Origin of the sequence: Rhizobium sp. AN80A (assembly GCF_030053015.1) — a bacterium.
Classification (GTDB): Bacteria; Pseudomonadota; Alphaproteobacteria; order Rhizobiales; family Rhizobiaceae; genus Rhizobium; species Rhizobium metallidurans.
On the sequence record NZ_JASJPX010000002.1, the window covers coordinates 684,351 to 907,465 of the forward strand.

Annotated in this window: 223 protein-coding genes, 26 pseudogenes and 1 riboswitch (2 of these 250 cut by a window edge); of the genes and pseudogenes, 104 read left to right on the forward strand and 145 right to left on the reverse strand. The window is 58.7% G+C overall.

From position 1 onward, the window contains the following. The 3 genes in view from P3R82_RS09670 to P3R82_RS09680 are tightly spaced (each overlapping or abutting the next) and all read right to left on the reverse strand, a layout consistent with a single transcriptional unit that may run on beyond the window. Window positions 1-790 carry the 5' portion of a glycosyltransferase family 4 protein gene (locus P3R82_RS09670; RefSeq protein ID WP_349294057.1) on the reverse strand. Its footprint begins 332 nt before the window's first position, so only the first 790 of its 1,122 coding nucleotides appear in the window; its start codon is at window positions 788-790; the stop codon falls past the left edge of the window. Beyond that, the gene (locus P3R82_RS09675; protein WP_283193721.1) at window positions 787-2,832 is read right to left on the reverse strand and encodes an NAD-dependent epimerase/dehydratase family protein; all 2,046 of its coding nucleotides are present in this window, start codon (window positions 2,830-2,832) and stop codon (window positions 787-789) included. The genes P3R82_RS09670 and P3R82_RS09675 overlap by 4 nt, the downstream gene beginning before the upstream one ends. Continuing rightward, window positions 2,829-3,935 carry an NAD-dependent epimerase/dehydratase family protein gene (locus tag P3R82_RS09680; RefSeq protein WP_283193722.1) on the reverse strand — a complete coding sequence of 369 codons (1,107 nt, stop codon included), beginning with the start codon at window positions 3,933-3,935 and terminating at the stop codon, window positions 2,829-2,831. The genes P3R82_RS09675 and P3R82_RS09680 overlap by 4 nt, the downstream gene beginning before the upstream one ends. Window positions 3,936-4,015: 80 nt before the next feature. On the opposite strand from P3R82_RS09680, the gene P3R82_RS09685 reads away from it, so the two are divergent. Genes P3R82_RS09685 through P3R82_RS09695 form a run of 3 tightly spaced genes read left to right on the forward strand, consistent with a single transcriptional unit; the run spans window position 4,016 to window position 7,674 of the window. Next, a complete protein-coding gene (locus P3R82_RS09685) occupies window positions 4,016-5,617 on the forward strand; it encodes a UDP-glucose/GDP-mannose dehydrogenase family protein (RefSeq protein WP_283193723.1) in 1,602 nt (533 codons plus the stop codon). Between the two features lie 15 nt (window positions 5,618-5,632). After that, window positions 5,633-6,622 carry a zinc-binding dehydrogenase gene (locus tag P3R82_RS09690; protein WP_283193724.1) on the forward strand — a complete coding sequence of 330 codons (990 nt, stop codon included), beginning with the start codon at window positions 5,633-5,635 and terminating at the stop codon, window positions 6,620-6,622. Next, window positions 6,619-7,674: a Gfo/Idh/MocA family oxidoreductase gene (locus P3R82_RS09695; protein ID WP_283193725.1), complete on the forward strand. Its 1,056-nt coding sequence runs from the start codon at window positions 6,619-6,621 to the stop codon at window positions 7,672-7,674. Before P3R82_RS09690 ends, P3R82_RS09695 begins: the two co-directional genes overlap by 4 nt. A 399-nt stretch (window positions 7,675-8,073) precedes the next feature. On the opposite strand, the gene P3R82_RS09700 is transcribed toward P3R82_RS09695, so the two are convergent. Then, window positions 8,074-8,616 carry a DUF1003 domain-containing protein gene (locus P3R82_RS09700; protein ID WP_283193726.1) on the reverse strand — a complete coding sequence of 181 codons (543 nt, stop codon included), beginning with the start codon at window positions 8,614-8,616 and terminating at the stop codon, window positions 8,074-8,076. Between the two features lie 72 nt (window positions 8,617-8,688). Next, on the reverse strand, window positions 8,689-8,952 hold the full coding sequence (locus tag P3R82_RS09705; RefSeq protein WP_113201233.1) for a hypothetical protein: 264 nt from the start codon (window positions 8,950-8,952) through the stop codon (window positions 8,689-8,691). Between the two features lie 775 nt (window positions 8,953-9,727). Here P3R82_RS09705 and P3R82_RS09710 point away from each other — a divergent pair. Next, entirely contained in the window at window positions 9,728-10,027 is a 300-nt protein-coding gene (locus P3R82_RS09710; protein ID WP_113201238.1) for a DUF982 domain-containing protein, read from the forward strand. A gap of 479 nt (window positions 10,028-10,506) precedes the next feature. On the opposite strand, the gene P3R82_RS09715 is transcribed toward P3R82_RS09710, so the two are convergent. The 5 genes and pseudogenes from P3R82_RS09715 to P3R82_RS09735 form a co-directional block, all read right to left on the reverse strand. Further along, window positions 10,507-10,950, reverse strand: coding sequence for a hypothetical protein (locus tag P3R82_RS09715; RefSeq protein WP_112949253.1), 444 nt, complete (start codon window positions 10,948-10,950; stop codon window positions 10,507-10,509). A 392-nt stretch (window positions 10,951-11,342) separates the two neighbouring features. Beyond that, window positions 11,343-11,498, reverse strand: a complete 156-nt coding sequence (locus P3R82_RS09720) for a hypothetical protein (protein WP_283193727.1) — start codon at window positions 11,496-11,498, stop codon at window positions 11,343-11,345. A gap of 134 nt (window positions 11,499-11,632) precedes the next feature. Next, window positions 11,633-11,728, reverse strand: a pseudogene (locus P3R82_RS09725) (DUF3606 domain-containing protein); the annotation flags it as partial. A gap of 264 nt (window positions 11,729-11,992) precedes the next feature. Then, entirely contained in the window at window positions 11,993-13,237 is a 1,245-nt protein-coding gene (locus tag P3R82_RS09730) for a DUF2252 family protein (protein WP_112949252.1), read from the reverse strand. A gap of 966 nt (window positions 13,238-14,203) precedes the next feature. Beyond that, window positions 14,204-14,344 (reverse strand): hypothetical protein, encoded by a 141-nt coding sequence (locus P3R82_RS09735; RefSeq protein WP_283193945.1) that lies wholly within the window; start codon window positions 14,342-14,344, stop codon window positions 14,204-14,206. Between the two features lie 73 nt (window positions 14,345-14,417). Here P3R82_RS09735 and P3R82_RS09740 point away from each other — a divergent pair, with 73 nt between their 5' ends. From P3R82_RS09740 to P3R82_RS09765, 6 genes and pseudogenes are all read left to right on the forward strand, one after another. Further along, entirely contained in the window at window positions 14,418-15,092 is a 675-nt protein-coding gene (locus P3R82_RS09740; RefSeq protein WP_112436049.1) for an SOS response-associated peptidase, read from the forward strand. A 150-nt stretch (window positions 15,093-15,242) separates the two neighbouring features. Further along, a complete protein-coding gene (locus tag P3R82_RS09745; RefSeq protein WP_283193728.1) occupies window positions 15,243-15,383 on the forward strand; it encodes a hypothetical protein in 141 nt (46 codons plus the stop codon). 196 nt (window positions 15,384-15,579) lie between these two features. Next, window positions 15,580-15,927 (forward strand): annotated as a pseudogene (locus P3R82_RS09750) (SDR family NAD(P)-dependent oxidoreductase). Then, the gene (locus tag P3R82_RS09755; protein WP_283193729.1) at window positions 15,920-16,234 is read left to right on the forward strand and encodes an SDR family NAD(P)-dependent oxidoreductase; all 315 of its coding nucleotides are present in this window, start codon (window positions 15,920-15,922) and stop codon (window positions 16,232-16,234) included. The pseudogene P3R82_RS09750 and the gene P3R82_RS09755 overlap by 8 nt, the downstream one beginning before the upstream one ends. A gap of 179 nt (window positions 16,235-16,413) precedes the next feature. Then, on the forward strand, window positions 16,414-16,806 hold the full coding sequence (locus P3R82_RS09760; RefSeq protein ID WP_112436050.1) for a DUF2177 family protein: 393 nt from the start codon (window positions 16,414-16,416) through the stop codon (window positions 16,804-16,806). Between the two features lie 51 nt (window positions 16,807-16,857). Next, entirely contained in the window at window positions 16,858-17,487 is a 630-nt protein-coding gene (locus P3R82_RS09765) for a hypothetical protein (RefSeq protein ID WP_112436051.1), read from the forward strand. Window positions 17,488-17,778: 291 nt separating this feature from the next. Here the strand turns inward: P3R82_RS09765 and P3R82_RS09770 are convergent. The 3 genes and pseudogenes from P3R82_RS09770 to P3R82_RS09780 all read right to left on the reverse strand — a co-directional run bounded on the left by P3R82_RS09770 (window position 17,779) and on the right by P3R82_RS09780 (window position 23,242). Beyond that, window positions 17,779-21,041, reverse strand: a pseudogene (locus P3R82_RS09770) (error-prone DNA polymerase). Window positions 21,042-21,057: 16 nt separating this feature from the next. Further along, window positions 21,058-22,569 (reverse strand): DNA polymerase Y family protein, encoded by a 1,512-nt coding sequence (locus P3R82_RS09775; RefSeq protein WP_162718088.1) that lies wholly within the window; start codon window positions 22,567-22,569, stop codon window positions 21,058-21,060. Next, a complete protein-coding gene (locus tag P3R82_RS09780; protein WP_111563919.1) occupies window positions 22,490-23,242 on the reverse strand; it encodes an ImuA family protein in 753 nt (250 codons plus the stop codon). The genes P3R82_RS09775 and P3R82_RS09780 overlap by 80 nt, the downstream gene beginning before the upstream one ends. 480 nt (window positions 23,243-23,722) lie before the next feature. On the opposite strand from P3R82_RS09780, the pseudogene P3R82_RS09785 reads away from it, so the two are divergent. Both P3R82_RS09785 and P3R82_RS09790 read left to right on the forward strand, forming a co-directional pair. After that, window positions 23,723-24,085 (forward strand): annotated as a pseudogene (locus P3R82_RS09785) (ester cyclase); the annotation flags it as partial. Window positions 24,086-24,719: 634 nt separating this feature from the next. Beyond that, window positions 24,720-25,025 (forward strand): metalloregulator ArsR/SmtB family transcription factor, encoded by a 306-nt coding sequence (locus tag P3R82_RS09790; RefSeq protein WP_112436053.1) that lies wholly within the window; start codon window positions 24,720-24,722, stop codon window positions 25,023-25,025. Window positions 25,026-25,255: 230 nt separating this feature from the next. Here the strand turns inward: P3R82_RS09790 and P3R82_RS09795 are convergent, their stop codons facing one another. The 3 genes from P3R82_RS09795 to P3R82_RS09805 all read right to left on the reverse strand — a co-directional run bounded on the left by P3R82_RS09795 (window position 25,256) and on the right by P3R82_RS09805 (window position 28,422). After that, on the reverse strand, window positions 25,256-26,323 hold the full coding sequence (locus tag P3R82_RS09795) for an HWE histidine kinase domain-containing protein (RefSeq protein ID WP_283193925.1): 1,068 nt from the start codon (window positions 26,321-26,323) through the stop codon (window positions 25,256-25,258). A gap of 321 nt (window positions 26,324-26,644) precedes the next feature. Further along, on the reverse strand, window positions 26,645-27,040 hold the full coding sequence (locus P3R82_RS09800; protein WP_112436055.1) for a response regulator: 396 nt from the start codon (window positions 27,038-27,040) through the stop codon (window positions 26,645-26,647). Further along, complete coding sequence (locus P3R82_RS09805; protein WP_162718089.1) at window positions 27,040-28,422, reverse strand: histidine kinase dimerization/phosphoacceptor domain -containing protein; 1,383 nt, start codon at window positions 28,420-28,422, stop codon at window positions 27,040-27,042. Before P3R82_RS09805 ends, P3R82_RS09800 begins: the two co-directional genes overlap by 1 nt. A gap of 246 nt (window positions 28,423-28,668) precedes the next feature. Between P3R82_RS09805 and P3R82_RS09810 the strand changes: the two genes are divergently transcribed. After that, window positions 28,669-30,192, forward strand: a complete 1,524-nt coding sequence (locus tag P3R82_RS09810; RefSeq protein ID WP_162718090.1) for an HWE histidine kinase domain-containing protein — start codon at window positions 28,669-28,671, stop codon at window positions 30,190-30,192. Window positions 30,193-30,687: 495 nt separating this feature from the next. On the opposite strand, the gene P3R82_RS09815 is transcribed toward P3R82_RS09810, so the two are convergent. Continuing rightward, a complete protein-coding gene (locus P3R82_RS09815; RefSeq protein ID WP_349294068.1) occupies window positions 30,688-31,179 on the reverse strand; it encodes a hypothetical protein in 492 nt (163 codons plus the stop codon). 213 nt (window positions 31,180-31,392) lie between these two features. Between P3R82_RS09815 and P3R82_RS09820 the strand changes: the two genes are divergently transcribed. The 6 genes from P3R82_RS09820 (at window position 31,393) to P3R82_RS09845 (ending at window position 36,567) form a co-directional block, all read left to right on the forward strand. Next, window positions 31,393-33,684: a cation:proton antiporter gene (locus tag P3R82_RS09820; RefSeq protein ID WP_283193730.1), complete on the forward strand. Its 2,292-nt coding sequence runs from the start codon at window positions 31,393-31,395 to the stop codon at window positions 33,682-33,684. Between the two features lie 140 nt (window positions 33,685-33,824). Continuing rightward, complete coding sequence (locus P3R82_RS09825) at window positions 33,825-34,805, forward strand: L,D-transpeptidase (protein ID WP_162718092.1); 981 nt, start codon at window positions 33,825-33,827, stop codon at window positions 34,803-34,805. A 313-nt stretch (window positions 34,806-35,118) separates the two neighbouring features. Beyond that, the gene (locus P3R82_RS09830) at window positions 35,119-35,646 is read left to right on the forward strand and encodes a GXWXG domain-containing protein (RefSeq protein ID WP_112436061.1); all 528 of its coding nucleotides are present in this window, start codon (window positions 35,119-35,121) and stop codon (window positions 35,644-35,646) included. Continuing rightward, on the forward strand, window positions 35,633-35,974 hold the full coding sequence (locus tag P3R82_RS09835; RefSeq protein ID WP_112436062.1) for a hypothetical protein: 342 nt from the start codon (window positions 35,633-35,635) through the stop codon (window positions 35,972-35,974). Before P3R82_RS09830 ends, P3R82_RS09835 begins: the two co-directional genes overlap by 14 nt. A gap of 183 nt (window positions 35,975-36,157) precedes the next feature. Beyond that, window positions 36,158-36,388, forward strand: coding sequence for a hypothetical protein (locus P3R82_RS09840; protein ID WP_283193731.1), 231 nt, complete (start codon window positions 36,158-36,160; stop codon window positions 36,386-36,388). After that, window positions 36,385-36,567, forward strand: a complete 183-nt coding sequence (locus P3R82_RS09845; RefSeq protein ID WP_112436063.1) for a hypothetical protein — start codon at window positions 36,385-36,387, stop codon at window positions 36,565-36,567. The genes P3R82_RS09840 and P3R82_RS09845 overlap by 4 nt, the downstream gene beginning before the upstream one ends. A 610-nt stretch (window positions 36,568-37,177) precedes the next feature. On the opposite strand, the gene P3R82_RS09850 is transcribed toward P3R82_RS09845, so the two are convergent. Next, window positions 37,178-37,405 carry an acetyltransferase gene (locus P3R82_RS09850; RefSeq protein WP_111563906.1) on the reverse strand — a complete coding sequence of 76 codons (228 nt, stop codon included), beginning with the start codon at window positions 37,403-37,405 and terminating at the stop codon, window positions 37,178-37,180. A 385-nt stretch (window positions 37,406-37,790) separates the two neighbouring features. Here P3R82_RS09850 and P3R82_RS09855 point away from each other — a divergent pair, with 385 nt between their 5' ends. The 7 genes from P3R82_RS09855 to P3R82_RS09890 all read left to right on the forward strand — a co-directional run bounded on the left by P3R82_RS09855 (window position 37,791) and on the right by P3R82_RS09890 (window position 43,649). Continuing rightward, window positions 37,791-38,153: a hypothetical protein gene (locus P3R82_RS09855; protein ID WP_283193732.1), complete on the forward strand. Its 363-nt coding sequence runs from the start codon at window positions 37,791-37,793 to the stop codon at window positions 38,151-38,153. Beyond that, the gene (locus P3R82_RS09860) at window positions 38,143-38,346 is read left to right on the forward strand and encodes a hypothetical protein (protein WP_112436064.1); all 204 of its coding nucleotides are present in this window, start codon (window positions 38,143-38,145) and stop codon (window positions 38,344-38,346) included. Before P3R82_RS09855 ends, P3R82_RS09860 begins: the two co-directional genes overlap by 11 nt. Window positions 38,347-38,386: 40 nt before the next feature. Further along, on the forward strand, window positions 38,387-38,587 hold the full coding sequence (locus P3R82_RS09865; protein ID WP_111563903.1) for a hypothetical protein: 201 nt from the start codon (window positions 38,387-38,389) through the stop codon (window positions 38,585-38,587). Window positions 38,588-39,258: 671 nt separating this feature from the next. Next, complete coding sequence (locus P3R82_RS09875) at window positions 39,259-39,951, forward strand: hypothetical protein (RefSeq protein ID WP_112949249.1); 693 nt, start codon at window positions 39,259-39,261, stop codon at window positions 39,949-39,951. 371 nt (window positions 39,952-40,322) lie between these two features. Next, window positions 40,323-41,807, forward strand: coding sequence for an IS21 family transposase (istA, locus tag P3R82_RS09880; RefSeq protein WP_162741443.1), 1,485 nt, complete (start codon window positions 40,323-40,325; stop codon window positions 41,805-41,807). Beyond that, window positions 41,804-42,646 carry an IS21-like element helper ATPase IstB gene (gene istB, locus P3R82_RS09885; RefSeq protein ID WP_113178757.1) on the forward strand — a complete coding sequence of 281 codons (843 nt, stop codon included), beginning with the start codon at window positions 41,804-41,806 and terminating at the stop codon, window positions 42,644-42,646. The genes istA (P3R82_RS09880) and istB (P3R82_RS09885) overlap by 4 nt, the downstream gene beginning before the upstream one ends. 814 nt (window positions 42,647-43,460) lie before the next feature. Then, window positions 43,461-43,649, forward strand: a complete 189-nt coding sequence (locus tag P3R82_RS09890) for a hypothetical protein (protein ID WP_162724571.1) — start codon at window positions 43,461-43,463, stop codon at window positions 43,647-43,649. A 970-nt stretch (window positions 43,650-44,619) separates the two neighbouring features. Here P3R82_RS09890 and P3R82_RS09895 read toward each other — a convergent pair. After that, window positions 44,620-44,820 (reverse strand): annotated as a pseudogene (locus P3R82_RS09895) (hypothetical protein); the annotation flags it as partial. Between P3R82_RS09895 and P3R82_RS09900 the strand changes: the two are divergent. The 3 genes and pseudogenes from P3R82_RS09900 (at window position 44,821) to P3R82_RS09910 (ending at window position 46,292) form a co-directional block, all read left to right on the forward strand. Next, window positions 44,821-45,375 (forward strand): TetR/AcrR family transcriptional regulator, encoded by a 555-nt coding sequence (locus P3R82_RS09900; protein WP_112436076.1) that lies wholly within the window; start codon window positions 44,821-44,823, stop codon window positions 45,373-45,375. A gap of 5 nt (window positions 45,376-45,380) precedes the next feature. After that, window positions 45,381-45,552, forward strand: a pseudogene (locus tag P3R82_RS09905) (integrase); the annotation flags it as partial. A 386-nt stretch (window positions 45,553-45,938) separates the two neighbouring features. Next, window positions 45,939-46,292 (forward strand): hypothetical protein, encoded by a 354-nt coding sequence (locus P3R82_RS09910; RefSeq protein ID WP_146618519.1) that lies wholly within the window; start codon window positions 45,939-45,941, stop codon window positions 46,290-46,292. A gap of 773 nt (window positions 46,293-47,065) precedes the next feature. Here P3R82_RS09910 and P3R82_RS09915 read toward each other — a convergent pair. After that, complete coding sequence (locus tag P3R82_RS09915) at window positions 47,066-48,085, reverse strand: FecR domain-containing protein (RefSeq protein WP_112436068.1); 1,020 nt, start codon at window positions 48,083-48,085, stop codon at window positions 47,066-47,068. 412 nt (window positions 48,086-48,497) lie between these two features. On the opposite strand from P3R82_RS09915, the gene P3R82_RS09920 reads away from it, so the two are divergent. Next, on the forward strand, window positions 48,498-50,009 hold the full coding sequence (locus P3R82_RS09920) for a mechanosensitive ion channel family protein (RefSeq protein WP_112436069.1): 1,512 nt from the start codon (window positions 48,498-48,500) through the stop codon (window positions 50,007-50,009). A gap of 324 nt (window positions 50,010-50,333) precedes the next feature. Here P3R82_RS09920 and P3R82_RS09925 read toward each other — a convergent pair whose 3' ends face one another. The 4 genes from P3R82_RS09925 to P3R82_RS09940 all read right to left on the reverse strand — a co-directional run bounded on the left by P3R82_RS09925 (window position 50,334) and on the right by P3R82_RS09940 (window position 54,659). Then, window positions 50,334-51,524 carry a GGDEF domain-containing protein gene (locus P3R82_RS09925; protein WP_112436070.1) on the reverse strand — a complete coding sequence of 397 codons (1,191 nt, stop codon included), beginning with the start codon at window positions 51,522-51,524 and terminating at the stop codon, window positions 50,334-50,336. A 974-nt stretch (window positions 51,525-52,498) separates the two neighbouring features. Continuing rightward, the gene (locus tag P3R82_RS09930) at window positions 52,499-53,371 is read right to left on the reverse strand and encodes a 3-deoxy-manno-octulosonate cytidylyltransferase (protein ID WP_283193733.1); all 873 of its coding nucleotides are present in this window, start codon (window positions 53,369-53,371) and stop codon (window positions 52,499-52,501) included. Between the two features lie 10 nt (window positions 53,372-53,381). Continuing rightward, window positions 53,382-53,882, reverse strand: coding sequence for an acyltransferase (locus P3R82_RS09935; RefSeq protein ID WP_112949247.1), 501 nt, complete (start codon window positions 53,880-53,882; stop codon window positions 53,382-53,384). A 78-nt stretch (window positions 53,883-53,960) separates the two neighbouring features. Then, on the reverse strand, window positions 53,961-54,659 hold the full coding sequence (locus tag P3R82_RS09940; protein WP_112949246.1) for a glycosyltransferase: 699 nt from the start codon (window positions 54,657-54,659) through the stop codon (window positions 53,961-53,963). 554 nt (window positions 54,660-55,213) lie between these two features. Here P3R82_RS09940 and P3R82_RS09945 point away from each other — a divergent pair. Continuing rightward, the gene (locus tag P3R82_RS09945) at window positions 55,214-55,459 is read left to right on the forward strand and encodes a hypothetical protein (protein ID WP_112436411.1); all 246 of its coding nucleotides are present in this window, start codon (window positions 55,214-55,216) and stop codon (window positions 55,457-55,459) included. A 265-nt stretch (window positions 55,460-55,724) separates the two neighbouring features. Here P3R82_RS09945 and P3R82_RS09950 read toward each other — a convergent pair whose 3' ends face one another. Both P3R82_RS09950 and P3R82_RS09955 read right to left on the reverse strand, forming a co-directional pair. Further along, a complete protein-coding gene (locus tag P3R82_RS09950; protein ID WP_112436412.1) occupies window positions 55,725-57,020 on the reverse strand; it encodes a sensor domain-containing diguanylate cyclase in 1,296 nt (431 codons plus the stop codon). A gap of 128 nt (window positions 57,021-57,148) precedes the next feature. Continuing rightward, a complete protein-coding gene (locus P3R82_RS09955) occupies window positions 57,149-57,397 on the reverse strand; it encodes a hypothetical protein (RefSeq protein ID WP_112436413.1) in 249 nt (82 codons plus the stop codon). Window positions 57,398-57,885: 488 nt separating this feature from the next. Here P3R82_RS09955 and P3R82_RS09960 point away from each other — a divergent pair, with 488 nt between their 5' ends. Both P3R82_RS09960 and P3R82_RS09965 read left to right on the forward strand, forming a co-directional pair. After that, entirely contained in the window at window positions 57,886-58,323 is a 438-nt protein-coding gene (locus P3R82_RS09960) for an MbcA/ParS/Xre antitoxin family protein (RefSeq protein WP_112436414.1), read from the forward strand. A gap of 77 nt (window positions 58,324-58,400) precedes the next feature. Further along, a complete protein-coding gene (locus P3R82_RS09965) occupies window positions 58,401-59,009 on the forward strand; it encodes an RES family NAD+ phosphorylase (RefSeq protein WP_283193734.1) in 609 nt (202 codons plus the stop codon). Between the two features lie 149 nt (window positions 59,010-59,158). Here the strand turns inward: P3R82_RS09965 and P3R82_RS09970 are convergent, their stop codons facing one another. Further along, a complete protein-coding gene (locus tag P3R82_RS09970) occupies window positions 59,159-60,127 on the reverse strand; it encodes a flagellin (protein ID WP_112436416.1) in 969 nt (322 codons plus the stop codon). Between the two features lie 884 nt (window positions 60,128-61,011). Then, window positions 61,012-61,344, reverse strand: a complete 333-nt coding sequence (locus P3R82_RS09975; RefSeq protein ID WP_162718139.1) for a hypothetical protein — start codon at window positions 61,342-61,344, stop codon at window positions 61,012-61,014. Between the two features lie 106 nt (window positions 61,345-61,450). Here P3R82_RS09975 and P3R82_RS09980 point away from each other — a divergent pair, with 106 nt between their 5' ends. The 5 genes and pseudogenes from P3R82_RS09980 (at window position 61,451) to P3R82_RS10000 (ending at window position 64,745) form a co-directional block, all read left to right on the forward strand. Next, window positions 61,451-61,714, forward strand: coding sequence for a hypothetical protein (locus P3R82_RS09980; protein ID WP_111563888.1), 264 nt, complete (start codon window positions 61,451-61,453; stop codon window positions 61,712-61,714). A 122-nt stretch (window positions 61,715-61,836) separates the two neighbouring features. Further along, window positions 61,837-62,430 carry a nucleotidyl transferase AbiEii/AbiGii toxin family protein gene (locus P3R82_RS09985; protein WP_283193735.1) on the forward strand — a complete coding sequence of 198 codons (594 nt, stop codon included), beginning with the start codon at window positions 61,837-61,839 and terminating at the stop codon, window positions 62,428-62,430. Window positions 62,431-62,466: 36 nt separating this feature from the next. Beyond that, the gene (vsr, locus tag P3R82_RS09990) at window positions 62,467-62,892 is read left to right on the forward strand and encodes a DNA mismatch endonuclease Vsr (RefSeq protein ID WP_283193736.1); all 426 of its coding nucleotides are present in this window, start codon (window positions 62,467-62,469) and stop codon (window positions 62,890-62,892) included. Next, window positions 62,879-64,032: pseudogene (locus P3R82_RS09995) on the forward strand (DNA cytosine methyltransferase). Before vsr ends, P3R82_RS09995 begins: the two are co-directional and overlap by 14 nt. After that, window positions 64,029-64,745 (forward strand): Eco29kI family restriction endonuclease, encoded by a 717-nt coding sequence (locus P3R82_RS10000; protein WP_112949243.1) that lies wholly within the window; start codon window positions 64,029-64,031, stop codon window positions 64,743-64,745. Before P3R82_RS09995 ends, P3R82_RS10000 begins: the two are co-directional and overlap by 4 nt. Window positions 64,746-65,269: 524 nt before the next feature. Here P3R82_RS10000 and P3R82_RS10005 read toward each other — a convergent pair. Further along, window positions 65,270-66,583, reverse strand: a complete 1,314-nt coding sequence (locus P3R82_RS10005) for a methyl-accepting chemotaxis protein (RefSeq protein ID WP_283193737.1) — start codon at window positions 66,581-66,583, stop codon at window positions 65,270-65,272. Between the two features lie 80 nt (window positions 66,584-66,663). Beyond that, window positions 66,664-67,146, reverse strand: coding sequence for a hypothetical protein (locus P3R82_RS10010; protein ID WP_283193738.1), 483 nt, complete (start codon window positions 67,144-67,146; stop codon window positions 66,664-66,666). A 209-nt stretch (window positions 67,147-67,355) separates the two neighbouring features. On the opposite strand from P3R82_RS10010, the gene P3R82_RS10015 reads away from it, so the two are divergent. Continuing rightward, entirely contained in the window at window positions 67,356-68,369 is a 1,014-nt protein-coding gene (locus tag P3R82_RS10015; protein ID WP_112949241.1) for a PAS domain-containing protein, read from the forward strand. Window positions 68,370-68,420: 51 nt separating this feature from the next. On the opposite strand, the gene P3R82_RS10020 is transcribed toward P3R82_RS10015, so the two are convergent. Together P3R82_RS10020 and P3R82_RS10025 are read right to left on the reverse strand one after the other, a co-directional pair. Next, window positions 68,421-68,819, reverse strand: a complete 399-nt coding sequence (locus P3R82_RS10020; RefSeq protein ID WP_283193739.1) for a response regulator — start codon at window positions 68,817-68,819, stop codon at window positions 68,421-68,423. Beyond that, on the reverse strand, window positions 68,812-70,497 hold the full coding sequence (locus P3R82_RS10025) for an HWE histidine kinase domain-containing protein (protein ID WP_283193740.1): 1,686 nt from the start codon (window positions 70,495-70,497) through the stop codon (window positions 68,812-68,814). The genes P3R82_RS10020 and P3R82_RS10025 overlap by 8 nt, the downstream gene beginning before the upstream one ends. A gap of 325 nt (window positions 70,498-70,822) precedes the next feature. On the opposite strand from P3R82_RS10025, the gene P3R82_RS10030 reads away from it, so the two are divergent. Next, window positions 70,823-71,380 carry a hypothetical protein gene (locus P3R82_RS10030; protein WP_283193741.1) on the forward strand — a complete coding sequence of 186 codons (558 nt, stop codon included), beginning with the start codon at window positions 70,823-70,825 and terminating at the stop codon, window positions 71,378-71,380. Here the strand turns inward: P3R82_RS10030 and P3R82_RS10035 are convergent. The 13 genes from P3R82_RS10035 to P3R82_RS10095 all read right to left on the reverse strand — a co-directional run bounded on the left by P3R82_RS10035 (window position 71,370) and on the right by P3R82_RS10095 (window position 82,271). Next, window positions 71,370-71,705 carry a hypothetical protein gene (locus tag P3R82_RS10035; RefSeq protein ID WP_283193742.1) on the reverse strand — a complete coding sequence of 112 codons (336 nt, stop codon included), beginning with the start codon at window positions 71,703-71,705 and terminating at the stop codon, window positions 71,370-71,372. The two genes, P3R82_RS10030 and P3R82_RS10035, sit on opposite strands and share 11 nt — an antisense overlap. 396 nt (window positions 71,706-72,101) lie before the next feature. Next, a complete protein-coding gene (locus P3R82_RS10040; protein WP_283193743.1) occupies window positions 72,102-72,383 on the reverse strand; it encodes a hypothetical protein in 282 nt (93 codons plus the stop codon). 6 nt (window positions 72,384-72,389) lie between these two features. Then, window positions 72,390-72,572 carry a hypothetical protein gene (locus tag P3R82_RS10045; protein ID WP_283193744.1) on the reverse strand — a complete coding sequence of 61 codons (183 nt, stop codon included), beginning with the start codon at window positions 72,570-72,572 and terminating at the stop codon, window positions 72,390-72,392. A 96-nt stretch (window positions 72,573-72,668) separates the two neighbouring features. Beyond that, window positions 72,669-73,067 carry a VOC family protein gene (locus P3R82_RS10050; protein WP_111563878.1) on the reverse strand — a complete coding sequence of 133 codons (399 nt, stop codon included), beginning with the start codon at window positions 73,065-73,067 and terminating at the stop codon, window positions 72,669-72,671. A gap of 411 nt (window positions 73,068-73,478) precedes the next feature. Further along, entirely contained in the window at window positions 73,479-74,699 is a 1,221-nt protein-coding gene (locus P3R82_RS10055; RefSeq protein ID WP_283193745.1) for an adenylate/guanylate cyclase domain-containing protein, read from the reverse strand. 274 nt (window positions 74,700-74,973) lie between these two features. Continuing rightward, a complete protein-coding gene (locus P3R82_RS10060; protein ID WP_283193746.1) occupies window positions 74,974-75,429 on the reverse strand; it encodes a MaoC/PaaZ C-terminal domain-containing protein in 456 nt (151 codons plus the stop codon). A 4-nt stretch (window positions 75,430-75,433) separates the two neighbouring features. Beyond that, window positions 75,434-76,513 (reverse strand): Gfo/Idh/MocA family oxidoreductase, encoded by a 1,080-nt coding sequence (locus P3R82_RS10065; protein WP_283193747.1) that lies wholly within the window; start codon window positions 76,511-76,513, stop codon window positions 75,434-75,436. Next, the gene (locus P3R82_RS10070; RefSeq protein ID WP_112436428.1) at window positions 76,506-76,835 is read right to left on the reverse strand and encodes an L-rhamnose mutarotase; all 330 of its coding nucleotides are present in this window, start codon (window positions 76,833-76,835) and stop codon (window positions 76,506-76,508) included. The genes P3R82_RS10065 and P3R82_RS10070 overlap by 8 nt, the downstream gene beginning before the upstream one ends. Window positions 76,836-76,846: 11 nt before the next feature. After that, window positions 76,847-77,959, reverse strand: a complete 1,113-nt coding sequence (locus P3R82_RS10075; protein ID WP_283193748.1) for a mandelate racemase/muconate lactonizing enzyme family protein — start codon at window positions 77,957-77,959, stop codon at window positions 76,847-76,849. Between the two features lie 9 nt (window positions 77,960-77,968). Beyond that, window positions 77,969-79,072 carry a sn-glycerol-3-phosphate ABC transporter ATP-binding protein UgpC gene (gene ugpC, locus P3R82_RS10080; RefSeq protein WP_112980660.1) on the reverse strand — a complete coding sequence of 368 codons (1,104 nt, stop codon included), beginning with the start codon at window positions 79,070-79,072 and terminating at the stop codon, window positions 77,969-77,971. A gap of 6 nt (window positions 79,073-79,078) precedes the next feature. Then, window positions 79,079-79,945 (reverse strand): carbohydrate ABC transporter permease, encoded by an 867-nt coding sequence (locus P3R82_RS10085; protein ID WP_283193749.1) that lies wholly within the window; start codon window positions 79,943-79,945, stop codon window positions 79,079-79,081. Window positions 79,946-79,947: 2 nt separating this feature from the next. Further along, entirely contained in the window at window positions 79,948-80,841 is an 894-nt protein-coding gene (locus P3R82_RS10090) for a sugar ABC transporter permease (protein ID WP_283193750.1), read from the reverse strand. A gap of 119 nt (window positions 80,842-80,960) precedes the next feature. Further along, window positions 80,961-82,271: a sugar ABC transporter substrate-binding protein gene (locus P3R82_RS10095; protein WP_283193751.1), complete on the reverse strand. Its 1,311-nt coding sequence runs from the start codon at window positions 82,269-82,271 to the stop codon at window positions 80,961-80,963. Window positions 82,272-82,435: 164 nt separating this feature from the next. Between P3R82_RS10095 and P3R82_RS10100 the strand changes: the two genes are divergently transcribed. Beyond that, the gene (locus tag P3R82_RS10100) at window positions 82,436-83,233 is read left to right on the forward strand and encodes an IclR family transcriptional regulator (RefSeq protein ID WP_112436432.1); all 798 of its coding nucleotides are present in this window, start codon (window positions 82,436-82,438) and stop codon (window positions 83,231-83,233) included. A gap of 131 nt (window positions 83,234-83,364) precedes the next feature. Here P3R82_RS10100 and P3R82_RS10105 read toward each other — a convergent pair whose 3' ends face one another. From P3R82_RS10105 to P3R82_RS10145, 9 genes are all read right to left on the reverse strand, one after another. Further along, window positions 83,365-83,616 carry a hypothetical protein gene (locus P3R82_RS10105; protein ID WP_112949230.1) on the reverse strand — a complete coding sequence of 84 codons (252 nt, stop codon included), beginning with the start codon at window positions 83,614-83,616 and terminating at the stop codon, window positions 83,365-83,367. Between the two features lie 223 nt (window positions 83,617-83,839). Then, window positions 83,840-84,808 (reverse strand): ABC transporter permease, encoded by a 969-nt coding sequence (locus P3R82_RS10110; RefSeq protein ID WP_283193752.1) that lies wholly within the window; start codon window positions 84,806-84,808, stop codon window positions 83,840-83,842. Then, window positions 84,805-85,764, reverse strand: a complete 960-nt coding sequence (locus tag P3R82_RS10115) for an ABC transporter permease (protein WP_283193753.1) — start codon at window positions 85,762-85,764, stop codon at window positions 84,805-84,807. Before P3R82_RS10115 ends, P3R82_RS10110 begins: the two co-directional genes overlap by 4 nt. Before the next feature lies 1 nt (window position 85,765). Further along, entirely contained in the window at window positions 85,766-86,506 is a 741-nt protein-coding gene (locus P3R82_RS10120) for an ATP-binding cassette domain-containing protein (protein WP_283193754.1), read from the reverse strand. Further along, window positions 86,499-87,236 (reverse strand): ATP-binding cassette domain-containing protein, encoded by a 738-nt coding sequence (locus P3R82_RS10125; protein ID WP_283193755.1) that lies wholly within the window; start codon window positions 87,234-87,236, stop codon window positions 86,499-86,501. Before P3R82_RS10125 ends, P3R82_RS10120 begins: the two co-directional genes overlap by 8 nt. A gap of 45 nt (window positions 87,237-87,281) precedes the next feature. Continuing rightward, window positions 87,282-88,472, reverse strand: a complete 1,191-nt coding sequence (locus P3R82_RS10130) for a substrate-binding domain-containing protein (RefSeq protein WP_283193756.1) — start codon at window positions 88,470-88,472, stop codon at window positions 87,282-87,284. Between the two features lie 42 nt (window positions 88,473-88,514). Further along, window positions 88,515-89,645 (reverse strand): extracellular solute-binding protein, encoded by a 1,131-nt coding sequence (locus P3R82_RS10135; RefSeq protein ID WP_283193757.1) that lies wholly within the window; start codon window positions 89,643-89,645, stop codon window positions 88,515-88,517. Further along, window positions 89,642-90,802, reverse strand: a complete 1,161-nt coding sequence (locus tag P3R82_RS10140; protein WP_283193758.1) for a CaiB/BaiF CoA-transferase family protein — start codon at window positions 90,800-90,802, stop codon at window positions 89,642-89,644. Before P3R82_RS10140 ends, P3R82_RS10135 begins: the two co-directional genes overlap by 4 nt. Window positions 90,803-90,808: 6 nt before the next feature. Further along, complete coding sequence (locus P3R82_RS10145; protein ID WP_283193926.1) at window positions 90,809-91,309, reverse strand: MaoC family dehydratase; 501 nt, start codon at window positions 91,307-91,309, stop codon at window positions 90,809-90,811. A gap of 173 nt (window positions 91,310-91,482) precedes the next feature. On the opposite strand from P3R82_RS10145, the gene P3R82_RS10150 reads away from it, so the two are divergent. Next, a complete protein-coding gene (locus P3R82_RS10150) occupies window positions 91,483-92,568 on the forward strand; it encodes a lactonase family protein (protein WP_283193759.1) in 1,086 nt (361 codons plus the stop codon). A 122-nt stretch (window positions 92,569-92,690) separates the two neighbouring features. Here P3R82_RS10150 and P3R82_RS10155 read toward each other — a convergent pair. The 7 genes and pseudogenes from P3R82_RS10155 to P3R82_RS10185 form a co-directional block, all read right to left on the reverse strand. Then, window positions 92,691-93,140, reverse strand: a pseudogene (locus P3R82_RS10155) (zincin-like metallopeptidase domain-containing protein); the annotation flags it as partial. A gap of 31 nt (window positions 93,141-93,171) precedes the next feature. Further along, window positions 93,172-95,130, reverse strand: coding sequence for a group II intron reverse transcriptase/maturase (gene ltrA / locus P3R82_RS10160; RefSeq protein WP_349294058.1), 1,959 nt, complete (start codon window positions 95,128-95,130; stop codon window positions 93,172-93,174). 622 nt (window positions 95,131-95,752) lie between these two features. After that, window positions 95,753-95,899: pseudogene (locus P3R82_RS10165) on the reverse strand (ArdC-like ssDNA-binding domain-containing protein); the annotation flags it as partial. Window positions 95,900-95,972: 73 nt separating this feature from the next. Beyond that, a complete protein-coding gene (ltrA, locus tag P3R82_RS10170) occupies window positions 95,973-97,664 on the reverse strand; it encodes a group II intron reverse transcriptase/maturase (protein ID WP_113177758.1) in 1,692 nt (563 codons plus the stop codon). Between the two features lie 573 nt (window positions 97,665-98,237). Next, window positions 98,238-98,489, reverse strand: a pseudogene (locus P3R82_RS10175) (ArdC-like ssDNA-binding domain-containing protein); the annotation flags it as partial. Between the two features lie 219 nt (window positions 98,490-98,708). After that, complete coding sequence (locus P3R82_RS10180) at window positions 98,709-99,596, reverse strand: LysR family transcriptional regulator (protein WP_283193760.1); 888 nt, start codon at window positions 99,594-99,596, stop codon at window positions 98,709-98,711. A gap of 533 nt (window positions 99,597-100,129) precedes the next feature. Continuing rightward, window positions 100,130-100,552 (reverse strand): annotated as a pseudogene (locus P3R82_RS10185) (UPF0149 family protein); the annotation flags it as partial. On the opposite strand from P3R82_RS10185, the pseudogene P3R82_RS10190 reads away from it, so the two are divergent. Continuing rightward, window positions 100,550-101,212, forward strand: a pseudogene (locus tag P3R82_RS10190) (IS66 family transposase); the annotation flags it as partial. The pseudogenes P3R82_RS10185 and P3R82_RS10190 overlap by 3 nt on opposite strands. Here the strand turns inward: P3R82_RS10190 and P3R82_RS10195 are convergent. The 11 genes from P3R82_RS10195 to P3R82_RS10245 all read right to left on the reverse strand — a co-directional run bounded on the left by P3R82_RS10195 (window position 101,193) and on the right by P3R82_RS10245 (window position 112,236). Further along, a complete protein-coding gene (locus tag P3R82_RS10195) occupies window positions 101,193-101,426 on the reverse strand; it encodes a DUF6429 family protein (RefSeq protein WP_219274755.1) in 234 nt (77 codons plus the stop codon). The pseudogene P3R82_RS10190 and the gene P3R82_RS10195 sit on opposite strands and share 20 nt — an antisense overlap. A 233-nt stretch (window positions 101,427-101,659) precedes the next feature. After that, complete coding sequence (locus P3R82_RS10200) at window positions 101,660-102,088, reverse strand: hypothetical protein (protein WP_283193761.1); 429 nt, start codon at window positions 102,086-102,088, stop codon at window positions 101,660-101,662. Beyond that, on the reverse strand, window positions 102,073-102,975 hold the full coding sequence (locus P3R82_RS10205) for a hypothetical protein (protein ID WP_283193762.1): 903 nt from the start codon (window positions 102,973-102,975) through the stop codon (window positions 102,073-102,075). The genes P3R82_RS10200 and P3R82_RS10205 overlap by 16 nt, the downstream gene beginning before the upstream one ends. A 12-nt stretch (window positions 102,976-102,987) precedes the next feature. Beyond that, a complete protein-coding gene (locus P3R82_RS10210) occupies window positions 102,988-103,746 on the reverse strand; it encodes a class I SAM-dependent methyltransferase (protein WP_283193763.1) in 759 nt (252 codons plus the stop codon). Window positions 103,747-103,937: 191 nt separating this feature from the next. Then, on the reverse strand, window positions 103,938-105,218 hold the full coding sequence (locus P3R82_RS10215; RefSeq protein ID WP_283193764.1) for an ABC transporter ATP-binding protein: 1,281 nt from the start codon (window positions 105,216-105,218) through the stop codon (window positions 103,938-103,940). A 246-nt stretch (window positions 105,219-105,464) separates the two neighbouring features. Continuing rightward, entirely contained in the window at window positions 105,465-106,103 is a 639-nt protein-coding gene (locus P3R82_RS10220) for an ABC transporter permease (RefSeq protein ID WP_283193765.1), read from the reverse strand. Window positions 106,104-106,518: 415 nt separating this feature from the next. After that, window positions 106,519-107,853 (reverse strand): glycosyltransferase, encoded by a 1,335-nt coding sequence (locus P3R82_RS10225; RefSeq protein ID WP_283193766.1) that lies wholly within the window; start codon window positions 107,851-107,853, stop codon window positions 106,519-106,521. A gap of 89 nt (window positions 107,854-107,942) precedes the next feature. Then, complete coding sequence (gene wecB / locus P3R82_RS10230; protein ID WP_283193767.1) at window positions 107,943-109,079, reverse strand: UDP-N-acetylglucosamine 2-epimerase (non-hydrolyzing); 1,137 nt, start codon at window positions 109,077-109,079, stop codon at window positions 107,943-107,945. A gap of 41 nt (window positions 109,080-109,120) precedes the next feature. Next, on the reverse strand, window positions 109,121-110,128 hold the full coding sequence (locus tag P3R82_RS10235; RefSeq protein WP_283193768.1) for a polysaccharide biosynthesis protein: 1,008 nt from the start codon (window positions 110,126-110,128) through the stop codon (window positions 109,121-109,123). Next, window positions 110,129-111,010, reverse strand: a complete 882-nt coding sequence (locus P3R82_RS10240; protein WP_283193769.1) for an SDR family oxidoreductase — start codon at window positions 111,008-111,010, stop codon at window positions 110,129-110,131. It lies immediately after the preceding gene. Further along, window positions 111,007-112,236: a glycosyltransferase family 4 protein gene (locus P3R82_RS10245; protein ID WP_283193770.1), complete on the reverse strand. Its 1,230-nt coding sequence runs from the start codon at window positions 112,234-112,236 to the stop codon at window positions 111,007-111,009. Before P3R82_RS10245 ends, P3R82_RS10240 begins: the two co-directional genes overlap by 4 nt. Before the next feature lie 530 nt (window positions 112,237-112,766). Here P3R82_RS10245 and glmS point away from each other — a divergent pair. Next, the gene (gene glmS / locus P3R82_RS10250; RefSeq protein ID WP_283193771.1) at window positions 112,767-114,593 is read left to right on the forward strand and encodes a glutamine--fructose-6-phosphate transaminase (isomerizing); all 1,827 of its coding nucleotides are present in this window, start codon (window positions 112,767-112,769) and stop codon (window positions 114,591-114,593) included. Between the two features lie 186 nt (window positions 114,594-114,779). Here the strand turns inward: glmS and P3R82_RS10255 are convergent, their stop codons facing one another. Continuing rightward, window positions 114,780-114,968 (reverse strand): LysR substrate-binding domain-containing protein, encoded by a 189-nt coding sequence (locus P3R82_RS10255; RefSeq protein WP_283193772.1) that lies wholly within the window; start codon window positions 114,966-114,968, stop codon window positions 114,780-114,782. Here P3R82_RS10255 and P3R82_RS10260 point away from each other — a divergent pair. The 3 genes and pseudogenes from P3R82_RS10260 to P3R82_RS10270 form a co-directional block, all read left to right on the forward strand. Beyond that, window positions 114,958-115,235: pseudogene (locus P3R82_RS10260) on the forward strand (transposase); the annotation flags it as partial. The gene P3R82_RS10255 and the pseudogene P3R82_RS10260 overlap by 11 nt on opposite strands. 282 nt (window positions 115,236-115,517) lie before the next feature. Then, the gene (locus P3R82_RS10265) at window positions 115,518-115,712 is read left to right on the forward strand and encodes a hypothetical protein (protein WP_283193773.1); all 195 of its coding nucleotides are present in this window, start codon (window positions 115,518-115,520) and stop codon (window positions 115,710-115,712) included. A gap of 275 nt (window positions 115,713-115,987) precedes the next feature. Beyond that, complete coding sequence (locus tag P3R82_RS10270) at window positions 115,988-116,206, forward strand: hypothetical protein (RefSeq protein ID WP_283193774.1); 219 nt, start codon at window positions 115,988-115,990, stop codon at window positions 116,204-116,206. Window positions 116,207-116,758: 552 nt separating this feature from the next. On the opposite strand, the gene P3R82_RS10275 is transcribed toward P3R82_RS10270, so the two are convergent. Further along, window positions 116,759-117,646, reverse strand: a complete 888-nt coding sequence (locus tag P3R82_RS10275) for a LysR family transcriptional regulator (RefSeq protein WP_283193775.1) — start codon at window positions 117,644-117,646, stop codon at window positions 116,759-116,761. A 99-nt stretch (window positions 117,647-117,745) separates the two neighbouring features. Here P3R82_RS10275 and P3R82_RS10280 point away from each other — a divergent pair, with 99 nt between their 5' ends. Together P3R82_RS10280 and P3R82_RS10285 are read left to right on the forward strand one after the other, a co-directional pair. Then, on the forward strand, window positions 117,746-118,012 hold the full coding sequence (locus tag P3R82_RS10280) for a helix-turn-helix transcriptional regulator (RefSeq protein ID WP_283193776.1): 267 nt from the start codon (window positions 117,746-117,748) through the stop codon (window positions 118,010-118,012). Between the two features lie 174 nt (window positions 118,013-118,186). Then, entirely contained in the window at window positions 118,187-118,555 is a 369-nt protein-coding gene (locus P3R82_RS10285; protein ID WP_283193777.1) for a hypothetical protein, read from the forward strand. A gap of 40 nt (window positions 118,556-118,595) precedes the next feature. Here the strand turns inward: P3R82_RS10285 and P3R82_RS10290 are convergent, their stop codons facing one another. Next, on the reverse strand, window positions 118,596-118,856 hold the full coding sequence (locus P3R82_RS10290; protein ID WP_283193778.1) for a DUF1778 domain-containing protein: 261 nt from the start codon (window positions 118,854-118,856) through the stop codon (window positions 118,596-118,598). A 576-nt stretch (window positions 118,857-119,432) separates the two neighbouring features. Next, entirely contained in the window at window positions 119,433-119,903 is a 471-nt protein-coding gene (locus P3R82_RS10295) for an Hsp20 family protein (RefSeq protein ID WP_283193779.1), read from the reverse strand. A gap of 245 nt (window positions 119,904-120,148) precedes the next feature. On the opposite strand from P3R82_RS10295, the gene P3R82_RS10300 reads away from it, so the two are divergent. The 3 genes from P3R82_RS10300 (at window position 120,149) to P3R82_RS10310 (ending at window position 121,237) form a co-directional block, all read left to right on the forward strand. Next, window positions 120,149-120,478 carry a hypothetical protein gene (locus tag P3R82_RS10300; protein ID WP_283193780.1) on the forward strand — a complete coding sequence of 110 codons (330 nt, stop codon included), beginning with the start codon at window positions 120,149-120,151 and terminating at the stop codon, window positions 120,476-120,478. After that, a complete protein-coding gene (locus P3R82_RS10305) occupies window positions 120,475-120,777 on the forward strand; it encodes a hypothetical protein (RefSeq protein ID WP_283193781.1) in 303 nt (100 codons plus the stop codon). Before P3R82_RS10300 ends, P3R82_RS10305 begins: the two co-directional genes overlap by 4 nt. A 241-nt stretch (window positions 120,778-121,018) precedes the next feature. Next, complete coding sequence (locus P3R82_RS10310) at window positions 121,019-121,237, forward strand: hypothetical protein (RefSeq protein WP_112436819.1); 219 nt, start codon at window positions 121,019-121,021, stop codon at window positions 121,235-121,237. A 131-nt stretch (window positions 121,238-121,368) separates the two neighbouring features. Here the strand turns inward: P3R82_RS10310 and P3R82_RS10315 are convergent, their stop codons facing one another. After that, window positions 121,369-122,628, reverse strand: coding sequence for an MFS transporter (locus tag P3R82_RS10315; protein WP_283193782.1), 1,260 nt, complete (start codon window positions 122,626-122,628; stop codon window positions 121,369-121,371). Between the two features lie 104 nt (window positions 122,629-122,732). Here P3R82_RS10315 and P3R82_RS10320 point away from each other — a divergent pair, with 104 nt between their 5' ends. Then, on the forward strand, window positions 122,733-123,173 hold the full coding sequence (locus P3R82_RS10320) for a helix-turn-helix domain-containing protein (protein ID WP_283193783.1): 441 nt from the start codon (window positions 122,733-122,735) through the stop codon (window positions 123,171-123,173). Between the two features lie 659 nt (window positions 123,174-123,832). Here the strand turns inward: P3R82_RS10320 and P3R82_RS10325 are convergent. Then, entirely contained in the window at window positions 123,833-124,036 is a 204-nt protein-coding gene (locus P3R82_RS10325) for a hypothetical protein (protein WP_283193784.1), read from the reverse strand. Between the two features lie 537 nt (window positions 124,037-124,573). Here P3R82_RS10325 and P3R82_RS10330 point away from each other — a divergent pair. Together P3R82_RS10330 and arsK are read left to right on the forward strand one after the other, a co-directional pair. Then, window positions 124,574-124,936: a metalloregulator ArsR/SmtB family transcription factor gene (locus P3R82_RS10330; RefSeq protein ID WP_111565181.1), complete on the forward strand. Its 363-nt coding sequence runs from the start codon at window positions 124,574-124,576 to the stop codon at window positions 124,934-124,936. Continuing rightward, a complete protein-coding gene (arsK, locus tag P3R82_RS10335) occupies window positions 124,929-126,140 on the forward strand; it encodes an arsenite efflux MFS transporter ArsK (protein WP_283193785.1) in 1,212 nt (403 codons plus the stop codon). The genes P3R82_RS10330 and arsK overlap by 8 nt, the downstream gene beginning before the upstream one ends. A gap of 2 nt (window positions 126,141-126,142) precedes the next feature. Here the strand turns inward: arsK and arsH are convergent, their stop codons facing one another. From arsH to P3R82_RS10385, 10 genes are all read right to left on the reverse strand, one after another. Beyond that, a complete protein-coding gene (gene arsH, locus P3R82_RS10340; protein ID WP_283193786.1) occupies window positions 126,143-126,853 on the reverse strand; it encodes an arsenical resistance protein ArsH in 711 nt (236 codons plus the stop codon). Then, window positions 126,846-127,274 carry an arsenate reductase (glutaredoxin) gene (gene arsC, locus P3R82_RS10345; protein WP_283193787.1) on the reverse strand — a complete coding sequence of 143 codons (429 nt, stop codon included), beginning with the start codon at window positions 127,272-127,274 and terminating at the stop codon, window positions 126,846-126,848. The genes arsH and arsC overlap by 8 nt, the downstream gene beginning before the upstream one ends. Next, window positions 127,271-128,329: an ACR3 family arsenite efflux transporter gene (gene arsB / locus P3R82_RS10350; RefSeq protein ID WP_283193788.1), complete on the reverse strand. Its 1,059-nt coding sequence runs from the start codon at window positions 128,327-128,329 to the stop codon at window positions 127,271-127,273. The genes arsC and arsB overlap by 4 nt, the downstream gene beginning before the upstream one ends. Window position 128,330: 1 nt before the next feature. Next, window positions 128,331-128,858, reverse strand: a complete 528-nt coding sequence (locus P3R82_RS10355; protein ID WP_283193789.1) for an arsenate reductase ArsC — start codon at window positions 128,856-128,858, stop codon at window positions 128,331-128,333. Further along, window positions 128,855-129,310, reverse strand: coding sequence for a GNAT family N-acetyltransferase (locus tag P3R82_RS10360; protein WP_283193790.1), 456 nt, complete (start codon window positions 129,308-129,310; stop codon window positions 128,855-128,857). The genes P3R82_RS10355 and P3R82_RS10360 overlap by 4 nt, the downstream gene beginning before the upstream one ends. After that, a complete protein-coding gene (locus tag P3R82_RS10365) occupies window positions 129,298-129,660 on the reverse strand; it encodes a helix-turn-helix transcriptional regulator (RefSeq protein WP_111565187.1) in 363 nt (120 codons plus the stop codon). The genes P3R82_RS10360 and P3R82_RS10365 overlap by 13 nt, the downstream gene beginning before the upstream one ends. 103 nt (window positions 129,661-129,763) lie before the next feature. Then, a complete protein-coding gene (locus P3R82_RS10370) occupies window positions 129,764-130,168 on the reverse strand; it encodes a GNAT family N-acetyltransferase (RefSeq protein ID WP_210208074.1) in 405 nt (134 codons plus the stop codon). 273 nt (window positions 130,169-130,441) lie between these two features. Further along, on the reverse strand, window positions 130,442-131,014 hold the full coding sequence (locus P3R82_RS10375; protein ID WP_146618567.1) for a HEAT repeat domain-containing protein: 573 nt from the start codon (window positions 131,012-131,014) through the stop codon (window positions 130,442-130,444). A gap of 901 nt (window positions 131,015-131,915) precedes the next feature. After that, window positions 131,916-132,659 carry a thermonuclease family protein gene (locus P3R82_RS10380; RefSeq protein ID WP_111565191.1) on the reverse strand — a complete coding sequence of 248 codons (744 nt, stop codon included), beginning with the start codon at window positions 132,657-132,659 and terminating at the stop codon, window positions 131,916-131,918. A 706-nt stretch (window positions 132,660-133,365) separates the two neighbouring features. Beyond that, entirely contained in the window at window positions 133,366-134,913 is a 1,548-nt protein-coding gene (locus tag P3R82_RS10385) for a methyl-accepting chemotaxis protein (RefSeq protein WP_111565193.1), read from the reverse strand. Between the two features lie 1,025 nt (window positions 134,914-135,938). Between P3R82_RS10385 and P3R82_RS10390 the strand changes: the two genes are divergently transcribed. Continuing rightward, window positions 135,939-137,807, forward strand: coding sequence for a HAMP domain-containing methyl-accepting chemotaxis protein (locus P3R82_RS10390; RefSeq protein ID WP_111563632.1), 1,869 nt, complete (start codon window positions 135,939-135,941; stop codon window positions 137,805-137,807). Window positions 137,808-137,903: 96 nt separating this feature from the next. Beyond that, entirely contained in the window at window positions 137,904-138,221 is a 318-nt protein-coding gene (locus P3R82_RS10395; protein ID WP_111563633.1) for a hypothetical protein, read from the forward strand. Here the strand turns inward: P3R82_RS10395 and P3R82_RS10400 are convergent. The 5 genes from P3R82_RS10400 to P3R82_RS10420 all read right to left on the reverse strand — a co-directional run bounded on the left by P3R82_RS10400 (window position 138,206) and on the right by P3R82_RS10420 (window position 143,454). Continuing rightward, a complete protein-coding gene (locus P3R82_RS10400) occupies window positions 138,206-139,267 on the reverse strand; it encodes an HD domain-containing phosphohydrolase (protein WP_111563634.1) in 1,062 nt (353 codons plus the stop codon). The genes P3R82_RS10395 and P3R82_RS10400 overlap by 16 nt on opposite strands. A gap of 11 nt (window positions 139,268-139,278) precedes the next feature. Next, window positions 139,279-139,497 (reverse strand): Hpt domain-containing protein, encoded by a 219-nt coding sequence (locus P3R82_RS10405; protein ID WP_283193791.1) that lies wholly within the window; start codon window positions 139,495-139,497, stop codon window positions 139,279-139,281. Beyond that, window positions 139,419-141,473, reverse strand: coding sequence for an ATP-binding protein (locus tag P3R82_RS10410; RefSeq protein WP_283193792.1), 2,055 nt, complete (start codon window positions 141,471-141,473; stop codon window positions 139,419-139,421). Before P3R82_RS10410 ends, P3R82_RS10405 begins: the two co-directional genes overlap by 79 nt. Then, window positions 141,474-141,974 (reverse strand): molybdopterin-dependent oxidoreductase, encoded by a 501-nt coding sequence (locus P3R82_RS10415; protein WP_111563636.1) that lies wholly within the window; start codon window positions 141,972-141,974, stop codon window positions 141,474-141,476. A 745-nt stretch (window positions 141,975-142,719) separates the two neighbouring features. Then, window positions 142,720-143,454, reverse strand: a complete 735-nt coding sequence (locus P3R82_RS10420) for a LuxR family transcriptional regulator (protein WP_111563639.1) — start codon at window positions 143,452-143,454, stop codon at window positions 142,720-142,722. Between the two features lie 156 nt (window positions 143,455-143,610). On the opposite strand from P3R82_RS10420, the gene P3R82_RS10425 reads away from it, so the two are divergent. Together P3R82_RS10425 and P3R82_RS10430 are read left to right on the forward strand one after the other, a co-directional pair. Further along, entirely contained in the window at window positions 143,611-143,889 is a 279-nt protein-coding gene (locus P3R82_RS10425) for a chemotaxis protein CheW (protein WP_111563640.1), read from the forward strand. Next, a complete protein-coding gene (locus P3R82_RS10430) occupies window positions 143,861-144,094 on the forward strand; it encodes a hypothetical protein (RefSeq protein ID WP_283193794.1) in 234 nt (77 codons plus the stop codon). The genes P3R82_RS10425 and P3R82_RS10430 overlap by 29 nt, the downstream gene beginning before the upstream one ends. A gap of 30 nt (window positions 144,095-144,124) precedes the next feature. On the opposite strand, the gene hemA is transcribed toward P3R82_RS10430, so the two are convergent. Continuing rightward, a complete protein-coding gene (gene hemA, locus P3R82_RS10435; RefSeq protein ID WP_283193795.1) occupies window positions 144,125-145,339 on the reverse strand; it encodes a 5-aminolevulinate synthase in 1,215 nt (404 codons plus the stop codon). Between the two features lie 484 nt (window positions 145,340-145,823). Between hemA and P3R82_RS10440 the strand changes: the two are divergent. The 3 genes and pseudogenes from P3R82_RS10440 to P3R82_RS10450 all read left to right on the forward strand — a co-directional run. Beyond that, window positions 145,824-146,174, forward strand: a pseudogene (locus tag P3R82_RS10440) (heme transporter HemC); the annotation flags it as partial. A gap of 1 nt (window position 146,175) precedes the next feature. After that, window positions 146,176-146,328, forward strand: a complete 153-nt coding sequence (gene ccmD, locus P3R82_RS10445; RefSeq protein ID WP_111563643.1) for a heme exporter protein CcmD — start codon at window positions 146,176-146,178, stop codon at window positions 146,326-146,328. Between the two features lies 1 nt (window position 146,329). Continuing rightward, complete coding sequence (locus P3R82_RS10450; protein WP_283193796.1) at window positions 146,330-146,941, forward strand: DsbE family thiol:disulfide interchange protein; 612 nt, start codon at window positions 146,330-146,332, stop codon at window positions 146,939-146,941. A 440-nt stretch (window positions 146,942-147,381) separates the two neighbouring features. On the opposite strand, the gene P3R82_RS10455 is transcribed toward P3R82_RS10450, so the two are convergent. The 17 genes and pseudogenes from P3R82_RS10455 to ccoN all read right to left on the reverse strand — a co-directional run bounded on the left by P3R82_RS10455 (window position 147,382) and on the right by ccoN (window position 163,487). Then, window positions 147,382-148,056, reverse strand: a complete 675-nt coding sequence (locus P3R82_RS10455) for a CBS domain-containing protein (RefSeq protein ID WP_111563645.1) — start codon at window positions 148,054-148,056, stop codon at window positions 147,382-147,384. 72 nt (window positions 148,057-148,128) lie between these two features. Continuing rightward, window positions 148,129-148,593: a cytochrome c-type biogenesis protein gene (locus tag P3R82_RS10460; protein WP_283193797.1), complete on the reverse strand. Its 465-nt coding sequence runs from the start codon at window positions 148,591-148,593 to the stop codon at window positions 148,129-148,131. After that, window positions 148,590-150,578, reverse strand: coding sequence for a heme lyase CcmF/NrfE family subunit (locus P3R82_RS10465; protein ID WP_283193798.1), 1,989 nt, complete (start codon window positions 150,576-150,578; stop codon window positions 148,590-148,592). The genes P3R82_RS10460 and P3R82_RS10465 overlap by 4 nt, the downstream gene beginning before the upstream one ends. After that, the gene (gene ccmE, locus P3R82_RS10470; RefSeq protein WP_283193799.1) at window positions 150,575-151,027 is read right to left on the reverse strand and encodes a cytochrome c maturation protein CcmE; all 453 of its coding nucleotides are present in this window, start codon (window positions 151,025-151,027) and stop codon (window positions 150,575-150,577) included. The genes P3R82_RS10465 and ccmE overlap by 4 nt, the downstream gene beginning before the upstream one ends. Next, window positions 151,024-152,187, reverse strand: coding sequence for a c-type cytochrome biogenesis protein CcmI (ccmI, locus tag P3R82_RS10475; protein ID WP_111563649.1), 1,164 nt, complete (start codon window positions 152,185-152,187; stop codon window positions 151,024-151,026). The genes ccmE and ccmI overlap by 4 nt, the downstream gene beginning before the upstream one ends. Before the next feature lie 68 nt (window positions 152,188-152,255). Next, window positions 152,256-152,981: a response regulator gene (locus P3R82_RS10480; protein WP_111563650.1), complete on the reverse strand. Its 726-nt coding sequence runs from the start codon at window positions 152,979-152,981 to the stop codon at window positions 152,256-152,258. Window positions 152,982-153,116: 135 nt separating this feature from the next. Then, window positions 153,117-154,385: pseudogene (locus tag P3R82_RS10485) on the reverse strand (methyl-accepting chemotaxis protein); the annotation flags it as partial. A gap of 62 nt (window positions 154,386-154,447) precedes the next feature. Then, window positions 154,448-155,113: a Crp/Fnr family transcriptional regulator gene (locus P3R82_RS10490; RefSeq protein WP_283193800.1), complete on the reverse strand. Its 666-nt coding sequence runs from the start codon at window positions 155,111-155,113 to the stop codon at window positions 154,448-154,450. 31 nt (window positions 155,114-155,144) lie between these two features. Further along, window positions 155,145-155,291: a cbb3-type cytochrome oxidase assembly protein CcoS gene (gene ccoS / locus P3R82_RS10495; protein ID WP_111563653.1), complete on the reverse strand. Its 147-nt coding sequence runs from the start codon at window positions 155,289-155,291 to the stop codon at window positions 155,145-155,147. Then, window positions 155,288-157,579 (reverse strand): cation-translocating P-type ATPase, encoded by a 2,292-nt coding sequence (locus P3R82_RS10500; protein ID WP_283193801.1) that lies wholly within the window; start codon window positions 157,577-157,579, stop codon window positions 155,288-155,290. The genes ccoS and P3R82_RS10500 overlap by 4 nt, the downstream gene beginning before the upstream one ends. Further along, window positions 157,576-158,061 carry a FixH family protein gene (locus tag P3R82_RS10505; RefSeq protein ID WP_111563655.1) on the reverse strand — a complete coding sequence of 162 codons (486 nt, stop codon included), beginning with the start codon at window positions 158,059-158,061 and terminating at the stop codon, window positions 157,576-157,578. The genes P3R82_RS10500 and P3R82_RS10505 overlap by 4 nt, the downstream gene beginning before the upstream one ends. Then, window positions 158,058-159,626 carry a cytochrome c oxidase accessory protein CcoG gene (gene ccoG, locus P3R82_RS10510; protein WP_283193802.1) on the reverse strand — a complete coding sequence of 523 codons (1,569 nt, stop codon included), beginning with the start codon at window positions 159,624-159,626 and terminating at the stop codon, window positions 158,058-158,060. Before ccoG ends, P3R82_RS10505 begins: the two co-directional genes overlap by 4 nt. A gap of 273 nt (window positions 159,627-159,899) precedes the next feature. Continuing rightward, the gene (locus P3R82_RS10515; protein WP_283193803.1) at window positions 159,900-160,085 is read right to left on the reverse strand and encodes a hypothetical protein; all 186 of its coding nucleotides are present in this window, start codon (window positions 160,083-160,085) and stop codon (window positions 159,900-159,902) included. 10 nt (window positions 160,086-160,095) lie between these two features. Then, entirely contained in the window at window positions 160,096-160,959 is an 864-nt protein-coding gene (gene ccoP, locus P3R82_RS10520) for a cytochrome-c oxidase, cbb3-type subunit III (RefSeq protein WP_283193804.1), read from the reverse strand. 1 nt (window position 160,960) lies between these two features. After that, on the reverse strand, window positions 160,961-161,113 hold the full coding sequence (locus tag P3R82_RS10525) for a cbb3-type cytochrome c oxidase subunit 3 (protein WP_111563658.1): 153 nt from the start codon (window positions 161,111-161,113) through the stop codon (window positions 160,961-160,963). Between the two features lie 8 nt (window positions 161,114-161,121). After that, a complete protein-coding gene (ccoO, locus tag P3R82_RS10530) occupies window positions 161,122-161,856 on the reverse strand; it encodes a cytochrome-c oxidase, cbb3-type subunit II (protein WP_283193805.1) in 735 nt (244 codons plus the stop codon). 8 nt (window positions 161,857-161,864) lie between these two features. Further along, entirely contained in the window at window positions 161,865-163,487 is a 1,623-nt protein-coding gene (gene ccoN, locus P3R82_RS10535) for a cytochrome-c oxidase, cbb3-type subunit I (RefSeq protein WP_283193806.1), read from the reverse strand. A 241-nt stretch (window positions 163,488-163,728) separates the two neighbouring features. Between ccoN and P3R82_RS10540 the strand changes: the two are divergent. The 3 genes and pseudogenes from P3R82_RS10540 to P3R82_RS10550 all read left to right on the forward strand — a co-directional run bounded on the left by P3R82_RS10540 (window position 163,729) and on the right by P3R82_RS10550 (window position 166,773). Next, a pseudogene (locus tag P3R82_RS10540) lies at window positions 163,729-164,453 on the forward strand (helix-turn-helix domain-containing protein). 14 nt (window positions 164,454-164,467) lie between these two features. After that, a pseudogene (locus tag P3R82_RS10545) lies at window positions 164,468-166,403 on the forward strand (PAS domain S-box protein). A 112-nt stretch (window positions 166,404-166,515) separates the two neighbouring features. Further along, on the forward strand, window positions 166,516-166,773 hold the full coding sequence (locus P3R82_RS10550; RefSeq protein WP_283193807.1) for a hypothetical protein: 258 nt from the start codon (window positions 166,516-166,518) through the stop codon (window positions 166,771-166,773). Window positions 166,774-166,906: 133 nt separating this feature from the next. Here P3R82_RS10550 and P3R82_RS10555 read toward each other — a convergent pair. Together P3R82_RS10555 and P3R82_RS10560 are read right to left on the reverse strand one after the other, a co-directional pair. After that, window positions 166,907-168,222 (reverse strand): annotated as a pseudogene (locus P3R82_RS10555) (HAMP domain-containing sensor histidine kinase). Then, window positions 168,219-168,386: pseudogene (locus tag P3R82_RS10560) on the reverse strand (helix-turn-helix domain-containing protein); the annotation flags it as partial. The pseudogenes P3R82_RS10555 and P3R82_RS10560, both read right to left, overlap by 4 nt. Window positions 168,387-168,459: 73 nt before the next feature. Between P3R82_RS10560 and P3R82_RS10565 the strand changes: the two are divergent. Continuing rightward, a protein-coding gene (locus tag P3R82_RS10565; protein WP_283193551.1) for an IS630 family transposase occupies window positions 168,460-169,417 on the forward strand; the annotation gives its coding sequence in 2 pieces (ribosomal slippage) (window positions 168,460-168,801 and window positions 168,803-169,417; 957 coding nt in all). A gap of 11 nt (window positions 169,418-169,428) precedes the next feature. Here the strand turns inward: P3R82_RS10565 and P3R82_RS10570 are convergent. The 6 genes and pseudogenes from P3R82_RS10570 to P3R82_RS10595 form a co-directional block, all read right to left on the reverse strand. Beyond that, window positions 169,429-169,824 (reverse strand): annotated as a pseudogene (locus P3R82_RS10570) (response regulator); the annotation flags it as partial. Window positions 169,825-169,902: 78 nt separating this feature from the next. Further along, window positions 169,903-170,745 carry an IS21-like element helper ATPase IstB gene (gene istB / locus P3R82_RS10575; RefSeq protein ID WP_113178757.1) on the reverse strand — a complete coding sequence of 281 codons (843 nt, stop codon included), beginning with the start codon at window positions 170,743-170,745 and terminating at the stop codon, window positions 169,903-169,905. Then, entirely contained in the window at window positions 170,742-172,226 is a 1,485-nt protein-coding gene (gene istA, locus P3R82_RS10580; protein ID WP_162741443.1) for an IS21 family transposase, read from the reverse strand. The genes istB (P3R82_RS10575) and istA (P3R82_RS10580) overlap by 4 nt, the downstream gene beginning before the upstream one ends. A gap of 217 nt (window positions 172,227-172,443) precedes the next feature. Then, window positions 172,444-172,596, reverse strand: a pseudogene (locus P3R82_RS10585) (DNA-binding response regulator); the annotation flags it as partial. Next, window positions 172,593-173,159 (reverse strand): cytochrome b/b6 domain-containing protein, encoded by a 567-nt coding sequence (locus P3R82_RS10590; RefSeq protein ID WP_283193808.1) that lies wholly within the window; start codon window positions 173,157-173,159, stop codon window positions 172,593-172,595. The pseudogene P3R82_RS10585 and the gene P3R82_RS10590, both read right to left, overlap by 4 nt. 3 nt (window positions 173,160-173,162) lie before the next feature. After that, complete coding sequence (locus P3R82_RS10595) at window positions 173,163-173,426, reverse strand: PepSY domain-containing protein (RefSeq protein ID WP_111563667.1); 264 nt, start codon at window positions 173,424-173,426, stop codon at window positions 173,163-173,165. A gap of 202 nt (window positions 173,427-173,628) precedes the next feature. Between P3R82_RS10595 and P3R82_RS10600 the strand changes: the two genes are divergently transcribed. From P3R82_RS10600 to P3R82_RS10610, 3 genes and pseudogenes are all read left to right on the forward strand, one after another. Continuing rightward, entirely contained in the window at window positions 173,629-174,069 is a 441-nt protein-coding gene (locus P3R82_RS10600; protein WP_283193809.1) for a pseudoazurin, read from the forward strand. Between the two features lie 597 nt (window positions 174,070-174,666). Then, a pseudogene (locus P3R82_RS10605) lies at window positions 174,667-175,046 on the forward strand (nucleotidyl transferase AbiEii/AbiGii toxin family protein); the annotation flags it as partial. A 427-nt stretch (window positions 175,047-175,473) separates the two neighbouring features. Continuing rightward, window positions 175,474-175,674 (forward strand): annotated as a pseudogene (locus tag P3R82_RS10610) (protein norD); the annotation flags it as partial. Between the two features lie 174 nt (window positions 175,675-175,848). Here the strand turns inward: P3R82_RS10610 and P3R82_RS10615 are convergent. Together P3R82_RS10615 and hemN are read right to left on the reverse strand one after the other, a co-directional pair. Beyond that, window positions 175,849-176,049: a hypothetical protein gene (locus tag P3R82_RS10615; RefSeq protein ID WP_283193810.1), complete on the reverse strand. Its 201-nt coding sequence runs from the start codon at window positions 176,047-176,049 to the stop codon at window positions 175,849-175,851. Between the two features lie 122 nt (window positions 176,050-176,171). Beyond that, a complete protein-coding gene (gene hemN, locus P3R82_RS10620) occupies window positions 176,172-177,524 on the reverse strand; it encodes an oxygen-independent coproporphyrinogen III oxidase (RefSeq protein ID WP_283193811.1) in 1,353 nt (450 codons plus the stop codon). Between the two features lie 215 nt (window positions 177,525-177,739). On the opposite strand from hemN, the pseudogene P3R82_RS10625 reads away from it, so the two are divergent. Next, window positions 177,740-178,022 (forward strand): annotated as a pseudogene (locus P3R82_RS10625) (DUF2249 domain-containing protein). 47 nt (window positions 178,023-178,069) lie between these two features. Beyond that, the gene (locus P3R82_RS30285; protein ID WP_349294059.1) at window positions 178,070-178,555 is read left to right on the forward strand and encodes a hypothetical protein; all 486 of its coding nucleotides are present in this window, start codon (window positions 178,070-178,072) and stop codon (window positions 178,553-178,555) included. Window positions 178,556-178,740: 185 nt separating this feature from the next. On the opposite strand, the gene P3R82_RS10635 is transcribed toward P3R82_RS30285, so the two are convergent. Next, the gene (locus P3R82_RS10635) at window positions 178,741-178,953 is read right to left on the reverse strand and encodes a hypothetical protein (RefSeq protein ID WP_111563672.1); all 213 of its coding nucleotides are present in this window, start codon (window positions 178,951-178,953) and stop codon (window positions 178,741-178,743) included. 119 nt (window positions 178,954-179,072) lie between these two features. Between P3R82_RS10635 and P3R82_RS10640 the strand changes: the two genes are divergently transcribed. Then, a complete protein-coding gene (locus tag P3R82_RS10640; protein ID WP_283193812.1) occupies window positions 179,073-179,636 on the forward strand; it encodes a threonine transporter RhtB in 564 nt (187 codons plus the stop codon). A gap of 119 nt (window positions 179,637-179,755) precedes the next feature. Continuing rightward, a complete protein-coding gene (locus P3R82_RS10645) occupies window positions 179,756-180,088 on the forward strand; it encodes a metalloregulator ArsR/SmtB family transcription factor (protein WP_283193813.1) in 333 nt (110 codons plus the stop codon). Window positions 180,089-181,099: 1,011 nt separating this feature from the next. Here P3R82_RS10645 and P3R82_RS10650 read toward each other — a convergent pair. Next, window positions 181,100-181,306 carry a hypothetical protein gene (locus P3R82_RS10650; protein ID WP_111563676.1) on the reverse strand — a complete coding sequence of 69 codons (207 nt, stop codon included), beginning with the start codon at window positions 181,304-181,306 and terminating at the stop codon, window positions 181,100-181,102. Window positions 181,307-181,336: 30 nt separating this feature from the next. Continuing rightward, the gene (locus P3R82_RS10655) at window positions 181,337-181,534 is read right to left on the reverse strand and encodes a hypothetical protein (protein WP_112950055.1); all 198 of its coding nucleotides are present in this window, start codon (window positions 181,532-181,534) and stop codon (window positions 181,337-181,339) included. On the opposite strand from P3R82_RS10655, the gene P3R82_RS10660 reads away from it, so the two are divergent. The 4 genes from P3R82_RS10660 to P3R82_RS10675 are packed head-to-tail and all read left to right on the forward strand — an operon-like array spanning window position 181,533 to window position 183,819. After that, the gene (locus P3R82_RS10660; protein WP_111563678.1) at window positions 181,533-182,441 is read left to right on the forward strand and encodes a Ku protein; all 909 of its coding nucleotides are present in this window, start codon (window positions 181,533-181,535) and stop codon (window positions 182,439-182,441) included. The genes P3R82_RS10655 and P3R82_RS10660 overlap by 2 nt on opposite strands. A gap of 11 nt (window positions 182,442-182,452) precedes the next feature. After that, on the forward strand, window positions 182,453-183,262 hold the full coding sequence (locus tag P3R82_RS10665; RefSeq protein ID WP_283193814.1) for a Ku protein: 810 nt from the start codon (window positions 182,453-182,455) through the stop codon (window positions 183,260-183,262). Between the two features lie 31 nt (window positions 183,263-183,293). Beyond that, window positions 183,294-183,479 (forward strand): hypothetical protein, encoded by a 186-nt coding sequence (locus tag P3R82_RS10670; RefSeq protein WP_111563680.1) that lies wholly within the window; start codon window positions 183,294-183,296, stop codon window positions 183,477-183,479. A 43-nt stretch (window positions 183,480-183,522) separates the two neighbouring features. Further along, the gene (locus P3R82_RS10675) at window positions 183,523-183,819 is read left to right on the forward strand and encodes a DUF2934 domain-containing protein (protein ID WP_111563681.1); all 297 of its coding nucleotides are present in this window, start codon (window positions 183,523-183,525) and stop codon (window positions 183,817-183,819) included. A 54-nt stretch (window positions 183,820-183,873) separates the two neighbouring features. Here the strand turns inward: P3R82_RS10675 and P3R82_RS10680 are convergent, their stop codons facing one another. The 6 genes and pseudogenes from P3R82_RS10680 to P3R82_RS10705 form a co-directional block, all read right to left on the reverse strand. Further along, window positions 183,874-184,029: a hypothetical protein gene (locus P3R82_RS10680; protein WP_283193815.1), complete on the reverse strand. Its 156-nt coding sequence runs from the start codon at window positions 184,027-184,029 to the stop codon at window positions 183,874-183,876. Further along, the gene (locus P3R82_RS10685) at window positions 184,023-185,747 is read right to left on the reverse strand and encodes a glycoside hydrolase family 15 protein (protein WP_283193816.1); all 1,725 of its coding nucleotides are present in this window, start codon (window positions 185,745-185,747) and stop codon (window positions 184,023-184,025) included. The genes P3R82_RS10680 and P3R82_RS10685 overlap by 7 nt, the downstream gene beginning before the upstream one ends. Continuing rightward, window positions 185,654-186,554: pseudogene (locus P3R82_RS10690) on the reverse strand (SDR family oxidoreductase). Before P3R82_RS10690 ends, P3R82_RS10685 begins: the two are co-directional and overlap by 94 nt. A gap of 168 nt (window positions 186,555-186,722) precedes the next feature. Continuing rightward, window positions 186,723-187,580, reverse strand: a complete 858-nt coding sequence (locus P3R82_RS10695) for an alpha/beta hydrolase (RefSeq protein WP_283193817.1) — start codon at window positions 187,578-187,580, stop codon at window positions 186,723-186,725. Window positions 187,581-187,732: 152 nt separating this feature from the next. Then, complete coding sequence (locus P3R82_RS10700; protein ID WP_112436796.1) at window positions 187,733-187,915, reverse strand: hypothetical protein; 183 nt, start codon at window positions 187,913-187,915, stop codon at window positions 187,733-187,735. A gap of 799 nt (window positions 187,916-188,714) precedes the next feature. Next, entirely contained in the window at window positions 188,715-188,912 is a 198-nt protein-coding gene (locus P3R82_RS10705; protein ID WP_283193818.1) for a hypothetical protein, read from the reverse strand. A 226-nt stretch (window positions 188,913-189,138) separates the two neighbouring features. On the opposite strand from P3R82_RS10705, the gene P3R82_RS10710 reads away from it, so the two are divergent. Beyond that, a complete protein-coding gene (locus P3R82_RS10710; protein ID WP_283193819.1) occupies window positions 189,139-190,662 on the forward strand; it encodes an aldehyde dehydrogenase (NADP(+)) in 1,524 nt (507 codons plus the stop codon). Window positions 190,663-190,725: 63 nt separating this feature from the next. Here the strand turns inward: P3R82_RS10710 and P3R82_RS10715 are convergent, their stop codons facing one another. The 4 genes from P3R82_RS10715 to P3R82_RS10730 form a co-directional block, all read right to left on the reverse strand. After that, entirely contained in the window at window positions 190,726-191,145 is a 420-nt protein-coding gene (locus tag P3R82_RS10715; protein WP_283193820.1) for a hypothetical protein, read from the reverse strand. Between the two features lie 276 nt (window positions 191,146-191,421). Then, window positions 191,422-192,237 (reverse strand): hypothetical protein, encoded by an 816-nt coding sequence (locus P3R82_RS10720; protein ID WP_283193821.1) that lies wholly within the window; start codon window positions 192,235-192,237, stop codon window positions 191,422-191,424. Window positions 192,238-192,346: 109 nt separating this feature from the next. Beyond that, window positions 192,347-192,940 carry a dienelactone hydrolase family protein gene (locus P3R82_RS10725; protein WP_283193822.1) on the reverse strand — a complete coding sequence of 198 codons (594 nt, stop codon included), beginning with the start codon at window positions 192,938-192,940 and terminating at the stop codon, window positions 192,347-192,349. 152 nt (window positions 192,941-193,092) lie between these two features. Further along, a complete protein-coding gene (locus P3R82_RS10730; protein ID WP_111563688.1) occupies window positions 193,093-193,545 on the reverse strand; it encodes a DUF2383 domain-containing protein in 453 nt (150 codons plus the stop codon). Between the two features lie 190 nt (window positions 193,546-193,735). Between P3R82_RS10730 and P3R82_RS10735 the strand changes: the two genes are divergently transcribed. The 3 genes from P3R82_RS10735 (at window position 193,736) to P3R82_RS10745 (ending at window position 195,033) form a co-directional block, all read left to right on the forward strand. Further along, window positions 193,736-194,305 (forward strand): type 1 glutamine amidotransferase domain-containing protein, encoded by a 570-nt coding sequence (locus P3R82_RS10735; RefSeq protein WP_111563689.1) that lies wholly within the window; start codon window positions 193,736-193,738, stop codon window positions 194,303-194,305. A gap of 96 nt (window positions 194,306-194,401) precedes the next feature. Beyond that, a complete protein-coding gene (locus tag P3R82_RS10740; RefSeq protein WP_111563690.1) occupies window positions 194,402-194,662 on the forward strand; it encodes a DUF2188 domain-containing protein in 261 nt (86 codons plus the stop codon). Beyond that, window positions 194,659-195,033 (forward strand): GFA family protein, encoded by a 375-nt coding sequence (locus tag P3R82_RS10745; RefSeq protein WP_111563691.1) that lies wholly within the window; start codon window positions 194,659-194,661, stop codon window positions 195,031-195,033. Before P3R82_RS10740 ends, P3R82_RS10745 begins: the two co-directional genes overlap by 4 nt. Window positions 195,034-195,103: 70 nt before the next feature. Here the strand turns inward: P3R82_RS10745 and P3R82_RS30290 are convergent, their stop codons facing one another. After that, window positions 195,104-196,828 (reverse strand): GAF domain-containing sensor histidine kinase, encoded by a 1,725-nt coding sequence (locus P3R82_RS30290; RefSeq protein WP_349294060.1) that lies wholly within the window; start codon window positions 196,826-196,828, stop codon window positions 195,104-195,106. A 412-nt stretch (window positions 196,829-197,240) separates the two neighbouring features. Between P3R82_RS30290 and P3R82_RS10760 the strand changes: the two genes are divergently transcribed. Beyond that, window positions 197,241-197,444, forward strand: coding sequence for a cold-shock protein (locus tag P3R82_RS10760; protein WP_111563694.1), 204 nt, complete (start codon window positions 197,241-197,243; stop codon window positions 197,442-197,444). Between the two features lie 276 nt (window positions 197,445-197,720). On the opposite strand, the gene ligD is transcribed toward P3R82_RS10760, so the two are convergent. Together ligD and P3R82_RS10770 are read right to left on the reverse strand one after the other, a co-directional pair. Next, entirely contained in the window at window positions 197,721-198,767 is a 1,047-nt protein-coding gene (ligD, locus tag P3R82_RS10765; protein WP_112989245.1) for a non-homologous end-joining DNA ligase, read from the reverse strand. Between the two features lie 125 nt (window positions 198,768-198,892). Beyond that, on the reverse strand, window positions 198,893-199,189 hold the full coding sequence (locus P3R82_RS10770) for a DUF982 domain-containing protein (protein ID WP_283193823.1): 297 nt from the start codon (window positions 199,187-199,189) through the stop codon (window positions 198,893-198,895). 158 nt (window positions 199,190-199,347) lie between these two features. Between P3R82_RS10770 and P3R82_RS10775 the strand changes: the two genes are divergently transcribed. Then, window positions 199,348-199,578 carry a hypothetical protein gene (locus tag P3R82_RS10775; RefSeq protein ID WP_283193824.1) on the forward strand — a complete coding sequence of 77 codons (231 nt, stop codon included), beginning with the start codon at window positions 199,348-199,350 and terminating at the stop codon, window positions 199,576-199,578. A gap of 153 nt (window positions 199,579-199,731) precedes the next feature. Here the strand turns inward: P3R82_RS10775 and P3R82_RS10780 are convergent, their stop codons facing one another. Continuing rightward, complete coding sequence (locus P3R82_RS10780) at window positions 199,732-200,100, reverse strand: DUF1330 domain-containing protein (protein WP_283193825.1); 369 nt, start codon at window positions 200,098-200,100, stop codon at window positions 199,732-199,734. A 698-nt stretch (window positions 200,101-200,798) separates the two neighbouring features. Further along, window positions 200,799-200,910, forward strand: a riboswitch (TPP riboswitch). Between the two features lie 91 nt (window positions 200,911-201,001). On the opposite strand from P3R82_RS10780, the gene thiC reads away from it, so the two are divergent. The 10 genes and pseudogenes from thiC to P3R82_RS10830 all read left to right on the forward strand — a co-directional run. Continuing rightward, the gene (gene thiC / locus P3R82_RS10785) at window positions 201,002-202,828 is read left to right on the forward strand and encodes a phosphomethylpyrimidine synthase ThiC (RefSeq protein ID WP_283193826.1); all 1,827 of its coding nucleotides are present in this window, start codon (window positions 201,002-201,004) and stop codon (window positions 202,826-202,828) included. 1 nt (window position 202,829) lies between these two features. Then, entirely contained in the window at window positions 202,830-203,804 is a 975-nt protein-coding gene (gene thiO, locus P3R82_RS10790; protein WP_283193827.1) for a glycine oxidase ThiO, read from the forward strand. After that, window positions 203,801-203,998 carry a sulfur carrier protein ThiS gene (gene thiS / locus P3R82_RS10795; protein WP_047514743.1) on the forward strand — a complete coding sequence of 66 codons (198 nt, stop codon included), beginning with the start codon at window positions 203,801-203,803 and terminating at the stop codon, window positions 203,996-203,998. Before thiO ends, thiS begins: the two co-directional genes overlap by 4 nt. Window positions 203,999-204,001: 3 nt before the next feature. After that, window positions 204,002-204,775 carry a thiazole synthase gene (locus tag P3R82_RS10800; RefSeq protein ID WP_112436782.1) on the forward strand — a complete coding sequence of 258 codons (774 nt, stop codon included), beginning with the start codon at window positions 204,002-204,004 and terminating at the stop codon, window positions 204,773-204,775. Then, window positions 204,772-205,377, forward strand: coding sequence for a thiamine phosphate synthase (locus P3R82_RS10805; protein ID WP_283193828.1), 606 nt, complete (start codon window positions 204,772-204,774; stop codon window positions 205,375-205,377). Before P3R82_RS10800 ends, P3R82_RS10805 begins: the two co-directional genes overlap by 4 nt. 115 nt (window positions 205,378-205,492) lie before the next feature. After that, on the forward strand, window positions 205,493-206,020 hold the full coding sequence (locus P3R82_RS10810; protein WP_283193829.1) for a 2'-5' RNA ligase family protein: 528 nt from the start codon (window positions 205,493-205,495) through the stop codon (window positions 206,018-206,020). A gap of 205 nt (window positions 206,021-206,225) precedes the next feature. Continuing rightward, a complete protein-coding gene (locus tag P3R82_RS10815) occupies window positions 206,226-206,486 on the forward strand; it encodes a type II toxin-antitoxin system prevent-host-death family antitoxin (RefSeq protein ID WP_283193830.1) in 261 nt (86 codons plus the stop codon). A gap of 380 nt (window positions 206,487-206,866) precedes the next feature. Next, window positions 206,867-207,454, forward strand: a complete 588-nt coding sequence (locus P3R82_RS10820) for an AbiEi antitoxin N-terminal domain-containing protein (protein ID WP_283193831.1) — start codon at window positions 206,867-206,869, stop codon at window positions 207,452-207,454. Beyond that, complete coding sequence (locus tag P3R82_RS10825; RefSeq protein ID WP_283193832.1) at window positions 207,444-208,388, forward strand: nucleotidyl transferase AbiEii/AbiGii toxin family protein; 945 nt, start codon at window positions 207,444-207,446, stop codon at window positions 208,386-208,388. The genes P3R82_RS10820 and P3R82_RS10825 overlap by 11 nt, the downstream gene beginning before the upstream one ends. 712 nt (window positions 208,389-209,100) lie before the next feature. Then, window positions 209,101-209,368 (forward strand): annotated as a pseudogene (locus P3R82_RS10830) (LysR family transcriptional regulator); the annotation flags it as partial. Between the two features lie 80 nt (window positions 209,369-209,448). Here P3R82_RS10830 and P3R82_RS10835 read toward each other — a convergent pair. The 4 genes from P3R82_RS10835 to P3R82_RS10850 form a co-directional block, all read right to left on the reverse strand. Further along, window positions 209,449-211,749, reverse strand: a complete 2,301-nt coding sequence (locus P3R82_RS10835; RefSeq protein ID WP_283193833.1) for a xanthine dehydrogenase family protein molybdopterin-binding subunit — start codon at window positions 211,747-211,749, stop codon at window positions 209,449-209,451. Further along, on the reverse strand, window positions 211,746-212,735 hold the full coding sequence (locus P3R82_RS10840) for a xanthine dehydrogenase family protein subunit M (protein WP_283193834.1): 990 nt from the start codon (window positions 212,733-212,735) through the stop codon (window positions 211,746-211,748). The genes P3R82_RS10835 and P3R82_RS10840 overlap by 4 nt, the downstream gene beginning before the upstream one ends. Beyond that, complete coding sequence (locus P3R82_RS10845; RefSeq protein ID WP_111563705.1) at window positions 212,732-213,265, reverse strand: 2Fe-2S iron-sulfur cluster-binding protein; 534 nt, start codon at window positions 213,263-213,265, stop codon at window positions 212,732-212,734. The genes P3R82_RS10840 and P3R82_RS10845 overlap by 4 nt, the downstream gene beginning before the upstream one ends. A gap of 86 nt (window positions 213,266-213,351) precedes the next feature. After that, window positions 213,352-214,371, reverse strand: a complete 1,020-nt coding sequence (locus tag P3R82_RS10850; protein WP_283193835.1) for an XdhC family protein — start codon at window positions 214,369-214,371, stop codon at window positions 213,352-213,354. A gap of 226 nt (window positions 214,372-214,597) precedes the next feature. Here P3R82_RS10850 and P3R82_RS10855 point away from each other — a divergent pair, with 226 nt between their 5' ends. From P3R82_RS10855 to P3R82_RS10880, 5 genes are all read left to right on the forward strand, one after another. Beyond that, window positions 214,598-215,203 carry a TetR/AcrR family transcriptional regulator gene (locus tag P3R82_RS10855; protein ID WP_283193836.1) on the forward strand — a complete coding sequence of 202 codons (606 nt, stop codon included), beginning with the start codon at window positions 214,598-214,600 and terminating at the stop codon, window positions 215,201-215,203. A gap of 107 nt (window positions 215,204-215,310) precedes the next feature. Beyond that, window positions 215,311-215,691 carry a hypothetical protein gene (locus tag P3R82_RS10860; protein WP_283193837.1) on the forward strand — a complete coding sequence of 127 codons (381 nt, stop codon included), beginning with the start codon at window positions 215,311-215,313 and terminating at the stop codon, window positions 215,689-215,691. 9 nt (window positions 215,692-215,700) lie between these two features. Continuing rightward, window positions 215,701-216,396, forward strand: a complete 696-nt coding sequence (locus tag P3R82_RS10865) for an MgtC/SapB family protein (protein ID WP_283193838.1) — start codon at window positions 215,701-215,703, stop codon at window positions 216,394-216,396. Window positions 216,397-217,032: 636 nt separating this feature from the next. Beyond that, on the forward strand, window positions 217,033-217,239 hold the full coding sequence (locus P3R82_RS10875) for a hypothetical protein (protein ID WP_283193840.1): 207 nt from the start codon (window positions 217,033-217,035) through the stop codon (window positions 217,237-217,239). Continuing rightward, complete coding sequence (locus P3R82_RS10880; protein ID WP_111563716.1) at window positions 217,236-217,616, forward strand: GFA family protein; 381 nt, start codon at window positions 217,236-217,238, stop codon at window positions 217,614-217,616. The genes P3R82_RS10875 and P3R82_RS10880 overlap by 4 nt, the downstream gene beginning before the upstream one ends. A gap of 121 nt (window positions 217,617-217,737) precedes the next feature. On the opposite strand, the gene P3R82_RS10885 is transcribed toward P3R82_RS10880, so the two are convergent. Further along, window positions 217,738-218,019: a hypothetical protein gene (locus P3R82_RS10885; RefSeq protein WP_349294061.1), complete on the reverse strand. Its 282-nt coding sequence runs from the start codon at window positions 218,017-218,019 to the stop codon at window positions 217,738-217,740. 116 nt (window positions 218,020-218,135) lie between these two features. Here P3R82_RS10885 and P3R82_RS10890 point away from each other — a divergent pair, with 116 nt between their 5' ends. From P3R82_RS10890 to P3R82_RS10910, 5 genes are all read left to right on the forward strand, one after another. Then, the gene (locus P3R82_RS10890) at window positions 218,136-218,579 is read left to right on the forward strand and encodes a pyridoxamine 5'-phosphate oxidase family protein (protein ID WP_283193841.1); all 444 of its coding nucleotides are present in this window, start codon (window positions 218,136-218,138) and stop codon (window positions 218,577-218,579) included. Window positions 218,580-218,686: 107 nt separating this feature from the next. After that, on the forward strand, window positions 218,687-219,367 hold the full coding sequence (locus tag P3R82_RS10895; protein ID WP_111563841.1) for a hypothetical protein: 681 nt from the start codon (window positions 218,687-218,689) through the stop codon (window positions 219,365-219,367). A gap of 15 nt (window positions 219,368-219,382) precedes the next feature. Then, window positions 219,383-219,565, forward strand: coding sequence for a hypothetical protein (locus P3R82_RS10900; RefSeq protein ID WP_283193842.1), 183 nt, complete (start codon window positions 219,383-219,385; stop codon window positions 219,563-219,565). A 272-nt stretch (window positions 219,566-219,837) separates the two neighbouring features. Beyond that, window positions 219,838-220,557, forward strand: coding sequence for a Crp/Fnr family transcriptional regulator (locus P3R82_RS10905; RefSeq protein ID WP_283193843.1), 720 nt, complete (start codon window positions 219,838-219,840; stop codon window positions 220,555-220,557). 85 nt (window positions 220,558-220,642) lie between these two features. After that, window positions 220,643-220,876: a hypothetical protein gene (locus P3R82_RS10910; protein ID WP_283193844.1), complete on the forward strand. Its 234-nt coding sequence runs from the start codon at window positions 220,643-220,645 to the stop codon at window positions 220,874-220,876. Window positions 220,877-221,258: 382 nt separating this feature from the next. Here P3R82_RS10910 and P3R82_RS10915 read toward each other — a convergent pair whose 3' ends face one another. Continuing rightward, a complete protein-coding gene (locus P3R82_RS10915; RefSeq protein ID WP_111563719.1) occupies window positions 221,259-221,972 on the reverse strand; it encodes a Crp/Fnr family transcriptional regulator in 714 nt (237 codons plus the stop codon). A gap of 239 nt (window positions 221,973-222,211) precedes the next feature. Here P3R82_RS10915 and P3R82_RS10920 point away from each other — a divergent pair, with 239 nt between their 5' ends. After that, window positions 222,212-222,562, forward strand: coding sequence for an oxidoreductase (locus P3R82_RS10920; RefSeq protein WP_283193845.1), 351 nt, complete (start codon window positions 222,212-222,214; stop codon window positions 222,560-222,562). Window positions 222,563-222,650: 88 nt separating this feature from the next. Here P3R82_RS10920 and P3R82_RS10925 read toward each other — a convergent pair whose 3' ends face one another. Beyond that, window positions 222,651-223,115, reverse strand: the final stretch of a protein-coding gene (locus P3R82_RS10925; RefSeq protein ID WP_283193846.1) for an ATP-binding protein. Its footprint extends 1,656 nt past the window's final position; 465 of the gene's 2,121 nt are visible here — the last part of the coding sequence; its start codon lies beyond the right edge, outside the window; the stop codon is at window positions 222,651-222,653.

The following is a 223,115-nucleotide window of genomic DNA, read 5'->3' on the forward strand; positions in this document are numbered from 1 at the left end:
CCTCGCGCATCAAGCCCATCGTCTCGCCGTGATCCAGCTCGCCGCGGTGATCGATGTTGGGAAGCGCCGTATGCTGGCCGTTCGGGCCTATGTTGGCGCCTGCCATGATCACCGGCCATTGGATGCTTGCCGCGGCCGCGGCGAGAACCGGACCGTTCTTTCCGTCGTCCCACCAGCGCCCCGCGGCAAAGACGTAAGGCGCCTTGGGGACGCAAGACGGTTCAACTAGGCTGGCATTGTAGACCACATGGATCGGTGGTGTCCCCTGCCCGTAGACCTGCCGCAATAGACCGGCATGGCCTTGGCTCGGGACAACCACGGCATCGGCACGCTCCAGGCCACGACGGTTGATCGTGATCTGCCAAGCCCAACTTTCCGGCACGCCATTGTCGCGAACAGCCTGAAACCAGGTGCAAACGCAGGAATGGGAGACCGCGACAACCGGAACATCGACGGTTAGATCCGCGCCCTGCGACGGCAGGTTGAGATGCACGAGATCGATATGCTCGCGCCCGACGAGATCGGCGATGATCCGCGGCACTTGCACAAGCGCGGCTTCGTTCTCGACCATCCAGTCGAGCGGTGCGTCGCACTGAACAAGCCCTCCGATCTGTTCGGCTTCCCGCTGCTGCGCCCGGTTCGGCCGCGGGCCGAAGCAGGCAAACACCGTGTCGATGCCGAGATCGCGAAGACCGGCGGCGAGATCCACGGCGTAACGCCAAACGCCGCCAGCGGCGTCGACCGTCATCAGTATCCGCGGCCTGCCGTAAATCCGTGCTGGGTCCATCATGCCACCACCTTATGCCGCGGCTCGACCAGCCGCGCATGGTCGCCGAAGCGATGCTCCGCCAGCCACTCGGCCAGATGTCTGACACCATCGCGCCAGCCGATCCTCGCCTTCCAGCCCAGGTCGCGTTGCAGCCGCCGTGTGTCAGCGACGAAGTAGAACTGGTCTCCCGCGCGCCAATCGCCGTGACCGGTCTCGACAGTTCGACCGGTCACGGTTTCGATCTCTCGAAGCACGGAAAGTACGCTAACCGCGTTTCGAGTTCCGCCACCAAGGTTGAAGACCTTGCCCTTCGCCAGGTTGATGTGACCGAGCAGGGCCCGATAGGCGGCCACGGCATCATCGACATGCAGAATGTCGCGCACTTGCTTGCCGTCGCCGTAGACGGAGATCGGCTCGCCCTTCAATGCCCGGATAAGGAAATGCGCGACCCACCCTTGGTCCTCGGTGCCAAACTGGCGCGGACCATAGATGCAGCTCATGCGCAATACGGCCGTCGGGATGCCAAAGGATTTCGCGTAGTCGAGCACATATTGATCAGCAACCCCTTTTGAGCAGCCGTACGGCGTGCAGAAGTCCAGCGGCCGGTCTTCACCGATGCCATTCAACCGGATATTGGCGTCGGCTGGCAGGTAACGATCGTCATGCTCCAGCATCTTAAGATCCTCGAGTGAGCCGTAGACCTTGTTGGTGCTGGCGAAGATGACGGGCGTGTTTCTTTCGGCCTTGCGCACCGCTTCAAGGACGTTGATCGTGCCGCGAGCGTTCGCCTCGAAATCATCGATGGGGTGGACGAGGCTTGTCGTCACCGCCGTCTGGGCCGCGAAATGAAATACGGCCTTCGCGTCGTCGAAGGCGCCCTCAATGCCGCGTGGATCGCGAACATCTGATAAAACCGGATGTACCCGCTTGCCGTGACGTTCCATCAGCCAGGCGAGGTTTTCGTCGACGCCCGGGCGCCCGAGATTGTCAAGAATGATCACATCCTCGCCATCGCGCAGAAAGCTATCGGCTAGGTTCGACCCGATGAATCCGCTGCCGCCGGTGACAACAATTGGGGCCGTGCCGGAGGCAAGGTTCGGGACGGCGAGCTTCGTCACATCGTCAAGCCGGGCCACACCGCCTTCCTTGAGGAGGCGTGCCAGCAGCTTGGGCTGATTGTCATGCGTGACCGCGCCGAGATGGTAATGGCGCGGGTCGAACCACAACCCTTCCTGTACGGCGATATCCGGCGCGACATCCGCCCAGGAATACCAGTAGAGACGGTCCGCCGGCACCGATAACGCCTTCATGAAGCGCCGTGCCTGCTCCATCTCGTCATTGCGCCAGGTGGAATAGCCGGTCTCTGTAATCCAGACCTCCGCCTCGGGGTTATGGCGGTCGAGAATGCGTCGCATCTCCCCGAGATGCATGTCCCACCCGCCCCAGGTGCCTTCCTCGCTGTCCCAGGTGCCCGGAAACCCGTGAAAGCCAACGGCATCGACGACGCCCAGCACGCCACGTTCTCCCATCAGGTTCAGCCAATAGGGATCGAAGGGACACGGGCCGCCGAGCACGGGTTTCCAGCCGCGATGTTTAGCCCAGTACGCGGCACCGCCGACCATTTCGCAAAACAGCCGGAAGTCGCCGTCCTCGCGCCAGTCCCAGTCGAGGAGGTTGTTTGGTTCGTTCCAAAGCTCGATATGTCGAAAATGCCTCCCGTAGCGGGTCAGGACGTGATCCACGAAGTCGGCATAGGCCTTTAGATCATGCGGCGCTCCGGATGACCGCCCGGTACGCGACATGGATGGGGGTGTATAGTGAATGCAGGGCAACAGGTCGATATCCGCGCCGAGCCGCGGCATCAGCCAATCGAACCAGGCCTCGCCGCCCGGCGCCAGATATTCGGCCCAGGAAAGATGCGTTCGCAGGTATCGCGCGCCGCTCGCGAGTATGTCGGGAAGGATCCGTTCCGTGCGCTCGAATTCGCCCGGCCGAAACCATTCCACGAAACCATAGGACCTGTCCATCGATGACGTCCTGTCGGAGGGAGCGGGTGAGGTCATGATACCAGTCCCCGCTCTTCTAGTTGGCGCTTCATCTCCGCGCCGCGGTCGATGGCGCCGGTGCCGCGCACCCATTCCGCGAACGGTCCAAGTGAGGTCTCCAGCCGGTGTCGCGGCTCGAAGCCCAGAAGCTCGCGCGCCTTGGATATGTCGGCGAAGCAGTTGCGGATATCGCCCGAGCGTGCCTTGTTCATGATATCGGGGCCGATCTCCGGCACGCCCATTGCCTCGGCCAGAAGGGTCGCCACCTCGGCGATCGTATAGGCCTGTCCGCTCCCGACATTGATAACGTGGCCGGCCGCGTTCGGCTTCTCCAGCGCCAGCCTGAAGGCGCGCGCGACATCACGCACATGCACGAAATCGCGGCGCTGCTCGCCGTCCTCGAAAATCATTGGCGGCTGATTGTTGGCGAGGCGGGAGGCAAAATTCGCGAGCACGCCCGTATAGGGATTGGACAGCGCCTGGCCGGCGCCGAAGACGTTGAAAAGGCGCAGCGCGATGGCATCGACGCCGTAAGCCTCGCCAAAGATCAGCACCTGTTTTTCCTGCGCGTATTTCGTCAGAGCGTAGATCGAGGCAAGATCGACAGGCTTCTCCTCATCGGTGGCGATCGGGGTCAGTGAAAGGCCGTCCGGCGAAAGTGGGTTCCATTCACCTTTCTTGATCATTTCCGCGCGACGACGCACGATACCAAGCTGGTCGCCGCTCTCCGTCATGTACCGGCCTTCGCCGTAGACGCTCATCGAGGACGCAACGACAATTCGTTTGATGGGCCTGTTGATCATGGCATCCAGCAGGACCGCGGTCCCAAGATCGTTGCCGCCAACGTAGCGCGCGATCTCGTACATGGATTGACCGACACCGACCTCGGCTGCCAGGTGGATGACACCGTCGATGTCCTCCAACGCCTGTACGACACTAGCCTTGTCCCTGACGTCGCCCCGGACAACCTCCGCGCCCTCGGGCACGGCGGCTTCCGTGTCGCCATGCACCTGGTCGATCAGGGCATCGAGGATCCTGACGTCATAGCCGTTGTTCAGAAGTTCTTCCGTGACGTGTCGACCGATAAAGCCGCATCCGCCGGTCACCAGAATGTTTGCCATCTCGACCTCATCATTGTTGGATTTTGTGATCACGATGAGAGGCGAACTTAGGCAATCTCCGAAAGTTCCTGTTCTATGACATGATTGATAACTTCATTGACTTCATCAATGAGATCGTCCGGCCGACAGGCGCATCCCTGGTCGCGTTGAGCCACGCGGGAGATGAAGGTTTGGCGCGCGGACGTTTGCGCGAGCAGACCATCATCTTGAACATTGTCTTCCTCAACATCATCAGGAACTCTTTCAGCTGTTTGAAGTTCGCCTTCCGACAATCATCCTGGATCGGAGAGTTTTCCATGAAAGTAGTGATGATCGGCGCGGGCTACGTCGGCCTGACGACGGGTACGTGTTTTGCGTCGCTGGGCTGTGACGTTTGCTGCGTGGATCTGAACGCGGAACGCATCCGCGATCTGACGCGAGGCGAAGTCCCTATTTTCGAGCCCGGGCTGAGCGATTTGATCGCCCAGACGAGAGCCGCTGGCAGGCTCCGCTTTTCATCCGATCTCGGAGCTGAAGTGGCGTCAGCGGATTTTGTGTTCATCGCTGTCGGAACCCCTTCAAGGCCAGACGGCGACATAGACCTCTCCTTCGTTGAAGCCGCTGCCCGCGATATCGGCCAAGCGATAGCGGATAACGCCATCGTCGTGGTCAAATCAACGGTCGTGGCCGGAACCGCGAGGGCCGTTGGAGAAATCCTAAAGAAGCACGGGGGCGGTCGTTCGACGCGGGTTGCCTCCAACCCGGAGTTTCTGCGTGAAGGCTCGGCGATAAGCGACTTCATGCGGGCCGACCGCATCGTCGTGGGTGCCGATGAACCCGGCACAGCCGCGGCGATGCGCGAGCTCTATCGTCCGTTGATCGAACGAGGCGTCCCCTTTATCAGCACCACCACGACCGATGCCGAACTGATCAAGTACGCCGCCAATGCCTTCCTCGCCTTGAAGATCGGCTTCATCAATGACGTCGCCAATATTTGCGAGAATACGGGTGGGGACGTCGCCGCGGTTGCACGTGGGATCGGGACAGATCGGCGCATCGGCGAGAATTTCCTGCAGCCCGGACCAGGCTTCGGGGGATCATGTTTTCCAAAGGACACACGCGCTTTTGCCGCCACCGGCAGGCGCTTCAGATCGCCGCAGCCCCTGATCGAGCGGCTCATCACGGCAAACGAGGAACGCAAGGCAATGCTGTCGGACCGGATCCTCACCGCTATCTCGGGCAAGGAAGCCGCGCGTGTCGCGGTACTCGGCGTGGCTTTCAAGGCGCGCACCGATGACGTGCGCGAATCCGCGGCCCTGACGGTTATCGAAGCACTGATGAGGGCAGGTGTCGAAGTGTCTGGCCATGATCCGAAGGCGCGGCCTCAAGCCGAGACCATCCTGGGCCCCGGCATGATATGGCATGATGACCCATACTCGGCGGCTCGTGGAGCTGACGCCGTGGCAATCATGACGGAATGGGATGAGTATCGCGAGCTCGACCTAAAAAGGCTTAGCGCCCTCATGGCCGGCAGACATCTTTTTGACTTCCGCAATATCCTGGACGCCGAGAGCGCGACGCGTCACGGCCTCTTCTACCATAGTCTTGGACGTCCGCTTGCTGTTCCGTCCAACAGCCGCCAACGGACGAAGGTCGCGGGTGCAAGTCCGTCATGGGCCGATGTGGCGGCATCACCGCTTTGAACTTTGGAGGACACGATGGACGCGATGAATTATCCGAGAACAGCGAAGCTCAGGGCCGCGGTCGTTCCGGCCGCGGGTAAAGTTGAGATCACCCAGTCCTCGCTTCGCGAGCCGGGTGAAGGCGAAATACGGATCATGCTTGAGGGGTGTGGTGTTTGTGCATCGAACCTCACACCCTGGGCAGGACCCGACTGGATGCGGTTTCCAACGGAACCTGGCGGTCTTGGACATGAAGGCTGGGGCCGCATCGACGCGGTGGGACCAGGCGTGGATCATCTAAAGGCGGGCGACCGCGTCGCGGCCCTCTCCTACCATGCCTATGCAAGTCACGATTTCGCTCCGGTGGAGATGGTCGTACCATTGCCCGCGGCATTGGATGGCAAACCCTTTCCAGGCGAACCCCTCGGCTGCGCCATGAATATATTCAAGCGCTCGGAAATCCGCGCCGGCCAGACTGTCGCTATCGTCGGGATAGGTTTTCTTGGGGCCCTTCTGACACAACTTGCCGTGCACGCTGGTGCTCGAGTGATCGCCATATCGCGTCGTGAAGAGGCGCTTGACGCGGCAAGGCGTATGGGCGCGTGCGAAACCATCGCCATGGATGATCATTGGCGCATCATTGAGAATGTGAAGGCCCTTACCGATGGACATTTTTGTGACTGCGTCATAGAGGCCGTCGGCAAGCAGTGGCCCGTCGATCTTGCTGCTGAACTGACAAGGGAGCGTGGGCGTCTCGTGATCGCCGGCTACCATCAGGATGGTCCAAGACAGGTCAACATGCAGCTGTGGAATTGGCGCGGGCTAGACGTTGTGAATGCTCACGAGCGAGATCCCGCCATCTACATTCAGGGAATGCGGGAGGCGGTCAAGGCAGTCTGTGAAGGCGGGCTCGATCCGTCGTCGCTGTACACCCATCGTTATCCCCTGGAGCAGCTCGACCAGGCTCTCAATGACACGCGCGATCGCCCAGGGAACTTCATCAAGGCCTTGGTGATCAACTCATGAGCGGTGTCGCGCCACGGGAAGCGTTTCGCACGTCCACCAGGCCCGCGCGTTTGGGCTTTCTTGGGGTCGGGTGGATCGGTCGCAATCGCATGGAGGCGATGCTCGCGACAGGTAACGTCGAAGCCGCGGTGATCGCCGAGCCCTCCGCCGAGATGGTGGCGGCCGCCTCTGTGTCGGCACCGAACGCGAAGATCGTTGGGACGTACGATGAGCTTCTATCAGAGGAGCTCGATGGCGTCGTCATCGCCACGCCGAGTGCCCAACACGCGGAGCAATCCATACGAGCCTTGCATGCGGGGCTCGCGGTGTTTTGCCAGAAGCCGCTCGGACGCACAGCGAACGAGGTGCGGGCGGTCATCGACGCGGCGAAGGGCGCCGACCGCCTTCTTGGCGTCGACCTCTCTTACCGTCACACCGAGGCGATGCGGCATATCAAGCAGCTGCTTCAATCGGGCGAACTTGGCGACGTCATGGCCATTGACCTGACATTCCACAATGCCTACGGACCCGATAAACCATGGTTTTACCAACGATCCCACTCAGGAGGAGGATGCGTGATCGATCTTGGCGTCCACCTGATCGATCTCGCGCTTTGGGCTCTCGATTTCCCGAAGATTGTCGAGGTGTCGAGCAAGCTTTTGTTTAAAGGGAGCCCGGTTCCGCGAACACAGGAGGATGTCGAGGATTATGCCGTCGCGACGCTGCATTTGGCAAACGGCACCGTGGTCCGCCTGGCATGCTCCTGGGGCCTGAACGCCGGCCGCGACTGCGTCATCGACGCCAGCTTTTACGGGACCGATGGCGGTGCGGCGATGCGCAATGTCGATGGATCTTTCCATGACTTTCACGCGGACCAGTTTCACGGAACGCATCGACGCAGGCTGGTTGATCCACCGGATGAATGGGGCGGGAGAGCGGCGATCGCATGGGCCGCGACGTTGAGCGGCGGCGGCCGGTTCGACCCGGCCGCGGAAAAGCTCGTTGACGTCTCGGAGGCTATCGACCTGATCTATCGGAGCGAAAGCTGCGACTGGTCGCCATCGCGTCAATAAATCGTATAAGCTCCCCGGCCGCGCGGAACCAAGGCTCGCAGCCCTGGTTCTACAGCAAACGAATAGGGGCTGAAAATGCCGAGGCGACGATTTGAGTGGGAGCGGACGAAAACCGCGTCGGATCTAGTGATCAGGAGTAATTTGCCGCAATGGGTCATCACGGCGCTGCGACAACACGGCATCAAGCGGATGAGCCTCATTTGCACATTGTCCGATGAACAGTTGCTAAGGATCCCGGGCATCGGGAACCGAGCGGTCGCCTTGATCCGTATGGAGCTCCGTCACCTTTCCGCGCCGCGAGATCAGGCTTTAGCGAAAACTCCGCGGCCCACGTCGATCTAAGCCGCGCATGGGCCCAGCCATGCTCGCGCAACACCAGCTCCAGCGCGTCGCGAGCATTTATTCTTCTTCCCTGGCGTCGCTGGCTTCAAGGCGATCAAGCACTGCTTCAGGTGCCACGTCTTGCTTGAGTTCCTTGACTTCATCGTCCGCATCGGTCGAGACTTCAAGTTTTCTGGCAATGGCCTCCACCATTGCGATGAGGCGCGTCGTCTCGTGCTCATTCAGCAAGCTGACCTGCAGATCGAGATCAGCCCGTAAGTCATCCTCGGCGGCCATTCTGTTTTGATTGATCAGCACGAAGGTTGAAAGGAAGATGGCTTCCACGGATGCCGCCATCGCCAGTATGACAAGCGAGGGGTCCCACGCGGGCAGCGCGGGGACAAGTCCGGTATTCGCCAAGATCCATGAGCCATACGCGGCGAGGTGAATGTAGACGAAGGCCATGGATCCGGCGAAGCGACTAATGGCGGCGGCCGCACGCTCTTGCGCGCCGGCCGCATCCTTGGCGTCACGGCGACGCCGCATGATCGCCTCGATATTGCGAGCGAGCGCCGGAGTGAGGCCTCCGGCAGCCGCTGTTGTTGGACTTTCAAAATCCATGGTGAGGTTGCCCACATGATGCCGCGTCGCCGTTCGAGGTCTCACGGCGATGCGTCAGAGTGACAAGGACGCTCATTGCCGTTCGACGAACTTGTTGAAGCGGCTCGTCTCGCCATCCTTTGTTTCGCCTTGATAGAGGAAAGCGAGTTTGTTCTCGTCGAAAATCTTGAAGAACTCGTCCCAGCCGATTTCCTCAAAGTCGTCCTCCGGCTGTCCGAAATCGATCCGGAGAACGCCGCCCTTCCCTTTCGTGCGGATGACCGACGGCCGACCATCACGCGCCTCCACCCACTCCTGAATGATATGATGATCCGTTGTCGTTTCGGAGCTGCTCATCGCTATATCCTTCGTGTCATCACCTGATTTCCTTCATAACCTTGACGGTGAACCGAAGTTCCAGTGCTCATGGGCTAGACGCCAACCATTTCGTGATCGCATTGAGGTCGCGGGCTTCCAAATCGTTGGCGAGGGCCCAGTTCCCGAACTGGGTTTTGGCCGCATGGCTGAGGAACGGGAGGGATCGTCATCGACGATGCGCCGCGTGAGGATTTTGGCGCCCAGGCGGAGCGCATCCCTAGTCCGTGGCGGCGGCTTGATCCATCTCAGCGTGAAGCATTCGACATTGATCGACAGCCGAGGGGATGGTCTGTTCTTGAACGAAGGACCAACGGAAGACGGGCTGCGCGCGGGTGCCTTCAAGCCTTGATCCGATGTATGGCCGTTTGTACTCCATGCAATTGAATATGGCGGGAAGGAACTAGTCTCGCTGGCGGAATTCGCGGCATGGGAGAATGCGGAATGGCCGGATCCGTGGTGGTTAATCACCGGCGTGAAGTTGTGCCATCCAGCGGATGGACGCGCCTTCCTCCTCCGTGTGACAATCGCGAGCTCGCAAACCACGGGCGGAATTTTCGCTTAACGATTCAAAAATCGGGAGCTAGATCCACGATGGGACCTGAGGGGAAAAGCCTTTTCAAGTGGCACGGTTTAGCCCCGCTACAATTTTTCCTCGGCATGTATTGAAATGGAAAAAGGGAGAAAATAAATCTGCGGAAGGCGCTGGTTTCCAGCCGCCAACTTGATGAAGACCAACGTTTTCAGTGAGGTAGCGATGAACGCGAACTTTACTCGTCCCGTCTATCTGAAGGAACGGGAAGGCCTGGTTCGGGAAATTAACTCTCTGGCGGACGCCATCGATTGTCTCGAAGGCTGGCCCCAAAAGGACCGAGACCTCGTGCACGAGGTGACACTTAAAGCCTGCTACATGGCCCACGATGGCCACACGCCATTCGAGGTGGCACGGGACGCGGTGCGAGCCTTTGGGCACAAGAAGGGGATCTTGATGAAGCAACCGGCCGTCGAGCCGTGGATGATCAAGACCCCGACCGGCGGTGGCCGGCTGAGTCCCTAGGAGAAGATCAATCGAGGGGGCAGTGTTCGCGGCCTTCCAAGCCGGCCTCTGATCCGGCGTTTCAATCTTCCGCGGCGATACCATGCCCTCTCGATCGAATGCCATGCTTTTCCGGCTTGGCAGGCGTCTAAGCCAGCCCCGCGCGTACGATCGCCGCGAAATCCGTATCGACCTCTCCTGTGGGTAGGAGCCGACCCGCGTCGGATCAGGTATCGCCCGGAGCGCCTCCCGATATCGCCCATGGCGGCATGGGCTGACCCTGGCCGCGAGCTGTAATTTCCGACCCCAACCGCCCGCGTCTCGCGACGTGGGTTGGACACCGGATCGCTTTGGTTCGCGATAGACAATCCGTCCGCCGACCATTTTTTCGGAAACGACCGATACTCGCAAAAAGGTAACGGAACGCCATCTCGTCGTAGCCGGGAACTCATTATCTAAAATTCGCTTTAGCTCCACTCCTTGCTGATTTGCCAGCTTGGTCAGGTCGAGATCGCCTTGCCTTCGTACCGGAGACGGAAGTTTCGGCGCTGGAAGTCGTCGGCGAAGCAGACAAAGACCAGCTCCAGATCATGATCGGCATCTCGCTTTCCGAGGATGCTCAGTGAGGCGACAATGACACCGTTGAAGCCACGGGTAAGATTAAAGGCGGCATTGCGCACCTCTGTCGGTTCCGGATCTCTGCCGTTGTCGCGTCGTTCGTAAATGATCCAGAAGCGGGCGACGTCCCAGGTGAGCCGAAGCATTTCCCTTACCTCGGCTAGAAACTCCTCCGCGCTCTTCGAGGGCGACCAGACCAATGTCGTCTCTCCGGCGTCACTCACGGCGTTGAAGTAGCCGTCACACGGGCGGCCTGGCGTAATCGCCTGCTCGATCAACTCGAATGCGGCGCTTTCGGAGATTGTGGTCTTGAAAAGGATAGTCATGGAATCGGCGCGGCTAGGTTATCGTGTGACGATACCTAGCAGAACGACAAAAGGCAAAGGGGCCGCGTCCGATGCCCCGCACCACGCCAGCCTGAAGGCCGACAGGCAAGTCATTGTAACGTCCCGTTACTCCACGTCCTTGCGCCGCGAATGGACACCCGCATGCAAATCCTGAGTGTGAATACCACGGGGATCGCGGGTGAGCGCATGAATAGCTTAGCTGCATCTCCAAAAGAATGGCGGGTCCTAGGATGGAACGACCACGGCGAGGATGTTCCGCGCGATCGTCCCTTCGCGCAAGGGCGTCGACTGCGTTCGCTTTCTAGCGTGGGCTTGGACGAGCTTGTCGGCAAGTCAGACGTTGGATCGGGGGCCAGTGGCTCGACAGCCCCCTAGTGCAAGGTCGGCTCTAATGACAAATGAGGGTGGCGCGCATGGAACGTCATGATCAGGCTCATCGCACGAACCGCCACATCCTCGGCGAGAGCAACGTCGGTATCGGCTAGATCGCCCGCGGCCTCCCGCAACGCCGCTCCGACCGAACGCATGACCATCTCGAGCGCGTCTTCGCCTTCGGACGCCGCCAGTTCAGCGGTATCCGCCAGTGTAACCGCCAGTCCCTCCAGGACAGCGCGCCGTTCTAGGGGGGAAGCCTGCTGAAGTCTGAGATGGCTTTCATTCCTTGGGAGACGCCTTCCTTATCAGCCTCATCCTTAATGTCGTGGTCCCGGCCCGATATAACGCGAGCGCGCTCGCGGCCTCTTGATGTGGTTGCCATTTTTTTCCTCGTTTCGATCACGGTGGAACTTGCATTGGTTCAATCGGTTCCGGGTAAGCAGTGGAAGCCGTTGGACCGAGGGTAGAGGAAATAAGCCCAGTGCCTTTTCCTCGTATGCCCTCGGACGTCGTCCTCAATGATCCGGAGCGGAGGATGCGCGTTCACATGTGTCCCCGGCGATCCCGACGTAAATCGAGATCAATGTGGAGGCCGCGCCCGCCATATTGCCCGACCGCTTGTTCATTGATGCGGCATCTCAACGGTTTAAGACGCACCATCAGGCTCTTCTTCGTCGACCGCATCCGACCGGCCGCGCGAGGCCCTCAGCGCGAAACGTCGGCAATGTTCGAGGTACGCGGCCTCGTGGATGGCAACCAGATCAACCACCGCGTTCCAAAGCCAGGACGGCGCCTCGATCGAGACATCATGCTGTCTTTCCAGTTCAGCGAGCCAGCGGCCGCGATCCACGGCGTTGAGCTGGCGGGCATGCGCCGTGCCGACAACGCGCGCGAGAAAACCCGCCACGGCCACGGCTTCGTCCCGGGACAGCTCCTCGATCTCAAGCTTAAGATCCTGTGGCAACAGTTCGCGCACGAAGACTGGGCGGTCAAGAAGATGACCCACGACCATTCTCGATCCTAGATATGGCGACAGCGCGGTTGCACCCTGTCGTACCCGCGCGGCGGGATCCTCGGGCATCGGCGCGTCTGGATCATGTGGCGCGGCGGCGGAAGTCGCTTCCTTGATATCCATTAGACAATAGCGGCGGTCATCGCCCCTACCGACCTGGAGAAGAACCGCCATGCGCAGACGCCCCAGCGAACTGCAGCCCTTGCGCCAGTACGCCGCATCCTTGACCTTGACCCGCTCAAGATCTTTCCCGTGCCGTAGGATTGTCACCAGTTCACGAACGTCGTCCCGCCCAAAAAAGCTGTCGACCTCTCGTCGCTCCTCCTCGGATATTGGCCAGAAGCGAGATCCGAGGGGCAGGACGGCCTCGCCTTCGATCCTTTCGTCAGCCAGATGCCTCCACGACCGACGCGCCGCCGCGCGCAGGGCGTGCTCGACGGTCTTCGGAATATTCGCGACATCGGCTTCTGGGAAGGCGTCCGGCCGGAACGCGGAGGCGTAGCCCTCGACCATTCTTTCGATCATCAGCGCCGTGACAACGCCCGGAAGATCGGAGGAACGCGCGGCCATCGCCAGGGACAGGCCGAGCCGCACCAGATCGTGTGCCGGATTTCCAACCACCGTCTGGTCGAGATCGCGTATCTGAATGGCGAGCCCTCCACTTCCGCTCCCCACGGGGCCGAGATTGCCGACATGGCAGTCGCCGCAGATCCATAGCCGTGGCCCGGACGGAAGCTCGACCCGATCGGCTCGATCAAGCCATTCGTAAAACCGCTTGGTGCTGCCCCGAACGTAGGCGTGGGCCGAAGCCGCCATTTTCCGGTTCTTATGTGCAAGTAGTATGCGCAGGCGATCTTCGGGGAGAACATTCGTTTTCATGGGGGCCCGTGGATCCGTGGAGCGTGGCTGGAGGGGGGACAAGAGTGTTGCGGGAAGATCGGAAGCACGTCCGTTGCGGGTTAAAGTGGCGGGCGCCACTCGAGGGACAAGATAGCCAGCAAAACTCCAATGCGATCGCGATGCCGTCCGACAAACCCGGAGAGGCAATCCGCTGAGCGCGGACGGTCGGACGGCACGGCGTGTAAATCCATGGCTCGCCGGATTGTTCCGCCACCCGACCAGGGCACTTAAAATGTCGATGGAGCACCTGACCTGATGCGGGGCGTCTTGAAAGCCGAAAGACCCGCCGGGCGGGTGGTCCGGGTCGTTCGCCGGAACATAACCGGATTGGGGTGAGCCCGCGCAATCCCTGAAACATTGACGAGACCGCCCGACGACTTCCTTGGGTCATCGGGTCGTCATTATGGACGTGGACACGCGTCACTCCCCGTCCGTTGCGATGCCGTCCGACGAACCCGGAGAGGCGATCCGCTGAGCGCGGACGGTCGACCGGCATGGCGTGTAAATCCACGGCTCGCCGGATTGTTCCGCTACCCGACCAGAGCGCTTAAAATGTCGATGGAGCGTTAGGCTTAATGCGGGGCGTCTTGAAACCAAAAGACCCGCCGGGCGGGTGATCCTGGTCGTCAGACCTCACACTGTTGTCTTTTCGAAGGGTCGCCGGCGTTGCGGCGGCCCGATCCACCATTGGACAGCTGTCGTCGAGTCCGTCGATCATGTTGGCGCGCCCGCCGGCGTTCCGGTCAAGGCGTTCCTCGCGGGTTACCGCAAGCATCCCTTCACTATTTCTCGAAACGGGCAAATCCGATCAAGGCACCTCGGGACATGATCGAGCCCTCGACCGCACTTGTGATACCTATCCGGACGAAGATGGACAGTGGTTGGCACTGACGCCCAAATGACGAGCGACATTTTGCTGTCATGACCCGGACACCCGCACCTTCCTCACCTGCGCACCCCGATCGCTTCCTGCGATGTCAGGAAGCTCTCGACGGCGCTTTTGCGACACCCGCCGCAGCCGCCGTAGAGGCAGGCTGGCATCCCGAAGAGGTCGCCGCTGCAATGGTCGAGATTGCCCCCGATCACATGCTCCGGTCCTTGCCAACCGCGGCCTCGAGCGCAATCTTGCGATCTTGAAGAAAAGGAGATTGTAAGCGGCATGTGCGGTAGGTTCACGTTCGAGCATGAATGGTCGGCGTTTTTCGATCTCTATAACCTCCCATGGGTTTCCGAACGCGGTCGAAACACGGCAGCCCGGTTCAATATCGCGCCCACTCAGCAGGTTCTGGTGGTTCACAACGACGCGGAAGGCCGCCAGATCGCCGAGGAGGCCCGCTGGTGGCTGGTGCCCTTCTGGGCAAAGGAGATGCCGAAAGCGGCGATGTTCAATGCCAGGATCGAGACGGTCGACACCGCGCCGGCCTTCCGTGAGGCGCTTAAAAGCAAGCGTTGCCTGATACCTGCGTCGGCGTTCTACGAATGGACGCTGAATCGGGAAGACGGGAAAAAGGACCCTTGGCACATTCACCTGCCCGGCGACCTGCCATTTTCCTTTGCGGGCCTGTGGGCCCGCAACGACAGGCTCGGCGTGACGAGCTGCACGATCGTAACAATGCCGGCCGGCGATCCGATGAAGACGCTTCACGATCGGCAGCCGGTGATTTTGGACCCGGGAGCCTATGAGGAGTGGCTCGACCCGTCGACATCCGGGCCGAAGGCGAAGGAACTGTTGCAGGATAACCTGGACGATCAGCTTGAATTTCATCGAGTCTCTCGGGATGTGAACTCGTCGAAGTTCGAGGGCAAACCACTGCCTGAGGAGAACTCCCTGTGACGGTGACGACGGACATGATCGCGGAATTCGTCCGGGCGGCGAACAACGTTCAGCCGCTGGCGCTCGTGAGCGACGTGGTCTCGTGGAACGGGGCGTTGCCGCCTCCGGGCCTCTAAGGGGATTGCTGATCAAGACTGCAAAGGCTGCCCGATGGATGAAGCCACCGAGCGTGTGATCGACGACATCGCCGAGCACATTGATGAAATGTCCGACGAAACCGGTGCGAAAGCGTTGTTGGCGGTGGCGAGCCAGATAAGAACCTTGCGGATATTGAACCGGGAGACGGCCTGAGGCTCGCCGGGCTACCGCCATTGTTCGCCGCGGCGATCACTTTGGGCGTGATTCGGGTGCTTGCAAAACCGATGTGAGCGCATAGCTTCTTTTATCTCCGGCGATCGTCGCCCGATTTGAAGGAGAAGCACGTGGAAAAGAAACGGAGCTGATTACCGGTGCAAACAAAAGGATCGGTTTCGAGACAGCGCGCCAATTGGGCCGGCAGGGCCATCGCATCTGGTTGGGAAGTCGTGATGTCGCCCGAGGCGAGGAAGCCGCTTGTGTGCTCTCCATCGAAGGTATTGACCTTAAGCCGATCTCGATTGACGTCACCGACGATGCGTCGATCATTCGAGCCGCGGCGCTCGCCTAAGCCGAAAAAGGCAGGCTTGACGTTCTGATCAACAACGCGATTTCGGGTCAGATGGTCGCGCCCTCTGAGCAGTCTGTCGCCGATGTTCGCAATATCCACGAGACCAACGTTTTCGGACCGATCCGGGTAACTCAGGCCTTCCTTCCACTTCTGGAGGAACGCGGGCACCGCGAACGTCATCATGGTTAGCGGCGGCCTCGGCTCGCTTGGATGGCTCTCGGACCCTGACAGCCAGTTCTACGGCGTAAACTTTCCCGGGTACAACAGCTCCAAGTCCGCATTGAACGCGGTCACCGCAGCTCTTTCGAAGGAGCTTGCGGGGTCAGGGGTAAGGGTGAACGCTGCCGATCCCGCCTATACCGCGACCGACTTCAAAGGCCACTCCGGTTATCGGACGGTCGAGGAGGCCGCAAACGGGCTTGGGCGGCTTGCCACTCAGGGCGAGGAGGGGCAGACAGGTGACGTCTATTTTGACGGAACGGTCGTGCCCTGGTGACAAGCCACTAGTGCGCGCGTTGGAAGGAACCCGTGGTTGCGACGCGCTCAATCTCTGAAGAGCTATCTCCATGCAATACTGGTCGGAACTCGATCTGTTTACTCAAATGCGGGAGCGCCGGGAACAACCTCGTCTTGTGACGGTTCCTGATCCGCTCAAACGCGGACAGGAGACGACCCATGAAGGCATTCGGCATTGCGTACATCGCGACCCTCGTTTCTTTCCTCCTCATAGATGCGGTGTGGCTGGGCCTGGTGGCCAAGAATTTCTACCGCCAGCAGCTCGGCGGCCTCATGCTTCCCTCTCCCAATCTCGGTATCGCGGCAGCCTTCTATGTCTTCTTTACGATCGCCATCGTGGTACTGGCGGTATGGCCGGCAGGTTCTGTGTGGGGCGCGGTCGGATACGGTGCAGTCCTTGGGCTTGCCGCGTACGGCACCTACGACATGACCAACCTTTCGACGTTGAAGGGATGGCCCGCTAGCCTCAGCATTGTCGACATGATCTGGGGGACCATTCTAACGAGCGTTGCAAGCGCCTGCGGGTATGCCGCCGCCCGTGGCATGGCCTAGCAGACTGAACGCCGCATTGACGATATACGAGACCTACACCATCTATTCGGAATGCGCAAAAAAGAGAAGAACGACGTCGAACTCATCCGGGGGTGGACGCTGCCAGCGTCCGCGACTTTAGGGTCCGCGGTGCGCGCCAAGGGTATCCTCCAGGAAATTCAGGCTCGTCTCCCCGCTGCTTCGAAGAAGTCCATCTCATTGGATGGCGTTGAGCTAACATTGGCGTTGTCGGCCAGCGAGAAGGCCGCTTTCCACGCCGCCTCGTCGATCATCTCGAGTACAGTAGCCGAGGCCGAGACACTTCCGGTAATCCCACGCGAAATCCAGGACATTCTAACGATCAAGCCGACCGAAAGGCACCGATGGCTGGCGGACGGCCGACTTCCAAGCGCGGGAACCCGAACCGTCCGATTGAACGGACGCGCTCGGCAGATCACGTTCCACGTCTTCGATCCTAAGGTTGTTGAAGACTTGCTCGACCGAGGTGTTGTCGATGAGTGGCGCGTTGAAGATGCCGAAGCCAAAGCTGAGAAACGTCAGAAGAAGGCTTACGAGGCGAAGTTGAAGAGGTCCCTCAAGACGCGTGCCAAGACGAAGGAAGCAAAGCGAGAGGAGCCAGATGACGCGGCATCGCAGCTACGAGGTTGGGACGAATTCGACATCGACGGCCTGCTTCGCTGAGCGCGACGCCGGCTCTCCCTTTCGCGCCGCCATCTGATGAGATAGCCGAAGCCTGGCCCGATCAAAATCCCGCCAATGACCCATTCGGTCAGCGTCAATGGACTTCGTCCGGGTCGTGCCCGGTCAGATAGAGGAGTAGGAAAAATGCCATGACGCCGGCGGCAATCATCGCCAATGCAACAAGCAGTTTTTTGCGAGAACCCTGCTTGGGCATCCTCTTTGAAACCGAGACTTGAGCAAGCTAGTGGATTTCCCTTGAGCGATAAGGCCAGTGCCATGCCATCCCGCCCGTCAATGGAAGTTCCTTGCTTTCACCTTGAGGGTGTCGATGTGCAAGTCCCGCACAAAGATATCCCGCGCCTGCGGGACAGGCCTTGGGCGATCCCTCGAGTCAGGACTTCCCGGCGATCCATGAGCGAACTCGTCTCCCCTGCCTGTCGGTATCTTCACGTCGATCTCGCGATCCGCAAGTCCTGACAGGTCTCCGCTGAGATCGAAGAGCTGCTGGGCGACCAAGTGCACGACGTCACCCTCACGCTGGATTTTGCCGTGGATCGCCATCATCGACGCGCCAAGCACGACGCGACGGCGCTTTTCGAACAGCGAGGGCCACACGACCACGTTGGCGGGCCCCGTTTCGTCCTCGATCGTGATGAACATGACGCCCTTGGCGCTGCCTGGCTTCTGCCGGACGAGCACTAGCCCGGCGGTGCATACCCACCGTTTGTCACGCGCGTTCATGGCGTCCGCGCAGGTGACGATGTTTCGCCTCTCGAGGTCTTTTCGCAGGAAGGCGATCGGGTGCTCACGAAGCGTCAGCCCAACATGGCCATAGTCCTCGACCACATTGTGCCCTTCGGTCATTTGTCGAAGTTCGACTTCCGGCTCCTGCTGTTCGGGAATGACGGCCGCTTCGCGCTCGGCGGCGGCCGCGAAAGGGGAAGCGGCTCGTCGCGGAGTGCCTTGATCGCCCAGAGCGCGTCGCGTCGCTGGAGCTTGAGCGACGGCAGGAACGCGTCTGCCTCGGCAAGCTGAACAAGCGCCTCGGTCGGAACATTAGACCGCCGCCACATATCGTCGACGGTTTCGAAATCCTTGTTCATGCGCGCGGCCACGATCCGGGCGACGTCGGCGACGGCGAGGCCCTTCACCATCCGCATTCCAAGACGAACCGCGTGGCGGTCCGTATTACCGATGCGCTCGAGCGTGCAGTCCCACCTGGAATTGTTGACGCAGACCGGACGGATTTCCACGCCATGCTTGGCGGCATCGCTCACGATCTGCGCGGGCGCGTAGAACCCCATCGGCTGGCTATTCAGCAGGGCCGCGCAGAAGACGTCGGGGTGATGGCACTTAATGAAGTTGCTGGCATAGGCGATCAAGGCAAAAGACGCGGCATGGCTCTCCGGAAATCCGTAGCTGCCGAAGCCCTCCAGTTGAGAGAAGGTCTTCTCCGCGAATTCAGCGGAGTAGCCGTTCTTCACCATGCCGCCGACGAGCTTGTCCTTGAACCGTGACACTCCGCCCGTGAACTTAAACGTCGCCATACTTTTGCGCAGCTGGTCCGCCTCCCCGCCTGTGAAGCCAGCACAAACCATGGCGACCCTCATCGCGGACTCCTGAAACAGCGGGACGCCGAGCGTCTTGCCGAGAACGGCCTCAAGCTCGGGTGTCGGATATTCTACCTTCTCCTTGCCCTCGCGGCGGCGGAGATAGGGATGGACCATGTCGCCCTGGATCGGTCCCGGCCGCACGATCGCGACCTGGACGACCAAGTCATAAAAGGTCCTTGGCTTCAGACGGGGAAGCATCGCCATCTGCGCGCGAGACTCGATCTGGAACGTACCAAGGGTGTCAGCCTTCCGGATCATCGCATAGGTCGCCGCGTCTTCCTGGCGGATATTCGTGAGATCGAGGTCGTCGTCCTTGTGCTCTCGGATTAGATCGAAGGACTTCGCCATGCAGGTCAACATGCCCAAGGCCAAAATGTCGACCTTCATGAACTTGAGCGCCTCTATGTCATCTTTGTCCCACTCCACGATCTGTCGATCCTTCATTGACGCCGGCTCTATGGGAACGAGATCGTCCAGGCGGTCATGGGTCAGCACGAAGCCGCCCGGATGCTGCCCGAGATGGCGGGGCGCGCCCATGAGCTGCTGGGCGAGCTGTAATGTCAGGACCAGGCGACGGTCGTTCGGGTTGAGGTTGAGCTCCTTGACGTTCCTGTCGCTGACTTCCTCCGACCACGACCACATGCCCGACGACAACGCTTTGATGACGTCCTCAGGCAGGCCGAGAGCTTTGCCGACGTCTCGGATCGCGCCCTTGGCACGGTAGCGGGTAACGGTGGCGCAGAGAGCTGCCTTCTGATGCGTGTAGGTCTTGTAAATCCACTGGATGACTTCTTCACGGCGCTCGTGTTCGAAGTCGACGTCGATGTCCGGCGGCTCATCGCGCTCCTGGCTGACAAAGCGCTCGAACAGGAGGTCGTTCGTGGACGGATCGATGGACGTCACGCCCAGGATATAGCAGACCGCGCTATTGGCAGCCGATCCCCTGCCCTGGCAAAGAATTCCCTGCGAACGCGCGTAGCGCACGATCGAGAAGACCGTCAGGAAATACGGCGCATACCTCATCGTCTTGATGAGATCGAGCTCGTGCCGGACCGTTTTCAAGACTTCAGGCGGCAAGCCCTCCGGATAGCGATTAGGTGCGCATTCCCACACATAGTGTTCGAGGGATTCCTGCGCGGTCATGCCGGGAACGATCGCCTCCTCGGGATACTGGTAGGTCAGCTCTTCGAGCGAGAACTTGCAGCGGTCGACGATTTCCATCGTCCTCGCCAGGGCTTCCCTATATCTCGGGAACAGGCGCGCCATTTCTTCGGGAGGCTTGAGATATCGGTCGGCATGGCGCTCGCGCTTGAAACCGACGTCGTCAATGGTCGTGTGCTCCCGGATGCAGGTGACGACGTCCTGGAGCTGGCGTCTCGAGGGCTCGTGGAAAAGGACGTCGTTAGTGACGACGGTGCGGACCCGGTGCTTCGTCGCCATATTGCTCAGCTCATGTAACCGCATCTGGTCGTTTGGGCGACGCCGGAGGGAGAGCGCAAGGTAGGCTCGGTCACGGAAGAGGTCGGCGACCTTGCGAAGCTGGACTGCGCATCTCTCGTCCGGAAGGTCGGGTACGAGAACAGCGAGAAGTCCTTCGGCGTAGAGCGCGACATCGTCCAAGCTCAGGATGCAGTTGCCCTTTCCGCCGCGGGATTTCCCGAGCGTCAGAAGGCGAGTCAGCCGGGAGTACGAAGCTCGGTCGGTGGGATAGACCAGGAGTGACGTCCCATCCGTCAGGTCGAGGCGGCATCCGACGACAAGGCGGACGCCCGTAGCGCGCGAGGCCTCCAGCGCCCGAACGATGCCAGCCAGACTGTTGCGGTCGACTACCCCGACGGCATCGATGCCTAGTTCCTTGGCCGTCGTAAACAGTTCGTCGGCCGACGATGCTCCCCGAAGAAACGAGAAATGCGTGGTTACCTGGAGTTCCGCGTACCTCATGACACGTCCCTGCCCTTCACGCGAAGATTCCGTGGATGAACCACTTGTGCGAGCCCGTGCCCGCATCGACCCCGTCGCCTGAGCGGTAGAGCCAGAAGCGCTCGCCAGCGTCGTCCTCAACGACGAAGTAGTCGCGAACAGCATCGGCCTCGGAGGTGCGGACCCACCATTCGCCGAATACGCGCTCGGGGCCGTCGGCGCACCTCACGCGACGACGCTTGCCACGCCATGAGAACCAAGCCGGAGGATGGTCGGGCATCAAAGCCATGACCTCGACAGCGTCCGGGCGGTCCAGCAGTCGCACGGGCCGCTTCCAATCGTGGACCCAAGTTTCGTTGACGGGTTCCGCGGCCGCGGCGATGCGATGGAAGCTTCGTTCGGGAACGTCGGACGCGACAGGAGCTAACCGATAGACCCTGTTGCCGCGGTTGCCGAGGATGTCGATCAGCGGCGTGACGTCATCGTCGTCCTCATCGACCAGCGACGACGAGCGCTGCTCCTCCTCAAGCGTCTCCGACATGACGGCGACGAGCGTAAGGCGTTCGATTCCGAAGCCCGGCTCGATCTTCTCAGTGCGGTCCCTGAAGAGCTTTGTGAGCCATGCGACGTCGCGTGCAGGCTTGGCCGTTCCGGCACGGATTGCCTGGCGCGTTCCATCGACCTTCTCGACGATGAGGTCGGTGCGACGGACGCCCAATCCCTTGCGCTGGAGCTCGCCCACCAGTTCCACGACAAGCCGCCCGACGTACTTGTTGATCGTCTCGGCAGCGCCGATCGGCTCTGCAAACTGTCGGGTCACCTCGATCCATTCGGGTGATCGGATGGGCTCGATCGGCTCCGAAGTGCGCCCGTACATCTGGTCGATGCGTCTGCCAAGTTCCGGCCCGAAGCGGAGCGCAAGTGGGGCGCGCGGAGTGTTGGCAAGCTCGCCGATGGATTTGAAACCAAGAACCCGAAGGTCATCGACGACCTTTGAGGGAAGCCGAAGAAGAGATAGCGGAAGCTTTTCGACGGCGCGAACGATCTCGCCACGGGGAACGATCACAGTCTCTCGGGTGATCGCGCGAGCGCAAGCATGGGCCGCGCCCCAGGTGTCGGCAATCGCCACGCGGGCGGTCAGCCCGGTCGCGCGGAAGCGATTGGCGACACCTGTCAGCATCGGCTCCTCGCCACCTTGGAGGTGGTCCGCGCCTTCGGTGTCGAGAACCAGCCCATCCGTGCCATCGACCGCGACGATCGGGGAATAGATGCCGAGCGCCCAGAGCGCGATACGCTCGAGGGCGGCTGCGTCGGCGGCCGGGTCGGCATCGACCATCATCAACCCCTGGAACAGGGCCTGCGCCTTCGCTGCAGGCATGCCGACGCGCAATCCGGCCTTGCGTGCGGCAGCGTCGGCGGCGGCGACCCAGCGCTTCGAGCCCGACCGCGCGATAACGGCGATCGCCTGCTCAGGCTGAATAGAGGGATCGCCCCGCCGTACCCTGTCGGTCGAAAGATCGGGAAGAAATATCGAGACGACCCTTGTCATCACAGGCTCCAACTTCAAACTCAGCACACTCGCCGGCACGCGATCTCATCAATTCCAAAAGCCACTTCGCTCGCCCCACACCCGGCACGGGCAGCGGGTCCGATGGCAGCGCGCTCACCCTCCACCTCGTCACCGACGCCGTCGGCTGTCCGAAGTCGTTCGCTTCAGTCTGCCGTCGCCAACGCCGCACCACGATCCCGAGTGTCCCGGACTTCTCCGCGGCGAGCTGCAGTCTTCGCGACGACACCATTGGCAGGCGGACGAGCTCGCCGACGACCGCGCCGAGGCGACCGTAGCTGAGAGCCTCCTCCATGCTGGCGAGGACGTCCTCCTCCCTGCCGGCCTCGACGAAGATGACCCGGTCGGGATGGAGGCCTGCCTGCGCCAGCGCTGGCATGAAAAGGTCGGGCCTTGTCAGGCACCAGACGATCTTGCCCTTCGTCCTTGCGGCAACACCTGCGGCGAAGAGAGCGGCCGCCGCACCGTCGACGGTGCCTGACCCACCACCGGCGAATTCATGCAGTGCGCCGTATGCCAGGCCGCCGCCCGGGAGTACGGCATCGATCTCCGGGACACCAAATGGCAGACAGCCAGCCTTCTTTGCTACGCCGCCCTCGATCGAGGAGATGCGTTCGCGCAGTTCAGCGATGGCTAGCTCGCGGGCAGCCGACATCGGTCACGAATCCTCTGGAAGTCGCGGTGGACAGGTACGACATCATGCCGTGAAAACTCGGTTGTTCTCTTTCTGTTCCGTATCGATGACGGCGTCAAGATGCCTTGGAAACCGGAATCTTACGGCGTGGATTAGAGATTCGAAAATTTAGCGAAACGAATCAATTTGGTAGCGAACGCGGCTAAGGCGGTGACCTGGTTGAAAATATTTTTAAGTGGGTAAAAGGTTGGGCTCGACTTCTAAATGTAGCTGGCTCAAGCGCGGCGACAAGGTTTAGCAGTCCTTCCGGGCCTTCATCGCGCTGGCCAGCATGTGCGTACGCTCTAGTTACATATTGAAAACAGCGAGCCGACATGATGCCGTCACCGCGACCCTACACTACCCTCACACCCCGATGGCCGTTATCTCGTGGTGAAAAGGCGGCCTTGGCGATTGAGCAATCCACCTTGAATTAACCGGCAAGCATAGGACGAGCTTGGACAGTTTGTAGATGAGAATGTTCGGCATAACGAGCGCCCTTTCGGCCTCGCCGGCTACCGAAACATGCTGCTCGATGACTTCAAAACCGTCCCCGACCTCCACTTCCAAGCAACGAAGATCGTGTGCGAGCCGCCGTTACCGATGGCGCGTCTGGAATTTCGAGCTTCACCGATCGGCAGCTTTGTCGGGCTCCCCGTGAACGGGCGAGAGATTTCGTTTACGGAACAAGTGATCTACAAATTTGCCAACGCGAAAATCGTGGAAGTATGGTCGGTGATCGACAAGATCGAAATCGAGAAGCAGCTTTCCAATTATGGGCTCCCGCGCCATACAGGTGGAAGCCGCCTCAAGTCCAGGACATGAACCTGGTCGCCACTCAATGATCATCTTCGCTGTCGGCGGGTACCACAATTCCGACGTATCGTACGGGCTCGCATTCGCATCACGAAAACCCCTACCAAAGCACATCACCGTCACATAGACGCCTTCGGAATTACAGACCCGGTACGACTGCTATTGCGGCCGATGTGCTATGATGCTGTCACTGACCGCCTTTGCCAGGATCGGCGCGTCCTGAGGATGCACCCTCGCGAGATAAACCTCGATTGGAAGGCCCTGCTCTGCTTCGGCAGGGTCGACGCCAAAAAGCGTTGCCAGGGCGTTGTCGGCGTACAATACGTTCTCGGGAAGGTCCACGTAAAAAAACCTGAATCGGGCACTTCGTTTCCAAATAGCTCGGTCGAAAAGGTCGTAGCCCGTGGGGAATTTGGGGTGCTTGGACGCTGTCCGTACGAGCGCCTTGTGCAGTTTGGCTAAACGAACGAGCTCCGATCATTGGATAAGTTGGGCCGACCGGAAAAGAGTGACAATTCCGCGACCCAAGCGATTAAGGAAACCACTCGGTAACCGAGTTTTGATGTCACCGGTTGACCGAATCAGGAATATTCGGAAACGTTTTATTAGCGACCTGAGTCCGGCTTTCCTACAAGGAACCCCAATGACTTACTTCACCGAAAAGGCCGACTTGCTGAACGTCATGGCGAACGCAAGCCGTTTACAAGTTTTGACGACATTACGAGATGGAGAGATGGGCGTCGGCAAGCTCGCCGAGACTGTTGGCCTGAGCCAGTCTGCTCTCTCCCAGCACTTGGCCAAACTTCGAGCAATGGACCTGGTGTCCACACGGCGTGATGCTCAGGCAGTTTATTATTCTGTGAAGTCCGACAGGGTTTATGCCGTATTGGACATGCTAAGCGACTTGTTCGACGAGACCATTGAAGTCCGGTCATTGATCGCTAGCTGAAGAAACTTACACTTTATACGAGGCGTTTCTCGGCGGCAATCCGGCTTTGGGGCAAACGCTTCCACATGGCGGCCTTGGATGCCCGTCGACAGCCGCTTGACACAAACCCTTATGGGTTTGAGCGCTACTTCGTATCTGGATTTAAGCGGCCCGATCGATATCGCTCGGCTGACGCCATCCCGCACCTTCCGTTGCTATCCAGATGCCCAATCTCAAAGGGGCCAAAGCTGCTATTCGTTCCCCAATCGGCCGCTCAACTGAAATCGTGCACCTTCGGGAGGATAATGAAGCGATGCATTCCCTTGAAAGTGCGGGGCCACCATCTTTTCGATAAGTCGCGATCCAAATCCGGTACGCGTCGGCGCAACCACCGGCGGTCCGCCGTGCTCTACCCAATCGAGCGAAAACTCTCCGCCAGCGGAGGCCCGCCACGTTATGGTTACTCGTCCGGCCTCATTTGAAAGTGCTCCGTACTTGATCGCATTCGTGGCAAGTTCATGAAGTGCCAGAGCCAGCCCCAGGCCCTGCTGATCCGAGAGGACCACGGATCGATCACCGCGCACGTCAAACCGACCTGACCTGCTATCGTGGAGGTCAAGTATCGAAGAGATGACTTGATCGATCTCGGTATCAACCCAATCGGATTGGGTGAGAATGTCCTGGGCCCGACCAAGTGCCGATATACGTCCCATGACGGCTTCTTGGGCTTCCTCTACAGAGCGCGCGTTTCGCAGACTCTGCGCGGTGATGGCCTGAACGATGGAGAGTAGGTTTTTCATCCGATGCGTAAGCTCTCGAGCGAGCACCACCCGCTGAGCGTTCTTGTCCTCAAGGGCGCTTTCGCGATCGTGAGACTGCTTGAGAGCGTCTGCAAGCGTGTAGGCTGCCCCCGCAGATCTCGACAGGCTCCTCAGGAGCCGCATGTCCTCTGCATCGAACTTATCGCCGTCCTCGTGCAAAATCCCCCACACCGTGCCGATGGGGCGGCCGCTGACATAGAAAGGCGCAAGGATGATCTCGTTTATGTAAGGCCTCAAGTCTTGGGCCGCGGGATAAAATCGGCCGGGCTCGCTCATCATCAACGCCTGATCGCGATCGATCACCGTGCCACAAGGGCTCGCCGCGACCGGCATCGTTCCGCCGACCATCGGCGCAAACCCGCCAGAGGTCGCGATCCAACGCAGAACGTCGCCATCTTCGCTCGTTTCGAGAAGCGTTATTCCAGACGATTTTGCCCGACATAATTCCAAGATCGCATCCGAAAGCTTCTGCAGAACGACGCGCGGAGACTTATTCAGTAGCTCAGCGAGCTCAGAAAGAACTCTCGCCTCCCCCCTCGAAGTCGCTTGGACGACCTGTCTCGGTAGCCAGTCGCTGGGTGATGATCAGGTCATCGACCCGGCTAACTGGCTCGAAAATGTCGATAGCTTTCATTGGCCTGATCGAGTGTGGAGTTTTTGTTAATTAATATAGGTAAGCTAAGCCGACGCGCGGCGTTTTCAAGATTTGCGCTGCTTATGCCGTCTAAGACTCAACTATTTGTCTAACACATGAAGTTGATCCAGTTGCCTCCCCACCAGAATCAGGCCCAATATTTTCTGCGCGTCGACACCCAGGTCCTAATCTTTGACCTCGGCTCCGCTCCGCTGTGACGAGACAATTTTTAGCCACGTGAGGACCTCTCGTTCGGAGTACGGCTTGCCCACGAAGCCGATCGGGTTCCACTGGCGAGCCACCTCACGCGTCGCTTCGTCCAGATTGCCCGAGACAAACAGCGAAGGGATGTTCCATCGTTGGCGCAGTTCACCTGCTGTCACAATGCCGTTCGATCCACGAGCCAGATTGACATCCATGATGGCCACGTCGACTTTGCCTTGAACCTTCTCGGCGAGGGAGATCGCCTGGTGCATATCCGAGGCCTGGCCGACCACCGTGTGTCCGGCGTCTCGGAGCATGTCTTCCAAGTCCATGGCCAGAAGCATTTCGTCTTCAACGATCATCACCCTGAGCAGCATCAAGCCTCCCTTGGGAGTGTGAGGACAGCGCGATAGCGATCGTCATGCTGACTATCGTCGAATTCCCCACCGACCTGAGCCACCATCGAACCAATCAGCCTTCTACTCAAATCCGTCAGGACGATTGGCTTCTTGCCGCCACTGACAGTGATAGACAGGTCAAGGCCGTTATCGCCGCGGCGCATGATCTGTACCTCGTATTCGTCCAACGTCTCCGCCCGAGAAAGCGCGGCCGTCAAAATTTCGTTGATGATCACCGAGACCGGAATGGCCCTCTCCGGCGTCAGTTCGACCTCCTCCGCGTCGACGATCATGCGACCTTCATGATCCGCGCCTACAATGTCCAGGCAAAGTTTGTGAAGATGGGTAGCCATATCGACACTGAGGGCATTTCCCGCCCTGTAGAGACGCTCGTGCACTGAAATTATCGCCCGGACCCGGGAGATGGCCTCGTCAAACGCGGCGGCCGTTACAGGAAAGTGGAGACGACGCGCCTGCAATCGAAGGGTGCTTACGACGAGTTGGAGACTGTTCTTAACCCGATGATTGAGTTCAGCGAGTAGTCGTTCCTGTGCTTTCAGAGCCTCCTCCAGCTCGGCTTGACGGACCCTATCCGGGGTCACGTCCATCAGGACACCGATCATCCTTACCTTGCCGCCAGCGGTTCGCAGTATTTCGCCTCGCGAAGCAATGTGCCGCACCGCGCCGTCCGGTAGCACGATCCGATAATCGAAAACGAAGGCAGTTTGATCTGGCGATCCTGCCACGGCCGCGAGGTTCGCCCGGATTTGGACAAGGTCATCCGGGTGCATGCGAGCAAAGAACGGAGCCGCCACCGGACCAGCCTCGCCTACCGCAAAACCGAACATTTGGTCGACGATTTGGCTACGCCTCCAGATGTCAGTTTCAGGTTCGTATTCCCAAGTGGCCAGGTCGGCAGCGTGAAGGGCGACCCTCAGCCTCGCGTCCGCCTCCCTATTTCGCAACACGCTTTCCGTTACATCCATCGGATTTTGAATGATGAAACTCACCGCTCCTGTGTCGTCGAGAACTGGAGTATGGATCGGCATCCAAAATTTTTGGGAAAATCCTCCGCCCAACCGAGGAATGTCATATTGGATGACCGCCATCTCGTGGGCCTTGCGCGTCTGGAGCACATGCTTGAGCGACACCTCGAGAGGCCCTTGCTCGACCGTTCCCGGAGCGTCCGGGTTCTCCGGGAAGGCCTCAAGGATATGGCGGCCGACTATATCTTCGCGGGTGCGGGAGGTCAGAGCCAAGTAACTGTCGCTTGCACCTACGATCGCGAGGTTTCCGTCGAGAACGAGATACGGTTGCGGCATGCCACTAAGAATGGCGGCGAAGTTCGGGACTGCGGTCATTCTGGCACTCTGCGTTCGTCGCTCGGCAGGACAGCGACTTCCTTTCCGACGGCTCGGATGCAGGAGATAGGGCATATCACCATGCACAACAAGCGCCCGTCACGGTCCAACTTGCGTCCTGCTCACAAGGTTCCGGGATTAGACCCGTTTCTCTAACGAACAAATAACGCCGTTTTGAGATAACGCATTGGCTGATCAGTGATACACCAAGCTGCGGCAGATTGCATGACCCGCCGATTAAAAGGAATGGCCAAGTTGCTCGATGAACACTCACCGGAATTCGAAATCGTGCCCGCGGGATGGAACGAGTTCGAAAGATCGGCCGCATTAAGGTCATTCAACGTCCTTGATACGCCCACCGAACAGGATTTTGACGATATTGCCGCGGTGGCATCGCGGTTTTGCGGCGCACCGATCGCGGTCGTCAATCTGGTCGACACAACAAGGCAGTTTTTCAAAGCGGAGATTGGTCTCGGTGTTCGGTCAACGCCACTCGAAACCGCTTTTTGCCGTCACGCGCTGCTCGAGGAAGATGTGCTTGTCATTCCGGATGCCACCGCGGATCACCGTCTGGACTGCAATCCCTTGGTAACCGGTGCGCCCCACATACGGTCCTACGCCGGTGCCCTCATGAAAACTACCGATGGGTTTCCGATTGGCACGGTCTGTGTCCTTGATTACAGGATACGGGATTTCACGGCCGAACAAGTGGAAATGCTCCGCTTTCTCGCCCGTCAGGCGATGGCCCAGCTTGAACTGAGACGAACCGTCGCCAATCAACGGGAATTACTTGAACGTGCGGTGCGCGCCGAGCGGGCGAAGGCGAATTTCGAGCGCGTTGTCAGGCAGGCGTCGGACTTCATCGGCATCGCCGACACGGACGGAAACGTCTTGTTCTTGAATGACGCCGCCCGGGAGTTGGTCGGCCTGCGACAGGGCGAGCCTCTTCCGCCAAGGGTGATGGATTACATCGCGCCGGATGATCATATTCTCTTTCGGGAACAGGTCGTGCCGGTCGTCAGGGCCGGAGAAAGCTGCGAACAAGAAATTCGTCTGCGTCACTTCGAAAGCGGTGACCTTGTGCCGGCTTTGTACACGATGTTTCCAATTCGGGACGACGATGGTGCGATCGCCGGGTTTGGCGTGGTGACGAAGGACCTCACCGAGATAAAGGCGGAGGAATCCCGCCGTGCTGGCATGATGGCCGAGGCGGCTCACAGGGTCAAAAATACACTTTCGATCGTTCAGGCGATCGTATCTCAATCTGTGAGAAACGCTGTCACGCTCGACGATGCCAAGGAAGCGATCTCGAAGCGAGTTGTGGCGTTGGCACGGGCACAGGACCTCCTGACAACAGCGCAAGGCAACGTCGGGGACATTACGGAAATCGTATCCAATGCGCTAGCGCCACACGATTCGGGAGTGGGACGTTTCAATACAAGGGGCCCGCCGCGAAAATTGGATGCTGGTCAGGCGATGGGTTTGTCACTCGCGCTTCACGAGCTGGCGACGAATGCTGCAAAGTATGGAGCGCTCTCAGGTGATTCCGGCATTGTGGAGATCGAGTGGAGCTTGCGAGAGACCGGCGAGTTCAGTTTTCGATGGTCGGAGACCGGAGGCCCGCCCGTCGTCGTGCCAGAAAAAACAGGCTTTGGGACGCAGTTGATCCGCCGGATGGTCGCACCATACTTCAACGGCGACGTGAAGCTTGAGTATGAGCCGCTCGGCTTCCGCTTCAGCTTGGAAGGTCGGCTTCCCCTGGAGAGCTGAGCTGGCCAATTATCGCGCATGTCCGGTACACCAAGGTCATGTTCACGGCGGGATATCATTGACATGGTTGTGGCGAGATGTTTTCCCCAAGTCCCAAACGAAACATATGTTCAGAAACGATAGCCTGATTGCTGCCTGGTGGGGCGTCCGCCAGGTAGCAATCAACGGGTTATTCCGTGACCACGAGCATCTCCACATGAGCAAGATGCGTTTCCAGTGCTGGAAGCGTTTCCTTTGCAAATCCCACAATCGTCTGATTGTCTCCCGATCCAGCGTAGGTTCGAAAAAGCCCTACCGCCTCCATATGTGCCTGCGCCGCATATCGAGGTACGGGTCATCAAAGTCCTTTCCCTTGGCGGCACTTAGCTGATCCATCATCTTCCGATGCTTGGGAGCTAGGTCGGCGGTCGCCGGGGCTTTGATCGTCTTCGCGCGGAGTTCGACCGCGTCGTTGTATTTGAACCCCGTTCCGACGGAGCCGACATATTAAGTCGGTCATTTTCGGGCCACTAGCAGCAAGCTTCCCAGGCCGTTTCGGGCTGTCGACGTTTTCTCGTAACCAACGATGAAAAAGCTCTCCGAGGCAATGCAATTCACCTTGATCCAATCGGCAGTCCGTCCCGACCTGTAGGCGCTGTCCGCATCCTTGAAGATGATGCCATCGAGGCAATGTCCGCACGCGGCTCGGAAGATCGCGCCGCCCTCACCGTCGTTTTCCTCCGAGAATTGGATCAGTCCATCGCGATCAGCAAGCAGCTGTTCAAGCAGATGTCGGCGGCTCGATAATTCCATCGTCTGCAGGTCATGGCCATCACAATACAGCAGGTCGAAGACGACGTAAATTGAACTCGAAGATGGCAGCTTGCCGCCTCGCCCACCCAGTGACCGCTGAAGCGCACCGAAATCCGACCGGCCTTCATCGTCCAGCACCGCTGCTTCTCCATCCAGGATAGCGTTCGGAACACCAAGTTTGCGAGCTTCAGCTATCGGCGGAAAGCGCCCGGTCCAACCATGCCCCGCAGATTACCAGTGCGGTTCCGCAAGCTCATATTTGTTTGGCGAATGGTCAGCATCGTCGAAGAGAAAAACCGAACCGCCCGCGACCGCGATTATATCGGTCCGTGTGTACGACTGCGTAGATGTCATATGGAACCGTCTAGCCCGATTGATCGTTAGGATCAGCCTCAATCGAGCGATCAAATGACAAAGCATCTCAAATTTCTCGCTACACTGCACTTCCTACTAGCTTTCGCTTTTCTTTCTACCGGCGTCACCGCGGCGTTGGCGGCCGGCTCCGATAAGCCCGCAGGGCCGTCCGAAGCTCTATTCTTGCTTCAAATTGTCGTTCTCGTGGTGTCGGGCCGCCTCTTGGGTGAACTCATGGTGAGGATCGGCCAGCCCTCTATCATGGGCCAGATTATCGCCGGGGTAATCCTCGGCCCTTCCCTGTTCGGGCTTCTTCTCCCCGACTTTCAGGCTCGGTTGTTTCCGCCGGACGAGGCACAAAAAAGCATGAGCAACGCGATCGGGCAGCTCGGCATTTTGTTTCTATTGCTTTTGGCCGGGATGGAAACCGATCTTGCACTTGCCAGGAAGCTTAGAAGGTCAGCGACAGGGGTGTCGTTAACCGGAATAGCCATCCCTTTCGCGGCAGGATTTGCGCTTGGCCAGTTCATGCCGGCCGACCTTCTTCCCGACCCAGATCAAAGGCTGGTCGCATCTCTGTTCCTTGGAACGGCCTTATCTATTTCGTCGGTGAAGATCGTCGCATCGGTCGTGCGCGAGATGGATTTCATGAGGCGGAATATCGGTCAGTTGATAGTCGCTTCGGCCATTATCGACGACACGCTCGGGTGGATCATCATAGCGGTCACGTTCGGACTCGCGAAAACCGGCACCGTCGACCCGCTCACCTTGGCGAAGAGCGTGACCGGCACCCTTGCTTTCATGGTCTTCAGCTTCACGATCGGACGCCGTATCGTTTTCGAGATCATCCGCTGGACGAACGACAATTTCAAAAGCGATCTCCCGGTTTTGAGTGCCATCATCGCCATAATGGGCGCAATGGCGATGATCACCAACGCGATCGGGGTGCACACGGTCCTCGGAGCATTTGTTGCCGGCATCCTGGTTGGCGAGTCCCCAATTCTGACCCGTCAGATTGATGTCCAGTTACGCGGCCTCACTACGGCGCTATTCATGCCGGTCTTCTTCGGACTTACGGGACTGCAAACCGATCTCACCGTCCTTGGTGATCCCAAAATCATCCTCCTCACTTTGGTCGTCGTTTTGATTGCCTCGCTTGGCAAGTTCGGCGGAGCTTTTGCAGCCGCCAAGGCCAGCGGTCTCTCCAATCCCGAAGCGTTGGCGCTCGGGTGCGGAATGAACGCGCGTGGATCGACCGAGGTTATCGTTGCGACGATCGGTCTTTCCGTCGGGGTTTTGAACGAGGAGTTGTTCTCGGTCATCGTGGCGATGGCCGTCATTACAACGATGGCGATGCCTCCAACGTTGCGTTGGGCGCTGGCGCGGTTGCCCCTCAGGGAAGAGGAAAAGGAGCGACTGGAGCGGGAAGATTTCGAGAAAGGCAGCTTCTTGAAGCAGTTCGAGCGGGCGGTGCTTGTCTCTGATGGATCGTCGAACAGCCAGCTGGCTGCCAGAATCGCGGGTCTGCTCGGAGCTTCGCGGAACATGCCGGTAACGACTTTGGACGTCTCTTCCGACAAGGACTCCGACGCCACTTCTGATGGCAGACCAGGTTCGGAGGGGGTTCGGGATGCGCTAATCCCTATGCTCGAAATGCATGCGTCGGAAACGGTCAGAGCCGACGGCGAAGAGACTTCTGCGCTCCGCGTTACGGAATTCGCTAAGGACGTGGACCTAGAGAGCGCATTGGCCGAGATTTCGAAGTCGGGCCATGATTTGCTATTTGCTGGCGTGGAACCCGTCCTGCGTTCAGACGGGAGCTTCAGTCCCACCATCCAGGCAACCGCGGAGAAATTCGCCAGGACAACGGCGATCGTGTCTTCCCGGGGACAAATGCCAGAAAAAAGTAACCGACTTCGCATTCTGGTCGCTGTCAGCGATACCCAGCGGTCGGTGCGCGCAGCGGAGTTCGCGTTTGCTGTCGCCAAGGCAAGCGGTGGACACTGCGCGGTGGTTTTCGTGAAAGAAGAACGCAAACTGCAGGGCGTATCGCGGATTACCGACCAACTCAGCAAACAGGCTGATCCTTTCCGACAAATCGACGCCGCTGCAGCGTATTTCGACATCAAGCCCGAAAAGCTGTTGCGTCAGGGTTCGTCGCCCGAACTCGACATTCTTCGCTGCGCGCGCAGTGGCGACTACAATTTGATAGTGCTGGGTGTCAGTCGACGAGCAGGTGAGCGACTTTCGTACGGGAACGTCGCTGACGCTTTGCTGGGCACTGCGGATCGGTCGTGCCTTCTGGTGGAGACGGAGATCACCAACATCCGAGACGATGCCGCATGAACACGCAAGTGGTACATTTGGCCTGTTCTTTCACCCGCAACTGGCAGGGGAGAAAGCGTTTCAGGCCTTCTTCTTTAGAAATTAGCACTTCGTCCCGCACGCGTGGAACCGCGGGCGCGTCCGCGCGATTAATCGGGATGATGAAAAAAATCGTCCTCGGTTCAGTTATCGCCCTCGCATCCGTGGGGGTCGTTCACGCCCATGACCTCTCCCCACAAGAGATCAACAGCGTCAATCTTTCCTCGGTCTTGTCTGACAAGAGTCTGGAACACCCCCCGACAGACAAGCCCGATCCCGCGGTCATACATCTTCAGGTCTTGTTAGATCGTGCAGGTGCGTCGCCGGGCGTTATTGACGGATTGGATGGAGCAAACGTCAGGAAGGCCATCGCAGGCTTCGAACTGCTGCAGGGGCTCCCCGTCGACGGGAACCTAGACGAAGAAATTGTAACACGTCTGTCTGACGACCAGCGTGTTATCGGGCCGTATACGATCGCGGCCGATGACGGCGATGACATCGTCCCAGAGATACCGAAAGACTATTCGGAGCAGGCGAAAATGGCCCATCTCGGATATACTAGCGTGGCCGAAAAACTGGCGGAGCGCTTCCATATGGACGTGGACCTGATACGTGCGCTGAACCCCACGGCGCGGTTTATACCTGGCGAAACCCTGTCTGTCGCCGTTGTCGGCGCTCCCCGGACAGGCAACGTAAAGCGGATCGAGGCCCACCGAAAGGCCGGCGAGCTGGTCGCCTACGGCGAGAACGACAAGGTCTTGGCCGTTTATCCGGCAACCATCGGCAGCGAGGATAACCCGTCGCCTTCGGGAAAGCACAAGGTCAACGGTGTGGCTCGAAATCCGCCATACGTCTACAATCCAAAAATCAACTTCCAGCAAGGCAAGAACAAGTCAAAGCTCACTCTTCCAAGTGGCCCTAACAACCCCGTGGGTACCGTCTGGATCGATCTTTCCGAGCCGACATACGGCATCCACGGTACGCCGGAACCGTCGTTGATCGACAAAGCAGGGTCTCACGGCTGTGTCCGACTTACGAACTGGGACGTTGAGGAGCTCAGCAGCATGGTCAAGCCCGGTGTTACTGTCGTGTTTGAAAATTAGAGCACCAAAACGTGTGGCCCGTGATGGACACGCAGAGAGCGAATTGAGGGTAATGTCTCAGTTCGAGCGAGGACGCCAATCCCGACCCTCTTCATGACGACCAATTCTTATCGTGCGTCGTTGTTCCTTGTTTCGTTGCGGGAACCATCTCGAAGGCTCGACATTTCTTTTCTGAGCGCGGGCCGTGTCAATCGGACGCAACAGGGATGGTGAACATCGCGGTTTTTCCGATTTCTCGCGATGGCCTACGAAACGGCAGACGAGCGCCCCACCTGTTCGGCATCGCCCTCACCTATCAACGGTAGGAGCTGGCATGTCGGACGGCCTACAGTCTGAAAAGATCGCCTGGTTTGCCTCGCTGCCGCCCGTCATCCCGACCGAGTTGACGGGCGTGTGGCGGGGTGAAGGCATTCCATCGGGACATCCGTTGGATGGCGTGTTGGAAAACCTGCAGTGGTTCGGCAAGAAATTTCACCCCGACCTCAGGGCGGACGCGCTGCTGTTTCAATGGCGGCCAAGACGCCTTGTACCCATCGAGCCGGCCTTCTTCCCGATCCGAACGGTGATCCGCTTCGCGGACTTCGCCAAGACGTCCGTCGCTCGAAACTGGTTTTCTCGGTTGAACAAGCTGGTGCGTGCCCGCGACACGACTGCCTCCGTAAAACTAAGGACAGTCGATGAAGACGAGACGGCGGCGATGGTCTATGACCGGCAGCCCATCGTCGACTTCTTTCGGCGCATCGGAGACGACGAGATTGCTGGCATGATGGTCGTCGAAGGCGACGAGCGGCGATATTTCTTTCGGCTCCGGCGCGTCAATCCGTTAAATCAGCAGCCCTGACCAAGAGCAGTGCGACCTAGAAACGCCGGATGGCCGCTACATCGTTGTGCGCGGACGTCCCTGGAGGAAGACAAACCCTCACCTGCCTGAGGATGAGCGCAAACGCCTCGTGTCCGACTTGATGTCAGCACGTGGGGTGGTCAAGGACCCCGCCGGGGACGAGGACGCGACAAGAGTAGCGCGAAGCGCGGTCGATGCCGCGAAAGTCGAGGGCGAGCGCGGAGCGGTGCGGTCGACGGACGGAGCGCCCGACCTCAACCGCCACATGGCGACAACGACGGAGTACGCGAACTCGTATCGAGAATGTCTTTGCTTGGGACGAGCATGACGTCCGGCGCAGTCGCGAGGTCTTTCAATTTCTGCTGGGTGCCACGCTCTTCGCATCGACGGATCGCTATCTGGCAACTCGGTAGAAGCGGGACGGCTCTCCAACTGGCAAACGCCCTGGGCGCACGAGCGTTTGGGAACCGCTGCCTGAGCTGCGAGTTCCCTTTTCAGAAGGAGAACACAAATGACATCGAATTCCATTCCGAGCTCGGCAAAGCTTCCTCCGAAGTCCCTTAACGAAGACACCCAAGACGACGAGCTTCCCGAAAGCAATATCGACGACCGGCGCGCTCCGCCGGTCAACATGGGTGGTAGCCGCGAGGCCGGCGATGGCGTAACCGATGCCGACCCGGAGACAGGTCTTGCTGACGCAAGGGACCATATCCCGGCCCCTCAGACCGCAAGCCGCGAGTGAAGACGGTGGACGAACGCAAAGAATATTTGAGAACCGCCGAGCTGCGGGCGGACGACGAGATTTCGCCTCGGCCGTCCGATTTCGAAAGTGGCGGTGGGCGCAAGACCGAGATTTCCCATGCCGAGAACGACGAAGCGGACGACACCGCGCGGGTCCCGCGAGCGGCCAATTCCGAGTAGGAAAAAGAGTTGCGTCGCCCAGTATCAAGAACGATCTCAACGGCGCGCCGATGAACGTCACGATCGTCCAAAGCGGTCACCTCTTGGCGGCGACTGCGGCCAGCGTGTGGAGGCAACGGCAGACGAGGCGTTGCGAACTCGCTTTAAACTCAGAGGTACGTCCCACGATGAGCGCACGGAAGACGGGCCGCACCTGATCGAACAGCTCTCTGGCCTGAATCACGGCACCCCGTGATGCCGGGCACGTTCGCATCATCGCGGATATTCGCCACGACCTGGATCCCCGCGGAAATCCAGTCCGAGCTTGGGAGACAATCGCCGGGGGCAGCGAGGCGGACGCGATCGCCGAAGCAAAGGCGGCGTCCGAGAGACACGCAGGAGCCCTTGTCGTGCGGCGGGAGGGCAACCCCGCGGTTGGGGCGACTTCGACGAGCGGATCGATTGGCTGCGGCCGTCGGCCGGGTTTAGGTTGAGCTCAGGCGCGCCGCGGAGCCGGCCTAACTCCCCGACGATCGCGCCGAGGATGTCCTGTTATCTACCCGGTCCGCGACGAAATGGGCCGCGGCCTCTTCCAGCCTGAGCCGCGACGCCTCTCTCCATTCAGGCCGGCTCACGAGGCCGTATCTGTCTTGCGCGAAGTTAAGAGTTCCCTTAGGCGGTTCCGATCCGTGACGCCGAGCTGGAACCAGCCGAGGAGTTCTCTCGCTGCCTCTTGAGCTTCGGCGCAGGCCAGTTCAAGGGACCTCTCGCTGCAGTAGTCTTTTACGAGACCTTGGACCATGGAAAATTCTTCCGGCCCGAGCGGTTGCTTGCCACGACTATCGAACGCTTGGAACATTGCGTCTCCTCCTCAAAAGGCGTCCATGCGAGAGCATACCTTACGCCGATCTTGGCGCTGGGCAATTGCATTTGACATTCCGTGGACCGCGAAACGTTCTCGCCAGACTTTTGCTTTCAGCCGAAATCATCAGTACGTTGGCGGACCGTCGACGTCACTGATGCCGACACGGCTTCACAACCTGCAAGAAATGCCGGCACTGCCGACAGCGCTTGGATTACGGCTGGTGACGGTAGACCGACAAATACCCCCGGTGGCGGAGGAGCCTGAGTATCGTCGAGGTTTGGGGCTCGTCGACGTTGTCACCCGTCGTCGCCAAAATTGTTGACTCCTCCCCAGAAGAGAACATAATAGGAACATTCAATTCTTTAAAGGGATGACGGCGATGACCAAGACGCCGAGCGGACAGCCGCGGGCTGACGAAGAGACAGGCACATACTGGGCAACCCCGCGCGAGGCAACGCTCGCGGAGGTTCATCCGCTTTTGATGGCGGTCCTTCTCATGATCCCAAGCTACCCGAGCTGGGCTTTGTGCTCTGTGGATGTGTACGACATGGGTTCCGGCGCGCCCATTGGTTCATTCGATATCGGTTTTGACCCAAGGAGCGGCAGAGCGTGCGGTTACTTCAACGCCGTCGGTTACGAACAGCTTATGAGCAAGCCCTTGTGGTTCGACTACTCCGGCGATGAGAGCGACGTCATCGAGGCATTCTATTTGCTCATGAGGAATGCCCGGCATGTGCAGTAAGTCGGCTCAAGCCTTGGCGAACAGCTATGAAGTCGAAGCGGCCCTCGCCTACCACGATGAGGATGCCAAGGCGACAATAGCGACGCTTCTGGGAGACATAAAGCACTTGCGCCTGCAACTGACTTTGGCCGAGGCGGCAATGAGCCAAGGGATGACGCGCGGTTGGAAGCCCAAATTCGATCGTGATCTTTAATTTGCATGCGACGTCACACCAGCCTTGAGAGGAGTTTCCTATGAGCGACATCAATCGACAGACTTTACAACGGGCACCAAAACTGGTCGCGCATAAGTGCCACTGCGGCGACTGGGCTGGCTTTGGCTTCTGCACAGCCGATTCCCAGGATTGGTGGTGCTGGAAGCACTATCCTTACAAGACCTCAGCTCGACTCGAAGCTGCGGAAATCGCTGCTAAATTGCCGAAAACCGCTGCGTAGTGTGCTTTGACGATGTTGCATTCTGGGGCTGAGCGAAACGGTTTTTCAAGATTCGCCGGGAGCCAAGCGCGTTTTCTGTACGGTCGCGGCGTGCTCACGAAACATTCGGACCGCTTCGATCGCGTCGTGGCCGAGCTTGGCTCCGACACGACCTCGACTGCTTCATAAACGAAGAACTTAGGGCACGATGCTGTTTCAAAAAAGTCGGCAACATCTGTGTCGATCGTGGCTTACTCTGCCATCGATCCGGTTTCCAACAGTCGAGGCCGCTATGACGATAGTAGGCTACAGCTCACGTCTTGCCTGTCAATTTTACATGCGGTAATCAGCCGCCAGATCGCGTGCAAGGACTAGAGATTGGGAAAACGTCGCCCTCGACCCGACAACCTACCCGGGCCTAAACTAAGGGACTTCCGTCAGCCGATTATCGAGGTCGTATGCGTCAGATGCGATCGCCGGGACAGCCTAGAGCGAAAGGCACTCGTCGACCAGCTGGGCGCGGGAGCCAGCTTTGCTCGACTGCGCCGTCGTCTCGCGGTGGGGTGTGATCGCATGACGAGTCCGCAAGGCGATCTGTGCGAGACGCGGTTCCCTTGCCTCGACCCCTAAGCCAGCTCGGAACATTCAGCTTCGACACCCGTTGGCTCCTCACCAAACGTAGGAGGAGCATGATGACCAACATCTACAATGAAGGCGCGCCAACCTTTGCCAGCGGCCTCGCCAGTAGCACGCTCACAGCGTTCTTCGACAGCCGAAGCGAGGCCGAGACGGCTATCGACAAACTGAAGTCGGCCGGGGTGTCCGACGTCCGCCTAATGCCGGGCTACGAAGCGGAGGGCGAAGGACCTGCAGCCGCGGCGGAAGGGTCCGGGTTCTGGTCACGCCTAGGCGACTGGTTCTTCCCGGACGAAGACCGGCACGTCTACGCTGAAGGTCTCCGCCGGGGCGGTTTTCTCGTTTCGGTGTCCGTAGACCAGAGCAATTACGACACGGCGCACGACATTCTCGCTAATGAAGGCTCAATCGATATGGACGAGCGCGCGGACCTCTGGCGAGAGGAAGGCTGGACGGCCGGAGGCGGCCAGCAGGCCATCGGGTCTGAGGACGACGTCTTCCACGCCGAGACGGCCGCGGGCAGCGCCACCGGCGTCGGCCGCTACACGAGAACCACGCAGGCGACGTCGCCGCGCGTGCGTGGATACGATCTGGCCGAGAACCTTCCCGACGATATCGTTGACGACGTGGTCCCGACGGGCCATCAGCGCGACGTGTCCGAAGGGGATCGCCCAATGAACGAACGGGCGTCGCGGGAACAGTCGATCGACGACCTGCGACAAAGCCAGATGCTGCCTGGGAGTCGCTGAGCGGTCGAGACAATCCGGAGCCGCGCGTGGTCGCGCGGCTCAGGTCAACGAAAGCTGCCTCACTCTACTTTCGTTCTCGTCCTCCGGCACGGTGGACAGCCTATCGCGACAGGCGGTTCGCGGACATCGAGGGAAGCGTAAAACTTCATCTGACTGCCGCGCGACGATCAACGTGGAATTCGAGCGACAATCAGGATGGGACTTTGCGGGTGGTGGGCGTAACGGAGTGAGGGCGTAGCCCGATCGAAGTTATGCCCACCACCCGTGGCGCAAATTCAGGCATGCCCTGCGCCTGTGATCGCGGTCAATCTGGCGATTTTCCATAACCGGAGAATCACTTTGTGCCAGGTCGCCATGTAAACGATCATCAAATGAGGCTTTTCATGAAGTTACGTCAAAATCATTCCGTCACGGTTGCTGCCGCAAAAGCCGAGATCGGCCGCACGACAGCTTTCCGGATCGAGAAGGATCCGCGTCTGCCATCTCAAAAAACAAAACCGCGAGAGCGCCGGCGTCCGGATCCACTGGCCCATATCTTTGACGCCGAGATCGTGCCGCTGCTTCAGGCTGCGCCCGGAATACGGGCGGTGGCGATATTCGAGGAGATGTTGCGCCGCCACCCGGAGCTTGGGGACGGCATTCGTCGGACGATGGAGCGGCGCATTCGCTCCTGGCGCGCTGTGCATGGCGCAGAGCAGGAGGTCATCTTCCGGCAGGTTCACGAGCCCGGCCGGTTGGGCCTTTCGGATTTCACCAACATGGATAGTCTGGAGGTCACGATCGCCGGCCAGTTGCTCGATCATCTCCTGTATCACTTCCGCCTTGCCTATTCCGGCTTCGAACATGGTCATGTCATCCTCGGCGGCGAGAGCTTTGTCGCCCTGGCGGAAGGGCTACAAAACGCCCTGTGGTCCCTTGGCGGCGCGCCGCATGACCATCGCAGCGACAGCCTGTCGGCGGCGTTCCGCAACCTGACTGCCGACGAGCAGGAGGATCTGACGCGTCGATACGAGGAACTTTGCGCTCACTATCACATGAAGCCAACGCGCAATAACAAAGGCATCGCCCACGAGAACGGCTCGATCGAGAGCGTGCACGGGCATATCAAGGCAGAGATCCGTGATGCGCTGCTCATGCGCGGCAGCAACGACTTCGACGATCTTGCCGCCTACCGTGCCTTCATCGATGAGATCGTTAGCCGCCGCAATGCACACAATCTCAAGCGTATCGAGGCAGAAAGACCTCATCTTCAGGACCTGCCGCAGCGCAGGACGACAGACTTCGAGGAGGTGGTTGTCAGGGTGATGCGCACCGGCGGCTTCTCGCTGCGCAAAGTCTTCTACAGTGTGCCTTCCCGCTTGATCGGTCATCGGCTACGGGTGCGCCTCTTCGATGACCGACTTGATGTGTTCGTCGGCGGCACCTATCTCATGACGCTTTCCCGAGGGCGGGGACATCCAGATGGTCGCCACAGCCAGGTCGTCAATTACCGGCACGTCATTCACTCGCTCCGTCAGAAGCCGATGGCGCTATTGCGGCTCGTCTACCGAGACCAGCTCTTCCCGAGGCTGGAATATCGGCAAACCTTCGAGGTCTTGCTGGAGCGGCTGACCGACAAGCAGGCCTGCAAGACCATGGTCGAGATCCTGGCGCTGGCCCATGAGCGAACCTGCGAACGCGAACTGGCCGAGCAACTGGCCAGAACGTTGGATGCCGGCGAGCTTCCCGATATGGCTGAGTTGCGAAAGCACTTTGCGCCCGACCCCGCCGCCTTACCCGTCGTCTCCGTCCATCTGGCACCGCTAAGCGGCTACGAGGTCCTTGTCAGCGCCGACCAGGTGGGAGAACGCGCATGACCAATCCCAATGATATCGATGCTGGCCGTCTGAGCATTATGTTGAACGAGCTTCGCTTGCCGGCGATCAAGATGCTTTGGGCAGACTTTGCCCAACAGGCCGACAGAGAGGGTTGGCCCGCGGCCCGCTTCCTATCGATTATCGCCGAGCATGAGCTTGCCGAACGTGACAGACGCAGGATCGAACGCCATCTGTCCGAGGCCAGGTTGCCGCCGGGCAAAACGCTCGACAGCTTTGCCTTCGACGCCGTGCCGATGATCTCCAAAGCGCAGATCATGGCGATGACGGCGGGAGATAGCTGGCTGGCGAAGGGGGCTAATGTTCTCATGTTCGGGCCGCCGGGGGGCGGTAAAAGCCATCTTGCGGCAGCCATCGGCTTGGCGCTGGTCGAGAACGGCTGGCGCGTGCTCTTCACCAGGACGACGGATCTCGTTCAAAAGCTCCAGGTCGCGCGACGCGAACTGCAACTGGAATCCGCCATCAACAAGCTCGACAAGTTCGATCTGCTTATCCTCGACGATCTTGCCTATGTCGCAAAGGATCAGGCTGAGACCAGCGTCCTCTTCGAGCTCATCTCGGCACGCTATGAGCGGCGATCTATCCTGCTGACCGCAAATCAGCCCTTTGGCGAATGGAACAAAGTTTTTCCAGATCCCGCCATGACGCTCGCCGCGGTGGATCGCCTCGTTCATCACGCCACGATCTTCGAGATGAACGTCGAGAGCTACCGTCGCCGCTCAGCTATGGAGGCAAAACGGCAACGCGGGCGGCCTCCAATCTACGCGACAATCAACGAGGCTACACAGATTGACGCTCCGCGACAATTAGAAGAGCAATGACCGCTTGCCAGCGTCAATCACGCTGCTAAACTCCCACTGTCCGCGACACAACAGTCCCATCTAGATTGTCGCGCGAGTTCCTTCCAGATTGCCGCGCTATAATCTGACAGGTCATGGACGGGAAGACTTGGTTTAGTTCAAACCCAGGAGCTGATAGTAGGCCGCCCGATCCAGCCCCTGATAACGACCGAGAGCTGACACGGCTCGATCGACCATTTCAGAGCTATTGAACCAGGAAAGGAACGGCCAGAGACGAGGACCGGTCTCGTCGGAACGTATCGCGCCCACCGTGCTGTCGACCGAGTGGGTCTCCCCTGCGCGCCACGTGGCGGGCCTTGAGCGCTGTAACTCTCTCGGCTATCCACAGTCTAACCCTGGACAGATAATCGCCTGCTCCGTTAATGATCCGGCCGTGAGGAGCTCTCATCTTCCCCCACTCTACCGCAGCTGGATGGGGGAAGTCTGCCCGGTATCTCTACCCTCCACTAACGAGACGAGGGCCATACGAGATTGCAGTACGACTTCTTTTCCAAGCTCCGAGGCGCGGATCTTGCCATCGCCGGACCGGCTGGCCAATGACAGCAACATCAGTCGCCTGACCATCGGTTCCGTTAAGTAAGCGCCTTCGCCATTTACCAAGTTCTTGAGCGCGCGAAGCTCGAAGCTGTCCAAGTCCCGAGGGCTGATCATCGACCCCTGTCGTTGATCATGGACCGCAGCGCGGCGGTGGTTCCACAACCACGCAAGATGTTGCGAAGGGCAGTATTCACACTTATACGACCCGGTTTCGATGCAACATGATGGAGTGATCACCGTGATCTGGCTAGTTGGCGTTTCCTTGGGTTTGATTGCACCGTGGATTTTGCGCCGGAATGCGCTGCGTCACGCTTTCGCGATCAACGGCACCGCGGCAGGTCTTTTCCTCTGGGGATTAATCAGCGTCGTCACGGTGCCGATCGCGACCATTCTGGTGGTCGGCTTCCGGGAGATCTTTGGAGGCTAACTTAGCGGGCTGAACTAGGCAGAGCGAATGCGGCTCAAACTGTTGACCAAGGGGGCTGAAAGAGACAATCGCAAAGGGCGGCCGACCGCCCAGTTTCATGGGTTAAGGGCAGAGCCCTGCCCGCCGACCGATCGCGAAAATTTACGGGACGGCGGATCAGAGGCCGGGGGAAACCCTGCTTGAAGAAGGGGTCGAAGGACGTGGCGGCCGGGACACCGCGATGACTGCTACGAATAGCAATTCCTGACAGCCCATTTTTGGACCTTGTCTGGACACGAGGGGAGCGCCAAGGGAAGAGAAGCAGGGTCTTGTCAAAAAGTGCTCGGAACAAACGGCGTTCAACCGGGTTCCTCCTCGCCGAGATAGTCTCCCAACGTCTTGCTCGGCAGCGGAGAGCCTAAAGGTCTCAACGCCCCGGCGGCCTTCCGCACCCTCAAACCTCAACCGAACCGCCGGGACAGGGGGCGGATGGTACGTGGCTGGACCGCCCAGTCTATTTGATAGGCTGACTCCATTTGCGCTCGTCCATATAGTGCGCCACTGCTTCGGCGGCCCTCTTCGTGTAGTCAACGAAAATATTGGCGCCTAGATCGTTGAGAAGCGGATCGTGCTCGCCGGAAGCAACGGCAATCACCTTTCGCGCGTTGCCATTTCGCGATCTGGACCGCGAGATGGCCAACGTCGCCGCCGGCGCCGTTCGCCAAACCGTCTTGTCGACGAGCGGAACCGGTGCATGCGGGAAGGTGGAGAGGGTTCGGCACATCACGTCCCAAATCGGCTAGAAGTTACCAGGCGGTCAGGAGCGACATCGGCGCACCGGCGGCCTGCATGTGGTCGATCCCGGCGGGCTGGTTAAGGGTTGGTCCCGCGTGGCGGGAAAAACGCCCATGCCTCTGTCGTTGTCAGGCTGAAGCCCGCCTTGTCTCGTGGCCAGTGGAGGCCAGTCTTCGCCTTGATGGATACGGACCCTTCACGCGTTATCGACCGCTGGCTTGGCGCGAGACAGCGGTGCCAGGGAGCTCGAAGCGTCGAGCAAACGGTAGTGCAGCCGGACGCATCCCTTGTCGAGGTTCTCGACGCTGATCAGGCTTGGACTCGACCTGAAGCCGGTGGAGGGGAAAAGAGGACGACCACCGCCGAGGAGCTCTGGGATGATGTAGATCTCGATCTCATGACGAGACGCAAGACAATCCCCGATGAGAAGGTACTCGAGACTCTATTCGAGGTGATGATGAAGACCGGCCCCGACGGTCTGACCTTCGCACGTGCCGCGAAGGCTTCGGGCTTGGCCGCGGCAACCCTGGTGCAGCGCTACGGAAATCGTGAGCGCATGGTTGAGGCAACTCTTCTGCAGGCTTGGGATCGTCTTGATGCGGAGACAATGGCGGCGGACAAAGAGGAGGATCCAACGCCTGAGGGCGCCATTAAGCTCCTACTGCGTCTTATGTCTCCCAAAACGGCTGAACGTGACGCCACTGATGGTCTTCTTTTACTGCGCGAAGACATAAGAAACCCAAGACTTCGTGAAAGGGGCGCTGCGTGGGGTCGCGCCTTGGCTTCGGCGCTAGGGCGGCGCTTGTCGGAGGACCCGCGGGAGGCGGAGCCCTTGGGCTGGCGGATGGCCGCTCTCTGGCAGGGCGCTCACACCTGGTGGGCGTTCGACCAGACAGTGCCCGCTGATCGCGCGATCCGGCAAGCCCTGGAGGCTTGGTTGCAAAGCGATTGACTGCGAGAAGGGCGGCAATGGCCGCCGACGTTCGCGGCGGTCCAAGCGAGATCGATCGCGCTTTAAAGTTTTCCTGACATTCGCTGAGAGCGGGCCTCGTCTGTTTCGGCCGAGGTCGACGAACGCTATGTCCGGAAACAGCTGGGGCACGCGTCAGCAGAGATGAATCGCCGGTAAGAGCGCGGGCGCGAAAGCTTCCGCGTAAATCTGACCAAGGCATCCGCGGGCGTTGCCCTCACCGAGCGGCGTCCGGTCGCTAGTGTTTTGACATCACACCGCGGGTAGGAGGTATGGAAGACATCCCCTACGAACGAGCAGCCTTGGCCTTCGCCGGACCGTCTGAACGGGGATCCCGGTAACTTCCTTCCCCCAGGGTAAAAGGGTAAATAGCGCCTCGGCCACGGAAAGAGGTTGGGAGAAGGGTTTTCTGAAGGAATGGCTTGCGCGGGAAACGCGAGGCGGCATGAATGCCCTCCCGCCAGCGTCAGGTGTGGCATCGTCGGCTGGCGCACCACCAACGATGGCAGCCTCGCGCGGAGGTGCCAAAATCACGGAGCCGGAAAGTGGATTTCCTTTCCGGCTCCGTGGGGAGAACCTGGCTTCAGTTAGCGGCAGACCTTGGTCGTGCGCGTGACTCGCTCACCATGCCGATAGGTTACAACCCGTTTCGTGAAGCAAGACGGGTGGCGGCGAAAATCCTCATGCACAAGGCGAGCTCTCCGATCATTATCCCAGCCACGGTGGTGGCCACGCTCCCAGCCACGATGCGGACGGGGACCGTCATCGGTCCGGATAACGACGGTGTCCGCGTAGGAAGCCGCTGGGACGGCAATGATGGACGAAACAGCCAGAGCGATCGCAAGGATAGTTTTTTTCATGGAAGGTTTACCTCGGGTTATTGGACCGCAGTAAAATGATTGCCTGGTCTTTGAGTTCCACGAAAAGTCTCACCTCCGACTTCAGTCCGAGGAGACGTCAGACCATTGGCGCACCCGTGGACGATTTCCGTTAGCCACAAACCTGGTTCGGGATCGAGCAGCAGGCCGGGATCAATTCGCCAGCGCTATTTTCGGGAGGAATGCATAAACACGCGGTGCCGCATGCCTCCATGCTTGGGCTATTTCAGTGTTCTCATCGCGGCCGGCTTCGTCGGCAGGGACATCTTCCAAAAAACGCCGAACCGCCTATCCAACGCCATTTCCGACAAGCGTCCTCGTTGCCTCACCCGGACCAATCAAACTCTTTCAAAGAAGTTCACGAGCATGATGACAGGTTGACAGAGTGGCTGGGTCCACGGGATCCGAACGCATCTTCTTAAGGCATTGCGCCCGCGAGTATCGTTCACGCTGTAGAGGTGACAGCTGAAAATAGACGCGTCGAAAACGAGAGGTTGGTCGTAATCGGCCATGAGCGGAGCAGTGACGCGCGATTTGGCACCGGCGGTTCATAGCGGGCCGTTCAAGGATGCGCTCGATCAGGCCGCGTCAACTTCGATGACAGAGCCCGGAGCCGGACAATGCACGCTTCACGCATATCGGCGGCGAGGTCATCGGTCCTCGCCGTAGGTTAAGGAGGACTACCGCGACCGTCGCTTTCGTGATCCGTGCATTGACTAAAGGTGGTTGATCCGTTGGCACCCGAGCTCAGCATGCCCCTCGCCAGTCAACGCTTGGGTAAATGGCGCGGTCAACTACCTGCCTTTTCCGTTTCCGCCACCGTTACCGTGTCCACCGCCATTTCCGTTGCCGTTGCCGCCGCCGTTACCGTTACCGTTACCGCCGCCATTGGCTCCCGCGTTGCCGTTTCCGCCACCGCCGTTGCTGCTTCCGCCACTATTGCCGCGACCTCCACCGTCGCCATTTCCACCGGCGCCACTGTTACCGCCGCCGTTTCCATTCCCATGTCCACCGCCGTTTCCGCCGCCGCTTCCCTTGCCGCCCCCATTCCCATTCCCATTCCCATTGCCGTTGCCGTTGCCGGAATTACCTTTTCCCCTTCCATCGTCAGACGAGTTGGCGCCGGCGTCTTCGCGGCCTTTCCGCGACTTGTCCCGCCGGTCGGATGCTGCGTCGGGCTTCCCGGAAAGCTCCTTGGTACCCACGGCCGGAACGACGGCGACCGATGTCGCGACCGATTTTATAGAGGGCTTTGAAGCGGCTCCAGCGACTTGCATGCCGGTTTCCCTTCCCACCGTCGCGCTCTGGCGAGGACCCACATCGGCACGTTGACCACTAGCGAACGACGTCACCTGCACCAGTCCACGGTCGACCGTGACTGACGCCTTGGACTTGTCGACCGTCACATGGAAGATCGTTCCCTTGACCACTGCTGCCAGGTAGGGTGTCTGAACGGTGGTGTGTGGTTGGCTTCGCTTCTCAATTTCGAGGTCAAGCACCCCCACCTGCTGAACAATCTCGGTTTTTCGAGGAGAAAAAAACCCGCCAGGCCTGGTTGTGACCGCGGCCATGGTGTTCGGCTGCAGCCCAATACGCTCCACGCCCCGCACAAGTTGAACACGTCCTCGAGGGCCAGTTGAGATCCATGCCTTGTCCGGAACGACATCCCCGGCATGCAAGTCGCTCCACTGCTTCTGATCAATGGAATACTTAACCTGGCTGGTTGCCTTGGCCACCTGCCAATCATTGTCGGATGCATGCGCAAATAGCGGTGCGCAGAGAAAGAAAAATACAACGCTGAGAAATTTAGACATGAGTCCCCCGGATCTTCGGGAAAGCTACACACGCTGGAGCTTAAGAATAACTTTAAACGTGAAAATCATTGTAAACTGAGCGGGTTCTGTACGCTATCGGACCAGATTAGCCAGATACTCCACTACAAGTCTGACGCGGATGGTCCAACGCCAACGCCGAGGCAATGCCAAGCGAAGTGTTGTTTTGCCCGTGCCGCCTTTTGGGGATGCAAGCGCGATCTTCGTGTTACTAGCGCCGGATCCACCACTCCATGAAGGCGTGCTCGAGCGGCGTTGTATCTAGCCAATTGATCGGCTCGACGGATGTTTGCGAAGGCTAACCTCGTTCATACATTTCCTTGACGAACTCCCCTAGAAACGCTTTCAGTCTCCACTCTGCAGGTTCACAGGTGGAACACCCAAGGTTTTAACGATGCTTCACGCGATCCTGTCGGACGCAACTGCCCAGTTCACCGCGCTTTTGTGCCTCCTGGTGATCGCGAGGATAGTCGTGAGAGGCAGACCAGCGCTGCGCTTCTTCGTTCACATAGCTTTCTTCGCGATCCTAACAGTGCTCTTGGTTGCCAACGATGTCGCTCCTTGGGTAGCGGATGTAAGAGCAGAGGATCTCACGCACCGAATCTTCATCGGCGTCGCGAAGTCCGCCTGGTGGTTAGGCAGCGCGATGGTGCTCGCCAGCTCGGTCAGGCTTTTCCTTATATTCGAGCGAAAGCCGAGAGAAGGACGCCTCATTCAGGACCTGCTTGTCGCGGTGATCTACCTGGGAGCGGCGCTCTCGATCATCGCCTTCGTGTTCAGCCTTCCCGTTGGCACACTCATCGCCACCTCCGGCGTCTTCGCGATCGTGCTCGGCTTGGCACTTCAAAGCACATTGAATGACGTCTTCTCGGGGATTGCTCTCAATCTTGGCCGCCCGTACAGCGTCGGCGACTGGATTGCCCTGGAGGACGGGGTACATGGCCAAGTCGTCGAAACGAACTGGCGTTCCACGCACTTACTCAATGACGCAAATGACCTTGTCATTGTGCCTAATAGCGCACTGGCGAAAGCCAGGCTAACAAACCTAACGGGCAACGATGCCGTGCACGGGGCCAAGATCACAGTCAGGGTCACGCCCAACCGCGCTCCCGCGATCATCGAGGAAGCGATGAGGGCGGTCCTCCTCAGCGCGAACACCATCCTCAAAACACCCGCTCCTTCAGTGTCGATCACTGGGTTGGACGGGTCGGCGATCGAGGTCGAGCTTGCGTTCAAGGTGGCCAGCCTCGCGCGCACCGGAACGGCCAAGAATGAGATATACGACCTCGTGTATCGGCACGCCAAGGCGGCGGGCATCCAGTTCGCGGGTTCAACCAACATCCAGCTCGACGCCGGGCAAGCATTTGAAGTGTCTCCGAAGCACCCTGGCACGCCTTGGCGGCTACTCAGTTCAATCCCACTGTTCTCGACGCTCACCGAAGACGAGATGGAAGCGCTTGCTTCGACGATGCAGCGTCTCACATACAAGAAGGACACCGTCATCGCTCCGCAAGACGCATCGATGACATCCCTGATGATCGTCCGGAGCGGCGTCGTGGTCGTCGAGGACGTGACGGGTCCCGTGCGCTTGGAGCTGACCCGCTTGGCGCCCGGAGATCTGTTTGGTGAGCGCGGCGTCCTCATGGGAGCGGCCGAACCCGCCACCATGCGCGCGCTTACATTCGTTGTGGTCTACGAGATTTCCCGCGCCCATCTGGCGACCGTCATGCATGATAGACCCGCGCTCGCCGAGGAGCTGAGCGAGTTGCTCGCGAAACGCGTCGAGTCCGAGAAGCACCTAGCGGAAGGCGTCACCGGCCCCAAGGCAAACCAGCCGACTTCCTTGGCCGTAAGGATCCGCCACTTGTTCGAGCTGCCTCACGGTGGCTCCGCGCGACCCAATTAAGATTGGCCGTCGTTGATACCCAGAGTGCTACGACCCTAGTAGCGCTGGTCCCACACTGTCGGTATGCGGGGATCCCCTTGGCCGCGCCGGAGTTTTCGAGGAACTGGAACCCAGCCAGTCGCCGGCTTGCGCCTAGCTTCATCCGTTGGCTTCGTGCATCCGTTGGACGTCGTTGGAAAACGACAGGCACGGGGTCAGCTGCACGGGTCCATCGCCACCAAGGTGATCGAACGTTTCTCCAACAAACCCGAAAAGTTACAGGCTCCCGCCACGATGTCACAAGGACCCGCGCCGCGTTCTGGCTACGACCGAAGGCCGCGTCCCTTAATTGGACGGATCGTCATGAACCCACGCCCTGGTCGTGAACTTTTTTTGAAGAATATCCCGATCAGCGTCACAAACACGGTCTCGTCCAGCGGCCTTCGCCAAGTACAAGGCGCGATCCGCGCGCCGACAAAGATCCTGGAGGGTGGACCCATGGTGCAATGCCCTCGCGATACCGACACTCGTGGTCACCTTGACCTCGAAGCCGAGGCTCGAAACGCGAAGGCCCGAGACGGTCTTGCGTATCCGCTCCGCGTGAAGGAGGGCGTCACCCGCGCTCGCGGGCAGGAAGACGACAAACTCCTCTCCTCCGTGACGTGCAAGCAACGCGGATGGCGGCAGGACCGATTGGACCGCTTCGGCCATCGTCGAAAGGACTTCGTCACCCAGGGCGTGCCCATGACGGTCGTTGAGCTGCTTGAAATGATCAAGGTCCAGAAACAGAACCGCGTCACCAGGCTGTGGGTTGTTCGGTGCGTTCGCGTTGAAGGAGCGGCGATTGTGGAGCCCTGTCAGAGGATCAAGGTCAGCGAGTTTCTGAATCTTGACGCGCTGACGTTCGCTTATGAACATCACGATCGCGATGGCAAGCACGAACTTCGAAAGTATCATGAGGGAAAAGCCCTCGACCACGTCGAGAACCGGGAACGATTGGAAGGAAAACTCCAATCCCATGACCAACGATAGCAGGCTGGTGGCCGCGAGTATCGCGGCGACGAGTTTTCGGATCGGCAGGGGCTCGCGAGACGCATCACGGCGCACGACCCAAGCAGCGGCCGCCATTGTTAGACAACCTAGCAGGGTAAAAGTCGCCGCCCGGTAGGTGTTATCCAGATGAAAATCCGTCGCCAGACCAACCACCAAGGTCGCAGCCGCTGGAAGGAATACGTACCATGTATTGAACTTCCGCCCTGGATTGCTGATCAGAACGAACGCCAACGCCAGGAGGCCATATCCCGACACGGCCAATGCGATATTGACGAGGCTGAGGGCTCCGTAGAGGGCTGGGTAAAGTTCCGCGTACCCCGCCAAGGTCGCGCCTGCGGCCAGCATCAGGAAGCTTGCCGCGAGAAGCCCGACACCTCGACTGTCCGTGGATGTCCGCCGCAGATAGCCCAAGGTCAAGGCCCCGGCTATATAGGACGTTTTCTGCAGAAAGAGCACGGTCGGGAGATCAAGTCCGGAAGTCATCTGGCACCAAAGTCATTTATCGATGCCTACTTACCGCGAATTGCTGAATCTTTTGCAAAGGCTACGTAAGCGGGGAATATTTCAGCAATTCTTGGACGGGACAATTCCCAGGGGCGGCTTAACTTCAACTTGGCCGAACAACCCTTGTATAAACCGGTTCAGCCGGATTGGGGACCGGTCCGTCAAATCCGCAGCTCTAGTACAAAATAGAACGCGAGAAGCCAGGTGAGTGCTGTCAGCGATCCCAGTGAGACAATAATCAAGCGCAAGTGGAGTTCCAATCGGTAAGAGACCGTCTTGAACAAGCAGATGAGGGAATCGTTCCATCAAATCACCGGGGCGAGCAGGAATCCGGCGGACAAAAGCAAGGGGGCCGCGAGTACCGCTCGCCGGTGGCGTCGCCCGAGTTAAAATCGTGATGCTTCAAACTCCGCCGCATCAAGGCCCGCACCCATGCGCGAGAGGCAATCAGTCTTCGGGGAAAAGGTGCTCAAGTCGATGTGAAGGCGAACGAACCCCGCCTTGCCGATGCTTGGTCCCTTTGCACGGGGAGGTGCCGAAAGCCGCGGGACGTCTCGCGACGGCGCCCGGTCTCCTGGAACAATCGGCGCGCGCCCCGATCAGGACATCAGCCGACCACCAAGAATGCTCCTTCAGAGATTGTCGCCCCTCGGCAGCCGTTCGAAATGGGCCGCGCCGTGAGGGTGCGTACCACGTTGGAGGATCATCGGTAGTCTCGTGGCGCGCGCGACGCGCTTGTCTCCGCTTGGCGTGGTATCGCCGCTGCCTTTACCAGGATTGCCGGCAAGGCCGGAACACAGCAGTCATTTCTAAGTTCAGCGCGACGAACTCCGGCGAAGTAGATGGTGTCGCACGCCGACTTTGGCGCGTTGTTCGTGTCCGAGGTGCCTCGTCGGCTCTCGGGTCCAACTGGAACCGCGCCGCGAACGACCGCCGACCTCCAAGCCGGCCGTTCACCGGCGCTTGTTTTCCATGGAATCCCACTGGCGTTGCTTGCGTGACCTTGGTTTCAAGCTCTTCCAGGTCCGATCGAGGAAGCGAAGGAAGCGGGTAACATCCATCAGGCGATCGACGATCGAACTCAGGTTGCCGAGCCGTTCGTCGATGATCTCGTTGGCGGTGAGCTCGATATCGGCGGGTGTAAATTCGGGAAAGTGCGCGCAGAGATCCGCATAGGGGTTGGACGCATCGCGCCCGACAATGTTGATCTTGCCCTTGCGGAACATCAGCCGCAGCAGCACCTGCTCGAATGTCCAGTCGTGAACATCGAGAACCTTGTAGCGTTCGCTCCGCTTCGACGAGAAGCCGGCCAGCGTTATCCTGGTGCCAAGGTTGAGCGTCGTCAGCCAGAAGCAGAGCGCAAATCCCGTCGTCGGCACGCTCGAGCGGGGATAGAACGGCGTGAAGACATCAGTCAGATCGAGGTGCCTGACATGAACATCGCCGAAGTCGGACGCCGGGCTGAGCTGCTCGTTGGGTCCGGCCTTGATGTTCACGACACCGTGGAAGGTGCGCGTGTCGAAATAGGGCAGAACCTTATCGACCTTGCCGCTCTTGACGAGATTGGCGCCCAGCGTTCCGCTTCTTGAGAAGAGCATGGAATGGCGGGTGAAGGGCTCGCTCAGAACCTTGAAGACCTTGTTGAAGAAGATGAAGAGCGTGGTGTCGGGAAAGCGCCTTTTCAACTCCTCGATATCCACTTCATCGCTGTTTGCGACCAGAACGACATCGCCATAGTCCGCCAGCAGCGACCTCCACTCATCGGCCGCCGCGGCGACAATAGCAGCGGAGCCGGCCTTCTCGAAGCGAGCGTCTCTGTCGATCATTCTTCTCTCCTTAGCGTCTTGTGTTCGGTAGCTCGGGCCGCATCGCTTGGGGCCCTGTCGCGTCGGGCAATGAACGCTTTTTGACCAAACGCGCGGGGGAACCCACATAGACGCCAAACGGCTCCGTCGCTCCCTTGACGACGCTATTCGCGCCAATGACGCAGCCGTCGGCGATGTTGCTGCCGGCAAGCACCTTGGCGCCGGCGCCGATCCAGACATCCCCGCCGATCACCACCCTGCCCTTTTTGATCGGCTGATCCTTGATGAGAACCGTGGCATCCTCGTAGCCGTGCTCGAACGAGATAATGACGACATGCGCCGCGATCCTGGTACCGTCGCCGATCCTGACGCCGCCATGTCCCAGCACGATCGAGTAATCGTTGATCGAGACATTGTTTCCGATCTCGATCTTACCGCTCTGCGCATCGAGGACCACGCCACTTTGAGTGAAGAGCCGGTCACCGATTTCGATCTTGCCGTGCCGATAGCGAAGCTTTGGCAGATACCGCATGTTCGGTCTCGTCCCGATCCGCAGCGATCCGCCCGACAAAGCGGCGCGGAGGCGGACCAGAAATCCGAGGTTCACGGGTCACACAGGCGCGAAACGGGGGTCGAGCGCGCGTGCCGTTTCCAGCCAGACATCCGCGTATTCGACGTCCTGCCAATTGTGGAACCACGGGCCGCCATTGGTGTAGTGGACGGCCTTCGGAAGGCCTTGGCTCGGCTTGGTGCTCCACCCCTCCAGCCAGTTCCATTCTTCCGGTATCTCGCCGATCTCGCTGTCCTTTGCCCATTGCAAACGATGAAGATAGGCACCGGTCTGTGCATTGACGAGCTCGGGTGTCAGCTGGCGGGTGGAAGGATGCTCGCAATTGAACAGCATGAACGAGGACCAGTTCTTGCGAGGGTAATTGGTCTGCACCTTGCCATCCATCTTCACGCCCTCCTTGGGCGTATAGTCGTGATGAACGCAGGCGACGGCCTTGCTGTCGTCCTTGTAGCGCAGGAGGTCGGCGACATCGCCGAAGAACAGGAAGTCGCAGTCGCAAAACAGCGCCCAGCCCTTGTAACCGGCGAGCCAGGGCGTGAAGAAACGGGAATAGGTGAACTCGGTCGAAGCCAGAGGATCGACTTCACGGGTGTAAACACCACGATCGACCAGCTCCTGCAGCTTGATGGGGTGAACCTCGACGTCGATTGATGCGTTCTTGAGCAACGTGGCCTTGGCAACCTGGTAGGCAATATCCTCGCGGGAATCCCATCCAATATAAACTCTTAGTTCGGCCATTCATCAATTCTCCATGCAGTCCGAGGACAGAAGCTAAAGTGAGCGATGTGGAATGCTTGACCGTAATGTCAACATCTTGAAGTCGAGAAGAATCAGGACCTTTGTGGCGTTCCCACGTACTCGCCCTCTCTCCACTCGCTGCGCGCCTGTTAAGGAGACTGATACGGGCGGCACCTGACGAGCGGTGGCCATGACTGGACAAACCGGTTTGCAGCGATCGCACAGACCGCACGCGCCCAGGCCCGGCGGTGACCATCGATGGCGAAGAAGGTCGAGGTCTCGAAGCCAAACGATCTGCTCGCGGCCCTCCGCGAGAGTGCCGGACTTCTCAAGGCTGGTGCGGCCGCCGACACCAAACCCAAACGCGGCGCGCCAATGCCAACCACGGCAGGGGTGTTGCGGCCAACGAACCGTAGTCGTGTCCCGGCCATCGACGCTATCGTCATCTGCCTCAATCCGCCATACACCAGCCACCATATCCCAATCTTGATTGAACTCGTTGACGGCCAGACCGTTGTCGATAAATCAAACGAGGACAGAGGAGCCACGAGACAATGGCAGAGGAACAAGATCTTGATGCCGCGGGGTTCGAGGACCAACTTTCCGCGATGCCCGATGAGGAACTGTTCGCGCTGATGCGGAAACTCGAAGACGAAAGCGAAAACATACCCTCCGAAGACCGTGACAGCAGCGAGGTCTTTGTCAGGATCGCGATGGTCGAAACCGCGATCGAGGAGCGATTTCCTGGACAGCTATTGGCGCCATATAAAGACTGGCGGCAGCGGCGGATAGATAGCTGAGGAGCGAGGATCGTGACAAATGGATCCGACGATGCCTAAAGACTGTTCCAGGACATATTGGACACGGTAGGACAGAAAGTGCAGCTAACGCGGAGGAGGCGCTTGCGATCTTGCAAGAACCGCCCGTCGATGTGGGCGCCACCGGCATCCCCGGGTGGAAGGTAACGAGCTGATGGTGGATGTGGTCACGCTGGGAAAGCCTTGCGATTAGTTCGCTCCGGCAACAGCGATCGAACAGATCCAACGCACATCGCGGAAGTAGCACTCATCTCGGATATTCGCGGTCATCCCTGCTGGACGCCGACTGAAATCTCACGGCGTCCTTGCCGGCCGCCTTCGCATTGTAAAGAAGCGCGTCGGCCTCGTTTAGCAGTTCCGAAACGTCGCGCTTGTCGGGCGTCCAGATACCGCCGATGCTCACGCGGACGTCAGCGATATGATTGGCGATCGCGATAGGTTCCCTCATCCGCGCGAGGATCCGTTTAGCTGCCGCCTCCCCCGCTGGTTGATCGCCCGCGATAACCACCACGAACTCATCGCCCCCGGTACGTGCCACGAGATCTTGGACTCTGACAGATGACGTCAGGCGCGACGCGGTGGTCTTCAGGACAACATCTCCCATGGCATGACCATGCGCATCGTTGACCTCCTTGAAGCCATCGAGGTCGAGGGCAAGGACAGCGACGCCAGCGGCGGATTGCAAGGCCGCGAATTCGATCGACAGCCCACGCCGGTTTAGCAACCCTGTCAACGCATCCGTTCGCGCCGTCTCCTCCAGCATCTCGATCCGGCGTCGCTCCTCGGTGAAATCGATGGCCATTCCGACAATTTTCACTGGCCGACCGTCGCTATCGCGTAAAAGTCGGCGATCACAGCGCATCCAGCGTTCGCCCTGAACGGTCTCCAGACGATACTCCGCGACATTCTGATCGAGCTTACCTGTGATCAGCGGCGTCAGATCCGCCTGGGCGCCATCATTGACGTTGACCCTGTTGACGTAGCGCTCGAGGTCGAGCCGCGCGGCGGTCGGCCCGCCGATAAATTGAGCCAGTCGATCGGACGTCTCAAACTTGCCCGTGAGGATGTCCATCTGCCAGAAGCCACCACGGACGGCCTCAAGCGCCAGTTCAAGCTGCGCTGCCCGCTCGGCAAGCTGACGCTCATGCTCCTTGTGGCGCGTGATGTCTTCGATCTGGGATATAAAGCGTACAACCTCACCATCGGCATTGCGCATCGCGGCCACGTGGATCAGGACGTGAACGAGTTCGCCGAAGGGTCTTAGATAGCGCTTCTCGATCGTGTATCCGTCCCGTTTTCCCCGCAGGACCTGCTGGAACAGGATTAGGTCTGCCTCGATATCGTCTGGGTGGGTGAAGTCCTTGAAATGTGTCCCGAGCACCTTGTCGATAGGAAGCGATAGAAGCTTGGCGAAAGCGGCGTTGCCGCGAATGATGCGCCCCCCGAGATCCACGAGAGCGATCCCGATTGGAGCGTTCTCGAAGGCAAAATCAAAAAGCGCCAGGCGGGTCTCAGGATCGTCGGCCGTAGAGGCTTGCGCCACTTTCTCTCCTCCATATACAAGAGCTGCACGGCGTTACTTGTGCTTTAGGAGATGATAATCAAGGTGCGAGGAGGCTCCAGCGCGAGGCAACCCTCACTGAGCGCCAGTGGCGATATGCGAGATGGGCCTCATTGCCGGGGCGACGCGGCACGCCTCCCAAATGTTTCCTCAGCGCTCGCGGATTGGTGGTCTTGATCTTGAACCGGACCAAGCAGTGAGTACTTCGCGATGTTTCGATCAACCCAAAGGTTCAGAGTCTCGCCAAGAATATTGACGAGCTGGCCCTGCCCTTCGCACGTCAGGCTCGTTATTGCGAGCATCTCCTGGAGGGCGTCTCGGAGGATCGGCGTGATCTTTTCTTCCGAAAAGATGGCCAAGCTACATCCTCTATGCCGATGTGCGGGAGCTGTCCATCTTCTCGCCGTAAAGCCCGATCCGAGCCCCGCTGTTCTCGCGCATGGATATGGTGTCCTGCCGCAACCTGCTGATCTTTTCGGGCCCCGACATCCAGAACCTGGTAGTCCTGGCCGCCTGCCCGCGTTACCGACGGCGCTTGCCGCGCCAGGTGAAGACGGCAGGCCGCTAGTCTGGAAGTAGAGCGGTCAGGCCGATCCGTTCCGGTTCTTCCCGCAACCGCCACGGCCTCGGCCATTTAGCGGCCCATGTCGCGCCGGTCTCGTCGGTCGTCGGACCAACGCGCATCACCGACCGTTCGGGAACGTTTAGGGCGACGGGCGTGACCGGTAAGGACGCCGGTTGCCTCGAATGTCGACGAGCGGCGTGACAGCCGCGCGTCCTCCGCGACCGATCGTGAGCCTTGAAATCCTGCCAATTGGCAGTATATTGATTGTCAACGGAGGCTGACATGGTCGTAGCGCAAGCAATTCATGATAATGGGGTTCCACAGTCACCTGTAAACCTCGGCGACCAAGGGACGCGTGGACGGCTGACCCCGGCAGCGGTATCTGGCGTCGTTCGATTGGCCAAGATCTGGCGCTTAACCAGCGTCGAGGTTTGCGCACTGATGGGTGATGTTTCAGAGCGCACGTGGTTCAGAATGAAGAAAGGTGAGTGGAGCGGAAGTCTTTCGCAAGACACATTGACGAGGGTTAGTGCCCTGATTGGTATTTTCAAGGCGCTACGACTGCTTTTCTCTGAAACCCTTGCCGACGAATGGATCAGACTTCCAAACAAGGGACCGCTTTTCGAAGGGCGCCGGCCGATTGACGTCATGATTGAAGGTGGCATCCCGAAGCTGCTTCTGGTGCGACGCCATGTTGATGCATTGCGGGGTGGTCTGTGATCGAGCCTGCTCGCACGGACATCGTTCAGCGAGATACCGTACGCCTGATACCGACAGCTAGGCTCAAGGAGCCAGTGTTGCTGGCACTGGCGCCCAATCATGATGCCATGGAGGATTTGGCCGAGCTGGAGGGGGCCACCAGCAGCCGCCTCCAGGCTCAGGAAGGTGGTTTGCTGGATCTCGATCGGAAAGAACTTGTGTTTGGCCGCCCAGGCCATACGTTCATCAATGCCGCCTTCACGTACACTCGGCCTGGCGGCAACCGGTTCAACGATGACGAACGCGGCGCATGGTATTGTGCCTTTCAAGCGGAAACGGCCTTAGCCGAGGTCACTTTTCACCTCACAAAAGAACTTGCGGCGATCGACCGGTTTGAGAACGTCACGGACTACGCGGAGCTGCTAGCTGATTTCATCGGGCAATTCCACGACCTTCGCGGTGATGCTTTTTCAACAGATAACAGTTTAACGGCCGACCCCGCCATCGCATATCCCGCGGGGCAGGCGCTGGCCAGATGGCTGCGCGTGGAAAAGGACAGCCCAGGTCTAATCTATCCTTCCGTCAGATCACCGGGTGGGACATGCCTCGTGGCGTTCCATCCTTCCTTAATCCAAAACCTACGCCAAGGTGGAACATGGAGGCTCGAATGGCAGGGTTCTCCAGAACCGGAAATTTCGAGGCTTTAGGCGATCGTACCTATGACGAACGCGATATATCTCGATGGTTTGGCAACTTTCCAAAAGCCAAAGGGGCCATGCTTTCGAGGAAACAGTTGTCCAAACCGGGAACGTGGTGGCTCCCAACGCTTCGGATGAATGAGAAAATTTGGGCGGGCTTATGCGCTAAACAAATTGAGCAGGTTTCCTGGCGCGCTGTTGGCGATCGAGAGAGATTGTATCGCTAGTTTCCGCTGCGTCTGCTTCGCGGCTAGTTTTGACGATTCTTCTTCCATATCCGCATCAACCAATTGCCCAATGCCAGACGACAGCGAGTCCCGTAGATCGCGGATGAATCTCTCCTGAATGCCGATGCGTGATGACAACGACCCTAGGCGCGAGGCCACCTCGGTCATCTTCGACACCATGGCTTCGGTAACGACCAACATTTCCTGGATCTCGTCGTTTGTCGTGTCCTCGGACAACTCCATCTCACGATGCGATTGATGGCGCGCGCCATTGAACAGGACCCAATCGCTCGCGGTCCCCAGCCTATCGGCGAAGGCGGAATTCGTGATGATCCCGGAATCTCCATTCTCATCATCGATTAGAAAGGAGACGTCGGGCGTATCCCAGTCGGAGTTGAGATCGTAAGTCATCGTTTGGACCGAAACCGCTCCGCTCGTGTCGCGGGCAATGCCAGCGGCGATGGAACGGTCCACGTTGTCTGCCGTTGAATTGATATAAAGCCAGTTCTGTCCTGAAAAGGATGTGGAGACGGCGATGGCGCGTAGTTGATTCTTGAGTTGGCTCAGCTCGTCGTTGACCTTCGTCTTGTCAACGCCGTTCTCGGTGGCGGCAACGAACCTCGCCTTGATCTCCGACATGACATCGATCGCCTGGCTCATGCCCGCATATGCGGTGTCGACCATGGCGGCGCCGAGGCCCAACGCGTCGCTGACGGCTGAGAGTGCTTCGTTGTCGGAGCGCATCGTCGTGGCGATCGACCAATAAGCGGCATTGTCGGAAGCTCGCTCGACGCGAAACCCGGTTGAAACTTTGCGTTGTGTCTCCGTAAGGTCCGAGGCAACTGCTCGGAGTATCTGGAGGGCAATATCGGCGGAACTGTTGGAATTGATGGACGACATCCGAATCTCAGATGAACATGGAAATCGCGAGTAGGGATGATGATGCTTCACGCATCTTTGAGATGAATTTTATCGCCGAAAGTCGCTTAAAAAATTCTTACCTCATTAAGCAAAAAAACATGCAAGTCAGGGCGCGACGTCAGCGAGGTGGTGCTTTCCTCACACCTTGACGACGCGTGCTCGAGCTTCCCGAGCCGGTCGCTTCCGTGCGGCCATGAGGTTTCACCAATTGCCGTGATCTCTTCGTATGCGCAGGTGCTTGTGCTAGGTGAAGCTGATGCTCAAGGATATTGCATATGGCTAGAACTCTGATCCGACCCGGTGGACGCAGCGAGCGTATACAAATCGCGTCATAAAGCAGTAAAGGATCTGATGGCCGAGCGGCCCGAGGAAGAACTCACGATCGCCATGATTGCCGCGCGTGCGGACGTGACCCCGTCGACGATCTACAGGCGTTGGTCAAGTCTCTCACAACTGCTGAATGATGTCGCTGGCGAACGGTTTGTTCCGATCAGTTCCTCCAGATACGGGCAGTTTGCGAGGCGATCTTGAAATCTGGGTTGAACAAACCGTCGATGACTTTTCCTCCGCCGCTCTTTGTATGCTGTTTCGAGAGCGTCTGGCGAACAAGAAAATGGCAGAGGTGGCGGCCGGGTACATCTATATGAACTTGCTGTATCTGTGCGACCGGTGCGAGCGTCGGGGCGAAGTTGCCCCTAATCCCGACAGATTGATTGACCTTATCTTCGCCGCTCGTATATCGGATGTTCTTCGTACATCAATCGGTTCCCAAGTTATATCAGATGGACTTGTCCTCAGTCCTAGGACAGAGGACAGTGTTCATGACGAGCCAAGATATCCTCGTCCTGCTAAAGCTGGTAAGCCTACAAGACCAGGAACTCACCAAGGGCATTGATCAGTTGCGATCGGAATCCGTGGGTGAGACCCATATTCTGTTCGGAACCTAGAGGCACTACTCGGGTCAGCAAGACCGAAATAGCGCAGTCGATCAAGCGCAGTGTTGCTTCAGGCATCGCGCGAAAAGACAACAGCAAGAACGAGCCTCGGCCAAGCCGAAGGAACCTATCGAAGACGTGCTGGCAGGCGACGAGCCATTCACGCCGACGATTGAGCGGAAGTTCGATATCTTCTACTTCCGCAGCGACATCTGATATAGCAGGACCCAGCGTTGTTGCTTTTGAATAGCCGCTACCCATGTAAAGGTTGAGCTTCTATGGGGTCGGATGTTGCCATCTCAATAGATCCTTGCGTCGTGCAGGCCTATGTATTATATAGGAATATTGAAAGATCGCGGTGAAAACGATGTCCAGTGTGGCAATCAAGGTTCTGTCGACGGTGAACGCTCCCTATGGGACGAACCTTTCGGCCGAGCAATTGGCTGCAAAGATTTCCGATCCAGCAAGCGTCGAAAATTTCGATCCGTCAGCATTTTCCTTCTACTCCGAGGTCGATGAAGGCCTTCAGAATTCGTTTCTGAACGAAATGCATATTGATCGTTCCGAAGCGGCTGAGATTGCGCGGAAATTCTCTGCTCTCGCAGGATACTCGATGGCGTTGGCCGCTTAGTGGTCTCGCCGTCTAAAAGTCAGTGGGAAAGCCTGTTTGATCAGGCAGTAGCGATCATAAATCAAGCCAATCGCGAATTTAAGCTCGTTGACGATTGGAGCTTTGGCGGAGGAACCGCCTTGATGCTCCAGATCGATCAACGGGAAAGTTTCGACGTGGATATATTTATCGACGATCCTCAACTCCTTCCTTACCTCAATCCACAGGTCCAAGGCTACACATTGGACCTGAACCCCGACGATTACGAAACAGACGGGACGAAGGCACTCAAGATAGTATTTGCGGGCGTAGGCGAGATCGATTTCATCTGTGCTCCCGCATTGACTGACTATCCGACGACAATGGTCCCTGTGCGGGGCGTGTCGGTGGCTCTCGAAACCCCCGCCGAAATCGTTGCGAAGAAAATCTACCATCGCGGTTCATCTATGCAACCGCGCGACATGTTCGACATAGCCTGTATCGTAGAGGCGTTTGGCGAGCAGTGCCTTCTCGACGCGCTCGCGCCGTTAAAGGAACGCGCTGCCGTTGCTCTGGAAGTCGCGGAAAAGATGGACCACCGGCTTGCAAAAACGCTGATGGGCAGTCTTCTTTTTCGTGAGAATTTCTCCCACATCCCAAGCCAAGGTCGCGCGATCACGATCAAGCTTCTCGAGGCTGTCTGCGCTTACGATCCGGCGTCGACCAACAAGGTTGGAACGACGCCCTCTCCGAAGTGACCGTGTATATCGCCAAGAGGAACGAATATCGCCGGGATGACTGATACCCTGACCCCGGCCGCCCGCTCCGCTCGAATGGCGCGGATCAAGAACAAGAACACGAAACCCGAGATAAAGGTTCGAGGGCTCGTTCATTCCCTGGGGTTCCGGTACCGTCTTCATGGGAAGAACATTCCGGGCAGGCCGGATATGGTCTTTTCTGGTCGGCGGAAGGTGATATTCATTCATGGCTGTTTCTGGCATCGCCACGCCGATTCGGACTGCGCCTTGGCGCGCATGCCTAAATCGAGGCTCGATTTCTGGAAACCAAAGCTTGAACGCAACGCCGAGCGTGATGGCGAGACTATGGAACTGCTTCGTCGGGCTGGATGGGACAGCCTGGTGATATGGGAATGTGAGCTGCGTGACATGGTCGCGGTCGAGCAAAAAGTGGTGGGGTTTCTCTGCGATGAGGTCGATTGAATTGTTCGCTGGAGCGGGAGGCCTTGGGCTGGGCCTGCACTCAGCCGGATTTCGTCCAGCGAACGTCTTCGAGTGGGACCGGTATTGCTGCGACACCATCCGGGAGAACCAGGCGCGTGGCGTGGCCGCGGTCAAGGGCTGGAAAGTGGTTGAAGGCGACGTACGCCAGTCCGATTTTTCGCGGTTCGAGGGCAAGATCAGTCTTGTTTCCGGAGGCCCCCCTGCCAACCGTTTTCCATGGGCGGAAAGCACGCCGCCTATGATGATGCCCGTGACATGTTTCCCCAGGCCATCAGGGCGGTGCGCGAAGCGCGGCCCAGTGCGTTCGTCTTCGAGAACGTCAAGGGGCTGACACGGGCGACCTTCAGCAATTACTTTGAATATATCCGACTGCAGCTTGAACATCCGGAGATCGTCAAGAGGGTTGATGAGCCTTGGCCGGACCACTTCGCGAGACTGGAGCAGCATCACAGCAGCGGCAGCCACGATGGGCTGAACTACCGGGTTGTGACGCAACTGTTGAACGCCGCCGACTTTGGGGTGCCGCAGCGACGCGAACGCGTCTTCTTCGTGGGTTTCCGGGAAGACCTTGGCATTTCCTGGAGTTTCCCGCGACCGACGCACTCGCGCGAGGCGCTCATCTGGGACAAGGCCTCCGGAGCTTATTGGGATCGAGCCCGGATCGCGAAAAAGGATCGCCCTTCCCTCGGTTTCGATACCTCCCGCCTTGATCCCGACCGCGCACCCGGGGAGCTTGCTTGGATGACCGTGCATGAGGCGATATCATCACTGCCGGAACCAGGACGCGGCCATTCGGACATGCCGATCCACAACCATAAGGCCCAGCATGGGGCGCGCTCGTATCCTGGACACACCGGTAGTCCGCTGCACGAGCCCGCCAAGACGTTGAAGGCCGGTGTGCACGGGGTTCCTGGCGGCGAGAACATGCTGTTGAGACCAGATGGGACCGTGCGATACTTCACGGTGCGCGAGAGCGCTCGTCTTCAGACGTTCCCCGACGATTATGTGTTCCACGGATCGTGGGGCGAAACCATGCGGCAACTGGGCAACGCCGTTCCGGTGAACCTGGCGAAAGTAGTCGGTGGTTCCGTGGCGGCGCATTTAAAGGCCGCCGCATGAATGGCGGACCCTACAATCCGCTAGACAAAATCAATCTTGCCCGAAGCATCGAGACGGAGTTGCTATCGCGACAGGCGGTGGGCTTCGACCAACTCAGTGATGTTCGTGGGGCGGGTGTCTACGCGATCTATTATTTCGGTCATTTCCCCGCTTACGCGACGATCGCGGCGAGGAACCTGGACGGGAAGTTCGCGCAGCCGATCTATGTCGGCAAGGCCATTCCCAAGGGCGGTCGAAAAGGCGGAATCTCGGCTGACTCCCTGGCTGGGAAGCCGCTTCTCGACCGCTTGGGACAGCATGCTTCATCGATCGACCAGGCGACAAATCTTTCCATCGCCGACTTCGCGGTTCGGCACCTGGTGGTGGACGACATCTGGATCCCGCTGGGCGAAAACATGCTCATCGAGACCTACAAGCCAGTTTGGAACCGGGCCTTGGATGGTTTTGGCAACAAGGATCCGGGACGTCGTCGCGCCACGCAGTACAAGTCTCCCTGGGACGTACTGCATCCCGGCCGAAGGTTCGCGGAGAAGCTCGCGGACAGCGGCTTATCCGAGGAGTTCCTCGCCGAGCGAGTGGACGACTATCTAAACAACCGACCCATGAAGCGACTGCCCCGGGTGGTGGAGGAACAACAAGCGGAAGAACAAGGAGAAGCCGAGCAGGGCGCGGATGATGGCCTACGTCATCTCGGAACAACGGATCATATCTGATACCGTCAGCGGGCAAATGACGGTAAGAGATCGTATAAACACTGCGCAGCGGCCGGGAAACGTCGAAACCATCATGCGTGATTTAGAGAGCGTGTCTTCGATCCATCCCCCATCGCCGGCAAGGGCGACTACCCGAGCCGGCGCTTCTTCTACTTACATGAAGCAGGGATAGTCATAAGACAAGCGTGTCGCGATCCTTCGGGTTCGCTCGTCACGCTTTAAGGTTTTGTTCTGTCGCATGTCGGTGCCGCAAAAACCGCTGCATCTTTTGCGCGGATACTTTAGGATTCTAAATCGGGGGCCTGGCTGAGCGTGAGCGATACCCAAGCAGTGTGAGCTTGAGAGTGAATTCTCGCAGGTCACCCGACCATTCGACAAAGCCAAGTTCGCGCGCTTTGACCGCCGTCTTCAATCCGACCCCGTGTGGTAATGACTTGAAGGATCTGCGTGATAGGCTGTCCAGGAGAAAGGCCAGGCGCCCATCAAGGAGGATTTCGCTCCGTGACATAGGGGAAGCGCTCATCTCAAGCCTGCCTGCTTCTCGAATTGCCGCTCACGAGCCGGATATGCTGCTCGGCAGGACGAGTCACTTCAACACCAGGCTCGCGGATGGTCTTGCGACGGTTCAGCTTGAAGCGGCCCACCAGGCCCGCGAGCTGCTCGGAGTCGGACGCCAAGGCATGGCTTATAGCCGTCGTCTCTTCGACCATGGAGGCATTCTGCTGTGTCATCTGGTCGACGGAGTTCACGGCTGCGCTGATCTCGACAAGACCGACTGACTGCTCCTTCGCGGCAGTGGTAATTGCCTCCACTTTCACATCGATCTCGCTGACGAAGCTGTCGATCCTATGCAGTGCATCGACGGTCTCGGCGACCATCTTCACGCCATCGGAAACGTCTCCCGTGGAAAGCTGGATAAGACCCGCGATCTCCTTTGCCGCCGTCGCGGATCTTTGCGCGAGTTCGCGAACTTCCTGCGCGACCACGGCAAATCCTTTGCCTGCCTCCCCTGCCCTGGCGGCTTCCACGCCTGCATTCAGAGCGAGCAAGTTCGTCTGAAACGCGATCTGATCGATGACGCTGATGATCTGGCCGATCGCGGCCGAGGAGTTCTCGATCCGGGACATCGCCTTGATCGCCTCCTGGACGACGGCCGTCGATGCGGTCGTGCAGCGACGTGCATCCCGGACGAGGTCGCGCGTCTCCGCGGTACGTTCACTCGACGCCCGGACGGTTGCCGTGACCTCTTCGAGCGCGGCGGCGGTTTCTTCAAGCGCAGCGGCCTGCTGTTCGGTGCGCCGTGACAGATTGTCGGCCGCCTCCCTCATCGCCTGGGAGTTCTCGGTGATGTGGCGGGTCTTGCCGAGCACCTCCTCGAGCGTCGCCTGGAAAGTCGCGATCGAACTGTTGAAGTCGTGTCTTAGAGCCTCGAACTCAGCCGAGAACGGCACATCGATCGTCATGCGGATGTTGCATTCAGCAAGCCGCCCCAGGCCCGCGCCGAGGGTGGTGACAACCTCCTCCAGACTGGCTGCCTGCTCAGCCTGTTGCTGTTCCCGCAGTTCGCGCTCCTGCTCCGCGCGTTCGCGCGCCGCGTCCATCTCCTCGCGCAGCCGCAACCTGTCGAGAGAGGATTGGCGGAATACTTCGACGGATCGAGCCATGACCCCGATTTCGTCCTGGCGAGCCATGTAGGGGACGGCAACCGTGAAGTCGCCCTCGGCCATTCGTCCCATGTACGCCGCGAAAGCGCTTAGGGGCGCGACGGCGCGGCGTCGGATGAACAACAGGCCCGCGGCAAAGATGGCGATGGATGCGATGCCGCCCGTCATCGCCATTCGGCTGTAGAAGGCATCCTTGGAGGCCGCGTATGCCTGGGTCTCAGCGATCTTCTTGTTCGTGGCCGATACAAGCCCGTCTACAGCTTTTTGGTGGACGTGGAACCGCTCTTCGAGCGTGTCGAGAGTATCTCGCATCCGCATATCGTCATGGGCCGCGGCCGCGTGAAAAATGGCCCAGTCAAGGCTACCCAGAATGAATCCGCTGTATCCGCCGTCCCTCGGATGCGCTCCTTCAAATCGCCGGGCAAGTCCGACTTCTCCCAAACCCCCCGACGCTCATCGTAGGAGGCCTTCAATGCCTTGATCTTTTCGAGGTTCCGAAGCGTTACGTCCTTGTGAATGAACGCCTCGCTGGCCAAACCGTAAGCCTCGACGACGTAAAGCGGAGGCGGTAGCACGTCGGCCACAAGATCCTTGTTCTGTTCGACGCGAAGGGAGACCGGGCCTCCCACCTTGAGTTCGCCGAGCGCAGTTCGTTGCAACCCCAGCGCAGTCACCATCCCCAAAGGCACGACGAGGCCGAAGGCAAGCGTAAGGCGAGAGATCGATAATGTGGTCATGTCCCGAACCGAGGTGAGAGAAACGTCTGCTTGGGAAGAATGCGTGCGAGCGTTTGCTCAGGCGTAAATTTTTAGCTCGCTTGAAAGCGATCTTTCTGAGCACCTATTGCTCTTGACCTCCACAAAGAACACCCTGTGCTCACAACTCGGTTGTCCGGCTGATTCGGAGAGCACGAGGTGCTCAAACATGAAAGTCCTCGGGAGCCAGCATGCCTATCCGCACAGCCACCACACCGGACAAGAGGACAAAGCTGCTCGAGGTGTTTCTGGGGGCCGGGTCGTGGACCTACAGCATCCAGGCGCGGGATATCTTCTGGTCGCCAGGCCTTTACGCCTTGCTTGGCTTGGATCCACATACCGTCATACCAAGCCGCGATCTTTACGACACCATGATCCACCCGGAAGATAGGTTGTCTCATGACGAAATCGTGGAGCGGGCCGAAGCTGGAGAGCTGGCGGTTCGTCGCTTCAGGATGATCAGGCCCGATGGCCGTCTTCTCTGGCTGGAGAGTAAGTCGCAACGTGAGTACGACAGGCAGGGTGGGCTGAGCTTCCTGCACGGTGTTGTCCAGGATGTGACGGACGATCAGAAGGTCCGCTCCGAGAACGCTAGGATCCGGCAAGCTGTCATGTCGATGAAGAAGATCACCGGAGCAGACTTCTGGCGCACCGATGCCGAAGGCCGGATGCTCGATACCGCTAATTGGGCGCAGTTCACGGGTGTCACTCCTGAACGCCTGAAGGATCATGAGGCCCTAACAGCGATCCATCCCGATGATCGGGACATTGTCAGGAAGGCACGGGAGACAGGGATTCGGCTCAAGCAGGAGGTCCAGTTCACCGTGCGCGTGCTTGGCGCCGACGGAAACTATCGCAATGTGGAGCACAAGGTCATCCCCGTGGTCATGGACGGCCAGCTGGTTGAATGGCATGGCATGTCCTGGATCGACAAGCAGGCAGTTTCAGACAGCGATGAGGCGCCGTTGCTCCGCGCCTGTCACATACGAGCGGCGCGAGCCCTCATCGGCATGACAGCGCGTGAACTGGCGGAAGCTGTCGGTCTCTCATTCTCAACGATCCGCCGCATCGAGGATGATGTCGATGCACCGAGGTCGTCAGCCATGGACAAGATCAGGTTCGAATTGACGCGCAGAGGGATCAGTTTCAGCGCTAGCGCGGACGGCGCCGTGACGATTGCATTGAAGCCGGGAACCGGAAAATAGGTCCGAGCCACCCGCGGCGAGACTTGTAGCCAAACAGCTAACATCCGAGCGTCATGAAGGCGGCCAAGGTAGCGAAATCGGTGCTTCTCGCGCAACAGCACCCATTTTTTGTAGCTGCATGAGCATCTTACCGATGTCGTACGGCTTATCGAAGAAAATGGCCCGCTCCGGCAACTCGTGAATCCGTGGTCGCTGCATCCCGGATACTACGATGATCTCCACGGGAGGCCACCTGTCCCGAACAGCGGCGGCTAGCTTCAGCCCGTCCATGCTCCCGGGCATATCGACGTCCGTCATAAGGATCCGGATGCCCGGGACCGTTTCCAACAAGATGACTGCCTCGTCCGCGTTGGACGCTTCCAGGACCTCGAACCCCGCCTCCTCGGCGACCTCCACGGCGAGCATCCGCACGAGCGGCTCGTCGTCGACAACAAGGACAATGTCACGCATTTTCATTCCTAGCGGTTCGAAGCTCACTAACCTGTTGGCGGCCGTTGGGTTCCCGCAATGCGAAACTAAGGTCGAACACAAGGCCATCCGCTCTGAACTCAGTTCGGCTAGAGGCGCGGGCCGCGGCCGGGAAAGCGCGTTCGATCAGGACGCTTCCAAACCCCTTCCGGCTCGGCTCCTCGACCGGTGGGCCACCTGCCTCCCTCCAAGAGAGATCGATGCCTCGCCCGGTATGCGACCAAGTGATGCTCACCCTACCGTTTTCGGCACCCAGGCTTCCGTACTTCGTCGCGTTGGTTGCCAGCTCATGAACAACCAGGGATAACGGAAGGGCCAGGTCCGCTGGAAGGACGACGTCCGGTCCTTGAACGGTAATCCTGTCGGCATCCGCGGAGTGAGCCCTCAAGGCGGCTGCCAGGACGTCCCTTATCGAAGATGCGGAGCCTTCCCTTGAGAGGATGAGATCGTAGGTGCTCGCCAAAGCCGATAGGCGCTCGGAGAAGGATTGGTAGTGCGCCGGATCAGAGCGGGCAAAGGTTTGCCGGGCGATTGCTTGAACCAGTGTAAACCCATTTTTCACGCGGTGGGCGAGCTCGCGAACCAGGAGACCGCGGTCTTCCTCGGCCTGCTCGTTCTGGACACGTCGTCGCTCAAGTTCGTCAAGAAGCGCATCGAGACTGGCGCCGACCGCGTGAAGCTCGTCGATTGGCTTCATACCCGTTCTGGCGGTTGTCGACCCCGACCTCCAGTCATCCATCACATCTCCAATGCGAACGATGGGTGAAAGGATAAAGCGGTTTCCTATGAAGAGTGCCAGCAGCAGGGAGACGACAGCGCCGAGCACGATCCCCAAGCTGTTGACGATGGTTGCTCTGTTGATCGGTGCAAATGCCTCGGATGTCGAAACGCCCGCGCTGACGTAGAGCGGACTTCGAGGCTGCGCGATCGGTCGGTACCCCAGGACTCGCTCGGTGCCGTCCTGGCTTGTGAGCTGGATGATGCCCGGTTTGTCGGCGTGGACGAGCCGCTGAAATTCGTCAGGGATAACCGTGCCCACGAAACGTTCCGGCAGCGGGACGCGCGCAACCACGGTTCCGTCCTCATCGGCAAGCGTAACGGCACTCCCGGGCGACAGCCCTCTCTCGACTATCCTGTTTTGAAGCCAGTCGAGCCTAATTCCGCTTACGACAACCGCGGCCACCGCACTGTCTTCGACGATCGGCATCGCCAATGGAAGCACAGCGGCTCCCGTCACCCGGCTTTTGGTGTACTTGCCGACGACAAAGTCCTCTGTTTCGATCGCCTTGCGTACATAGTCCCGGTCGGCGAACGCAATCCCGGCAGGGATTGGAATGCTGCCGCAGACCGGGGTTCCGTCTAGTTTCACGACGAAGATCGTCGCTACGTTCGGCACATTGCCGGCAAGCGACCGGAGAGCATCGTTACAGTTGCCGGCGTCCAGATGACGAACCGATGGCATCGACGTTACGGCGACGAGAAGAGACTGCGCACCCTCCACGATGCGCTCGACTTCGGATGATGCCTGCCGGGCGGCTTGAGCGGCTTGGGCGCGCACCTCGTCTCCCCGCTGCTGGCGCATCGCATACTCATTGTATCCCAGCATCGTCACGACGGGGACAAGCGCAGCAACCGCTACGGCAACCAGCTTCAGTCTCATCGAATGTCCCTTAAGCTGGCGACGAACCAGCGGTAGCTCGATACAAATAGGGCACTTCAAGACATCAGTCGGAGCGCCCGATGGCCTGGGCTTCGGTTGGGGAAGCGCGATACCCATAAACACAAAGAATAGATTCGTTAAAATAGGGCAAGTCCGCGTTTTGCAAGCGGCCGACAGCCCCAAGGAGCGCCGCTCACGCACATAGCGATCCACCCGATGTCGCGCTCTTCTGGTCGCTCCTATCATAACTGGACACGGGACCGCCCGTGGACTTGGGAAAAGGGTTCTTCTAGGGTCGGCCGCCCGCCACTTACCGAGAGAACTTATGAACTTTCCGATTGTCGCCACGGTCATCTCTATGGTCCTCGGTCTCGCGGTGACCCGCCTGCTGAGCGGCCTTGTAACGGTATTCCGGATCCGCGGAACATGCGCGTTCGACTGGGTGCCGATCGCATGGTGCGGCATTCTCTTCGCGATGCAACTGGATCACTGGTGGGCCATCAACCAGCTCCCCGCGTACCGGAATACGTTTCAGTTCAGCGAATTCATTTTCCTGGTCATGATGACCCTGATGCTGTTCCTCGCCGCCGCGCTCCTCCTCCCCAGTCGTGCGGAAGACGAGGCTCTTGGGCTCCGGGTTTATTTTGAGAAAGACGGCCGTTTCGCCCTCCTCTCGATCGCAGTCTACCTGGTGTGCGGCTTCGCCTTGAACGTCATCGGCTTCCAGAGCGCGGTCGCGTCCGCGTGGGCGCTCATCGACGTTCCAATGATTATCCTCCCCGCGCTCGCCTTCTTGCTGCGTCAGCGGCGGTACTACGCGACGATCACCGCGATCTACGTTCCGCTCTGTGCGCTGGATATCTGGGTTTCGCTCACGTCGTAGCTTCCGTGACGCAGTGTGATGGGTTCGTTACCAGCGAATGAACATCGATTGCGTCCGCGTCGCCCCGGTACGATGCCAGAACCCCATCCGTCAGGATGGCGATGTTACCACCCAATGTCTGGAGGATCGCGAGCTGGCCGCCACGACAGTCGCCAGCCCCTGCCAGACGCCCGAGATCGAAAACCGGAATGACCTCGCCCTTGAATGAACTGTAACCAGATGGGCCGCTTTCGGATGAGTGCAGGCTGCTCCACTCTTCGGCGCGGGCAACGATCCGCCCGCCGTCGAACGTATAATACTTGTCCCCCAGACGGGCGACGCTCACGTCTGGTCTCAGAAGGTTTGAAAGAAACACGATGCGCTGTCCCTCAAGGCACAGGTCGTTGAAGCGCACTCGTCGAGGATGGGACCACCACCTGGCTCATCATGAGACCAGCTTTCGCCCGACCGACGTTCTTTAGCACCGGATCATGTAAGACGCGGTTGAAGGATTGCCTAAAGTTTGAGCGATTGCTTTTTTGCATTGGCGTCGCGCCAAGGGCGCTCAACCCATCATGGGGAGCGCCCTTGTTCACCCGGATGTCCGCGGGCCCGCGAAATCATTTCGCGGCAAGCCGACAATCGTTGGTTCGGGTGGTGACACATAAATGATGTGTCGGCGACCATTCTTCAAGATCAGAGCGTCTTCGCGGTCGTGTCCATTCAAGCGCGATGCTTCTCCTCATCCTGATGGGTCTTCATGAAAAAGACCCTCGACGCCGGGACCGCACCCCTCGTGCCGAGCGGCTCGCTCGTATGCGGTGACCGTGTCGTCCTCGTTCGTCTTCATGGCCTTGAGGATAGCGGCGTCGCCCATCATGTCAGCAAGCGCAATCTTGCCAGTTGCGCGCATCTGCTTCATGTCGCCTTCCGTCGGCGCCGCGATACCCAGCTCGCGGGCCTTTCCCGTGAGCACATTAACATGCGAAGGCTTCACCTTCTGGCTCATGTAATTCGATGCCATTTCCAGTCATCGCGACAAGGAGCTAGCCGATCCGCGGGCCTCCTGGCGCGCGCCGCCGGCATTGACGTGACCGAATGCCGCGTCCACCACGAAAGCGGCGATCGCGGGACGCAGCGCTTCGACCGCGTCGCCAGGGGCCAGAGACGCCACATGCAGTCGCTGCTTCGCCGCGCCAAGACGATTCCACAAGACGATTCCAATGCGGCGGGAGCATATTCCAATTGACGAACGAACGGGTTCCCACTTTCACGCCACCGTAAGGCTTTGTCATGGCCAACGGTGGGATCAAGTCTTCCGCTGGGCAAGTTCGATAATGATGCCATCGGGATCGCGCACGAAGGCGACTTTTTGCAGCACTTCGGGATTATAAGCGAAACGCGGCCTCTCTTTGACATCAACGCCAGCCATCTCGAGCCTGGCGAAGGTCCGGTCGACGTCTTCGTATAGGAATGTCAGATGGCGCAATCCGGCGGTATCGTCGGGCACGTCCACCGCCCGCTTGACCCCGTTAGTGGGAGCGATGATCTCAAGCATCCCGCCGCCCGCGTCCAGGAAGGCCAACTCCGCGCCGTCATCCGTCTTTTTCCTCAGATGCAGCTTCAGCCCGAGTAGGTCACAATAGAATGTGACCGCGCGATCCATGTTGCTAACGGTCATGCCCACATGTTCGAAGGATTTCAGCATTCTCGACGCGTCCCCGGCTCAATTGGTCAAGCTCTCGAAACTAGTCGTCGGGAGCCATTCAACAAGAGTGCTGGCAACCTTGGGCCAGAGCAGGTGTCGACCCAATCGCATTGGATCATAAAATCGGACGGCCACCCCCGGTGCAAGAACGTACGACAAGCAACCGCGTTGCTGGCAACGAGCTGGATTAGATCAGATGGTTCTGGTTTGCATGGCTGGGCTGCAATCAAGGAGCTTCTCGTCCCAACTCTTTGCGTTTATATCGGCGGCACTTGAGGCCGCCTGCTGAATGTTCGGCGTTCGCGGCCTTTGCAACCAACGGGCGCTCCCCACATTCTGGGTTGAGCGCCCGCGGTCGTTTTAAGCCACGCGGCTCCAGGGGGCTCTTTCCTCGGGTGCCGGTCCGGGAGCTTAATCCGCAAGGCCGAAGATGCTCACTGGCCGTTCGAGGCCACGCAGGTTATGCGATCCGAGATCGAGAAACCCTGACGACGAATTTTCCACGAGTTTGACGAAGTCGGAGGATAGCAACACCGGCCGTTTCAGTTGCTTCGTGAGCTCCTCCAGTCGGGACGCGATATTGACGGCGGGCCCAATCGCCGTGAAATCCAGGCGCTTCCTGGACCCGATGTTGCCATACATCACGTCGCCCACATGGACACCGATACCGTACCGCAGCGGCGATTTCCCGCTTTTCACGAGCTCGCCATTCAAGACGTCCATTCTTTGGCGACCATCCTTGATGGCTTCCAATAGATCCGCGTGGGCATTCGGGTTGGAGAGAGGGAACACAGCCAAGAGGCCGTCGCCCATGAATTTCAGGATCTCTCCGCCCCTGGCCTCGACGGGTTCGCACAGCGCGTCGAAGTAGCCATTCAGTATCTCGATGATGTCGTCTCTTGGCCACAGATCGGACAGGGCGGTGAAATCGCGCAGGTCGCAAATCATGATCGCGGCACTGACGGTCTTGCCACTGCCCCGGGTCGTCGCGCCAGCCAGGATCTCCGCGCTCGCATGTGGACCGACATAGGTCTCCAGGAGCGTGCGGGCCATGGCATTCTTCATGCGGATTTCGCTCGCCAGGGCGAGCGCCGGCAGCAGGTCCCGGAGGTAATCGATGTCATGCTCGCGAAACCCACCGGCTTTCTTCGTGGCGAAGGTGACGACATGACGCTTCCCCCAGGTATGCTCCATCGGCCAGGCGACATAATCCGTGAAGCCGTCACGGCGAAGCTCCTCGAAAAGAGGATACGCCGCCACCTCGTTGGCGCTCGCGTCAAGGTGTTGTCGAACTTCCGTTGCCCCATTGTATATCTCGGTCGCCGGCCTGCGCAGGAACAGCTCCGTGGTGTCGACATCGTAATCAAATGTGTCGATATGGGCTTCCTGGACACCGGGTTGCCACAGGATCCGGGCGCCCTGCCATTGTGGGTGCTGGATCCTCAGATGAAGCGAAGACCTCGCGACCGGTACGCCGTCGCGCACGAGGCGCTCGCAAAAATCAACGAGCAAGTTATCCAGGAAACGCTGCGAACTCGTTTCCTTCATGAGCCAGTCCAGGACTGGGCGACGCTCCCTCGGCCATGTACCCCTAGCCCTGGGTTGCGGCGTCATATGCGTAATGGTGCTCATCAGAATCCTCCGAGCACGCATTCTATGGCGGTTGGCGTGAGTGTGAAAGGAAAGATCGAGCAACAGCGGCACCTGGCGGGCATCCAACCTATCCGCGGGAACATATCCGCCGTCGGTTTTGCCCAAGGCGCGAATGTCTTGCCCCGTCCCCTGCGCGAACGCTCTCCCGGGTCTAGCGATCGAAGGCATGGTATGGCGGCGAGACATCGCTCCGGCCTCGATCGTGCCACGACACCTAAACAGGGGCGGATGAGACCTTTCGAGACGCCGTTTCTCAACCCTGTCTCTGTTTGCGTTCGACGAGGAGGATATGGTCCGCGGCGAGCACGACGTCATCGCGCTGGTTCAGGACCTCGCAACGCTCGACGACGCGACCCATGCCCGGGCGCTTCGGATCGTCCTCCTTCATCGAGATCGTCACGCGCGTTCGGATCGTGTCACCGATATGCACCGGACGCACGAAGCGCAGCCGGTCATAGCCATAGGAGAACGCGACCGGATTGATGAGTGTAGCCGTCAGCCCGACGCCGATCGAAAACACCATTGTGCCGTGGGCGATGCGCTGGCCACCGGGAAGCGTCTTGGCGAATTCGGCGTCCATGTGATGTGGAAAAAAGTCACCCGTGTGCCCGGCATGGACGACGAAGTCGGTCTCGGTGATCGTCCGGCCAGTCGTCACGCGAACCGCGTTAAGTTCATAGTCTTCGTAATGGATAATTTGCTCGGACACGTGATTACTCCTTCGGCAAGGGCATTAGCGGCGTCGCCGGGCTACCGCTGGATTGATAGGCGGCCTCGACGAGCGCCATCGTCCGCCATCCATCCTCGATGGCACCGACAAGCACATCGTCCTCGCCAGAGGCAAAACGCTGAAGGTTCGCCATGCGATTGGCGAAAGCGTCGGGGAACCAGCTTCCCTTAAGCGGCACGGCGACCCAGTCGTCGGCGCCGTCACCCCTGATCCAAAGTTCATCGGGCTCCCCACGCGGATAGTCGAGATTGACGCCAAGCTTCAGATATGCGGCGCCCTTCGTGCCGCATACGCGGAATTCGCAGGCTTGAAAGCGTCTGCCGAAGTCGTGGTCATGGTTGATGGAGAGCACGCAACGGATCGTCTCGCCGTAGTCGAGGATTGCCGCGGTGCGGGTCTGCGCCACCTCGTGGTTCGGATGACCGATCGTCTTGGCGTGGACGCCAAGCGGGTCGCCAAGCAGATCCCTGACAACGTCCAGGTAGTGGATCGAGTGCATTGCGATCTCGATGCGCGGCAGGCCCTTGAGGAAGGGCCAGAGACCCCATGGCGTCGCGAGCGCGAGCCAGGCATCGAAATCGACGACCTCGCCTAAATATCCACCGGCTATGGCGTCCTTGAGCGCCAGCATCATCGGCGCGAAGCGAAGCTGGAAATTGACGGCGGCTTTAAGGCCGCGGGATCGACATATGGACAGGATCTCGCTGGCTTCCTCGAGATTGCCGCCCATCGGCTTTTGAAGCAGCGCGAAGGAGCCTTGCGGGAGCTTCGACAATATCGCGGCATGAGCGGCGGGCGGCGTCGCCAGATCGAAGATCGCGCCCTCCACGGAAAGCGCCTGCTCTTGCGAGACAAAGGCCGCCGTGCCCCACTCCCGCGCCAACGCGCTTGCCTTGGCTAAATTCGGATCGAAAATACCAGCGACCGGGAAACCGGCCTTCTTGTAAGCCGGAAGATGGGCGTCCCCGACAATGCTCCCAGCACCAAAAATCACGATTGGGCGGGGCTTGGCGGGAAGCGGCCATGATTGTCGTAGACGACTTGGATCAAGGGCTTCAACCATGGTGAAAGACCTCTTCCATCATCGCCCACCACTCGCCCGGCTTTCGCGTCCCGAGCGGCTGTTGCTGCGGCATGCAGATGGCCCACCATTCCTTGTTTTTCGGGTGCGCGGCCATCCTTGCCATGTCGGCGTCGAAATCATCCCCGGTATATTCCCAGTATCCGAACAGGAGGTTTTCCGGCTCCTTGAGGAAGATGGAATAGTTGGTGATGTTACATTCGGAGATCAGCGCCAGGATCTCTGGCCATACAGTCGCATGAAGACGCTTGTAATTCGCGATGTTCGCCGGCTTTAATCCGATGACCATTCCCATTCTCCGCATCGCCATTCTCCTCAGCCGCGAAGTTCCTTGGTGAATTCCAGAATCGAGCGATCCTCGATGGCTTGCCAGTCCCAGCTGATACCGAGACCGGGCTCGCAGGGCGCGATCGCGCGACCGTCCTTGATCTCCATGCCCTTGGTGGTTAGCTGATCGAGCTGCGGGATATACTCGACATATTTCCCGTTCTGCACCGCGCAGACCAGGCTGACGTGCAACTCCATCAGGAAATGCGGGCAAACGGGAATATCGAAGGCTTCCGCGGCGTGGGCGACCTTGAGCCATGGCGTGATGCCACCGATGCGGGCGACATCGACCTGGACGATCGAGCAGGCGCCCTTTTGCATGTATTCGCGAAAATGGCGGATCGAATAGATCGATTCCCCCACGGCAATGGGCGTGGCGGTCGAACGAGAAAGGCGGACATGCCCGTCGAGATCATCGGCTGGGAGCGGTTCCTCGATCCAGGCGAGATCAAGGTCCTTCAGGCGCGCCGCGCGCCTTATGACTTCGTCGACCATGAAGCCCTGATTGCAGTCGGTCATGATCTCGAAGTCATCACCCACCGCTGCTCGTACAGCCGAGAGGCGGGCGTAATCCTCGGCGCCATGCGGCTTGCCGATTTTCACCTTGGAACCGGAAAAGCCCTTCGACTTCGCCAGGAGCGCGTCCTCGACCAGCGCTTGCTTTTCTATATGCAGCCAGCCACCTTCCGTCGTGTAGAGGGGGCAACTATCCTTGGCGCCGCCCGCCAGCTTCCAGAGCGGCAGTCCTTGCTTCCTTGCCCTGAGGTCCCACAAGGCGGTATCGACGGCGGCGAGCGCCAAGGCAGTTATCGCGCCAATCGTCGTCGCGTGGGTGGAAAATTCCATCTTGCGCCAGATCGCCTCGATGCAATCGGCATCCTCCCCGATCAGAAGCGGAACGAGGTGATCCCATAAGAGGCGCATGATCGATGACCCGCCGGTGCCGATCGTGTAGCTGTAGCCGATGCCGGTCACGCCGTCGGCGTCGGTGATTGTGACGATCGGCGTTTCCTGACTGACGAAGCTCTGTATGGCGTCGGTTCGCTTGACCTTCGGTGCCAGGTCAACCATGCGGATTTCAATTTTCTCGATACGTGCCATGACTTGTGCTTACCCTCGGATTGCCAGGCTCTTGCCGCTGTCCGCGTCGAACAGATGTGCCTGTGAAAGATCAAAGCTCATCTTGATTTGCTCGCCGGAAGCCAGGGTCCGGGGATTGAGCATGCGCGCCACCCACTCGCGACCAGCGAATTCGACGAAGACAAGCGTCTCGTTTCCAAGCGGCTCGGTGATGGTGACGGGGAGACTAGCTTCGTGAACTTCCGCCGCGTTTCCCGAAACCAGACCGTGACCCGTCGGGAATAGATCGTCGGGGCGCAGGCCGAGCGTCACCTTCCGGCCTTGCGTGACCGCGGTCTTGAACTTTGCGGGCAATGGCAGACGGTCGCCATTGGCAAAGACGACATGGCCGTCATTAATCGTGCCATCCAGGATGTTCATCGGCGGAGAGCCGATAAAGCCGGCGACGAAACGCGACGCGGGGCGCTTGAACACGTCGTCGGGCGTCCCGACCTGTTCGATATGGCCGTCACGCATGATGACGATCCGGTCGGCGAGCGTCATCGCCTCGACCTGGTCGTGGGTGACATAGATGACCGTCGCCTGCACCTTGGCGTGCAACTTCTTGATTTCGGTCCGCATCTGCGTGCGCAGTTTCGCGTCGAGGTTCGACAGCGGCTCGTCGAACAGGAATACGTCGGGATTTCGCACGATGGCCCGGCCCATGGCGACGCGCTGGCGCTGGCCACCCGACAGCTGCGCGGGGCGCCTGTCCATCAGGGCCTCGAGGCTGAGGATCGCGGCGGCCTCGTTGACGCGCTGATCGATTTCCGGCTGCGCCACCTTGGCGATCTTCAGCGAAAAGCCCATGTTCTCGCGCACGCTCATATGCGGATAGAGCGCGTAGGACTGGAAGACCATCGAGATGTTGCGGTCACGCGGCGGCAGATCATTGACGAGGCGACCGCCGATTTCGATGTCACCACCTGAAATCGGCTCGAGGCCGGCCACCATGCGCAGCGTCGTTGACTTGCCGCATCCAGATGGACCGACGAGCGCGACGAATTCCTTGTCGGCGATATCAAGATCGATACCGTGGACGATTTCGAGCGCGCCGTAGCGCTTGACGAGTTTCTTGAGGGAGACCTGAGCCATGGGATATCAACCTTTGACCGCGCCGAATGTCAGGCCGGATACGAGATGCTTTTGGATGATGAAGGTGAGCGCCAGCGCCGGAACGATCATCACCACCGCCAGGGCGCACATGCCGCGCCAGTCGATCGTGAACTCGGCGGTATAGTCGAGGAGACCGACCGGCAGGGTTTTCGAGTTCACCGACCGCGTCAGCTGAGAGGCAAGGGCATATTCGTTCCAGCAGGTGAGGAAGGCAAAGATGCCGGCTGACGCGATACCGGGACCTGCCAGCGGAAACTCAACCTTCCAGAAGGCCTGCCAGCGCGTGCATCCGTCGATTTGCGCGGCTTCGGCGAGGTCCTTGGGAACCTGACGGAAGAAGCCGTCGATCAGCCAGATGGTGAACGGCACATTGAGGGCCACATAGGTCAGGATGAGCCCGAAATGCGTATCGATGATGCCAATGCGCGAGTAGAGGATGAAGAGCGGGAGCGAAAGGGCAATCCCTGGGACCGAGCGCGTCAGCATCAGGCCGAGAAACGTCGAGGACTTGCCCGCGAACTTGAAGCGCGCGAACGCGTAGCCGCCGGACATACCGATCGCGAGCGCGATAACCGTCGAGGTAATCGAGATGATCAGCGAGTTGCGGAAGTAATCCCAGATTGGAATCCCGCCCTTGCCGATGCCGGAGAACATCGCTCGGTAGGCATCGAGCGACAGTTCATTCGGGATCCAGACGGGAGGCTTGGCCATGATTTCGACCGGGGGTCGCAGCGAGCTGAGCACGATCCAAAAGCCCGGCAGGCAGATGACGAGCATCGCCATGAACAGACCGATCAAATAAAGGACACGGCCGATACGTCGACGAAGGCGTTGTTGGCTATTGCTATCCATGACTACCACTCCGCGCCGATCTGGGTGCGGGCAAGGGCCAGCTTCCGAAAGAAATAGACGGTGAAGGCGATCGACAAGATGATCGAGACATAGGCCATGGCGTTTGCAAGCCCCATCTGAGCATCGGCGTAGGCGGTGCGTCCGACCAGCGTCCACAAGAGCTCGGTTCGCCGTGCCGGGCCGCCATCCGTCATGATCTTGACGATGTCATAGGCACGCGCGACGTCGAGCGAGCGGATCGTCATGGCGATGAAGGCAAAGGGCATGAGAAACGGCCAGATGACGTAGCGGAACGTTTGCCAGGGCGTGCAGCCGTCGACGCGGGCGGCTTCCACGGGTTCCTGCGGCATGGCCAGGAGACCGGACAGGATAAGGATCGCGAAGACCGCGGTGGACGACCAGACCTCGGCGACAACGATCGAAAAGAGCGCGAGGTTGCCGTCAATCAACCACGGGATCGCGGTGTCGGTCAGTCCGAGCGCCTGAAGCGCGTTGTTGATCAGGCCGACATTGTCATTGAACATGAACGTGAACTGGAAGCCGACGAGCACCGGGGAAAACATCATCGGAAACATCATGAGCGTGCGCAGCAAGCGCTGGCCCATGGTTGCCCGGTTGACGAGAAGCGCCAGCCCAAGGCCGAGCAGCATTTCCAGGTTGAGCGCGATCGTCAGCAGCACCACGGTGCGAACGAACGCCGCGAGAAAGACCGGATCGGTCAGGATGCGGACGTAGTTGCGCAGGCCGACGAAGACGAAGAGCGTCTGCGGTCGGGTCAGGCGAAACGGCGTGAAACTGGAATAAAGAGACAGCAGCAGGGGCACCAGGACCACGGCCGCCAGAACAATGATGGCCGGCAGAAGCAGGAGAATGGGTGTCGGAATTTTTTTGAGCATCGAACGACCTGTCCACGCCATATCGGGCGCCTGGACTGCGAGAGGGAGCCTCGGCGGGCTCCGTTCCTCCAAAATGGGGCCCGCACCCATTCGCGAATGCGGGACCCTCCATGACGGGATTAAAGCGCGCCGGCGTCCTTGAGGATGTTGGTCGCCTTGTCGGCCGCGGCGTCGAGAGCCTCCTTGGAGGTCTTGTCGCCGAGGATCGCCGACTGCAGTTCCGGATAGACCGCGTTGGAGATCTCGATCCATTCAGGCGTGCGCGGGACCGGGAAGGCATGTTTCATGGCTTCCTGGAAGGCGCCAAGAGCTTCCTTCTTGTAAGGATCGCTCGCGGCCTGTTGAATATCCCACTCCCAGACCGCCTTGCGGGTCGGCAAGGTCCCCGTCGCGGCCTCGATCTTCTGTGAGTCCTCGTTGGTTAGGAACCAGACGAGCGACGCGGCCGCGTCCTTGTTCCCGCAGGCTTCGGTGACCGAGAAGCCGTGGTGTCCGGACCAACCAGTCCGCTTGCCGGACGAGCCGGCGGGCTGAACGATGACGCCGACATTGCCGGCGATCTTGGAGTTCTTTGGATCGTTGAAGTAGGAGGCCCAGCCAGGCCAGTCGAGATCAAGAGCGACGGTACCCGACGCGAAGCCGGCACCGAGGTCATCCCAGAGGTAATTGGTGGTTCCGACTGGCACCGCCTTGGCCTTGTACATGTTCACGAACCAGTCGAGGGCGCGTACACCGGCTTCGGAGTTGAAGGTCGGCTTTCCGTCCTTGTCGAGGTATTCACCGCCCTCGGCGACCAGCATTTCGAAGAAGCGACCATTGATCGCCTCTTCCTTGCCGGGGAACTGCGTGCCGAAGAAATTCGGCGGATTTGAGAAGAAGATTGCCTGATCGGATACCTGCTTCCAGGTATCCGGCGGGGCCAGGTCGTAGCCGTATTTTTCCTTGAAGGCCTTCTTCTTGGCTTCGTCGGTGTAGAGGCTCTTTTGGTAATACATCGCCGACACATCGAACTGCGCGCGCGGCAGCATGACCAGCTTGTCATCGATCGTTGACGCCGAGATCGTGGAATCGACGAACTTGGCGATTTCCTCGGCGGGAAGAAGCGGCTTCAAGTCGGTATAGAGGCCCTCATAGATGGGCGCGAAGGACGAGTGGTTCGAGCCAACGCACCACTTGATGTCGCCCGAGGCCAGGTCCGATTTCATTTCCTTGTCGAGCTCGAAGTAGTTCTTCTTCGACAGCACATTGACCTTGGCGCCGGTCGCCTTCTCCCATTCGGCGATGCGCGCGTAGAGCGGCTCATACTGCTGGCCGCCGATCAGCTTGGCATCGATCGTCACGCCTTCGAACTTGCCCGGCAAATCGGCGGCACTGGCAACCGACGCAATCAGCGAAATCCCAGCCGCGAGGCTGGCAACCAACTTTCTCATATTCCTCTCCTCCACAACGACGATCCCTCCAGGAAAGTCGGCTCCTCACATATGAGTTTTATTTTCATATACAAACGGCAATAAAGCGCCGGCGTCAAGTGGAACTTTCCCTTCTCGAAACCGCGATCTGCGTATATGCAAATCTTATTCATAGGAGACCGTACATGGAAAACGATGACGCAGACCGTTACCGCGCACCGGCGCTCGACAAGGGTCTCGACATTTTGGAACTATTGGCGAGCGTCGAGGACGGGCTGTCACAGACGGAGATCGCCAAACGGCTCGACCGCAGCGCGAACGAATTTTATCGCATGCTCGATCGACTGGTGCGTCGCGGCTATGTCGCCAAGCTCGAGGGCGACCGCTTCGCGCTGACGCTCAAGCTCTTTGGCCTTTCACAGTTGCATGCACCGACCAGGCGTCTCGCCTCCTTCGCGACGCCCCTCATGCGTGAGCTCGCCCAAAAGACCCGCCAGGCCAACCATCTCGCGGTCTTCGATCGCGGTAACGCCGTTGTCATCGCGCAGCAGGAAGCGCCTGACTATTGGGGGATCTCGATCAGGGTCGGCTCGCATGTGAACCTCTTCGACACCGGCTCCGGCCATGTGCTTCTGGCGTTCAGGGATAAAGACGAGCGCGAGCTGATGATCTCCGAGCACGTGCGAAGCCGTGACGACATCGATCTCTCCGAGGATTTTTATGAGCGCCTCGACCAGATACGAGCGCAGGGTTACGAGATGATGCCGAGCGCCCAGACGGCCGGTGTCTACAACCTCTCCGCGCCCGTGCTCGGAGCCGATGGGACATGCATGGCGGCGCTCACCTGCCCCTATATCGCATTGGTCAACGCGCCCGGGGCCCCGGATATCACGCGCACGATCGCGCACCTGCAAAAAACCGCCAAGCAGCTCTCTATCCTGGTCGGATCAGACGAGATCGCGAAATCGCAGCCGTCTTCATAAATGAATCTTTTATTCCGAGTTGGGTGGGCGCGACCGCGCGCGCATTCAAGCCCATCCGTATTGATCGCTAATGATCCGCGGTCAGGGAAGCAAGGAGAAGAAATCAGCCGGACCCGCGGTTCGGGCTCAGCCTAATCATTCCAATCGCGGTAGTGACGGCGATCCCAATCGCGCGCCCGCCGATCGGCTTCACGATGATAGCGGTCCCGATAGTATTGACGCTCGGCGCGCTCAGGGTTTTTGGTGCATCGCCACGGCTCGCGGTGGCAGACGTTCGCGTCACCGCCAAGCAAGCTGTCCTGCCCCTTGCCGTTCACATCAAAGGCGAATGCGGGAGCTGCGATCAGCAACGACAGGCCGAAGGCCGCAATATGGTTCTTCATCAAACACATCTTTCATCCGCGTTGCTAAGTGGGCGTGTTCACTCACTCGCCCAGCATCACCGGAATAACTGGTTTCGAGACCAACTGTTCCAGTGCAGGCAACGGCCAGCCTCGCATCGAGAGGCAGAAGCAAAGACTGGGCCACGGCATGTTAGACATGCGACCGCGTCTCCGGAACTGCCGAGAGGCACGGACTTGGCACGCGGAGTGCAGGCGCGAACCATCAGATTGTCTTGCTGACGTGGCGTTCACGCCCATAGAGCGAAACCAGCGCGACGATTATGACACCGAGCGCTGCCTGCACCGCTGACGGTTGGAAGCCTAGACCGATGAGAAGCGTGTTGATTTCCGTCAGCACCAGTGCCCCGGCGATTGTTCCGAGATAGCTTCCCTGCCCGCCGATCAATGCCGCACCACCGACAACCACGGCCGCGATCGTCTGGAAAAGATAGGGTTGGCCTACATCGCCGTAAGCCGACCCCGTAAATCCGAGCAACAAGACGCCAGTTGCCGCCGAAAACAAGGCACTGATCGCAAAGGTCACGGCCCACATGCCGACAGGATTGATCAAGGCCAGCGGCGCGGCGCCAGGGTTGCTGCCAAGGGCGTAAAGCCTGCGGCCATACGGCGTGCGAGCCAGTATCAACGCGACGATCGCGGCGAGGACGGCCACGCACGGGACCACCCACGGCAAAGGCAACGGCCCAGCACTTCCCCCAATCGAGACGAAGTCAGAAATCGCCCGCGGCGCCGACCCCGACGGAAAGCCGGCTGTCCAAAACAAGACAGCACCCTGGACCACCATGCCAGTTCCGAGCGTCACGATCAGCGGATGGATGTTCAGACTACGGGATACATAGCCGTTGAACGCGCCAATCAGTAACGCGATCAGCGCGACGATCAGGCAGACGATCGCGAAATTCCATTGCTGCCCATAGAGTTGGGCCGCCACCACGTTCGCAAAGCCGATCACGAAAGGTATCGACAGATCGATGCCGCCAAGGATGACGACAAGGGTCTGGCCGATGCATGCAATCGCCAGCAGCGATGCGAGCACGAGCAGCGCGCGGATCGCGAAAGGCTGCGAATAACCGGGAATGAGTATCGTGCCGATCACGTGCAGCAGGATGACGATCGCAAAGGCGCCGATTGCCCGGCCAGTCGTCTCCCTCAAGAGTTTGGTCGTCATCATCGGGCGCGCGCTCCCTTGGCGCTCTTTTCCTGAAGCGCGGTCAGCACGACGGCGGCAACCAGGATCGCGCCATATGCGATTTGAAGGACGTAGGTTGAGACATTGAAGGCGGTCAGCGCGCTTTGCAGCAAGAAGATATCGATCGCACCGATCGCCGCTCCGGCGAGCCCGCCGCGCCCACCGGCAAGGCTGACGCCGCCAAGAGCGACCGATGCGATGGCAATCAAGGTATAACTGGCGCCAATATTCGGGTCCGCCGACCCGATCAGTGCCGTCAGCATCAGGCCAGCGATCGCGGCGAACAGACCGGTGATCAGATAGGAGATGAACCGCACTTTCGTGACCGGCACCCCGGCGGTATAGGCAGCGCGATCGTCGCTGCCAACCGCCATCAAGAGGTCGTAGTAAGGAAGCTTCTTGATAAGCAGCCAGCAAATCGCGACGGATGCAAGCGGCAGGATCGACCAGCTCGCCGACATTGCCTTCAACCAACCAGGGGCTGGACCGACAGGCGACGGCACGATTGTCAGCGTCACCCCGCCGAGAACCAGATAGGTGCCAAGCGTCGCGACGATGGGCTGGATGCGCACGACGGTCGCCAGAAAGCCGTTGATGGCGCCGATCGCAAGGCCCGCGAGGAGTGCCGCGGGTATCACGACGGCGGGCGATGATATGCCCATTGTGAGAAAGAGCACCTGGATGACGATCGCGTTGACGAAGCCCATGGCGGGTCCGACGGAGATATCAATACCACCGCGCCCCGCCAGAATAACGGGCGCCGATGCCAGCGACGCGCCGATCAGCGGCGCCGCGAGCCCGATCAGCGTTCCCCAATTGGCTGGAGCAAAGCGGGTCGGATTGAGGATCAGGTTCAATGCCAGCAGCAGAACGAAGAGAACGCCCGCGAAACCGGCGTTCCTGACGAGATCGGCAAGACCAAAAAAGCGGGCGCCCATATCAAGCGGCCTTTCCAAACATGGCCGAGATAACGTTCCCGGCCGTCATTTCAGCGCCGGCCATCTCGGCCGAGATTTCATGCTCTCGAAACACCAGCAATCGACCACAAAGGAGGAGGATCTCCTCTATCTCACTCGACAGGATCACCAATGTCATGCCGTCCGCCGCGAGCTCACGAAAGACGCCGTAGAGCACGTGGCGGGTGGCGACATCGACACCGCGCGTCGGATCGTTCAGGAGGAGTACGTCGGGGCGAAGCGCCAGGGCTCGCGCGAGAAGTACCTTTTGCTGATTGCCGCCCGACAGCGTGGTGATCGGGGCGTCGAGATCCGGAACCTTGATCGAAAGCTTCTGGCGATAGGCCTCGAAGCGCTCGCGACGCCTGGCCGCTGTAATCAGCCCGGCAGTCGTGTCCGTCCAGACGGTCGCGATCGCGAAATTGTCGAGCACGGACATGGATGGGAAGATCCCGGTCGCCCGCCGATCGCGGGGCAAATAGGCTATCCCGTTGGCGACGGCCTGGCGAAAACCTCGCAGCGGCCTGCCTTGGCCTTGGCGCGAGACGGAGACCTGTCCACTTGCCGGCGTCACGAGACCCGCGAGTGCCTCCAGGAATATCTGCTGCCCATGGCCGTCCAGTCCCGCGAGACCGACGATTTCGCCAGCCTTGAACGTCTGGACTATTGGCCGGGCGCCGTCTTTCAGGGTGAGATTGTCGACAGTCAACCGGAAATCATTCATGGCTCAAATCCTCGGCCATGCGTGGGGCCATCGCGGCGAGAAGTTCCTCCGATGAGGATATCCCGGCCTCCTCGGTGCGAACGAGACGTCCGCCCCTGAGGATCGATATCCTGTCGGAGAGCGCCTTGACCTCGTCCATCCTGTGAGTGATGAAGATCAGCAGGCTTCCGGCATCAGCCATTTCTCGCATCAGGCGAAAGACGGATTGGCGGTCGCCAAAATCAAGGGCGGCCGTCACCTCGTCGAGGATCAGGACGCGTGGGCGCCGCACGACCGCGCGCGCCAGGACGACGAGCTGCTGGGCGGCGAGAGGAAGCGATCCGGCGGGGGCGTCGAGCGGAATGTCCGTGACGGCAAAGCGGCTGAGCGCGTTGGCGGCGGTCTCGCGCCGGCTGTCGCGCGCCACGCCGCGCGTCCACAAGCCATCGAGCCCAAGCAGGATATTGTCGGTCACGTTTCGATCAGGCGCGATCAGGATTTCCTGAAACACAGTGGCGAAACCCGCGCGTTGGAAGCCGGCTGGGTTACTGGCGGCGAAGCGCGCGCCGTCGAACCTGACGACGCCTTCATCCTGGGCAACGATGCCCGAGAGGATCTTGACGAGCGTGCTCTTGCCCGAGCCGTTTTCGCCGAGGATCGTATGTATGGTTCCGGCACGAAACGAGACCGTCGCGTCCGACAGGGCGACAGTCTCTCCGTATCGTTTTGATAGGCCTTCGATTTCTAGCATGTATCCGATCCGGGGTGGCGCGGTCATGGACCGCGCCCGTCAATCTTACCTGGCGCAGGCGTCGGGCGTCTTGGCGTAGTCCCATCCCGGCGTTGGCTTGGCGCCATCGAAATAGGCGTTGAGCAGATCCTCTGGCATTGGATCCGTCGGCGGCACGGGGAAGATCGACACCGCATCGGGCGTCATGCAGTCCTTGTACCAGTTGGGCAGATCGGCATTGTGGACGGCCGGGATGGGGATCATCAGCGTGTTCAGCTTCGGCTTTTGCCCGTCCAGCATGCGCACGCCCACTCTAAAGAGCGTCTGCGCGGTCCAGTGTGGCAACAATGCATGGCCTTCGAACCTGTACTTGTCGGGGTTGGCCTTCCAGTATCCAAGCGCATCGCCGGTCAAGGATCCGGTGATGAGTGGTGCCGGGCGACCGGCCTGCGCGAATGCCTCGGCGACGACGCGGCTTTCGCTGCCCGTCGTCCAGACAGCATCGACCGGCGCCGGATTGGTGGCAATCGCCTGGAGCACGACCGTCTTCGTGACGTTTGCCGTCCAGTTGCCGTTCACCGAGCGAGCAACCTTCAGGTTCTTGTCCTCGGCGAGAGCCTTGTCGGCACCCTGACGTTCCTGAGCGACGATCGGATGACCGGCGATCCCCTCCACCATCAGCACGTTACCGCCTTTCGGAAGCGCCTGATTGATGGCTGTCACCATGTCATAGCCCCAGCGGGCATAGTTGGAATCGACATTGATAGCGTTTTGGCTCGTCACCGAGCCGGCCGCGGTGACGAAGGGGATTTTTGCCGCGGCCGCCGCGTCCACCGCATCGTCGAGCGCGGTCGCGGAGCCCGGGATCGAGGTGATGATCGAGCAACCCTTGTCGATGAAGGCGCGGATCTGGTTGATCTGCTGGCTGACGTCGTTGTTGGAATCGGAGACCTCGAAGCTGGAGACGCTGCCATCGGCGATCAACCCGTCGACGAGGCGTTTCAGCTCCTTGGTGACGGTAACGCGCCAGGGATTGCCCTGGTAGGATTCCGAATGACACCATTTCCAGGGCTTGGCCGGCGGCGTCCAATTGCCCCAGGCCGATGGGCCCACTTTTTGTGGAGCGCCATCATACTGCGCCTTCAGCAGATCGGGCAGACCCGAGACGACGGTGCTGACATCGTCTTGCGCCATGGCTGGCACGCCCAAAGCCGCCAGGCTCGCGCCCGCCAGAAAAATACGGATGCTCTTTCTCATTTCACTCCTCCATATGGCGCCCGGTTCCTCCCGCGCCCAATTTCAAAAGCTGTTGGCAAACATCCTGTTGAGATCGGCGACCACCCGCGGTGCCGCTTCTCCATCCTTGAGGCCCTTATTGATGCGGTCGGATGCCTGCTGCTGAAACGCCATGTAGCCGTTGTGCCGCGGCCGCACCCAGGCGCCATCGAGGGTGGCGCGGGTCGCGCGATAAAACTCCGAAGCGTTCCGGTTGACGTCATCGTCCTCCCAGGCGGCGGAATGACCGGGCTGCCCACCGGCCTTGGCATACAGTCCGCGCTGGATTGGGCCGCTCGCGATCCAATAGGCGAGATCGATTGCCTCTTTCGGGTTCCTGGAGAAGGCCGAAACCGCGATACCGGTGCCCCCGAGCGCCGATCCAATTGGGCCATGGCTGCCCGCGACGGGGATATCGGCAAACCGCACCAACCGGTCGCGGAAGCCCGCGATCGAATAGCTGACATATCCATAGATAAGGGGCGCGCAGACGATGCGGCTGTCGGCTGATGACATCTCCTCGAAAACGGCAATCGGGTCCATCTCGAAACAGGCGGGATCGACGAGCGATGCGATCTCGCGCATCATCTCGAAGGTCTGGGCTCCAGCGTCAGGTTCAATCAAGTGACCAGGCTCGACGCGACAGGCATGTCCGCGATTGGCGGAAAGCGTGTAAAACGTCATCAGCGTGTGCGGAGGGCGAAGCGGCAGCAAGACCCGCCCTTCCCTTGCTAGCGAGATGACCTCCGCCCAGGTGGCGGCGGGCTTTGCCAATTCGTCCGGCCGGTATGCCTGGACCTGCGTCGCCGCGTCGATCGGAAAGCCCCACTGGCGGCCATCGGCATTGTAGCTCGGGTAGGACGCACCGACGCTGCCGGCAGCGAGCGCTTTCCGCTCATCGGCGCGCTCCGTCAGATCGAGTGGCAGCAGGCATTTCTCATGGGTGATCTGTCCGACATGCGGATGATCGATGACGATCAGGTCGTAGGCGCGCGCCAACTCTTCGACGGGATAGGCCTCGAAGTCCTGCAGGGAGCGCTTTTCCCAGTGTACGGCAATGCCTGTCTCCGTGTGAAACAGTTCAGAGCAGGCGACCATGGGATCGTAGCCACGCGGATGGCTCCATGTCATGCCCTTCAACGTCACCTTGCTCATAGTCCGAACTCCTCGCGGATCGCCGCGCTATGTTCGCCGATGCGGGGCGCCGCGCGATCGAATTTCGGGCGGGCACCATCGACGCGAAGGGGTGAGCGTGTGGTGAGGATCGACACGTCATCGTCACGGGTGACGGTTTGCAGCATGTCGAGAGACTTGAAGCCGTCGCTTTCCATGAGCTCGTGCCAGTTCAAGACCTTGGCGCACCAGATATCGGCCGGCTCCAGGATGGCCAGCCATTCGTCGATCGTGCGGGTCGCGATCTTATTGGCGATAAGCTCCTTGATCCGGTCACGATCACGGAACCAGCTTGTGGGATCGTCGCGATATGGATCGAGCTCAGGCATGTCGAGGAGATCGGCGAGCTTGGGTATCGGGGTCATGGCAATCGAGAGGTAGCCGTCGCTGGCGGCATAGACGCCGTAGGGCGCGGAAAGATAAGCGTGGGCGCTGCGAAAACTGGATCGTCTTGGCAGACGCTTGCCGTCGTTGAGATGGGTGGTCAGCACCTCGAACTGGAAGTCGACCAGTGCCTCCATCAAGCTTGTCTCGACGAGACTTCCCTTGCCCGTCACGCCTCGGCGCACGAGTGCCGCCAAAATGCCCTGACAGGCGGCGGCGCCCGCCAACATGTCGCCAATCGCCAGGCCGAAGGGAACGGGACCCTGATCCTCGTCGCCATTGAGCCACATGACGCCGGAGCGTGACTGCGCAAGCAGATCCTGGCCTGGTCGCCTGACCCACGGACCCTCGTCGCCATATCCACTGATCGATGCGTAGACGAGACGCGGGTTGAGCGCCTTGACCGCTTCGTAGTGAAGACCGAGCCGCTCGATGACGCCAGGTCGGAAATTCTGGATAACCACATCCGCGCTCTGAAGCAATGTCCTTAATGCCTTCAGATCACTCTCGTTTTTAAGGTCAATCGCCAGGCTTTCCTTTGCGCGGTTGATGGCGTGGAAGATCGTCGAGTCACCGCCGATTTCCGTGTCGCTGAGATAAAGACGTCGCGACAGGTCACCGCCATCGGGACGCTCGATCTTGATCACCCGGGCGCCAAGATCCATCAGCCGGAGCGAGCAATATGGGCCGGACAGGAACTGGCTCATGTCGACGACCACGAGGCCGCTGAGGGGGAGATCATTCGATTGCGTCATTGCAGATTACTTTTCCGTCTTGCCGGCGAAATCGGCCGGGTTCTTGTACTTCACGGTTTGGAGGTGCTCGCAGTAGAGAACGAGTTCGCCCTCGCCCTTGAAGACTTCATAGCTTGCCCTGATCAGGCCGAGTTCCTGGTAGCGAGGGCGTTTGTCGAGGTTGGTACGGATCGTGTAGATCGTGTCGCCGATGAAGACCGGCTTGATGAAGCGCAGCCTGTCATAGCCATATGAAAAAGCATTGACGCAGTTGGTCGCGACCAGGCCAAGCCCAGCGGAAAAGACGAAGGCGCCGGCGACCAGGCGCCGACCGAACACGCCGTCGCTTTCAGCAAACATCTGATCCTGGACGTAGGGATGAATGTCGGTCACCAGCACATTGAAGAGATGGCTATCGCTCTCGCCAATCGTGCGGCGCAACGAGCGGATCTTCTGTCCCTCGGGCCAGTCCTCGTAAAACCAGTTTTCGGCGTTCCACACCGGCAGATCGGCATGCTCCCGCGGCATGTCGGATGGATGCGTGGACGAAATCCCGACGGTCGGCTCCTGGCCCACAACGATGCCCTCCCCGGCAACGAAATTTCTTATGTGAATATCACTTTCACATATGCATCACCTTTGCAAGTCCATTCGATTATGCGATCAAGGAGACGGAGCATGGACGGAACGGGAGGCCGGATATGAGTGACGCCTATTTTCTTTTCATCGGATCCTGTAACCGCAAGACGCCCTACTTCGCGTCGGCGAACGGCGCCGGCGTAAGCGTGTATCGGTTCGGCGAGGAGAGGCTGGAGGCAACGAAAGTCACCGAATATGCCGACATCGACAATCCGACTTACTTATCGGTGAGCGCGGATGGAAACGCGGTCTATGCCAATTCCGAGATTTTCGGCTGGCGAGAGGGACTTGTCACCGCCCTATCGTTCGACAAAACGTCCGGCGCCCTTACCTATCTCAACATGCAGCCAGCGCGCGGCAGCATCACCGCCCATAATGTCGTCACGCGCGACGGCAAGAAGCTGATGGTCGTGAACTACGGCATGGGTGACGGTGGACCCGACCAATCCCTGGTGGCATTTCCATTCACAGACGAAGATGGTCTTTATCCGCCTAACGCGTCCATACGCCAGATCGGTCGAGGGACTGACACGGCCCGGCAGGAACGCAGCCACGCCCACAGTGTCGTGGAAGTCAGCGACAATCTATTCGTGGTGGCCGATCTCGGCTGCGACACACTAACAAGCTATCGCTTGGAGGGCGATCAACTCCTCCGTCTCTCGCAAACGCGGTGTGAGCCAGGCGCTGGACCTCGACACACGGCCCTTCACCCGAACGGGCGTTTTCTGTTTGTGCTGAATGAACTTAACTCGACTTGCTCAAGTTTCGCCGTGGATTCCGGTTCAGGGGCGCTGACACCGATCGGCTCGACGAAAGCACTTCCGGATACCCACGGAAACCATTGTTCCGATATCCAAATCTCGCCCGACGGTCGTTTTCTTTACGGCGGAAATCGTGGCCATGACAGCATTTCGGTGTTCAAGACGCTCGACAATGGCGAAGTCGAACTCCTCTCAAGCGTGCCCTGCGGCGGCAAGACACCGCGAAACCTCGCGCTTTCCCCGTCTGGTCGTCATCTGTTTTGCGCCAACCAGGATTCCGACCAGATTTCGGTGTTCGAACGAAATGCCGAAACCGGGCAACTACAAGATACCGGAGTATCCATCGAAACCGGCACGCCAACCTGCATCAAGACATCGGCGGCCTGACCTGGATAGCGGCGGCTGCATCAAAACCCGAGTACATCGTCCCAGTCCTGTACATACAGCCCAATCGAACGACAATCACGCTGTCCGGTGGCACCATCATATCGAGGCACATTCACGTTGTCGTCCGGCACCAGGTGATGCAGGTAGTCAACCGCGCGCTGCGCATGGGCCGCGGCTTGAAAGATGGCGCGCTTGTCGCCACGCAGCACGTGCAGCCATCCGTCGATGTAGCTTGCATGGTCGGGTCTCGGTTCGAGCTCAGGCGTGATGCCGAGATCGGCGCAGAGGAACGCGCTGCCAAGTTCGGCGATAAGCTCTTCACGAGCACGTTCCGTGCGGTCCTTGGCGTAGCGGGATAGATCGCGGTGTAGACGAGCGGGTGTCGATGTCCAGTGCGTCATTTCGTGGCTGAGGACGGCGACATAGCTAGCCTCATCGACGAAACTGTCGAGAAGTGGCATCTGGATGTAGTCCTTGGCGGCGGCATAGTATGCGGACGAACCGCCATGGCGGATGAGCGCTCCGGTATTGGCGAGGAAACGTCCGGCCATCCCGATACGATCGAGCGGATCGGATAGATCGACATTTGCCTGATGATGCCCGTCAAGGCCCTTGATCTGGTCGGGTAGGGTAGGCTGGCGGCACCTCAATGAGGACGCGGCTCAGCCCCCTCCGAACCGGACTTGCACCTTTCAGCGCATCCGGCTCTCCACGACTACGTGTTCCATCACGTCGTTGGTCAACTTGGCCACCAGCATGGACGGAGCGATGACAGGGCTGGCAAAGCACAATGCGCTTGCGTAATCGTGCTGCCGGCATGTACCGGGCAAGCCCCGCTTTTTCCATTTCCGCGATCTTTCTGACATGATGGATTTCACATGGAAGATCTGTTCGACCGCATCTGGCACATTTCTGCGCGTTGAGGCGTTCGACCATTTCTGTCCTGCTGAACACGAACTTTGATGATTGTGGGCGATCAATGTCACCCCATTTTCGCGGTTCGCACTTCAGGTCCTTCAGCTGCCAGATCTTGATCTCTCGGGGTTCCTCTCCGACTTGGAAGCGAACGAAGAAGTCTTGCCCTCGGCGCATCTTGGCGAAGATTTCCCTCGCAGACGTTTTGTGCTTTGCCGCGATGGTCTTGACGCAGCTCATCAGGGCAAAGTACCCGCCCTTATTGAGCTTGCGTTTCACATCATCGGCAAGCGCATAGTAATTTGCGAAGCCTCTCCATTCAGCGTTGTAGGCCATGACAATTTCGACGTCACTCGCCAATGTCAAAGCGGGACGGTGGCGAGGACGAAAGGCATCGTAGTCGCCCCATCCTTTGCCATTGACAAACCGGACCACCTTTTCCCTTGGGACATTCAGCTTCAAACGATCTGCCAACCCTCGCCGCAGTGCGGGACGACCATAAAAGGTCGCCTTGTGCGGATTGCGGTTGGTCGATGTCCTGACATCGTATCCAAGGAAACGTGCTCCGTCCGAAGCCTTGCGGATGCCGCTTTTCTCATCCGATACGCTCAGTTTCAGGTTTTTGGAGAGGAATGTCCTCACCTCTTCCATGATCTGCCGCGCATCATCTTTGCTACCAATTATGCCGATCAAGAAGTCATCAGCATAACGGCAGTAGCGGAGCCGCTTGTAATTCGGATCGAATGCGTCGGTGGCCGGCACGGTCAACCGTTCCGCCTTCAGCCGACTGATCTCCTCCAATTTGGATTTGATCTCTGCATCATCATCACCTCGATCAAGACGAAGCTGATCCACTTGCTTACGAAGCCGCGTCAGACGATTCATGATCCGTCGGCCTTCGACCGATGGAACACGTTTCCCGCCCCTATGGTAGGCTGTGACCTTCGATTCCATGTACTCGTCGAGTTCATGGAGGTAGATGTTTGCCAGTATAGGGGAGACGATACCGCCCTGTGGGGTGCCGCTGTAGGTTCGGTGATAAACCCAATCCTCCATATAGCCCGCTTTCAACATTCCACGGATCAAGCCGATAAATCGGCTGTCGTGGATACGTTTTTCAAGCAAGCCAATCAGGATGTCGTGATCAATGTTGTCGAAGTATCCGACCACATCGACATCGACCAGCCATTTCACCCCTGTCCACACCGCACGGATGTTTTCCAACGCGGTATGACAGGATCGGTTCGGTCTGAACCCATGAGAGTGCTGCGAGAACAGCGGCTCATAGATTTGCTCCAGAAGAATTCGAACAACCTCCTGGGCCAAGCGGTCTTCCGTCGTCGGCACACCAAGCGGCCTTTTCTTGCCGTTGGCTTTGGGAATGTACACCCGACGTACTGGTTGCGGGCGATAGGTCCCATTCGCCAGCCGTTCGATGATCGAACATATCTTTTCCGACGTGAAGCCGTCAAAGGTCTGTCCGTCAACTCCCGGTGTCATCGCACCCTTATTCTGTGCGATTTTATGGTAGGCTTGCTCCCAAAGGAGCGGAGCCCTCATAAGGCGATAGAGCCCATTGACCCGCCGACCCGACCTAACAATGATCGGGAGCGATCCAATAGCCCTTTTGATAGTATCTGGCAGCATTAGCACACCTCTTCGAAAGGTTTTGGATCGTAGTCGCTGCCGTCCTTCCCCTGATCCGCAGAATTTTCGCCCAAGTTGCCCTGAGCCTATATTCTCGACCATCCGATGATTTCGGCTGTCCCGGTCATTACTCCGGGCATTTGAGTACTATGACGGCTCCGTACCCATACAGGTCATCGGCAGAACCGATGCCTGCTTAGGGCATCCCGTAATTACGAAAGCGGGAGATACGATGTGGTTAGGTGCCCCGTTCGTTCACTTACCCCTCCGATGGAGGATGCGCCGAATGGGCTGGCTTTCCCGATATCGGGGTTGGAGGACCTCAACACCCTGTCCTCTGTCCATTCGGTGTGTCGTGTCAGTCGTTCTACGACACCGCTCCGGTTGTAGGCCGCTGCAAACTAGGATTCAGGCAGTACAGCTTTCACCATACACATCTTGCCCTGACCCGCCGCATCGCAAACGACTTTGATGCTTTGGGCCTTTTCCGAACATGCTATTGTTCCCCGCTCCTTTCGGAGTCACAATCGTTGCCGATCGAGGTTAGTTCGGCAGGCATGAGCTATTCCAGCAAGCTCATTCACTCATCGTGACACTCCCTATACTTTCGCCGTTACGGCGCACTGTTGAAGACAGTGTAGGCCTTGATGAAGGGAATGGTGCGTTCGACGTCATCGCCTTTTTCGACTGTCTCGGCGCGGATGATTGAACTGGCGAAGACGACGGTCGTGCCGGTCTCGCCCTTGCGGACGGCGGCTCCCAGTTCCAGGTCGGGTAGCGGGGCAGCGTCGCCGCTGCCCCGCCCCCTCAGAACCGTGCTTGCGAGTTTCCCCGCACACGGCTCAAGCAAACCGCTTGCGATCCCGTACACTCCTCTCCGCAGCAAGAGCCTGGAGATGGCAGTAGAGGTGCATGAGGCGCTGATTATCGAGCGTGCGTTTCCCACCAAGGCGAGGTGCCGTGATGTGGTGAACGCACAGGGCCTCGTCGTTGTGCAGGGTCTCACCGCAGCGGAAGCACATGCCTCCTTGTTCTTTGGCGAGAGCCTGTTGCCGACCGGAAAGCTCGGCATGCTGACGCGATCTTCGCCGCACCCAATAGTCTCGGAGGGCTGGATCATCTGGCGATGCGCCCCCTTTCACAAGGATATGTCGAACGATCGGGGTCCACGCAAACTTGATGAGACGACCGCCGTCTCCGGCAGCATCGCCGAAGACCCAGTAGTCCATTCTCTTGGGGTGTAACTTACCCCAGTATTTGCGCGTGACCCAGTACCATGGCTTTTGCGGATGTGTCTTCCGCGCCCAACGGACCTCTTTGCCAAAGATCCAGCTGTCGAGTTGGGCGAATAGCCGTTTCGATACCACGCTCCGGTAATAATTGCTCCAGCCTCGAATGATCGGGTTTAGCCGAGTAAGGACGGTGACTATGTTCTGACCGTCCAGTCCTCGCCATTCCCGTATCATCCTGGCTTTCAGCGATTTCACCGATTTCCGGGAAGGCTTGATCAACAGCTTCCAGCCCCATCGGGTTTCCGGACTCCGATATTGGCGGATGTTGAAGCCGAGGAAGTCGAACCCATCGGATAGATGCACTATCCGCGTCTTCTCGTCTGAGAGGACAAGGCCCCGCGCTGCCAGCCAGGCGGATAGTTCCACCCGAGCCTGACACGCATCTTCTTCGCTATCGCAGAAGACGACAAAATCGTCTGCGTAGCGGATCAAACACCGCTTGCCGACATTGTCGCCGCGGGTGATGTATTTCACACCAACCGCGGCCTCCATGCCGTGCAGGGCGATGTTGGCGAGCAGAGGACTGATCACGCCACCTTGCGGCGTACCACTATCGCTGTCGTGAAAGACCCCGCGCTCCATGTACCCCGCTTTCAGCCACTGACGAATGAGCTCCTTTGCAGGGAACCCTTCGATGGCGTTGAGCAGGAATTCATGGTCGATGTTATCGAACGCCCCTTTGATGTCAGCATCGAGAACCCATCGGCGGCGGCGCACTGGTGCGGCGACATTGTAGATTCTCGCTATGGCATCGTGGCATCCCCGTCCCGGCCTGAACCCATAGCTGCAAGGCTCGAAGCGTGCCTCCCAGAAGGGTTCGAGCGCGTTTTTCACCCGCGCCTGCAAAGCTCGGTCACGGATGGTTGGGATTCCAAGGGGGCGCAGTTTCCCGCCTGCCTTCGGAATATACACCCTACGCGCTGGCGCTGCTCGCCACGGCTGAACCGACATGAGGCTGTCGGCCAACTCGTTGCGAGCCTCGACGGTCGTCGTGACGATGCCGTCTACGCCAGCAGTGTATTTTCCCTTGTTCTCCTGAGTGACCTGTCGCACGCTTTTCAGCGTGTTTGAGTAACTCCGAAGCATCAGGTTCTGTAAAGAACGCACCTTGGCAAGGTCGTTCTCACGGGACGCCCGGAAGATGCGCTGTCTCAGATTGCGGACGCGCCGATTGACTTGCCGCCAGTTGACGGCATTCCAGTCGGTCTGTCCCTTGGTTCCGTTTGCAGAAGAATTCCGCACCTAACTTTTCCCTCGGTTAGCAATCATCACAACGTCTTCGGGCGGTTCACCAAACCCACGTCAGCAGCCTTTCGGCTTGAGCATTGCTCTATCCGGCAGGTTATGGATTCCCTTGATCTTTCGATCTGCCGACATTCGCTTCTTGGGTCTTCCTGTTCCCGCTGGGCATTCAGCTTCCCTTGCGGTCGGCCTACCGGCGTTGCCACCGGTTCCCATCGGGGTTTCCGTGTTCCACATGAAGGAGATGCGGTCGGGGCGGGCGCTCTCAGTACGCCGGGGCGCGGTGTTCGCGGTGGGGCCAAGCTCACCCCAGTTCGCATTTGCCCAGCTCGGCCGTGTCAACCAACGGTTACGGCCTTACTACCTCACGGCGCGTTTCGATGAGAATTCACTCGCGTTCGCCCTTCCGACCTTCGCCTCGCCCGACAAAATGCGTTGGCTGCATTTCCATCTTGGGCTTTCATTCCCGCTTCACACCACGCCGTTACCGACGTCGCATGGGGAATGTGGCGACAGAGTTGAACACTACTCATGGACCCATGGGGTCACTCCTTTCATGCGACTTTCACGTCGCACTGCCTGACGATAGGTCATCCAGGTCGAGGAGGAGAAGCCTCGGGCGATTGCCTCGGACCAGAGGAGAAGGACGTTGATGCCGGAATAAGGCTCGCCATTGTGGCGAAGTGGACGGGTGACGGTCGCTGATGGCGAGGCGCTGTGCCATGGCTGGATCCAGGGACGCACGCCGCGGTCGAGTTCGGCGATGATCTTGTCGGTGATGCGGCTATAAATATCGGATCTGTGGTTGCTGTGCTCTCTTGTCATGTCGGCCTCCGTTCGGGGTCGCGACCATCGCGACCTGCCACGGCGGTCCGAAAGCCAGGCTAGAAGCGTCGGCTGGCACCCGTAGGGCCGGAACGAAGAGCAGGACGGCAAGGCCGTTGCGGCCGGCGCGAGCCTGGCAGGACAAAAGCCGGGGCAGGACGTGGTGATGCTGGCCTCGAAATGGCGGTGACGGGCGGGAGCAACGCCCGCCGCGACTGATTATCCTCGCCGCACCATCGACTTCGCGATCTCGACGATATCATCACGCGATGCCGTCGGATCCTCCTTCGACCAGGCAATGCCAAGCCCGATCTTGAAGTCGATCCCCCTCACCTTCTTGAGCACGAAGCTGCGGTTGGGGATATCGGTCGTCCATTCCGGTGCGAAGCCGATGCCCAGACCGGCGGAGACGAGAGAGACCAGCGAATAGGTGTCGTCGCAGCTATAGGCGACGTTCTTGGTCAGATCGTATTCCTCGAACTTCCCATTGAAATACCGTTCGGTGTAGGAGAGGTTCTGCCGGTTGAAGGCGATGATCTTCTGATCGCGTAGGTCCTCGATGGAGATTTCGTTGAGGGAAGCGAGAGGATTGCTCTCGGCGACCGCCAGGAGATAGCGTTCATGGGCAACCGAGAAGAAGCGCAGCGATCCGATGTTCTCGACCGGCCTGATAAAGCCGAGGTTCAATTGTCCGGTCTCCAGTCCGCGTATAATGTCCCCTGTGTTGCCTGAAGCAATGTGAATGCGGACGTCGGGAAACTTGCGGGCGATCTTGCCAAGAAACAGAGGCAGCATGCCCATGGTGGCTGGATAGACGGTACCGATCTTGATTTGGCGGATGCGGCTGCCGCCGGCGGCCCGCGTCAGCTCGGTCGTCAGCTCCATCTCGCTGAGGATGCGAACGGCACGATCGTAGAAGGTCTCCCCTGCCCTCGTTAGTTCGACCCGACGTGTGGAGCGGATGAACAAGGGGCACCCGAGCTCCCTCTCCAGCGCCATGACATGATTGCTGAGCGCTGGCTGGGCGATATTCATCTTGATCGCGGCACGACCGAAGTGGAGTTCCTCGGCGACCGCTCGGAAAAGGGATAGTTGGCGGAGTTCCATGGTGCGGCACCAGTGAAATAGAAATTCGGCACGGTGAAACGATCAGTCGAGCCTTTGCTCGCCAACATCAAATCTCGAAACACAGGAGCAGGCATCCAGCGCTAGAAGAATCAGCGCATTTTGCTTACGAGTGTAGTCGTACGATTTGCGCGACAAAAGGTCAAGCGATTTCGCTACAAGCGTATTCATTTTTATGGTGTTTGATGGCGAAATTAACTCCAGAGGCAAATCGAGCAGCGCGAGCAATGCTGAAATGGTCCGTGCGTGAGCTCGCAAAGAATGCTGGCATCGCGTTTTCGACTGTTCACCGTTTCGAAACAACCGGCAGCGCCACGGAATCTACAAAGGAGAAAATCACCTTGGCCTATGCCGCTCACGGAATCGAGATTACTAACGGTGACTATACAGGAGTCCGCCTACGACTTTCATCCACAGATCGCTAATGGGTGGCTGGATTGAACAGAAGTATCTTTTGCGAGTGCCCCACACGGATTTAGCCTGACGCTTGACGAGACGCCTGTGGGGGATCTGTCTTACGAGATATCGTTTGCTGGAGCGCCGGGATTGAAGCGCATTGGCTTGCAGTGCGCGTAGATTGTTTCGACAGCAGTTGGGATGGCCCGCCAAGCGTTTTTAAGGAGGGCCTCTGGCGGCCTCGGGTACACTGCTGATACCATGTCGAGCAGATCTGGCTCGGTGGCTTGCATCAGTATGGCCATGATGGGTTCGCCGGTGTGTTTCTCGGCCATGAGGGGCGCCCAGGCTGCCAGGTTGAGTTTGATGGCGCCATAGAACCCATCGGCCCAATCGCCGGGCAGGACTTCCTCGTCATCCGTTCGCATGAACATCGGAGCATATCGGCCGGGCGCCGTCAGTTGGTGAGCGATGAGGTTGTAGTGATCGACGATCGTTTCGATCACGGCGTAGGTCTTGTTTCCGACGAACGCCTTTTCTTTGAGCCGCTCAGTGTCGCCGAAAAGAAGGTGGTACCGATCACCTTCGCCTTTTGCCATGCGCACGCGCGGCGCAAATTCTTTGAGCTGGCCGACATCCAGAAAAATGCCCGCGACCGCAAACGCAAGGGCAAGCCGATCTCGCCGATCGCATTGGAGGCCGTCCAACGGTACGACGCGCTGTTTGAGATAGAGCGCGAGATCAATGGATTGAGCGCTGTAGAACGACTGTCCGCGCGGCAGGAAAAGAGCAAGCCGCTGTTCGATGACATGCACGAGTGGCTGAAACAGGAGCGCGCCTCGCTCAGCAAATCGTCCGAGGTGATCGAGCCGATCGATTACATGCTGAAGCGCTGGGATGGCTTTGCCCGTTTCCTCGAAGATGGCCGGATTTGTCTCACGAACAATGCGGCCGAGCGCGCTCTGAGAGGAATTGCACTCGGGCGTCGAAACTGGACCTTCGCCGGTTCCCAGCGTGGGGCTGATCGAGCCGCCATCATGCTCTCCGTCATCACGACCTGCCGCCTCAACGACGTCGACCCAAAGGCGTGGCTCGCCGATGTGTTCGCCCGAATCGCCGATCTTCCCGTCTCTCGCCTGCACGAACTGCTGCCTTGGCAATGGAAGGCCCACAAAGGGACGGCTATCGTGGCGGCCGCGTAAACAGCTCCCGGAACAATGCTTCCGAGCGCTCCAAGCCTTCATCGGTCAGGATCAATGACTTCGACTTGTTGACCGGGTCGCCGATCATGCCCTTCTTGTGAAGCCGATCCGTCGTTGCCCAGTCGAATCCCTTCCAGGCCCAACGCTCGTTATGCAGCGTCAGCCATAGCAGCGCCAAAACGGCATCGTCGATCTTGTCCTCATCGATCTCCATGAACCGACGTTACCACGCGCGGCGCTCAAAATCCTGCGGCCATGCTCGGATGGATACGCTTCTTCATAAGTCCGTCCTCAATGGGCCGAGCTCTAATCCATTCTGGAGGAAATTCTCAGTGGCAGGTCAAATTCTCAGTGGCAGGTCAATGTCGGGAAGCACGGTGGTCTGGCGCAAACCGCAGCGTGCCAGGACACCGCCGCCGTAAGCTGGCGATAGATCATGAACTTCCGTTATTCTGTAAGTCGCAAAAATAGGTCGCTATCGAGCTTCTTTTTGTTGGCGACGATCGAGTTTGTAATTGACCAAAACACTCCTACATCGGCGGGGCGATCGAGCAAAGGTTCCCCGTCATCGAGATGTATCATAGTAGGTGGGATAAAACTGTAGCGAGTGTCTGGCGTAGACAAATAGGTCGTCACCAAAGCACCCTGGTCGAGGTGCCAAGTGAGATTCTGAAGATCGCAAATCGCGTCTTCAAGGCGTGTAGTCAATGCTCCCGCAAAGCGTGACGAAGCTTCACTTGGCGTGATTACCATCAATGTGGCCGATAAAAGTGAAAAGAGATTGTGTGACTGATTGTTGAAGCGGAGCAATGCCACATCAGCCGCGTTCGCTAGGTCGAGCAGAGGTTGAGGATCAGCCATCAAAATCTGATCCATATCAGCCACGATAACGGGCGCGGAGCCACGAGAAAGTTCGTTACGCAGATCCAAGTAACGGGCGCACGAGTAATAAACTTTTTTTGAGCATCCGTTAGATCGGAAAGGTCTACAGTCTCCGAGGTTGCGAGCACGTTTGGATGGTTTTTGACAATCGCCTCAAGCGTCTGCCTTGCATCAGGATCCGGATTTACGATATGAAAATGTAGGAGTATCTGCTCTTTGCCAAAGAGGCTGATTGACTTCGCAAGTGCCTTGCCATATCGACAGAAATAAACGCTATCGGCGGTGACAAAGTAAGTCGCTTTCCAGCTATTATCCAGGCTTGCAGGCTCATGTAAGCATTGGGTTGACCTATTTCTCTTGTTGTACGAGCTAGATGGCTTGTGATTGAAGCGCAACGCACGAGTAAACGTTGGCGCTCCAGCGCCCGTCGCCACCGCTACGTCAAGGGAAAATAATCTATCAGCCGCCAAGAGTTCACCGTTACATGCCAAAAGACTTCCGAGCGCATATATGGCTTGCGGGTCGTCCGGGAAAATGCGTCTTGCATTCTCAAGAGCATGAATTGCCCCATTTAGATCGTTCGATTTTGCTTTGATGAGGCCGACGAGGAACCATGCTGCAAAAAGATCCCTGCCACCACCTATCCGTATCGCGCACCCCGCAGAATGCCTTGCCTTCGCAAGTTCACCTAGCTGGAAGTATATTTCTGCTGATGCAAGAAAGCGGAAAGCTGTTGGTTTGAGCTTCGCAGCCAGCGAATAACGTTGGCACGCTTCCTCGAGGTATCCTTTGCGAACTAGCCTTCGGGCCGTGTAATCGGAAACCAAAGCCAAAGCTGCTTTGACCTTCTCCACGGGTGTGAGCATGGTATCTGATAACATCGGATGAGAATTTTACGCTATGATCTTTAGTCTAGAAAGAACCCGCACAACGAAATTCGATCGAAGTTTGCGGTAAGCCTCTCGCTCATTGGCTAGCATCTCTTGAATCCCTTGCAGTTGCGATGTCTTGGCTGCTAACTCCGCTTCTGTTTCCGATAACTTTATCTCAGACGGGAGTGGGCGTCGAATGTCTGAAATCTCACGGACAACTCCTTTGTCTGTCTTGGAGTAATTTCGGATGGCGAAAAATGCACCGAATACTTTCTCGAGAGCCTCACCATTATAGCTCTCTGCATGAAATGTCTCACATACATGGAACTCCCAGCCTTCTCCAAAGTCCGCTGGTAACCAACCCGACTTATGCTCTTGCATTTCGGCGCCCGAAAGACCCCAGCCGTCTTTCTCACCCTCTTCCATGTGCTGAGGCATAAAACCAAGAGGCGTAAAGATCACGGCTTGACGTCGACAGACACGATCAATTTCCGCCAACACTGCAAATCCAACGTCTTTTTCAAGATGCTCGATCACGTCCAGCAAGAATACGCTATCAACAGAATTGGCCTCCAACGCCCTGAGCGCTTCCAACGCTCCCAGCTTCAAAATCATTACCGATTTATCGCCCAAATTCCGTTGCGCCAGAATGTCTGAGTATTCCGACCAAGGTTCGACCATGATGTGCAGACGCGGTCGATAATAATTCATCGGCTTGATACCGCATCCAATGTCAAGAACCACATCTGTCTCGACAACTTCAGCCTGCGCCTTCCGCATTGTTGTCTTCGCGTCAGGATAGTAAAATACAGATGATTGGGTCACTCGATACCTTTCATTTAAACCGCTCGAACAAAATGACGAAACTCCCTGTGAGCTTACATTGGCTTTGATTGAGCTGTTAGCTAGTTGGGCGGATTGCATTGATCAGACGGAACCATAGCCGATTTCAAACGGCCATCTTCATACTTTTAACGATTTGGGTCTGTGGGGATATGAAACTCAATTCTCTGCATTGGGATTCCGACTAAGACCCCATCGAGTGAACTGTCGGTCACCTTGAACAAGGCTGCATCATGCATCCAATGAAGTTGGACATGTGCTTCGAGGGTGCCATCAGCAACAGCAGCCGTGATCGCATAATCTCCGACCATTAATGTCGGCAGTTGAAACTGGAAGATGGTTTCGAACATTTCTCCAGCTTCTATCGCTGGCGCGCAGCCCTCGTACGTTCGATAGGTGTTTCCGCCAAAAAGAGGCTGTCCCAGACGGTCTTTCACGAAGAAACCGACGATCGGAGACCGGATCGGTGCCTTTGCTGTGGTCTCAATCACGACCTGAACTATCGACTGACCTTCGCAGAAGTCTAGAGCGCGCCCTTCGAGATCAATCAAGTGAACAGAGGATATCTCTGCGTCACCGTTGCCAAAGTGCGATGAACTCGAATTGAAATTGAATCCGGCAATCTCCAATGCACCGCGGTCTATCGCAGTTGCTACAGGTGTTGACGGCTGAGCAAATCTGGACTTTGCCTTAGGAGACGACCGATGAGATTTAACCGTTCGACCGACATTGTCCTGCAGAGGCTCACTGGGGTATACTTCTGCTAAATACGCGTCACAAACACGTGATGAATCGCCAAGTGCGCGAACTCTTCCATGTTCGAGCCAGACAGCGCTGTCACAAAAGCTCTTAACGGCGCTGAGATCATGACTAACAAAGAATATACTGCCTCTCTTTTTGAACTCCCGGAGGAAGCGCATGCATTTTTGGGAAAATGCAGCATCTCCAACAGATAGCGCCTCATCAATTATAAGGATGTCCGCGTCTACATGGGCGATAACAGAAAAAGCAAGCCGAGCGATCATGCCGCTTGAGTATGTTTTCAGCGGCTGGTCAATAAAAGCGTGTAGCTCGGAGAAGTCTACGATGGCGTCAAATCGTGTCTTGATAAGCTCCGGGGGCATCAAGAGTAAATTGCAATACAGCTCAATATTTTCGCGCCCGGAAAACTCCGTATTGAAGCCCGCGCCCAGTTCCAGTACCGCTGCAACCTTGCCATTCACTTCGATTGTCCCGGAAGTAGGCTGAAGGGTTCCGGTAATCAATTGCAGTAATGTGCTTTTTCCAGCTCCATTTTTGCCGATCACTGCGAACGACGCCCCTCTATGGACTTCAAAGGACACATCTGACAAGGCATGAAACTCGCGAAAATATCTACGGTCATCCCTGCCCAGAAAGATCTGCTTCATTCGATCTACAGATCTATCATACACTTCATAGCTCTTACTTAGAGCATTAACGGATATCAGAGGCTTTTCAGAGTTAGATAACATCTGCAAATCCCTGCCTAGTCTTATCGAAAAATGACTTACCACACCATGCCACAGCACATGCTACCAACGTATAAGACAGCAACGCTGCACCATCTGGGGCCGATCCCGTGTTAAGCAATCTGCGAAATTGCTCCACAGGAATTGTGATAGGATTTAAAGCCATTAGCCACTGAAACTTCTGTGGTAGAACTTCACGCGGAGGTATATGACCGGACCTAGATACATCAGCAGCTGGACCGAGACATTAATGACTTGACCTACATCGCGGACGTAAACGCCGATCGCGGAAAGAAAGTAGCCAATCCCTGAAACCATCGTGACAAGTGGAACCAATACGATGGGGAACAGGAAATACGTCCAATATAATTCACCCCCTAAAACTATGACCAATGCTGCCCATGCTATCATTCCGAGTATCATATGAAACAGCGCGGTACCGATTGGTACCCAAATGAGCAAGTCAACCGGGAAAACCACCTTCTTCACGTAGTTGGCGTTAGAAACTATCAATGAGGCCGAACGGCTTGCACACTCCGAGAAGAAATTGAAAATTAGTAGGCCGGTGAACAGTAAAAGCGTGAACTTCGCTGGATCGGAAACATCTGGCCATCTTGGCTTCAATATAAGACCGAAAACGAGCGAGTATACGCCAAGCGTAAGCAACGGCAAAACGAGGGACCAAGCTGATCCAATCAGCGTACCCTGATATCGAGACGAAATATCCCGTCGTACCAACTGATAAAGCAAGTTACGATATAGGTAGATATTTTTCAGCGCCATCGGGGCAAATCTAGCAGTCATCTTTACCAACCGACATGGCGACGAATGCGTTGAAGGGTCATCGTCGGGCCATCGCTTTTCAATGAGATGAGGGCTTTCCGGAGCAGTTTCCTTTTTCGGCTAAGCGACTCTAAAGAAATCATCGCGATAACGGAGCGCGGCTCTGGAGAGCCATCGTCTAACACGTTGCTTGCATTTTGAAGCAAAATCTTGATCTGTCGTGAGAACTGACAGAAGTACGGGTCGTGGATTACGAAATGGGCGATATTGACGCATCCTATTGCTTGCTTTCTTGAATTGAGAGCCGCAGTGTTGGGACCAACGCGAACCAAAGATAATACTTCGTCGAGGCCGCCAATTTCATATTTGCTAGCTAGCGAGATCCAGAGGCAAACGTCCTCTCCGATTTCCAAGTGCTCTGGAAACCTCGCATCTTTTAAGACTTTAGCTCGAGCCATGACGGTTGGCATGGCAATCGGGCATGTTGAAATGATTTCCGGGAACACTTTGCCAGCGAACGACCCAGACGAATACACCTGAGTTGGATTCCGCTTCCATCCATCCTACGATACGATGTGTGCGAAAAATGCGCAGCGTTATCCAACATGAATGTCAGCTGCCGTTCGAGCTTCGTGGGCAAAAACAGATCGTCCGCATCCAAAAATGCTATATAGGAACCGGTGGCAAGCTCTATTCCGAGATTGCGAGCTTTAGCAGGGCCCGAGTTGGCTTGGCGAAAATATTGTATCCGATGGTCAGCCCCTACCGCCGCATTGAGAAGCGTAAGGTCTTCAGTTGATCCATCATCGATAAGCAAAATCTCAAAGTTCTGATGGGTCTGCGCCTGGACACTTTGGATTGCTTCTATCGTCCAGTCGATGCGGTTGTAGAAAGGTATGACCACAGAAACTTTGAGGTCTCCGCGCGCATCTTTCGCCATGCGCTGAGCCAGTTCAGCGGCTTCTTTGTACGGCGTGTCTCTCAAAAACCTTGCTGTATCGGTAAAAAATGCGCATGGCGAGCCGGACATGGCAACCATCTCATCTTCAGTGAGTCGCTGTAGAAATCCCGACCACAAGTCGTTACATTCGTCGATGTGCTTCTCAATCCGATGCGTTCCTTGATCGGGATGTACACGGGACTGAATCAGGATTGTGGGGTCAAAGTGCAACCGCGCACTTCGAAACATGTCGAACCAGAGCGCGTAATCCTGCGTCGAAGGACGATTGACGTCAAAAACACCTACCCTATCAAAATGCTCTCTGGAAATCAGAAGCGTACAGCCGTGCACCAGCCCACGTAGAAGGGGTAAGAGAGGGATATCCAGACTTTCAATCGGCAGGACGGTTTCTGGACGGACACTTCCGCGCGCTTCCGACCTCTGATCTATAAGATCATAACCGCCAAATACAATTGTCTGCTTATCGTCAAGAGATCGGAGAATCTCGATCTGATGCGCCACCTTGTTCGGGTGATAACGATCGTCATGGCTCAGCCACGAAAAATACGAACCTCGCATCTCGGCAATGCCGAAATTGAGAGCCGACGCGCATCCGCCGTTATCCTTTACGAAATAACGGATACGCTCGCCGTAGCTACGCGCTATTGCGTCTGTTTTCCCATTGTCGCTCGAGCCATCGTTGACAACTATAACTTCGACATTGTCGTAAGTTTGGGCAAGCGCACTATCAATCGCTTCACGCATGTAGTTCCCGCCGTTGAAAACGGGAATGACGACTGAAACAAGCGGGTGGAACTTGGGTTCACTCATGGTTGTCCTAGTTTCAACATTTTCAGTGGGCCATCGCCCAGCGCTACAACAGGCACAGATATATCTCTGATGGCTCGCAGCGATTGGATCTAATCAGCAGGGCGTTTATTCCAAACCGTCCGATTGACGTAGTCCACATAACTAATAACAACACGTAAGATCTGCTTCGACACCGGGCCAGCCTCATAATCCGAAACAGTTTGGAATGCGTTCCCACCTTGGGCGCTTTGTGATGTTACAATCGACACAGCTTCCAACACGCGGTTGCTCCGTAGGCCGCTCATGATCAGCGTACCAACATCCATGCCCTCCGGCCTCTCATGCGTGTTACGCAGCGTGATTGCGCGCAGATTTAGGAGGGAGGTCTCTTCGGTTATAGTTCCGCTGTCGGACAGCACGCAAAACGCAGACATCTGCAGACTGATATAGTCTGTGAACCCGAAAGGCTTCATAAACCGCAAAAGCGGATGATCGATTGGATCTCCCAACGCGTCCAAGCGTTTACGGGTCCGTGGATGGGTGGAAATCAACACCGGATAGCCATAACGTTCAGCGAGATCTTTCAGCGTCTGTAGTAGGTCACGAAGATTCTCTACAGTGTCCACATTCTCCTCGCGGTGAATGCTCACAACAAGGTACTTCCCTTTCTCGACACCCATTCGTTGAAGGATATCTGACGATAGGATCTTAGGCATGTAGAAGTCCAGGACTTCCTGCATGTGTGAGCCACTCTTAATAATTGTTTCGGGTCTCAGGCCCTCTGCAATCAAATAGCGTCTAGCGTGCTCCGTCAGTACGAGATTGATATCGCTAAGATGATCAAGCACCTTTCGATTCAGCTCTTCCGGTACTCTCTGATCAAAACAGCGATTTCCAGCCTCCATGTGAAAGACAGGAATCTTGCGGCGCTTTGCAGCTATGACGGCTAGGCAGGTGTTCGTATCACCGTAGAGCAGGAGTGCGTCGGGCTTTTCTCGATCGAAAACCTCGTCAGACTTCGAAATCACGTCCGATATTGTTTTCGCTGCTGTATCACCGGCCACTCCGAGAAAGTAATCCGGTCTGCGGATCCCAAGATCTTCAAAGAAAACTTCGTTGAGTTCGAAATCGTAATTCTGGCCCGAATGGACGAGGATATGATTTACATGCTGGTCGAATTCAGCAATCACGCGGCTCATCTTGATGAGCTCGGGCCGAGTGCCAACTAAGGTCATGACCTTCAACATATCACTATCCAATACCAGGCTTTGAGGGAGAGATTATCATTTCACGAGGCGAGTTCGTCGCGAATGAAATCGAGTGACATAAGGAGATCTACAACCGCCTGTACGCCGAGGCGATGTGTATTGTGCGACGTGTAGTCATCAATCTCAGAAATCTTTTGCTCACCTTCTACGAAATACTTGTTGTAGTTGAGGTCTCTATTGTCGGCGGGAACGCGATAGTAACGCCCTAGGTCCTCGACCTTTGCCATTTCTTCACGGGCCACAAGCGTTTCATACAGCTTTTCCCCATGCCGCGTGCCAATGATTTTGATGGGATTACTTGCATTGAAAATCTCTTTCAAAGCGATTGCCAAGACTTCCAACGTAGAAGCTGGCGCCTTTTGGACAAAGATATCGCCTTGTGCGCCATGTTCGTAGGCGTGAATGACTAGATCCACGGAATCCTCAAGCGACATCAGGAACCGCGTCATGTGGGGATCGGTGACGGTGAGAGGCAATCCCGCCTTAATCTGGCTGACGAATAGCGGAATTACCGAACCACGCGAAGCCATCACATTGCCGTATCGTGTCGCGCACAGGACGGGGCCACCATTCGTCATACGAGATTTCGCCACAACCACTTTTTCGGCCATGGCTTTCGAAATCCCCATTGCGTTGATTGGGTAAACAGCCTTGTCTGTACTAAGGAAAACGACCCGTTGCACCGACTTTTCCGCCGCAGCGGTCATTACGTTTTCAGTGCCTAGAACATTGGTCCGCAACGCTTCCATCGGGTAAAATTCGCAGGATGGAACCTGCTTTAGCGCGGCCGCATGGAAGACATAATCGACACCAACCATGGCATCTCTTATACTATCATAGTTTCGCACGTCACCGATAAAGAACTTAAGCTTGTCATTCTTAAGCGCGATCCGCATGTCTTCTTGTTTTTTTTCGTCGCGACTGAATATACGAATTTCCTTGACTGGCGTGTCAAGGAACCGGCGAAGTACAGCGTTTCCAAAAGATCCAGTACCTCCGGTGATCAAGAGAGTCTTGTTTTCAAACATTTAGCTATCTTCTCGCAAATCGTTGTCGCGCATTCGCTTGATCAACTCTGGCCAATCGGCAGCGACGTAACCCGTGTCCCTCTTGAATCGCGTAGCATCCAGTGACCGGTCAATTGCAACCTCGTCATCAACAGCGATTTCAGTGTCCCTTTTGTATTCTTTGGCTATCAACGTCAGGAGGTCAAATTTCGAAATGGCTTCAGCCGAAACATGGTAAAGGCCCCGCAGCGTGGCATTCGGCAGGACGAAATCTTTTATGATTGCGGCAAGTTCACAGGTTGGCAAGCCTGAGAAGATAGCCCTTCTGTATCCCTTGACCTGCTCATGCTGCGACAGAAACCAATCTACCAAAGAATGGGAACTTGCCAGTTCTCTGCCGATGATGGAGGTGCGCAACGTTACTGCATTGTCGTAATCAGTGACCTCTCCAAGATGCTTAGAGATACCGTATAGGTCTCTCGCATCGCATGCGCTTTCCTCGGTGTAGCGCCCAGCCGTTCCAGAGAAAACGCAGTCTGTACTGATGTGAATAAGTCGCGCACCGGAAAGGGCGGCAAGCCGAGCTAGTTTGTGTGGGAACAACGCATTTAAAGGTAAAGCAACGAGCGGATCTCGCGACGCTGAAAGCTGTTTGATGAGGCCGACACAATTTATAATTGCATCTGGCCGCGTTTCGCGCAGGAGGCTTACCAACGAGTCGCTATCCAGAACATCGATGTCCTTTACGATTTTGGATTGTTGATCTGACGTGAATTGCTGCAAAGCGGCGCTGCTTCGTACCGTTGCTACGACGTCTAGTTCCGCAGCGTCATGAAAGGCACGAAATACAGCGCTGCCCAACATGCCACTCGCCCCTAACACGAGCGTTCTTTGTTTGGTCACCTTAGCCTCGTTTCCATCCTGCTTTTCAAAGTCGCAATCAGCTTTCTCGCCGTGTTTCCAAGCTCAAAATTTTCCTCGAAATGTCGGCGGCCAGCTGAGCCCATTTCGTTTAGTCTATTGTCTGGCATAGACGCTAAGGTCAAGATAGATTCCGCCAAAGCTTCACTATCCCCAGGTTCGACAACTAGTCCGCATTCAGCTGACTTTATCAGGCGCGCTCCCTCTCCAGCGAGAGCTCCTATAATTGGTTTTCCAGCTTGCATATAGGCTTGAACCTTGCTTGGAATGACCGAGTTCAGACCGGGATCATCCTTTAGCGTGACCAATAGCACACTCGCGCGTTTAAACAATTGCGGCATGTATTCACGGTCCAGTCGGCCCGCTAGTACAACGTTTGTTAGTTGATTGCGCTTGAGCAAGCTGCAAAGGTTATCGCTCTCGCTGCCAGATCCAACAATAATAAAGCGAATTTGAGGCTGGCACTTGAGCAGCCTTGCAGCGCCGACAATCGTTTCTACCGACTGGGCTCGCCCCAAGTTTCCGGCAAAAAGAATAGAAAAGCAATTTTCAAACTCAGCCGCTAGCTCCGGAGAAACCTCAGATCGGGCATCGCTATCCTCGGGCGCAGGGTTAGGAAGGTATACGAGCTTTTCCCGATCTGCGTACGACGAGACAGAATCCTCGAACGCCGGTGATTGGAGGAAAATAGTGTCAGCACGACTGTAGATGCCTCGCATCAGAAGCCCAACGAGCCAAAGCATGCAGCGATTATTTAAAAAACCTGTTGCTGAAAGGCTTTCGGGCCACAAGTCTTGGATCCAAAGTGCGAGATGGGCCTTCTTTTGCCTCGCTATCAATGCGGCGGGTATGGCCGAGGTCATCGGAGAGACGCCGAAAAAAAACACCACGTCAAATTCGCTGTCACGCAAAACGCGCGGAAGGTGTCGAAGCCCGGAAACCAGGAACGACAAGTAGTTTAATATCAATCCGGCTGCACTGGCGGAACCGCGTGGGCGTAACGGAATTCTGATGACCTCCACCTTCTCGGCGAAGCGCTCCACAAGCATACCTCCGCGCCGATAGCCGCTAGCTAATTTTCCCGTCGGATAATTTGGTTTTCCAGTCGCAACGGTGATCTTGTGACCGTTGTCAGCGAGTGACCGAGCCAGATCGTTTATGATAAAGGATTCGGGCCAGAAATACTGTGAGACAATCAGAATACGCATGGTGCTATCGATACATTTTTCATTCCGCCAAGTGGGAGAATGGCGATGAGCTCTCCTCGATTCGTAAAGCGTGCTCAATTGCGGTCACGGAGTAATTGTCGAATAAACGGTCTTGGGTGACCCATATCTACGTCTTAGCGTTGCAAACGATGACCCTTGCATTTTTAGTTGCGCTAGGATGCGCTCTAGCTTCTCTCGCTTATATCGTCTGGCGCACGTTTACAACTTGCTCTCGTTGATCTTTTGCGGGTTTACGTCCGCCTCTAGCCAGGAGTCGCACCACTGGCGACGCTTTTCATTGCTTCTCCTGTCGTTTTATTGCAATGCGAAGATCCATCCGTGAAGACACTCCCGAAACGAAAGGGGACAGGGGAGAACGGGTTTATCGTTTTCGATAATAAAATTGGCAGATTGTTGCAAGGATCCAGTCGTAACGCGCGGTCACCGAAAGTGACCGCCGGGCCGATTGAGTAAAAAGTGAAAATTGTTACGACTGCCTGCAATTGATTGCTGGCTCTGGGGATTTCTTTATGTGTGGTATTGTTGGTATCGTTGGTAACAGCCCGGTAGCGGTGCGTCTGGTCGATGCGCTGAAGCGGCTTGAATATCGCGGTTATGATTCTGCCGGCGTCGCCACCATCCACGATGGCGCCATGGACCGCCGTCGCGCCGAAGGCAAACTCTTCAATCTCGAAAAGCGCCTCGACGCCGAGCCGCTGCCCGGCACGACGGGCATCGCCCACACCCGCTGGGCAACGCACGGCGTTCCGAACGAAACCAATGCCCACCCGCATTTCGTCAAGGGCGTCGCCGTCGTTCACAACGGCATCATCGAGAACTTCTCCGAACTGCGCGACGAACTGACCGCCGAAGGCGCCGTCTTCGAAACGCAGACAGACACCGAAGTCGTGGCGCACCTGGTTGCGAAGTATCTCGGTGAAGGCCTTGAGCCGCGCGCGGCGATGATGAAGATGCTGAACCGTGTCACCGGCGCCTACGCGCTGGCCGTCATGCTGCAAAAGGACCCCGACACGATAATGGCGGCGCGCTCCGGTCCGCCGCTCGCCGTCGGCTACGGTAAGGGCGAAATGTTCCTGGGCTCCGACGCGATCGCGCTGTCGCCCTTTACCAGCGAGATCACCTATCTCGTCGACGGCGACTGGGCGGTTCTGACCAAGGACGGCGCGACCATTCTCGACTTCGACGGCAACGAAGTCTCGCGTCCGCGCCAGATCTCGCAGACGACCGCCTATGTCGTCGACAAGGGCAACCACCGCCACTTCATGGAAAAGGAAATCTACGAGCAGCCGGAGGTCATCTCCCACGCGCTCAGCCAGTATGTGGATTTCGCCAGCAACACGATCAGCGCTAATGCTGCCGCGATCGATTTCAAGTCGGTGACCGGTCTCGCCATCTCCGCCTGCGGCACCGCCTATCTCGCCGGTCTCGTCGGCAAATACTGGTTCGAGCGCTATGCGCGCCTGCCTGTCGAGATCGACGTTGCCTCCGAGTTCCGCTACCGCGAAATGCCGCTGTCGCCGACGCAGGCGGCACTCTTCATCTCGCAGTCGGGCGAAACCGCCGATACGTTGGCGTCGCTGCGCTACTGCAAGGACAACGGCCTGAAGATCGGCGCCGTCGTCAACGTCAAGGAATCGACGATCGCCCGTGAAGCGGATGCGATCTTCCCGATCATGGCCGGTCCCGAAATCGGCGTCGCCTCCACCAAGGCCTTCACCTGCCAGCTCGCCGTTCTGGCATCGCTCGCGCTCGGTGCCGGAAAGGCGAGGGGCACGATCGGCCCGGATCAGGAAAAGGAATTGGTGCGCCATCTCGCCGAGATGCCGCGCATCATGAGCCGCGTGCTCAATGCCATCCAGCCGCAGATGGAAACCCTGTCGCGCGAGCTGTCGAAGTGCAAGGACGTACTCTACCTCGGCCGCGGCACCAGCTATCCGCTCGCCATGGAAGGCGCGCTGAAGCTCAAGGAAATCTCCTACATCCACGCAGAAGGCTATGCGGCCGGCGAATTGAAGCACGGCCCGATCGCGCTGATCGACGAGAACATGCCCGTCATCGTCATCGCGCCCTACGACCGCTTCTTCGAAAAGACCGTGTCCAACATGCAGGAAGTGGCAGCCCGCAGCGGCCGCATCATCTTCATCACCGATGAAGCGGGTGCCGCTCACTCCAAGCTGCCGACCATGGCGACGATCGTTCTTCCCAATGTCGACGAAATCATCGCGCCGATGATCTTTTCGCTGCCGATCCAGCTTCTGGCCTATCACACGGCGGTCTTCATGGGCACAGATGTGGATCAGCCGCGCAACCTCGCCAAGTCGGTCACGGTCGAGTGAGGCCGTCCGACCGAGGCTTGTGCGGTGCTGGCCTCGAAATGGCGGTGACAGGCGGGAGCAACGCTGGGCGCGACTGGTTATCCCCGCCGCACCATCGATTTCGCGATCTCGACGATATCATCGCGCGACGCCGTCGGATCCCCCTTCGACCAGGCAATGCCAAGCCCGATCCTGAAGTCGACCCCCTCACCTTCTTGAGCACAAAGCTGCGGTTGGGATATCGGTCGTCCACTCCGGCGCGAAGCCGATGCCAAGACCGGCGGAGACAAGAGATACCAGCGAATAGGTGTCGTCACAGCTGTAGGCGACGTTCTTCGTCAGATCGTATTCCTCGAACTTCTCATTGAAATATCGTTCGGTGTAAAAGGGTGCCATACTTTTGGCAGACAGGGCTTATGATACAAACGCCCTTCGAACCTTGGCAAAAACAAAACGGGCGTGGGCCATATGCCAGCAAAGCGAAACCGCAAGGAGAGCTTTCCATTCAGCTCATGGGTCTATAGGCAGCGAAACCTCGTCGAGCAATTCTTCAACAAGCTCAAGCAGTTCAGAGGGATTGCCACTCGATATGACAAGGACCCTCAAAACTTCCTGGCAGCCGTAAAACTACTCGCCACCCGCATCTGGATCAGGTCGCTATGAGCCTACGCCCTAGAGAACGTGAAGGGTTAAAGGTAGCCATTCCTGGGCTGTCCGAGAGCGTGCAGGAACCGAGACATAACGCAAATGTTCTTGATCCACGCGTTGGTAAGCTTTCAATGTCAAATGTGCCATCTCGTTGGAATGCACCCCTTGCATTCTAGGCATTTGGAAGGCCCTCGGGCCCGGCAGCCGGTTTCAACACCCATGAGGAGTTTGTCCTATGAAAGTCTACCCGCCCGCGCCGTCGTGTGACGGAACCGCTTGCTGCGGACGGCAAAGGTGATGATGCAGAAGCACCATAGGGAATGCCCGGCCACCGATGACTTTACCGCCGGCGATATCGTTCATGCCCCTGGCCTTGCTCAAGCAAGTCTAGAGAATGATCGCCGTTATCAAGATGATGTGTATTCGATCGTCGCAGCTTTGAGAGATATTGAAGCGATCTCACGCTGGGAGTTCGCAAACGTCGTCTCCTAGGAAATGACAAAGGACAGACCGCCTTCGCCCCGGCGGCCAGACGTTCTCATCTGCGCCTATTCCACTGCACATGGGCTGTCGGAATGCCTGACCGGTTGACCGGGAGCCACCGTCCACGGCAAGGGAAGACCCATCTTGAAGGCCAGTCCCTACCCCGATGACATACGCATCTGATGCGAAATCTTTTCCTAAAGGGCCAGATCAGACAATTGCTGCAGATTGAAATGTGCCGGATATCATGCAAGAGAAGGTACTTCCAAACGGAGAAGAATCTCATGAGCAAGAGAGCACAGGCCGTGGCAACGCTTTCGAGCCTCATTGGCGCGGGAAAGATTTGCGGCGCGGTGGGCATGTCTCAAATTGAGGTCGCCATCCAAGGGAACCACCCTCTCAGCGACGAGCAAAAGACAGCAGTTCGTGCTTACCTCGACGACAAATACCAAGTCATGACATCGAACAATGATGCGGAAACCATCATGTGGCGGGTCCTCTAAATGCTCAGACCCAAACTACTTTTAGCAGTGGGTATTGCGATTTATGCGCTGCTTTACTTACTGGCGGTCATTTGAGGCGATGCATGAAAATTTTCGAAAACTCTGCGACTGGCCCAGACTATCTCCTCGATCGAAGTCGCAATCGAACGGGTGTAATTTGGCAATCCGCGTTGCAGCGAAGACTTCTTAGGAAGACGAGACGCGAAATTAATCGAGCGCTCGGTAGCGTACGACGCGCGATGCTCGCGGGCGGCCGCGCTCGTATTCCCGCGCGGCTTCACTTGCATGCAATTCACCCCTCCGATGCGCGGTGGGATCGGTCTTACGCCGCCTAGATCGGGCCGATCTTGCTCTCGCCATCAGGTGCGGCCCTTCGGTTTCACTCGTCACCACCGGACCCAGCGAATATCCAATTCGCAACGTCACCGAAGAGCAGGACGGCAAGGCCGTTGCGGCCGGCGCGAGCCTGGCAGGACCAAAGCCGGGGCAGGACGCGGTGATGCTGGCCTCAAAATGGCGGTGACAGGCGGGAGCAACGCCCGCCGCGACTGATTAGTCTCGGCGCACCATCGACTTCGCGATCTCGACGATATCATCACGCGACGCTGTCGGATCTTCCTTCGACCAGGCAATGCCAAGCCCGATCTTGAAGTCGATCCCCCTCACCTTCTTGAGCACGAAGCTGCGGTTCGGGATATCGGTCGTCCACTCCGGTGCGAAACCGATCCCAAGACCGGCGGAGACGAGAGAGACCAGCGAATAGGTGTCGTCACAGCTATAGGCGACATTCTTCGTCAGGTCGTATTCCTCAAACTTCTCATTGAAGTACCGTTCGGTGAAGGAGAGGTTCTGCCGGTTGAAGGCAATGATCTTCTGATCGCGAAGGTCCTCGATCGAGATCTCGTTGAGCGAAGCCAGAGGATTGCTCTCCGCCACCGCCAGCAGATAGCGTTCATGGGCAACGGAAAAGAAGCGCAGCGATCCAATATTCTCGACCGGCCTGATGAAGCCGAGGTTCAATTGTCCGGTCTCCAGTCCGCGTATAATGTCCCCTGTGTTGCCTGAAGCGATATGGATGCGGACGTCGGGAAACTTGCGGGCGATCTTGCCAAGAAACAGGGGCAACATGCCCATCGTGGCTGGATAGACGGTGCCGATCTTGATCTGGCGGATGCGACTGCCACCGGCGGCCCGCGTCAACTCGGTCGTCAGCTCCATCTCGCTGAGGATGCGAACAGCACGATCGTAGAAGGTCTCCCCTGCCCTCGTTAGTTCGACCCGACGTGTCGACCGGATGAACAATGGACAGCCGAGCTCCCTCTCCAACGCCATGACATGGTTGCTGAGCGCTGGCTGGGCGATGTTCATCTTGATCGCAGCCCGACCGAAATGGAGCTCTTCAGCGACGGCCCGGAAAAGAGATAGTTGACGCAGTTCCATGAGGGTCGCCGATCGCAGCAGAGAGGTAAAACATAAGAATTTGTTTTATGTCGGTTATATCCGATGGATTAATGCAATGCAAGATGGTGCCGATCCCCTATGGACACACGCGCCCGCATCGCATGGAACCTTAGACACCACCGGTCGAGACTGGGGGTGACACAGGAGAACTTGGCCGTTGACGCCGACGTTGATCGAACAGTGATAAGTGACATCGAACGAGGAAAGCATAATGCTTCAGTGGACCTACTGGATCGAATCGCTGGCGCTCTCGACATCGATGTCGCACTCCTTCTCGCGGAGCCTGACCCCGGTGATGCACGGCCGAAACCTTTGAAGCCCGGTCGCAAGGCCGTAAAACGATGAACTTTTAGATCCATTTAATTTCAAGCGCTGGACGCGAAAAGGTTGGCTTGGAATTGAAAGACCACGCGGCTCGTTTTAGCACCGGCAGAATTGAAGACCGTCGCCTTTGGGCTCCAGCGCAATTAGGCCGGTTCTCTCCGAAAACTTGCCTATGCAGTTGGCTTGGTGGGACAGATGCGCGACCGCAAAATAAAACCTGGCTTTGAGAGTGTTTGGACTGATAAGCGACGTGGCAGCAATATTCTGCACGGGCTCGTGCAGCAGCAGGTTCCTGTCGCCGACATCAAGCCCTTCGATAACCTCCTTCCAAGCCTCCAGACGCATCGTGAGACCGATACGCTGATTGATCCCGTTGGCAAGATCTCGTGCGGCGTCATCCGCGAAGTCCCGATAGACCATCCGCTGCCGGCTGCGCTCCAGACGAAGCTGAATGGTTTTCGGCGGCCGGAACCTTCAGTATGGCATAAATCACACGCGTGGTTGGAAGCCTCAGAGAACTTTCGGTATTCAGAATATTTTCAAGTGAGAACGTCGTCTTCGTGATCCATTGTCAAACGCGTTCTTTAGCCGATAATGCCACGGCTTACTGCTTCGGCTCGTAACCGGCTTCCCAGGGGGTGGGCCGCCTGGCCAGTTCAACCATCTCGGGAACAGGAGCCGCCGGTGGGGACAAGATACCCATGAAATCAGCGAAGCCTTCCGGGCTCATACGGATGAGCCCATGATCCATAAGGACTTCTTCCGCAGCGCGCACAGCGGCCTCCCGCACGAAATCCGTTCGCGAGCGTCCGCGCAGGCTTGCCGCAAGATCGATCACCACGACGTCCGCTTCAGGCAGGCGCATCGAGATCGGATATTCCTTGCGTCGACGGTTACGGCCATGGCTTATCGCCTTCGCGAGGAATAGTGGCTTGTAGCGCGAAGCGCCAATGCGACCGTACCAAACCCGTTCACAGCCGCATTGGCAGCGCGGTCGCAAGTAAAGAGGGTTGGATCGAGTCTCGACCTGCGACCTTCGGGTTATGAGAAACTGCGGCCGCGTTGGATATAGAGGTAGGCGCTCGCATCCGAAGTCCGGGCAAGATCCTCGACATTCCTCATTCCGCACTTCACAAGCGTCTGGGCATACGGCAATTTCAGAGGCAATGGAAAGGTCTGAACCGCGTCCGCGCAATGAGATCGACGGAAATAGCCCTCCCGCCCACGCCACCGGGACTCGGAGCCATCGAAGAGCTGATAGGAGCGTCGTAAGCCGCCACATTGAACCATGTCTTCGGGGACCGCGCACGCGGGTGTCGGAGAACCGATCATCGGTCTGGTCAAGACCTCGGCGACCCACCTCGACGGACCCGGGTAACCGGGTTGCGGGCAATCTTGAAGCGGAGGCGCCGACGCACGGCGCCTCCGCTACCCTATGATCCTACGCGGCCTGCTTTTCGCCCTCGATCTGGATCGGGGCGACAGACGCCTCGCCGCCGATGGCGATCTTGCGCGGCTTCATGGCCTCTGGGACTTCACGCTTCAGCTCGATGCTGAGCAGTCCATTCTTGAGGCTTGCGTTCTCGACACGAACATGGTCGGCAAGTTCGAAGCGGCGCTCGAACGCGCGGGCGGCAATGCCGCGATGCAGGTATTCACCCGTGTTCGGTTCCTCGGCCTTCTGCGCCTTCACGACGAGCACGTTGCGCTCCTGCGTGATATCGAGATCGTCTTCACCAAACCCCGCGACCGCCATCTGGATGCGATAGCCGTCTTCCGAGGTCTTGACGATGTCATAGGGCGGCCAGGTCTCGACGGCCTGCAGCCGCTGGGAGTTGGCGAGCAGGTTGAACACGCGGTCGAAGCCGATGCTGGACCGGAACAGGGGTGCGAAGTCGAATTCGTTTCTCATGACCAAATCCTCCGTAAAGCGAGTTGGAAGAGACGCGGAAACCAGCGTCCACGCCACTTGTCGGCCCCTCCTTGGCGACTGACGCGAAATGATCTGGTTTTGCGTTTTTTTGGTTTCAAGAGCGGTGTTCAAATTTTTTTCGCAAGCTCCGCTCGTACATCTTGAACACCGGAAATGGACGAACAATCTCATCTGGTGCCTCAAGATTTTCACACCATTGCTGAAGGTTTTCAGGAGACAAGACAATGACGATCGAAAGGAACCAATTCGGGAACTCGTCCGGCCGCGACGCCATCTCCGCGGGACGAATTTTTCAAAGGCGGCAGCGCTACGACCACCCACGCGACGTGCTCGCAACGGCGCTCGACCATGAGGAAAAGCGGGCGATCCTGGCGTCGTGGGCCTCCGACCTTTTCGCTGTCGACTCGCGTCCACACTTGAGGAAACCCCCGGGCTTCCTTTGTCCCATTCGCTGCCAGGACATCCTCAACGCGCTGCGCAGTCTCGACGAAGGTGAAGACCTCGCTGGAGGCGAAACCCTCGGTGGGCGATCACGGCCGAGGAGAAGATCATGACCACGAGGAGCAAGGAGCTTCCCCGTCTCAGTGACGTTGAAGCATGCCAAGCTGGCGGGCGGATGATGGTTGCCTCGCGCTACGCCGAGTGCCTGCGCCGGCTGGCGAGACAGGCGAGTTATCTCAATCTTCAAGAGCTTGCAAAGAGGTTGACCGATGTGGCTGACCTCATCGAGGAAATGGCCGACGATTTCGTCGTGGACAAGCGTGGCGGCATCATGCTCCGGAAGGCCAGCGGGCTGATCGGCACGGTGGAGGCGGCGGTGGGCAGAGCGGCACGGCGGGCGACGCTTCACTGAGTTCCGTGGATGTTCAGGTCGTGCCGAGATCCAATCCGGGTCCGAGCACGCCAGACTGCCTCATCCGCCACCGAAGGGCGGGGTCGATCCATGTGTCGAAAAACATCAGTCCCGTGAGACCGCCAAGATGGTCGAGAGGAGCCGAGCGGTTATCGCGAGGATAATGATGGAGCGAGCTTGAAATTCTCGAGGCCCCGACCATTTATGGCGTCGCATCCGCGCAGTACCAAGGGATAACATCATGACATTTCAATTGAATAGGACATTTGGCTCCGAGGAGCTCAAGGTAATCGAAGCGGTGCTTGGTGGCTGGTGCGGCGAGCATCAGGTTGACCCGACGTCGGCGGACGGCGTCCTTGCTGGCGCGGTGCTTGTCAGTCTTTTTCAGGCCGGCAACATCACTATCCCAGAGCTGGAAAAGGCGGCACGGAAGCACAAATGGCTGTCTGAGTTCCGTTGACGCGCGTCGCTCATCCGCGAGGACATGTTGCGAGCAAGACCGTGGCAACGGCATCGGAAGTACAATTTGCACGCCGCACAGTGTTATTGCTCGCCTTATCCAATGAGTCGTCGCGACAACGAACCCTCGTTTCAGACATTCGAGCCATCAGTCGTGGCGACATCCGGCCAGGCGGGTCTTTCGATCCGCGCGCGTTGAAAACGGCTCGCGATCCACACCAGGAGCGCAATACCACTGAAAGCTCCTCCCAAGACGCAAATTCCCGGCCAGCCGTACCGCGCGTGGATCGCGGTAGCGGTGATCGCACCGACAGCGCTGCCGACCGAGTAGAAGACCATGTAGCCACCAATCAGGCGCCCGCTCTTTCGCGGATGCAGGCTCACGACGACGCTGAGATTGCTCACATGGACAGCCTGGACCGCCAGGTCGAGCAGGAAGACGCCCATCAACAACAGTATGACTGAGCTGGGCAGGAAAGCGATCGGGCCCCAGGATGCCAGCAGGAGTGCCAGGGAAATCCCGGTCGTCCATCGACCATGGCCTCTATCGGCAAGTCTTCCGGCGCACGTCGCTCCAATCGCCCCCGCCAGTCCGACCAATCCAAAAAGACCTATCAAGGTATGGGAGTAGGAAAACGGCGGAGCGCTGAGCGGAAGCACCAACGCGGTCCAGAATGTGCTGAAGGATGCGAAGATCAGGAGCGCGAGCACGCCACGAAACAGCAGGGCCGGCTCACTCACAAACGTATACGGAACCGAAAGGAGAGCACTGAGATACGTTTCCGAATAGCGTTCCACCTCTTGCCGTGGCAGCGCCCTGACCAGGATACCGACCATCGCGATCGTGAGCAGCGCGGAAGTCAGATAGACCGTCCGCCATCCGCCGTGGTCGGCAATCGTGCCGGCAACGGATCGCGCGGCGAGGATGCCTGTGACGACACCACTGGTGACCGTGCCGACCACGCCGCCGCGCTGAGTTGGCGTCGCCAACGCCGCGGCATGTGCAACGAGTGTCTGGACGAGAACCGCCGACAATCCGACCGCCCCCATACCGGCGAGCAGTGTCGTTCTCGCTCCAGCCGTCGCGACGACGACAAGAGCGATAGCCGACAGCAATCCCTGGACGATGATGAGCTTTCGGCGATCGATGAGATCGCCGATCGGCACGACAAAGATCAATCCCAACCCGTATCCGACCTGCGTCAGCGTGACGACAAGACCGATACTGGAAGGCGAAATGCCGAGGTCGTTCGACATCAGATCAAGCAGGGGTTGGGCGTAATAGATATTGGCCACGCTCATGCCTGCTGCAGCCGCGACCAACAGCGTTTGCGCTCTCGACAGCCCTCGTGCCACGCCCCTATTCGCGGCATTCGCGGTATTTTCGCTCATCGGCGGCTCCTCGTGATCTCAACTCGGCCCGATGTTGAAACCACTTGGCTCACATCAAATCTAGTTCTAAGATAGAACCAGATTCGAAATCGAGGTCCGTACCAATGGTGAAACGGGTTAGCCTATGGAATGCCGGTTGCCCTGTTGCGCGCTCTCTTGATGCGATAGGCGACTGGTGGTCGCTTCTGATCATTCGCGACGCATTCGATGGCAAGCGTCGTTTTGGCGAGTTCCAGAACGGGCTGGGCATAAGCAAGGGGGTATTGTCGACCCGATTGCGCGACCTTACGAAGCGAGGAATTTTCGAGACCGTGCCCGCCTCGGATGGTACCGCGTACCGCGAATACATCCTCACGGAGAAAGGGCGCGGTCTGTTCCCGGTTATCGTTGCGCTGCGCCAATGGGGTGAAGATCACCTGTTCGCCGAAGGCGAGCCTCGTTCATCGCTGGTGGACAGACAAGGACATGCGCCAGTCGCTCGGCTTGAGGTTCGATCCGCCGATGGTCGCTCCCTTCACTGGAGCGATACTCAGGTGATAGGCTGATGGCTCTTGATGCGACACCATCATCCGCGACGGCCGTTCCAATTGAGAGAACGGTTCCTTGATTTAAGTCTTCCCGTTTCCCTTTCCGGGTGCGCCCGGCTTTCCACCGGCACCACCTGACCCGCCCTTCCCAGGATTTTGACCCTTACCAGGCTTACCAGGCTTACCTGGTTTCCCTGGCGCACCAGGCAATCCAGTCTTTGGAACTTCCGTCATATTCATGCTCCCATGCAGCGAAAACTAGACCTCGGGGATGAGAATTCGGCGGCAAACGGCGTTTGGCGTTGTTGGACCAATCGCCTTTTGCCGTCGCATTGATCGATCGGCCCCAAGATCAGTGTAGCGACGTGATCGCGAATTCATGAATGGTGCCTTCGGGACGACGTAGCGCGAATTCACTGAGCAACCTGAGGGTTTTTTCAACAACGTCCTCGCCACGAAGTGGGTCTGCCGCCACCTCTTCACAGCATCCTGCTAGTCGAACACTGAGTGCCAGCAGCAACTGGCAAACTGGATCGCAATCACGCTCAGCGACACGTGCGGAATCCGTAGCCTATGAGCAAGTGCCCCGAGGATGGCCGTCCTCTCCTCGACAGACATACTTTCGAACGGTGGTGGGGTAGTCATGAATTTCTCCCACGCGTATTTTCGGGTACTGATCAAGCGTGCTTTTCCGACCCACGCCGCAAATCACTCATCGAGTAAACCTTGGTGTGGACGCGTTCACCGGCGGGCACACCGCTAATTGCAAACTTATGCAGCCTGCTTTGCGCTGGTGGAGGATTGGAGATTTTCGCGTATGTCGTGACGGCTTGAAGACCAAAAATCGTTGGCGCGACATAGTTGCTCGAACTGGCACTCATCATAGGTACTCCTACCTTTAGGCAAGAGCACATGGAATCTCCCAATCGGCTCTGCCCGGAAGAATAGGCCGACAGCGAACCTTACGCTCTATCATGCTAATCGCCTAATCTTTAATGAGCCATTCGACATGATGAGTTCTAGGTGGCTCGGTGTCGGTTCAAGCAGCAATTGAACCGCACCGGACAAGTCCCGCTGAACTTCAACGAGTGCTCGCGATCTCAATAGGTCTTCCCCGGTTGGGAGATGCCGACGCTCACGGGGGGTGTTACCGCCACGCAGTTTCAAGGAATGCAGAAGCTTTCCTCGCGAATGACCGCGATGGCGCTTCTGGGCCATGGCTGTAGTCGGCCGATACTGGCGAAAACCGAGGCCCAAAGCGGTCGCTCGGTCCACGCCTCCTGGCTCGATGCGCAGCACGGGCCGGAAACGGCGATAAAGCGTTAGAACTGTTCTCGGCATGTCGTGAGCCGTCAAAACACTATTGACATCGATGTCGTCTCGGATAATCAATTCAAAGCTTCAATGAATGTTGAATTATGGATGAACGTCAAGTCCTCACGTTGTTCGCGGCATTATCGCAGGAGACCCGTCTAAGGGTCGTTCGCACCCTAGTTGTTGCCGGCCCCGAGGGCATGGCGGCAGGCACGATCGCGCGGAAGATGGGCGTCTCCCCGTCGAACATTTCCTTCCATCTCAAGGAGCTTGAGCGCTCCGGATTGATTGCTAGGAGGCGGGTATCCCGCTCGATCGTCTACAACGCCAACTACGATGCGCTGTCGGGATTGGTGACCTTTCTCATGCATGATTGCTGCGCTGGTCATCCTCGCGTCCCCGGAGTTTCCGAAGCCGAGCAGGCTTGCCGCGGCGCTGAAACGTCGGAAGCGGACCGGGATGCCTGAAGCCAGGAACGCGATTTCTCTCGCGACGATATCCGCGCTCGGCCTCACACAGATCATCGGCTACGGGACGCTCTACTATTCGTTCTCCATTCTTGCGCCCGCCATGGCCAAGGATTTGGGCATCTCGCTGGAGCAGGTGTTCGGTGTCTTTTCCGCTTCGCTTCTGGTGGGCGGGCTTTCGGCTCCGGTCATTGGGAGGCAAATGGACAGGATCGGTGCGGCGACCGTTCTGACCGTCGGCTCGCTGCTCTGCGCCCTGACGCTGGCACTCTGTTCATGGTCGCCATCCGTCGCCGTGTTCGCGCTCGCCATCGTCCTGCTGGAGATATCCTCGGGGATGGTCCAGTATCAAGCGGCTTTCGCGGCGCTCGTGGAAAGCGATCCGAGGACGGCTTCCCGAAGCATCACCTATCTGACGCTCGTTGGCGGCTTCGCCTCCACGATCTTTTGGCCGATCTCAGCCGCGTTGATGGGCTACTTGTCGTGGCGGGAGATCTATCTGGCATTCGCGGCGCTCAATCTGCTCGTGTGCATGCCACTGCATTTCTGGATAATGCGGAAGGGAAAGGCGGCAAACGCCAACCGAGCAACTCGTGAACGCGCGCGGGTAATCGGAGCGATCCCACCGGAAGGACGGCGCGGCGCGATGATCGTCGTGTCCACCGCTTTCGCGCTCCTGGGCTTCACGCTGACATCCATTTTGGCGCACATGGTTCCCATGCTCGGCAATCTCGGTCTCGGCACTGCCGCGGTCGTGATCGGATCCGTATTCGGTCCGGCCCAGGTTCTGAGCCGCCTGATCAACATGATCTTCGGCACGCGCCTGTCGCCGCCCGTGCTCGCCGTCATCTCCGCTGCGCTCATGGTGATCGGTATCGTCATCCTGGGCCTGAGCGGAACCTGGCTGCCCGGCGCCGTGGCGTTTGCCATATGCCTTGGCCTGGGATCGGGGATCAATTCCATCGCGCAAGGCAGCCTACCGCTCCATCTGTTCGGCAGCGATGGCTATGGCGCGATCACGGGCAAGATGGCGGCGGCCCGGCTCGCACTGGGAGCCGCAGCACCTTTTGTCTTCGCGATGGAGATGGAGCAGTTCGGGATCGGCGTCTCCCTATTCGCCACCGCGGGCCTTGGAACCGTTGGCATGGCCGCCTTTGTCGTCGTGGCCATGGCGACGAAACGGAGCCTCCTCGCCTCTGGCTAAATTCAGATCGACTTCAACCGCACGCGCTGTTCTAGCTTGGCCGAGTCTTCCTTCCGTTCGCTATAGCGGTCGGTGAGATAGGACGAGGCGTCGCGGGTCAGCAGCGTGAACTTCACCAGTTCCTCGCAGACGTCGACAACCCGGTCGTAGTAGGACGATGGCTTCATCCGACCGTCAGCGTCGAATTCCTGATAGGCCTTGGCAACCGAGGACTGGTTGGGGATCGTGATCATCCGCATCCACCGTCCGAGGATGCGGAGCTGGCCGACGGCGTTAAATGATTGCGAGCCGCCCGACACCTGCATCACCGCGAGCGTCTTCCCCTGTGTCGGCCGCACGGAGCCGACAGCAAGCGGAATCCAGTCGATCTGGGACTTCATCACGCCAGTCATCGCCCCGTGGCGCTCCGGGCTGACCCATACCTGACCCTCGGACCATTCGGACAGCTCCCGGAGTTCCTGAACCTTGGGATGGCTGGCGGGCGCGTCGTCGGGCAAGGGCAGCCCCTTGGGATCGAAGACCCGGACCTCGCATCCGAGATGTTCTAGCAGGCGGCGGGACTCGTTGGCGAGCAGCCGACTGTAGGGGACCTCCCGGATCGATCCATAGAGGATCAGGATACGTGGCTTGTGGGTCGAGAAGGGCGGACGAAGGGCATCGAGATCGGGTTGGCGTAGATGTCGCTCTTCAAGCGCTGGGAATGCTTCAGACAATGGGTTTTCCTTTCTCGTCGAGGACCTTCTCGCCGTCTTCCTTGACGAACGCTCCCTTGTGAGTGTCCGGCAAGATATCAAGGACGGCCTCGGACGGACGGCTCAAGCGGGTGCCGAGTGGCGTGACGACGAACGGACGGTTGATCAGGATCGGATCCCTGAGCATGGCGTCAAGCAACTGATCGTCGGTTAGGTCCGGATTGTCGAGGCCGAGTTCCTCGTAGGGTGTTCCCTTTTCCCGGATCGCCTCGCGTACCGTCAGGCCAGCGTCGGCGATCATCCTCGCGAGTTCTGATCGGGATGGCGGCGTCTTGAGGTATTCTATTACGTCCGGCTCAATGCCAGCATTTCGGATCAATTCGAGCGTGTTCCGCGACGTCCCGCAGGCGGGATTGTGGTAGATCGTGACATCCATGATCATGTCCTTTCGGTGACCGTATTTCGGGAGACGGCGGGCGCGGCCTCGTACCAGCCCTTGGTTCGGTTCACGATCCAGACCACCGACAGCATCACCGGAACCTCGATGAGGACGCCGACGACGGTGGCGAGCGCCGCGCCGGACTGGAAGCCGAACAGGCTAATCGCGGCGGCAACGGCGAGTTCGAAGAAATTGCTGGCTCCGATTAGGGCGGACGGTCCGGCGACGCAATGCTTTTCGCCCGACATTCGGTTCAAGAGATAGGCCAGGCCCGAATTGAAGTAGACCTGGATCAGGATCGGCACAGCGAGAAGACCAATGACGACGGGCTGCGCGATTATCTGCTCGCCTTGGAAGCCGAAGAGCAGGATCAGGGTGGCAAGCAGCGCCAGCAGGGAAAGCGGCTGGAGCTTCGCCAACAACCCGTCGAGGGAGCGGGTCGTCCCGTCGGCGGTCAGGCGCTTTCGGACGATCCGCGAGATGGCGACCGGGATAAGGATGTAGAGGATCACCGAGATCGTCAGCGTGTCCCAAGGGACGGTGATCGCCGACAGGCCGAGGAGCAGGCCGACGATGGGAGCGAAGGCGACGATCATGATGGCGTCGTTGAGCGCGACCTGTGATAGCGTGAAGTGTGGCTCGCCACGGGTCAGGTTGCTCCAGACAAAGACCATCGCGGTGCACGGGGCGGCCGCCAGGATGATCAGGCCCGCGATATAGGATTCGATCTGCTCTACAGGCAATAGAGGGCGGAACAGCCAGCCCACGAACAGCCAGCCGAGTAGCGCCATCGAGAACGGCTTCACCGCCCAATTCACGAAGAGCGTCACGCCGATGCCACGCCAGTAGCTTCCGACCTTCGCCAGCGAGCCGAAGTCGATCTTCAGCAGCATCGGGATGACCATCAGCCAGATCAGCACGGCGACCGGAATGTTCACCTTGGCGACCTCGGCGGTGCCGATGACGTGGAAGACGCTTGGCATCACATGTCCAAGCGCGATGCCGACCACGATGCAGAGGAAGACCCAGATGGTCAGGTAGCGTTCGAAGGTGGACATATCAGTCGGCCTTTGCGGGTTTGACGGAAGCACCTTCGAGCGAGCCGATCTGGCGGACATGCTGTTCCAGCGCCAGGCGGTCGATGGAGGCCAGCGGCGGATTGATGAAGGCGGTTATGCGGTTCCTGAGAAAGCGAGCGGCCCGCGCGAAGGCGCGCTGGATTGCGATTTCGCTTACCGTAACGGCGGCCGGGTCTTCGACGCCCCGGTGCGCGGTCATCGGGTAACCGATCCATACCGGGCAGGCTTCGCCAGCGGCGCTGTCACGGACGGTGAAGATGAAATCCATCTCAGGTGCTCCGGGTTTAGCGAAGACATCCCAGCTTTTCGAGGACAAGCCCGTTGACGGATAGCCGCGTGTTTCAAGTTCCTTCAGCGCATGCGGGTTCACTTCGCCCTTGGGCTGGCTGCCCGCGGAGAAGGCCCTGAAGCGTCCGGCACCTTCCTTGTTGAGGATGGACTCGGCGAGAATGGAGCGTGCGGAATTGCCCGTGCACAGGAAGAGCACGTTATAGGTCTTGTCGGTCATGGTCGCGTTCCGTGTTCGGTCGGCGGCCTGTTCAGTCTCATGATCGTCGCCGATGCTGGGCAGATGCCCGAGAGCTGACGGGTGGAAAGTATTGGTTCCGGCACGCTGCCGGGGGGCACGGCTTCGAAGCCCAGCGCCGCGAAGAACGCCGACGCTGTTGTGGTCGCCAGATAGATCTCGGCTGCCGATGGCGTCCGGGCAATCGTCGCCATGGCCAACTCGCGCCCGTATCCTCGCGATCTGAATTCCGGGAGGATCACCATGGAGCGGAGAAGGAAATCCGGTCCACATTCCTCCAGCCCCGAGTAGCCGATTAGCACGCCGTCACGATCCCGGCATTCGAAGTATTTCCGTCCCGGATCGGCGAGGTCGTCAACTGGAAGTCCAGCGGCAACGAGCGCCATCCCGAGGTCGATCTCCGCGGGGACAAGCCGAAGCGTCAGTTCACGCATGTCCCCGGTCCTCCCGGCGCGCGGCACGGCGTCAGATCGGCGATCAGTGGCGCGCAAAGCTCCGCGCTTCCACCGCAGCAGTCCTTGAGTAGGAAAAGGGTTAGGGCGCGAAAGCCCTCGAGATCCGCCCGATAGATTATGGAGCGGCTCTGTCTCTCGCTCTTCACGATTCCGGCTCGTGACATGGTAGCGAGATGCGCCGACATCGTATTTTGCGGCACGTCCATTATGCGTGCGAGTTCACCAGCCGGAATGCCATCCGGCTCGGATTTGACAAGCAGGCGGAAGGTTTCGAGCCTTGTCGTCTGCGCGAGGGCAGCTAGCGCCGCGATAGCATTCTTTGATTCCATATATCCAGAATAATGGATATATAGCGTTGGTCAAGCATCGCATACATTCGATGACCGCTTGTGGCGCTTCTGCGCCATGACAGCAGTCGGCCCAAACCTGCCTTTAGTTTCTTTCGTTACCGACCGGGGATGGCCGCTTCAGAATGAAATGACTTTTGGTTGCTGACGTCTCGATAAAGCCGTTTCTGCGGTACAGCGAGCCGACAGGGTTCCAGATCAAATGTTCAAGATGGACTGGCAGAAGCTCATCGTCAGCAACGGCAAGGCAGTGTTGCAACACGCGCGACCCGAGACCCCGCCCTCGGTGTTCCGAAAGAATATAAAATTCGCCGAATTGTAGATGGCCGGGATGCTTTTGGAGCGAGACGGTGCCCACGGCCCTTCCGCCCAACATGATGAGCGATAAGGGCTTTGACCTTATCTTTTCTTGGTGAACTGCCCGTTGAAATTGCTCGTCCCATCCCCATCGATGCCTGATGTATGGGCCCAGGGCATCGGCTTTTACCATGAAGGAAAACTCATAGTCGGATGCGGCTAGTAATGGAAACCGTAGATCGGGCGGGAGGTCCGGGATTTTCATCGTCTAAAGAAATCAGAGTTCGGCGACAAAGTCATGTCTCCTAGCGGTGCGATGCGAAAGACGGCATTCGACCCATTCAGAACATTCCCTAGCCACTCCCCAAAATGAAGACATATTGCTGGTTTCCCGCTGGATAACGAGAGGGCAGACCAGATCATGAATGCGCTCTTTTGCCAGCAGCAGTTTTCTGGCACTCGCAAGTCAATCAGAAAACTCCAATCGAGCTCTGATGCTCTCGATAGCATACATAGCCGTCAATTTGAGGTCCTGTTTTCTTGAAGTTGTGTTTATCTGGATCGCTGGAAGAGCCTGCGCAGTCCCAATGACACCTAGCGTGGCGTGGCAATATATCTTGTCATATACATCATTGGTCTCGCTGAGAAGCGCGATGAGTTCTTCTTCTGCCCGTACTGACTTCGACGATTTCAGAGCGCGAATAGCCGCGTGACGGACCAGCCATCGCCCATCCCGGAGCAGATTGATGATCATAGAAATATCTTCGTCAGCGGTCAAAGAAAGCTCCGAAATCATTTCGAGCGCCGTCGACAGCGCATATTTGTCGACCTCGGTTGCAATGCATGCGAGCAGCAGCCGCGTAGCATCCGAGTTCGCGATGTTTTTACCGACCTTGCCGAGAATGAAATAGGCGCTATTGCGTTCAGGCGCTTTTCGCTTCTTTCCGAGGTAATGAGAGATTTCCTGGATTATTTTGGCGTCAGACAAGCGCTCCGCCTCGCGATAAGCATGCCAAGACTTCGAATCTGCCGAGCTCACTCCAGGCTCCTTTAGGCACATCCTCGAAATAATCTCTTCGAGATAGAGTCTCATTCTTCCTCGCGCAAAAGGTATCAAAAGAGCGGATCACTGCCGCACGGGGTGCGGGAGGCATAGCATATCATCAGACTGTCCGCCTTTGCCGTTGTGATCCCGTCGTAGTGTGGGCGGACGTAGCCTTACACGTGCTTACCCGTCTTAAAAAATCGATGCTCCGTTGATAGCGTATGTCATAAGCCTGATCTAGCCAGGGAGCGTGATGACCGCTTCTGGCGCATTGTTGCCGTCAATTATCAGCGATGGTTTCAGAAAGGTCGACCGCCCCTTTGAGCGGGCGCGGGCGGCCGCGCTTGTTTCCCGCGCGCGGCTTCACTGCCAGGCAATTCACCTCCGTTGCGCGGGAGTATCAGTTTTGAGCTGCCTAAGATCGGGTCGATCTTGCTGTCGCCATCAGATCGGCTACCATGGCCGGGTCGCTTGGGAGTTTCTGAATACGCTTGAGTGACAGGCGAAGGGTTCGTTCCCCCAAAGCTCCGAAGCCCTTCGCCTCCCCCTTCAGCCGTCGATGCCGGGCGGAGCGGATTACGCCTGACACAGCCGAGGGTCCGTCGCACCAAACGCGACCGAGTGTGCCGCCGTCGTCACGGTGATTGTCCGCTTGTAGGTCGCCTTCCCCTCCAGAGGCCGCGGGCCGGATGTGAACCGCCGAATTGAGTGCCGTGCGCCGGTTGCATCGTGCAGCCACCGCTCGGTGACGAGCGGGCGCATCCTCTCGCGCAAGGCGGAAAGCTCGATATCCAACTCCGGCCCCGCGCCCACGTGAAGGGACTTCGAGATCCAGTTTGATATCGGTGACGGAGAGCTCACTTGGCACGCCTTTGGCCGCGCGGCAGCTCCGCGGTCAGCCACACCATGGTCGCGGAGTGGGAGGGCAGCCAGACGGGGCGCAAACGAAGGGAACCGCAAGCCCTTCAGCAATCAGCGTCTGCCCCACATCTTGACCATTCACCTTTAAAATTCCACAGCTTCGGCCGTAGTTACACTTGTCTGTTCCTTCGGTCCCCGGCTTGCACGAGCAGGCAACCTTGGTAACCGCGGAACGCCCGGAGGAAACGATCTCGACCAGCCGCTTGGTTGCTCGGATGCCAAGCTGACGTTCCGTTTCACACCGGGGTTCGAACTTTTCGGGTGTATTGAAGCCGACCAACCTTATCCGGGTGCCATCGTCCATTCTGATCGTGTCGCCGTCGGTAACGGAGAAGTCGCGCGAGAACGACGACGCGTCCTCTCCTGTTGACCTGTAGGTGAGAGCGTAAGTCTCCCAAACTTGGCGACTAAAGGAGGAGATGGCGATAACAACCATGATCGTCGCGAATATCAGAAACTTCTGTTCTCGGTGGCTGAGCCCCCAGTAGCGCGCCCGACGCGGTTTTGCTGATATTGGACTGCCGTGGACCAATCTAACCGACGTCAGTCCCTTGAGCGTAGCGAGCTGCTTTTCGCTGAACCGCGTTCGCGTTCCGTAGCGCTCTATCTTCACACGCATGTCCAAGAGGAAGTTTCGCTGCCACTGCGTTACACGCCGCTGCCGAAGAACATCATCAATCCGGCTCTGGAGATGTTTGATTTCGAACTCTGACAGCATATCGGCCTCCGCAAATCGCGGTCAGCATAGGTCGAGCAAGCTAAATTCGCGTATTCGATGGAATTACAATTTTAGCGAGCCCCCTAGATCGAGCGTTCGTGAGATCGCGGCGATCGCAAAAGCGACGACCGGTGGTCCACCGGTTCTTACTCGATAGGGCAGCAAGTCGAGTGCCGCGGCAGAGCCTGGTTTCAAGCTTGCGCGCCTCCGGCGCCGTGCGTCACGCAGAGCGGTCTTGCGCCGGCTTCTTCTTCTGTCTGGCCCGCTTAAGCAGAGCGACGGTCGCCTGGGTCTTCCGAGCGAGTTCGATGATACCGAGGCGCAGTTCGACGGCGGTCTGCGTTGAGTTTCCGTCACTCGGACAATTCGTCTTGGTCTCGGGTTTCACTGATCCGGGCATCTCGCACTCCATGTCCATGTGGAAAACGCCTGCTGGCGCGCACCCAATTATGGGGTTGAAACCTTAATATTGCATTGGAGATCATGCATTCGGTCGTATGGCGGAATGTGGCGCCGCTGGTCGCGTTGGGGCAAGGCCCCCGACAATGGTATCGCAAATGGAAGTGGGCCGTCCGAACCGCGCCTCGTCGGACAGCCACCCCGCAAGCTCCCATGCTCAATGTGAGTGCAAAGCTCACGGGAACACCCTATAACATCCCTGCGTCACGTCCTTGATCCCCGTCAAGCAACTCCATTTGTTCAAAGTTCATGCGTGGCGGGTCCGCCGTTGCTGGAACGATGTCTCGTCACCGTTGAAGTCGTATCCGAATGGCTGTCCAAGACGCGCATCTCCAGGGCCACTGACTTGAAAGCGACCGATGAGGCGAGCCAACTCCCCCGTCTCGGCCGACAGTCTGGCGGTGGCCGCGGACGACTGCTCCGCCATCGCGGCGTTCTGCTGCGTAATTTGATCCATTTCGTTGACCGCCGCGTTGATTGACGCAATGCCGGTCGACTGCTCACGCGATGAACTTGAGATCGCTTTCATGAAATCGTTAACCGAGCGAACCTGATCGCCAATTTCCTGCAGTGCCGAACCGGCCGTGTTGACAAGGCGGACACCAGTGGCGACGTCGGCGGACGAGCGACCAATCAGCCCCTTGATCTCCTTCGCCGCCGTCGCGGCGCGTTGCGCGAGTTCTCGCACTTCCTGCGCGACCACTGCGAATCCCTTGCCTTGATCGCCCGCGCGAGCTGCCTCGACGCCGGCGTTCAACGCAAGCAAATTCGTTTGGAACGCGATTTCGTCGATCGTTCCAATGATCTGCGTCATTCGCGCGGAGGACTGCTCGATATCCACCATGGCTTGAACGGCCTGCTCAACGATCCCGGCCGACTCCTCGGCTTTCGCGGCGGACAATGCCACGATGGCCTGGACTTCCTCCGTACGGCCTCGAGCCTCGCGAGAAATGGTGCTGATTTCCTCGAGTGCGGCCGCGGTCTCTTCCAAGGCGGCAGCCTGCTTCTCTGTGCGTCGCGCCATATCATTCGTGGCACTCGCAATCTCGTCCGCGTGAGCCGAGACGTGTCGTGAAGTCTCCCCGATCTTGTTCATGGCGTCGCGAAGGGCGTTGACGGAGTCGTTGTAGTTGGATTTGAGACCATCGAACGCCTGAGCGAGATCAACCCGAAGGTTTGCTTCGAGGTCTCCCTGCGCGAGCTGTTCGAGCACGCGAGCCAAAGCCGATAAGGCTTTTTCTTGCTCTGCTTTCTGTGCCGCCTGGGCGTCCTCAACCTTCTGACGCTCTTGAGCAAGGGCGTCCAGGTAAACGGAGATCGCGTAGTCCATGTCCACCAGCGACGCCTTGATAACCGCGGTGAGGCCGTCGGCCAGCTTACGCCCCTTGCCGCGGACGATAACACTGCTCAATTCGCCTTCAATCACCGCGCGGATGATCCCATCCAGCATGAGCGCGTAGCCACCGATGTACCACCGCGGCTCCAGGCCCAGCCGTGCGTGCGTCCTTCCGACCGCGGAAACGGCATCAACATAGGTATCATCATAACGACCGGATGAGATCGTTTCCCAGTGGCTCATCTGACGCTGCTTCGCGTGGGCGACATGCGCGGCATTTGAAAAGAACTTTTTTGTTTCGGGGTGAGTGGCCGCCTTTTCGTAGAACTTGTCCAGCGCGTGGTCCAATGATGCCACGATCGTCGACGACAACGCGGTCATGGCCGCAACCTGCGACGACCCGAGACCAACGAATTCCAGTCGCTCCTTCAGTCCATTTGATGTTGTCTTGCTGATCATTGCCGGTTCTCCCGCGGATTTCGGGCGTGATCGTTCCTTTGGCCCAGACGCACCTGGCCAATCACGCACACCATTCGTTTAAGATTCACCGGCCTCATTCATTGAGTGAAGCGCGCGGCAACCGGCAACTCCAAATTTAGGGTGACATCCCTAAATAAGTCTTAACTCATGCAACGATAACGTTTAACCGCGCGGGGCGGTCCCGGATGGCGTTGAATGAAATCACAAATGAATCCGACGCTCGCTCAAACTCACGCTACGTAAGGTGTAACCCGGAGGTCCATTACGTGAGCGGTCTTGCGGCCGGTGCGATGCGCGGTCCAATCGTTTCAGACGCGCCCATATTCTCGTATGCTTGGATACGCGGAAAGGTCGATCAACCATGCATCGCCGCCATGATCGCCTGTCAATCCGTCGGCGACGAATGCCAAGCAACCGTTGTCGGTTCGCACAAGTATCAGCTTGTCGCCCTCGCAGCGTCCCCTTCCAACCACCGTGGCCAAATCGTGCACTGGAACGAGATTACCCTTGTAAGAGGTGTATCCGACAGGGCCAAGATCCCTCCGGTCTTTCGCGCTGGTCCAATCCACGGCCCAGGCGACAATGTCGCCTCCGTCAAATACGAAAAATCATCGCCAAGCCGAGCCGCGGAAATACCGCGCCGTTTGAGTATTTTCGGGATTTTCATTTCGGCGCCCCGACCTCCAATCGGAGGCAAGGGGTGATCTAGCGCGCTTGTCGCGATCAGCGACGTCAACGCCGCCCTACACCATCACGGCGCAAGCAGTCCCCCTTGGGACCTGACACCTCATAAATAGGGCAGAGATGTTGACAAGCCCTCCACCTCTCGCGTGGCATTTGACAGAAGTCACATTTTTGGGAGTCGATCCCTAACACATACAATAGTTTGTTAACGCCTCCCCCCTAGATTTGGGATGTCTATCACGCACAGCTTATTCAGATCTGCCCGAAATTCGCGACCGAGGACGGCGCCGGCTGAATGCGCGACTTTGGGGAACGGATCGATGGATTTGACGATATCTCGGAAGCTTATGGGGTTTGCCATCGTGGTGAGCCTGGGGATCGCCGGCGCTCTCACCTTCCAGACGATGACTATCAGCCGACTGAAGGTCACGGGCCCGGTCTACGATAATGTCGTGGAGAGCAAGGACTTGGTGGCCGACATCCTTCCACCGCCGCTTTTCCTCGTCGAAGCTTACATGCTCGTCAACGAGGCGGCAGTCCAACCTGAGTTCGCCGATGCTGCCGTTTCTCGAATAGCCGCTCTACGGGATGCCTACCGCACTCGAGAAGACCATTGGCAGCACTCCAGCCTCCCGGTCGCGGTCAAGGCTACCTTGGCAACCGACGTCGTTCGGACCGGCGACGGGTTTTGGAACGAGGTGGAGACCGGCTACCTGCCGGCGCTTGCAAAACGCGATCCCGCCTTGATCAACAAGTCACTCGATCGGCTTGCTGAGCGATACCACGCACACGAGGCGGGCGTACTACGCCTGGTCGAGGTCTCCAACAACTACTCGGTTTCAACCGAAAACGCCGCCGAAGCCGAGGTATCCGGCAAGACCCGCCTAGCGTTGGCTTTCGGAATTGGCGCTTTGGTACTTTTCCTACTGGGCGTTCTTTACCTCCGGCTTAATGCGATTGGCGCTATTACCGCGATGACGGCGCGTATGTTGGCCCTGGCGGCCGGCGACCTGGAGCAATCAATCCCCTATGCTGGCCGAAAGGACGAGATCGGCCGGATGGCCGACGCATTAGCCGTATTCAGACAATCGGCGATCGAGAAGATGGCGCTCGAGGAAGAGGCCCGCCTTGAGCAAGCACGTGCCGATGCGGAGAGAGCTGAGCGCGAGGTTCGGACTGTGAGAGAGGCGGCTGAACTAGAGGAAATCGTGAACAGTCTAGGCGCGGGTCTCGCCCGGCTTGCGGACTGCAACGTCCGCATGACAATTGACGAGCCATTCGCGGGCGAGTTCGAGCGGCTCCGCCACGATTTCAACACCTCCATCGGGACCTTCCAGGCGACGCTTGAACAGGTATTGGGGCAGACAAGCCAGATCAGCAACAACGGCGAAGAGATGCGCGCCGCGGCGGATAACCTTTCAAGACGTACCGAGCAGCAAGCCGCGGCGCTTGAGGAAACATCGGCGTCGCTGGAGCAGGTTAGCTCAACGGTGAAGCTGTCGGCGGAGAGAACGCTTGAAACTCGGCAGCTTGCCAAGGAAGCAAAGGATTACGCCGCGACCTCCGGGCTCGTCGTCAAGCAAGCGGTGGCCGCGATGAACCGGATCGAGAGTGCGTCGGAAGAAATCGTGCAGATCATCGGCGTCATCGACGAGATCGCGTTCCAAACGAACCTGCTCGCATTGAACGCGGGCGTCGAGGCGGCCCGCGCGGGAGAATCTGGCAAGGGGTTCGCCGTCGTTGCCCAGGAAGTTCGCGAACTGGCACAACGCTCCGCCCGTGCGGCCAGGGAAATCAAGGCGCTTATCGTGAACTCGACGTCCGAAGTATCGGCCGGTGTGAGACACGTAGGCGATGCGGGCCGTGCTCTCGATCAGATTGAGGAGTTCGTCGCCCGTATAGACAGAAACATCGATGACATCGCGACGGCGGCGAGCGAACAAGCTGTCGGACTTCAGCAGATCGCATCCGCGGTCAACGAGATCGACCAGATGACGCAGCAAAACGCGGCAATGGTTGAAGAGACAAGCGCGGTCAGCCATTCCCTGGCCGACGGTGTACAGCGTCTCACGCATCTCGTAAGCCGCTTCAAATTGAATCGTCGCAAGACAATCCGCGAACCTGATCAAAATGCGATGACTGAAGTATCTCGGAAATCCGAACGAGCGTCATGGTCGAGCGCCGCTTAGCAATAAAAAACATAATCTCGCCACTCGGGCGGGATTTTGCGCGCTGAATACTTGCCTTAATATGCGCAAGTTCGCCGATTCTATTCGGAAATCCGCATGAGATCTTCGCTCGCCGAGTTCGAGAAGCTTCGTGCACCGGTGCTGCTGGTGAGCGATCTTGATTTAATTGTCTTTGCCAATAGCCACGCCCAGGAAGCACTTTTGAATGTGGACGTCGTCGATATGCCGATACAAGGCTTCATCTGCGATTGGCATCGCTGCCGCCCCAGGAAACCGACGCCGACCGCGATCAATGTGGAAGTGCTCCTCAGAAGCGGTCAATACGCCACCAGGCGAGCGGTGGTTTTTCAACTCAAGCTCGACATGGAACTGGTGTCCGGCATTGCTCTTCTTCCGCGTCACCCAAATCTTTGAACGGTTGGCTCGACCTGATCCTGAAGCGTCGATCGCGCGACCAGCACCTCGGCCAAGGCAACCTCGAAGGCCGCGACGCATTCCGGGTCAAACTGGGAGCCGGCTCTTTCACGGATGTGCTCGACAGCGGACGCGATCGACCATGCCTCTTTGTATGGGCGTGCAGTTGTCAGGGCATCGAAATTGTCAGCAACCGCAACGATGCGACCGGCGAGTGGGATTTCCTCACCCCGGAGACGCCGAGGATAGCCTTGACCGTCCCACCTCTCGTGATGGGTAGCCGCAATCGTCGCCGCGAGCTGCAATAGGCTAGACTTCGATTCTCGCAGGATGTCGCAGCCGAGCATTGCATGCTTTTGCATGGATGCGAACTCCTGTTCGGTCAGCTTACCCTTCTTCAGCAAAACCGCATCTGGTATTCCAACCTTGCCGATGTCATGCATTGGCGCGGCTAGTCGGATGTCCGAGCACGCGCGGGCGTCCAATCCCATGGCTTGCGCGATGAGATGCGAATATTCCCCTACTCGCTTTGTGTGAAGCCCCGTTTCAGCGTCCTTGAAACTTGCGGCGATAGTCAGACGGTCAATGATCTCTTCTTCACGTTCGCGTATCTCGGTAGTCGCCTTCTCGACCTCCTCGCGAAGCCACTCCGCCTTGTCGGCGAGCTTGTTGCGCGCGTCGACGAGAGCGATAAGGTTTTTCATGCGCGCTTGAAATTCGAGGGGATTTACCGGCTTATTCAAAAAATCGATCGAGCCAGCGTCGAGACAGGCCATTCGCGTTGCCATGTCAGTGTCCGCAGTCACCATTACCACTGGCTTACCCTTGTACCGATCGAACATCTCGATCTCGCGTAACAGCTCGACGCCGTTGTAGTTGGGCATCTGATAGTCGATCACCGCGATATCGAAATCCAGCTTAGGCATGGAAGCCAACACGGCGGCTGGATCTGAAAAGGTCACGGCTTCGCAACCAGGGAGTTTAGCAACCAATTTTGACAGTAGGACAAGATTGGTCTGATTGTCATCAACTAGCAGGATACGCATTCATTGCTCCTTCATGCGGCATGCAAGCGCCGCTGTTCATCGACCGCGCTCATGATGACGAGCAGCTCGCCTGGGTTGATCAGCGGTGCCTGGCGCAGACGCTGCGCCATATCCGCGATGTCTTGGAAGCCCACGTTGCTCGCAGCGCCTTTCAGCGAGTGCAGCATGCGGTCAAGGTTCCTTGTGTCGTCGTCGTGGAGCGCGTTGGAGATGCTGGACAGAATGAGCACGGCGTCCGCGAAAAAGGTGTCCAAGAGCTCATCGAAGGTATCTTGACCAAGAACTTCGATAATCTCCGTCTGGCGTTGGTTCGGGCCGGCAGGGGTGGTCTGTACTGGTGAAGCAGCGGGAGGCCGCGGCCCAGGCCTTCAAGAATTGCCGCAAGCCGGGCGACGGTAATCGGCTTCGATTGAAACGCGGACATTCCCGCATCGATACAAAGTCGGCGGTCCTCGTCCGACGCATTCGCGGTCATCGCGACGATCGGCACGGACGCCAACTGTCCACCCATTGCCCGTATTCTGCGCGTTGCCTCGATGCCATCCATGTTCGGCATCTGCATGTCCATGAGAATGAGGTCGAACTGGTGGCCAGCAACAGCCGCGACCGCCTCGTTTCCATCATTAGCCACGACGACGTCCTGACCAAGGTGGCGAAGAAACCCAAGTGCCACCTGCTGGTTCACCAAGTTGTCTTCCACTAGAAGGACGCCATGGCGTTTGCGCTCGTCGATCTGGACAACGGTCTGGGCCTCGGCCTCGATGGTGGGACTATCGGTTTGCGCGGGCTCCGCAGGTATCTCGAACCAGAATGTACTTCCCTGTCCCTTGGCACTAGAGACGCCTATCGAACCTCCAAGTGAGTCGACTATCTCCTTGCAAATAGTTAGCCCCAACCCAGTTCCGCCGTACTTCCGACTAATGCTGGAGTCGACCTGGGAAAACGGTTTGAAGAGCTTCTCCTGCCCCTCTTCGTCAATGCCTATGCCAGTGTCGCTGATTGCAAATCGTATCACTGGCCGGCCATCGGATAAGCCCTCGGACATCTTGAGAACGACGGCCCCGTTGATTGTGAATTTGATGGCATTGCTGAGAAGGTTGACCAGGATCTGGCGGACACGCATACCGTCGGTCATGATGGTGTCGAAACGTGGATTGTCCCCGACGTCGGCAACAAGCGTGTCGCCATGTTCAGCCGCCCGGTCGCGCATCATCTCCATTGCCCCGGTCACCAACGCACGGATATCCGTCGGCGCCGGGCAGACGTCAATCCGACCGTTTTCCATTTTCGCGAAGTCGAGAATTTCATTGAGAATTTCCAGGAGGGACTCTCCGGAACGACGGATCGTCTGGACGCTTCCGCGCACTCTTTCGGAGAGCTCGCCGAGTTCCAGCAGTTCCGCGGTACCTAGGATCGCATTCAGGGGCGTGCGGACCTCGTGACCCATCGTGGCCATGAACTGCGATTTCGCTCGGTTTCCCGCCTCCGCGGCCGCATAGGCCTCGTTTAGCTCGTGCGCCATTACCTCGAAAGCCATCGCTGCGGAACGAACTGATTTCAACTGACGCCTAAGCGTTATCACGAGCACGCCGACCGCGACCGCAAGGAACGCGGTGACGACACCCGACTTGATCTGGAGGCTTTGCAGATCAATCCTGGCGTCGGCACGCTCCATGCTGACCTTGTTGTTGGCGCTGGTCAGCAGTTGTTCCGTATCCTTGACCAGCGGGTCGAGACTTTTCGCGAACGCCTGTAAATGGACGGCGTCGATATCCTTTCCGGTAGCGACGGCGTCGAACCAAGGCGCCTTGGAAATGACAACCGGCTCGATCTCCGCCACCAAAGCCTGCAATTCGGGGCTGTCTTCAAGACGAAGGTCAAAATTTGCCTTCTTGAGGATCGCCATTCGCGAATAGAGAATATCGTACCTAGTGGATAGCGCTTTGACCGCGGGCTTCGAGAGGTCATTCGTCGCCACCATCACGGTAGCCACTTCGCGAAGCTGGCGCGCTTCCCGGTCAAGCTGGTAAACGGACCAGAGTGCGTTTTCTCGGATGCCGTCCTGCAAGGCCTCATACTTCCCGTAGATGCCCGAAAGAAGGTAGATCAGACCAATCATCAATAGCGTGGCAAAGGCCTGTAAGAGGGCCGTCGCCTTACTGACCCGTCTAATGACGCTACCATTCCTCCGGGCGGCTTCGTTCATTTATTCGGCCTCGATCATCTTGATCTGCCAGACGGACCGAGAGAAGTACTTCTCGTTGTAGAGCGAGGTATCCTTGTCGAAGGGATAGATCAGAAAGAGAGGCCCCTTTTCCCGGACCGACATAAGCTGACCGTCCATGCGGGTGGCGAGCATGGTGTCGATCTTGCTCGCATCCTCCGCGGGAACTTCAGCCGCATAGTCGTTCAAAGCGACGACCTTGATCTTCCGCGGATGAGCGCCGGCCGCTTCGAGTACCGAACGCAACAGCGGCCCGGAGAACTCGACCTTCCCCGTCGTCCAAGGGGTCTCCATGGCTCCCTTGCGTCCCTGCAAGCCTTCCAGCATGGCCATGTCGAACTGCGCCGTGCCGTCGACGTTGGGATGGTCCAGCTTGCCCTTGACCGTTAAAACCACGTCACCCTTCGGGGCGTCGAGGGCATGAGAAACCGCGGGCAGCACCATCGCGGTGGCTAGCACCACCGCGCTCAAGAACTTACGCATCGGAGAATATCCTGAAATCTGTCGGCACCGGCGGTGCTCGGACGCTAGAACAACATGCCTTTCGGCCGTCCGATGAGCATGGCGGTCACCCGCCACCGATCAGAGCCGACGTCATGTCAGCCTCGACAATATTGTCCGGATGCCCAAATTTAGGGTCTAATCCTTCACAGCAGATGAATCTAAAACAGCAAAATGGAATAGGAACCTTACTTTTGGGACCCGCCCGCAAATTACGGTAAACGCTTGGTTTCCAGGGGCGCGGCATGCTGGAGTTGCTGCGTGGAGATGCGTGGCCAACGGCTGCTACACATATGATCGAACCGGATGAGCGCCTATCGTCAGCGAGCGGGCAAGTCCTCCCACACTCCCGCGTCACACGGACGTATTCGATGGCTGGCGGCGACTTGCCGATCAAATAGCCTTGCACGGTTTGACATCCCATTTTCGCAAGTAGATCTAGCTGTTCCCGGGTTTCGACACCGTCCGCCTGAACCGGAATGTCAAACCATTCCCCAGACCGACGATCGCGCGCACGATCTCCCGCGACGGTCCCCGCTCCGTCAGGCCACCACTAAAACACTTGTCGATCTTCAACTTCTCAAATGGGAATGTCTGAAGGTAAGACAGCGACCCCATACCGAAATCATCCAAGGCGATCTTCACGCTGAGCGACATTGGATTGCGGAGTGTCTCGGATGCTCTCGCCCTATCGTCAATCAGCACCCTTTGGGCGCGACTTCCTTTATCAGCCAATCAAACGGCGGCGGATCGCCTCGGCAATAGCGTGGGTGCGGTTCGACGCGCCCAACTTCTTCGTAGCGGATTTGATGTAGCTGTTGACCGTCTCGACCTGGTATCCGGTAGCTTTTGCAATGCCTTCACTGGTCAGCCCCAAGCTGGCTTGAGCAAGGCAAGCGATCTCGCCTTTCGTCAATCGCATCTGGTCAGCCGCGAAGCGCTCAAGAAGCGGCTTTGTGAAAGCGGTATGAATGGACTCCGAGACCAATGACAGAAACGCGATTTCATCGGCGTCAAACGATGTCATCCGTGTGAAACCAACCGCTCCGTAAACCGTGCTATCACGTAGCACGGGGACTATCGTCCTGTTGTGGACGCCAAAAGTACGCTGGAGGTATAGCAATCGCTGCGGAGGCTCGTGGTCCTTGTAGACCTCGCTTTCCGTGACAACCGTGCCCGACGCCTTGGTGGCCTTGATGAAAGGATCTTGGCGCAGAACCTCGTCATCCATGTACGCCTCCACGAACGCGGGCGGAAGGTCCGTGTCGATTGAATAGCCTTGACCGAAGCGATAGTGATCCACGTCCAAACCGGAAATGAAGATGTAATCGAACGGGACCGCCTTGCGCAGCCGGTCGATCATGTCATTGCGGCCGAAGTACCTATGTTTCGGCACGGAGCGAAGATCGATGTACTCATCGAGCGCTTCAGGGTCGAGAACAGATAGGGCGCTAACTGGCATGTGCGACTCGCGTCAGGTTGTTTTTCAACCCCAGTTATGGCTTTCAGGTATTAACCGAAGCTTAACATTTTGACGTAGATCAAACTCAACGACGCGAAGGCCACTCCCGTGGGTACAACCTTCGGAACCGCGAACTTCGTCGCAGGTTTGCTTTGAATGGGCTCAAATCCTGGCAACGAGAGATGTGCCATCGTCGTGGCCGACCTGGAGTCTTCCATGATCGGGCTGGTTGTTTCGGACATCCTCACCATCAACGCAAACGATATTCGGCCCGTACCGGCCATTGCCACCGCGGTGGGATCCCGCTTTGCTCGTGGGGTCATTGCCCAGGGTAAAAGCATGACCTGCTTCCTGGACTTGTCCTCAATATTCACGGACGAGGTTGTCCATGCGACTGGAGGGTTAGATGACAGCGTTCCCGCCACGCGTCATTGAACTCGTGCAGAGCCTTCTGAGTGCAGGCTGCGACATGTGGGCTGTCGGCTCCGGATACTGCGTTGGCGAGCCGATCGGTGAGCCGTCCGCCAACGAAGTACACGCCATTCTTAGGGACTTTGGTGAACGCCAACATCTGATCGAGGAGATATCAGGTTATCTCAAATCCATCGGCCGGGATATCGCGGTAGATTGCCCGGACTGAACCGGCACCTATGCCATGCCGATACATCGCCTAGGCGACGTGCCGGGCCAGCGCGCAGCGCGACCACAGCGAAAGAAGCGCTTCCACCAGGTGCTCGATGTCGGCATCGGTGTGCAGCGGCGTGGGCGTGATGCGCAGGCGTTCGGTCTTGACCGGAACCGTCGGGTAATTGATCGGCTGGACGTAGACGTTGCAATTGTCGAGCAACAGGTCCGAGATCCACTTGCACTTGGCGGCGTCGCCGACCATCACGGGGACGATGTGGCTTGGGTTCGGCATGTGCGGGATGCCGGCCTTATCGAGCTGGGCGCGGAGCAGGCGAACGCGGTCCTGGTGACGGGCGCGCTCGAAGGGGCTGACCTTCAGGTGCTGGATCGAGGCGACCGCGCCGGCGGCGAGCGCTGGCGGCAGCGCCGTGGTGAAGATGAAGCCGGAGGCGAAGGAGCGGATGAAATCGCAGAGCGCGGTGGATGCCGCGATATAGCCGCCCATGACGCCGAAGGCCTTGCCGAGCGTGCCTTCGATAACAGTCAGGCGGTCCATCAGGCCTTCGCGTTCGGCGATGCCGCCGCCGCGCGGGCCGTACATGCCGACAGCGTGAACTTCGTCGAGATAGGTCATGGCGCCGTACTTGTCGGCGAGGTCACAGATTTCCTTGATCGGCGCGATATCGCCATCCATCGAGTAGACGCTCTCGAAGGCGATCATCTTCGGCGCCTTCGGATCGGCGGCGGCGAGCTTGGCTTCCAGATCCTGCAGGTCGTTGTGCTTCCAGATGACGCGGTCGCACTTGGCGTAGCGAATGCCCTCGATCATCGAGGCGTGGTTCAGGGCATCCGAGAAGATGATCATGCCGGGGATCTTGGCGCCGAGCGTGCCGAGTGCCGCCCAGTTGGAGACGTAGCCCGAGGTGAAGACCAGGGCCGATTCCTTGCCGTGCAGATCAGCGAGTTCACGCTCGAGGAGAACGTGGTAATGGGTGGTGCCAGAAATATTCCGGGTGCCTCCCGCACCCGCGCCACAGTGGTCAATGGCGTTCTTCATCGCCTCGATCACCTTGGGGTTCTGGCCCATGCCGAGATAGTCGTTGGAACACCAGACGGTCACATCCTTCGGCCCCTCGGGGGTGTGGCGCGTGGCACGCGGGAAATTGCCGCGGTGACGTTCAAGATCGGCGAACACGCGGTAACGACCTTCGTTGTGAAGGCCTTCCAGCTCGCTCTTGAAGAATGCTTCGAAATCCATTGCGCGCTCCTTGATTGCCCAGATGGATAACCGACATCCGCGCCGTCGTATTTGATTTCAATCAAGTTGGACGCAAAGCAGCGGATCCTGTCGATCGTCTCCAGATCGTCATTGGCGCGCGTGATCAAGCAAACGGAATGAGAGCGGCAAGGCCGTCTCTCAAAATTGATCAACCCCCAGCACAGTGCCGCGATGGTCGACGAATCCACGGCAGCGACGGCGCGCTGTCAGGAGAGGCGAAGACGTTGGTCCGGCTAATGTCTGCTTCTTTACTGCTAGAAAACGTACCACCGGAACCGCGTCGGCCCGAGCCGCCCAAGCCCACCCCGTGGGGAGCAGGCGCGGGTCATGGCGCTTCCTGCCCCGATTTGCCAGATCTCATGTCCAGTCGTTTGTTGGACCCACGAAATCCCACCTCATTGATCCGTGTCAATTATCTCGGATGGATTGAGGGATATTGCTGCTTCATGAACGGATCAAAGACTTGCTTTTCATCATGTACCTGGGAATTCTGGCGATCAATCGAGCCATTGACGAGCCTACTCGTGCCGCACGGGTCACGGCAGTGCTCATCATTGTCGGGTTCGTCAATATTCCGATCATAAAGGTCTCAGTGGACTGGTGGAACACTCTCCACCAACCGGCGAGTATCATGCGCGCGGGAGGTCCCGCGCTAGACGTTGAGTTCCTACGGCCGCTCACAACGATGGGGCTGGCGTTCTCGGCACTTTTCACAACGCTATACGTAGCGTCCATCAAAAATGGAATCTGGCGGCGGAAATTCATGTCACATCAGAGAATGGCCGCAAGGACAGCCTCCCAGAGGGAGAGATAAAATGACGCACGCTACCTACGTCCTAGCGGCTTATGCCGCTACTTTCCTGGTGCTTATGGTCACCGCGACAACGACATGGCCGACTGGCCGAGCCTATCGACGCCGTGTCGAGGCTATTATCCCTATGAGATCTCGGCGGTCGATTGGCGAATGACATGCAACACCGTGCCCTGGCCGCCATCCCCCTCCTTGTATATCTGGGCTTCGCTGGAGCAGTCGCGAGCACGCTCTACAAGGAACATGCGGATGGCTACTCGCCCGCGACTATCCCGTCAGCACTGATTAGCAAGCATCATCCGAAGGTAGCCTTGCCTTCCATCGACGGTTTCAAGACAGGCGGTCTAAGCGATGCAGTGCTTAATGATAAGCTGACCGTGGTCAATGTCTTCGCGTCCTGGTGCGTTCCATGTCGCCCTGAGCACCCCTATCTGATGCGGCTTGCCAAGGATCCGCGGGTCTCAATGGTTGCGATCAACTATAAGGACGCTCCAGAAAACGCCGTGTCTTTCCTAGACGCTTACGGCAACCCATTCATAGCAACAGGTTCCGATGCCACGGGCCAGGCGTCGATGGAATGGGGTGTTGACGGAGTTCCCGAAACGTTCATCGTTGATCGCTGCGGCGCGATCGTGTTCAAACAAGTTGGACCGATAGACGAACAAGTCCTGGATACGAAGATCCGACCGCTCCTCGACCAATCGTTGGCGACGTCTAGCGTTACACCAGATAGACTGGCGGGTATGCGTCATAACTGGTCGAAGAGCTAGGTTTCAACAGCGTACAAGGACGAGGCAATTTGACTTGCCTCAACGACGCGCGAAGATTGGTCAGATAAGCTCATTTCGCGAGTCGGGGAATGCAGTCCCCGTGCCGAGGAGGGAGCCTTGGCAGAGGCATGCGCTGAGTGGGTTCGGTGCAAGCCTCCTCGCGATCATTTTCCACTACGCTTTGCAACGACAGGCCCAAGCCGTTCTCCATTTGTCCAAACAAATGCGCGCCGGAGCGGAAAACCCACTTTTGGTTGAGCTTCTAGTTGAAACCACCCTTGGAAAGTCAGCGTTCCCAGTTGACGGAGTTTCAGCGACACAACCCTGAATAGGCGATCCTAGGATTGAAGAGCGGGAACGTTACGGAAACGAACGCGGACGCATCCCATTTGCTAACAGGAATTGTCCACAGGTTATGCACAGTACGTGAAGCCCAAGCCTCACAACGCGCTGCCCGCCTCCGTTACCGCAAGAAGGTCCTTGTAGCCGCCGATCCCCAGCCCCTCGACCAGGCTGCGTATTGCTCTGCGCTTCAACTCCGACTCTACATTCCCGTCAAGAGTAACGACGCCGTTTTTGACGGCTACCTGAACCTTCTGAGGTGTGATCCCCAAATCGGACCGCAAACGGGTCCTTAGGGCGAGCTTGATGGATTCGTCCGCACGAGGGAGTGCCGTGGTGGGCGCATCGAGAACCAACCCGAGAATGTCTCCTCTGCTCACGATGCCCACCAGCTTGCCGTTTTCCACGATCGGGAGCCTTTTGATCCGATGCGCCTGCAGGCTCTCAGCGATATCCGCAATTTCGCTATCTGGTCGGGCGACGATCACGTCCGGGGACATGACATCGGCAACCGCCCAGCCGTTGCTGCTTATGTATCTTTCGAGTTCGGCCTCCGATACGATTTCCGGGGCGCGGAAGGGCCTTTGATTAAGCCTGATTTCACGGCGCAGCAACAGATCGCCCTCGGTCAGCATTCCGCAGACACGCTCCTGGTCGTCCACGACTGGAAGGCCGCTCACATTGTTCTGAAGCATCACTGCCACTGCATGCCTGACGCCGACCGCGGGGCTGATCGAAATCACTTTCCTGGTCATGATGTCCTTGGCTTGCATAGAATTCACCCATTTCACAAATTACGATGTGTAAACGCTACGCGGTGTCCCAAGAGGCCGCATTGACATCGATCAACAATCGGGACCGTCGAGCAATTGGTTTAGGCGCTTACGCTCCTCTGGCGAAAGAGGATTGACAGCACGTGGTGCGTCTCTCCGGAAGAAAAGCGTTGCGAGGAGTGAAATTCCCGCCGCGAAAAGCAGAACCGGCGACAGCCACAGGGCAATTGTTCCGACCTCGAAGCGCGGCTTCAGCAGCACGAACTCACCGTAGCGGGAGACGATGTAGCTCATGACCTGCTTGTCGCTATCGCCATCGGTAATGCGCTTTCGCACCAGCAGACGCAGATCCTTGGCCAGTTCGGCGTTGGAATCGTCGATCGACTGGTTCTGGCAAACCATGCAGCGCAATTCCGCCGAGATCGCGCGCGCACGGCTTTCAAGCGCGGGATCTTTCAGCATCTCGTCCGGGTTGACGGCGAAGGCTGGTGCTGCGGACGCGATCAGGAAGAGAGCCAGAAGGAAGCGACGCATCATTCGGCCGGCTCCATGACAGGCTGCAGCGCCTTTGCCTTGCGGCGTGGCGCGCCGACCCGCAGGCGCCGGTCGCTGAGCGATACGAAGCCGCCGAGCGCCATGACGAGGGCGCCGCCCCAGATGCAGAGAATATAGGGCTTCCACCAGATGCGCACGACGATGCCGCCGTCATCTGTGGGATCGCCGAGCGAGACGTAAAGCTGGCTGGCGCCGAAGGTCAGGATACCGGCTTCCGTCGTCGGCATCTGGCCGGCGGTGTAGATGCGCTTGGCCGACCAGACGTCAGCCACCTCGACGCCGCCCCTGGCGATGGTGAAATGACCGCGATCCTCGGTGTAGTTCGGCCCAGTCGCCTTCTTCATGCCGTCGAAGCGCAGCGTGTAGCCGCCGGCATCGGTCACCTCGCCCTGCTTCATCTGCAGCACGTGCTCGGTCTGGAAGGTGGAAACGGCGACGATGCCAAGCACCGAAATGCCGAGGCCCGCATGGGCGAGCGCCGTGCCGAAAGCCGAACGCGGCAGGCCCTTGAGGCGGCGCCAGGCAATGCCGAGAGGCTGCTTGCCGACGCCGGCGCGATACCACAGGTCGGCGATGGCACCGAAGACGAGGAAGAGGCCGGCCGCGAGACCGAGAACCGACATGACCGGGCCGCCATGCTGGAGATAGAAGAACAGGACGGCGGCGGCGAAGGCGAGTGCAGCAACCGCATAGAGCCGCTGCAGGGCGCCCAGCAGGTCGCCACGCTTCCAGGCAAGCAGCGGGCCGAAGGGCACGATGACGAGCAGCGGTGCCATCAACAGGCCGAAGGTCATGTTGAAGAAGGGCGGGCCGACCGAGATCTTGTCGTTGGTCAGCGTTTCCAGAACCAGCGGATAAAGCGTCCCCGTCAGCACGGTGCCGCAGGCGACCGTCAGGATCAGGTTGTTGACGACGAGCGCTCCTTCGCGCGAGATCGGCGCGAACAGGCCGCCGGCCGTCAGCCTCGGCGCCCGGAAGGCGAAGAGCGACAGCGCACCGCCGATGAAGAGCAGCAGGATGCAGAGGATGAAGACGCCGCGCGAGGGGTCGCTTGCGAAGGCGTGAACCGAGGTCAGCACGCCCGAGCGCACCAGGAAGGTGCCCATCAGCGACAACGAGAACGTCAGGATGGCGAGGAGCACCGTCCAGATCTTCAGCGCCTCGCGCTTTTCCATGACGAGCGCCGAGTGCAGCAGCGCCGTGCCCGCGAGCCAGGGCATGAAGGAGGCGTTTTCAACCGGATCCCAGAACCACCAGCCGCCCCAGCCGAGCTCGTAATAGGCCCAGTAGGAGCCCATGGCGATGCCGAGCGTGAGGAAGGTCCAGGCGGCGAGCGTCCAGGGGCGCACCCAGCGCGCCCAGGCGGCATCGATGCGGCCTTCGATCAGGGCGGCGACGGCAAAGGAGAAGCAGACGGAGAAGCCGACATAGCCGAGATAGAGCAGCGGCGGATGGATGGCGAGGCCGATATCCTGCAGGATCGGGTTCAGATCCTTGCCCTCGGCCGGCGCCGGATCGAGGCGCGCGAAGGGGTTGGAGGTCAGCAGGATGAAGAGGATGAAGGCCACAGAAATCCAGGCCTGCACGGAGAGCACATTGGCCTTCAAGGTCTCGGGAAGATTGCGGCCAAAGACGGCGACCAGCGCGCTGAAGAGAGCCAGGATCAAGAGCCAGAGCATCATCGATCCCTCGTGATTGCCCCAGACGCCGGAATATTTGTAGATCAGCGGCATCAGCGAATGCGAGTTTTCCCAGACGTTCTTCACTGAGAAGTCAGAGACGACATGCGCATAGGTCAAGACGCCGAAGGAGAAGGCGACCAGCGCGAAAAGGACGACAGAGCCGATCGGCCCGACATCCATCATCGCCTGATCCACGCGCCGAGCGCCGATCAGCGGCACCAGAGACACGATGATCGCGGTGGCGAGCGCCAGAATGAGAGCGTAGTGGCCGATTTCGATGATCATTTCGCCGCCTGTTCGTCTTTCCAGAGCCCCTGCTGCTTCAGCCTGTCAGCGACATCCTTGGGCATGTATTTTTCGTCATGCTTGGCAAGCACGGTATCGGCGGTGAAGACGTCGCTGCCGCTCTCGAAGGTGCCCTCTGTCACCACGCCCTGCCCCTCGCGGAACAGATCGGGAAGGATGCCGGTGAAGCGGACGTGAACCAGATCACCCGAGGCATCGGTCACCGCGAAGCGCACCGTCGAGCCAGCGCCCCTGACCACACTGCCCTCGCCGATCAGACCGCCGAGGCGGATACGGGTTCCCGGAGGGACCGGATTGCTGGCGAGATCGGCCGGCATGTAGAAATAGGCGACCGAATTGCTGAAGGCGAACATCACCAGCAGAACGGCCGCGACAATGAAGCTCATTCCGCCGCCGATTACCGCAAGGCGTTTCTGCTTGCGCGTCATTGCATCGTTCCTTGTGTCGCCGCTGCGTCCGCGGGAAGACCGAGTTCATGGGCGAGCGCTACAAGCTGCTTGCCCTTCTCGCCATCAGCGGGGAAAGCCGTCAGCCCGCGCTTCAGCGCCGCCGCCGCGCGGTCCTTGTCGTTCAATACCATATAGGAGCGGACCAGCCGCAGCCATCCGTCGAGATTGTCGGGGTTCTCGGTCAGCTTCGCGTCGAGACTGTCGACCATGCCGCGGATCATCTGCTGACGATCGCCGCTGTTCATCTGATCGGCCGCCGCGACATCAGCCTGCGTCGGTCCGCCGAGCGGTGCGGCTGCCGTGGCCGGAGCATTGCCCGCAGCCGGCGTGCCGCCGTTCTTTACGATATGCTCGCTCACCAGCGGCATCCATGGCGCGTCGGGCGGAGACTGCTTGGCGATCACCTCGAAGCCGGCGCGGGCCTCGTCGGCCTTGCCCGCCTGTTCGAGGCCGAGCGCGATGTAGAAGCGGGCGCGCGGGTTGTTGATTTGGAGCGCCAGCGATTGCTCAAGCGCACGACGAGCATCATCGGTGACGGCTCCCCCCGAAGCGGCCATCAGCGTCTCAGCGAGGCCATCCATCCGAGCCGGACTGGGACCAAGGATTCGGATAGCATTGGAATAAGCCTGGAAGGCATCGGCGACTCGATCCGCGTGAAGGTAGATAGGAGCGATTACTTCCCATCCCCGCCCATCCGTCGGATCGCGCGCCAAATGTTCCTCCGTCTTCCTAATCAGGATGGCGATATCCTGACCAGGATTATCAAGCCTTTGCCGCAGCGGCCGCGCCGGGAGCTCAGGTGAGCCCAATGTCAGGTAGACCGATATGCTAGCCAGGGAAAGGAATGCCGCGATCGCTACTCGCCATGGGGAAGATGCTTGCGTTGAAGGCGCGGCGGTTGAGATCGGATCCTTGAGGCGCAGCAGGCGCCTTGCTGTTTCAGCTTTCGCCAGCTGGAACTCGCTATCCGCTATCTGGCCGCTTGCCAGTTCTCGATCGAGTTCAGCGAGCTGATCGCGGTACACCCTTCCCTTGTTGAAGCGATCGGCGGCAGTGGCGGGCCGTTCCGGGGACAAAGGGTGCAATAGCGCCGCGGTGACAGCGGTCGTCAGGACCGCGAAGATAATCCAGATCAACATCTCTAAGGGCACTCTGTTGTTGGGGCAACATAGCCATTGGGGGCGATCCGACATTGATGCGGGTCAAACTACGGAGCTGGATCGATCCGTCCGGTGAATACGTAGCCGACGCCACGGACCGATTGGATCAAGGCGGGTGCCTTCGGATCGGTCTCGATCTTCTTCCGCAGTCTCACGATCTGGGCGTCGATGGCCCGGTCGAAAGCCTCCAGGCTTCGGTTCCTGGTCTGATCCATGAGTGTCTCTCTCGTAAGGACCCTCCCGGCGCTACGTAAAAAGACGAGAAGCATGTCGAATTCCCCGGTCGTGAGCGGCACGTCCAAGCCGACCGGAGAACTCAGTCGTCGACGGGCGACATCGAGGACGAAGCCGTCGAACCGGTGGAGTTCCTCTTGGGTCCGTGCTCTGTCGCCTTCAAGCGTGGCGTTGCGACGCCGAAGCACCGTCCTGAGCCTGGCCAGCAGCTCTCGAAGGTGGAACGGTTTCGCGACGTAGTCATCCGCGCCAAATTCGAGGCCGATTACCTTGTCAGTCACGTCGTCTTGGCCAGTGAGCATCAAGACGGGCACGTTTGACCGCGCCCTCACCTCCCTGAGAAGGTCGAGGCCACTTTCCCCACCCGGTAGGATGAGGTCCAGGAAAATTGCGACAAAATCGCCCTTGGATAACTCCGACCGCATTGAAGCGCCGTTTGGCACGGCCACGACACGAAAGCCGTTGTCCTCGAAATATCGGACCAGCATTTGCCTGATCCGGGCGTCGTCATCGACCACCAGAATGCGATCCGGATCCATCTTCCTCAGCCCCACTGCGTTCCGCGGTTAACACATAACGCAGGATTTCGACGCGCGCCACCGGTTGAGTTTCAACGCTCCACAGTTAAGCGTTGAGAATGCTACAGAGGCGCGCCAGGGAGGGTCAATGTCGCATCAGAAGTCTTCCCACTCCGCCACGGCTTGGGCCGCCGAGGTTCTGACTGCCGACGGTCTGAGGGTGGTCAGTTTCGAAGGTGCCACGACAGCCTGGGTTGGGCTCTTTTCGGATACCCATCCTGGCAGCGCGAAAGCGGTCACGAAGGAGCGCAGCCGGCCGCTTTCGAGTGCCAATGTGGCGCTGGCGGCGTTTGCCCCTTCCACCATGGCCGCGTTTTCCTGCGTGACCTGGTCCATTTCGTTCACCGCCGTGTTGACTTGGGTGAGACCAACAGCCTGCTCCTTGTCGGATATCGCGATGGCATCCATGTGTTGGTTGATTTTGGAGACATGCTTTTGGATTGCCTCCAGCGCCGTTTCCGTTTCCCTGACCAACGCAACACCGCTTTGAACCTCATTCTCAGATGTGCGGATTAAGTCCTTGATCTCTTTCGCTGCGTGCGCTGAGCGCTGGGCCAGCTCACGCACCTCCCGCGCAACGATTGCAAACCCTTTACCTGCTTCGCCGGCTCGAGCGGCCTCCACGCCAGCGTTCAAGGCGAGCAGATTGGTTTGGAACGCGATGTCGTCGATGACCCCAATGATGCTGGAGATCTGCTTCGACGAATCTTCGAACTTCTCGATTGCGTCCACCGCTCGGGCCACCACCCGCGCCGAGTGCTCAGCACTTTCCTCCGCCTCTACCGCGACAGACCGCGCTTCTTCGGTCCGTCTTGATGCGTTGGAAACGTTGGCGGTGATCTCATCGAGCGCAGCGGCCGTCTCCTCGAGTGAGGCGGCCTGTTGCTCGGTCCGCTTGGATAGATCGTCGGCGCTCTGGCTGACTTCCCGCGAACCGGCATCGATGGCGGAGGTGGATTGTGACACGGCAACGAGGGTCTGAGCTAGCTGAGAGACCGCACTGTTGAAGTCCATTCGAAGGCCTTCGAAGTCCGACGCAAAGGGTGTGTCGATGCTGAACCGGAGGTCCCCGTTCGCCAGATGCTTTAGGCCTAATGCAAGTTTCTGGGTGGCGACTGACATTTCGTCATTTCGCTGACGTTCACTCGCGGCGTTGCGCGCGCGTTCTTCCTCGGCGCGACCGCGCATTTTCTGCCCTTCACGCTCAAGCTCGATAGCTCGTAGGCCGTTCTCCTTGAAAACCTGTACTGCCCTGGCCATCGCTCCAATTTCGTCTCGTCGGTCCGAATCCGCAACTGCGGCGGTAAAATGGCCCTCGGCAAGTCGACGCATTGTTTCAGACAGATGTCGAACGGGAAGCGCAACCGTGTGGACTCATTAAAACAGGTTTAACTCACGTTTATTCTTCGGCCCCATTCATGGAGAGTTCAGAGGCAGGCTTCTTTCAGGCGTGAGACGCTGTCGATGGTGACCGTGCGCCCGCGTACGTCGACGCCAGCGTTCGCGAGGGTAGCAAACGCTCGCGAGAGCGCTTCGGGGCCGAGCCCTAACTTTCCAGCAAGTACCCATTTCTGGAAAGGTAGCCGAAAGCTTGCCTCCGTCGCGCTCGCGGGACAGCGACTGAGGAAGTAGTTTCCGACCCTCTGAGCGGCGGTATGCAGGCGATCGGCTGCTATACAGTTCATCGAACGGACGAGAGTGGCCGATAAAATACGGGTGAGGTTTTCCTGTAACCGTGAGTTTCTTGCGGCAAGGTCCCGTAAAGCGTTGAGATCGAACACAGCCACTTGAGTTGAATCGACAGTTTTTGCCGCATGGGGCAACCGCTCTCCCGCGGACATGTACTCACCAAACATGTCACCCGGCTCACAAACGAAGATGTCCGCCTCGCGATCGACCGATTCCGATCGCATTAATCTTACATGCCCATGGATCAAGTAGTAGGCGCAGACGGCCACGTCGCCTTCCGAAAAGAGAACTTCGTTGGGCTCGTACTGGCGAAGCTCCACAAGTTCCATCAGCGCGTCGGTCGCAACCTGGTCGAGACCACGGAAGATGTCCGCTCCCAATAAAAGCGCATTTTCAACACACATGAGCTTTTCTCCTCCCGAGTAAGCTTCAGGGTCAATCGAGGTCGTCGTCAGCTATCGCGCGCCAAGCAGCGCCCTCGAGGTCATCGTACTGGCCGCTTTTCAACGACCAGAGAAACGCGGCAAGTCCCATCCCTCCCATCACCAAGGCGATCGGTATCAAGTAGATCAGCATATTCATGCGGAACGAGCCTCCGTATTTAGCCCGACCAAGGGCGACGCCATCTCCACCTGTCTGCCACGTCCGAATGTATTCAGTCGGAGGGAATTGGAGACGACGATAATGGAAGAGGTTGACATCGCCACCGCGGCAATGAGCGGTGTTGCGTACCCAGCGATAGCGATCGGTACAGCCAGCACATTGTAAGCGATCGCCAGGACAAAGTTTTGACGGATGAGACCCGCCGAACGTCGAGCGACACTGATTGCCAGCGGTACGGCATCTAGGCGATCATTGAAGAAAACAAGATCGGAAGCCTGGCGTCCGATGTCGGACGCGCTGGCAGGGGCCATCGAAACATGTGCCGCCGCTAAAGCAGGCGCGTCGTTGATGCCATCGCCAATCATGAACACGCGGTGGAGCCGCGTTTTCAGGTTCTCGCACTCTTCGACTTTCTGTTTCGGCGTCAGCCCTCCCAAGGCAACATCAATGCCAAGCTGCCGAGCGGCATTTTCGACGGTGCTTTGCCTGTCACCCGAAAAAATAACCGTCTTGAGGCCCATCGTGCGCAGTTCCTCGACAGCCGTATTCGCGCCGGGCCGCATGCTGTCGTCGAAATCAAACGAGGCAACGATCACCCCGTCACGGGCAAGTACGACTTCGGAAAATGGGCTGTCGGCTTCAAAAACCCTTGCTTCCAGGTCGCGACAGGCGAACGCCCGGTTTCCCAGTCGGTATTCGGCACCACCGTAGATGCTGATCAGACCGCCGCCGGGAACCTCTTCCACATTCTGACACGCAAGAATATCCGAAGCATATTCTCGTGCGAGGGCTTGCGAGAGAGGATGCTTCGAGTGGTTCGCGAGCCCGGCCGCGATACCGATGAAATCCGAACCCTCGGTGTTTACATTCACAAGGCGTGGCCGTCCGAGGGTCAACGTACCGGTTTTATCGAACGCCACCGCGTCCACCTCAGCTAGCCGTTCAAGCGCCGAACCATCTTTCACCATGACGCCGCGGCGAAACAATTCGCCGGCCGCGACAACTTGCACGACGGGGACCGCCAGTCCAAGAGCGCAAGGGCATGTGATGATCAAAACGGCGACAGCTACGAGTAGAGCCTGCTTCCAATCTCCACCTAGAACGCCCCAGCCAAGGAACGACAGCAAAGCAAGGAGATGTACGACCGGCGAGTACAATGCCGCGGCTCGATCGGCAATAGGACGATATCGTGCCCTGCCGCCTTCCGCCGCCTCGATCAGCGCGATGATCTCAGCGAGAAGCGAGTTGCGCGCAAGTTTAGTCGCTCGCACGACCAACGATCCTGTCAGGTTCATCGCCCCAGAGCTGACCACAGCGCCTTCTTGTATGGAAACCGGGCTGCTCTCACCGGTCACGATTGACATGTCGAGATCGCTTTTACCTCGAGCGACAACCCCATCGACTGGGATGCGGTCACCTGCGGCGACGGCAATCTCGTCGCCGACTGAGACTTCTTCGATTGGAACATACCGGCGCGATCCATCGCCGGACAGCAACAACGCTCCCCTTGGTGCCATACGGGCGAGACCGTTGATCGCGGCCCGTGCCTTTTCACGCATCACATGATCCAGAGTTCGGCCGATCAGGAGGAAGAAAAGCAAAGCCACAGTGGCGTCGAACCACGCATGCTCGCCGTGGTGCATCGTTTCCCAGAGCGAAACAGCATAGGACAGTGTTACAGCGAGAGAGATCGGGACGTCCATGTTTGTTCGCCCGTGCTTGAGAGCGTTCCAAGCCGACTTGTAGAAAAACCGGCCCGCATAGACCAATGCTGGTGCGGCAATCATCGCTGACACCCAGTGGAACATGTCGCGGGTGGCTGCATCCGCTCCAGACCAAACGGAAACCGAAAGCAACATGATGTTGGCCGCGCCAAACCCCGCGACACCCACTGCGATAAGAAGCTGGTTGCGGGTTTTGTCTGTCTCTGACGGGGTGGGAGTGGAGAGGTGCGCGCGATATCCGACTTTGCCGATCGCCGAAAGTATCCTCGTCGTGTCGGTTGGCACCCCGTCAACTGCCTCAAGATAGACACAGCTCACCCGCTTCGATGTCAGATTTACCCTCGCCCTCGTGACGAATGGCAACGCGGCCAGCGCCTTCTCCACGGTCATGATGCAGGCGCCACAATGAACGTCTGGGACGCTCAGATCCAACTGGTGGAGACCGCGTCCAAGCGGATGGCTGGAGAGCGCAATCTCCTCGGCGCTGAAAGACGTGCCGCTCATCGCGAGCATCGCCTCGGCATTCACCATGCAGCAGGTCATTCGCCAAACTCCGCGGTATCGAAACGCCGGGCCTCGTGCATGATGACCGCGCCGTCATGTCTACTGATGAATTCCACGATCCAATCGCCGGTCGGGACGTGCCGGTCGGCTTCGAACCGTCCCCTGCCGATCTTTGTCATCGTTGCGACGAAATCCTCGTGATCGCCCACTGGGCGTCGAAAATTGGCGGTCACTTCGTCAGCATCCGCCGGTGATCCATCGCGGTTGCGCAGCGAGTACAGGAACACGTCGCCGTTCAACGATATGTTGCTCGAAATCCCAGATGCGGTCATTGCCTTGATGGCCGCGGTCTTCTCGTTGAACTGCTGGCTTGCAACGTAGCTGTTTTCGACGACCAAGCCGCTCCAGGTCGAGTTCGCGAGATACGCCATCGTGACGTTGACCGAGACCACGACAGCGAAAAAACCACATGTGGTCAGGAGCATATGCCTGCCGGTGAATCCCTTGGTCGAGGCGCTCATTTCGGATCTCCTGGAGAGTTGAAGGCCGCGCGATACGTGGCGCGGTCGCTGTGCTTGTCGTCTTCGATGCTGAAGAGGAATTCGTTGACGGAGTTGCCGGCATCTCGCTTTGTCACGAACACCTTGATCGTTGTCGCCACGTCTGGCGCGGCGTCGATGACGAAACTGCGAGCGTCATTCATGCCTTGCTCGGGGATCCGCATCGTTGCACCATCAAGGCCGGAAATGCTGAGCTGGATCTTTCTCGGCCGTGGGACCATGTTCAAGATTCGGAGAGTGTAGCCGTTGCGGATGGAACCATCGCTTTCCATTACGTATTGAGGATTGCGATCATGAACGACGTTGAGCTCAAGTCTTTCTCGCACTGCGAGGTGCACAACCATCGCAACACCGATGAGGCACCAGACAGCGGCGTAAAAGACGACGCGAGGCCGGAAGATAATCCGCCAGTTGAAGTGGCGAATGGCGTCAACAAACGCCCCATCCTGGGTACGAACGTTCGAAGGATTAACGGGCGTGCCGCCGCCCGCGGTAGCGATCGACATGTTGTCCGCGTATTCGCTCAAAGTCGCGTAGGCTATGAGACCGCGGGGCTTTCCAAGCTTGTCCATCACGCCGTCGCATGCATCGATGCAAAGGGCGCAAGTGATGCACTCCATTTGCTGGCCGTCTCGGATATCGATCCCCATGGGACAGACCGCGACGCAAGCGTTGCAGTCGACGCAATCTCCAACAGGTTGCCCAAGCGCTTGCGCCTTCTTGGCGTGCCTCGAGCGTTGCTCGCCACGCCAGTCGTTGTAGGTTACTACCAGTGAGTTTTCATCCAGCATGGCGCCCTGAATTCGGGGCCAAGGACACATATATGTGCAAACCTGCTCGCGCATCAGACCGCCGAAGACATAGGTTGTGGCGGTCAAGGTAGCGACCGTCGCATAGGCCGTCGCGGGAGCACCTCCGACAAAAAACGTCTTGATGAGCGTCGGTGCATCAGCGAAGTAAAATATCCACGCACCCCCCGTCGCCATTCCGATGATCAACCAGATGGCATGTTTCGCGATGCGCTTTCTAAGTTTGTCCAGTGTCCATGGTCCGGCGTCGAGCTTCATTCTTGCGTTTCTGTCGCCTTCGATCGCGCGCTCCACCACTAGGAAGAGATCCACCCAGACCGTCTGGGGACAAGCGTATCCGCACCAGGCGCGGCCGACCGCTGACGTAACGAGGAACAAACCGAAGCCTGCCATCACGAGAAGACCCGCGACGTAATAAAATTCCTGCGGCCAGATTTCGATGAAGAAGAAATAGAACCGCCGCGAGGCAAGATCGACGAGGATCGCCTGATCCGGCGCATACTCGCCCCTGTCCCATCGAATCCAAGGCGAGAGATAATAAATGCCGAGTGTGATCAGCATTACGATCCACTTAAATCGCCGAAAACGACCCTCGGCTCGTTTTGGAAACACCTTCTTACGAGCCGCGTACAACGGCTCGCGATTACGCCGCGCGTTCACGGGTTCAGCGTTCAGTTGTTCGACTGATTTGGGATCTGGCGCGGTAAAGAGGTTCATCTGCACAATCCTGATTTTCTTGTGCACTTGTCCTACGTTTTAGCCAACCCATCCTTGATCCAAATCAAGGATGGGTTGCTTTACAAAAAGAGGCCGCGCCCTGGACAGGAGACGCGGCCTTATGGAGTCAGCTTGTCGGGGAGCCATTCATTCGCAGGTAAACCCGCACCGGCGTATGCTTGGACCTAATGTCCACCGCCCGCGGAGGGGTCGGATCGACGCTGGCGTCCTAGCGAGGACGAAGAGATTGCCAGACCATCGACGAGGTCACCCTTACCTGCTGGTGGTTCGATGGTCCTTGAGCGATGTCAACGAAACCATCGACGTTCCGATTTTCTCAGGCTCGTCTCGTTCACTATCCGCCGAGGCCGGCTTTGCTCGTATCGAAACGCGTGAATGGACGACGGCTCTTGGCACGCCGTAGAGTGCCAGAAGTGGATCGTGATCTCGATTGCTCATTTTTTCACCCTCATTTGCCGCCGCCGAGCGAGTGGACAAAAACCGTCAGCTCCTTCACCGTCGTATCGCCAAGGCGCGCGCCCCAGGCTGGCATCACCCCGTGCTTGGGCGCGGAGACTTGACGTGCGATCGCGTCTTCGCCTTTACCTTTGAGCCAGATGGCGTCCGCGAGATTGGGAGCACCCATATCGAGTTTCCCCTTTGCGTCTTCCCCATGACACGCGGCACAGTTGTCGATGAATATCTGCTTTCCAGCCTCAGCTAGCGCGGGGTCGGACGGCGTGTTCGTCAGACCCCATACATAGGCCGCAACTTGCCTCGTTTGGGTGAGATCGAGGATTTCCGCGAAGGCCGGCATTTCCGAAACATGGGTATCGGCATCTCCGTCGAAGCGTATGCCGTGGGTGATCGTCGTCTGGATCGCACCCAAATCCCCGCCCCAAATCCAGTCGTCGTCGTTTAGATTGGGAAAGCCCGGTCCCCCACTGGCACCGGACCCATGGCACGGCGCGCAATTTACCTTGAAGGCGGACGCGCCACCGGCGATGGCAAACTCCCGCAGGACGGGATCGGTGTCGATCTCTTGGACGGTTTTCGCCGCGATGAGGTCATGGAACTTCACCTGACCTGCCTTCGCTACTTCAAGATCCTGCTGCAGCGTGGCCCGACTGGAAAATCCCAGGTAACCCTTGGTGGCCGAAGTAAGCATGGGGATGGCAGGATATGCAATCGCATATCCGATGGCCCAGAGGATCGTGAAGTAGAACGTCCATACCCACCATCTGGGCATGGGATTGTTCAATTCCCGGATACCGTCCCATTGGTGTCCGGTGGTCTCGACGCCGCTGACTTCGTCAATATGTTTTTCCGACATCTCAATCGTCCTTCAACGGAATATTAGCGGCGTCCCGCGCTGCCTGCTTGCTGCCCGGTCGAAGCGAATAGACAACCGCTCCGACAAAAAACGCCGCCATGGCAAGCAGTCCCCAACTGTCGGCGAAATGCCGCATTGCTGTGTACGTTTCCATCCTTCACCTCATCGGTAGCCAGTAGCGTCGTCATAGGTCGAGAAATCGACCAACGTGCCGAGCATCTGTAGATACGAGACAAGAGCGTCCATCTCCGTGAGCTTCTTGGGGTCCCCATCGAAGTCACCGATCTTTGCCTTCGGATAGCGGGCCAGCAACGCTGTCGTGTCCGCGTCGGGATCGGCCTGGGCTTTCATGTCCGCCTCGGCGTTCGCGACCATATCGTCGTTGTAGGGCACGCCCACGTCTTCGTTGGCTTTGAGGTCCATGCCTATATCCTTCACGGAAATCTCATGGTCCTTGAGGAAGGCGTACTTCGGCATCACGGACTCAGGCACAACCGCCCTCGGATCTGACAGGTGCTGGACGTGCCATTCGTTGGAATAGCGCCCACCAACACGTGCCAGGTCTGGCCCCGTGCGCTTCGACCCCCATTGGAACGGATGGTCGTACATGGATCTGGCCGCCAGCGAGTAATGACCATATCGCTCGACCTCGTCGCGGAAGGGCCGGATCATCTGACTGTGGCAAAGGTAGCAGCCTTCTCTGATGTATATGTTGCGGCCCGCCAGCTCGAGCGGAGTGTATGGTCGCATGCCTTCCGCTTTCTCGATTGTGTTCTGGAGATAGAACAGAGGTGCGATTTCCACGATGCCGCCGATTGAAACGACGAGCAACGAACCGACGAGCAGCAACGTGGCGTTCTTCTCGATGATTTTATGTTTGTCCAGTATCGAAGCCATGGTTCACCTCACTCAGCAGGCTGCGCCCGTGGCGCGTACGTGGTTGGAATAGCCGCTTCTTTCCTCTGATGCCCCTTGATCGTCATGAAGACGTTCCAGGCCATGACGAGGCCGCCGAGCAGATAGAGGCCACCGCCGACGATGCGCAGGACATAGTATGGGAACATCGCAGCCACCGTTTCGGCGAACGAGTAGACCAGGAAGCCCTGAGAATTGTACTCGCGCCACATCAGACCTTGCTGAATGCCCGCGACCCAAAGCACGGCGGCGTAGATGACAATGCCGAGCGTCGCGAGCCAGAAGTGCCAGTTCACCATGCGCATGCTGTAGAGGCGTTCGCGGCCCCAGAGCTTCGGGGTCAGGTAGTAGATTGCACCGAACGTGATCATGCCAACCCAGCCCAGGGCGCCAGAATGCACGTGGCCGATGGTCCATTCCGTGTAATGGCTCAAGGAATTGACCGTCTTGATCGACATCATTGGGCCCTCGAAGGTCGACATCCCGTAAAAGGCGATAGCGACGATCATCATGCGGATGATGGGGTCTGTTCTAATCTTGTCCCAAGCGCCCGAAAGGGTCATCAGACCGTTGATCATGCCGCCCCACGACGGCATCCACAACATCACTGAGAAGACCATGCCTAGGGTCTGCGCCCAATCGGGAAGCGCCGTGTAGTGCAAGTGGTGCGGGCCGGCCCAGATGTACATGAAGATCAGAGCCCAAAAGTGGATGATCGACAGGCGATAGGAATAGACCGGACGGTTAGCCTGCTTGGGAACGAAGTAATACATCATTCCGAGGAAGCCCGCGGTCAGGAAAAAGCCGACGGCATTGTGTCCATACCACCATTGAGTCAGCGCATCCTGAACGCCCGAGAACACCGAATAGCTCTTCGAGCCCAGGAATGAGACGGGCACGGCGAGGTTGTTTACGACATGCAGAAGCGCGATCGTCACGATGAAGCTGAGATAAAACCAGTTCGCCACGTAGATGTGGGGTTCTTTTCGTTTTAGGATGGTACCCAGGAAGACGACCAGATACGCGACCCACACGGCGGTCAGCCATAGGTCCACATACCACTCGGGCTCGGCGTATTCACGAGCTTGCGTGATGCCGAGAACGTAGCCTGTCGCGGCCATCACAATGAAAAGCTGATAGCCCCAGAATACGAACCAGGCGAGGCTTCCACCAAACAGACGGGCGTGGCATGTGCGCTGGACGACGTAAAAGGAAGTCATGATGAGTGCGTTGCCGCCGAACGCGAAGATGACCGCGGACGTGTGCACTGGGCGAAGGCGCCCGAAGTTCAAATAGGGAGCAATGTTGAGATCGGGGAAGGCCAACTGAGCGGCGATGATTACGCCAACTAGAAACCCGACCACCCCCCAGAAAACCGTCGCGATCAATCCGTATCGTATGACTTCGTCGAAATACGCGGAAGTATCCACTTTCACGGCCCGACCAGCGGGGGAAAAGTCCACGCGACGAACGAGCATCAACGTGCCCGCGAAAAGACAGAAGCAAAGGATTCCCATGTGGGTGGCGAAAAGTTGGTCATGAGCGAACCCGGCTCCTAGCAATGCCAGGAACGCGGCGACCGCGACCAATATCGTTTCAGTTGTGTAATTCATAATGTCGTCCCCAGTGCGCAGACGACCGCGATGCGGGCGTCTTTCAGTCGTACTTTGGGAAAAGGACTGTCACGGCACCGCGACGGGCTCCTTGATCTACATCAACGAACCCTCACAAACCCGCGGGCAACGAGGCGGTGTTACAAACTGTTACACTCTTTCACCAATTCGCACCGTGCGATCATTCCGGCGTGACCAGGGACATTTTTAATGGCCCCACTGTCATAGAGGGGATATCAACATGTTCATGCAGAGCCACGAAGCGTTTCAGAATGCGGAACTCGCAAAAGACGCGATTGGTGCCAGATCGCTCGCATCCGTGTTCGATGCTAGCGCGACGGAAACCGTCGACGCCGGCCAAGCCATCTGCTGGGAAGGCGACGATGCCAATCACCTTTTCCAAGTCATCGAAGGAGTCGTACGCCTCCATCGGATCATCGGCGAAGGCCGCCGGGTGATCACCGCGTTTCATTTCGCGGGCGACGTCGTCGGCGCATCTCTCGTTGGAGCCTTTCTGTACACCGCGGAAGCGGTCACGGACTGCAAAATCCGCCGTATCTCTCGCAAGAACTTCCATGAACAAGTCGCACGGTGCGACCAGCTTCGCCCCGCTTACATTGGGCTGCTTTGTCGCGAGAACGCGGCGGCCAGCGATCAAATGGTGCTACTGTCGAAAAAAATGCCGAGGAACGCCTCTGCAGCTTTATCCTGAAACTTGTGTCTCGTTCGGACGCCGAACGCCGCGGCCTGTTGCGGATCCCGATGAATAGACAGGACATCGCGGACTATCTCGGGCTGACCATCGAGACGGTCTCGCGAACAATCTCGAAGCTTTCCGCGCGCAACGTGGTCGTTGCCCAGGGGCGGCATGATTTGCGGATCATCAGCATGTCGAAGCTCACGGCTCTCTCGGGAAGCGCTGATGATTTTCCCGATAAAACCTGCCATAGGATCAGCCTGCACTGATCCAAGGAAAAGCCATGCCTCACCGTCTGATCTCACCGCGCACCGCATCTTCTCAGGAGCTTGACGCGCTGGTGCACGTCCTAGATGGCGCCGATATCATCGTACATCGTCTCGAAGGAACGATCACCCACTGGTCGATCGGCTGCGAGAACATGTATGGCTGGACTCGTGAAGAGGCGGTTGGAGAGAAGATCCACGACCTCTTGGCCACGAGCTATCCTCGACCGAAAGAGGATATACTGACTGATCTTAGGGCTCGCGGCTCTTGGCAAGGCGAAATCACCCACCGTCACAAGAGCGGCCACGACATCTACATCGCCACACGCTGCGTCCTCGTAAATCTTCCGGACGGTGATATGGCCGTCATTCAGACGAACAGCGACGTTAGCGCCCTAAAACGGGCCGAGGAGATTGTCAGATCACGCGAAGCTCATCTTTCATCGATTCTCGACACGGTCCCAGACGCAATGGTCGTAATCGATCAAAAGGCGACGGTGATCTCCTTCAGCAAGGCTGCTGAAAAGCTATTTGGAATGTCGGCGGACCAGATATGCGGAAAAAACGTCAGCAATCTCATGCCGAATCCTTACCGCGCTGCGCACGACGGCTACATCGGCCACTACTTAGACACCGGGGAGAAGCGTATTATCGGATACGGTCGCGTCGTTACGGGACAGCGCGCCGACGGTTCTCATTTTCCAATGGAACTCCATGTAGGCGAAGCAACGGCGAACGGCGAACGAGATCTTCACGGGATTCGTCCGAGACCTGACAAGCCGCATGAAGATTGAAGAAGACCTACGGCAAGCTCAGAAGATGGAAGCAGTCGGCCAGCTCACAGGGGGGCTGGCACACGACTTCAACAATCTTCTCACGGTCATCAGCGGCAACCTCGAGATGATCGAGGGCAAGCTCCAGCCTGGTTCTCTGCGCGACATGCTCCGAGAGGCTCAAGACGCCGCGGCCGATGGAGCGAAGCTAACCGGACAACTGTTGGCATTTGGCAGACGGCAGCCGCTCAATCCAAAGCAAGTCGACCTTGGCCATCTCACCATGAGCTTTTCGGATCTTCTGCGTCGAATTCTCGGAGAAGATATCAAACTTTCAACGATACTGTCAGGCTCTCATCTTGATGCACTCGTCGATGGCTCCCAGTTGCAGAATGCAATCTTGAACATTGCTCTAAACGCACGAGACGCTATGCCAAAAGGAGGAAGCCTTACGACAGAGGTTTCTCAAGTAAGTTTGGACGCGGACTACGCCAAGATGTACCCTGAGGTGCGAAGCGGCAACTTCATTCTTATTTCAATGACTGACACTGGTAGCGGGATGACCGACGAGGTCAAGAAGCGTGCGATCGAGCCATTCTTCACGACCAAGGAGGTTGGATCCGGCACTGGTCTCGGATTGAGCATGGTTTATGGCTTCGTCAAACAATCCGGTGGCCATCTCCAGATCTATAGCGAGGCTGGACGTGGCACTACCATCAGGATCTATCTCCCGGCGCTTGCACCCAGTCACAAAAATTCCGAAACAGACTCCGCCCCCAAGGTCGAAGTTCCACTTCCGAGAGGCAACGAGCGGATTCTGGTGGTCGAGGACGATCCGCGCGTACGGCGTGTGGCCGTCGCTAGGTTGGTCGACATGGGCTACGACGTGTTGGAAGCAGAGAACGGCCAACGCGCACTTAATGTCCTCGCCGAGGAGAACGACATCGCACTGCTGTTTACCGATATCGTCATGCCGGGCGGCATGAATGGCGATGAGCTCGCATCGCAAGCAAGGGGACTACGTCCAAATCTGGCGGTCCTTTTCACATCAGGCTACTCCGAACCCGCGCTGGCGTCGGCGAACGTCGTCGCGGGCGCTCTGTGGTTGCGCAAACCGTACACGGCTCGCGAACTTGCGGAAAAACTGCGCACGTTGCTTGATACCTCCGAACATCATTGAAACCGGCCCCGATGGCTTGCGCGACCTTAATGCTAAATTTACCATTCCACCCCATTTTCGGGGTTGCGACAGCAGACCAAAGCAGATTGCTGCGACCACCTAGAGGCGGCAAATGAGCGGGTGGGCACAGACCAACGAAACAACCGCATATGATAAGCTCGTAAAGCGCATGGAGGTTCTCGAAGCACGCATGCGTGCTCACTTCCATGTGATGACAATCGTGGGCGCCGTCTTGGCGCGAAGCGACACCATGCTCGCGGACATGGCGAAAGCCTACCGCGACCGCCATCCGCACCCCGAGGCGGATTGCAGTGACGCAAATTGGTCGAACAAGGTTATCGGCGCCGAGGTGGTGCGATACTTTCCGTAATTGCACCCGAAAAACCCGCGACTATCGCAATTCGGGTGATCCAGGGCGGCTTGCTCGCATAGCAACCGTTTTGGACACTCGGTGTGAAAATTACGCTTCGCGGATCACCAATATGCGGGCCAGAGCCAGAAACTCAACGAAAGTCCAATTCAAACACATGTCCCGTCTCCGCGACGGCCCGCGAAAACCTCGCGCCGTGCATTTCGGCGATTCGTCCAACGATTTTAAGCCCTATCCCTAGGTGGTCTGGAGAGCCAGTCGTGGCTCGGCTATGTGAAACCTCTTTAGGGTGCCGGTCCTCTACCCTGATCAAACCATAGCCAACATGAACGACGATCAGTGTCCGATCGGGAGTATGCTTGACCGCGTTCTCGATTAGATTACGAAGCGCGTCCCGCAACAGAGATGGGGCACCTCGCAGCGACGCCTTCTCGACCTGGCTGGAAAATTCCAGCGCGTGCGCGTTTTCGTAGACCCAAGGCGCGAGCTGCTCCACGACGGAAGACGATAGCTCGACCAGGTCGATATCCTCGAACATGCTGTGATCCACGCTATCGAGACGCGCTAGCGCTGTAAGTTGCGAAACGAAGTTCACCAAGTCATCAAGGTCAGTTTCTGCCTTCCGAGCGCGTGGGTGATCAATGTGACCAAGCTCCAGCTTCAAAGCAGCAAGCGGTGTGCGGATTTCATGTGCTATCCCCGATGTCAGGACTTTTTGGGCCTTCATCAATTCTCCGACACGTTCGAAGGCGCGATTGACGGCGTGGGCCAGATGGGCCACCTCCCGAGGCATCTGGTCGAAGTCCAGATGCGAACGGGAGTCCAGTGGGTCTATCCTATCGGCCTCGTTTGCCGCGGCGACGACTGGCCGCAACGCTTGTCGGACGGACAGCAGTGTTCCGCCCGGTACGAGCACCAGAAGGATCGTCATGGGGACAATCAGATGTTCGATTACTTCGTTCCACAAAACCTCGGACATCACGTCATCAGGATCGCCGATCGATGCGATATCGACGAGAAAACGCTGGCCGGCAACGACGAAGGCGCGCCCCCCGACTAGCGACAACGGCTTTCCGGAAGTCAAGGATCGCAGCCAAAAGTCAGGTGGGTTCACATCAACCGGAAGGAAGTGCGCCTCACAAGCCGTGTCGCACGACCGATAGATTACGGCACCACCCGCGGAGCGAATCCCGGCGATATAACCGGTTTCACCTCGGTCATAGCGTTGGTGCACATTGTCGGGCAACAGATATCGGGTGCCCGATCCTCCACAATGATCCCGGCGGCAAGCCGCTCAGTCTCCTGCTCGACGAACAACCGGGAAAGCTCCCCGACGTTCCAATAATAATCAGAGAAGACAACAGCGAGCTGCACAAACATTGCAAGGATCGCGAAGAAAGCGATCCGTTTCGTCAGAATTGACCCTAGCGTAGGACGTGACTGGCTCAAACGCGAACCTCGCGCATCATGTACCCGACCCCCCGGATCGTTTCGATCGATGAACCAGTCGGGTGGGCTTCCAGCTTCTTGCGAAGACGCGACACCGCCAGTTCGACGGCATTCGTGCTTCGCTCGTCGCCGAATTCCGAGAATGTGTGTTCGATCCTAGAGCGTCGGGCAGTTTCTTTGAATCTGACGATTCCCCTGGCTTCGATTTTATGATTCAACATGGCAGGAGGACTTGCCATGTCTCGCGCCTATTCTTCGGACCTTCGCCAACGGATTGTTGATGCGATCACGCAAGGCCAAACGCGTCGGGCAGCCGCTGCTGCTTTCAAAGTCTCGCCCGCCACGGCTGTTCGGCTTAAGCAGCGGGCGGATCGAACGGGCTCGGTCGAGCCCTCCCGGCGCGGTCGGCCCAGCGGCAGCGGCAAATTGGGCCCGGTCCGGGATGCCATTATCGCCAAGGTAGAGGCGCAACCGGATATAACCATGCCCGACCTGGCGACTTGGCTGGTAGAGCATCATGGTGTGAAAGCTGATCCTTCGAACCTGTCGAAGCTTCTTTGCCGGGCGGGCTTCAGCTTTAAAAAAAACACTGCTGGCATCGGAACGCGCACGCGCCGATGTGCGCCGGGAGCGCGATGAGTGGCGCAAACGTCGCCAACCCGCTATGCAACAGAGCCCCGGACGTCTCGTCTTCGTAGATGAGACTTCGGTCAAGACCAACATGACACCACTGCGTGGCCGTAGCATCAAGGGCAAGCGCCTTCAGGCGGATGCGCCTTTCGGCAAATGGCACACCCAAACCTTTGTCGCCGGTCTGCGCTGCGATGGCATCACGGCACCCTTTGTCGTCGATGGGGCCATGGATGGAGCCAAGTTCGACACCTATGTGCGAACTCAACTCGCACCGACGCTTGAACCAGGCGACGTGGTGATCTGGGATAACCTCAACGTCCACAAGAGCCCCCGAGCAGCGGCGGCCATCGCTGAGCGGAAGGCATGGATACTCTTCCTGCCGCGATATTCGCCAGACAACAATCCGATTGAAATGGCCTTTTCGAAGCTCAAGGCACTCTTGCGAAAAATGAAAGCAAGGACTTATGACGATCTCTGGAAAGCCGTCGGAAAGGTTTGCGACCTATTCACGCCGCAAGAGTGCTGGAACTATTTCCGCCAGGCCGGATGCGTTGCACATTAATCGCCCGAGGCTCTAGCCTTTGGAATCACCTTACCGCCATTGCGCATCAACAATTCGAGCAATGCTTTCTCCGAGGGGGCGAGAGGAACTTCGTTGTCTGCACAGGTCACCCGCCGCGATGCGACGTCGAGTTTCAGCGCCGCATACTCCAAGATTGGCATGGATGTGGTAGGCGATCGGCGGATAAGTGCCCGGATACGGGCAGTGAGCTCTCCATTGTGAAATGGCTTAGCGAGATAGTCGTCGGCACCTGCGTCCAGCCCCGCGATGCGTTCGTCTATCGCCCCCCTTGCTGTCAGAACAAGTACCGGCGTTTGAATGCCCGCGCTTCTAAGGGACTTGAGGACGTCGATCCCATCTTCATCGGGTAATCCGAGATCAAGGTATAGCGCGGCAATCTGGAAGGAACTCGCGCGACAATCTAGATGGGACTGTTGTGTCGCGGACAGTGGGAGTTTAGCAGCGTGATTGACGCTGGCAAGCGGTCATTGCTCTTCTAATTGTCGCGGAGCGTCAATCTGTGTAGCCTCGTTGATTGTCGCGTAGATTGGAGGCCGCCCGCGTTGCCGTTTTGCCTCCATAGCTGAGCGGCGACGGTAGCTCTCGACGTTCATCTCGAAGATCGTGGCGTGATGAACGAGGCGATCCACCGCGGCGAGCGTCATGGCGGGATCTGGAAAAACTTTGTTCCATTCGCCAAAGGGCTGATTTGCGGTCAGCAGGATAGATCGCCGCTCATAGCGTGCCGAGATGAGCTCGAAGAGGACGCTGGTCTCAGCCTGATCCTTTGCGACATAGGCAAGATCGTCGAGGATAAGCAGATCGAACTTGTCGAGCTTGTTGATGGCGGATTCCAGTTGCAGTTCGCGTCGCGCGACCTGGAGCTTTTGAACGAGATCCGTCGTCCTGGTGAAGAGCACGCGCCAGCCGTTCTCGACCAGCGCCAAGCCGATGGCTGCCGCAAGATGGCTTTTACCGCCCCCCGGCGGCCCGAACATGAGAACATTAGCCCCCTTCGCCAGCCAGCTATCTCCCGCCGTCATCGCCATGATCTGCGCTTTGGAGATCATCGGCACGGCGTCGAAGGCAAAGCTGTCGAGCGTTTTGCCCGGCGGCAACCTGGCCTCGGACAGATGGCGTTCGATCCTGCGTCTGTCACGTTCGGCAAGCTCATGCTCGGCGATAATCGATAGGAAGCGGGCCGCGGGCCAACCCTCTCTGTCGGCCTGTTGGGCAAAGTCTGCCCAAAGCATCTTGATCGCCGGCAAGCGAAGCTCGTTCAACATAATGCTCAGACGGCCAGCATCGATATCATTGGGATTGGTCATGCGCGTTCTCCCACCTGGTCGGCGCTGACAAGGACCTCGTAGCCGCTTAGCGGTGCCAGATGGACGGAGACGACGGGTAAGGCGGCGGGGTCGGGCGCAAAGTGCTTTCGCAACTCAGCCATATCGGGAAGCTCGCCGGCATCCAACGTTCTGGCCAGTTGCTCGGCCAGTTCGCGTTCGCAGGTTCGCTCATGGGCCAGCGCCAGGATCTCGACCATGGTCTTGCAGGCCTGCTTGTCGGTCAGCCGCTCCAGCAAGACCTCGAAGGTTTGCCGATATTCCAGCCTCGGGAAGAGCTGGTCTCGGTAGACGAGCCGCAATAGCGCCATCGGCTTCTGACGGAGCGAGTGAATGACGTGCCGGTAATTGACGACCTGGCTGTGGCGACCATCTGGATGTCCCCGCCCTCGGGAAAGCGTCATGAGATAGGTGCCGCCGACGAACACATCAAGTCGGTCATCGAAGAGGCGCACCCGTAGCCGATGACCGATCAAGCGGGAAGGCACACTGTAGAAGACTTTGCGCAGCGAGAAGCCGCCGGTGCGCATCACCCTGACAACCACCTCCTCGAAGTCTGTCGTCCTGCGCTGCGGCAGGTCCTGAAGATGAGGTCTTTCTGCCTCGATACGCTTGAGATTGTGTGCATTGCGGCGGCTAACGATCTCATCGATGAAGGCACGGTAGGCGGCAAGATCGTCGAAGTCGTTGCTGCCGCGCATGAGCAGCGCATCACGGATCTCTGCCTTGATATGCCCGTGCACGCTCTCGATCGAGCCGTTCTCGTGGGCGATGCCTTTGTTATTGCGCGTTGGCTTCATGTGATAGTGAGCGCAAAGTTCCTCGTATCGACGCGTCAGATCCTCCTGCTCGTCGGCAGTCAGGTTGCGGAACGCCGCCGACAGGCTGTCGCTGCGATGGTCATGCGGCGCGCCGCCAAGGGACCACAGGGCGTTTTGTAGCCCTTCCGCCAGGGCGACAAAGCTCTCGCCGCCGAGGATGACATGACCATGTTCGAAGCCGGAATAGGCAAGGCGGAAGTGATACAGGAGATGATCGAGCAACTGGCCGGCGATCGTGACCTCCAGACTATCCATGTTGGTGAAATCCGAAAGGCCCAACCGGCCGGGCTCGTGAACCTGCCGGAAGATGACCTCCTGCTCTGCGCCATGCACAGCGCGCCAGGAGCGAATGCGCCGCTCCATCGTCCGACGAATGCCGTCCCCAAGCTCCGGGTGGCGGCGCAACATCTCCTCGAATATCGCCACCGCCCGTATTCCGGGCGCAGCCTGAAGCAGCGGCACGATCTCGGCGTCAAAGATATGGGCCAGTGGATCCGGACGCCGGCGCTCTCGCGGTTTTGTTTTTTGAGATGGCAGACGCGGATCCTTCTCGATCCGGAAAGCTGTCGTGCGGCCGATCTCGGCTTTTGCGGCAGCAACCGTGACGGAATGATTTTGACGTAACTTCATGAAAAGCCTCATTTGATGATCGTTTACATGGCGACCTGGCACAAAGTGATTCTCCGGTTATGGAAAATCGCCAGATTGACCGCGATCACAGGCGCAGGGCATGCCTGAATTTGCGCCACGGGTGGTGGGCATAACTTCGATCGGGCTACGCCCTCACTCCGTTACGCCCACCACCCGCAAAGTCCCATCCTGATTGTCGCTCGAATTCCACGTTGATCGTCGCGCGGCAATCAAGGAGCACCAAGTCGTATTCGCTGTCTCGAAGTGCCAGCCGACCTTCTTGTGCGGTTTCGAACGCGTCAATCCTCCAGCCCTCGCTTCGGACCGCCTCGCTCAGAAGGTCTCGAAGCCTGGCGCTGTCCTCTACGAGCAGAATCCTCATGCCTTCTTTCGACCAGTTACCATGGACAAGACCAAATTCTCCCGGTGCCTCCAGCTCTCGACTATCGCCGCGCCAGCGTGGATGAAGACAAGCACCATAATGCTATTGGCGATCGTGCCATGCAATTGCTCTAGCCACTTTTCACCCCAAAAGGCGTCCAGCGTCGTCATCCAGCCCGAAACCGCTGTCGCCGCAAGCAGCCCCATGAGCAAGAGCATCATCACGGACGCTAGCGGATTGTGGCCGAGATGCCGCTTCTCGTTGCCCTTGGCAATGCCGACGATATAGGCGACGACCTTTCGCGGCGTCGGGAAGAAGTCGGCAAACCGTGCATGCTTAGTGCCAATGAAGCCCCAGACTAAACGGATAGCCAGGGCGACGGCGACCACGTATCCCGTCATACGATGCCAGTACTTTCCTTCTTCGAGGATAAAGAGGTTCAGTGTGCAGGCTGCCACCACCGTCCAGTGAAAAACGCGGACCACTGGATCCCATACCTTGACGGTGTCGGGCGACATGTTGGAGGGCGGTCCGCCCTCCTTCTTCGACGAGACCGACGTCATGGCTCAGTCGCCCTTCTGAACGATGTCACCGGAGACCGGGTTAAAATAGACCTCGGCCCGCTTCCCATCCTTGTCCTTGCCGTAGATCTCGTAGCAGTTCCCAGTGATCTCGAATGTCTTGACCTTATAGCCGAGCGCGTCGATCTTCGCCTTCATGGCATCTTGCGACATCCACTTCGACTTGGCTTCCGTCGTGCAACTCGGGCTCGCGAACGCCAGTGCCGGAGCGCAAGCGATGAGTGAGGCTGCCACAATCAATTTCATCATTTTGTCTCGATCCTTTTCATACCCCTTGGGGCGACGAACTGATCAGTAAGGCTTGTTTCCTGTCTGTTACCTGTCCGGCGCAGACTTCTCCCCTTCGCTTAAGATCATTCCCTCCAATTTGACGAGGGTCAAAGAGCAACAACCGCACATGGCATAAGACTGTTCCCGAGGCCAAGTGGGCCCCGAAAACAGGAGACTTTCCATGCGTTTGAAACTTGGCCTGATCGCCGCCGCGGCAGCTTTGATTGCTTCCACGGCCCCTTCGATGGCTGCTGATCACCAGATCCAACTTCTCAACAAAGGTGCCGACGGCGTCATGGTATTCGAGCCCGGCTTTGTCAAAATCGCGTCGGGCGATACCGTGACTTTCGTCCCGACGGACAAGAGCCACAATGTGGAGACGTACAAGGGTCTCATTCCTGAAGGCGCTACGGAATTCAAGTCCAAGCCGAACGAACAGTATCAGGCGAAGTTCGATGTACCCGGCGCATACGTCGTAAAGTGCACCCCCCACGCGGGAATGGGCATGGTCGCCCTGATCGAAGTCGGTGATAAGCCTGCGAACCTCGAGGCAATCAAGTCCGCCAAGGTTCCTAACCCGGTTCGCAAGCGTCTCGACGCCGATTTGGCACAGGTTCAGTAACGCGCCCGTTCGGATGGCGGAATAGGCAATCCCTGCCATGGAGACACGCATGATGTCGACATCGCGATCTGGGCCGTGCATGTAACTCCGGTTCTTGTTGTGGCTTTTGCTATCGGTGGCGGTTTTTTCAACATGGTCTTCGACCCCTCATCCCCGCCGGTTAAGCGCCCCGTCGCCTTGATCATCATCGGCAGCGGGCTTTTCGTCGCCGGATATTACCACCACGGTCTGGACCAACTTGGAGAATCCTTAAGCTTCGATGGGCTTCGACCGTTTGGCGCCGAGCTGGGCTCGAACGTCTTCATGGCCGGCCTCTTCTCCCTCGCGGCAATATCTGTCGCTGCAGCCGTGTCGCGAACGCGTCGCCTGGCTAGAATGTTAGGAACCGCTATCGCCGTTGCGCTCGCCTCAGCCTCTTTTCTCTTCGTGGGGCATTGCAGTGTGGTCTCGCCGCGATGGCATGGCTTGGTTCGGAAAAGGCCGAAGAGGCACTTCCGAGCATAAAGCGGAAGCTTTCCGCCGAGGCGTTCGGGGGACTCGTTGCCGCCGCCCCTCAGTTCCCCAGCTGGCTTGCCCGCAGTGTAGGAAAGGCCGCTTATGGCTGAACAGTATTTGCAGCTGTCCCGGGACGATCGGAGAGATTTTCTTGCGATCGCCGCGGAGAAGACCGGGCGGCCGATCCATCTTCTGGAAAAGGACGCCTGGGTCGTCTGGGCGCTTCAAACCCTTTATGGAACGGCGCTCGGTGACCACCTCCTCTTCAAAGGCGGGGCACGTCCCTCTCGAAAGCCTACAACGCCATCCGCAGATTTTCGGAAGATGTCGACCTAACCTACGATATCCGCGAACTCACTCGCGATCTGGTGGGCGAGAACAAGCAGGCGTTGCCGGAAACCAGAAGCGAGGAGAAGCGCTGGTCGAGCGAGGTCCGCAAGCGCTTGCCGGATTGGATTTCTGAAACCGTGAGCCCGATCATTGTCGATGCGAGACCTACAGGTGCTGATTAATGATTTCACGACCGTGCACCTCGAAGGTAAACTGAGCTCAAACCGTGAAGAGCGCTGAAGTTGGGAACGAGGCATAATAGTCACCGAGCCCCTCACTTAACTCTCCAACAGCGCCTCTGAAGCAATTATGCGACAAAATCTAGGCGGAAATTACATCATGGAAAACCGTAGGAAAGCACTTAGGACTACGTTAGTTACTCAATGATATCCTGATTATCACCTTCTGTACTGGGAATAACATCGTGTTTGTACTATCCATCGCCGAGAGCGGAAGTGAAAGAAACTTTCTGACGACAGATCTAAAGTTGGTCAACGGCCAGCTTCTCGCAGTGGTCGGTGACTGCACAAAAAGCTTTGCTATCAAGGACGTTATCGATCTCGTCCTTGTCGACCGAGGGGAAGGTTTGCTCTTGAAGACTGCCGAAAGGCGGTGATGGAGGCACGAGGGCGCGGGCAAGCCGTTTTTGCGGTCACGGTCGACAGAGACGCGCAGGATCATCTTCCAGCGATCTTCGAACGCCAAGGATCCGCGCTGGTCGCAAACGTCGCACGGCTACCAGTCGCGCTTCCGGCGATCTATAGGAATTTGACCTCCTGATAACGGTGGCACCACTCTTTGCCGGGACCCTGTGCAAGCATTACGGCTGGCGCTACGACCTGATGTAGATCGATCGATACGCAAGCCTTCGATCGTCTTCGATCCAGCTCGCCCGGCAGCCACGTGCAGTGTCAGCTGCAAATGGCTCGCAACGGCGGTTCGAACCGAGCTCTGCTAGGCAGCCTCGTGCGAGTGCACGCCAATGACAGGTCTATTTTCGTCGACGACCAAAGCTATCGCGAGAACCGAGGAAAGATCGAAATCAGCCAGTGAGTTTTCGATGGTAGCGACAAGGCGACCAGCGACGATCGCGAGCGCGCTAGCCAGGAAATTCGCTTCTTCCCCGTTATCGCGGAGCACTCCAACTACGAACATATCTTCCCTCCCATTTGGCGGCACGAGTTATTTCAGCCATCCAATCCCCAAGCGAACATGACATAGTAGCGATTCCTGACATATGGCTGAATGGCGGGATCTGGCACGCCACCCGATCCGTCTCAAGCCAATTTGCTATGTGTACGTCCGAAGGCCCCAGCATAGGCGTCGAACGCCGCAGCCACTGCCCGGACGAGAAACCGCGAATCCTTCTGAACTCTGATCCTTGTACCGTCCACAAGGGCAACGCCGTCGCAAACCAACTTCGCGAGTTGCTCGTTCCTCTCGGTCAAGAATGACGTCTCGTACCCCGAACCATCGACGATTTCGGCGAGATCGACTTCGAAATCGCACATAAGCCTTTCAATGATCCTGGCTCGCAAACGATCTTCTTCAGTCAGGCGATAGCCTTTTGCTGTCGGCAGTATGCCCTCCGAGACCATTGCCGCGTATCGTCCGATCGCGACGTCGTTCTGGTAGTACCCTGAAGGAAGCTTGCCAATTGAAGAGGCTCCGAGACCAATTAAGGTCTGACAATCGTCAGTGGTGTATCCTTGAAAGTTTCGATGGAGGGCGCCAGCTCCGGACGCTGTGGCGAGTCCGTCTTCCGGCAAGGCAAAATGGTCAAGACCGATTTGCATGTATCCCGCCGAAACGAGTGCGCGCGCGATCGCCTCAGCTTGTCGATTTCGCTCCTCGGCGTTTGGGAGCGAGGATTCGTCGATAAGCCGCTGGTGTTTTTTGAACGAAGGTACGTGCGCATACCCGAAGACCGCAAACCGATCGGGTCGCAATTCGACGGCCATTTCGACCGTCTCCACGCATGACGCTACTGTCTGGAACGGTAGACCGTAGATTAGATCGAAGTTGACGCTTTCGGTACCGTTAGCGCGCAACCCAAACACGGCTTTTTTTGTCTCATTGAAAGTCTGAACGCGATTGATCGCCTTCTGCACGATCGGATCGAAGCTCTGAACACCGAGACTTGCTCGGTTGACCCCATTGCGACCTAGCGCACCGATCATCTCCCTGGACAGCGTCCGTGGATCGATCTCAACCGCGATACTGGCGTCAGATCCGAAGCGAAACGCACTGCGCAGCTTTTCTATCAAAGTCGCAAACTCTTCGGGCCGCATGATGGTGGGCGTACCACCGCCGAAGTGAACATTGCGAACCGGCAGCACATCCCTGGACGATCCCGTGACGAGCTCGATCTCGCGCATCATTACGTCAAGGTAGTCGAGGATCGGTGCGTCTTGCTTGGTAATCGTCGTGTGACAACCGCAGTACCAGCACATGGACCTACAAAAAGGTATGTGCAGATACAATGAGACAGGATCATTGACGTCAAGCTCACCAAGGGCCCGCGCATAGTCCGATGGACCGATGGTCGGCGCAAACGCCGGGGCAGTTGGGTAGCTCGTATACCGGGGGAGCCGGGTGTCGCCGTATTTTTTCACCAAGGCGTCTGACATTACCTAATCCTTGCGGTGGTCATGCCTCCTTATGCACGCGGGAGCGGTTGGGTTCCTTGTCTTATGTCAATGAAGCTTGCTGGAGATTGTCGGAAAGCTCATTCGTCTTTGTTCGCCATCAAAGTCCGATTTCGCTCGCAGGTTTATGTTCCGCAAACATTGGACGAGCCGCCGTCGACGAACGAAATCGCGGCGATCAAAAAGGATCCGGCCAAATGACCGACGCGGCAACGAATGCAGGGCAAGTCCACCACATCGATGTAAGGACCTTGCCCCAGCGGAGCGGCACCCGCGTATTTTTGGAACGCTCCACACGCTGACGCCTGGCGGCATGCTGCACATCACCAGCGACCACGAACCGCGCCCGCTCCAGTATCAGCTTGAAACCGGCCTGCCGGGCAAGTTTCCTGGGAGTATCTCGAACAGGGCCCCGAGGTCTGGCAGGTCGAGGTCGTCAGACTGGACGCCGGGTGCGACTGCTGCCGCGGCAGCCATTAAAGAGAAAGTCGATGATGCCAACAGGAACGAGCCTGTCGCGGTGGACAATGTCCTACTTCGCAGCCGCGCTCGCCTTTCTGCTGATCGCGGAAGGCCTGTTGGCAGTCGGGGCATGGGTACCGACAATGGATTTCGCCGAGCCAAACGCCTTGATTGCTGTCCACTCGACGACGATAGGTTGGCTTGGCTTGCTGATGTTTGGCGCGCTGCTCCAGTTCACACCCGTCTTGACCGGGCTCACACTCCCGAACGGCATGTTCGGGCTAGTGGTACTAGCCGGTATGGCTGGCGGCTTCGACTTCAGGGGCAGATCGCCAACAGCCGAGACTGGTATGGAGCGATGGCGCTCCTATCTGACCGCAAATTGGCGCCGCGCCCGCATCCAACACTCATTTTCCAAATTGTCCGGATGGCAAACGCGGCGTGTCGCGAGGATCAGCTTCAGAAGCTCCCACTCGATTACGACGTTTCGCTTGAACCAATCGGCCGCAACAATCTTCCCGGGCACTCCTCTCGGGACCTTCGCGTCCTAAGAAGTCAGTACGATCACCAGGATAGCCCTTGCAACGGTATATATGTGGCGGATCTTAGTCCGCCCTCTCCTGCCAGGGCGGGCCAAGGAACGGCTTTGATTGGGGAATGGGCCGAACACATACTTTGTGCCCATGACCACGCCATGCTCATATGACACATATCAACAAACGAACATTTCGCGGCTTCAATCGTCCTGGAAAAGCGCCGTGGCGAGATAGCCAGCAGCCATCGAGCTTCCAAACACGTAAACGAACAAGAGCTGAGCGATCCAATGGCCGGAAGCGCCTTCGGAGAACTGAGCGGAGAAACCAACCCACCAGATCGCCAGTCCGGTGACGGCTCCAAGAGCAAAACCGATGGCAAGGCGACTGATGATGAACGAGATGAGCGGCGGCATGTGAACCTCCTGTCCCAACCTTGGAAAACGAACCTTCCTTGGGATGGTTCCCGACTGATCTGGATCAATTACCAGCCAGCATGCAGATGCGAGAAAGCAAAGATCACGAGGAGTATTCCATGGAACCGTTAGCTTTTGCCTTTACAGCATTCGCGCTTCTCGTTCTTCCGGGGCCGACCAACACGGTTCTGGCACTGAGTTCAGATGAACTTGGAGCGGCGAGAGTGCTTCAACGCGTCGCGATTGTCGTGTTTGGGTACGTGGTAATCGCAGCTCCCATCGCGCTTTTGGCTGCTCCCATTTTACAAGACCATCCTATCATCGAAAAAGCGGTAAAGTTAGTATCAGCAGGTTGGGTGGTTTACCTTGGATATCGCCTTTGGATCCACCAGCAGACTCCCACGACATGCATCGTCGGCCCGCGGAGACTTCTTGTGACGACACTCCTTAACCCCAAGTCGCTCGTCATGGGTCTCACTATGATCCCAGCGGCTCATGGTGGGCGCTTCCCGCTGACCCTGGCGCTGCTTGTGATCGTTGTATCCGGCACATCGACTATCTGGCTCGCGTTGGGTCGGCTGATCATCGGGACTGGCGCCCGCCGAGCCGAGATCGCAAGGAGGTTGGGTTCATCGGTCCTCTGGGCGTTTTCCGCCGTCTCGGCGACCAGCGTATTGACGTGACTAGCGGCCAGACAGCGCCCGATTTGCGCTAGTCCGCCGGATTATGCAATTTGCGCTATATCAATGACCAAAGTTTCAATGCGACTAATGTCGCGGTCATCCCATTTGGAGGACTCCTGATGATCGCAGACGACAGTGAACTGGTCGAGTATCTCTCCGCGCTCGCGAACGCCAGGCAGATCGCGGTACTCCGCGCGTTGGCGGCCGGGGAAACATCGGTCAGCAACTTGGCCGAGTGCATAGGGATAAGCCAGCCGGCGCTCTCGCAGCATCTCAACATCCTCAGACGCCATCAGCTCGTGAAGACACGCCGCGAGGCACAGACGATCTACTATTCGCTGTCGCATCACCGTAGTGAGAAAGCCCTGGCCCTCGTCAATGACATCCTCTTCCCTTACGGCATTCAGATGTCCATGTTCGGGTTCTCCGACCTCGCTCCGGCCGCAGCGTAGCACTCGACACTGATCGATGTCCTGGGTGGTGCTTGGCTAGGGAGTAATAGAGCCGACCCCGCGGAGCCATCGCCCGAGATTTGATCCCAACGGGCACGGCGCGGCTTTCTGGTTTCATTGGCCACAAATTGGCTCCAACCCCGCGACGATCGAATTCGCGGGGTCGATCGCGTGAACCGTGTGCCCAAGCGTTACCTGTTTGGCGTCATCGATTCCGCATCACGATGCTCTTGCTCGGCGATCGTGACGTCCCGAGGGTTCGATTTCCTCAGGTTCAAGACGTGGCGCGCGACCATGAGAAGTAGACAGATCATTGTCGTCAAGGTCACCGCGAGATAACCCATCATCAGCCACCACAGCATTGGATCTCCTTTCGTCTGGTGCTGGCGGTAATCTAAAGCGACATGGGCCGACGGCCATCGGACGAAGGTCCTATATTGGCCGGGAGAACCTCCTGCCCGTTGGGCGTATGGCGGCAACATTAGTTGTCGTTGTCACCCGAGCCATGGCAGCGGTTTGGCTGGCTGCCGCGCGAAGCGATTGTGAAGCGTGGCGCCTTCACGATCCTCGCCACGCGCGGCTCCGAGCCACTCGGGACCGCCTCAACGGAGATCCAAGCTTGGGTGAACGCGCCGCGTTGAAGCTCAGGGACGTTCCACCGCGAGCGCAACTGAAGGATTGGCGGAGTTCGTCATCAAGTCATGGCCGATTTATCGCGGCGGGACATGGCCCATGACCGGGCTCTGTCTGCCTACCACCATGCCACAAGGCCGAGGGATGGCCGACATCGATCTTTGGTACGCTAGCGCGCACGGATCAATGTTGAAAATTGACGACTTTCAGGTGAAAATGAAGCTGGCTTTTCAAGCCGCTTCGAACTCATGGGTTTGTTTTGCCCCGCCCAACAAGCGGGGCTTTTTTCGAGAAAAACGGAAGCGAGCCTCGTCGCGAGCAGCGATCCCCGGGGAGAAGCCGGAGACCGTGTCCATGGCTGACCGCATGGCGCCCGCCTCAGGAAGCGGCCGGCCAGTCATTGGATGGTTCTTCCGGTACATCTGGGTCGTCGACGGGATCAGGGTCGCGATCGTAATGCGCCTTCATATTTGCGATTTCAGCCTCGACCATCGATAGCACCTCGGGTGCCTCGACGCCCGTGACGACGAACTCGTCGACCAGCTGCTCCAGCTTGAGCCGCAATTTCCCAGCCATCTCGTTCATGGTAAGCCTCCTCTCATTTGCCATTTCAGCTCAACGTTGGAACGGGCAAATGGATGCATCGTCGCCAACCTGGTCCCCACTCGCGCCCCAACCGACGGTGAACGTCTCGACCTGAATCATCTTCTTCAAAAGCCGGGATAACCCGTTGAAAATGATTCGCTTCGGCAGGGAACGAATCACGCGCTCAATGCTTGAGTCGCCAATCAGGTGATTCGGAGTATGCGTCATGGCAGCTGGCCACCGTGCCCAGTGGAAGGGTTTCATCAAGTTCGGAGAGGTGTCGTTCGGTGTGGCCCTCTACACCGCGGCCTCCACGTCCGACCGCATCACGTTCAACACGATCAACAAGGCGTCGGGAAACCGGGTCAATCGCGTCTTCATCGACAGCGAGACCGAGGAGCTCGTGGCCAAGGAACAACAGACCAAGGGCTTCGAGATCGAAAATGGCCAATACATAGTCATCGATCCGGAGGAGGTGGCGGCGACCATTCCCGAAAGCAACAAGACGCTGGAAATCGAGGCCTTCATCCCCTGCTCCGACGTCGACGACGTCTATTTCGACAAGCCCTATTATCTGACCCCCGACAAGATGGGCGGAGAAGGCTTCGCGGCGCTGCGCGACGGCATGAAGAAGTCCAAGGTCGCGGCGATCGCGAGGACGATCCTCTTTCGACGGATGCGAACCGTCCTCATCCGGCCCCATGGTCGTGGGTTGATCGCGACGACGATGAATTACGATTACGAGGTCAGGTCCTCCAAAAAGGCGTTCGAGGAGATGCCCAGGATCAAGGTCGAGGGCGAGATGCTTGACCTAGCGAAACACATTATTGGCACGAAGAAGGGCACGTTTGATCCGGCGGCGTTCGAGGACCGCTACGAAGCGGCGCTGGCCGAGCTCGTCAAGGCCAAGCTCGAGGGACGATCGCTTCCAAAACCGAAAAAGGTCGCGGTCTCCAAGCCAAACGACCTGCTCGCCGCACTTCGCCAGAGCGCCGGTCTGTTGAAGGCGGCGGCGGACAAGCCCAAACGCACGGCCGCCAATGCCAATGCTGGCGCGGGTCGTCAGCGCGCCACGCGCGGATCGGCGTCAAACGCCGGGGCGGCGAAATCCGCTTCCCATCGAAAGGCTAGTTGAGGACATCCATCATGGCTCAGAAGTACTATTGGAAGGGCTATCTCAAGCTTTCACTGGTCACCTGTCCGGTCGCGATGACGCCAGCGACGAGCGAGAGCGAGAAGGTTCGCTTTCATACCCTCAACAGGGAGACGGGTAATCGGGTTGTTTCACAATATGTCGATTCCGTCACCGGAAAACCGGTCAAGGACGAACACGAGGCCAAGGGTTATGCCCGTGGCGAGAACGACTATGTTATCCTGACGGACGATGACCTTGACGCCGTCGCGCTCGACACCGTCAAGACCATCGATATCGAGAAGTTCGTGCCGGCCGACAGCATCGAATGGATCTATCTGGAAAAGCCGCACTACCTGATGCCCAACGACGCCGTCGGCAACGAGGCCTTCGCGGTCATTCGTGATGCCATGAAGGCGGATAAGGTTCTCGGCGTCTCGAAACTTGTCATCGGCCGTCGAGAACGCGCCGTCGTCCTGGAACCCCGCGACCAGGGGATTGTTCTTTGGACACTGCGTTTTGGTGACGAGGTTCGCCCCGAGGAAGGCTATTTCGAGGACATTGACGAGGAAGCCGACCCCGACCTTGTTCCGTTGGTCCAGCAGCTGATCAAGAAGAAATCCGCCAAATGGTCGCCCGACATGGTGAGCGATCCCATACAGGAGGCCTTGCTGAAGCTCATCGCCGAAAAGAAGAAACTCCTGAAGCCGAGAAAGGCAACGAAGGGCAAGGCAGCCTCGGCGCCAGCGTCCAATGTCGTCAACATCATGGACGCGCTTCGAAAGAGCGTTAATGCTGAAATCAAGGGCCGAAAGGCCGGATAGCCGCGAAAGCGGCGCAAGCATGGAGAAGACAATGGAACGCGACAAGAATTTTTCGGACCGAACTCCATCGCGCGAGCAAGAACCCGTGCCGCAGGCTGGCGGGCATCAAGGCGGAGCCGGGCGAGGCAAATCGGTGGAGGATGACACCGAGGTCGCCAAGGACACGAAGGAGGGAATGAAGGACGCGTCCGGAAAACTGCCTCGTGGCGATGTTTAGCCTGTCGCCGCGCGAAAATTTAGCCTAGCCAAGGGAAGCATTCATGGGACAGGACCTGCAAGAGCAAATCAGGACGCGCGCCTATCAAATCTGGATTGACGAGGGACAGCCAGAGGGCGCGGACTTGCGACACTGGCTTCAAGCCGCCGACGAGCTTGCCGGCGAGGACACGCACGAAACCTTCCAGGAACTGATCGACGAGGATGACCGCGAGGATGAGGTCAAGCGTCGCGATGCTCCAGCTGATCGACAGGCGACTTCATCCCCGGCGCCAGTCGTGGAGATCACCACTGGCCGGGAATCGGCCAGGAGAAAGGTTCGAAAAACCGAGGGACCTTGACTGGCTTCAGACCTTATCTTGGGGACGGCGTCCTGGTCGCCCCCAGGAGACCGATCATCGGTTTTCCTGGATCGAGAATATCGCGTGAAGCAGGGCAAGATGGCTCAGCCCCTGCGGAAGGTTGCCCAATCCCTCGCCGGTCACCGGATCGATTTCCTCCGTGAGGATGCCGAAATTATTCCCGAGCTTCTCCAAGAGGGTATTCAGCAAGGCCTCGGCGTGGTCCACCTTGCCCAGGAACGCGTAGGCCTCCACCAGCCAGCAAGAACACGCGACGAAGGCGCCTCTTGCCTGTCGGCGCCGGTAAAGCGGTACACCAAGGGACCCACGGCAAGATCGCGCTCGATCGCGACAAGGGTCTTAAAAAGTCTTCCGTCATGCTCGAAGCCAAACCGAGTGGTGAGCAAAAGCGAGGCGTCAAGCGTTTCGCATCCCGCGTGGCATGTATACGCCTGCAGTCTTTCCGACCAGCAATTCTCGTCCACCCAAGCCTTCACGCGTTCACTCTCGCGCTTCCACTTGTCCGCGTCTCCGGCGATGTGACCGTCTTGAGCGAGCTGCGCGGCCTTTGACAGGGCCAACCAACAGCCGATCTTGGAGAAGGTGTAATGCTGCTCGTCCTCCAGCTCCCAGATGCCGGAATCCTTGACTTTCCATCGCTCCATGCATTGATCGGCGAGCTTGGTCAGCAGCCTGGCGGCATCGGGATCGATGACATGCCCCATCCTGGCGAATAGCGCGGCGGTCTCGAGGATATCGCCATAACAGCTCAGTTGAACCTGCTCCTTGGCACGGTTGCCCGTCCTGACAGGGCGAGAGCCCTTGTAGCCTGGAACATCGATGATCCTCTCGTCGGGGACTTCGGCTCCATCCAAGGTGTAGACGACCCGGGGCCGCGGCCCGTCGTTGCCAAGGGTCCGGACGAGCCAACCGAACGCGGCTATCGGTTCCTCGAGAGAGCCGGCGCGCAGCAATGCCTTGATGGTATAGGCGGCGTCCCTGACCCAGGCATAGCGATAATCATAATTCTTGTCGCCGCCAATTTGCTCGGGTAGTCCCGAGGTCGCGGCCGCGGCGATCGCTCCCGTCTTCGAGAACACGAGGAACTTCAAGGACAAGGCGCATCGCCTAAGGTCATCGGCGAAAGGCCCGTCATAGGTGAGCTGGCCCGCCCACCGACGCCATTCCCGGTCACTTAAATCGATACGGGCGTCAATGTCCGATAGGGCTGTGATAGCCAGCGGTGCTCGATCCGACACAAGAAGCGCAAGGCACGTCCGTTGGCCAGCGTGCGCCGTCCATCGAGCAATGGTGCGTGCATCCTCGTCCACGGTGATCTCGAGTTCCGGATCGTGGCGGAATGTGGTCACGAGATCGCCAATATAGCGAATGTCGGCATTCGGATGATTGACGCGGCGCGCTGGCCCGGCGGCGCGGATCGGTTCAAGACGTATTTCGAGGTCGACATGACCAGAAAGGCCTTCCACCCGGCGCGCCAACTCGCACCAGGGCAGACGCCCGGCCACGCCGCTATTCAGCGATTCCGTGACACGCGCCGAGCCGGTCCTGGTGACGAAAACCGTCTCCAACACGTTGCTGCTTTCACGGTAGCGCCGCTCGATGCGGAAAGGCTCCGTTGGCGTGATCGAGAACCTGCCCCCCGACGCGTCATGCAGTCTGTTGAAGAGAGGCGGTGAGTCCATGTCGGGCGCGCACCACCAGTCGATGGATCCATCCGCTCCAACGAGCGCGACCGAGCGGCCGTCTCCAATGGCGGCGTAGTGCTCCAGCGGGAGAAAGTCGTCGGATCGTCGAGGGGTCAGGGACGTCAGCATCAGGGCAGCGTGTTGCCGCCTGTCACGCCGAACACCTCGCCGGTGATGTAGCTCGATTCCTGCGAGGCGAGGAAGACGTAGATCGGCGCGCATTCCGCCGGCTGTCCGGGCCTCTTCATCGGGACTTCGCTTCCGAACTTCTGGATCACGTCCTGGGTCTGGCCGCCCGAGGTCTGAAGAGGCGTCCAGAAAGGCCCTGGGGCGACGACGTTGACCCGGATGCCCTTTGGCAAGACCTGTTTGGAGAGCGCCTTGGAAAACGCCACGATGGCGGATTTGGTCGGCGCATAGTCAAGGAGCGTTTCCGACGGCTGATAGGCCTGGATCGACGCGGTGTTGATGATCGTCGCGCCGGCCGGCAACAACGGCAAGGCGGCCTTGCAAATCCAAAAGAGCGCGTAGACGTTGGTCTTGAACGTGTCGTCGAATTGCTCCGTGGTCAAATCCTCGATGCTGTCGATCGCCTTCTGGCGTCCGGCGACGTTTGCAATCAGATCGAGGCCGCCGAGTTCGCGATGCGCCGTTGATACCAGCTCCTTGCAAAATTCCTCGCTTTTCAGATCACCGGGAATGGCCACGGCCTTTCGACCCTCGGCCTCGATCAGTTTAACGACATCATCGGCGTCCGACTGTTCCTCGGGAAGATAGTTGATGACGACGTCGGCCCCTTCGCGCGCATAGGCAATGGCGCGCGGCGCGACCTATACCGGAATCGCCGCCCGTGATGAGTGCCTTTCGGCCCTTCAGGCGGCCAAGACCCTTATAGGTCCGCTCCCCGTGGTCGGGGACGGGCTGCATCTTTTTGGCGAGGCCCGGAACGGGCTGCGGCTGCTTCGCAAACTCGGGGCGCGGATACTGAGTAAGGGGATCTTGAATATCGAACTGGTTGGCGGAAGCCATGAGCGGACACCTTTCCTAATGAGACACACCTAGAATTTGCGTCGGCGAGGATGGTTCCGCCCGCCCCAAGGTATTCACGTGCGGTCTTGGGTCGGCCTGACACGGTCGTGCCCGCACGGGCGCCGCTGACGTGGACAATCCCGCGAGGGTCCGGGACGTGTTCTCCGCTCATCCGATAAACCGGGATATCGCGGCCGCCAGGTCACCTGGATTTTCCTCAGCGACGTGGTGCCCACTGTCGATCCCGAAACCTTGGACGTTTTTCGCCCATCTTCGCCAGATCTCCAATGGATCACCGACGGTGTCGACCAAGTCGTCCTTCGTCGACCAGAGACATAGCAAGGGACAGTTTATCTTCCGGCCGGATGCACGGGCGTCCATCTCATCGCGTCTGTCCACGGTAAGCCCGGCTCGGTAATCCTCGATCATGCCATGGATGACACGCGGGTCGGATACCGCCGCGACGATGTCCTGGTAAGCGTCCTCGCCCATCAAGCTCGGCGACAGTTTGCCGTACCAAGCCAGCGGGTCGACGCTGATAGCTCTTTCCGGTTTGTCGGGTTGCGCGAAGAAGAACCAGTGATACCAATCTCGAGCAAAGCGCCAGTCCGTCCGCTCCAGGTGTTCGATAATGGGAACACCGTCGATCACCACGACATTTTCGAGTGCATCCCCGTGATCCATCGCCAAGCGAAACGCCACGTAGCTACCGCGGTCATGGCCGACGGCGGAAAAGCGTTCGTGGCCTAGGCTCCGCATCAGCGCCACGCAATCATTCGCCTTCGCGCGTTTGGCCGAATTGACGTGGTCGTCGGCATCCTCGGGCAAGAACGATTGTCCGAAGCCTCGAAGGTCCGGGCAGATAACCGTGAAATTCGGGGCAAGCATATCGGCGACCTGCCCCCACGTCATGTGCGTTCGAGGATGGCCGTGAAGCAGGATAACGGGTGGCCCCGAGCCGCCGTGACGCACCCTCAGCTTGCCGGGGCCAACATCAATGAAATCAAGCGCAGATCCCTCGAACACCAAACTCCTCCAAGGTCCCCATTCCAAGATACAGGCCATCGGTTTCACGCGCCGAGGCGGTACGAACCTAAAAGCCCCAACCTAACGTACGCTGTCTGTCGCGCCCCTTCGGCGTCCGCCGGTCAGCCTTGCCGCGCGGGACTAATCTAGCGTCAGCGTGGTGGCGTCGAGGCCTCCCGCGCCGCCCGAAGCTTTTCGGTCTTTCTTCGTCGCGCCTCGGCCTCGGCTTCGATCGCGGCCATGGCGGTCTCGTGCGTGGCTTGGAATTGTTCGCGTCGCTCCTGATTGGTGAAAGACTTTCTGGAGCGGTGATTGATCTCTTTATCGTCAGTCATCCGCGTTAACTTGTGAGGTCGCTAGCGTTCGGCAAGGAATTGGTATGGGACCGTACAAAGCCCACAAGGAACGCCCTAGACCCGCGCCAATGGTTCGTTACCTCTCTCGAGTGCTGGTCGTTTCCAGACCGCCGCTAACGGCTTCCAAATTTTCCGTGCCGCGACGCGGCATCCGCGCGTGGAGATGAAGGGGCCGCCGGGAGATCATGGTCACCGTTCCGCGATCAGGCGGCCCCCTCGTGCACGGACGCCGTGCCGGTGAGCATCAAACAACATTCCTGCCCCCTGGAGCAGTTTGATATGTGCGGCCCCCTTGGCTTGACGCGCTCGCCGCCGACCAAAGCTAGATCCTCACTCCATCACACTGAAACGCTTCGCCGGGACGGAGAGCCAGCGGAACAAGCATACCCCGCACCGTCGTCCGCTGACTGACAAGCCACGTACGCGCGAAGGCGGCAAGCCACCTATATGTGCGGCATGGTCGAGGGATATTCGATCGGCATGAAGCCGCGCCACCACTCGGCGGCTTTTCGCCTCCAGGCTTGGTCTTCAGCCAGCCCGCGTTGTTGGGGTGGACTGTCGATTTCAGCCGGAAACGAGCCGGTGGTGGCCGCCGAGCCACGGCTTCTCAGTCGAGGCCTTGCGGCCGGCCGCCGAACTGGACGGACTGGTCGGCGGACGCAGAAGGGCTTCACGGCATTTCTCGCGAAAAGCTTGCCGATGAAGGCGTCCCGATATCAATCGTTGTGCGGGAGATGATGGCCACGCTTTCGAATATGATCTCTTCGCGAGCTCGCCGTCATGGGATGGGAAATGGCTCGGCGTCCTGCTTCGGGCCGGAGGGGTTCCACGACAGGCTCTTCGAGTCCGTAAGTCGGACGACCTCTTCGTCGAAGTTGCCCTGATGTTGACTGAAGACCGCGATGTTCGTGGCGTGGACGCGGCTGCGCTCGTCGCCAATGCCATCGCCCGGTCCGAGCCTGCCGTGCCTGCCCACCGCGCACTTCCGGACGCCGCACTGGAACTTGAGAGATTGCGCCTGGTACGGGAGGCTGTCGAGAGCTTGGCTACCGCGCAGTCTCACACCTGAAAGCCTAAAGGCAACCAGCCGGTTACCGGTGCATTTCGCCCCATACATGAACGCCTGTGTTCGGAGCGGGTAGAAATCCGCACAGAGAGCACCCATTTCGAAAAGTATTACTTTTCATCGGAGCCATTCCATCATGACCATCAACGGCAGCCTGCTGATCGCGGGATCGGAAAGACGTGGTTCTAACGGCGAATTTACAGGTATCGAAGCGGCGACAGGAACCGCCCTGCCCGTTTCGTTCGGTGGAGCTTCGGCTGCCGACGTCGAGGAGGCCACCCGTCTCGCATGGGAAGCTTTCGACGTCTATCGCGAGACCGACCTTGAAACGCGGGCCGCCTTCCTGGAGGCGATCTCCACCGAGCTCGAGGGCGTCGGCGAGGAGCTGGTCGAACGCGCCATGGCCGAGACGGGCCTTCCCCGCGGAAGGCTGGAGGGAGAGCGCGCCCGTACGACCGGCCAGCTCCGGCTGTTCGCCAAGGAAGTCCGCGAAGGCAGGTTCCAGGAACTTCGCTTCGACGCGGGCGATCCCTCGCGCAAGCCGGCGCCGAAACCCGACCTTCGTCTTCGCAACATCCCTGTCGGCCCCGTCGCGGTTTTCGGCGCCTCCAACTTCCCCCTCGCCTTCTCCGTGGCCGGCGGGGACACCGCCTCCGCTCTGGCCGCTGGCTGCCCTGTCGTGGTGAAGGCACACTCCGCGCATCCGGGCACCTCCGAGCTCGTCGGACGCGCAGTGCAACGCGCCGTGCTGAAGGCCGGCCTGCCCGCAGGTACGTTCGCTCTCCTGTTCGACACGGGCTTCGACATCGGGCAGCAGCTCGTCGCCGACCCGAAGATCCGCGCGGTCGGCTTCACCGGTTCGCGCAGAGGCGGCACGGCACTCATGGAGATCGCGTCCAAACGCAAGCAGCCGATCCCCGTCTATGCCGAGATGAGCAGCATCAATCCCGTCATCCTATTTCCGGGTGCGCTGGAGAACCGCGCCGAGGACATCGCGACGTCCTTCGTATCATCGCTTGCGCTAGGCGCCGGACAATTCTGCACGAACCCCGGCCTTATACTGGCTGTCGACAGCAAAGGGCTACAGGTCTTTATCACCAAGGCCAGCGAGCTTCTTCCGGAAACAGGAGCGCAGACCATGCTGACGCCGTCGATCGCCAAGGCGTTTCGTGAGGGCGTTGGCCGCCTCGAACAGCATTCCGAGGTGTCGATGCTCGCCAAGGGAAAGACCGGCGGGGACTACGACGGAGTGGCCGCGCTCTTCGAGACGTCGGCCGCCTCGCTCCTGGCACATCACGAACTGCAGGACGAAGTCTTCGGCGCGGCAGGGTTGGTGGTGCGCTGCAAGGACTTCGAAGAGCTGGAGCAAGTAATCGACGCCCTCGAGGGCCAGCTTACCGTCGCGTTGCATGTCGACGCCGGCGATCTCGACGACGCTCGCCGACTCGTCCCGAAACTTGAGATGCTCGCCGGCCGGCTGCTGGTGAACGGGTTCGGAACCGGGGTAGAGGTCTCGCACGCCATGGTTCATGGCGGCCCGTATCCGGCGACAGCCGATGGGCGATCCACCTCCGTCGGTACGCTTGCGATCTACCGGTTCCTGCGACCGGTGTCCTACCAGGACTTCCCGGAGGCGATCCGTCCGGCAGCGCTGCGGTAGCAATCGACGCGCGGTGCGGGACAAAGTACCGCGGGAAACCTGCTAGAGCAGCCCTGCTCCCGGTCAGCCGGTTCGCCCGGAAACCGCATCCGCAAACATCGAAGCCATGAGCGCCGGCTTCATATGCATTAGCAGGAGGCCCGGCCTCTGCAGGTCGAACGACTTGTACGCCAGACCTCCTGTGAAGCCCATCGTTTCCAGATGGCCCTCGTTCCCCTTCAGCAAGGCTTCGTCGCCGATTCGACGCCCTTGAAACGAGCGGGATTGTCGGCGACCTCGAACGACGCTCCGGCCTCCTTTATATGCTGGGTCATCCCTGCCCTCCGGACGCAAGAAAGACGTCGGCACTTTCACCAGCACATTTGTCCCGTCCGGCGATGTCGACTTGTCCCACCCTTGCCGATGCGCGGTCTTGCGAGCCGTGTCGACTTTCCAACCCTGGCGAGCTGCCAGCTCGCGATGGGACAACAGTGCAAAATCCATGATCTACTCCCGGCGTGATTGGACAGCCGGAGGATCGTCCCAGCGCATGCATGGGACAACTGCGGTGCGATCCCTGGGACGTTCCGGAAGGTTCGTCTCGCCTGACCGCGGCAAACAAAAAAGGCCGGGGCGAAATAGCACCGACCTTTCGTTCGTCTTCCTATCCCTGCCAGTACATCCGTGGTCAAAGCCGGTAGACGGGGTATCGCGAGCGGCACTCTCTGAAGCGCATCAGCAATCCCGATGAACAAGTTCTAGTCTCGCAATCCGTCGATATCAAGGCGACGGTCCAACGGCATCGCGATTGGTCCGTCGCCGTTCCCTGGATTTCGCGGAACTCCTCGCGACACGCAACTCCTCGAGCGTCGGCTGCCACCACCCTCGAACCCGCTCGTATCCTCCCGGTTCCGCGCGAGCCGGCCAGGTATGGACGAGTTCTTCCAACGTGGCGGCACGCCAGCCCGCCCAGACATACTCGTCGTCGGCGTCCGGATGGTGCTCGGCAACCTCTTCGGGGTCGACGAGTTCTCCGGTGATCTCCGTGATAACGACAATCCCGAAAGCGACTGTCGCCACAGGCCGAGCGAGCGGCGGGAGATCGTCGCTCGGCACAGGCAGTCGCTTCTTCCTGCGCTCGGACAGCCGCCGCTTGGTTTTCGCCTCCTCTTCGGTACCCTTGCGGGCCTCGGCACGTTTCCTGCGCTCCTCAGGCTCGGCTCGTTTCGCGGCCTCCTCGATTGCTTCCCATCGCTGCTGGAGGTCGTCGTAGGATGCGTACGGCACCTCCCAAACCTTATCGTCGCCGTCCCATCGGGCGAAAGCGATCTGCCGGAGCTCGTCGACGACCGTCCGCGAGAAGGGTGTCTTGATGCGGAAGCCGCGGTCGTAGACCTGCAGATAGGGGCTGAGGATGGGTTCAAACTGGTAGGCGTCGCGGCCGCGCTCCTCTTCGTAGGGCGCCCTTCGATCCGCTTCGGAGGCGAGCCATCGATCGATGCGCTTTCGAGCGGTCTTGCCGGGAACCGTCCAGGCCTGAAGACTGTCCGACCACCGGGCATTCGGAAAGGTCTCGCGAAAGCGCGCGACAGTCATCCGGTCAAAGGGGAAGGATACCTTCTCCGCGGAGGGTCGGGGTCCTTGGTCTCTTCGTGGTTGTCTTCGGTCATGACAAGAAAACGGTCAGGTGATCGTCGGGTTTCGGTTACGAAAGCGATTTCTGCAGGAAGGATAACGCCGTCCGAGCGCCGGTGCTAGAAATCGTATGTCCGACGCCGGGTTCGACATCGAGTTCAACTTTGAAGCCTGCCGCTCCAAGCCGCGCCGCCGCGAGCGTCGAGGCAGCCGCAGGAATCGTCGCGTCGGCCCGACCGTGTACGAGCAGGATCGGCGTGTCCTTGCTGGACGGCGAGATGGGCTGTGGCGGGAGAAGCCCCGCGAAGGACACGAGCGCGCCGACCTTCCATCGGCCGGAAGCGACCGCGTCGAGGGCTACTATCGCACCCTGTGAGACGCCAACGAAGGCGATCCTGTCGTGGCTTTCGGCGAAGCCCTCGCGCCGGACGACGTGGTCGATCAGTCCGTCGAATGCTTCTCGGGCAGCCATTACCCTCGCCGGATCAAGCGGGTTGCCTTCGGTCGAGAACCATTGGTGGCCGCGCCAGTGATGCACCGGAGCGTCCGGGGCAGCAAACCGGGTGTTCGGAAGACCAGCGCGCCAGGAAGAGGCCATCGGCATAAGCTGAGCGCCGGACGCGCCAAAACCATGCAGAAAGATGACAAGCGAACCATGGATCATTGAAACTCCTCGTTAAACACACAGAGGGCGCTCGACGTCTTCATGACGGAGCGCCCTCTTCACCGCGCGGCCGTGCAGGGCGACAATCATGTCGCGATACTCGGCCAAGCTTTTCGGTGGTGACCCTTAGATGTTAATGCGGGCCTTCGGTTTCAAGACAGCGTGTCGGCAGTCGTGCTCATCCAGGCACGGTGACGTTCCTCGTCCTGGTGCGCCTTCATGAAGAACGCCTTCGACTCAGGAATCGCGTCCTCGTGGCGCGACGCGCGCTCGTAAGCTGTGACCGTATCGTCTTCGTTCGTCTTCATTGCCTTTAGGATTGCCGAATCACCCATGAGGTCGGCGAGCGCGATCTTGCCGGTCGTCAGCATCTGCTTCATGTCGCCGTCGGTCGGGGCTTCGATACCGAGTTCGCGGGCCATCTCGGTCAACGTAGCGACGTGCCGCAGGTGGTCTTCCTTGAAGGCTGAAATCTGGCTTGCGAGTTCACGGCTATCGAGCCGCTCGATACAGGAATCGTATGCGGCGATCGCATCGTGCTCCAAGTAGAGCAGATTTTTGACAAGACCTTTGATGTCGTATTCGTTGCCAACCATCGTGACCATATCGTTCTCCTTGCTGGGTTTGAGGAGACCGGGGAACGAGATGCGTGCAGGGTTGTTCCGCCGCCGGGCGGACCGTCCTCTATCGTACATTCTGAGAACGACACGACACACTTGGCCGGAACTTCGACGGTACACGCGGGTTTCAACCTAGACATTCCGTTCCAACCTCAATCCAAATTGGAGAGATGACATGACCCTCGAAGGGAAGAAGATCGCCGTTCTAATCGCGCCGCGCGGCACCGAGGAGCCCGAATTCAAGAAGCCCAAGGAAGCAGTCGAAGCCGCAGGCGGGACTGTGACCGTCGTCGGGATCGAGGCCGGCGAGGCCAAGACGAACAATGGCGATCTCGATCCCGGCGGTAGCTATGTCGTGGACAAGACCGTGCAGGATGTTTCGGCTGGCGACTTCGACGGACTGGTGATCCCCGGCGGGACCGTCGGCGCCGACAAGCTTCGGGCGGATGACGATATCGTTTCGTTCGTGCGTTCCTTTTTCGAGCAGGGAAAGCCGGTCGGCGTGATCTGCCACGGCCCCTGGCTTTTGGTTCAGGCCGACGTTCTGAGGGGACGCACTGTCACGTCCTATTCTTCGATCCGGAAAGATATTGAGAATGCGGGCGCTACCTGGGTCGATGAGGAGGTCGTGACCGATCAGGGGCTGGTCACAAGCCGGAAACCCGATGACCTGCCAGCGTTCTGTGCGAAGATCGTCGAGGAATTTGGCGAAGGCAGACATCCTGAACAGGCACGCAGCGCCTAATGGAATATACAAGGAAGCGTCGGTTCCCCCCGGCGCTTCGCGCCGCATCATGGGAGCGCATCGAGCACTCCCTTTCTTAGTTCAGGAGTAGGTCACATGACAAAGATCACCTATCACGTTGCCGAGCATGACGGAGGTTTCGCGTATCGGCTCGGGGACGTATGGTCCGAGTCCTTTCTCGACCATGACGCCGCGCTTGCCGCGGCAAGATCGGCTGCCGAGCGGCAGCACCTGGAAGGCCGCGACGCCGAGATTTCTTATCAGCTCGCCGATGGACGCTGGCAGACGGAACATGCTTCTGGCGGAGACCGTCCGGAGACCGACGTCGTCGACGATGCGGCGGAGAAGTCGGCATGACCACGCTGGTAGGGTCTTGCTCTTGTGGTGATGTGAAGGTGGCGGTTCGCGGGTTGCCTCTGCGCATCGGCATCTGTCACTGCACGGACTGTCGTCAGGAGAGCGGATCAGCGTTTACGTTCTACGCAGTATGGCCAGCGAGCGAGTTCGAGACGACAGGTCAGACCCGCGAGTTTCGCGGACGATCTTTCTGCCCGAATTGTGGATCGCGGCTGTTCTCGGCCGATGAGCAGGAGGCCGAGATCAAGCTTGGCATTCTTTCCGACGCGCCGACGCCGCTGAAGCCGACATACGAACTCTGGGTGAAGCGCCGGGAATCATGGCTGGCTCCGATCGCAGGTGCCGAGCAGTTCGACGAAGATCGAACATGATCCGTTCATCGACCCGGTATCGGCCAACGCTTCCTCGCTTTATCACACCGAGGGTCGGACGCTACGTTTTCTAGCGTCCCTTCGGCATCTTGAAGGTGAAGCAGGTTCCTGTCTCATCCGAAGAGACGTCGATGGTGCCGCCGTGAGCCTTCGCAATTTCCAGCGCGATGTAGAGTCCGAGACCCAGCCCTTGCCCGCCGCGGGAGGCAGCGCCGCGCTTGAACGGCATGAACAGCCTTTCGAGGTCTTCCTCGGGGATTGCAGAACCTGAGTTGCGCACGCTGACTTCGATGCCGTCCGGGCCATGGCGCCCCGTGATGTGGACGGGATGATCTTCCAATCCGTGGGTGACCGCGTTCGACACGATGTTCGAGAACAACTGTGCGACCCGGAGACGGTCGACGACTGTCGGCTGCGGGAAGTCCAGTTCGAGATGAATTTCGCGGTCAGGATGCGCCGAACGGATCTCGTCGGCGACAACTTGCAGCGTCTCGACAAGGTCGGCTTCCGCCAAGTCAAGGGAGATTCCGCCGCCAAGACGCGCGCGTGCAAGGTCCATGATGTTGTCGACGAGTCCGGTCATCCGTGAAATGCTCGCCTTCATCAGGTTGAGGACGAGCGGGCTTCGCTCGGTCCAACCTTCCTTGAGAAGACGGTTCGTCCCGGCGTCGATCGCTGCGAGCGGATTGCGAAGGTCGTGCCCGAGCACTGCGATGAACTGCTCCCGGAGCTCCGAGAGTTCGCGCTCGCGCTCCAACGACGCCTCGGTTGTCCGGAGGCGGTCGCCAGCGTCCAGATGATGTGCGATCAATTCCGCAAAAAGCTTGAACGTTCCGATGACTTGCGGGTTGTCGACCTTCGCGGGATTCGGATCGATCGCACACAACGTGCCCCAGAAGGTGCCGTCCGCACGGACGATCGGCATGGAGACGTAGCTTCTCAAGCCGTAGATACGGGGCGTGTGATGATCCCGGTAGCGATCATCCGCGGACGCGTCATCGAAGACGATCGGCTGTCGGTGATCGCGGATTTCGTTGCAGAGCGTGCTCTCGATCGGCAACTCGTCACCAGGCTTCAGCCCGAAGCCCACATGATCGAGGGAGCTACAGGTGATCCACCGCGTCTCGGTGACCCGAGCAATGGCTGCGAAGCCCATCTTGGTCATTCGGAGCGCGACGTCGAGCATGGTGGGAACCGCCGCGATCCCGGCGATCGCCTCGATGTCGGCTCGATAGTCGCCCGGTACGGCATCTGAAGATAAAGAAGCCGGAGATCTGCCCAACCTCAACTTCGCTGTGAAGCCGATATTCTCAACGGCAGTCGCCGCTGCCTCGGCCAACGCCTCCAGCGTTTCGACTTCCCACCGCGTAGGCTCGTATGCCTGCCACCAGTATGCGCCGATCGCGCCGACGGGGTCTTCGCGACGGATAGGAGCCATTGCAACAGCCCGGACGAACGTGCCGTCGTAGAGTTCGTGCGGGATACGGTCGTCCCGCCGGAGGTCGGGGACGACAACCGTCTGGCGGTTGATCATCGACCAGCCAGAAATGCATGCGGACGCGGGAAACTTCTCGCCCTTCCAGAGCGGTGCGATCGAGTCTTCCTCGACGTAGTGACAAAGGTCGCCCTCGCGCCGAACGACGGTTATCCCTTCGCATCCGACGAGAGACCGCGCGCTTGCGCGTATCATCGCGACCACCTCGTCGAGGGTGCGCGCACGTGAAATGGCGGAGGTCGCTTTCGTCAGATTGGCGAGCGGCGTCCTGAATTCGGTGGAATCGGTTATCAGCACCACTGCGGTCCTTTCGACTGCATGAGGATGCCCTCATATACGGTAGCGGACCTTCGCATACTCCGCGCCGATATAAAAGGTGGATGTGAACTTCCGCAGAACATTAAGCTGACTGCCTGGCCTGAGGCTCGTCAGGCCGAATCGCGTCCCTGCGAGGCGCTTGCCCGCACGTCGAGCGTCGCTCTGACTGCTGTCATTATCTGGCAGCCCCTGCTGATCCTGAGCGGAATGACCGGCGGCCCGAATAGTTCCACTGACGGCGGCATTGCGCGTGGGTTCCATCAGACAGTTCCCCTCTCGCAATAACCCTCGAGCGGCGGTTGGCCCCGACCACGCCCAAAAGGGCGGCGAAGCCGTTGCGGGCCTCCCGCCGAGCCGCTATGAAGACCGCAGGATACCAACCAGGGGATTTTCAGTGGCTTACGGTACGGTCAAGTTTTTCAACCAGGACAAGGGCTTTGGATTCATAACGCCAGACGAAGGCGGACAGGACGTGTTCGTCCATGTTAGCGCGGTCCAGGATTCGACGCTGCTCCGCGAAGGGCAGAAGGTGTCGTACGACGTGGGTCAGGATCGAAAGACCGGCAAGTCGAAAGCCGAGAACGTCCGTGGTGCCTGACGTAGATCGAGCGGAGTTTCCTGAATGAACATCAGGACGGCCACCAAGGATGACGTGGCGTCGATGAGCGCGATGCTCGAGACGCTTGTCGCGGCGGGCAGACGCAGGATGCCGGCGGACGAAGAGTATGCTCGGGATCAGTATCGTAGCGCTTGTCGGTTCCGGTGTCGATGAGTTCGCGTTTCGACATGACTGTCTCCTTTCTTCGGAACACCTGAAACGCGCGAGATTCCAAAATGTTGCGCGCCGTCCGCGTGAGGACTGAAGTGCAGGATGTCAGCTCTCGATCCGGTAGACGGCGGCATTGTCCTGGACGTCGCGCAGCCCCTTGTAAGCCGCATGGCGGAGCTTCCCGTCGTGCGTCCATGCCCTGAATTCGATCTCAGCGACCAAAGTCGGCTGGCACCACACGACGTTTTTCCGCCGACCCTCGTAAGCGACCGGCGCCTTCTTCGTTGCCAGCTTGTCGAGAAGGCCGCGCAGCTCCTGGGCGTCGCGTTCCTTGAATCCGGTTCCGACCGATCCGACGTAGCCGAGGTCGTGGCCGCTCCAGGCGGCGAGGAGAAGGCTGCCGATCCCGCCGCGCGCGGACGCCGACCGCTCGTAGCCGACGACCATGAAGCTCTCGGACTGGATACATTTGATCTTGTACCAGTCGCCGAGACGGCCCGATCGATAGGCACTGTCCCTGTCCTTTGCGATGATGCCTTCGAGACCGTGCACGCAGGCTGCTTCGAAGATGGCGTCGCCGTCCCCTTCGATCTCCTCGGAAAACTGTATCGCTTCCGGGGCGTCGGCCAGCAGGCTTTCCAGCAGATGGCGTCGGCTCGCAAGCTCCATGCCCCGGACGTCATGTCCATCGAAATAGAGGAGGTCGAATGCGACGAATATTGCCTCGCTCGACGACCGCTTTCCCCCGCGGCCGCCCAGGCTCTGCTGCAGCGCTCCGAAATCGGTCCGTCCTTCGGCGTCGTGGACCACCGCCTCCCCGTCGAGGATGGCGGTCGCCACCCCCAGTTCCTTCGCCGCGGCCGCGATGGCTGGAAATCGGTGCGTCCAGTCGTGCCCGCCGCGGGTCAGGATGCGGATACGCTTCGGTTCGATATGTATGGCCAGCCTGTAGCCGTCCAGCTTCACTTCATACAGATACCTGTCACGGCCGGGCGGCTTCGGACGGAGCTGCGCGAGGCAGGGCTCGACTCTCTCCGGCATCGCGTCGAAAGGCAGTTGCGGCTGCTTGGGATCGCGGGGCTTTCTCGCGCGGCTCCTGACTGGCGCGTCGTCGGCTAGAAGCGGCTGGGAACGTGGTCGGCGGCTACTCATGAGGACTACTTACACTGATCTAAGGAACACGTCGTACGAGCGGGAGATGGTGGTTTCGTCTGGCTTCAACTAACTGGGTGCAGCATGACCTCAGCCTGCTCCGTCCCGAGGCGGGGCTTCTTTTCTCAACCCGCGAGCTTCATTGCCGACATGTCGTCCGGCAGCACGTGCAGCCCTGCGACATGCGCGGCGTCTACGAATGCCGCGCGCGCCACCTCCGGATCGATATAAAATTCCAAGGCGTCGAGCGAGGTCGCGAGCGCGTAGTGGAACTCGGACGTCTGTTTTCCGCTGAGGGGCCAGCTCACGCTGAGCAGCAGGCCCGCAAGCTCGTCTACGGTATAGGCCTGGCGGTATCGCGCGAGACCTTCGATTTCGACATGGAGCGGGCGGATAGGAACCTGGACGTGGGAGCTGTTCATGACGCGATACTCTCCTGACATTCAGCGAGATCAAAGCGTGAACATCGATTCGGTTCCGTGACGAAAACGATCAGGGAGAAAGGCACTCCTCGCAGAGTGTCTCGGGACGTCAACTCTTCCAAGTTCGCGGGCAAGCCTATGCCGGAGGTGAACTCCCTTTGACCGTGACGACCGACATGATTTCAGAGTTCGTACGAGCGGCGAACCGTGTGGAGACGCTAGCCCCTGCCGACCGGCGTCTGCTTCTCGAAAAGGGAGTGTCAGCGTCCGGGGCGCTGAGGGGTCTGCTTGTAAAAACTGCAAAGGTCGCACCCGTCGACGACGCCGCTGAAAGCGTCATCCCGGACATCGCAAGCAACATCGAACAGATGTCGGATGAAACGGTGTAGAAGGCGATGCTCGCGCTTGCGGCTCAGATACGGACGATGAGGATCTTGAATCGAGAACCCACTTCCGCTTGAGGAGCCCTGCCACGCCTCCAGTGCGAACGCGCGAAGCGCATGAGGGCTGCCGCAGCTTTACGGCGCGGCAGCCTAGGTTGTTCAAAGTCCTTTCGAGATCTGCAGAGGCTGCAGGACGATATCTGCAAGCGCCGCCTTTCCCACCTCGAACGCCTTCTGGTACTCGGCGTCTTCCACCATCTCACGGAAAGCGGTCCGCCGGGGATACTGCACTAGCAGCACCGCGTCCCACCCTTCCACCTGCCCCGTCGTCAGAACGTCGAGGCCGTCGCCACGGAATAGGATCCGTGCGCCAAAGCGGGCAAGAATGGGTTCGGCCAGTCTCAGGTATTGCAAATGCCGTTCACGGCCGCCATCTGGGACGAACCGTAGAAGGTTCAGCATCACGACAGGAGCGTCGTCCTCTTCAGCTAGGAACTTGGCAAAGACGTCGGGCGAAAACGCGACCATTAGGCTTTCCTTTCATAATAGCGTCCTTGAGACGCCTACGGAAAGTCTAGCCTGTCGCTCCGTCAGAAACTGTCAGGAACGAGCGCCAGTCTCGATCTTGCTCGCGCCAACGCCGCATAAGTACGGACCGGCGCTCTGGATACCGCTCCTCGAGGATCGACGCGGAGCGTACAAGTGAGCAGATTCCGCTTTCGAACTGCCAGATCTCGAAACTGGAGAAGGCAAAGCGCATCTGTCCCGCCACGCCCGAAAAAAGCGTTCGGTCGCCTCCTGCCCGGCACCTCGCTCATGCTTCACGAGGAGGAGCCTGGCCGTCGCGAAGCGGGCCATGGAATACGTGACGCCGTCTACCGGGAATGGGAGATTCACGGCACGAACCGGGTTCCCAAGGAAGCGACGATGCGCGTCCCGCGGGAAGTGGCTGAGCGCCGTTCGAATATCAGGCAGTCTCGGCCGTTATTACCGAGCCGATTAAGCTCAACCGCATCGCACCAGCCGATCCCGGCCAAGGAAAGCGTAACGCGCGTTACGACCCATATCGGGCGGCCTGAATATCAGCCTGGTAGTAGCTGTACGCATTGATGGGGTACGAACCAACAACCTAGGAGATATCAGGCAAGTTTACGGAGGACTTGGCTGTCCAGACCAATAATCCGACACACGGCTTGACGCAGACCGTTAGTCAGCAATAACCTTGCGTCATTCACCAGGGGTGTCCCGTCAAGGGGCTGAGATTCTGCTATCGTGCGCAGTGACCCGTTGAACCTGATCCAGTTCATACTGGCGTAGGGACGGTGCAAGCGCTCGAAGGCCGGGATTCCCGCGTGGATTCCATGCCGGCGTCTTTTCATCATTCCGGCTGAGGACTGGGTCTCCAATCGAAAACTTGGAGCCTCAAACCATGAGTATCGCCGCAAAGACCATCACCCCCACAGTCACCACCGGCCCGCTGCCGGCCTCCCGCAAGATCCATATCCCGGGCGAGATCCACCCGGATATCCGCGTGCCCATGCGCGAGATCAGCGTCCACCCGACCTCAGGCGAGCCGCCGGTCACGGTCTATGATTCGTCCGGCATCTACACCGTCGAAGGCGCCGACATCAGCATCGAGCGCGGTCTGCCCGCATTGCGGCGCGACTGGGTTCTCGCCCGTGGCGATGTCGAGGCCCATGACGGCCGGCAGGTGCGCCCCGAGGATAACGGCTTTGCCAGCGGCGATCGCCTGACGCCGGAATTCCCAGCCAAGCGCCAGCCGCTGCGCGCCAAAGACGGCAGGACCGTGACCCAACTTGCCTATGCCCGCGCCGGCATCATCACGCCGGAGATGGAATTCATCGCCATCCGCGAAAATCTCGGCCGTGAGGCGAAGGCGGACGCGATGATCCGCGACGGCGAGAGCTTCGGCGCGCATATTCCCGATCACGTCACGCCTGAATTCGTGCGCCAGGAAGTGGCCGCCGGACGCGCCATCATTCCCGCCAACATCAACCACCCCGAAGCCGAGCCGATGATCATCGGCCGAAACTTCCTGGTGAAGATCAACGCCAATATCGGCAACTCCGCCGTCACCTCCTCGATGGTCGAAGAGGTCGAGAAGATGGTCTGGGCGGCGCGCTGGGGCGCCGATACCGTCATGGACCTCTCGACCGGCCGCAACATCCACAACATCCGCGAATGGATCATCCGCAACTCGCCGCTCCCCATCGGCACGGTGCCGCTCTACCAGGCGCTGGAAAAGGTCGAGGGCATCGCCGAGAACCTGACCTGGGAGGTCTATCGCGACACGCTGATCGAGCAGGCCGAACAGGGCGTCGACTACTTCACCATCCATGCCGGCGTGCGGCTCCAATACATCCCGCTGACGGTCAACCGCGTCACCGGCATCGTCTCGCGCGGCGGCTCGATCATGGCCAAGTGGTGCCTTCATCACCACCGCGAGAGCTTCCTCTACGAGCATTTCGAGGAAATCTGCGACATCTGCCGCGCCTATGACGTCTCCTTCTCGCTGGGCGACGGCCTGCGGCCCGGCTCGATCGCCGACGCCAACGATGCCGCGCAATTCGCGGAACTGGAAACACTTGGCGAACTGACGAAGATCGCCTGGGCCAAGGATTGCCAGGTCATGATCGAAGGCCCTGGCCATGTGCCGATGCACAAGATCAAGGAAAACATGGACAAGCAGTTGGCCGTCTGCGGCGAGGCGCCGTTCTATACGCTCGGGCCGCTGACGACCGATATCGCGCCGGGATACGACCACATCACGTCCGGCATCGGTGCGGCGATGATCGGCTGGTTCGGCACGGCGATGCTCTGCTACGTCACGCCGAAGGAGCATCTCGGCCTGCCGGATCGCAACGACGTGAAGACCGGGGTCATCACCTACAAGATCGCCGCCCATGCCGCCGATCTCGCCAAGGGGCATCCGGCCGCCCAGCTGCGCGACGATGCGCTGTCGCGCGCCCGCTTCGAGTTCCGCTGGGAGGACCAGTTCAATCTCTCGCTGGACCCGGAAACCGCCCGCGGCTTTCACGACGAGACGCTGCCGAAGGAGGCGCACAAGGTCGCGCATTTCTGCTCCATGTGCGGCCCGAAATTCTGCTCGATGCGGATTTCCCACGATATCCGCGCCGAGGCGCGGAAGGAGGGGCTGGACGCCATGGCGGCCAAGTATCGCGACGGCGGCGATCTCTACATGGCCGTTGATGCCGAGGGGCAGGTGGCCGGCTGAGATGCGCGTCCTCATCAAGGGGGCCGGCGTCGCCGGCCTCTCGGTTGCCCATGCGCTTGTCGCGCGCGGCGCCGAGGTCACGATCTTCGATCCCAACGCCGGCTTTTCGGCGGCCGCGTCATGGCTCGCCGGTGGCATGCTGGCGCCCTGGTGCGAGCGCGAGAGCGCCGACGAGGCGGTGCTGCGCGAGGGGCAGGATGCGCCCGACCGCTGGGAGGCGATGGTGCCCGGCGAGGTCGAACGGAACGGCACATTGGTGCTTGCCCCCGCCCGTGACCAGGCGGAGCTCAAGCGCTTCGCCGGTCGCACGACGGGGTATGAGTGGCTGGACGAAGAGCGGATCGCGGCGCTCGAGGCCTCCTTGGCCGGTCGCTTCCGGCAAGCACTGTTCTTCCCGCGCGAAGCCCATCTCGATCCACGCCGGGCGCTGACTGGCTTGCGGCAAAAGCTGATCGCGCACGGCGCCGTCTTCTTTGAAACCCTCCCTGACGAGCAGGACTTCGACCACCTCGTCGATTGCACCGGCGCGGCGCGCATCGGCGAGGCCGCCTCGCTGCGCGGCGTGCGTGGCGAGATGCTCTATCTCGGGACCGACGAGGTAACCCTCGACCGCCCGGTGCGGCTGCTGCATCCCCGCATCCCCGTCTATATCGTACCGCGTGGAAACGGCCTGTTCATGGTCGGCGCGACGATGATCGAGACGGACTTCGCGGGCCTGATCACCGCCCGCTCGTTGATGGAACTGCTGAACGCCGCCTACACGCTTCACCCGGCCTTCGCCGATGCGACCGTGGTGGAAACCGGCGCCGGCCGTCGCCCCGCCTTTCCCGACAATTTTCCTCGCGTCGAGCGACACGGAAATCTGATCTCGCTTAACGGCCTTTACCGCCACGGCTTTCTGCTCGCGCCCGCCATGGCGGCGCGGGCGGCCGACCTTGTCTTCAACACCGATACCGCGGGAGGACACGCATCATGAAACTGATCGTCAACGGCGAAGCCAAGGAGATCGCCGCCGCCACGCTCGAGGAGTTGCTGGCGCTGATGGATTACGAAGGCGACTGGCTGGCGACCGCCGTCAATGGCGAACTCGTGCACCGCGAGGACCGGCCGGCCCATTCGCTGAACAATGACGACCGGATCGAGATCCTGTCGCCGATGCAGGGAGGTTGACCGATGCTTGAACTCCATGGAACGCAACTGCGCTCACGCCTCCTGCTCGGCACCGCGCGCTACCCGTCACCGTCGATCATGGCCGATGCCGTTAGCCGCTCCGGCACCGAGATCGTCACCGTCTCGCTTCGTCGCGAGACGGCTGGCGGGCGCAATGGCGGTGCCTTCTTCGAGACGATCCGCTCGCTGGGCGTCAAGGTGCTGCCCAACACCGCCGGCTGCCACGGCGTTTCCGAGGCGGTGCTGACGGCGAAGATGGCGCGCGAGCTGTTCGCCACCGACTGGATCAAGCTCGAAGTGATCGGCAACCACGACACGCTGCAGCCCGACGTCTTCGGCCTCGTCGAGGCGGCCCGCATTCTCGTTGGCGAAGGGTTTCAGGTCTTCCCCTACACGACCGACGACCTCGTCGTCGCCGAGCGGCTGCTGGAAGCGGGCTGCCAGGTGCTGATGCCCTGGTGCGCGCCGATCGGAAGCGCCGCCGGCCCGCTCAACCCCACGGCCCTGAGATCGCTGCGCTCACATTTCCCGGATGTGCCGCTGATCGTCGATGCCGGCATCGGCCGGCCCTCGCACGCGACCGCCGTCATGGAACTCGGCTTCGACGCCGTGCTGCTCAACACCGCTGTCGCCGGTGCCGGCGATCCTGTCTTGATGGCCGCCGCCTTCTCCGCCGCCATCGAAGCCGGCCGACAGGCCTTCGAGGCGGGCATGCTGGAGCCCCGCGACATGGCCGTGCCGTCGACGCCGGTAATTGGACAGGCGGTGTTCGCATGAAGCTCGATCCATTCTACCTCATCGTCGACAGCGCCGACTGGATCGCACGGCTGGTGCCCGTTGGCGTCAAGCTGGTGCAGCTGCGCGTCAAGGATTGCTCCGAGGCCGATCTGCGCCAGGAGATCCGCCAAGCACGGGCGATCTGCAGCCAGCACCGCTGCCAGCTGATCGTCAACGATTATTGGCAGCTGGCGATCGAGGAGGGGTGCGATTTCGTCCATCTCGGCCAAGAGGATCTGGAGACAGCCGACCTCGCCGCCATCCGCGCCGCCGATATCAAACTCGGCCTCTCCACCCATGACGAAACGGAACTGCGGACCGCGCTCGTTGCCCGGCCGGATTACATCGCGCTCGGCCCGGTCTACGCGACGATCCTCAAGCAGATGAGATGGGCGCCGCAGGGACTGCCGCGACTATGCGCCTGGAAATCGAAGATCGGCGACCTGCCATTGGTGGCGATCGGCGGGCTGAACATCGACCGCATCGACGGCGTCTTCGCTCACGGCGCCGACAGCGCCGCCGTGGTCACCGACATTACGCGCAATGCCGATCCCGTGGCCCGCACCCGACAATGGTTGGAGGTTACGAAGCCATGGCGCTAAGCCGAAGTTGAGATTGGACGGTTCTTGGCCAACGCCAATGACGGGATGTTCGCGCCTGGTGGATTCTCCTATAGGATCGCGGAGCCATTTAAGGTATGAGGAGCGGAGCGCCGATTTGAAGACGAATAAGCCTCTAATCCTCACCGCGCGCGTCGCCGAGGTCGATCTCCAGCCATTCGATCTTCTCCGCGAAACGCATTTCCCGCCGGAGCGAAATTTTCTCCGCGCGCATCTGACAATGTTTCACCGGTTGCCGGGTGAATATGTTAAGCGCATCACGGGAAGTCTTCAGTCCGTCGCGGACCACCAAGGCCCATTTACAGCGAAAGTCACTGGCGTTCGCCACCTCGGAATGGGAGTTGGGTTCAGTATCGAAAGCCCCGAGCTGATATCGATCAGGGATGAACTGCGGAAAGTCTTTATCAACTGGCTGGGCTCTCAGGACATGCGGACGTGGCAACCGCACATTACCATACAAAACAAGGTGGCACCGGCGCGGGCGGACAAGCTTTATCGTGAGCTCTCGGAGGGCTTCCAGATGCACGGCATCAGCATCACGGGGCTTGATCTATGGAGATACCTTGATGGTCCGTGGGCCGCCGAGTGGGCGACGATGTTCGACGCACGCCAGCATGCAAGCTAAACGCATGCGCGCCGGGTGCTCTCCTGATTGCTTGTTTCGCTTGTGATAACGCAGTCGCTGACATCTTGTGCTTGATGGACAGAGAAAGCGCGGGACGACAGCCATGCGGTAGCCTGCGTCGCGATGGCAAACCCGCGACGAACAACCTTTTCTCGCAAATGCAGAAAATCTGGATATTCTGGAAACTTCAATCGGAGTTCGTTTCATGCGCCAGTTCACGACCGGTGACCTCAATAAGCAGGTCGGTGACGTCACAGATGCCGCCAGCCGGGAGCCGGTCGTCCTGACCAAGCATGGGAAGTCGCGCTTTGTCCTAATGAGCCACGATCATGACGAGCGTCGGCGCACGGGCGGCGATACGGGTAAAGTACATCGCGCGGCGGAAATGCCCGCGGAACATATAGACTTGCTTGAAGCGGAAATCGATCGTCTAGCGCGCGGCGAAGGTTATGGCGATGAGCCGTGAATTCCTTCCCGGATAAATCATCGCCTATCCGTATCTCTGGGGTAGCGGACCGAGATCACGACGCAGGTCGGGCGCGACTGGGCGGCTCGGCGATATCATGATTGTACTCGTGACCATAACCCGGCAGCGCTTCAGGTCGCTCAAGCCGGCGCGGCGTGCTTCCGTATCGTGAACTTCAATGGCGCCACGATCCGACTCCGGTGGCTGCGTCGTAACAGCAAGAAGAGCAGGTGCGTGAGGCCGTCCTTGGCGTTCAAGCAGGCGTGGTTGGCAAGAGCAGGCTAAACACTGACCCCGATCAGATGCCAAAATTTGCATGAAATTTGTAAAAAATTGCATTCACCACCATATGTCGTTATAGTGAGTGCAGGAGCTATCCCATGACGAAGTTACAGGAATTGAAAAAGCATCTGCGGTCCGGCAAGGTCTACCGTCGGCAGGATCTCGCCCAATGGTCGTCGTCTGTTGATCGGCATTTGCAGCAAATGCTGGCAGAAGGATACCTGACCAAGCTATCAACCGGCGTCTATCACCGGCCGAAGCAAACCGCGTTCGGCAAAGCCCCCGCCGAGGATGATGCGCTCGTCGAGGCTTTTCTGAAGGATGACCGTTACCTCGTCACCTCGCCCAATGCCTATAACAGCTTGGGTGTTGGCGTGACACAGCTCTATAACAAAACCGTCGTCTATAACCATAAGCGCCACGGCAACTTCATGCTGGGCGGTCGCGAGTTCGAGTTCCGAAAAAAGCCGGCCTTCCCCAAAATCCTGACCAAAGAATTCCTACTGGTCGATCTGGTCAACAATCTCGACCAGCTGGCCGAGGACCGCGATCACGTGCTGGCCCGCGTGAAGGAACGTGCCCTGCAAGACAATCCTACCGCTCTCACCCGTGCCGCCAAAGAATACGGTATGGTGCGCACGCGGAAATTCTTCAACACCCTCGCCGCGGATACGCATGCCAGCTGACTTCCTCCATAGGCACAAGGATTTTGCATCCCTGCTGCGCATCGTAGCGGACCAGATGAAGGTGCAGCCGGTGCTGGTCGAAAAAGACTACTGGATCATGCATTGCCTATACGGCCTGCAGCAGTTGGAGATGGCATTCGAGCTGAAGGGAGGCACCTCGCTCTCGAAAGGATACCGCATCATCAACCGCTTCTCGGAGGATATCGATATCCGTATCGAACCGCCGAAAGCGATGGAGGTAAAAACCGGCCCCAATCACGACAAGGTGGCACATCGCGAAAGCCGGAAGGCTTTTTATGACTGGCTGGCCGAGACGATCACGATCGAGGGTATCCAAAAGATCGAGCGCGATACCGAATTCGACAACGAGACGTACCGCAGTGGCGGCATCCGCCTCTACTACCGCGAGACGACCGGCACTAAAACGGATCTCAAGAATGGCGTGTTGCTCGAGGCCGGCTTCGACACGGTGGCTCCCAATATCGATAAGGATATCAGCTCCTGGGCCTATGATTACGCTGTATCGCGCGTCGAGCTGATCAATAATCGCGCACTGGCCGTTCCCTGCTACGAGCCCGGCTACACGCTGGTCGAGAAGCTCCAGACCATCTCCACTAAATATCGCAAGCAGCAGGAAACCGGCCAGTTCCCCGCCAATTTCCTCCGACATTATTACGACGTCTACTGCTTGCTAGACCAACCGGACGTGCAAGCTTTCCTCGGCTCGGACGCGTATGGTGCCCACAAGCAGAAACGCTTTCCGAAGGCCGACAATCAGGACATCGGCAGCAATCCCGCGTTCAGCCTATCCGATCCGGAGACGTTCGGAGTCTACGAGCGCGCTTACGAGCGGACGTCGGCCCTATATTATCATGGCCGGCCCACCCTGAAAGAGATCGTGGCCCGCATCACCTCCTACGTAGATCGTCTTTGACAAACACTGTTCCAGGTGGGCTGATCTTTAGTGGATCGCACTGCAAAACCAGTGAGTAGCAACTCACGTGCGTCTCCTCGCAATGCCGCCGACCGGTAAGTGATAATCCCGGACTCGCTCGTCGGTGGCGGCAATACCGCCCGAACGACGACACTACTAGCGATGAAACCGGCCCGCGCCCTCTGGCCTCGCCGTAACGTGGCATCGATGAACTGCGGCAATCGGCAGATAAGAACTATGGGCGTCCGAATCGCGAAACAAGCTGGATATCTAATTTCCACATTGCGAGGTAAGCATAAACATGGAACATTTTGCAGGGAATATCGCCTCCAGCGTCCGGCTATTTTCTAGCCAGCCTCGCAGTTCAGGAAAGCGTCATCTCGATTATCGTGGGACGGAAGCCCGCAGCCCTGAACAGCGCCTGTCCCGCCGCGTTGCGATGGGCCGTCGACACAACACGTGTCACGGACGCAGACATGTGTCCTTCGACAGCGATACAGCAAAGAGCGGATTGCGTCGCCTCAACGGCCGGAATTTCCTCGACAACCGATGCCATCTGATCAGGAGTGCGGTCCAGTACGCCGATCTTGTATACCTGCAGCTACTTAGGCTGAAGTCCCTCTAAATACCGCAAGTTTGCCCACGTTTCGCAAGAACTTGCATGGTCCGGCTTATCCAGTGAGCGTGGAAAGCTATCATCGTCCACCTAGTCATAGGACGTTTCTCAGATCAGATACTCGCTATTCGCACTTTCGTCCGGGTTGCCGTAACCGGTTCCTTCTTGAAGGCCGTTGACATAATGAACTTGCCCCGAGCATCCGTGAGCGAGCTGTTGCAAGATCTAGAGGCGCATCTAGGCGGCTGCTGGCGCACCTCGTTAACATGAACGGCACAGTCGCAGGCTCACGGAGCCTTGCGAAAGGAAAGCTTCGGGCGAAGTCGGCTCTTTCCTTACTAACGAGATACTGATCCCGTCCCTTCTCGCGTTGGCGACGCGCAGGCCACGAAAACTTCATCGCTGCCTGTGCCCCAGCCGTCAAAGCACGCAATCTCCATACCCTCAAACAGGCAGTTCCCGTAGCACCTTATCCAGAGTGATAGGCAGGTCGCGCACTCGGATGCCGGTCGCGTTGTAAACGGCGTTAGCAACGGCCGCCCCGACCCCGGTAATGCCTATCTCGCCAATACCGCGCGCACCCATCGGCGCCCACGGATCGGGTGTGTTGGTGTAGAGGATGTCGATCTTTGGGACATCCATCTGCACCGGCACATGATATTCGGCAAGCGATGCATTGACCACTCGGCCGGTCCTTTCGTCGAAATTGGTTTCCTCGGTGAGCGCCAGGCCGATGCCCATTACAATGCCGCCCTTGAACTGGCTGGTTGCCGTCGTGGCGTTCAGTATCTGGCCGGCGTCGAAGGAACCGAGAAAACGCGACACGCGGATTTCGCCCGTCAGGGCGCTGACCCTGACCTCACAGAACTGGGCGCCGTAAGAGTGCATGGAGAAGGCCTCCATCTCCGCCGGCGGCGGTGCCTCGGCCTGGCAGACCAGTTCATCGCGGCCGGAGCGGCTAAGAATGGACTTGTAGCTCTCGAACAGGCCACGATCGTCGCGATGACCGAGACCACCATCGCGTGGCTCGACATCGGTGAGCGATAGGCCGGCGAGAGGCGAGTCGTTGCCGGCGAGCTTGATCAACTCCTCGACAAAGACTTCCGTCGCCGCGATCACCGCACCGCCGATCGATGCGGTCTGGGTTGATCCACCGGCAATCACCCCGCGCGGCAGGCTGCTGTCGCCATATTCGAAGGTGACGTCTTTCATCGGCACCCTGAGGCGGGCCGCGATATGCTGAGCCTGGGCCGTCGCCGTACCCATGCCCATGTCATGCACCGCGGTCGAGACGGTTACGTGACCTTCCGACGTCAGCCTGATCTTTACCGCGCCACCGGGGAAGCGATGGTAGGGATAGGTCGCGGTGGCGCAGCCCATGCCGATCAGCCATTCGCCCTCGCGTTTCTGCCGCGGCGTCTGGCTGCGGTTCCGCCAGCCGAAACGCTCGGCGCCCTGTTCATAGGCTTCGATAAGGTAGCGTGACGAAAACGGCTTGCCGGTGGTCGGGTCCTTTTCCGGCTCGATCCGGCGACGCAATTCAATCGGGTCGAGGTCGAGTTTTTCCGCCAGCTCGTCGAGCGCACATTCGAGCGCAAAGGTCCCGACGGACTCACCAGGTGCGCGCATAAAAGTGTTGGCGAGCATGTCCATGTCGGCGACATCCTGCGCGAGCTTGAATGTCTTGGCCGCGTAGAGATGGCGAGCCGGGAAGGTGAACTGTTCCGGGCAGGAATTGTGCAGTGTCATTGCCGCGGTGCCGGTATGGATGAGCGCATCGAGCGTGCCATCCGCCCGCGCACCGAGAGCCACACGCTGTTCCGTCACCGTGCGACCGCCAACGATCCGAAAGACGCCTTCCCGCGAGAGCATAATGCGCACCGGCCGCTCGGCGAGTTTCGAGGCCGCGATGGCGAGGATCTGGTGATCCCACAGACATTTGCCGCCGAAACCGCCACCGACATAGGGTGAGGTGACACGCACCTTGCCGGGTTCCAAGCCAAAAATATCGCCGAGTTGACCAGCGGTTAGATCAATCAACTGGCTGGCATCATGCAAGTGCAGCGCATCACCCTTCCAGGCGACCGTTGCCGCATGCAGTTCGATGGCATTGTGGTTGTGCCGCGGGGTCCGATAGGTCAGATCGACCTTGACCTCGGCATTTGCGAGCGCTTTTTCGGCATCGCCGATCTCCAGCACCGGCGGCTGACCAAGCAGCGTTTCCAACTGCCGCGGCGTTTGTTTCGCCTCATCGAACGAAGTCACGGCAGGCAGGCTCGCGTAGCTCGCCTTGATCAGCGAGGCCGCATGATCCGCCTGCTCCTGCGTTTCGGCCAGAACGAGGGCTATGGGCTGGCCATTCCAGTGGATCTCGTCATTCTGCATCACCGGCAGGTCGCTGGCGCCGGCAGCCGTCGGAGAAGACATCATCAACGACGGCGCCTTCATGCGCGGCGCATTGTGATAGGTCATGACGAGAATGACGCCCGGCGCCGCTTCCGCGGCCGCGGTCTGGAGTTCGGTGATGCGACCGCGCGCAATGCTGCTGAAGGCTAGTGCCGCATAGCTTATGTTTTCATAGGCAAACTCGGCGGCAAAACGCGCCTTTCCCTGTACCTTCAAAGGACCATCGACCCGCGAGACAGGCTGCCCGAGAGCGCCATGTTTGCGCAGCATGGGATCGGGTGTGACGGCAGGCTGCCAGCGGCCGGGCCTATTGTTATCGGCTTCAGGTTGGACGCTCATACGTTGTCTCCCTTCAATTCGTCAAGCACGGCGACAATCGTGCGTTTCGCCAATTCGATCTTGAACCCATTTTCGCTGAGAGCGACGGCATCGGCGAGTTCGGCCTCGGCGGCGGCGCGGAAGCTTTCCGTGCCAGCTAGCTGTCCCTTCAGCGCGGCCTCCGCCTTCATGGCTCGCCATGGCTTGTGGGCAACGCCGCCGAGCGCGAGGCGCACGTCACGCACCTTGCCCGCGTCGTCGATGTCGAGAGCGGCCGCGACAGATATGAGCGCGAAGGCGTAGCTGGCGCGGTCGCGAACCTTTCGGTAAGTCGAGCTGCGTGCAAAGCCGAGCGGCGGGATTTCGATCGCCGTGATCAGTTCATCTGTCTGCAATTCCGCCTCAATCTCGGGACAATCGCCCGGCAGCCGATGCAGTTCGGACAGCGGCATGCCGCGGCCACCGGCCGGTCCCTGCAGATGAACCACCGCATCAAGCGCGACGAGAGCGACGCACATGTCCGACGGATGAGTGGCGACACAGCTAGCGGATGCACCGAGAATAGCGTGGTAGCGATTGAAACCTTCAAGCGCGTCGCATCCTGCCTGTGGCTGGCGCTTGTTACAGCGCGCCGCGTTGTCGTAAAAATAGCGACAGCGGGTGCGTTGCAGAATATTGCCGCCGACCGTCGCGACGTTGCGGATCTGCGCGCTTGCACCCGCCAGGATGGAGCGCGAAAGCAACGGGAAATCGGACCGAACCGCCGAATGCGCGGCGAGCGATGTGTTTTTCGCCGCAGCGCCGATCAGGAGGCTGCCGTCGGCACGATGTTCGATCTCGCCGGGAAGGTGTGTAACATCAACGAGCATCCCTGGCTGCTCGACCGTTTCGCGCATCAGATCAACGAGGTTCGTGCCGCCGCCCAAATATTTCGCGGCCGGACCGGCCTTCTTCAAGGCGATCGCGGAAGCGGCGTCCGACGCCTGCTGATAGGAAAAGATATTCATGCCCTCACCCTTTCCTCGGTCGGAGCAGCCGTCTGGTGGGCCAACGCTTCTGAGATTGCTTCGACAATGCCGTTGTAGGCTCCGCATCGACAGAGATTGCCGCTCATGCGCTCGCGGATCTCACGATCGTCGATCGGAGTATCGGCGACGGTGAGATCGCTGGTCACAGCGCTCGGAATATTCCGTTCGATCTCGCCCGCCATCCCGATGGCGGAACAGAGCTGGCCCGGTGTGCAATAGCCGCATTGAAAGCCATCATGTTCGATGAAGGCTTGCTGCATCGGGTGGAGATTGCCATTGACCGCAAGCCCTTCAACCGTGGTGATGCCGCGGCCCTGATACTGCACCGCCAGTGCCAGACAGGAATTGATGCGCTCGCCATCCACCAACACGGTGCAGGCGCCGCATGCTCCTTGATCGCAACCCTTCTTGGTTCCCATCAAACCCAGATAATTGCGCATGAGATCGAGCAATGAGGTGCGGATGTCCGCCTCCACCTCGATATCCTCTCCATTGATGATAAAATGCATGAGACATCTCCTTTGACTGAAGAGCATTGGGGCTTGAAAAGCATTGGCGATGTTGAGCCGAACAAACGAACCCGGATGAAGTTCGCTCAAGTCCGCATCAGTACGGTTTGGCGACAAGCGGCGATATCCGCGACCACCGAAAGCGCCAGCGAATGGGCGTCACGGGCACGGCTGAACAGGCCAATCGGCGCCTTGATCCGGTCGATCGCCTCCTGCGAATGTCCCTGTTCTCGAAGCCGTTCCATCCTCTTCTCGTGTGTTCGGCTGCTGCCCAAGGCGCCCAAATAGAACGGCTGGCCACGCAGGGCGGCTTCCAGGATCGGCATTTCAAGGTCCAGATCGTGCTGTAGAAGCGCAACGGCAGTGTCCGCGTCGATCAGCGTGTCGTCAGGTGGCTCGCCGGCGGCCGCATCATATTGAAGGACATCGTAACCTGCCGCCCGCGCCACCTTCGAGGCGATCTCGACCTCCAGCGTGCGGCCTGAGAGGAGAACTCGAACAGCCGGACGGTAAAATGTCAGGAACGCCTCACCATCCCAACCGGTGTCGGCTTTTCCGGACACGAAGGAAAGCGACTGGTTGCTCGGACCATAAGCCAAGCCAACATCGCGCCGGCAGCCCAGCCCTTCGATCACATTTCGGATCGGTCGAATGTCTCGCACAACGTGAACGGCAACGGTAATCCCGCCTCCACACGGCAAGACAATATCGAAGAACGGGGAACCCTCGCCCAGCATGACGAACCGATCACACCCTTTGGATATCGCCTGCAAGGCTTCGGCAGCAACTGCCGCCTCGGTACAGCCGCCGGAGACGTAACCGCCGTACAAGCCGTCATCGGCCACCGCCATATGAGCGCCCAAAGCACGTGACGAACCGCCGCGAATTTCGACGAGCGTGCAGAACGCAACTTGTCGGCCGGCGAGCGTTGCCTTCACAGCAAAATCGAGAACCTCGACCGTAGAATCCGTCGAGAACGCTTTGGCCGGCGCGGGCGATATCTTCTCGCCGAAAGGTCGTTCGAATTGTGGCTGTCGATCGTTTAGCCTCTCAGGGAACGCCTTTCGACTTTCTGGGTTACGATCCCATCGGTGTGTCGATATCATAATCAAACGCTCCCACCGATCGCGGCGTGCGTAGCCTCAAATATCAAGAAGACCTGGAACTCGCGAACATCACAGGTTGACTTCGCGACCCGGCCCACCAGTTTGGACATGACATCCATCCCAATCCTCACTAGAAATTGGATGGCACCCCGACACAAACGGAGGAGCCTCCGTTTATAGGTAGTGGCTGACGAAGTTTCGTCAAGCCCTGTCGTGGGGTGGGAAATTGTTACCGAAAGAGGATGCATCGCAAGCGCAGGAACAGCCGCGGTTACGTGCTGACGCGCAGCGCAATCGCGCCAAACTGGTCGAGGTCGCGTCGAAAGCCTTTGCTGAACGGGGCACGGATGTTTCGCTTGAAGAGATTGCCCGGCGGGCGGGTGTCGGCATTGGTACGCTTTATCGACACTTTCCAACCCGCGAACATCTCGTCGAGATAGTCTATCGGCGCGAACTCGAATTGCTCGCTAGCGCCGCGGTCGAACTCTTGGCCGAAAAGGCACCCGATATCGCGCTCGATGAGTGGATGCACCGTTTCGTCAGCTACATGGCGGCAAAGCGCGGTATGGCCAGCAGCCTGAAGCTGCTGTTCACCTCAAACGCCGCTCTCTTTACGGAGGGAACGACGCGCGTGACAGCCGCCTTCGACAAGCTTCTTCGTGCGGCGATAGAGGCGGGCACGGTCAAGGACGATCTCGAGGCAAGCGACGTTCTCTACACGCTGTTCGGCATTTACTCGATCCCGGACACGCCCGACTGGCGCGAACGGGCACACAGGATCGTTCGCCTGATCATGGACGGGTTGCGAAAACATACTCCACGCAGTACCTAGCCGATGGGCCGCCTGGCGCTCCTTGATCGTCGTCGTCGCACGGACCGCCATTTGCTTTTGGCCTCGCTGCTCTACCTCCATCGACAGAGACAGTGGAGGAAGTGCCCGTGCGCAAGCCGATTATTCTATTTGCATTTGTCGTATTTACCCTACCCGCAACGGCAAGGGCGCAATCAAGCGAGCTCGAGGATACCTGTAAATCCGTTGCCAAGAGCTTTTTCATGACCGATCAGCTTTCCATCGGCACGGTCCAGTCCTTTCCCGAGTTGAAACCGCCTGGTGTCCGAATGTCCTACTCGACGCGCCAGGGTACGGCGCCGGCCGAGATGACCGATATTTTCGAATGCGAATTCGACAAGGCGGACAAACCGCACAACCTGGCGCGCTTCTGCGTATCCAGCACCTGCTATTCACCGACCGTCGACGACGGGGATCGCAAGCGCCGCTTCGAAGAGATGCGTGTCCTTCTCAGCCGCGCTGAAAAATAGGATCGCGCCGTGCTTGACCTGATGCCGATCACCCCCGGCTGGCCGGAGATCGCCCTTCGTATCGGGGCGACCCTGCTGGCCGGCATCTTGATTGGTGCGAACAGGGAACAAGGCGGTCACGCCGCCGGGCTGCGCACAACCACACTTGTCGGGCTCGCGGCCTGCATCCCGATGATCCAGGCTAACATGCTGTTGGCCACGAGCCAGGGCGTCAACGGCTCGATGGATATCCTGCGCTTTCCGCTCGGAATATTGACGGGCGTCGGTTTTATCGGCGGCGGCGCAATTCTGCGTCGCGGCGATATCGCGACCGGGGTGACGACCGCTGCAACGCTCTGGGTGATAACAGCGATCGGCCTCTGTTTCGGCGGCGGACAGATTGTCATAGGCGCGGCCGCCACGGTTCTCACCCTTCTCATTCTCGCGCCGCTGAGACACATTCAGCAATGGATGTCGTGCGAAGAGAAGAGCTCGGTGACCATCAAGGTGCCTAAGGGCTCACCCATACCTGACATCAGGGCCGCCCTCCCATCAGGTTCCACCGCCTGCTTCACCACTCTGCGGGAGATCGATGACGGCGACGCTCTGATGTTCGAAATCCGCTGGACATCCGGCCGTTCAGGTCGCGATGCGACCGCGATCGCCGATGGGTTGAGGGAGCGATTTTCGGTGATCGGGTTTGAAAATCGCTCGACTATCAACTGACTGACAGCTTTCCAAGCCACCAACCAAGAAAGCGATCTCAAACGGGAACTCCGCCGCGCGGTCGTTGTTCAAGGTGGAGGCGACGATCACCGTGAGGGACGATGGTGTCCCGGATTGGACGTGCAACATGACGATCAATGCAAAGCCCGTGGAAACTCACCGGGCAGCGCCTATCTCCGTACGGATCGGCAACGGCCACTCCGAACTCATCCACGGTCCAGACGAGGCATTGCATTACTTCCGCCACCGCTGGCCACTGACGGATTCGCTTGTGCTCGATACTGCACGGCGCCGATGCCTCGAAGATCGAGCCTTCGGCATGCCCGCGAGGCAGTTAAAGAGGCAGTCATCGCCGCGGCGATCGAAGCGAAAGTGCTTGCCTGACGCTATTGCCTTGCCATGGCGCCATTCGAAACTCGCTAAATTCGCGATCGAGAATGTACGTTTCATGACCATCTCTGGCAAACCGTAGCCATTCGCACCAGTTATTCGCTGAACCACCCTTGGGTTGAGTGGCCGCTTACCGGGGTAACGAACTCGAAAGGCGCACAACACGATGAATTCTACTCAATTGACGGCTGAACCCGGCATCTGGACGTGTGCCTGGAAAGGAATGTTCTTTAAGCGGATACTGCCTTGGCCGACCTCATTGGTCTCGATGCCGATGAGACGCTGGTCGGGCTGCCCGTTACCTATAAACAGGCTGCCGAGCACTTTCATCGCGCGGCGGGGACCGTCAAAAGCCGCGTCAACCGCGCACGCCAGCACATCGCCGACAAGTGCGGAGAGCTGGTTGCCTGGCCAATCGGGGCGCAGGCAAAGTCAAGGAGGTTACAGGCATGACTTTTTTGGGAGGCTGCCTCTGTGGCGCGGTACGATACCAGGCTGATGGCGAACCCTTTCGTATAGGAATTTGTCATTGCGCGGACTGCCGCAAGGAAAGCGGATCTTCATTCACCTCCTTCGCGCATTGGCGTCGCGATGCGTTCACCTATTCCGGTGAGATATCGACATTCGCAGGTCGGAGCTTTTGCCCGCGCTGCGGAGGACGCCTTTTTTGCCTAAACGATGATGACGTCGAGATTCGTTTTGGATCGCTGGACAACGTCCCAAGCGAACTGACTCCCGAAATGGAAGTCTGGACGAAACGGCGAGAGAATTGGTTGCCGGCTATTCCTGGGACGGAACGACATGAAGAGGATCCTCCCCTAAAACTTTGACCGTAGAGCCGGCAGCAGGCTCCCTGCCGCGGCGATGTGATGGCGAGCAGAGCTACCGCGAAGCGTTTGGCGTCGTTACCTGTGTTGGTATGCCGCCATAACCTAGGGGTTGGGGGCGCGATCAGTCGCCTGCGGGGGGGCGGCCACTACCATCGGCCGCGTTATTGTCGAAGGCGCCGGGTCCCGATGGCTGAGAATTGATCGGATCCTGCTTGGTTGACGCCGTCGGGTTGGTGTCGGTGTCCTGACGCTCACCCCACATTTCGACGCCACCCCACGCAAGCAGCGCCAGAATGAGACTGCAGACCAGCACCATCAAGACTGGCCGGCCGTAGCTGCCCTGTCTGGCTTCAGTCGCGGTTTCGGTCACCTTTTCGCTCTGTCTGCTTTCAAATTGGGTCATTGCTGATCTCCTCGTTGCTCACAAACACAACGTCGGTCCGCGCAAAAGGTTTGCTGCGTATCGGAACAATCGGGTCTCGTGGACGATATCCCGCACACGAAAACGGGAGATCAGCCATGTCCGCGATGACTTTCGAAGACCTCGCATCCAAGATCAGGAAGATCGACTTCTGCATGCTATCGACCCAGAGCGGGTCGGGTAGGATTTCCAGCCGCCCGATGAGCAACAACGGCGACGTCGAATACGACGGCGATTCCTGGTTCTTCTCTTATGAAAACACTCGCAAGATCAGCGAGATCAACGGCATCGATGATGTCTCTCTCACCTTCACGGAGCCTCCGAGCCTTCTGGGCAAACCGGGCATCGTCATTGCGATCCAAGGGATGGCGTCGATCGTCAAGGATAAGGCATCCTTCGAAGCTCACTGGGTTTCGGGCCTCGACCGCTGGTTCCCTGAGGGCACCCAAACGCCTGGCCTCGTTCTGATAAAGGTCTCGGCATCGTCCGTGTATTATTGGGACGGTGAGAAGAACGGGCAGGTCGACATACCGCGCGGGTGAGCCAACCAGATACAGTTCCCAAGAGCCAAAGGGGGTCAACTTCCAGCAGTACACGGAACATTGGCGCACCATACGAGTTGCCCGGATATCAATGGATGGAGGAAACCATGGCCAACATTTATAACGAAAACACAAGCGACGCCTCGCACGGCATCGCGAAAAGCACCCTCACCGCATTCTTTGACACCCGATCCGAAGCAGAAAGTGCTGTCGAGCGTCTCAGCGACGCAGGCGTCGCCAATGCCCGCCTCATGGCCGGCTATGAAGCTGATGCCGAGAAAACCAATGTCGCGGCAGACGATCGCGGCGGCTTCTTCGATGCGCTGAAGGACTGGTTCTTTCCTGACGAGGACCGCTCCATCTACGCGGAAGGCCTCCGCCGGGGTGGCTTCCTGGTATCGGCCTCGGTAGACGATGCGACATACGAAACAGCCCATGACATTCTGGACGAGCACGGCGCCATCGACATGGACGAGCGCGCTGACCTATGGAGAGAAGAAGGCTGGACAGCGAGGCAAGTCACGCCGGCCCCGAGCTTTACCGGCGAGCCAGGTCTCAATGAGGCAGGGGCAGCCACGCAAGCGGCAGGCGTAAACCAATACGCGCGCAGCACCCATGAAACCTCACCCCGCGTTCGCGCCTACGAACTGGATCAGGAGCTGCCCGACGACATTCGCGACGACGTTTTGCCTACGGGCCATCAACGCGACGTCGCTGAGGGTGAGAAGTCTCCCGAAGAGCGTGAAATGGGTGGGCTCCGGTTGGACCAGCCCATTCCTCGGGTTTGATCGAGGGAGTGGGTCATGGACAAGGACAAGAAGGCGCGACGCGACATCGAGGAAACGGACAGAAAGCCCGCGAAACCTCAGGATCACCCGGCCGCCGGTCCGCATGCACAAGATCATCTCACCGACGAGACGAAGACCCCAGGGACAGGTTCGTTGCCCGAAAAGGACGACGCCAGCGTCTCGCCGGGAAGTGGTTGAAAACTGATGCAGTGTCTGCGGGTCCCTGCCGGCGATCATAGGCGCCACACTTTGGCGTTTTGCGGAAACACGGTGTGCCCGGCCCAATGGCCGGACACACCAACTATTATGTCAAGAGTGTAGCTCAGTGAAAGCGAGTAACCGTCGACCTTACGCGTGACACCAGCGAGCATTTTCGTCCCTGCGACCTTGTCGTCCGAATTGTTCTGACAATTTGATAGTGCGTGCGTCAGAGCCGTGGCGCGTATCGACAGGCGGAGTTGATCGAACGAATGCAAAAAGCACAGATGTCCAACCGGATTCTGCGATCCTTGAGCGACCAGGATTTTAAGCTTCTGGCACCATATCTGGAAGAAGTTGAAATGCCTTCCCGATTTCCCATCGCTCGCCCTGACACCTTGCTGGAGTACGTCTACTTTCCAGATAGCGGTATCGGCGCCGTAATCAGCGTGCTGCCCGACGGGAAGAAGGCGGAGGCCGGCATGTTTGGCAGCGAGGGGTTTGTGCCGACATCGACGGTCATTGGCGACACGGTGGTGCCATACCTCATAGAAATGCAGGTTGCTGGCCGCGGATATCGTATCTCTGTGGACAGAATGCGCGAGGCGACTGAACGAAGCGCCACGCTTCAGATTCCTTTCATCAAGTTCATGCACGTTTTCGCGGTGCAGGTCTCTTACACCGCGCTCGCAAACGCCAAATTTCGCGTCGAGAAGCGGTTGGCCCGCTGGATCCTCATGTGCCACGACCGGGTGAAAGCGGACGTCCTTGAGATCACGCACGAATACATCGCCTTCCTCCTCGGTATCCGTCGACCGAGTGTGACGACAGCGCTTCACATTCTCGAAGGCCACAGACTTATTCGTTCGAACCGCGGAACGATCATCGTCGTCAACCGCGGGGGTCTGGAGCGATTTGCGGCCGGTTGTTATGGGCTGCCTGAACGCGAGTTCGAGCGCTTGCTTGGCGCTGGCTCGAAGGTTGAGCTTTAGAACCTCTCATAAGCGGCTGATGCCGTTCACTTTCCATGGAACCGCTGACCACCAGCATTCGTTTTGTCCGCTTATGGAGGACAGAATGCTTTTCTTTTTCAATGTTCGCTCAGACGAAAGTTTCGATGCCGACGACGAAGGGATCGACCTTCCATCGCTCGAAGCAGCGAGGCGGGAAGCAACGAAATCCGCGCGCGAGATGGTCGCCGAACTTATTTTGTATGATCAGCGTATCGACGGAATGCAATTTGAAATTACCGACGAAAAGGGAAACGTTCTCAGTACAGTTCCATTCCGAGACGTCATCAAATTTGACTAGGTCCCTTGCTGACCGACCGCTTCGTCATGCTTGATCAACGACATCGCCGTCGTTTTGAGGCCGAGCGGCCTCGCGCGCGGCCCGAAGGCGCTCTGTCTTCAGGCGCCGCGCTTCCGCCTCGGCCTTGGTTGCAGCCAGTGCGTTCTGCGACGTTGCTTCACGTCGTCTCTGCCGCTCCTCAGCGCTGATAGACTCGCGCCGGCGAAGCTGTGGGCTCTCTGCTTTTTGCATGCGGTTTAGAGTATAGCGTGAAGAGCGGAAGGCAATCGATCGTCTGCCAGCGTACGGAACGTCTCAATACGCGCCTCTCTTTTAACACCGCCGAACGAAAGGTTCCCATGCGGAAATGTTGCCACCCGCATGACCGGTCTGATCTGCCGCGCTAGAATCGTCCAATGAGGCGCCGATACTCTTCCTCAGGCCTGCCATAGGAATCGCCGGCAAACTCCTCCAACCCACGCCTGTCGCGAATGGTGATGAGACCTCGTTCGGAGCGGATGAATTTCTCTCCCTCAAGGACGTGCAAAGCAGTCGTGACACTCGGTCGCCTGACACCGAGCATCAGGGAAATGAAATCATGGGTGAGCGCTATCTCGTCACCATCGACGCGGTCATGCGACATGAGAAGCCATCGGGCCAGTCGTATGTCGATCTGATAGTTGACGTTCGACAGCACCGTGTAAGAGATCTGCGATGCAAAAGTCTGGATGAACCTCGCAAGGAGGTTTGCGAAGTTGGGATAGGACGAGATTGCCTCGAGCGTTGCGCCCAACGTCATCCTGTAGCCCCAACCGGCGACCTGCATCAGCACCTCGTGGACACTCACAGTCCCGCCGACGCCCGCTGATGTCGGGGAAAATCCCTCGCGACCAAACATCCCGGCCTCCGCCTGGTTTCCATCCGACGACACGGTGATGACTGAACCGATACCGCTACACAGAAAATAGACGTGGTCGATGGGCCCGTTCGCGTTGACGATAACGTGACCCTGTCGAAGGTCGATCATTTCCAGACTGCCGAGGATAGCCTGAAATTCCGCATCAGGCAGACGAGCCAGTAGCCGGTTGTGCATGGTTGATTGGTCAGAGGCGAACATGAGACTTCAATTGTATCGGATGAGGCATGCGGAGCATTCCTCACACGCTGAAAAATGTCGGCTGTATAACATCCTGCCGTTCTTCATGTTCTTGGGTACGCTGGCAGACATTTCTACATCAGATGCATTGCGGGATGGCGTGGGTACCTCGCCCTTAGACAGACTTTGTCCCTCTCGCGGGAACTACTAACTTTTCTCCAAGTTGGGTCCAGGTAAGCAATCAAATGGAGGAAATCCCGATGCTCATGAAAATTCTCGCGGTCTCATTCCTGTCGATTGGCTTGGCGACATCCGCCATGGCCCAGTCATCCGGAGGATCGGGAAGTGGCGGTACCAGCTCTGGAGGCTCTGGCGCCTCAAGCGGCACCGGCACCGGCGCAACAAGCGGCACGGACGGTGCCGGCTCGAACAGTGGCAACGGTCAGAACACTGGCAATGGAATGGACAACGACACCAACATGAATGGCCAGAATTCCGGCGCATCCGGGGGCGACGCCAATGACTGCGCAAGACGCGGTGCTGGCGGAACGACCAATCCATCGAGCAACAACAATGCAACCGGCACCGACCCGGCAAATACCTGCAAGTAGTTGAGGCGTTCGGTCGCCCGGCTGGTGACACGGCTACCGGGGCCCGCAGAAGCGGGCCCTGTGGTGTCCGATTATGCGCCTCAAGCAGCTAAGCTTGCTCGACCCCATGGGCAGGGTTAACCATCTCATTGATCTTCGATGCAAGCACTTCAACAGCGAAGGGCTTACCGATCATAGCCATGTTGGTCCCAAGGAAGCTTGCCTTGGTGGCGGCGTTTTCCGCATATCCTGTGACGAAGAGAACCGGCAGATCCGGCCTATGCTGACGCGCAACGTCGGCAAGCTGCCTGCCGTTCATCCCTGGCAGGCCAACATCCGACACCATAAGATCGATCCTCCCCGTTGCGGTCAGCGTACGAAGCGCGGCATCGGCGTCCTCGGCCTCAAGAACACGATAAGAGAGGTCCATGAGCACCTCGCAAATCAAAAGGCGGACAGCGTCGTCATCTTCGACGACTAGCACGGTCTGGCCGCTCCCCTCCGAAGGGCTTTCGGCATCACCTTGCTCTTCTTGCGTCTCAGCGCCCAATGCGGCCGGCAGATAAAGCTTGAT

Excerpts from the sequence above, each read along its gene's own strand:
- P3R82_RS09675 (WP_283193721.1), bottom strand. The coding sequence starts at position 2,832 with ATGACCTCACCCGCTCCCTCCGACAGGACGTCATCGATGGACAGGTCC.
- P3R82_RS09680 (WP_283193722.1), bottom strand. The coding sequence starts at position 3,935 with ATGGCAAACATTCTGGTGACCGGCGGATGCGGCTTTATCGGTCGACAC.
- P3R82_RS09685 (WP_283193723.1), top strand. The coding sequence starts at position 4,016 with ATGATTGATAACTTCATTGACTTCATCAATGAGATCGTCCGGCCGACA.
- P3R82_RS09690 (WP_283193724.1), top strand. The coding sequence starts at position 5,633 with ATGGACGCGATGAATTATCCGAGAACAGCGAAGCTCAGGGCCGCGGTC.
- P3R82_RS09695 (WP_283193725.1), top strand. The coding sequence starts at position 6,619 with ATGAGCGGTGTCGCGCCACGGGAAGCGTTTCGCACGTCCACCAGGCCC.
- P3R82_RS09700 (WP_283193726.1), bottom strand. The coding sequence starts at position 8,616 with ATGGATTTTGAAAGTCCAACAACAGCGGCTGCCGGAGGCCTCACTCCG.
- P3R82_RS09705 (WP_113201233.1), bottom strand. The coding sequence starts at position 8,952 with ATGAGCAGCTCCGAAACGACAACGGATCATCATATCATTCAGGAGTGG.
- P3R82_RS09710 (WP_113201238.1), top strand. The coding sequence starts at position 9,728 with ATGAACGCGAACTTTACTCGTCCCGTCTATCTGAAGGAACGGGAAGGC.
- P3R82_RS09715 (WP_112949253.1), bottom strand. The coding sequence starts at position 10,950 with ATGACTATCCTTTTCAAGACCACAATCTCCGAAAGCGCCGCATTCGAG.
- P3R82_RS09720 (WP_283193727.1), bottom strand. The coding sequence starts at position 11,498 with ATGCGTTCGGTCGGAGCGGCGTTGCGGGAGGCCGCGGGCGATCTAGCC.
- P3R82_RS09730 (WP_112949252.1), bottom strand. The coding sequence starts at position 13,237 with ATGAAAACGAATGTTCTCCCCGAAGATCGCCTGCGCATACTACTTGCA.
- P3R82_RS09740 (WP_112436049.1), top strand. The coding sequence starts at position 14,418 with ATGTGCGGTAGGTTCACGTTCGAGCATGAATGGTCGGCGTTTTTCGAT.
- P3R82_RS09745 (WP_283193728.1), top strand. The coding sequence starts at position 15,243 with ATGGATGAAGCCACCGAGCGTGTGATCGACGACATCGCCGAGCACATT.
- P3R82_RS09755 (WP_283193729.1), top strand. The coding sequence starts at position 15,920 with ATGGTTAGCGGCGGCCTCGGCTCGCTTGGATGGCTCTCGGACCCTGAC.
- P3R82_RS09760 (WP_112436050.1), top strand. The coding sequence starts at position 16,414 with ATGAAGGCATTCGGCATTGCGTACATCGCGACCCTCGTTTCTTTCCTC.
- P3R82_RS09765 (WP_112436051.1), top strand. The coding sequence starts at position 16,858 with ATGCGCAAAAAAGAGAAGAACGACGTCGAACTCATCCGGGGGTGGACG.
- P3R82_RS09775 (WP_162718088.1), bottom strand. The coding sequence starts at position 22,569 with ATGACAAGGGTCGTCTCGATATTTCTTCCCGATCTTTCGACCGACAGG.
- P3R82_RS09780 (WP_111563919.1), bottom strand. The coding sequence starts at position 23,242 with ATGTCGGCTGCCCGCGAGCTAGCCATCGCTGAACTGCGCGAACGCATC.
- P3R82_RS09790 (WP_112436053.1), top strand. The coding sequence starts at position 24,720 with ATGACTTACTTCACCGAAAAGGCCGACTTGCTGAACGTCATGGCGAAC.
- P3R82_RS09800 (WP_112436055.1), bottom strand. The coding sequence starts at position 27,040 with ATGCTGCTCAGGGTGATGATCGTTGAAGACGAAATGCTTCTGGCCATG.
- P3R82_RS09805 (WP_162718089.1), bottom strand. The coding sequence starts at position 28,422 with ATGACCGCAGTCCCGAACTTCGCCGCCATTCTTAGTGGCATGCCGCAA.
- P3R82_RS09810 (WP_162718090.1), top strand. The coding sequence starts at position 28,669 with ATGGCCAAGTTGCTCGATGAACACTCACCGGAATTCGAAATCGTGCCC.
- P3R82_RS09820 (WP_283193730.1), top strand. The coding sequence starts at position 31,393 with ATGACAAAGCATCTCAAATTTCTCGCTACACTGCACTTCCTACTAGCT.
- P3R82_RS09825 (WP_162718092.1), top strand. The coding sequence starts at position 33,825 with ATGAAAAAAATCGTCCTCGGTTCAGTTATCGCCCTCGCATCCGTGGGG.
- P3R82_RS09830 (WP_112436061.1), top strand. The coding sequence starts at position 35,119 with ATGTCGGACGGCCTACAGTCTGAAAAGATCGCCTGGTTTGCCTCGCTG.
- P3R82_RS09840 (WP_283193731.1), top strand. The coding sequence starts at position 36,158 with ATGACATCGAATTCCATTCCGAGCTCGGCAAAGCTTCCTCCGAAGTCC.
- P3R82_RS09850 (WP_111563906.1), bottom strand. The coding sequence starts at position 37,405 with ATGTTCCAAGCGTTCGATAGTCGTGGCAAGCAACCGCTCGGGCCGGAA.
- P3R82_RS09855 (WP_283193732.1), top strand. The coding sequence starts at position 37,791 with ATGACCAAGACGCCGAGCGGACAGCCGCGGGCTGACGAAGAGACAGGC.
- P3R82_RS09860 (WP_112436064.1), top strand. The coding sequence starts at position 38,143 with ATGTGCAGTAAGTCGGCTCAAGCCTTGGCGAACAGCTATGAAGTCGAA.
- P3R82_RS09865 (WP_111563903.1), top strand. The coding sequence starts at position 38,387 with ATGAGCGACATCAATCGACAGACTTTACAACGGGCACCAAAACTGGTC.
- P3R82_RS09875 (WP_112949249.1), top strand. The coding sequence starts at position 39,259 with ATGACCAACATCTACAATGAAGGCGCGCCAACCTTTGCCAGCGGCCTC.
- istA (WP_162741443.1), top strand. The coding sequence starts at position 40,323 with ATGAGGCTTTTCATGAAGTTACGTCAAAATCATTCCGTCACGGTTGCT.
- istB (WP_113178757.1), top strand. The coding sequence starts at position 41,804 with ATGACCAATCCCAATGATATCGATGCTGGCCGTCTGAGCATTATGTTG.
- P3R82_RS09900 (WP_112436076.1), top strand. The coding sequence starts at position 44,821 with ATGACGAGACGCAAGACAATCCCCGATGAGAAGGTACTCGAGACTCTA.
- P3R82_RS09915 (WP_112436068.1), bottom strand. The coding sequence starts at position 48,085 with ATGTCTAAATTTCTCAGCGTTGTATTTTTCTTTCTCTGCGCACCGCTA.
- P3R82_RS09920 (WP_112436069.1), top strand. The coding sequence starts at position 48,498 with ATGCTTCACGCGATCCTGTCGGACGCAACTGCCCAGTTCACCGCGCTT.
- P3R82_RS09925 (WP_112436070.1), bottom strand. The coding sequence starts at position 51,524 with ATGACTTCCGGACTTGATCTCCCGACCGTGCTCTTTCTGCAGAAAACG.
- P3R82_RS09930 (WP_283193733.1), bottom strand. The coding sequence starts at position 53,371 with ATGATCGACAGAGACGCTCGCTTCGAGAAGGCCGGCTCCGCTGCTATT.
- P3R82_RS09935 (WP_112949247.1), bottom strand. The coding sequence starts at position 53,882 with ATGCGGTATCTGCCAAAGCTTCGCTATCGGCACGGCAAGATCGAAATC.
- P3R82_RS09940 (WP_112949246.1), bottom strand. The coding sequence starts at position 54,659 with ATGGCCGAACTAAGAGTTTATATTGGATGGGATTCCCGCGAGGATATT.
- P3R82_RS09945 (WP_112436411.1), top strand. The coding sequence starts at position 55,214 with ATGGCAGAGGAACAAGATCTTGATGCCGCGGGGTTCGAGGACCAACTT.
- P3R82_RS09960 (WP_112436414.1), top strand. The coding sequence starts at position 57,886 with ATGGTCGTAGCGCAAGCAATTCATGATAATGGGGTTCCACAGTCACCT.
- P3R82_RS09970 (WP_112436416.1), bottom strand. The coding sequence starts at position 60,127 with ATGTCGTCCATCAATTCCAACAGTTCCGCCGATATTGCCCTCCAGATA.
- P3R82_RS09975 (WP_162718139.1), bottom strand. The coding sequence starts at position 61,344 with ATGGGTAGCGGCTATTCAAAAGCAACAACGCTGGGTCCTGCTATATCA.
- P3R82_RS09980 (WP_111563888.1), top strand. The coding sequence starts at position 61,451 with ATGTCCAGTGTGGCAATCAAGGTTCTGTCGACGGTGAACGCTCCCTAT.
- P3R82_RS09985 (WP_283193735.1), top strand. The coding sequence starts at position 61,837 with ATGCTCCAGATCGATCAACGGGAAAGTTTCGACGTGGATATATTTATC.
- vsr (WP_283193736.1), top strand. The coding sequence starts at position 62,467 with ATGACTGATACCCTGACCCCGGCCGCCCGCTCCGCTCGAATGGCGCGG.
- P3R82_RS10000 (WP_112949243.1), top strand. The coding sequence starts at position 64,029 with ATGAATGGCGGACCCTACAATCCGCTAGACAAAATCAATCTTGCCCGA.
- P3R82_RS10005 (WP_283193737.1), bottom strand. The coding sequence starts at position 66,583 with ATGGCGATGACGGGCGGCATCGCATCCATCGCCATCTTTGCCGCGGGC.
- P3R82_RS10010 (WP_283193738.1), bottom strand. The coding sequence starts at position 67,146 with ATGACCACATTATCGATCTCTCGCCTTACGCTTGCCTTCGGCCTCGTC.
- P3R82_RS10015 (WP_112949241.1), top strand. The coding sequence starts at position 67,356 with ATGCCTATCCGCACAGCCACCACACCGGACAAGAGGACAAAGCTGCTC.
- P3R82_RS10020 (WP_283193739.1), bottom strand. The coding sequence starts at position 68,819 with ATGCGTGACATTGTCCTTGTTGTCGACGACGAGCCGCTCGTGCGGATG.
- P3R82_RS10025 (WP_283193740.1), bottom strand. The coding sequence starts at position 70,497 with ATGAGACTGAAGCTGGTTGCCGTAGCGGTTGCTGCGCTTGTCCCCGTC.
- P3R82_RS10030 (WP_283193741.1), top strand. The coding sequence starts at position 70,823 with ATGAACTTTCCGATTGTCGCCACGGTCATCTCTATGGTCCTCGGTCTC.
- P3R82_RS10040 (WP_283193743.1), bottom strand. The coding sequence starts at position 72,383 with ATGGCATCGAATTACATGAGCCAGAAGGTGAAGCCTTCGCATGTTAAT.
- P3R82_RS10050 (WP_111563878.1), bottom strand. The coding sequence starts at position 73,067 with ATGCTGAAATCCTTCGAACATGTGGGCATGACCGTTAGCAACATGGAT.
- P3R82_RS10055 (WP_283193745.1), bottom strand. The coding sequence starts at position 74,699 with ATGAGCACCATTACGCATATGACGCCGCAACCCAGGGCTAGGGGTACA.
- P3R82_RS10065 (WP_283193747.1), bottom strand. The coding sequence starts at position 76,513 with ATGGTTGAAGCCCTTGATCCAAGTCGTCTACGACAATCATGGCCGCTT.
- P3R82_RS10070 (WP_112436428.1), bottom strand. The coding sequence starts at position 76,835 with ATGCGGAGAATGGGAATGGTCATCGGATTAAAGCCGGCGAACATCGCG.
- P3R82_RS10075 (WP_283193748.1), bottom strand. The coding sequence starts at position 77,959 with ATGGCACGTATCGAGAAAATTGAAATCCGCATGGTTGACCTGGCACCG.
- ugpC (WP_112980660.1), bottom strand. The coding sequence starts at position 79,072 with ATGGCTCAGGTCTCCCTCAAGAAACTCGTCAAGCGCTACGGCGCGCTC.
- P3R82_RS10085 (WP_283193749.1), bottom strand. The coding sequence starts at position 79,945 with ATGGATAGCAATAGCCAACAACGCCTTCGTCGACGTATCGGCCGTGTC.
- P3R82_RS10090 (WP_283193750.1), bottom strand. The coding sequence starts at position 80,841 with ATGCTCAAAAAAATTCCGACACCCATTCTCCTGCTTCTGCCGGCCATC.
- P3R82_RS10095 (WP_283193751.1), bottom strand. The coding sequence starts at position 82,271 with ATGAGAAAGTTGGTTGCCAGCCTCGCGGCTGGGATTTCGCTGATTGCG.
- P3R82_RS10100 (WP_112436432.1), top strand. The coding sequence starts at position 82,436 with ATGGAAAACGATGACGCAGACCGTTACCGCGCACCGGCGCTCGACAAG.
- P3R82_RS10105 (WP_112949230.1), bottom strand. The coding sequence starts at position 83,616 with ATGAAGAACCATATTGCGGCCTTCGGCCTGTCGTTGCTGATCGCAGCT.
- P3R82_RS10110 (WP_283193752.1), bottom strand. The coding sequence starts at position 84,808 with ATGATGACGACCAAACTCTTGAGGGAGACGACTGGCCGGGCAATCGGC.
- P3R82_RS10115 (WP_283193753.1), bottom strand. The coding sequence starts at position 85,764 with ATGGGCGCCCGCTTTTTTGGTCTTGCCGATCTCGTCAGGAACGCCGGT.
- P3R82_RS10120 (WP_283193754.1), bottom strand. The coding sequence starts at position 86,506 with ATGAATGATTTCCGGTTGACTGTCGACAATCTCACCCTGAAAGACGGC.
- P3R82_RS10125 (WP_283193755.1), bottom strand. The coding sequence starts at position 87,236 with ATGCTAGAAATCGAAGGCCTATCAAAACGATACGGAGAGACTGTCGCC.
- P3R82_RS10130 (WP_283193756.1), bottom strand. The coding sequence starts at position 88,472 with ATGAGAAAGAGCATCCGTATTTTTCTGGCGGGCGCGAGCCTGGCGGCT.
- P3R82_RS10135 (WP_283193757.1), bottom strand. The coding sequence starts at position 89,645 with ATGAGCAAGGTGACGTTGAAGGGCATGACATGGAGCCATCCGCGTGGC.
- P3R82_RS10140 (WP_283193758.1), bottom strand. The coding sequence starts at position 90,802 with ATGACGCAATCGAATGATCTCCCCCTCAGCGGCCTCGTGGTCGTCGAC.
- P3R82_RS10145 (WP_283193926.1), bottom strand. The coding sequence starts at position 91,309 with ATGCCGCGGGAGCATGCCGATCTGCCGGTGTGGAACGCCGAAAACTGG.
- P3R82_RS10150 (WP_283193759.1), top strand. The coding sequence starts at position 91,483 with ATGAGTGACGCCTATTTTCTTTTCATCGGATCCTGTAACCGCAAGACG.
- ltrA (WP_349294058.1), bottom strand. The coding sequence starts at position 95,130 with ATGCTGCCAGATACTATCAAAAGGGCTATTGGATCGCTCCCGATCATT.
- P3R82_RS10180 (WP_283193760.1), bottom strand. The coding sequence starts at position 99,596 with ATGGAACTCCGCCAACTATCCCTTTTCCGAGCGGTCGCCGAGGAACTC.
- P3R82_RS10195 (WP_219274755.1), bottom strand. The coding sequence starts at position 101,426 with ATGGAGATCGATGAGGACAAGATCGACGATGCCGTTTTGGCGCTGCTA.
- P3R82_RS10200 (WP_283193761.1), bottom strand. The coding sequence starts at position 102,088 with ATGGATCAGATTTTGATGGCTGATCCTCAACCTCTGCTCGACCTAGCG.
- P3R82_RS10205 (WP_283193762.1), bottom strand. The coding sequence starts at position 102,975 with ATGTTATCAGATACCATGCTCACACCCGTGGAGAAGGTCAAAGCAGCT.
- P3R82_RS10210 (WP_283193763.1), bottom strand. The coding sequence starts at position 103,746 with ATGCGGAAGGCGCAGGCTGAAGTTGTCGAGACAGATGTGGTTCTTGAC.
- P3R82_RS10215 (WP_283193764.1), bottom strand. The coding sequence starts at position 105,218 with ATGAAGCAGATCTTTCTGGGCAGGGATGACCGTAGATATTTTCGCGAG.
- P3R82_RS10220 (WP_283193765.1), bottom strand. The coding sequence starts at position 106,103 with ATGACTGCTAGATTTGCCCCGATGGCGCTGAAAAATATCTACCTATAT.
- P3R82_RS10225 (WP_283193766.1), bottom strand. The coding sequence starts at position 107,853 with ATGAGTGAACCCAAGTTCCACCCGCTTGTTTCAGTCGTCATTCCCGTT.
- wecB (WP_283193767.1), bottom strand. The coding sequence starts at position 109,079 with ATGTTGAAGGTCATGACCTTAGTTGGCACTCGGCCCGAGCTCATCAAG.
- P3R82_RS10235 (WP_283193768.1), bottom strand. The coding sequence starts at position 110,128 with ATGTTTGAAAACAAGACTCTCTTGATCACCGGAGGTACTGGATCTTTT.
- P3R82_RS10245 (WP_283193770.1), bottom strand. The coding sequence starts at position 112,236 with ATGCGTATTCTGATTGTCTCACAGTATTTCTGGCCCGAATCCTTTATC.
- glmS (WP_283193771.1), top strand. The coding sequence starts at position 112,767 with ATGTGTGGTATTGTTGGTATCGTTGGTAACAGCCCGGTAGCGGTGCGT.
- P3R82_RS10255 (WP_283193772.1), bottom strand. The coding sequence starts at position 114,968 with ATGGCACCCTTTTACACCGAACGATATTTCAATGAGAAGTTCGAGGAA.
- P3R82_RS10265 (WP_283193773.1), top strand. The coding sequence starts at position 115,518 with ATGATGCAGAAGCACCATAGGGAATGCCCGGCCACCGATGACTTTACC.
- P3R82_RS10270 (WP_283193774.1), top strand. The coding sequence starts at position 115,988 with ATGAGCAAGAGAGCACAGGCCGTGGCAACGCTTTCGAGCCTCATTGGC.
- P3R82_RS10275 (WP_283193775.1), bottom strand. The coding sequence starts at position 117,646 with ATGGAACTGCGTCAACTATCTCTTTTCCGGGCCGTCGCTGAAGAGCTC.
- P3R82_RS10280 (WP_283193776.1), top strand. The coding sequence starts at position 117,746 with ATGGACACACGCGCCCGCATCGCATGGAACCTTAGACACCACCGGTCG.
- P3R82_RS10285 (WP_283193777.1), top strand. The coding sequence starts at position 118,187 with ATGCGCGACCGCAAAATAAAACCTGGCTTTGAGAGTGTTTGGACTGAT.
- P3R82_RS10290 (WP_283193778.1), bottom strand. The coding sequence starts at position 118,856 with ATGCGCCTGCCTGAAGCGGACGTCGTGGTGATCGATCTTGCGGCAAGC.
- P3R82_RS10295 (WP_283193779.1), bottom strand. The coding sequence starts at position 119,903 with ATGAGAAACGAATTCGACTTCGCACCCCTGTTCCGGTCCAGCATCGGC.
- P3R82_RS10300 (WP_283193780.1), top strand. The coding sequence starts at position 120,149 with ATGACGATCGAAAGGAACCAATTCGGGAACTCGTCCGGCCGCGACGCC.
- P3R82_RS10305 (WP_283193781.1), top strand. The coding sequence starts at position 120,475 with ATGACCACGAGGAGCAAGGAGCTTCCCCGTCTCAGTGACGTTGAAGCA.
- P3R82_RS10310 (WP_112436819.1), top strand. The coding sequence starts at position 121,019 with ATGACATTTCAATTGAATAGGACATTTGGCTCCGAGGAGCTCAAGGTA.
- P3R82_RS10315 (WP_283193782.1), bottom strand. The coding sequence starts at position 122,628 with ATGAGCGAAAATACCGCGAATGCCGCGAATAGGGGCGTGGCACGAGGG.
- P3R82_RS10320 (WP_283193783.1), top strand. The coding sequence starts at position 122,733 with ATGGTGAAACGGGTTAGCCTATGGAATGCCGGTTGCCCTGTTGCGCGC.
- P3R82_RS10325 (WP_283193784.1), bottom strand. The coding sequence starts at position 124,036 with ATGAGTGCCAGTTCGAGCAACTATGTCGCGCCAACGATTTTTGGTCTT.
- P3R82_RS10330 (WP_111565181.1), top strand. The coding sequence starts at position 124,574 with ATGGATGAACGTCAAGTCCTCACGTTGTTCGCGGCATTATCGCAGGAG.
- arsK (WP_283193785.1), top strand. The coding sequence starts at position 124,929 with ATGCCTGAAGCCAGGAACGCGATTTCTCTCGCGACGATATCCGCGCTC.
- arsC (WP_283193787.1), bottom strand. The coding sequence starts at position 127,274 with ATGATCATGGATGTCACGATCTACCACAATCCCGCCTGCGGGACGTCG.
- arsB (WP_283193788.1), bottom strand. The coding sequence starts at position 128,329 with ATGTCCACCTTCGAACGCTACCTGACCATCTGGGTCTTCCTCTGCATC.
- P3R82_RS10355 (WP_283193789.1), bottom strand. The coding sequence starts at position 128,858 with ATGACCGACAAGACCTATAACGTGCTCTTCCTGTGCACGGGCAATTCC.
- P3R82_RS10360 (WP_283193790.1), bottom strand. The coding sequence starts at position 129,310 with ATGCGTGAACTGACGCTTCGGCTTGTCCCCGCGGAGATCGACCTCGGG.
- P3R82_RS10365 (WP_111565187.1), bottom strand. The coding sequence starts at position 129,660 with ATGGAATCAAAGAATGCTATCGCGGCGCTAGCTGCCCTCGCGCAGACG.
- P3R82_RS10370 (WP_210208074.1), bottom strand. The coding sequence starts at position 130,168 with ATGGTAAAAGCCGATGCCCTGGGCCCATACATCAGGCATCGATGGGGA.
- P3R82_RS10380 (WP_111565191.1), bottom strand. The coding sequence starts at position 132,659 with ATGCTGTCAGAGTTCGAAATCAAACATCTCCAGAGCCGGATTGATGAT.
- P3R82_RS10385 (WP_111565193.1), bottom strand. The coding sequence starts at position 134,913 with ATGATCAGCAAGACAACATCAAATGGACTGAAGGAGCGACTGGAATTC.
- P3R82_RS10390 (WP_111563632.1), top strand. The coding sequence starts at position 135,939 with ATGGATTTGACGATATCTCGGAAGCTTATGGGGTTTGCCATCGTGGTG.
- P3R82_RS10395 (WP_111563633.1), top strand. The coding sequence starts at position 137,904 with ATGAGATCTTCGCTCGCCGAGTTCGAGAAGCTTCGTGCACCGGTGCTG.
- P3R82_RS10400 (WP_111563634.1), bottom strand. The coding sequence starts at position 139,267 with ATGCGTATCCTGCTAGTTGATGACAATCAGACCAATCTTGTCCTACTG.
- P3R82_RS10410 (WP_283193792.1), bottom strand. The coding sequence starts at position 141,473 with ATGAACGAAGCCGCCCGGAGGAATGGTAGCGTCATTAGACGGGTCAGT.
- P3R82_RS10415 (WP_111563636.1), bottom strand. The coding sequence starts at position 141,974 with ATGCGTAAGTTCTTGAGCGCGGTGGTGCTAGCCACCGCGATGGTGCTG.
- P3R82_RS10420 (WP_111563639.1), bottom strand. The coding sequence starts at position 143,454 with ATGCCAGTTAGCGCCCTATCTGTTCTCGACCCTGAAGCGCTCGATGAG.
- P3R82_RS10425 (WP_111563640.1), top strand. The coding sequence starts at position 143,611 with ATGGGCTCAAATCCTGGCAACGAGAGATGTGCCATCGTCGTGGCCGAC.
- P3R82_RS10430 (WP_283193794.1), top strand. The coding sequence starts at position 143,861 with ATGACAGCGTTCCCGCCACGCGTCATTGAACTCGTGCAGAGCCTTCTG.
- hemA (WP_283193795.1), bottom strand. The coding sequence starts at position 145,339 with ATGGATTTCGAAGCATTCTTCAAGAGCGAGCTGGAAGGCCTTCACAAC.
- ccmD (WP_111563643.1), top strand. The coding sequence starts at position 146,176 with ATGACGCACGCTACCTACGTCCTAGCGGCTTATGCCGCTACTTTCCTG.
- P3R82_RS10450 (WP_283193796.1), top strand. The coding sequence starts at position 146,330 with ATGCAACACCGTGCCCTGGCCGCCATCCCCCTCCTTGTATATCTGGGC.
- P3R82_RS10455 (WP_111563645.1), bottom strand. The coding sequence starts at position 148,056 with ATGCAAGCCAAGGACATCATGACCAGGAAAGTGATTTCGATCAGCCCC.
- P3R82_RS10460 (WP_283193797.1), bottom strand. The coding sequence starts at position 148,593 with ATGATGCGTCGCTTCCTTCTGGCTCTCTTCCTGATCGCGTCCGCAGCA.
- P3R82_RS10465 (WP_283193798.1), bottom strand. The coding sequence starts at position 150,578 with ATGATCATCGAAATCGGCCACTACGCTCTCATTCTGGCGCTCGCCACC.
- ccmE (WP_283193799.1), bottom strand. The coding sequence starts at position 151,027 with ATGACGCGCAAGCAGAAACGCCTTGCGGTAATCGGCGGCGGAATGAGC.
- ccmI (WP_111563649.1), bottom strand. The coding sequence starts at position 152,187 with ATGTTGATCTGGATTATCTTCGCGGTCCTGACGACCGCTGTCACCGCG.
- P3R82_RS10480 (WP_111563650.1), bottom strand. The coding sequence starts at position 152,981 with ATGGATCCGGATCGCATTCTGGTGGTCGATGACGACGCCCGGATCAGG.
- P3R82_RS10490 (WP_283193800.1), bottom strand. The coding sequence starts at position 155,113 with ATGTGTGTTGAAAATGCGCTTTTATTGGGAGCGGACATCTTCCGTGGT.
- ccoS (WP_111563653.1), bottom strand. The coding sequence starts at position 155,291 with ATGAATATGCTGATCTACTTGATACCGATCGCCTTGGTGATGGGAGGG.
- P3R82_RS10500 (WP_283193801.1), bottom strand. The coding sequence starts at position 157,579 with ATGACCTGCTGCATGGTGAATGCCGAGGCGATGCTCGCGATGAGCGGC.
- P3R82_RS10505 (WP_111563655.1), bottom strand. The coding sequence starts at position 158,061 with ATGAGCGCCTCGACCAAGGGATTCACCGGCAGGCATATGCTCCTGACC.
- ccoG (WP_283193802.1), bottom strand. The coding sequence starts at position 159,626 with ATGAACCTCTTTACCGCGCCAGATCCCAAATCAGTCGAACAACTGAAC.
- P3R82_RS10515 (WP_283193803.1), bottom strand. The coding sequence starts at position 160,085 with ATGAGCAATCGAGATCACGATCCACTTCTGGCACTCTACGGCGTGCCA.
- ccoP (WP_283193804.1), bottom strand. The coding sequence starts at position 160,959 with ATGTCGGAAAAACATATTGACGAAGTCAGCGGCGTCGAGACCACCGGA.
- P3R82_RS10525 (WP_111563658.1), bottom strand. The coding sequence starts at position 161,113 with ATGGAAACGTACACAGCAATGCGGCATTTCGCCGACAGTTGGGGACTG.
- ccoO (WP_283193805.1), bottom strand. The coding sequence starts at position 161,856 with ATGGCTTCGATACTGGACAAACATAAAATCATCGAGAAGAACGCCACG.
- ccoN (WP_283193806.1), bottom strand. The coding sequence starts at position 163,487 with ATGAATTACACAACTGAAACGATATTGGTCGCGGTCGCCGCGTTCCTG.
- P3R82_RS10550 (WP_283193807.1), top strand. The coding sequence starts at position 166,516 with ATGAGCGGGTGGGCACAGACCAACGAAACAACCGCATATGATAAGCTC.
- istB (WP_113178757.1), bottom strand. The coding sequence starts at position 170,745 with ATGACCAATCCCAATGATATCGATGCTGGCCGTCTGAGCATTATGTTG.
- istA (WP_162741443.1), bottom strand. The coding sequence starts at position 172,226 with ATGAGGCTTTTCATGAAGTTACGTCAAAATCATTCCGTCACGGTTGCT.
- P3R82_RS10590 (WP_283193808.1), bottom strand. The coding sequence starts at position 173,159 with ATGACGTCGGTCTCGTCGAAGAAGGAGGGCGGACCGCCCTCCAACATG.
- P3R82_RS10595 (WP_111563667.1), bottom strand. The coding sequence starts at position 173,426 with ATGATGAAATTGATTGTGGCAGCCTCACTCATCGCTTGCGCTCCGGCA.
- P3R82_RS10600 (WP_283193809.1), top strand. The coding sequence starts at position 173,629 with ATGCGTTTGAAACTTGGCCTGATCGCCGCCGCGGCAGCTTTGATTGCT.
- P3R82_RS10615 (WP_283193810.1), bottom strand. The coding sequence starts at position 176,049 with ATGTTCGTAGTTGGAGTGCTCCGCGATAACGGGGAAGAAGCGAATTTC.
- hemN (WP_283193811.1), bottom strand. The coding sequence starts at position 177,524 with ATGTCAGACGCCTTGGTGAAAAAATACGGCGACACCCGGCTCCCCCGG.
- P3R82_RS30285 (WP_349294059.1), top strand. The coding sequence starts at position 178,070 with ATGTCCTACTTCGCAGCCGCGCTCGCCTTTCTGCTGATCGCGGAAGGC.
- P3R82_RS10635 (WP_111563672.1), bottom strand. The coding sequence starts at position 178,953 with ATGCCGCCGCTCATCTCGTTCATCATCAGTCGCCTTGCCATCGGTTTT.
- P3R82_RS10640 (WP_283193812.1), top strand. The coding sequence starts at position 179,073 with ATGGAACCGTTAGCTTTTGCCTTTACAGCATTCGCGCTTCTCGTTCTT.
- P3R82_RS10645 (WP_283193813.1), top strand. The coding sequence starts at position 179,756 with ATGATCGCAGACGACAGTGAACTGGTCGAGTATCTCTCCGCGCTCGCG.
- P3R82_RS10650 (WP_111563676.1), bottom strand. The coding sequence starts at position 181,306 with ATGAACGAGATGGCTGGGAAATTGCGGCTCAAGCTGGAGCAGCTGGTC.
- P3R82_RS10660 (WP_111563678.1), top strand. The coding sequence starts at position 181,533 with ATGGCAGCTGGCCACCGTGCCCAGTGGAAGGGTTTCATCAAGTTCGGA.
- P3R82_RS10655 (WP_112950055.1), bottom strand. The coding sequence starts at position 181,534 with ATGACGCATACTCCGAATCACCTGATTGGCGACTCAAGCATTGAGCGC.
- P3R82_RS10665 (WP_283193814.1), top strand. The coding sequence starts at position 182,453 with ATGGCTCAGAAGTACTATTGGAAGGGCTATCTCAAGCTTTCACTGGTC.
- P3R82_RS10670 (WP_111563680.1), top strand. The coding sequence starts at position 183,294 with ATGGAACGCGACAAGAATTTTTCGGACCGAACTCCATCGCGCGAGCAA.
- P3R82_RS10675 (WP_111563681.1), top strand. The coding sequence starts at position 183,523 with ATGGGACAGGACCTGCAAGAGCAAATCAGGACGCGCGCCTATCAAATC.
- P3R82_RS10685 (WP_283193816.1), bottom strand. The coding sequence starts at position 185,747 with ATGCGCGCCGATCTACGTCTTCCTCGCCTCGCAGGAATCGAGCTACAT.
- P3R82_RS10700 (WP_112436796.1), bottom strand. The coding sequence starts at position 187,915 with ATGACTGACGATAAAGAGATCAATCACCGCTCCAGAAAGTCTTTCACC.
- P3R82_RS10710 (WP_283193819.1), top strand. The coding sequence starts at position 189,139 with ATGACCATCAACGGCAGCCTGCTGATCGCGGGATCGGAAAGACGTGGT.
- P3R82_RS10715 (WP_283193820.1), bottom strand. The coding sequence starts at position 191,145 with ATGGATTTTGCACTGTTGTCCCATCGCGAGCTGGCAGCTCGCCAGGGT.
- P3R82_RS10720 (WP_283193821.1), bottom strand. The coding sequence starts at position 192,237 with ATGACTGTCGCGCGCTTTCGCGAGACCTTTCCGAATGCCCGGTGGTCG.
- P3R82_RS10725 (WP_283193822.1), bottom strand. The coding sequence starts at position 192,940 with ATGATCCATGGTTCGCTTGTCATCTTTCTGCATGGTTTTGGCGCGTCC.
- P3R82_RS10730 (WP_111563688.1), bottom strand. The coding sequence starts at position 193,545 with ATGGTCACGATGGTTGGCAACGAATACGACATCAAAGGTCTTGTCAAA.
- P3R82_RS10735 (WP_111563689.1), top strand. The coding sequence starts at position 193,736 with ATGACCCTCGAAGGGAAGAAGATCGCCGTTCTAATCGCGCCGCGCGGC.
- P3R82_RS10740 (WP_111563690.1), top strand. The coding sequence starts at position 194,402 with ATGACAAAGATCACCTATCACGTTGCCGAGCATGACGGAGGTTTCGCG.
- P3R82_RS10745 (WP_111563691.1), top strand. The coding sequence starts at position 194,659 with ATGACCACGCTGGTAGGGTCTTGCTCTTGTGGTGATGTGAAGGTGGCG.
- ligD (WP_112989245.1), bottom strand. The coding sequence starts at position 198,767 with ATGAGTAGCCGCCGACCACGTTCCCAGCCGCTTCTAGCCGACGACGCG.
- P3R82_RS10770 (WP_283193823.1), bottom strand. The coding sequence starts at position 199,189 with ATGAACAGCTCCCACGTCCAGGTTCCTATCCGCCCGCTCCATGTCGAA.
- P3R82_RS10780 (WP_283193825.1), bottom strand. The coding sequence starts at position 200,100 with ATGGTCGCGTTTTCGCCCGACGTCTTTGCCAAGTTCCTAGCTGAAGAG.
- thiC (WP_283193826.1), top strand. The coding sequence starts at position 201,002 with ATGAGTATCGCCGCAAAGACCATCACCCCCACAGTCACCACCGGCCCG.
- thiO (WP_283193827.1), top strand. The coding sequence starts at position 202,830 with ATGCGCGTCCTCATCAAGGGGGCCGGCGTCGCCGGCCTCTCGGTTGCC.
- thiS (WP_047514743.1), top strand. The coding sequence starts at position 203,801 with ATGAAACTGATCGTCAACGGCGAAGCCAAGGAGATCGCCGCCGCCACG.
- P3R82_RS10800 (WP_112436782.1), top strand. The coding sequence starts at position 204,002 with ATGCTTGAACTCCATGGAACGCAACTGCGCTCACGCCTCCTGCTCGGC.
- P3R82_RS10805 (WP_283193828.1), top strand. The coding sequence starts at position 204,772 with ATGAAGCTCGATCCATTCTACCTCATCGTCGACAGCGCCGACTGGATC.
- P3R82_RS10815 (WP_283193830.1), top strand. The coding sequence starts at position 206,226 with ATGCGCCAGTTCACGACCGGTGACCTCAATAAGCAGGTCGGTGACGTC.
- P3R82_RS10820 (WP_283193831.1), top strand. The coding sequence starts at position 206,867 with ATGACGAAGTTACAGGAATTGAAAAAGCATCTGCGGTCCGGCAAGGTC.
- P3R82_RS10825 (WP_283193832.1), top strand. The coding sequence starts at position 207,444 with ATGCCAGCTGACTTCCTCCATAGGCACAAGGATTTTGCATCCCTGCTG.
- P3R82_RS10835 (WP_283193833.1), bottom strand. The coding sequence starts at position 211,749 with ATGAGCGTCCAACCTGAAGCCGATAACAATAGGCCCGGCCGCTGGCAG.
- P3R82_RS10840 (WP_283193834.1), bottom strand. The coding sequence starts at position 212,735 with ATGAATATCTTTTCCTATCAGCAGGCGTCGGACGCCGCTTCCGCGATC.
- P3R82_RS10845 (WP_111563705.1), bottom strand. The coding sequence starts at position 213,265 with ATGCATTTTATCATCAATGGAGAGGATATCGAGGTGGAGGCGGACATC.
- P3R82_RS10850 (WP_283193835.1), bottom strand. The coding sequence starts at position 214,371 with ATGATATCGACACACCGATGGGATCGTAACCCAGAAAGTCGAAAGGCG.
- P3R82_RS10880 (WP_111563716.1), top strand. The coding sequence starts at position 217,236 with ATGACTTTTTTGGGAGGCTGCCTCTGTGGCGCGGTACGATACCAGGCT.
- P3R82_RS10885 (WP_349294061.1), bottom strand. The coding sequence starts at position 218,019 with ATGACCCAATTTGAAAGCAGACAGAGCGAAAAGGTGACCGAAACCGCG.
- P3R82_RS10890 (WP_283193841.1), top strand. The coding sequence starts at position 218,136 with ATGTCCGCGATGACTTTCGAAGACCTCGCATCCAAGATCAGGAAGATC.
- P3R82_RS10895 (WP_111563841.1), top strand. The coding sequence starts at position 218,687 with ATGGCCAACATTTATAACGAAAACACAAGCGACGCCTCGCACGGCATC.
- P3R82_RS10900 (WP_283193842.1), top strand. The coding sequence starts at position 219,383 with ATGGACAAGGACAAGAAGGCGCGACGCGACATCGAGGAAACGGACAGA.
- P3R82_RS10905 (WP_283193843.1), top strand. The coding sequence starts at position 219,838 with ATGCAAAAAGCACAGATGTCCAACCGGATTCTGCGATCCTTGAGCGAC.
- P3R82_RS10910 (WP_283193844.1), top strand. The coding sequence starts at position 220,643 with ATGCTTTTCTTTTTCAATGTTCGCTCAGACGAAAGTTTCGATGCCGAC.
- P3R82_RS10915 (WP_111563719.1), bottom strand. The coding sequence starts at position 221,972 with ATGTTCGCCTCTGACCAATCAACCATGCACAACCGGCTACTGGCTCGT.
- P3R82_RS10920 (WP_283193845.1), top strand. The coding sequence starts at position 222,212 with ATGCTCATGAAAATTCTCGCGGTCTCATTCCTGTCGATTGGCTTGGCG.